The organism is Ruegeria sp. CDSC085, from assembly GCF_059610465.1.
Map to the genome: position 1 here is coordinate 57,672 of NZ_JBXWNR010000005.1, position 230,686 is coordinate 288,357.

Genomic DNA, 230,686 nt, shown 5'->3' on the forward strand with positions numbered 1-230,686 from the left:
TCTATGCTGCGACGCTGATCGCGCAGGGCATGTCCACCGACCGCGCCATCCTTGCCGCCATGATCGAGCCTCTCACCGATGACGAGGATATCAAACGCGGGCTCCTCGATCTTGTCACCGCCGTCTTTGGGTGAGGCCGGCGATGGTCAGGATCGACTTTGAGCCATGGGAACCCGAAGAAACGATCGGGAAACTGTGGCACACCCTTGCCAGCCGCCTCGATGCACCCCAGGTGCATGTTGGAGCCGCGGTCGACCTTTCTGAGGTCGCGGGGCGGCTGGCAGTCCTCTTTCGGGGGCTCGGGGGTAGTCCGGGCGTTGAATTGCGCCCGGTCTCACCCGAGGTTTCGCGTCACCGCCTGAGTTGGCGCCGCAAACTTGCAACCGAAGTGGAATTGATGTCGCGCGCCTCGTTTGATGGAGAGGTTTTGCGCTTGCCCGACCGTCTGGCCGTATTCCCGGCGCGCGAAGCTAATGGCGCGCTCTATGTCTGGTTGGCCGCCGCCGCTGCCCATGCCGGAACCCGAATTGATGAAGACGATCCACTGCTTGCCGACCTGCGTGCCTTGATTGCCGCCCGGCACATGGTCGAGGCGACTCTGGACGACGCGCCTGGCTTGCGTCCGCTTTATACTGAGCTTTGCAAGGGCGTGCTGTATCAGCGCGACATCCCCAGTCTGCCGCCTGCCGAGGCTGCGGTCGAAGAACTGATCCGTCATATGCTGGGCGATCCCAAACCCTTGTCGGATCAGGCCGAGCAACTTCTGGCACTTGACGACGACCTGATCGCTCCGCGCGGCTATCAGCCGACGCGCCCGGTTCCCCTGTGGCCGGAATTGCGGGCAGTTGGGTTCTCGGAACACAACGAGGTTGAAAACCCCGATACTGAAGGCCCGCCAGAGGAATCCGGCGAAAAGACACACCGCGCCCGGCGCCGCAAATCAGATCAGGCCGAGCGCAGCGACAGTTTCATTCTGCACAAGTTCGAAGCCATCCTTAGCTGGGCCGAATTCCTGAATATCAACCGTCGCATCGATGACGACGATCCCGACAACGCCAAGAAGGCGGCTGACGAACAGGAAGAGATCGGTCTTGGCCAGATTTCAAAAGCGCCACCTACCAAGTTGAAGCTTCACCTTGATTTGGCGCCCGAGGACGTCAACCGCGAACGTCTGTCAGGTCGCATTCTATATCCCGAATGGGATGTGCGGACGGGTCAGTATCTGCCGGATCATGTGAACGTTCTGCTTTCGGATGCCGATATCCGCGACGATGCCGCCGAGTTTGGCAAGGATCCGGCAACTGCACGCCGCATTAGTGCCGTCAAGCGCCAATTCGAGGCGCTGCGCCCGGGGCGTGTGATGACTCGGGGCCATCTGGACGGGGACCAGCTGGATGTGGAAGCCGCCGTTCGGGCGCAGGTTGACCGCTGCGCAAATGGTGAAGGGACGGAACGCGTCTGGATGCAATCCCGTCCCGAGGCCCGTGATCTGGCGGTCTCGATCCTGCTGGACGTCAGCCGCTCGACTGAAAGCGCCGTCACTGGTCGCGCCGTGATCGATATCGAACGCGAGGCGCTGGCCGCATTGGCCTGGGGCCTGAACGCTTGTGGTGACGATTTCGCCATTCATGCGTTTAGTTCCCTCAAGCGTCAGCGCGTCTATGTGCAGTGTTGCAAACGGTTTGACGAGCAGATGGGAACCAAAGTTGAACAGCGCATCGCGTCGCTGCGCCCCGGACATTACACAAGGTTGGGCGCGGCAATCCGGCACTGTTCAGCAGATCTGGCAAGCCAGTCCCGCAAGCGCCGATTGCTGCTGGTCATAACGGACGGTAAACCAAACGATCTGGATCACTACGAGGGGCGCCACGGCATCGAAGACACCTGCATGGCCGTCCGTGAGGCGCGTCGGGCCGGACAGTCAGTGTTCGGCGTCACCATCGATAGAACAGGCAAAAGCTGGTTTCCGCGGATGTTCGGGCAGGGTGGTTTCGCGGTCATTCCTGATCCGCATCGCCTGACCATGGCGCTGCCGCAAATCTACCGCCAGTTGGTCGGCGCATGAGTGATGCCTCTCTGATCGACGAACTACCGGGCGAGTTCCTGATGTGGGTTCTCATCATTTCGGAGCTGCTGGTTTTTGGCGCGGGGATGATCGCCTTCATGGGCGTGCGCCTGACCGATCCGGCTGGTTTTGCAGAGGCGCAGTCGCATCTGCATCGCACCGGCGCGGCATTGAACACAGCGGTTTTGGTGACATCTGGCTATCTGGCTGCACAGGCGTTGCAATGGCGGCGAAACATGCAGCGTTCGCTGGCCCGTTTGGCGTTGATCCTTGCCGCGCTTATGGGTGTCGTGTTCCTGATCATCAAGGGTACGGAGTATGCCGACAAGGCGTCGCAGGGGATTGGTTACGAAACGCACCCATTCTTTCTGTTTTATTACTTGCTGACTGGCTTTCATGCTGCGCACGTACTAGCCGGGGTTGGAATTCTGTTGCTGGTGGCGTGGCGTGATGACCCTGGCAACATAGAAGCTGGCGCGCAATTCTGGCACATGGTCGACCTGATCTGGATCATGCTGTTCCCAGTGATCTATCTGCTGGGATAAAACAGATGGTTCAACCTTCATCTTTGGCCAAAAATTCCCGCCAGAGGTCGCTGAGCCCCCTGACCCAAGCGTGGCTTGGGCTGTTGGCCCTCAGCGCCGGATCTGCGCTGCTTACTCTGATTGGCGCGCCAACCGCAGTCATTGCTGGCGGTATCGTGTTGTTGGCGTTGATCAAAGCTCGCGTGATCCTGAAACAATACTTGGATTTGGAGAACAGCCAAAGCTGGCTGCGCGGGTTCACTATGGTACTGGTGGGTTTTTCCGCAGTGATTTTTGCGCTCTATCTGGTCTGAGACAAAAAAATGCCGCCCCGAGAGGCGGCAGAATTCAAGCAAAGGGGGCCTATGTTACTGAGCGGCCTGTGGTATCCGCGCAATCTGACAGCGTTGCCACAGCGCCGACAAGGCACCAACCAGATGATCAATATCCTCATCTGTGTGAACCGGGGACGGAGTGATCCGTAAGCGTTCGGTTCCTTTAGGAACAGTGGGATAGTTGATCGGCTGGATGTAGATGCCGAATTCTTCAAGAAGCGTATCCGAGATAAACTTGCACTTCACCGGGTCTCCTACCATCACCGGGATGATATGGCTGGGGTTCGGCAGATGCGGAATTCCTTCCGCATCCAGACGGGCGCGCACCTGATCCACACGGGCTTTTTGCAGATCACGCTCTGCGCTTGACTGCTTCAGATGCCGGATAGATTCTGCAGCACCGGCTGCGATCGAGGGCGGCAAGGCAGTGGTGAAGATGAAGCCGCTGGCAAAGCTGCGAACGAAATCGCACAGAGCTGCCGAGGCTGCGATGTACCCACCAACCACGCCAAAGGCCTTGCCCAACGTACCTTCAATCACGGTCAGGCGATCCATCAGGCCCTCGCGCTCGGCAATGCCACCGCCGCGTGGGCCATAGAGGCCGACGGCGTGAACTTCGTCCAGATAGGTCATCGCGCCGTATTTGTCGGCCAGGTCGCAGATTTCCTTGATCGGCGCGATATCACCATCCATGGAATACACGGATTCAAAGGCGATCATCTTGGGCGCGTTCGGGTCTGCGGCGGCCAGCTTGGCCTCCAGGTCTTCAAGGTCGTTATGTTTCCAGATTACCTTCTGCGCCCGTGAGTGGCGGATGCCTTCGATCATCGAGGCATGGTTCAGCGCATCAGAGAAAACAATCAGACCGGGGATCTTCGCAGCCAGCGTCCCCAGAGCGGCCCAGTTTGACACGTAGCCCGAGGTGAACAGCAAAGCGGACTCTTTGCCGTGGAGGTCTGCCAATTCTGTCTCAAGCAAGACGTGGTCGTGCGTAGTGCCCGAAATATTCCGCGTCCCGCCTGCACCGGCGCCACAACGCTCCAGCGCATCGTGCATGGCGTTGATGACCGACGCGTGTTGCCCCATACCCAAGTAGTCATTCGAGCACCAGATGCGTACATCCCGCTGGATTGCTCCATCGGTCTGGCGTGCATTCGGGAAAGCTCCGCAGCGTCGCTGCAAGTCGATGAAAACCCGATAGTTCCCTTCATCTTTCAAAGCGTCGAGGCTCTGGCTGAAAAATCGCTCGAAATCCATCTGACATGCTCCCCGGATAACTGGCTGTGAACCGACCCTAGGGCAGCGATGGGCGCCACGACATGACAATTGTCAAGTTGATCTTCAAGAAAAAGGCTGGCCCTGACACGCCGGCTTTGGCATAGCAGGGCATTGGGGATGATTACCCGGGCCATCGCCCGGACTGGATGAAGAAGGGAGTGCCTTCATGCCACACGAGGCACAAAAGGCGATTGCGCGGCAGTCTCTGCTTCTGCGCAGCCTGCCGGATCAGCATGTGGATACTTTGCTGAGGCAGGCGATTTGGCGGCAGTATGACCGTGGCGAGACGATCTTTCTGCAAGAGGAAGAAGCCAAGGCTGTACACGTCGTGCTGGCCGGATGGGTCAAGCTGTTCCGTATCTCTCCGACCGGGGCGGAGGCGGTGGTGAGCGTTTTCACCCGTGGAGAAAGCTTTGGTGAGGCCGTTGCGCTGCGCAATGTGCCATATCCCGTTTCAGCCGAAGCCGTTTCAGCCTGTGAAGTGATGCACATCCCCAGCCCGGTGCTGTTGTCACTGATGAAGGAAGACCCGGAAATCGGGGTGTCAATTCTGGCTGCCACGTTCACGCATCTGCACGCTCTGGTGTCCCAGCTGGAGCAATTGAAGGCGCAGACCGGGGCGCAACGTGTTGCAGAGTTTCTGTTGAACCTGTGCGATCGGGATTCCGGTCAGTGCGAGGTGGAACTGCCTTACGACAAGATGCTGATCGCCGGACGTCTGGGAATGAAGCCTGAAAGCCTGAGCCGCGCGTTTTCGCGATTGAAACCTGTTGGTGTCAAGATCGACAGGAACCACGCGGATATCGCTGACATGGATGACTTGCGGAACTACGCTGAAAGCGATCCGAGTGAGAAGTGAATTTCCACCGGCGGCCAAGTCCATCGAAATTGTAGTTTCGCGGAATACATAGGATCCAAAGCTGGCACCGTTCAAATGGGGGCTTCTCAGTCAAGCGCTTTTGCGCGCGATCAGCCTTTTGGCTTGATCAGTTGTCTTCCGCGCTGGCAGTGTCCTCTTTATCTTTGTCAGCAGTGCCAACCATCGGCACGAGTCGCTTGCATGAATATGAAGGGGCACAGGGTTTATGATTGACGAGGCGCTTGCAAGCTTTCCCCGCGCGAAGTTGATGACATCGGTCACCCCGGTAGAAAGGCTTGAGCGTCTTTCTGACCAACTGGGGCTGGATCTGTGGATCAAACGAGACGACCTGACCGGGCTCAGCTTCGGTGGCAACAAGACCCGTCAGCTGGAATTTTATTTGGGTGAGGCACTTCAGCAGAGGGCCGACACCATCCTGATCACGGGCGCGGTTCAATCCAATTTTGTACGCACGGCAGCCGCAGCCTCAGCAAAACTGGGAATGTCATCCATCCTTCAACTGGAAGAACGTGTGGCGAATATGGGAGAATGCTACCATCGATCCGGAAATGTTCTTCTGGCCCAGCTTCTGGGGGCCGAACATATGAGCTACCCTAGGGGTGAGGACGAGGCAGGTGCCGACAACGCTCTTCACGAACGCGCCGACCAACTGGTTGCTGAAGGGCGAAAACCGTATGTGATCCATCTGGGCGTCGATCACCCTCCGTTGGGGGCGTTGGGTTATGTGGCAGGGGCAGCCGAGTTGCATGCGCAGATCAGCGATTTCGACGCAGCGGTGGTGCCGTCTGGCAGCGGGTCTACCCATGGGGGGTTCCTGGCCGGATTGCGTTTGGTCGGGCAGTCTGCACCTGTTTACGGCATATGCGTTCGCCGCGATCAGAACCAGCAGAAAGCGCGTCTGCAAAAGGTCTTGGGGCGATTAGCAACCATGATGGGTTTCGACCCTGTTTTGGTTACGGGAGACATCTATACTTGGGACGGCGCCCTGGCACCTGGATATGGGCGGATTGGTCGGGCAGCCCGCGAAGCACTGACCCTCATGGCGCGCGCTGAGGGTATCCTTCTGGATCCCGTTTATTCTGCCAAAACCTTTGCAGGGCTTTTAGGGTTGCTTGAACAAGGTGTCATCCGCAAAGGCCAGAAAGTAGTTCTGCTGCACACAGGCGGCCAACCGGCGTTGTTTGGATATCAGGATGAGTTGCAATCGAGTTGATGCAACTACCTGTTGAGCGCCCTTGCTTTCAGGGCGATGGGATGGACGGAAGGTTATTGCCCGCCGAAAAGGCCAATAAAGGTTATCTACGATAGTTTCACTTGATCGAGCAAAGACATGGCCTGCGCAACATCGCGGGTCTGTGCGCCACCGACAATCTTTCCCAGTATCTCTCGAAGATCAGGGGGCGAGGCCGGTGTGCAGTCAAAGTGGCCGCAAGTTTGCACGTAATCCACGGCTGTTCGCAGTTCGAACATCCTTGCCTGCTGTTCGCGTGCGGTTTTCAGAGCGTCCATGAACAGATCGTCAGCCGTATTGTCCGTGGACCGCACCAACGCCTGTATCCGATCTGTTTCCGCTTGAGCCCACCCTTCATGGGTCAGTACCTGCTGTTCACGTGCTTCATCCAGCAGGCGCTGCGCTGCCATCGGTTCGCCGGCTGTCAATGACGCTTCGGCAAGGGCCGTCAGGAACACCGGCTTGTAGTTTCCAGCCCCGCTGGCCCACCAGGCTTCGGACGCCTCACGCATTGCACGGATCGTTTCTGGGCCAGGCGTGATCTGCGCGTCTGCCCAGCAACGCCAGACATTCGCCGTCAATTTCATGAAGGGGAAGGTGTGTTTGGTTGCCAGTTCTTCAAGGCGAGCGGCAACGTCGTAAACTTGTTCCGGTTCACGCCGCAACAGGTGCAGCATACACAGATACGTCAGGGTCTGGGCCAGACTATGCGCGTGATCCAGTTCCTGTGCGGTTGCGACTGCCTGATGCTGGATCTCAAGTGCGCGATCAGGTTCCCCGCGCAACCAGACTGTTATGCTTAAAAAGCACGATGTAATGGCAGCATGATCCGTTCCATAGACATAGGCAAGGCGGCTGTGCTGCTGAGGATCATACAAATGCAATGCCTGCCGTAGGTGATCATAGGCGGTGTCCTGGTGCCCGATATGCAACAAGACGGCACCCATGGCCCGGTGGGCAATCATCGTGTGGTGCGTTTCTTCGGTCAGATTGGCCAGTTCCAGCAACTGCGCCGCAACGTCCTTGGCAAGGTCGTATTCACCGCGGACCAGATGATACGCATAGAGTCCGTTGAGCACGGGAATCAATTGTTCGGTTTCGCCCAGCCGATTACACAAGTCGCGGATCCGGGCATATACCGCCCCCGTTTCGTCGGCCGCGATGCCAGCGGTCGAGCGAAGAACGCCAGCCCGCAACGTTTGTATTTTGGTTTCCTTGCGGTCGCGGTCAACCGAGTCATCCTGCTGTTCCAGCAACGCGATGGCGCGACCCAGCTGAGTGGCCGCTTCGATCCCGGCCGAGCGTTCAACGGCACGTTGTCCGGCCTGATACCATTGTTCAATCGCTTCATCCGGCATATCTGCCATCGTGTAGTGATGAGCCAGAATTTCCGGTTCGGCGAAATTGTCATGCAATGACGAAGAGTTCAGTGCTTCGACCACACGAGCATGAAGCGTTCTCCTCTCCCGTTTCAGCAGGCTGTTGTAAGCGGTGTCGCGAATGAGAGCGTGGCGGTAACTGAACGTTTCCTCGTGCTCTGAAGCTGAGACAATCACGATCCCGGCATCCACGAGCGAATCCAGGCCGGAACGTAACGCCCGTTCATTAAAACGGGAAACGCTTGCAATCATCGGATAAGAGAATTGCGGGCCAATGACAGCACCAATCTGTGCGACTTCCTTGGCTGAGCTCAGTCGGTCAAGGCGTGCCATCAACGCGTCGTGCAGTGTTTTCGGTACAGGAGGCGATGGCGTGGACCGGTCCAGCGTATAGGCATCAGCACGTTCAGTCAGAAGATCGGATTCCAACAAATCCTTTGTCACCTCTTCCACGAAAAGCGGGACACCGTTGGATCTGGCGGCGATCAGATGGTAAACTTCGTCCGGGACGGTTTTGCCTTTGGCAATATCGTTCACGATCTCTTTGACCTGCACGAAGTCCAGTTGTTGGAGCGCGACGTGCATCAGGTTGTGTGATTGTGGCCAGCCCGGATCAAAGCCCGTACGATAACTCATTACCATCAGCAGGCGCGCGTCCCCAATCCGGTTCACAAGCCGGTCAAGCAGTGTCTTTGTCGTTGGGTCGATCCAATGCGCATCTTCAAACAGCAAGAGGGTCGGGGTTTCCTGCGCCGAGTTGATCATATGATTGACCAGCATTTCCAGCGTCTGCTTCATGATCTGCTCAGGGGTCAGATCCAGCGGGCCAAGCCTGTCTTCAAACGGGACCGACAATAGTGCCGCAGCCAGTTTCAGTGACCCTTCAGAAGGATCGCCCAGGATGCTGGAAATCTTTTCCAACTTTTCGTCAGCACCGTCATTAGCCCGAAGTTCGGCTGCATTTTCAAACTGGCGAATGATCGGGTACAGCGCACTTGCATCATGGAAGGGTGAACACTGAAAGCGTAGCTGCTGATGGTCTGGACCCGGGATCTTGCGGCGAAGCTCTTCGATCAGCCTGGACTTTCCTATACCCGCCTCGCCCGAGACCGACACCACCTGACCAAGGCCCTGGCAGGCCAGCCTCCACTTGCTTTGAAGGGTTTCGTGCTCCTGCGTGCGCCCGACCAATGAACTCATCCGGGCGTCGTCTGCCGCAAGGAAGCGGCTGACAGTCTGGCGCGTGCCGGTGACCTGCCAAGCTTCGACTTCTTTGGCAAAGCCTTTCAATTGAAAAGTGCCACGGCGCACATATTCGAAAGCTTCACCCGCCAGTTCCTGGGTCGTCGGCGCCACAATCATTGTACCCGGATCAGCCATCGATTGAAGCCGTGCGGCCAGGTTCGGGGTCTCGCCCATGGCCGTGCCGTCTTCGAACATCTTCTCTCCCCGCAGGTCACCGACGACAACCAGGCCGGTCGCGATCCCGATGCGGACTTCAAGATGTGCATGCGTGCGGATTTCCGGAATTTCGCGAATAATTCGAAGACCTGCATGAATGGCACGTTCCGGATCGTCTTCATGCGCATGCGGAAAACCAAAAAACACCATGATGCCATCGCCATAGTAACTAGCGATATGACCATCAAAAGCCGCAACTGCAGCAGCGCAGGTCTCCTTGAACAGTCTCAGAACTTCGGCCAGATCTTCGGGGTCCAGCTTCTGCGATATAGCCGTCGACCCAACAAGATCGATAAACATGACCGTCAGCTGTCTACGCTCGGCAACGATGTTGGGTACCTGACTTGCGCGTTGTGTTGCTGCGGGCCCTTGGTTTTCTTCCCGCATGGCTTTCAGAAAGCGGCGCCTGGGTCCTAGGGGCAGGCCAATTGTGACAAGGTCATCGTCACTCAGTTCCGACAGATCGCCCGGCTCGATCTCGTGCCGTGAAAAGGCATCGACATATTTAGACAAGCCGTGTCTGGCCAGCCAGTCCTTAGTATCAGTCATTCGACTGCCATGCATGTCGGCGGTGGCGCGATGCCATGCAGTCCCCATTTCTTTTAGCCAGTACAATTTACCCGGGAGTAGTCGGGAGAAATCTAACCCTATCAAGGACGACCCAGCAATTCGGGTCAAGTCTTCAAATTTAGAGAGAAACTGTTTACTGGCCAAAAATATCGGCGACTTTCGCCCTTATTCGTCAGCCGGAAAATCGATGTGGACATGATTGCCGTCCGGATCCCAGACATTCAACTGCACTATATTGACTGCCGTCAGAACAGCACGGCGATAGAGAACATCGTTTACTTTGAGGTGAGCTTCGAAACTGTCCAACCCGTTTGCCGAAAAGGCGAAATGCTCGAGCTTCAGCTCGGCCTCCGATCCCGCGGCTTCGATCTCGACACCAACAAGATGCACGTAAGCGTGTTCACCGACATAAAGCCAGGCTCCGGGAAAGGGGAAGGGCGGGCGTGGGCCGACCTGCATCCCCAGCACTTTTCTGTACCATTCGATCATCTCCTCCAAACGTGTAGTGCGCAGGTTGACATGATCCAGCGTCGCGATCCCCATGACCTAGCCTCGCGTCCATTTGATCGAACATCCCATTGACGGACTCTGATGCCGGGGACCTTGCCCGGTCTGTGCAATCTGCAGCATGGCATTGACCAGCTCCGGTTCGCGCTCGCCTGTCTGGCTGCGGCCCAGATTGTCCAGACGGCCACGGTATTGCAGTCTTCCATCCGCATTCAGCCCAAAGAAATCGGGTGTGCAAACAGCACCATAGGCCTTTCCTATAATTTGACCTTCGTCTACGAGATAGGGAAAGTTGAACCCATTTTCCCTCGCGAATTCCAGCATTTTCTGCGGTGCATCTTCGGGATACTCCCGATAGTCGTTTGACATGACCGCCAATACCCCAATCCCCTTCGACATCAACAGGCCCGTGTCCTGTGCAAGCCGGACAGTGATCGTTTTGACGTAAGGGCAGTGGTTGCAGATGAAGGCGATCAGCAATCCGTTTTGCAGGTGATCGGACATGGTGAAAGAATGACCATTCGGGTCCCTGAGCGTGAAATCCGGGGCCTGCCAGCCGAAATCGCAGATAGGAGTGTCGAGCAGCATGAAAACCTTTTATTTGACCTGTTGACGTGTTCCCGCCAGCTTAGCTGACAGGAACCGATAAGTAGAGCGTGATTTCCGGCGCTAAATTTTCAACTGATTACGACCGGAAAACGTATCCAAATCAGATCAGCAGCGTTGACAGGCTTGGAAAATAGCTGAGCAGAAGCAAAACCAAAGTTACCGCGATCAGGAATGGCCAAAGCGATTTCAGGATTGAGCCGGGCGATGTGCCGCTCATGGATGAGGCGATGTACAATCCGATCCCGACCGGGGGTGTCATCAGCCCAAGCACAAGGTTCAGGCAGGCAACAATGCCAAATTGATAGGGGCTGATATCGTATGAACCGGTTGCAATTGGCAGCAGGATCGGAGTGATCAGGATAATCGCGGCGATGCCATCGATCACCATTCCAACCAGCAAAAGCGCCAGATTCACGATCAGCAGGAACACGAACGGGTCCGAAGTGACGGAGGTAATCAGCCCAGCCAGTTGCTGTGGTATTTCCTCATAGATGATGACCCAGCCGAACACGCTGGCTGCCGAGATCATGAACAGGATCATCGAGGCATTGGCCGCCGTGCGTTTGAACATCTGTGCCAGGTTGCCCGGCTTCAGGTCCCCGTAAACCAACCAGCCCACCAGAAACGCGATCAGGGATGCGATTGCGGCGGATTCGGTCGGTGTGGCGATCCCGAACAGAATACCACCTATGATCGACATCGGGATCAGCAGGGCAGGGGCGGCGCTGATCACGGCCTTGATGGTTTCGCTGCGTGTCATCCAGTTCCCTTTCGGGAACTGCTGCCGCCACCCAATCAAGGTAATGACCAAAGCGAATGAAGCAGCCAAGATAAAACCGGGCAGAATCCCGGCAATGAACATGTCACCAATCGGGATCTGTGCCAGTACGCCGAAGATGACAAACATCATCGACGGCGGTATGACCGGAGCCAGAAGCCCGCCTGCGGCAGTCGTGGCAGCGGCAAAACCCTTGTCATAGCCTTCTTCCTTCATCGCGGGGACCATGGCGCGCGACATCACCGCGATCTGCGCCGTCGCAGACCCGATGATTGCCGCCATAAACATGTTTGCCAGCAAGTTGATATAGGCCAGCCCGCCGCGAAACCCGCCGACGAACACCCGGGCCAGCGCGACAAGGCGCCGCGTCATACCGCCTTCGTTCATCAATTCTCCGGTCAACATGAACAGAGGAATTGCCAGAAGGCCGTAATTCTCAAGGCCTCCGAACATTTTCTGCGCGAAGCTGTCATAAAGAACCGTGTTGCCGCTTTCCCAGATGTACCAGATGGCGGTGATCGCCAGCACGATCGCCACGGGCACGGACAGAAGTAAAGTAGCCAGAAAGACGATGGGGCTCATGGCTGTGCCCCTTGCTCTGGGGTGCTCAGCAGATGCATGGTGGAATGCAGCGTCGCGCCCAGTGCGAAAAGCCACATCACCAACCAGAACAGGTACTTTGGCAGGCCCAGGGTCAATGTCGGCTCGGCATAGATAAAATTGAATGTCTGACCTTGAAATACCGCCACATCGAATCCGTTGCTGGCAATGTCCAGCGGAAGGAACCAGCGCCAGCAGAACCACAGCATCGCAAGGGAAAAAGCAAACACGACCACGTCCACACTCTTGCGGATCAATCGTTTCGCGCGTCCGGGCACGTTGTCGGAAACAATGGAGATCGACACCGAACTGCGATGATGCAATGCGGAAGACGCGCCCAGAAAAGTCATCCAGACCATCGCGTAAATCGCCAGCTCATCAACCCAGAACAGGGCATTGCCCGCCGTGCGCGTCACGACATTCAGCAAAATCAAAACCGTTATGCAGACCGCCAGAAAGGCAGCGCACCACAACTCGACCCGCGCTAAGCCTGCCGACAGCCGATACAACATCGCTGTTCTCCCGTGAAAAAGGGCGCAGGATCGAGCTGCGCCCTCTTCGTCATGTCGTTTTCGTTATTTTGTTTCTGCCGCAGTCTGCCGCAAAGCGTCAAGGGAAGAGGTCTTCTGGGACCAAATCGCATTCCATTCCTCGATGGCGTCGCCGAAGAACGAGGCGTCGACCTTTTTGTAAGCCTTGCCTGTTCCTTCGATCTGCTCCAGCCATTTGGCATCGTTTTCAACGTAAGCATCAATGGTGCTGTCGACATGCTTGGCCATAAGTTCCGCAATCATCGCGCGGTCTTCTTCGGACAAACCAGCCCAGACCTTGGCCGAAACCAGACCGACCATTGGGAACATCATGTGATCTGACTGCACGATCGTGTCGGCGTGTTCATAATATTTCAGTACCCAGATCAGCTCGGCGTCCATGTCTATGGCGTCGACCTGACCATTGGCCAGCGCATCATAGACGGCAGGCAAGGGCATGGGCGTGGGTGCTGCGCCCACCGCGTTGTAGAAATCCAGGATCGGTGTGAAGGGCGTGATCCGCAGTTTAAGGCCCGACAAGTCTTCGGCGGATGAGACCTCGCCACGGCTTACGATCTGACGCAATCCGGCCATCCCATATCCCAGTCCAACGACACCTACCTGCCCTGGCAATGGTTCCAGCATGTATTTGGCGGTGTCAGACCGCAGAATGCGCCCTGCGTGCCCAATGTCATCTGCCAGATAGGGCGCATAAAACGCCCCCAATTCAGGCGCACGGTTGGAAACCTCGGCCACCGTCATGAAGGCCATGTCCAGCGCGCCGGTCTGCAATTGTTGCAGCATTTCGGCCTCATTGCCCAACTGGCGGGCCGGGAAAACCGATACCGAATGTGCGCCGCCACTGGCCTCATTCAACTCAGCCCCGAACGACTCGGCGGCTTTGGTCCAGATATGCGGTGGCGGCGTGATCAGACCCAACCGAAACTCTTCGGCGTGAATGGCCACGGACGACAGTGCCAACGCAGCCGCAGAGGCGGCGATTTTTGCGAAATGTCTCATTACTTCCCCTGTTTGATCTTGTTTTACAACGTGACCCAGCCCTCGGGCGGTTCCTTTCCCGGGTGCACAGCCTGACAATTGGGGCAGGTGCGGTCTTGTTCCGAGGCATAGAACTTCTGATAAACCGGAGGCAGGTCATCAACGATGGACTTTAGCTGCATTTCTGCACGATGCACCAGTGATCCGCATTCGAAACAATACCATTCGATGGCGTCCAGCTCTCCGGTCTGGCGCTTGGGTTCAATTACAAGCCCGATCGAGCCTTCCTGAGGGCGCTGTGGTGAATGGCGCACATGCGGAGGCAGCAGGAAAACTTCACCTTCACGGATCGGAACATCATAGAACTCCTCTCCGTCATAGATTTTCAGCACCATGTCGCCTTCAAGCTGGTAGAAGAATTCTTCAACCGGATCATCGTGGTAATCGGTTCGCTTGTTTGGCCCACCTACAACGGTAACCATCAGATCGGCATTTTCCCAAACCTGACGATTCCCTACGGGCGGCTTGAGCAGATGGCGATGCTCGTCGATCCAGGCCTTAAAGTTGAACGCTTTCAGTTTTGACATGTCCCACTCCCTATCCTGGAAAGTTTGGCGCGTTTTTCCATAACCGCAAAGAAATTATCAGCATCTCGCTATCCGATTTCCTTATACTGCTAGGCATCACCCGGCTCAGACGCGCAGCCCGCTTTCATCAAATGCTTTGCGAATGATCGCTTTTTCCGCGTCGTTCAGTTCCAGCATCGGCGGGCGTACACGGCCACCGACCTGACCCAGCAACTCTTGCCAGTATTTCCCGAATGCAGTGGGTTTGCCCGCAGGACGGGCGCGTTTCATCGCATTGCGGACTGGGTTCAGACTGTCAAAGACACGCCGCGCTTCATCCGCCTGTCCCGCAAAGGCCAGACGTGTGTATTCGTTCATTCTCCGATCGACCGTGCTTTGCAGTTGGTAGGGCGGAGAGGAGCAGAGATACAGCTTCCAGTCCAGTTCCAGTATGTTGTCCAGCCATTCATGTTCGGCCGAAGTCGAGACGTGGATCCTGTCGCCCACCATATGGGTCAGCTTCACGTACATCTCACGCGGAACCGAATACTTAATGGCCACGATATTCGGCAAATCAGCAATGCGGGCGCATTCTTCAGGTTGCATCAAATAGCCGCTGTCAGGATGGCTCCACATGGCGATGCCGATATCCAGCTCTTCGCAGAAGCGCTTGTAGTACTGATACAAGACCTCGCCACGATCCTGTACGAAACTCAGAACCGGGGCGTGAAGAACGATGTAATCTGCACCGCAATTCTGGGCGTAATGCGCCAGGTCCAACGCCGTATTCATGTTCTGGTCCGAGACCGAGACGATTACACCGGCTTCGCCTGCGCATTCGTCGACCGCGATTTCGAAGTTACGCTTGCGCTCTTCGATGCTCATTGAAAAAAATTCGCCCTGTTTGCCGGCGACGAACAGGCCCTGGATGTCCAGGTCATCGATCCAATGGCGGATGTTGGCGCGCAGTCCCGATTCATCCAGAGACAGGTCATCATTGAACGGGTTCAATGCAGCTGCCCATATCCCAGTCATATGTTCGCGGGCATAGGCCTTCGCGTCGTGTTTTGAGTACTTCATTTTCAGCGTGGTCCCAGTGGCATTGATATGAAGAAAAGCACACTGAGCGGGTCGATCCAGCGCTATTTCGGAGAAATGGCTATCTGAAAAACATATACCACCAACTTACCAATTCAGATTTTTTTAATGCTGGTCTAGGGTCCAGACATGAAGATCGCAGTCATTGGAACCGGCGCAATCGCGCAATATGTGCAGCGCATGTTGCCAGAACATGGGCATGATTTGGCGGCCATTCTGGTCAGGCCACAGCGCGTTGATCCCAAATCGCCTATGTCAGTCGGTTCGGTTGATGACCTGCCGGCTGGAATCGAAGTGGTTCTGGATTGCGCGGGGCACGAGGCATTGGCCGGGTTGGGTCCGGAAATTTTGGCGCGAGGGCTGGATATCATCAGTGTCTCTGCCGGGGCACTTGCGGATCAGCAGGTCAGTGACCGGCTGGACAGGGCCGCGCGAAAGGGTGGGGCGCGGATGCATCTGGCAAGCGGCGCCATAGGCGGGCTGGACTGCCTCAGCGCCGCAGCGGTCGGTCCGCTCAAATCCGTTACATATGTGGGGCGCAAGCCGCCGGCGGGGTGGAAAGGATCACTTGCTGAACACAGTCTTGACCTCAGCAGTATCACCGCGGCTGAAACTCATTTTCAGGGTTCCGCGCGAGAGGCGGCTCTGGCTTACCCCAAGAACGCAAATGTCGCCGCTGCCGTCGCCTTGGCGGGTGTGGGATTCGACAGCACACAGGTTCGTCTGATCGCCGATCCGACGATCCACAAGAACATTCACGAGGTCGAGGCCGAAGGTGATTTTGGCACTTTTCAGTTTAGGATCAGCGGAACCGCGCTGCCCGACAACCCGCGAAGCTCGGCGCTTGCGGCCATGAGCGTGCTGTCCAAGCTGGATCAGCTTTGCAAGCCGATTGTGCTGTAGCCATGGTGGGGCGTCATTCTCGCATCGTGGACCGCGCCTTGACCCGTCTGAAACTGCGACAACTGCGTCTGCTGGTCGCGGTGGGCGCGCATGGAAACATTCAGAATGCCGCGCGGGAGTTGGGAATATCTCAACCAGCAGCAACCAAGATGATTCAGGATCTTGAACTGGACTTTGAAGTCAAACTGTTCACACGCACCAATCGAGGCGTTGTGCCAACCGTTTTTGGCGAAACTCTCATACGTCACGGGAAACTGATATTTGCTCAGGTTTCAAATGCCGCGCAGGAACTGGACGATCTGAACGAAGGAAACTCCGGCCGTGTCGTGGTGGGCACGTTGCTTGCGGCGTCCACCAGCCTGTTGCCTGCCGCCATTGAACTGCTGCTGGAAGACCGCCCGAACGTCGCGGTCAAGATCAGCGAAGGGACCAGCGAGGTACTTATGCCTCGGCTTCTGTCGGGTGAGATCGACATGGTTGTAGGACGTCTGCCGTCGCACCGGCATCGTGACAAGATTCGGCAGGAAAAACTGTTCGAGGATCGGATATTGGCCATTGTCGGCCCTCGGCACCCACTGGCGGGCCGGGACGCCGTGACCTTTGCGCAAACCAAACCGTTTGGCTGGATCCTCCCCCCGCAAGAGACAACTTTGCGACGTCAGGCGGATCATTTTTTTGTCGGTCAGCAGCAATATGTGCCACCGGTCGCGATTGATTCCGTGTCCTATCTGACGAACCGGGCGCTGCTGCAATCACGTGACCTGATCGGCCTAATGCCTGCCGAGGTCGTCGCCCAGGATATCGAAAACGGGCATCTTGCCCAGCTCGCCTGGGTGGTTCCGTTTGGGCAAGGGCCAATAGGTGTGTCCTTCCGTGCGGACGACGATCTGTCGCCTGCGGGGCGAGCTTTCAAAACAGCTCTGCATCGCGCGGCGCAGAGCAGACAGACCAGATATTCGCCAAATTGATATCCGTATTCGCGCAATGCGCTTGAAGTAATACGAGGCATCGAGCGATCAAAAATCAAGGCAAATGGAGGCCCCGATTTCATGTATCCAGAGCTCAAGCTTTTCATCGGCGGCACGTGGCGAAAAACCGGTCGCGATATCCCGGTTGTCAACCCGGCGACCGAGGAAGAACTCGGTCGATTGCCTTGCGCATCGGTGAAAGACCTGGACGACGCGCTGCAAGCGGCCGTCGAAGGCTTTCGACTGTGGCGCCGTACACCGCCGCGTGAGCGTGCGGATACGATCCTGCGGGCGGCAGCCCTCATGCGTCAGCGACAGGAAGAAATCGCGCATTCCATCACTCTGGAACATGGCAAACCCCTAAAGCAGGCCCGGCTGGAGGTCATTCGCGGTGCCGAGTTCTTTGAATGGGATGCGGGCGAGGCGATGCGGACCTATGGGAGGATCATTCCGGCAGCTCAGGGTCACAAGTTTGCAGTTCATCACCAGCCTGTTGGCGTTGTCGCCGCGTTCTCGCCGTGGAACTTCCCCATGAGCCAACCTGCCCGGAAAATCGCCGGTGCTTTGGCCTCTGGCTGTTCGGTGATCCTGAAGGCTGCGGAAGAAACGCCAGCCGGAGCTTTACACATAGCAAAAGCGTTCGAAGATGCCGGTCTGCCTCCGGGGGTTCTGAATTTGGTGTTCGGTGAACCGTCCGAGATATCCGGCCACCTGACCCCGCAGGACCCCGTTCGCTTGGTAGCCTTCACAGGCTCGACAACCGTTGGGCGCCATTTGACCACTTTGGCGGCCCGGCATGACACCCGAGTGCTTATGGAGTTGGGCGGCCACGCGCCGGTCATTGTTTGCGAAGATACGGATGTGCAATCAGCGGCTGTTTCAAGCGCGGTGCGCAAAACGCGCAATACCGGTCAGGTCTGCACGTCGCCAACCCGTTTTTTCGCACATGAGAGTATATTTGACGCCTATGCGGCTGGGTTTACCGCGCGGGCTAAAGCCACAGTCGTCGGCAATGGGCTTGAAGCAACGGTTGAAATGGGCCCAACGGCCAACGACCGGCGCGTGCCGGCTTTGACAGAACTGGTTGAAGACGCGGTGGCACAGGGGGCAACGCTTGCCACCGGCGGATCGCGGCTTGGTGAACGGGGATATTTCTTTGAACCCACGGTGCTATTGAACGTTCCCGAAACGGCGCGGATCATGCGCGAGGAGCCGTTTGGACCGGTTGCCGTGATCAATTCGGTGGCTTCGCTGGATGAGGCAATCGATCTGGCGAATTCAGTTCCCTACGGTCTGGCCGGATACGCTTTCACCAACCGGGCGGATTACATCGACCGTCTGATCGACGAGGTCGAGGTCGGCAATCTGTCGATCAACACACTTGAAGCATCCATGCCTGAAACACCCTTTGGGGGCGTGAAATCCAGCGGCTATGGTCGGGAAGGCGGAACCGAAGGCCTTGAGAATTACATGACGGTCAAGAACGTCTGGCATTCGGCTAAGATCATCTGAAAAAGAGATCCCGATCCTCGTGCTCGTTCACTTTTTCATGGCCGTGCCAGGCTTTTTTCTTTCGAAACCGACCAAAGGGCAACGCAACGAACAGTGCGCGGCTTCGGTTGTGATTTCAGAACCTGTGGAAGCAGCAGAGGCGGCCATAGTGCCTTTGCTGACAAAGGCCCCGAACGGCGGGTCATGACCTATGTCAATGACAGTACGCCTGACGTGATGTCCATTGGCCGGGAATTTCTGGCCGGACTGTGCGACAATAACCATCGCTCCCTTTTGCCGGTGGTGATCAGCGTTCTGGCTGACCTGCTGGGGGATTTCTGCCGGGCGGCCTGAACTCCGGAGGGACAGATGAATGCTTCGTTGAAACTAACTGCAGCAATCTTTGCCGGACTCTGGGTCTTTGCCCACGCTGCATCGGCCAAGGTTATCTCCGAGGCCGTTGCAATACATCAGAGCATCGACCCGAAGGCGGACACACCAATCCTCGCCTTTCGGTTTGAGCTGAGGTCACCGCAAATCCCTGCCGGGGCTACAGGGCTCCAAGACTTCTTTGCATATTTGGAGGATCAACATGGCTGATGGATGTGCATGTGACCGCCAGGCCAACGTGTATTTGAGTGTAGATCACGCCCTTGAGCGCGGTCTTTCTGTGGCCGATCCTCTTACTGAAACCGAGACTTTGCCGCTGAAACAGGCGATAGGCCGGGTTCTGGCCGAGGATTGCACCAGTAAGGTCGACATGCCCGCCTTCGACAACTCTGCCATGGATGGCTATGCCATCCGCACCAGAGATCTGGGCGACGGACCGGTATTCGAACTTCCCGTGGCCGGACGCGTGGCTGCGGGCGACCCCGGCGACCATGATGCACCCGAAGGCAGCGCTTTGCGCATCTTTACGGGGGCTCCTGTGCCGCCTGACTTCGATGCTGTGCTGATGCAGGAAGATTGCGATCTCGTGATCGACAGGGTTCGATTCAGCCGCCGCCCCAAACCCGGCCAGAATATCCGGCGTGCGGGGGAAGATCTTCTTGCTGGGGGTCCGATCCTGCAGCGCGGCTGCGAAATTGGACCGCGTGAGGTGGCAGCCCTGGCATCCGCCGGGTACGGCGAGGTCTTGGTGTTCCGAAAACTGAAGGTTACGATCTTTTCGACAGGTAGCGAGCTGCGCCAACCGGGCGAACCCCTTGGCCTCGGCCAAATCTACAACTCGAACCGTTATATGCTGCTGGCGTTGTTGCAAAAACCCTGGATCGAACTGAACGACCGGGGGCCGGTCGAAGATGACCCGGCCCGTCTTGGACGGGTTCTGCGCGAGGCATGCGATACCTCGGATCTGATCGTTACAACCGGGGGAGTGTCCGTAGGGGATGAAGATCACATGCCCCGACTGTTCAGCGAGATCGGCGGCGAAACCGATGTCATGAAAGTCGCGATGAAGCCAGGGAAACCGGTCATGTTCGGGCGGCGCGGACGTGCTCTCTATGTTGGTCTGCCAGGCAACCCGGTTTCGGCTTACGTGACATGGCAGATAATCGGATCACAGATGATGGCGCGCCGCGCGGGTCTGCGTCACATGCCTCAGACACCTGTTCAGGCGGTGCTGGCCGAACCCTTGCAGCGTCACGCGGGTCGGCAGGAATATCGACCGGTCCAGATTGACGGCTCCTCGCCGGATGGCCTTCTGAGGTTGCGCCTGATGGCACCATCCTACAGTGGCCGTGTGGCTTTGCTGGCGCAGGCAGACGGGTTGGTGACCATACCGGCAGAGGCCGAGGACCTGCCCGCAGGGCATACGCTTGAATTGTTGCGGTTCTGATCCCCTCACACGCGGCGGTGCCTTTGGCGTTGTAACAGCAACCCCGCAATCACGGAAGACAACCGGACGATGGCCGGGCGGCTTCGCATGGAACGTTGATCTTCGCGCGATGGCTGCACGGGCCCGTCACCCATGCATTGGTAATTTGCTCAGTCGTCCAACAGTCTATCCGAACACGAGCCTGAAAATTGTCGCAACTGATAAACTCCGTGACGGATTACGCCGTGACTGAGTCCGTTCAGGTGGCTCAAGATGCATCGACGCACAAAGGGTTAAGGACTCATCCATATGCGGTATTCGGCACTCGCGATCATGCGGCAGGTTTTGAACGGGCACCGGGGCTGGACACCGGCATGGCGCGATCCCGAACCTCAATCAAGCTATGACTTCATCGTGATTGGCGGCGGCGGTCATGGCCTTGCTACGGCATACTATCTGGCCAAGGAACACAACGCCGCAAGAGTGGCCGTTCTGGAAAAAGGCTGGATCGGCGGCGGTAACGTGGGGCGGAACACGACGATCATTCGCGCCAATTACCTGTTGGAGGGCAACCAGCCTTTCTATGAACTGTCGCTGAAACTGTGGGAGAACCTGGAGCAGGACCTGAACTACAATGCGATGGTCAGCCAGCGCGGTATTCTGAACCTTTGTCACACGGATGCGCAGCGAGACGCGTATCGCCGCCGTGGCAATGCAATGATGTTCACCGGTTCTGGGGCCGAACTTCTGGATACGGACGGCGTTCGCGCGATGTATCCGTTCCTGAACTTTGACGATGCACGTTTTCCGATCAAGGGCGGTCTTTTGCACCGTCGTGGCGGCACGGCGCGTCATGACGGTGTGGCCTGGGGCTATGCCCGTGCCGCGGATCAACGGGGTGTCGACATCATCCAGAATTGCGAAGTCACCGGGTTCCGCATCGAAAACGGAAAACTGCTGGGTGTTGAAACCACACGGGGATATATCGGCGCCAAGAAAGTGGGCGTGGCGGTGGCCGGTTCTTCCGGCCGCGTGATGGCTCAGGCGGGAATGCGTCTGCCGATCGAAAGCCACGTGCTACAGGCCTTTGTGACCGAAGGGCTGAAACCGGTTCTTGACGGGGTGATAACTTATGGCGCCGGACATTTCTATGTCAGCCAATCGGACAAGGGCGGGCTGGTCTTTGGTGGCGATATCGATGGCTATAACACCTACGCCCAACGCGGCAACCTGCCTGTGGTTGAGGATGTGGCCGAAGGTGGCATGTCCCTGATGCCGATGATTGGCCGCGCGCGCCTGCTGCGGATGTGGGGCGGTGTGATGGATATGTCGATGGATGGCTCGCCGTTCATAGATCACACCGGAATTGACGGGCTCTATTTCAATGGTGGCTGGTGCTACGGCGGTTTCAAGGCAACGCCAGCATCGGGTTTTTGTTTCGCGCATCTTATGGCCACCGACCGACCGCATGAAGTTGCAACTGCCTATCGTCTGGACCGGTTCAAAACCGGACGGATGATTGACGAAAAAGGCGTGGGCGCACAGCCCAACCTGCACTGAGGAGGCCCGGACATGATCATAAATCATCCATTGCTTGGCCCGCGAGACGCATCCGAATTCACCTATCTGGGTGACGCGAGCCTGATCAATCGGCCCGACTGGCAATCAGACTCGGCTGCCGCAGAGTTTCACGACTATCTCTACCTGCGCGACAACCCCGCAGGAACCCATAGTGAGTTGTGGTTTCACGAGCAGGGCGACCGCTCGTGGCTTGTTGTGACACGCAACACGCTGACCCATGAAATTCTGGCAACAGAACTGGCGCGGGATGTAGCCCGCAAGACGGGGCGGGGAAAATGACCCAGAACAGTCGTTTGCAGGGCGGTCTGATCGACCGGTCCAAAAAGCTGCGCTTTACCTTCGATGGCAGATCCTACGAAGGTTATCAGGGCGACACGCTGGCCTCGGCTCTGCTGGCCAATGACGTACGGTTGGTTGGCCGCTCGTTCAAATACCACCGCCCACGCGGTGTGCTGGCCTCGGGCTCGGAAGAACCCAACGCGCTGGTTGAGCTGCGCACAGGCAACCGGCAGGAACCGAACACACGCGCGACCACAATTGAATTGTTCGACGGGCTCGAGGCGAAATCGCAGAACCGCTGGCCCTCGCTCGCCTTCGACGCGCTGTCAATCAATGACCGGTTCTCACCGTTTTTGACGGCGGGTTTCTATTACAAGACCTTCATGTGGCCCAAGGCGTTCTGGGAAAAGCTCTATGAGCCGATGATCCGCAAGGCGGCCGGTCTGGGCAACCTGACGAAAGAAGCTGACCCGGACATCTACGACAAAGGCTATTTGCATTGCGACGTACTGGTTATCGGAGCCGGTCCTTCTGGCCTGATCGCAGCCTTGACGGCGGCGCGGTCTGGCGCGCGGGTCATTCTGGCCGACGAGGACAGCCGGATGGGTGGGCGTCTGTTGTCTGACTGTGACCGGTTCGAGGGCATTTCGAATGCGGATTGGGTCGCGCAGACACTGGGAGAGCTGGCGTCGATGGACAATGTGCGCCTTCTGACGCGCACCACTGTGTTCGGCACCTATGATCACGGCATTCACGGCGCGCTTGAGCGGGTCTCGGATCACCTTGCAGTGCCCGAAGCGGGGAAACCACGCCAGATTCTGTGGCGCATTTACGCGAAGCACTCGGTGCTTTGTGCCGGCTCTACCGAACGTCCGATTGCTTTCGAAAACAACGACCGACCGGGCATAATGCTGGCGGGCGCGATGCGGGCCTATGCAAACCGCTGGGCTGTGACACCGGGCAAGCGCGTGGCGATCTTCACCAACAACGATGAAGGACACCGCGCCGCGCAGGATCTGATCAAAGCCGGGATCAAGGTTGTCGCTGTTATCGACCCGCGCCGCGATGCTCCGCGCATCGCCGAATGTGAATTGCTGGCGGGTGCGCAAGTCATCGGCGCGCAGGGGCGTCTGGGGCTGAAATCGATCACCGTGCAGATGGCCGATGGTCAGACCCGCCCGATTGAGGTCAGCGGTCTGGGCGTTTCGGGTGGATGGAACCCGAATGTGCAACTGACATGCCACCAACGCGGTCGCCCGCAATGGTTCGAACCGCTTGCAGCCTTCATCCCGCCGGCCGAGTTGCCGAAGGGTATGGTTGTCGCCGGTGCCGCCGCTGGCAACCTGACCAGCCACGGGGCGATCGCCTCGGGCACCAATGCGGCACTTGCGGCGCTGGACGGATTGGGGATCACGGCCTGCCCGGTCGACCTGCCGGAAGCTGAGGATGATGCGATCCGTATCACCCCGTTCTGGAACGTGCCCGGCAAAGGCCGCGCCTGGCTGGATTTCCAGAATGACGTGACCGTAAAGGACGTCAAACTGGCCGAACAGGAAGGGTTTCGCAGTGTCGAGCATCTGAAACGCTATACAACTCTTGGCATGGCGACCGATCAGGGCAAAACCGCGAATGTCGGCGCGCTGGCCGTGATAGCCGAGATCACCGGCAAGAGCATTCCCGAAACCGGCACAACCATCTTCCGGCCACCTTACACGCCTGTGGCGATGGGCGCCTGGGCCGGGCGCTCGGTCGGGAAAGAGTTCAAACCTACGCGACTGACGCCCAGCCACCAATGGGCTGAAGAACAGGGCGCGGTATTCGTCGAGGTGGGCCCTTGGTTGCGTGCGCAGTGGTTCCCCAAGGCTGGTGAAACCCATTGGCGCGAGTCGGTGGACCGCGAGGTTCTGGCAGTACGCAACGGTGTCGGCGTTTGCGACGTGACCACGCTGGGCAAAATCGACGTGCAGGGCGCGGATGCGGCAGAGTTCTTAAACAAGATCTATTGTAACGGCTTCGCCAAACTGCCGGTGGGCAAAACCCGCTATGGCCTGATGTTGCGCGAAGACGGCATAGCCATGGATGACGGCACCGCCGCCCGCCTGGCCGAGGATCACTTTGTGGTCACCACCACAACCGCAAACGCGGTTGGTGTCTATCGCCACATGGAGTTCGTGCATCAATGCCTGTTTCCGGACATGGATGTGCAGATGATCTCGACCACCGACGCCTGGGCACAATATGCCATAGCGGGCCCGAAATCCCGTGAGTTGCTGCAAAAGGTCGTTGATGACGGCTATGACATCAGCAACGAAGGTTTTCCCTTTATGGCGTGTCGAGAGGTGACCATTGCCGGGGGTATCCCGGCGCGGTTGTTCCGCATCTCGTTCTCGGGCGAACTGGCCTATGAACTGGCTGTGCCAACCCGGTACGGTGACGCGCTGATCCGACATTTGATGGCGCTTGGAGAACCCTTGGGCGTAACCCCGTATGGTACCGAAGCGCTTGGCGTTCTGCGGATTGAAAAGGGGCACGCCACCGGAAACGAACTGAACGGAACCACCAGCGCCCACAATCTGGGCATGGGGCGCATGGTCTCAACCAAGAAGGACAGTATCGGTGCGACCCTCAGCGGGCGAGAGGCTCTTTCAGACCCGGATGGTCGGGCTTTGGTCGGCATCCAGCCGGTCAGAAACGCCGATACCGTGCTGGCAGGCGGCCATGTGTTTGACGACGGTGCGCCACACCTGCCGGAAAATGATTTGGGCTATGTCACTTCGGCTGCCTATTCGCCGCACCTGTCCAGCAGCATCGGCCTGGCCTTTGTAAAACGCGGGGCGCAGCGATTGGGCGACACCGTGCAGATTGTCAGCCCGGTGGATGACACCAACATCAAAGCGACGCTTGTCAGCGCGCATTTCGTTGACCCCGAAGGAGAACGGCTCCGTGCGTGATTTTGTTGCCAAGACCGCCATTGGCGGCACCGAACCAAAACGGGACGTGGTCGGACCTCTGACCTTTCAGGAACGAGAGGATGTGGCACTGGCATCCGTTTCGGCCAGACTGGGACAAGAAGAGGCTGTGAAGGCCAGGCTTCAAACCGTTTGTGGAATCCCGGCGCCTGACGCGGGGCAATGGGAACAGGGCGAAACCAATAGTCTGCACTGGTTGGGCCCGGATCAGTACCTGTGCGAAGAAACATACACAGGCCCATTGGAGCTGGCCCGGAGGATGGCGGTCGAGTTCGCTGGCATAGCGTCCGTGACCGATCAGTCGGACGTGTTTACACGCATCGACACAACCGGGCAGGGTGCCATCGACCTACTGCAACGCTTGACGGTTCTGGATGTCGAGCAGATGCAGGCCGGAGCCTTCAACCGCACTGCAATCCATCATGTGGGATGCCTGTTGCGTTGTAATGAGGCAGGAACGGATTTCTCGATCTACGCGCCACGCAGCTACGCGATTTCAGTTCACCACATGCTGACCGAGGTGGCCAAAGCCCTTTGACGGACGTTGACCAAAGGACAAGGCCGCGTGTCTTGCACCGCGGCTTCTTTCCTTGCGCTCTTGTGTTGGAGGCAGGCCGAATTCCCGCCGGTAATTGCTTGAGAATGAACTGGCGCTGTCATACCCGACCGACAGCGCGATTTCCTGCAGGGACTGGTCGGTATAAAGCAGCTTCTGCCGCGCCGCATCCAGCCGCAATCTGCGATAATACCCACCGGGGCTGATTCCGGTTTCTTTTTTGAAATGCCGTTCCAATTGCCGCATGGACATACCAACGAGTTTCGAGACCTGCTCGATTGAGATCTTGTTTTCGACATTGTTTGCAAACAGCTCGATGGCCCGCCGAACCGGGCGTGGCAGGCCATTCCGGGTTTGATCTTTGCTATACCCCGGCAGAACCTGCAAAGTACCTGCATCGCGCAAAGTCGCGTATTGAAACCAGCAGGCCGTTTCGACGGCAACCGCATCGGATACCTCATCCGAAATTACGCCCAGCATAAATTCAAACACCGCCGAAGTTCCGGCAAACGACATTCGGTTGCGATCTATGGTATAGAGCGTGTCACACAGGGTCACTCTGTCAAATTGTTCTTTCAAAGCAGCGGTATAGCAGAAATGCGCGCTACAGCTGTAACCATCGAAGAACCTCTCTTCCGCCAGCGCAAAAAGTGAACCGCTGACGGAACCGATCCGCACGCCATGGGACAAAAGCCGCCGCAGCGCTCCGCCTGACGCCTTGCGATCCCTGAACCGGGTTGACGCCCCGGCAAAGACCAATACCACATCTGTCTCATCCACCTCGGACAATGCCTTGTCGGGATTGAAGCTGAGGCGTGAGCTGGACATGACCGGTTGCCCATCTTCTGATACGACGGTCCAGCCAAGACCATCCCTGCGGCTGATCTCATTGGCCACGCGTAACGGGTCAATGGCCATGGACAGGGCAGCAACCGGGAAGTCTTCAAGGCATAGAAATGTGAAATGAGTCATGCTTTGTCTCTTTGCCACCGCAATAACCCAGTTATACCGGTTTAATCAGAACGCCAAACGATGGGCGCGACCGCGTTCGTATAGTTTGCGGTTCAGTTCATCCGCTTCGGGGGCTCCGTATTCCAGTGCAAATACGAACGCATGTGTCAGATAGAAACAGGCCGCGTCATGATCCTGACGTTGTTCGGCCTGGCTGGCCGCCTCGTGGTACAGTCGGATCAGCGCCGGCAGATCGCTATCCGCATGGGCTTGCAGCAGTTGGTCATCGAGTTCTTGAAAATCCAAGGTCAGCCTTTCAGCGATATCGCGATGTTTTTGGTGCGCATGTATTTATACAACGCTTTCAGTCCTTTCTCGCGCCTGAAACCGGATTTTCCAACGCCACCAAACAGGGTCGAGAGTTCGCCAGCAAACACTTGCTGTTAGAGATCTGACCCGCCCTCGGCATGTGCGCCACCACCTGGGATCGGGCCAGACTGTACTGTAGAAAGTCGCCTATGCCTCTTTGCGGGCCTGTTCGATCTGCGTTGCCACCCAGTGGTGAAAACAATGCGTTGGACCATCCATCGCAGGCGAGAAGCGGCCGCCGTCGAATTTGACACCATGACGGCCCTTCTGCATGCCCTCAACCACGAACACATCCTCTTCGAAAACTGTTTTCCAAAGCTGCGCGTTCTTTGCGCGCAACGCTTCGTGCTCGGGTGCGTCTTCCGGTTTTTTGGTGTAGTACAGCTCTATCCTCTCATTCGACCTCTCATGGGTGATCGGATCGATGATGAAGGCAAAGCCATGGTCGCGCTGAACACCCAGCAGGGTGTTTGGGTACACGACGATGTATTCCGCACCTTCGTGCCACTGTTCGCTCAGGTTCTGGAAGTCATCCAGTTTCTCGCCGTTCTGACCTTCGAACTGACGATAAACATAAGTGCCCTGACCCGAATACTTGCCCAGTTCATTGATGTTATAGTGGTCTTCCAGGCGCGAATAGCTGTTAAGACCCGGGTGAACCCAAGGCAAGTGATAGCTTTCGCAGAAGTTCTCGACCGCCAGTTTCCAGTTCGACTCCAGCTCCAGCCGGACAGACGCGCCGGCACCGCCATGATACATCGGCTGATCGAATTCTTTCCAGCGTTCCATCAACTCGCCATGGACCTCTTCGAATTCCGGGGCGTTGCCATCCACATTGACGAAGATAACGTCACGCCAGACATAAGAACGAATGCGGATCAGGCCCAGTTCGGCGAAGTCCAGATCTTCATGCGTGTTCCGTCCGGGGCCGCCGACATGCGGCGCAGTGCGCAACTCGCCATTCAGGCCATAGCACCAGCTGTGATAGGGGCAACGGATCGCGCCACGGATTTTCTGCGGCTTGTCGACCAAAATCATTCCGCGATGACGACAGGTGTTCTGGAAAACACCGATCTGTCCGTCACGGTCGCGCACCATCAGAAGCGGCGTGCCAAGAAAGTCGATCGGATAGGCATCACCCGCTTCGGGAATGTCCTTGCCGAAACCGATGCCCGACCAGTTCGCAAACAGGACCGCATCCCGTTCCTCGGCGAAGACAGCGGGATCGACATAATGCTCGTTCGGCAGACCCTTGGCGGTGTTTACCGGGGTCAGAACAGACGAAAGCCTTGAATGCTTGTTCATCGGTTGCTCCTGAGTAATTCGGAATGCGTTAAACGTTACCCCATTGGCCGGTCGAGCCAGCTTCATTCAATATCAAAAAACCTAATGACCGATTGAGGCAAACTAAACCGAACTCCCGGACAATTCATCCAGCAACCAGTTTTTCAAGGCCAGGGCACCTTCTGTCAGTTGGTCGTCCGGGCGACCGACGAGATAAAAATTGTTTGGGGCGGGTATGCTGAATTCTTCCAGCGCAACAAGTTTTCCCGAGGTCAACATGGGTTGGATCAAGCGTTTCCACCCCAATGCAAGTCCAGCCCCTTTGCGGGCCAACTGCAACGCCAACGCATAGCTGTTCACGCGCGACTGCACCGGTACAACTCCGGTATATCCAACGTCGTGAAACCAAGATGGCCAGGTGGTCCAGGTGTTGTCCTGCGTTTCAAGGTGGATCAGGCGACGCTCGACCAGATCTTCCAGGCTTGCCCCCTTCAGTTCCAAGGCCATCTCGGGGCTGCAGACTGGCGTCAAAGTATCACGGTACAGTTTGGTATGGTTCAGCTGCGAGTTCACGTCACGGCCGTAGCGGATGAAAAAGTCGATATCCGGTCTGTCCGAGAATGGCTTGTCCTGCGCCATCTGGTTCACTTTGACGTACGGATAGTCCTGCCAGAACCGGATGACCGAAGGAGAAAGCCACAATGCCGCCACAGCGGTAGTGGACCCGACCGTCACCGGATTCTCTGAATCACCGCTTCGTATCTTTTCAAGCACCTTCGATACCTGCCGGAACGACGAACCGAGAACTTCGAACAGGTCCTGACCATCCTCGGTCAGTTCCACGCCCCGGTGCTTTCTGACAAACAACGCTGAACCCAATTCGCCTTCCAGCGCTTTTATCTGGTGGCTGACAGCACCCGGCGTAACGGACAGTTCACCTGCAGCTTCTTTGAAGCTGAGATGCCGGGCAGCGGCCTCAAAGGCCGACAATGTCGTGAGCGGAGGAAGATTGTAGTGGCGTCGTGACATGGCTGCTGCGTTACTCAAGGGAAAGAGGTGAGTTCCATTCATCCGAATGTGAGAAAATTTGCAATTGAAATCTATGTTTTTTCCTGCTGTTTGCCGTCTGGTACAGGATCGAATTCGATCAAGAACGAACAGGACGTGTGATGGATACACAAGTTGCTCGCCTCGTGCGCAAAACACAGCTGAGCCCGGACACGTCCGATTTTTGCTTTGAGGTCGAAAACGGCCGCTTCACGGGCCTTCAACCCGGGGCACATGTCGATGTTCATCTGGCCGATGATCTGGTGCGGCAGTATTCACTGTGGAGCTGGAGCCAAGACGGTCGCTTGATCAATGTCGCCGTCAAACGTGACGACGCAGGGCGTGGCGGCTCGGTGGCGATGCACGCGTTGCAAGATGGGTCGATAGTCGAAATCGGCGGGCCGCGAAATCACTTCAAACTCGAAAGCCATGATCGGCACGTCACGTTGATTGCAGGCGGCATTGGGGCGACGCCGCTGGTGGCAATGGCGCGGGAATTGATGAACCGAGGGCAGGATTTTCGGGTCTATTACCTGGTACGGTCAAGGGAATATGCCGCGATGGATGCGCAGTTCCGAACGCTTGGATTGGATGAATGGTATCATTTGCACTGCGATGACACCGACGGTCAGTTTGATTTGGCATCGGTCATGCAATCGATGCCGATGGGTGCGGATGTGTATACCTGCGGACCTGAACCGATGCTGAATGCTGTTCTTGAAGCAAGTGCATCCTTGCGCGGCGGTGCAATCCATTTTGAAAGATTTGCAGCCGCATCTGATATCGAGCACGACACAAACGCCGAATTCCAGGTCGAAATTCAGTCAACCGGCGCGATCTACCCGGTCGGCAAAGAGGAGACCATTCTCGAAGTATTGCAAAACAACGGCGTGCAGGTCGATTTCGGCTGTTCCGAAGGGTTGTGCGGGTCCTGCATCGTTGACGTGGTGTCAGGAAAGGTCGACCACCGCGACGGAATACTCACACCGCAAGAACAGGAAAGCCACGAGTTCCTGTGCACCTGTGTATCGCGGGCCAAGTCCGAGAAACTGGTCCTGAAGCTATAGACAGTATGATAACCACCGCAATTCATAGCATCGCACTGTTCTCGCTAACATAGAAAACGAGGGAGTTTTATAGTCGTTTCACGTAATCGAAGTGTCGGATTTTCAAATTAGAACACTTAACCCATGCTATAGGTGTTTCGCAGTTGGAAGCCCAATAACCACTTACGACGCTGCGATCATGTTTAAAGACATGCTGACTTATCACTAGGACCAGGGATGTCGGCTGGCAGCGAATAATCGGGAGGAGATCTGCAGTAAGGAACGTAATGGGAGCACGCGTTTTTACTGCAAGCCCACACCTGGGCTGAACACAACTCATCATCAGTTTGTGCATCGTGCATGATGGTCCACACCGTGCAGCTCGGTGTCTTCCAGCACTATTTTCTAAAGAACAAAAAACGACACTCAAGGAGGAACGCGCGATATGTCGATACCTGAACCTTTCACGGACGTTGAAATAGAAACGGCTAATTCCGGATTCTATGAAAACTACAGCGTCCCAATTGCCCTGATCAGTAAGGCCATCATGGTCGGGCTGGTCCTTTGGGCCCTGGTTTTCCCTGCGAATGCAAACAGCACACTGGGAAGCCTGAATAGCCAGTTGCTTGAAGTCTTCAACAGCTTCTACATCATCATTGTCGGGTTTTTCTTCCTTTTCCTTGCCGTTGTTGCGATTATTCCTTCCACGGGTCGTCGGGTCATGGGAACGCCAGGGGAAAAGCCTGAGTTTTCCAACTTCTCATGGTTTTCTATGATGTTCGGTGCCGGTCTGGGTGTCGGTCTCATGGTCTTTGCGACAGCAGAACCGCTGGGTCTTTGGGGCTCGAATCCGGTTGTCGTTTCTGGTGATGTCGAAGGTAACACGCCCGAAGCACTGCAATCGGCCTACCGTTTCACTTTCCTGCATTATGGCTTCCACGCCTGGGCAATCTACGTGGTGACTGGTCTGTCCCTGGCCTACTACGCTTATACACGCGACATGCCTCTGACGATCCGCTCGGCGTTGACTCCGCTGTTTGGTCGTTTCGTCAACGGCTTTTTCGGCCATGTGGTCGACGTTTTGGGCGTTGTTGCAACGATCCTCGGCGTGTCCGTAACCATCGGTTTTGGCGTCAGCCAGTTCATCGACGGCCTCTATGCCATCACTGGTATGCAGTGGATCATGGATCTGGGCGGAGAGGTGCCGACCCCCAGCAAGGTTGGTCTGATCTCAGGTTTGGTGGTCATCATGTGCCTGTCGATCATTTCGGCTGTTTCCGGTGTCGGCCGTGGTGTTAAGTACCTGTCGAACCTGAACTTGGTGCTGTCGATCATCTTGCTGGGCACTTTCGTGGTCTTCGGTTCGTTTGTCTTTGCCTTGACCACCTACGGAACTGCGATGGTCGATTATATCCTGCAGTTCCTGTCGCTCAGCTTTAATGCCTATGGCCCGCTGTCGGCCGAAGCATTCGCAGCGGCCCTGCCGGCTGAAGCGCAAGCACACGCCGCAGACCTGATGGGGGGCGCGACCAACGCATGGGGCAGTTTTGACGGCTTCAAAAGCGGTCTGGAAGGTGCGGCAGCCGAGTTGGACGAAGCAACCTTGGCCGCGGCATATGCTGCGGGTGAGCAAGGACGTCAGTTTGGCTGGCAGGCAGGCTGGACCACCTTCTACTGGGCATGGTGGATCGCATTCTCGCCCTTCGTGGGCCTGTTTCTGGCGCGCATCTCCAAGGGTCGCAGCGTTCGCGAGTTCATCCTGGGCTGCGTGTTCGCACCGGCGCTGGTGTGCTTTGCCTGGATGACCGTTCTGGGCGGCACTGCGATCGATCTGGAACTGGCAGGCGCCGCGGAAGGTGCGATCATCGGTGCATCGAACACCAACAAGCTGTTCGTAACCCTGTCCTACATGATCGACGGTGGACTGCTGTCCATGCTGAACGTCATGTGCGTGATCCTGATCATGACCTTCCTGGTGACGTCGGCGGACTCGGGCATTCTGGTCATGAACACCATCATGTCGGGTGGTAGCCAGGAAACCGGTGTCAAGCACCGCATCATCTGGGGTGTGATCCTGACGGCAGTGATCGGCGCGCTGATCCTAGCGGCGGGTGAAAACAACCCGATGGACGCGCTGCGCAATGCCATGATCATCGGTGCGCTTCCGTTCACAATGGTGATGGGCCTGATGTGCGTATCGCTGGCCAAAGCGCTGTTCCGCGACAGTCAGCGTGACAAGCACTCTGCCAGCAGCACACAGGCAGCCGAGTAAGGCATAGGCTTAAGAAAAAACCGGGTCAGGCCGTCCTAACCGGGCGGCCTGTTATTTTTTTGGCAGAGCGTAGCCTTTGAAGTGAAAAACCCAATATCACCCCGAGGTCGAAGATGTGCTGGACTGAGCTGTGAACCAAGTTCAGCTCTTCATCGGACAGCTGCATATCCGGAGCTTTTGTTAGCTCTTGGTGCCGTGGTGACTTTTTTGCCGACCGGGGCCGGAGACACCTGCTGAAGTTGGGTTCCTTGTGCTCGCAACTTTGGCAGGGCTGCGGTAACCAATCGCTTTAACGACCAGCATTGAACGCAGGGCTGCCCGAGGGTGGCCGCGCAGGCACTTAGGACTTTCGTCGAATGTCCCATTGCGGGACGGAAAGTTAGTCTTTCGACCATGCGCGTGCTCCTGGGAAGTCTGATGCTGCTGTTCAGCAGCCTGGCGGTTTTGGCCGAACCATTGTCGTGTGAAGATATGGAGCCCTACATCCGTGCGCCGTTCTCTTTGGGAGAGGCGTTGAACGAAAACGGCGTCTACAGCCTGCTGAACTCGGGTGGGGCCGAAGCGGGATACGTCTTTGAATCGGAACCTTTAGTACCGCTACCCGGTTTTTCCGGCGCGCCGATCAATATTCTGATCGTGCTGGATCTTGAAGGGCGTTTTCTGGACGTGCAGTTGATCGAACATAACGAGCCGATATTTGTCTCAGGGCTGGGAGAGGCCCCGTTCCATAAATTTTTCGAACAATATGGGGGCCTTTCGATATCGGATTCGATCGTTGTCGGAAACCCGTACGGCGATGCAGCACACGGATCCTCATTGGTCTATTTGGACGGGGTTACAAAGGCGACAGCAAGTGTGCGGATCGCGCATGAAACCGTCATGGGCGCGGCTTTGGCCGTCGCGCGCGAGAAAATGCAGGGATTGGCAAGCGCACCGCCTGCATTTCCGAATCCAGATTATGAAGAGGAACTCAACTGGCAGGACCTGGTCGGTCAAGGCATCGCGACACGCAAGGTTTACACAAATGCGGAAGTTGACGCTCTGTTCGATGGCACCCTGTGGGAAGATGACGATCCCGAGGCGCAGGACAGCCCCGACGACCCTTATCTGGACCTCTGGGTTGTAGACGTGGGTCCGAAGTCCATCGCTCGCGCTGTCTTGTCCCAAGACAGTTATGAAGAGTTACAGCGCTTCATGGAAATCTCGGAAAATGACGAACCGATCCTTGTGATCGAAACGGCACGCCATGGTTTGGTCAGCGAAGATTTCGTCCGCAATACATCACCCGACTGGGTTTCGGCAGAACAGGGCGGTTTGCCTGTCGGTCTGCGGGACGCTGATCTGTTGGTCGAGTTGGCCGACGACATACCCGATGGTGTCGCCATGATCTTGCGCACTGACCGGCGCTTGGGCTTCGACCCTTCCCGGGAATGGGTGCTAAAGGTTCTTTCGGTTCGCGAACATGGCATGTTCCAGCCTGAAACTGGTTCTGTCACTTTGGAGGTTGCACACGTCACTCCTGAGAGGTTCTTTGATCGACCAGAGCAGATTGCACCGGCACCGCCCTGGCTTGAAGCGCTGCGAAATCGCCAATCCGATCTGATCATTCTGAGCCTGTTTCTGACTGTTCTGTTGGCCGGTTTGGCACTGCGAATGAATGCTTTGGCCGCCCAGCCACTGTTTACTCCCATACGTCTTGCTGTTCTGGCCTTTGTCACGGTCTTCGTTGGTTGGTGGGGCCAGGGGCAATTGTCGATCGTCACGGTTTTAGGAGCTTTGCGCACTACCCTGGACGGCGGTAGTTTTACCTTCCTGCTCTATGATCCGTTCTCGTTGCTGATCTGGATGGTGACACTTGCAGGTCTGATCGTATGGGGCAGGGGATTGTTTTGCGGGTGGCTCTGCCCTTTCGGCGCTCTTCAGGAATTCGCGCATCATCTCGGCAAAGCTCTGCGCATACGTCAAATCGAACCGACGCCAAAATGGGACAACCGTTTGAAGTGGCTAAAATACGCGGTTCTGATGGCGTTGCTGTTGGTTGTGCTTGCTGTGCCTGATCAGGTCGACAAAGCGGCAGAGGTTGAGCCATTCAAAACGGCAATTACGACATTCTTTGTCCGGGAATGGTATTACGTCGCCTACGCCGTCTTCTGGCTGGTATTGAGTATGGTTTTGTTCAAGGGCTTTTGCCGATATGTCTGCCCTTTGGGCGCGTTCCTTGCGCTAGGCGGATTGCTTCGCGGCCGCGACTGGATCGAGCGCCGTGCCGAATGCGGGTCACCCTGTCAGCTGTGCAAGGTCAAATGTAAATATGGCGCGATCAAGCAAACCGGTCAAATCCAGTATGATGAGTGTTTTCAGTGTCTCGACTGCGTCGCCATACACGATGACCGCAACCGCTGTGTTCCTCTGATCGTCGCGGCTCGTCGTCGCACAAGAGAGGTCGCTGCCGAATGATCAATCGCCGCCGCTTTCTGGCCATTTCGGCTGCTGCATTGGCATCTCCATCTCATACGCTGCCTACCCGTTGGCGGGGCTACGCCATGGGGGCCGAAATCGGTCTTACACTGGATGCCGACCCTGTGGAGGCAAAACACGCCATTGCCAGTCTGCGATCCATTTTGGAAAAATGCGAAACGTTGTTCAGCCTTTACCGCCCGGACTCCGCCCTATCTGAACTCAACCGAACAGGGCATCTCAAAAGTCCCGATCCCGCTTTCGTGTCTCTCTTGCAAGCGTGCAATGCGGCTTACGACCTCACGAATGGTCGCTTTGATCCGACGGTTCAGCCACTTTGGCAAGTGACTTCAGTGAAAGAAGTTCAAAACGCTCGAGCGCTGATTGGATGGGATCGCGTACGTCTATCCAAGAACCGAGTGCAGCTGGGTCAAGGTCAAGCGCTTACCCTGAATGGAATCGCTCAAGGTTTCGCCACCGATCTGGTCGTACACGCCTTGCGCAAGGCCGGGTGGGAAAAGGTCTTGGTCAATATCGGAGAGTATTATGCAAGTGGTCGTCAGTGGCTGCTGGGCGTCTCGGATCCAGTGCACGGACTTGTCGAAGTAACGCATTTGAAAGATCGCGCCATCGCTACGTCCAGTCCCGGCGTCATGCGCCTGCGGTCTGGAGGCGCTCACATCATCGACCCGATGGGCGAATACGCACCGCTTTGGTCAACGGTCAGTATCCAGGCGCCGGATGCTGCGGCAGCAGATGCGCTTTCAACAGCATTCTGTTACGCCTCAGAGTCTGAAATTGCAGCGACCCTCACGCGAGCAGCCGGCGATTACATCGCGATCTGTGTTCGCCCCAGTGGAAAAGTGGTCACGCTGCAAGGATAAAAAGCCCCGGATTACACCGAGGCTTTTCGAGTTCTTTGAGAGTGGATTATAGGCAGTCTGCAACCGCGCGTTTGGTCAGGACCGAAACGAGATGTGCTCGGTATTCTTTGCTCCCATGCAGATCCGCAATCATGTTTGCTGGGTTCACGCGCAGGTCCATAAGGGCATCAGGGCGAAATTCTTTGTTCAGCGCCTGTTCAGCCTCGGACCACCGGAAAACTCCGTCCTCGCTCGCGCCGGTTACAGCGACGCGTACTCCGTCTGCGAAGCGGGCCAGGTAGACCCCGACAAGCGCAAAACGCGACGCCGGCTGCAGAAACTTTTGATAGCTCGCCGCTTGCGGTACCGGGAAACGGATCGACGTGATGATCTCTCCTTCATCCAGCGCGGTCGTGAACATTCCCTGGAAATAGTCATCGGCTGCGATCTGGCGTGTATTGGTCACAACAGTTGCCCCTGATCCCAACACGCCTGCAGGATAACAGGCCGCAGGGTCATTGTTGGCAACCGAACCGCCAATGGTCCCGCGATTGCGCACCGCCGGATCGCCAATCTGACCGGCCAGCGCGGCAAGCGCAGGATGCACTCCTGCAGCCTCGCGAGCCACCACGGCGTGCGATGTCGCCCCACCGATCGACACCGATCCATCATCCTCGACGCAAACGCCTTGCATCTCGGGAATTCCGCTCATCGACACCAACTTGGAGGGGGCCGCCAACCGTTGCTTCAACGTGGGGATCAGCGTCTGTCCGCCTCCCAACGCCTGCGCATCTTCGGCCGTCAGTGCGGCAACCGCATCAGCAATGGTCGAGGGTTTCTCAAACTCGAAACTGTACATTTCGTTTTTCCTTTCCGAAAGGCGCGGATCCGCCCTTCATCTGGCTAAAAATATCTCGGGGGTCCGGGGGCTGGCCCCCGGTCCGCCCTCTCCTCTCAGCTGTTCATCGCCGCCCAGACGCGCGACGGGCTTACCGGCATGTCGATGTGGTCCACCGCCTTGCCCCCCGAGTTCAGCGCATCAAGAACCGCGTTCACCACTGCAGGTGGCGAGCCAATCGCGCCGGCTTCGCCGCAGCCCTTCACGCCCAATGGGTTGTGCGTACAGGGTGTCTGGCTGGAATGATCGACACCGTAGAATGGCACGTCATCCGCACGCGGCATCGCGTAGTCCATGAAGGACGCGCTTAGAAGCTGACCGTTTTCATCGTAGGCGCAGTTTTCCAGAAGCGCCTGACCGATACCCTGACCGATACCACCGTGCACCTGACCATCCACGATCATCGGGTTAACGATGTTGCCGAAGTCATCTGCGGCTGTGAAGGCTTCGATGCTGACCTTGCCGGTCTCGGGATCAACCTCGACTTCGCAGGCATATGCCCCGGATGGGAAGGTAAAGTTGGCCGGGTCATAGAAAGCAGTTTCTTCCAACCCGGGCTCTACCTCCAGCGGATAGTTGTGCGGGACATAAGCTGTCAGAGTCACATCACCCCAGGCCACTGATTTATCAGTACCCGCAACGCTGAACTGACCGTCCTTCAGCTCGATATCTGCCTCGGACGCTTCCAGCAGGTGGGCGGCGATCTTTTTGGCCTTGTCGATCACCTTTTCGGTCGCCTTGACCATCGCCGAACCACAAACCGCGAGGGAACGCGAGCCATAGGTGCCCATGCCAAACGGAATCTTGGACGTATCGCCATGCACGATCTCGACCATCGACTCGTCGATGCCGATCATGTCGGCCACAACCTGCGGGAAGGCGGTCTCATGCCCCTGACCGTGGCTGTGCGCGCCGACCATGACGCTGATCGAACCGGTGGCATTCACCCGAACGGTCGCGGCATCATAAAGACCCGCCCGGGCCCCCAGCATGCCAACGATGTTCGACGGCGCGATACCGCAGGCCTCGATATAGCAGTTGATGCCAAGGCCACGCAGCTTGCCCCTGGCTTCGCTTTGCGCGCGGCGCGCCGCAAAGCCTGCCAGATCTGCAGCAGCCTCAAGCTTGTCCATCGTCCCATCGTAGTTGCCCGTGTCATATGTCAGCGCCACCGGCGTGTCATAGGGGAACTGTCTGATGAAGTTCTGGCGGCGCAGGGCAATCGGATCGACACCCAACTCACGTGCGGCCTTGTCCACCACACGCTCCAACTGGAACGTTGCTTCGGGGCGGCCTGCACCGCGATAGGCGTCCACCGGCACCGTATTGGTAAACATCGCCTTCACGTTCACCTGAATGACTGGCGTCTTGTAGTTTCCTGCCATCAGCGTGCCGTGCAGCCAGGTCGGAACCGAACTGGAGAATGTCGACAGGTATGCACCCAGATTGGCGTATGTGTTGGTGCGCAGCCCTACGAAATTGTTGTCGGCATCCAGTGCCAGCTCGATCTTGCTGACATGGTCACGGCCATGGGCATCGGACATGAACGCCTCGGACCGGCTCGATGTCCATTTGACCGGGCGATTGCAGGCCTTGGCAGCGAAGGTGCAGAATGCCTCTTCCGCATAGTGGAAGATCTTGGTGCCAAAGCCACCGCCCACATCCGGGGCCACTACACGCACCTTGTGCTCGGGTAGGCCCAGAACAAAGGCGCACATCAGCAGGCGGATCACATGCGGGTTCTGCGACGTGGTGAACAGCGTATATTCATCCGTGCCACGCTTGTATTCGCCTACAGCGACGCGCGGTTCCATCGGGTTGGCAACCAACCGGTTGTTCACCAGATCCAGAGTGGTGACGTGGGCCGCGTTGGCAAACACCTCATTCACCTTGGCGTCGTCCGCTTCACCCAGCTGCCAGTCATAGCAGACGTTGTTCTTCAGATCGTCATGGACCAGCGTCGCACCCTCTTGCGCGGCGGCTTTCATGTCGATCACGGCAGGAAGCTCTTCGATGTCCACATCGATTGCCTCAGCCGCGTCGCGTGCCTGTTCCAGACTGTCGGCCACAACGGCAGCAATGGGATCACCCACATGGCGTACTTTGCCCTGCGCCAGAATGGGGTGAGGCGGCTCCTGCATCGGCGCGCCGTGCTTGTCGGTCACTTCCCAGCCGCAGGGCATCCCGCCCACGCCTTCAAAATCCTTGCCGGTAAAAACCTTGACCACGCCCGGCATCCCTTCGGCTGCCGATGTATCCAGGGATTTGATACGGCCATGTGCGATGTCGGACCGCAGAAAATGTACATAGGCCTGGCCATGTACGTTGATGTCGTCGGTGTAATTGCCTGCTCCGGTCAGAAAGCGTACGTCTTCACGCCGCTTGGAACTGGCTCCGATGCCACTGTCTTTGGGCATTGCTTGTTCTCCTCCCATAAACGGATGCTGTAGCATCCCTTACTCATCCCACGGGCGTAACGATCACGCCCGCAGCGGCATCATTCTGCAGCTATGCTGCCAACGTCCTGACCGGATGCGGCCATGATTGCTTTGACGATGTTATGGTACCCTGTACAGCGGCACAGATTGCCTTCCAGATACTTCCGGATTTCGGCCTCGGTCGGGCGTGGGTTCTCTTTCAGCAGCGCTGCCGCACTCATCACCATGCCCGGCGTGCAGAATCCGCACTGAAGGCCGTGGTGATCCTGAAAGGCCTGTTGGATAACGTTCAGCGAACCATCCGGCGATGCCTGACCTTCAATAGTTCCGACATCAGCGCCATCTGCTTCAGCAGCCAGCATGTTGCACGACTTCACCGCCTCGCCATTCACATGTACCACGCATGCGCCACACTGCGCGGTGTCGCATCCCACATGCGTCCCCGTCAAAGACAGATGATCGCGCAGAAAACCGGACAACAATGTCCGGCCTTCGACTTCTCCGCTCACAGCTTTGCCGTTCACGGTCATGGAAATCTTCATGACTTTCTCCTCCCTGAATTCCAAAGGTTCAACCGCCTAACACGCGCTTGAACCAACCTTTCTTTTCTTCCCCGGCCTCTTCCTCGTCCGAGGGTTCGGGCTCGGGTGCATCCTGAGGTTCGACCGCATTCTGGAAGTTCTCAAAGAACTGGTCGGCCATTTTTCTGGCAACCCCATCAATGACTCGCCCCCCCAACTGAGCCAGTTTACCGCCGACGCGCGCATCAACCTTGTAGGTCAGCAGCGTACCTTCCGGGACATCCGACAACGTGACGTCGGCCGCGCCCTTGGCAAATCCGGCGGCTCCTCCCTTACCTTCACCCGATAACTTCACGCTTTCAAGCGCCACGAGATCAGAAAGGGTCACAGAGCCTTTGAACGTCGCTTTGACCGGGCCTACTTTTTGCACGACGGTGGCCTCGAACCCGTCTTCGACCGAGCCTGTCATCTCCTGACATCCCGGCACGCATTCTTTCAGAACCTCTGCCGACAAAAGCGAGTCCCAGACCTTGGATCGCGGCGCGGCGATGACGCGGCTGTCACTAAGTTCCATTTCACTTCTCCCAGTAATTTTTGTTACGCTACGCGGTGTTCACCGCCATGCCTATAAGACCTTGGGTGTAGTCACCGCAGCGCCGGGGGCAAATGCGTAAGACCATGACGTTCGAAGATTTCGGCGATGCGCCCGTCCTGCAACGCTGCATTGATGGCATCATCAACAGCATAGCTGAGACCGCGGTAAGCGAAATGAACTGCCACACCGCTGGTCCATGAGCTGACTGCGAAGCCGGGCAGGGGTGGGGCATGGATGTCCAGCGCCGGGGTCAGTCCGGCTTCAAGTTGGGCACGTGGTCCCATGGCCGCCATTGTCTCGCCGACGGCAAGCGCCTGCATTGCCTCAGCAGCGGTAGGATATCTGTGCAAGTTTTGGGCCAATTGACCGCCAGGAAATGCCGACAAATAGAAATCGGCAATCGAATCATTCTCTACTGCGACGGTGTCGAACCGGAAATACGCAGGAACTGGCGGGTCGTCTGGATAGGCATCGCGGCTATATGCGATGGCGATTTCCTCGTCATGGTATTGCCCGGTGAAAACCACCTGTTCGACCCGGCAGGCGAATTCGCTGTCATACGGAACGTGCAACATCACATTTGCGACCCGCCCATTGATCAGGGGTCCCTTCCAGATCCAGTTGCGTAGGTCGGCCTCAAGGTTTTCTCCGGCAGCCACCAGATTGAAACGCGCTTCAACATCCAGCTCCTCGGCAATCAACCTGCCTATGTCGATGTCCACGCCCTGTATCTTGCCGTCCTTCTCATAGGACCATGGTGGGAAATCGTCATAGGCGGCGAATTCGATATAGCCACGCTCGACAATGGTATCGAGATCAGCGCCAACGATATCCCGGCTGGCGTTTTGTGGTTTGGGTTGAGGCACATGATCCTCGCATCTGGCCATAGCCATCCCGGTTGAAAGGGTGGCAGCCAACAGGGAGAGAAAAAGTGAGCGTCCGATCATGTGCCTCAGTCTGCCGCCCTATTGCGCGGCAGACAATCCAATTGTCAGTTGTTCTGCTGCTTCCGCGAAATCAGGACTGTCGCCCGAGATCAGAACAGCGGCACGGAAGGCCACGCTGTCAGCCACAGGGGCACCCGATCCTGTTTCTATGGTGCTTGCAATCTCGTTGAGCTCAGACTGAAGGGCAGCGGCATCGCCTTCACCGCCATCGGCCATAGAGGCCAGCAGGTCGCGGATTTCCTTCAGGCGGTCACTATGATCGTCCAGCGCGCCGTCATCGGGTCGCGTTTCGATATAGGTGCGAATGGCCCAGGCGGCCTTTTGCCCCAATAACTCTCCGAAGGCCGGCATCTTAGTGATCCCGTTCTGAGTATACCCTTCGCGGAACCGCTCCATATACCATTCGTCGCCGTATTCTTCAGCCTCGAGGTAGCGCAGATCAGGTGCCAAACCGCCGGAAACCACGCCCAACCCATGGCAGCGCGCGCAGTTTTGATTGTATCCGGAATCGCCTATTTCGATGGCGGCTTGCCAAACGTCCTCACCCTGATCGCGATAGGGGTTTTCGATCAACCATTCCTCACCCACATCCGGTAAGGCATCTGTATTCACAGGTTGCGGGGCGACATCTCCGTGCGCAAACGCCATACCGCCTGCGGTCAGGGCAGCCAGCGCTGTGTTAAAAAAAACAAGACGCATCGTCTCCTCCTTCTGATGCTTACCCCGGTCATAGCCCAGGGACAAACGCCATGAAATTCGACCTTGGTTGCAGATGAGCCAATGCTTGCGACTAAGGTCGAATGGCATGCCACCCAAGGACCCATTTTAGTGGAGCAGCATCGGAGGAGGAGCAAACACGGCCATGTTTTTTCGCGTCTTTGCAACTCTTGTTTTGTTACCAATGGTGGCCGCGGCTGAGGTTGCCGTTTCTGTTGTCTACCTGCAGCAACAGGTTGAGCGCCCACCGGTTTTGTCCAACCTTGATCAAATACCTGAAGACCTTGGTGCGGCAGGTGCGGAACTGGCACTGACAGACAATCTGACGACGGCCAAGTTTCTGGGTCACAAGTACGAACTGACAGTTATGACGGTCCCTCAAGACGGTGATTGGCTGGCCGCAGCGCGCCAGGCCCTGTCCCAGACAGGCTTCTTGATTTTGGACGCTCCGGCGCGGGCGCAACTGGCTGTGGCTGACCTTCCGGAGGCTGCCGAAGCCATCTTGTTCAACGCGTCTGCACCTGATCGCGACTTAAGAGATACCACCTGCCGCGCCAACCTGCTGCACACTATGCCGTCTGACGCGATGCGCACGGACGCACTGGCACAGTTTTTGGTCAAAAGACGCTGGGACGATCTGGTTCTGATCACCGGAGAGCACGTGTCGGACGTGGCCTTTGCAGACGCCTTCAGACAGTCGTTGACCAAGTTCGGACTGGAACTTCGTGCAGAAAAGACCTGGCGTTTTGATGCTGACCTGAGACGTAATGCGGCCCAGGAAGTTCCAGTTTTTACTCAGGATTTCGGGGATTACGATGTCTTGCTGGTAGCTGATGAACTGAACGACTTTGCCCGTTACATACCGTTCAACACGTGGGAACCAAGACCGGTTGCAGGTTCGGAAGGGTTGCGACCGGTGACGTGGTCGCCCGTGGTCGAGCAATGGGGGGCGGTTCAGTTGCAGAGCCGGTTCGCCGATCAAACAGGACGACCGATGAGGTCAATCGACTACTCGGCATGGGCTGCGTTTCGGTCATTGGGCGAGGCCGTGACCCGAACACAGTCTGGCGATCCTGCTGTTCTGCGGGAATACATTCTGTCGGATAGATTTGAATTGGCGGGTTTCAAGGGCCGGGCGATGAACTTTCGTGCCTGGAATGGCCAGTTGCGCCAACCAATCCCTTTGGTGACAGAACGGGCTGTCGTGGCCCTCGCACCGCTCGAGGGTTTCCTGCATCAACGAACGGAACTGGATACGCTTGGCATTGATGAGCCCGAAAGCCAGTGCACGGCCTTTAAGGAGGAATGAAGATGAAGGTAGCTACCCTTTTGGCTGCAACAGCATTTTGCGCTCCGGCAGCCGCAGATGAAATCTGGGTAAGCAACGAAAAAGACGACACGCTCAGTGTGATCGACATCGAAACGTTTGAAGTGATCCGCACCCTTGAAACCGGTGAACGGCCACGAGGGATCACGTTTTCCAAGGACTACTCCGTTCTTTACATCTGTGCGTCAGACAGCGATTCGGTGCAGGTAATGGACCCCGAAACCGGAGAAATCCTTCATGATCTGCCGTCGGGCGAAGACCCTGAACAGTTCGTTTTGCATCCCAATGATCAGCATCTGTACATAGCCAACGAAGATGACGCGATCACAACTGTCGTCGATACGGTGTCGCGGAGCGTGATTGCCCAGATTGACGTGGGCATCGAACCTGAAGGAATGGCGGTTTCACCCGATGGAAAGATCGCCATCACCACGTCCGAAACCACCAATATGGCTCATTGGATTGATACCGAAACACAGGAGTTGTTCGCCAACACTCTGGTCGACTCACGCCCTCGCCACGCTGAATTCGTCAAAGATGGAACCGAGCTTTGGGTCAGCTCTGAAATCGGCGGCACAATCACTGTTTTTGATGTGGCGACACAGGCCGAGAAGGCCAAAATCGAGTTCAAGGTGGATGGTGTCCACCCTGATCGGGTCCAGCCAGTGGGCTTTGAATTATCGAACGGGGATGAAACCGCCTTTGTTGCTCTGGGTCCGTCGAACCACGTGGCTGCCGTTAACTCGGAAACTTTCGAGGTCGAAGATTACATCCTGGTCGGGCGCCGCGTCTGGCACATGGAATTCAACGCGGACAAGTCGCTTTTGTTCACCACAAACGGCGTGTCCGGGGATGTCACCGTTATAGACGTCGCCAAACGTGAACCCATCAAAACGATCAAGGTCGGGCGCTTCCCTTGGGGTGCAGCTTTCCGCCCGACGAATTAAGCACTTTCAGGAGACCCGAAAATGAAGCATTTTGCCCGCTCAATTGCCGTGCTGGCCGTGGCGCTACCCAGTTTGGCGCTGGCCCAGGATGACAAAGGCTTTGGTCTGGCTGGCATTCTCTCAGCTAAAAACAAAGAAGACTTATCGCCAATTACTCTGTCTGCCGGTGTGCCTCTGGCTGATGCCCCTTGGGAATTGAAGTCCGGCACGTATTACGAATTCGAGATTCACGGTGACGGCAGTCAGGAGTTGGCGATCACCGGCTCCGAATTCTTCCGCGCGATCTGGATCGACGAAATCGTCGTCGAAGGTCTGGAGATCCGTCCTCTGGGACTTGATTCCATTGAGTTCGACGAAGCAGGCGAGATGGAAATAGGCTTTGTCGCGCTTAAGCCAGGCAGTTACCATCTGAAGGTGCCGGGAAGCACCGGGGAAACACAGCGACTCGAAATAACCATTAAGTGACAGGGCTTTCGGTCCAAAACGTCAATTACACCTTTGGTGGAAAACGCGCTTGAAGACGTAAGTATTCACGTCCCACAAGGCGGGTTTGCGCGCTGTAGGGGCCTAACGGTGCAGGTAAGGCGACACGGTTTTCCCTCCTCACGCGGCTGTTTACTACAACGCAGGGATCGATCGAAATCGCTGGCTTTGACATCACATAGCAGCCGAGGCTGGCGCTGGTCAGGATCGCGGCCGCCTTCCTCAGCAGACGCCTGTGAAGAGGTCAAAAAAGGAATGCCGTTGCAGCAAGGGGTCCTGTTGAAAATCGGTGCGCCGACACGAAGACCGGATTGATCGCACTAGGCGCTATCCTCATTCGCGAAGCTTTGCGCGTTCATCCGTTATCAAACAGCTTGAAAACTTCGCGGGTGTGATGAACTTCCTCATCTTGCCGATGTTCTGTCTGTCTTCCGCGGTTAATCTGTCTTCCGCGATTAATGCACTTTGGAAAATGTCAAAAAGTTCAGTTTTATCGCGCGATAGCTGCGCGTTCTTTCCCTTCTCCCATGCTGTCGAGCCGCCCTTAAAGGCAATTCAATGCATAGGCGTTTTAAGGGAAGATCTTTGCCGGAGTAGTTTTTCTTTGGTGGTCACTGTGGGGATACGACCCGTCACGCGGGATCAAGCGCTCAAAGGATTATCGCGTCTACGACCATCGCAGGCGTGAATTTCCGAACCCGGTCGGCTATTGTGGTGGCCAGATGGAGGGTTTGATCATGTTCCGCACCGCCACTGTTGCACTGCTTTTGTCCACAGCCGTCTCAGCCCAGACGGTTGAGGACGAATACGGCACGCTTAATCCGCAAGACACCGGGTGGGGCAAAGTCATGAGCAATATCGAAAACGGCGTCACCGATATGACAACCTGTGCGACAGGCTATTACATGACGAAGTCCGGCCGTCATGATATGGCACGTACCCTGTTCAGAACCTGTGCTGAGGCAGGTTATACCGGCGCGATGACATGGATGGGTCAGTTGGACAATAACGGGCTGGGTGGTCCCTACGACCCTGACGCGGCTGCGGCATGGGACAAACGCGCGGCTGACCTGGGGGACCCGGTGGGCAAGTTCAACTTCGGTCTCAATCTGCTGCGTGGACATGGCGTTGTGAAAGACGAAAGGCTCGGGCGAGCTTATGTCGACGCGGCTGCTCGGGACGGATTGAAAATCGCCAAACGCTTGCAGGACTCGGGCTACGACCCGAACGAAGTAACCCCTGATGCGGATGAGTGGAAATACGCGCCTCTATTCTGAATCCTCGTTTTTGTCAGATTTCTACGACCAAAGGATAAGGCTCGGCGGCGAATTTCTTGATGTGAGTCAAGCCGCCCAATGATGTGCGGCATGTATCCTTGCACAAATGTCGGAGGATCACATGAAACACATCATCCTTTCCCTCGGTTTGGCCGCATTTGCAGTCTCACCATATCCTGTTTTTGCCGAAAGCACTTTTGATAAGGTCAAGGTCGAAGCTGGAGAAACGCTGTTTTACTCGGAATGCAGACGCTGCCACGCCCCTGATTCCACTGACCCCGGCTATGGGCCTCCACTGGACAATATCTTGGGTCGGGCCGCCGGAACCGTCGAAGGGTATGAGTATTCCGAAGCACTGGCCGGGTCCGGGATCGTCTGGACGCCCGCAGCGTTGCGGGCATGGATGGAAGATAACGACGGGTTCATGCCTGGCACAAAAATGCGCCATGTCGGGATCGAAGATCGCACGGTTCAGGACTTTATTTTGGCGTATCTGGGCAGTATCTCGGCTCAGTAGAGCTATTCGATGACAAGCCGAGGCAGCCAGTGGCTGTCCGGTTCGGCTTGGTGAATGTCCTTGTCTGTGACCGGCCTCAGTTCACCCTCAGCCGGCGGGACCGCCAGCAGACCCATATCCATTTCGTGCAACTCTCCGACCAGTCGATCACCATCGATCCGGAGCTGATAGTAAACGCCGTTCCACATATTGATGCCGTATTCGGTTGCACCTTTGTGGATGAACAAAAGGTCGTATTCCAGATCGGTCAGATCACCTACAGAAACCTTACGTTGCAGAGCGTAGGGATAAGGGACATGGCACCAGTGTTTGTCCGGTCCTTCCAGGCATCTAAACGGACGCATGGACAGGAAGTGTTCGGTGAACGGTCCAATGGCAAGGTCGATTTTGTAAGCAGAAAAGGTACCTTCCGGGCTAAAGCTGATGTTCCCGACAAGGGTTTTGCCCGCCCCATTGCCGATCAAAAATACCTGCTTTTTTCCGCTTAGTGGGTCAGCGCTGGCCGGCAGACAGGCGGACCACCCCAATACGATAAGCCCTGCAAGAACTTTCTGCATCGTTTCCTCCGAGCCCCAAAAACACGCACCACACTAGTTGAAATCCGTGACTCCCTCCCTACGACCATTGTGCAATTTCGCCGAAAGACCCCCTTGCGAATAATACTCACGCCCACAGCTCCGACCTGTCGGGGATTCGGCGTGGAGGGAAGACACAAGTCTAGGGAGGACACCGATGAACCGGTTTATAATGGTGACGGTCGCAAGTGTGATTGCAGCGGGCGTGGCCCATGCAGAAGTTACTGAGGACGATCTGGCCAACGACCAGACTATTACGACCCAGGTCGTAACAAACGGCATGGGGCGCCACTTGCAGCGCTATAGCCCGCTGGACATGCTGAACAAGGACAACGTCAAGAACCTGTTGCCTGCCTGGGCATTCAGCCTTGGTGGTGAAAAGCAGCGTGGGCAGGAAACCCAGCCGCTGATCTATGACGGCATGATGTATATCACCGGTTCGTATTCGCGCCTGTATGCGATTGATCTCGAGACCGGCAAAGAGGTTTGGCAATACGATGCGCGTTTGCCCGAAGGCATTCTCCCGTGCTGCGACGTGGTGAATCGCGGTGCCGCCATTTACGGTGACAAGGTGATATTCGGGACGCTTGATGCCCGGATTGTGGCTCTGAACAAAGACACCGGTGACGTTGTGTGGCGCGACAAAATCGCTGACTACAAGGCGGGGTACTCTTACACAGCTGCTCCGATGATCGTCGACGGGCTGGTGATTACCGGAAATTCCGGTGGTGAATTCGGCATAGTTGGCACCGTGCAGGCCCGTGACGTGGACACCGGCGATTTGGTGTGGGAACGCCCGGTCATCGAAGGCCATATGGGTACGCTGAACGGTGAAGAAAGCACCATGACAGGCGAGCTAAATGCAACATGGCCCGGCGACATGTGGAAAACCGGCGGTGGTGCGACCTGGCTGGGCGGTTCCTATGACGCGGACACGGATACGCTTGTTTTCGGGGCCGGAAACCCGGCACCGTGGAACTCGTGGCTGCGTAACGCGGGTACGCCGACGGAAGGAAATACCGGAGACAACCTTTATGCGGCCAGCCGCATTGGAATCGATCCGAAAACCGGCGACATCAAGTGGCACTTCCAAACGACGCCACGCGAAGGTTGGGACTATGACGGTGTAAATGAGGTCGTGGCCTATACCGACCGTGAAGGAAACAAGCGTTTCGCCACCGCTGATCGCAACGGGTATTTCTATGTTCTGAACCGCGAAGATGGCGCCTTTGTTTCAGCCAATCCTTTTGTCAAGGATATCACATGGTCGTCCGGCATTGATGAGACCGGCCGCCCGATCTTTGTCGAAGACAACCGCCCTGGCGATCCGGCGTCAGCGGCTGATGGCAAGAAGGGTGAAGTGATCTTTGCGTCGCCTTCTTTCCTTGGCGGCAAAAACTGGATGCCGATGGCCTTCTCGCAGCGTACCGGTAACTTCTATGTGCCATCGAACGAATGGGGCATGGATATCTGGAATGAGCCTATCTCCTACAAAAAGGGTGCCGCCTATCTGGGCGCAGGCTTTACAATCAAGCCAAACTACGAAGATCACATCGGCTCGCTCAAGGCGATTGATCCGGATACCGGGGAATGGAAATGGGAATACAAGAACGATGCGCCGCTGTGGTCAGGTGTGATGACGACGGCTGGCGGGCTGGTGTTCTTCGGCACGCCTGAAGGTGAGTTTATCGCGCTGGATGACGAAACCGGTGAAAAACTGTGGTCGTTCCAGACCGGCTCGGGCATCGTCGGCCAACCCGTTACGTGGGAACAGGACGGCGAACAGTATGTCTCGATCATTTCCGGCTGGGGCGGCGCGGTTCCGCTCTGGGGTGGTGAGGTGGCCAAGAAGGTCAACTACCTGAACCAGGGTGGTACCTTGTGGACCTTCCGCCTGCCGAAGGAACTGGCTTCGGCTAACTGACCCAGGACGATACAAAGCTCTGACGCGCGCCCCTGATCCGGGCGCGCGTTTTTATACGACCTTCCGCCAGTATGCGTGGATTTCTTTCGTTGCTAGGATTGGTTAGGCTGGAGACCATTTGAATGCAAAAGGCTATACCCAATGCTTGCTGAATCCGCCGCACGAAACGATTTCGAAAAAGTGCTGATCGTTGATGACCATCCTTTGTTTTGCGACGCCTTGTCGATGACTTTGCAAAGTGTGGCACAGATTGGAGAAATCCACACGGCAGACCGGCTGGAGGGCGCGATGGATCTGCTGGCAAGTGGACTGAAACCTGACGCCGTTATGCTGGATCTCAACCTGCCGGATGTGGACGGGCTGGATGGCCTTATCCGCTTGAAGGCGGCAGCAAATGCTCCGGTAATTGTCGTGTCATCGCTGACCGACAACCGCGTCGTCAGTCAGGTGATACAGGCCGGTGCATCAGGCTATGTCCCCAAGCACAGTCAGCGAGACGTGTTCCGCACTGCATTCGAGACAGTACATTCCGGCGATGTCTTTGTGCCTGAAGGCTGCGTTTTGATTGACGGAACGGAAGAGGACGAACACAGCGACGCGGTAAATCGCCTTGCAACGCTGACAAATCAGCAGGCGCGCATCCTGCAACTGATCTGCGAAGGCAAACTGAACAAGCAAATCGCCTATGACCTGTCGATTGCTGAAACCACGGTCAAGGCACATGTGACCGCAATAATGCGAAAACTGGGTGTACAAAGCCGCACACAGGCGGTTCTGATCGCTAAGAAGGCGTCCTTTGCCAGTGTCTTGCAAGACCAAGGCTAAGCGTCATACTCTCAAGTCATCGTCGCGCTTTTAGGGAGGAGGCACGATGGACCAAGCAGTCGGGTGGGCGACAGCCCAAGCCCGTGCGCCAGGCATCGTTAAAACGGCTTTTGCACAACACGACACCGGGCAGTCAATCGAGACGCTTGAACGCCAGCTGGGTGATGATCCGCTTGCGCTTGTCATACTTTTTGTAAGCCCGAACGCAGATGCATCCGCCGTGATTGTGGAAGCCGCGCACGCCTTTGCTCCAACCCCGGTAGTTGGTTGCACCACCGCAGGAGAGTTGGCGGATAGTGGCTACTGTGAAGATCAGATCGTCGCGATCGGCCTGCCACGATCCCATTTCGAAATATGCACAGTTCTTGTTCCGGACCTGAACAAGTTCGACGCCAACAGCATCATCAAAGAGATGATCCACAACAGAAACGCGATGATGGAAAACGCGCCGGAGTGGGATCATGAATTCACCTTCCTGATGATCGACGGGTTGTCGACAAAAGAAGATGAGCTGACGTCGGAATTGGCGGTAGGGCTTGGGCCGGTACCATTGTTCGGTGGATCGGCGGGGGATGGAACCCAATTCGGGCGCACCTATGTTCTGCATCAAGGGCAGGCACGGAGCAATGCCGCCATACTGACCCAGGTTCGCACGCGGTGTCCGATAAAGGTGTTCAAGACCGATCACCTCGTCCCCACCGCCCGCCGCATGGTGGTGACCAAGGCGGACCCGGCCAAACGCATCGTTCAGGAAATCAATGCCGAACCCGCTGCGCGCGAATATGCCCGTATTCTCGGCAAAGACCCGGAACAATTGACGACATTTACCTTTGCGGCCCATCCTGTCGTTGTGCAGATCGGTGGAAAACACCACGTTCGCGCAATTCAGCAGGTGGCGGGTAACGGGGATCTCGTCTTTTTCTCGGCTATTGACGAGGGGCTGGTTCTGACTCTGGCAGAACCCCGAGACATGGTCGAACACCTGCAGGAAGAAATCGGGCAACTGACCGACAAACAGCAACCCGACACCATTCTGGGCTGTGACTGCATTCTTCGTCGGCTGGAGGCTCAGGAAAAGCAGAAGACGCACGAGATCTCGAACATCCTGTCCCGCAATCACGTGGTCGGTTTCTCGACCTACGGAGAACAATACAATTCGATCCATGTGAACCAGACCCTGACCGGCGTTGCGATTTACCCGCCCAAGAAAGAGTAAGGCATGATCGAGCATCTCACAGATCCCTCGGATACGCTTGATCGTCAGAACGAAAAGCTGAGGAAAATCGTCGAGGCCCTCATGCGGCGTGTCGAGGAATCCACCGACGCCTCGGGCGCGGCTTATGCGCAGTTTCAGCGCGCAGCGGTTCTGGAGCAAGAAGTTCGCGCCCGAACGGATGAGCTTGAACGCGCGCTTGAGCTTCTGAATGACTCCAACGCCAGGTTGGCGCAGGCCAACAAGGAAACCGAAGCGGCGCGGGCGGATTTGGCAAACGCGATCGAAACGGTGCAGGAAGGGTTTGCTCTGTTCAATCGCAACGAAGAACTGGTGCTGTGCAACAGCCGGTTTGGGTTGCATATGCCTGACATTCAGGAACAGCTGAGCCCCGGCTTGCGGTTTACCGAGTATGTAGAATTGGTCAGCCAATCCGGGTTCCTGTCCCTGCCAGAGACAATGACTTCCCAGGACTGGGCCAAAAGCCGCTTGGATCGCCACGCGGATGACCACGTGGTGTTCAATGTTCGTCTTGCCGGCAATCGATGGTCTCAAGTGTCCGAACACCGCACGCCAGACGGTGGTACTGTGATCCTGCAAACCGACGTAACAGACATCATGCGGATCGAGCGGCAGGAGAGGGTTCGCATTCTTGACGACAAGGCAAGGCTGATCCGCGCAACGCTTGAGCATATCGATCAGGGCGTCTGCATATTTGACAACAAGCACCGCATGATCGGATGGAACACCCGCGCAAGCGAGCTTTTGGCCATACCGATCACGCAGTTTCAGATGGGCACACGGTTTGAAACCCTGTCCAATCGCCTCAGCGACAACATCAGCTTTGAGAAAGGGATTACCGAGGCGGATCTGCTGGATTGGGTCAGCCGGCAGACTTCTCGCCGCCCTCTTCAATTCCAGATGCATCGGGGTCGATCAAAAATACTGTCTGTTTTTGCCCAGGAAATGCCTGACCGGGGCTTTGTGATCTCCTTTACTGATGTGACTGCAGAACGAAAGTCTGCTGAGGCTTTGTACGAAGCCAAGGAAATGCTGGAACAGCGTGTGGCGTCGCGCACAATGGAACTTGCGGATGCACTGAATGAGGCCGAGCGGGCGAATGCATCAAAATCGCGCTTTGTGGCAGCCGCCAGCCACGACCTGCTGCAACCTCTGTCTGCGGCAAAACTCTATGTTGCGTCACTGGGCAGTGGCCTGGACAAAGACTCCGCTCGTAGCGTCGCAGCAAAAGCCGAAAGTGCACTGAACAGTGTCGAACACATTCTGGAAGCCTTGCTGGATATATCTAAGCTGGATTCCGGTCGAGCCACGGCGCATCTGTCTACGGTGTCGGTGGGCGAGCTTTTTTCACAAATGGAGGACGCTTTTCGGCCCGTCGCCCAAGCCAAAGGTCTGAAATTGCGTTTTGTCGACACGAAGGCTTTGGTCACAAGCGATGCCAGTTATCTTCGGCGGATATTGCAGAACCTGTTGTCAAACGCGATCCGGTACACCGAGACTGGAAAAGTTCTTGTCGGTGTCAGGCATCGCAAAAACGCAATTGCCCTGGAGGTCTGGGACACGGGCATCGGCATAGCATCAGATCAAAGAGATATTGTGTTTCAGGAATTTCAGCGCCTGCATTCGGATGCCAGCGCTGCCGAAGGCATGGGGTTGGGTCTAGCGATTGTTGAGCGGGCCTGTGGGTTGCTACAGCACCCCATCCATCTTCATTCCGAAGTCGGAAAGGGGACAGGCTTTTCGGTCGAGATACCTTTGACGAAAGCAAAGCCAGAGGTTTCCCTCGGTTCTTCAGCGATACAAAAACCAAGTCTCAATGTGCCCGGCAACGCCATCGCTTTGTTGATCGAAAACGATGAAAACCTGCGCAACGCTTTAACCATGACCATCGAATCCTGGGGCGTCGAAGTTCTTGAATGCGAAAGCGAAAACGAAGCAATCAGTCTTCTGCGCGAGATAGGCATCCTTCCAGACTTTGTCGTCGCAGATTATCAATTGAACAACGGGAAAACAGGGACGGACGCCATGCGCGCCCTGACAGATGAATTTGGGCATCTGCCTGGCTGTATTATTACAGCCAATCGATCACCTGAGCTTGTCGAGCAATGCAAGCAAGCAAAGTTGCCCCTTCTATACAAGCCAATCGATTCACAACTGCTCAAATCAACTCTGGAAGCCTCCATGGTACGCGACGCGTGAGTTTTTCCAGTTGTCGGTTGAGTTGCAGGTCAGCCACGTTTCTTTCAGATATCTTCTGTCCGCGGATTGGCCTTGGTCTGAACCAGCATAGACACAACTTCCGCCTTCCAGCCCGCCTTTATTTTTAGCGCCAACTGTGAAGGGGGGCGATGATCCGGCGTAAGGATCGCATATTCATATCTGAGCGGGTCCTTGAAAGGCAGGAATACGACACGGCCATTTGAGATGTTTAGATTTCGTTCTGTCGCAACGGTCAAAGGATCGACTATAGTGCAGCATTGTCCCGATCCGACAAAGGGTATGAGTGGCAGAAAATACTGGCATGTCACGCTTGGTTTGTAAGACGCAGAAACCATCTGAAAAGCACGCTGCACTTTCTTCTGAAAAGGGTGTGTGTCGTACAGCCCACCCATTGGCACGCTATCAAGGTCTGAAATCGTCAGGGTCTTTTTTTGAGCCAGCGGATTGTCTCGATCCATTGCGCAAAAGCAATCTCCACTTATGATTTCTGCCGTGAATTGTGGTTTCTTTCCGACCGGGTGCTCGAAATCGGCAAACCCGAAATCGATGTTCTGGGTACCAGCAAGTTCCATTATTTGAGGCGAACTGCGGGTCGACAGCGTAACCCGGATGTCCGGGTTCCCGCCAACCGAGCGGCTGATGAAATTCGGAAAGGCAAAAATGGACGGTCCCGGCATTGCAGCAATATTCAGATTGCCTGAACTTCCTTTAAGAAGCCCGTGCATCGTGCTGGAAACCGTTGATAATCTGTCCAGTATCCCAGTGGTTTCCGCCAACAGGTAGTGCGCCTCGGGCACCGGGATCAAACGCCGACCTTTTCGTTCGAACAAGGTCAGTCCAAGACTTCTTTCCAGGTTCTTGATTGCCAGGCTGATCGCGGGTTGTGTCCGGTTCAGCTTCTTTGCGGTCTGAGATATGGACCCGGTTTCCATCACCTCACGAAAAACTGTCAATTGAGCAAGGTTCATGCTCAATACATAAGGTAAACTTTCGTTTTGTTAAATATAACAAATTTGTATTTATGATAAAACTCCATAGGCTGATTGGATCAGAGTTCGGACAAACCGAATCCAATGATCCAAAACTGGGAGCTTACGATGAGATTTTTGAAATGCCTGACGGGTTTGGCTTTGGCTGGCGCACTGGCTGCACCAGCGTTTGCACAGGATCCAACTTTTTTCCGCATCGGCACCGGTGGTGCAGGCGGCACTTATTTCCCGATCGGCGGGACCATCGCCAACGGGATTTCGGCCCCTCCGGGCTCACGCCCCTGTGAAGAGGGCGGACAATGCGGCGTGCCCGGGTTGATCGCGATCGCACAGTCAACAACCGCATCAGTCTTCAACAATGCCGCTGTCCAAAACGGCGAGCTTGAGGCCGGCCTGGCCGCGGCTGATGTAACCCGTTCGATGTATCTGGGTGAGGGAAAGTTTGAAGGCAAACCCCACCCGAATCTGCGCATCGTCGCAAACCTGTTCCCCGAAGACCTGCACCTGGTTCTTCCCGCGGGTCAGACCATCAACGATCTGAGTGATCTCAAAGGCAAGCGCGTCGGTATCGCGCAAGCTGGTTCGGGAACGCAGGTCGCTGTGTTGCAAATGCTGGAAGCATGGGGCGTCAACCGTGACAACATGGATGAGGCCGAGTTGAACAACAGTCAGAGTGCCGAACGTCTGGCCGATGGCCAACTGGACGCCTATTTCTACGCGGCGGGCTGGCCGGTTGCCGCAATGGTGCAACTGTCTTCGACCAAGGGCATGAACCTGCATTCTTTCACCGATGAAGATTTGGCAAAGATTAACGAGATTATCCCTGCCTATATCCCCTCGGCCATTCCGGGTGGCGTCTATGAGGGTATTGACACTGAAACAAAAACCCCAGCGGTCAGCGCTATGCTGGTTGTGTCATCGGACCTGTCCGAAGATCTGGTTTATCAGCTGACCAAAGCCCTGTGGAACGATAATACCCGCAAGCTGCTGGACAACGGCCACGCAAAGGGCAAGCAGATCACGCCTGATACTGCCCTCGATGGCGTCGAGGCGCTGGGTGTTCCGCTGCATCCGGGTGCTGAGAAATTCTATAAAGAAGCCGGTCTTCTTCAATAGCCACACCTGACTGAAACCTGTCGCCGGTGCCCCGGTCGGGGCACCGCACTCTGGAATTATGCGAAATCGGGGGGCCATCATGTCCGAGACCCAGAAACTTGATGACCACGAACTGACGGCAGAGGAACTTGCGGCCATCGAAGAACAGTTCGACGAGGGTGCCGCTGTCCGGCAGGTCACGCCCACCGCAGGCAAGGTGCTGCGCGTGGTCGCCCTGATTTTTGCGTTCTACGAATTCTTCACGGCTGGGTTCGGTTTGCCTGCCGACCACTGGCATATGGGCATCTATCTGGCCCTGCTGTTCATTCTGGTCTACGCCACAATCCCGATTATCGGGGTGAAAAGCCTCTATGCGCTCAAAATCAGCCGATTCCGCGTCGGCAATATCCCTCTCTATGACCTGGTATTCATGATGCTTGGCATCATCGCCGCACTATACGTGGGCTTCGCCTGGCGCGGCATTCCGTTTCTGGGGATCGAGGAGCAGACCTTCCGCATGGGCAACCCGAACAACTATGATGTGATTCTCGGGGTCGTGATCATCCTGCTGGTACTGGACATTGCACGCCGCACGTTGGGCTGGGTCCTGCCTCTGATCATCTGCGTATTCATCTCTTATGCATTGCTGGGCCCCTATTTTCCCGGGCTGTTGCAGCACCCGGGTGTGAACTTCAAAACCTTCGTATCATCGATGTACTTTCCGCAGGAAGGTATCTATGGTGTAACGCTTTGGGTCGTATCGACCATCGTGTTCCATTTTGTCTTGTTCGGCGTGATCGCTCAGCGAACTGGGCTGGGGCAATTGTTCATCGACAACGCTACAATTTTGGCGGGTCGCTATACGGGCGGTCCGGCCAAAGTATCGGTGGTATCCTCGGCCTTCTTCGGCACGATCTCGGGCTCTTCGGTGGCCAACACCGTTTCGACCGGCGCGTTGACCATTCCCAACATGAAGCGCCTTGGATACCCCGGCCATTTTGCGGGCGGCGTCGAGGCCGCGTCCTCGGCTGGCGGCCAGATCACACCACCCATCATGGGGGCTGCGGCCTTCATCATGGCTGAGTTTCTCGAGGTGCCTTATACCACCATCGTGATCGCTGCGATATTTCCGGCACTTCTGCATTACGTGGGTGTTTTCGCTGTAGTGCATCTGATGGCGCGCAAGCTGAACCTTCAGGGTCTGGCGAAAGAACAGTTGCCGCAGCTCAAGGCTGTCTGGACTGAAGGCTGGGCCAACATCGTGCCGTTGATCGGCCTGCTGGTGGTCCTTTTCACCGGCTACACGCCATTTATGTCGGCCTTTTGTGGCATTTCGCTTGCTGTCATCGCAGGCATGTCGCGGATCAAGCAACCTCCGACACTGATCTATGCAGCAGCCTTCCTTGGGTTCGTCCTGTGGAAGTTCTCGGATGGAGGCTTTGACCTGACCATGACGGCAATCCTGTGTGGGCTGTCGGTGATCGCCACGCTTAACCCGCAGAAACGTATCGAAGTGCCCGAGATGCTGCAGGCGGTTGAACTGGGTGTGAAATACTCTCTGGCTGTGGGCGCTGCGGCGGCTGCAGTGGGTATCGTTGTAGGGGTGATCAACACCACCGGTATCGGTTTCCGCATCGGATTCATGGTGACACAAGGTGCGGGGAACCTGGCGGCAGATCTCTATAACATGATCTCATTCGGCAGTTTCCAACTGTTTGCGATGGAAGACTTGCAACTGTTTATCTCGCTGGTTTTCATTGCCATCGTCTGCATTCTGATGGGCGCCGGCATTCCAACCACGGCGCTGTACATCATGCTCGTTTCGGTCGCGCAGCCTGCGTTGGCCCAGCTTGGCGTTCCGCCCATCGCAAGCCATCTGTTCGTACTGTATTACGGCGTGGTGTCCGAGATCACACCTCCGGTCTGTACGTCGGCCTATGCGGCGGCAGCGATTGCGAATTCCAACCCGTTCCGCACCGGGCTGTCCGCCTTTACGCTTGGTCTGGGTAAAGTAATCGCGCCAATGGCGTTCGTCTATGCGCCGGTTTTGCTGTTCGTGTCTTCCACCGGGTTTGATCTTTGGGAATTCACCTATACCGCAGCCAGCTGTATTGCCGGTGTCATCGCGCTTTCGGCAGCGGTCGTGGGGTATTGGTTGCAGCCACTCAGTCTCGTGTCGCGCATCCTGATGGTCGTTGCCGGGATTATCTTCGTGGCGCCCACTCTGACGGCTGACTTGATCGCATTGGCGGTGGCGTCTCCTGTCATTGTCACACAGTTGATCGCCCGTAGCCGAATTCAAGCAACGGTCTGACATGCCTGAACAAGTGACCATCATCGGCGCCGGGATCGTCGGCCTATGTTGTGCGCTCTCCTTGCAGGAGCGCGGTATTGCCGTGCGGCTGATCGACCGTGGAGAACCGGGGCAGGAGACATCGTTCGGCAATGCCGGTGTCGTCTCACCGTGGTCGGTGATCCCGCAGGCCACGCCCGGCATCTGGAAAACGATCCCTCGGATGCTGTTGGACCCGAAAAGCGCTTTGACCGTCAGGCTCTCGTTCTGGCCCAGGATGATACCCTGGGGCCTGAGATTCCTGAAGAGTTCAAGTGTGAAATCCGTACGCAACATTTCGGACGCAATGGAGGTGCTGTGCCGTCCATCGATAGATCTGTACCGAAGACATCTGCAAAATACCGGGCACGAAGACCTTATTGTTGATTCCAACTATATCCACGCGTTTCGCAACCCGGATCAGGCTGACCTGAAGGATCTGGGATATCTGATCCGGCAGGAAAAAGGCGGACATCTTGAGCGGATCGACGGACCAGAATTGCGCCGGATCGAACCCGCGCTTTCCAGAGATTTCAACGCTGCGATCCTGATCAAGGGACAGGCGCGGGTTACGTCTCCTGGTCGGGTCGGTGCGGTTTTGGCCGACAAGGTCCGTCAACAAGGCGCCGAGTTCGTGCGGACAGAAGTCAAAGGAATAAAGCGCACGGAAGACGGACAATGGAATTTGACCTCGCCGGCCGGCACGATCCACGCCGACACTGTTGTGCTGGCCGCCGGGGTTTGGTCTGCCGAGTTGCTGAAACCCTTGGGTTTGCCCGTGCCACTGGTGGCCGAGCGTGGATACCATGTCCAATTTCCGACCCCCTCAGCCAGCCTGGAAAACTCGGTGATGGACGTGGACGCCAAGGTGGTGGCCAGTTCGATGCAGGACGGTTTGCGTGTGGCCGGTACGGCCGAATTCGGCGGCATCGACGCGCCGCCAGATCCACGCAAACAGTCCCTTCTGACCGCACAGGCCCGCGCAATGATGCCGGATCTGAACACCTCGGATACGCAGTTCTGGATGGGCCGACGCCCGTCTTTTCCTGACAGTTTGCCTGCGATCGGTCCGGTAGAGGGGCACAAGGGCCTGTTCACCGCTTTTGGTCATTCCCATTACGGTTTGATGATGGCCCCAAAAACCGGTGAGTTGGTGGCCGACCTGGTGTCAGGTCAACGCCTCAACATCCCGTTGGATTCATTCGCCTTGTCACGCTTTTAACTCGCGCCAGCCACCGTTTCGAAGAAGGATTACCCCATCATGCCGATCTACCAGGGTGGACAGAATATCTGCGGAGCCTCAATCGGGGTTTTGTGTCTGGAAAGCTATTTCCCCAAACCACCAGGGCATATCAAGAACCCTTCCAGCCTGCCGTTCCCGGTGCTGTACGAAATGATAGATGGCGTTACGGTGCCAACGCTGCTGAACAATCCGACGCCTGATTTGCTGAACCCCTTCATAAAAGGCGCGCAACGGCTTGAGGCTGAAGGCGTGCGCGCCATTACCGGAAGTTGCGGGTTTCTCGCCCTGTTCCAAAAAGAGTTGGCCGAGGCCGTTTCGGTGCCTGTCTTCGCTTCGAGCCTGATACAGGTGCCGTTGGCCTTTCACATGTCCGGGGCCCGCGCGCCGGTCGGGGTGATTACAGCGGATTCATCGGCACTGACACAACGCCATTTCGAAGGCGTTGGGGCGGGGGGCGTTCCTGTTGCCGTACAGGGCTTGCAGCACACTAGCGAGTTTGCCGAGGTCATCCTGCGCAACACGCGCACCCGCATGGACACAGATTTGATCGAGGCCGAAGTGTTGGATGCTGCGCATAGGCTGAAGCGCGATACGCCTGAAATACGCTCCGTGGTATTAGAATGCACGGATCTTCCCCCTTATGCAAAACGCATTCAGGAAGAACTGAGACTACCTGTTTTTGACCTGACGACGCTAGCGCAAATGGCGCATACAGTAAGCGCGCGTACCGGGTATTGCGGGTTGATGCCGTGGAGTTGAGGCCGTCGCGCGCTGGTAGTGTCCAAGAAATGCCAAATAGCCGCAAAAACAGTGGCTACCTGCTGATACCTTTCGACGGACCGGGACAAGGGACTTTCCCTTGCTGAAGCGGCTGGTTAAGAAGCCACTCCACTGCCGTTTCAGGAGGCCCCTTTGGACCGTATCGCCCGCACCATAGCCACCGAGATCAATGCACGTCCCGATCAGGTCGGTGCTGCGATCAATCTATTGGATGACGGTGCGACGGTTCCCTTTGTCGCCCGCTATCGGAAGGAAGCAACCGGTGGGTTGGACGATACCCAATTGCGTCTTCTGTCCGAGCGTTTGACCTATCTGCGTGAACTCGAGGCACGGCGCAAAACCATCCTGAATTCTATCAAAGATCAAGGGAAGCTGACCGAAGATCTGAGCAAATCGATAGCTCGGGCCAAAACCAAGGCACAGCTGGAAGACATCTATCTGCCTTACAAACCCAAACGGCGTACCAAGGCGATGATCGCGCAGGAAAACGGGCTGGAACCCCTGGTCGAAGCCATTCTGGCCGATCGCGATGCGGACCCGGACACACTGGCCGAGGCATACCTGAGCGAAGCCGTTGCCACCCCTCGAGACGCGCTGAAGGGCGCGCGCGACATTCTGACCGAACGATTGACTGAAAATGCGACACTGCTGGGTGAATTGCGTATGTTCATGCAGCGCGAAGCGCAGCTCAGTGCCAGGGTTATCGACGGGAAGGAAAAGGAAGGCGCTAAGTTCAGCGATTACTTTGACCATTCCGAGCGTTGGGCGGATGTTCCATCGCACAGGGCGCTGGCAATGCTGCGGGCTTCAAAAGAGGGCATTGTTTCGCTTGATATCGCGCCGGAACCGGAATTTGGGGCTGCACGGGCCGAGACCATTGTTGCCGCACATTTGCAGACACGCGGCAATGGACCGGGTGATGCCTGGTTGCGCAAAGTTGCCGGGTGGACGTGGCGGGTCAAGCTTTCGCTGTCCATGATGGTCGAATTGATGGCCGATCTGCGCAGCCGGGCGCAGGACGAGGCAATTCAGGTCTTTTCGCGCAACCTCAAGGATTTGCTGTTTGCCGCGCCTGCAGGTGCCAGGGCTACTTTGGGTCTTGATCCCGGCATCCGCACTGGCGTGAAGGCGGCAGTGGTTGACGCAACGGGTAAGGTCGTCGCCACTGATACGTTCTATCCATTTCAACCAAAAAACGATCTGCGCGGGGCGCAGGCGACCATCCTCAATCTGATCTCGGCCCACCAGATCGAGTTGATCGCCATCGGGAACGGAACCGCGAGCCGAGAAACTGAACGGTTGGTTGCAGACACACTGAATTTGCTCCCCAAGACGGTAAAAGCGCCAACTAAGGTGGTAGTGTCCGAAGCTGGGGCCTCAGTCTATTCCGCGTCGGAACTGGCAGCACGAGAGTTTCCCGATCTGGATGTCTCGCTGCGCGGGGCGGTGTCCATCGCCCGGCGATTGCAGGATCCTTTGGCAGAATTGGTCAAAATCGAACCGAAATCCATCGGCGTGGGGCAATACCAGCATGACGTTGACCAGCACCGCCTGTCGCAATCCCTGGATTCTGCGATTGAGGATGTCGTGAACGCGGTCGGGGTTGACCTGAACACAGCCTCTGCACCTTTGCTTGCGCGTGTGTCGGGACTGGGCCCCGCGCAAGCCGAAGCCATCGTCGCCCATCGCGATCTGAACGGACCGTTCCAATCGCGCAAAGACCTGTTGTCCGTCGCAGGCTTGGGTCCGCGGGCCTTTGAACAGTGCGCCGGGTTTCTTCGCATAAGGGACGGCGCTGAACCGCTTGATGCGTCGTCGGTGCACCCCGAAGCCTATGAAGTCGCCCGCCGCGTCGTGTCGGCCTGCGGTCGGGATATCAGGCACATCATGGGCCATGAAGAGTCCTTGAAAGGGTTGCGGGCACAACAATTCGTAACCGAAGATTTCGGCCTGCCCACTGTTCTGGATATCTTTGCCGAGCTTGAGAAACCCGGACGGGATCCCCGGCCCAGTTTTGTCACGGCCAGTTTCGCGGATGGCATCGAAGAGATAACCGATCTGAAGCCCGGAATGGTTCTTGAGGGCACCGTGACAAACGTGGCGGCCTTTGGGGCCTTTGTGGATGTGGGCGTTCATCAGGACGGGCTGGTTCATGTCAGCCAGCTGGCGGACCGCTTCGTCAAGGACCCGTATGAGGTCGTCAAGGCCGGGCAAGTTGTGAAAGTGCGCGTTGTCGAGGTGGATGTGCCCAGAAAGCGTATCGGTCTTTCGATGCGCAAACAGGGCGGCGGCGGAAAGCAGCGCGCCTGATCTGCAATCTGCACATTATCCGGGTGTAACGACATGAAGGCGTTACCCACCGGAAATAGCGTGCAGACCGATACGGGCAGCCAGTATGCATTGTTTTCATTGAGCGCTGAACTGGGTATCAGCAAGAGAGTTCACAGCGCCGCCAAATGGATCGAAACAGAAACTATAGTTCATGCAGTACCACAACAAGCCTTACGACAAGCTTCAGGTTGGCGATACCGCCGAGTTGGTCCGCACTTGTTCGGTCGACGATTTCTATGTGTTCGCCAACAATTCGGGCAATCACAATCCTTTCCATCTAGCCAGCGAAGACGGCGACGGCGACCACACCAAAGAAGCGGTTGCACCTGCAATGTTCGTGGGAGCCCTGATCTCGGCAGTCTTGGGGAACGTTCTGCCGGGGGCAGGGACGCTTTACAAATCGCAGCGGTTTGACTTTGTTGGAAGGGCGCATGCAGGTGATGAGCTGGTATCCAAAGTCACCGTTTTGGAAAAGCGACCAAACCGGGAGGTTGTCTTTGACACGGTCGTTACGCGCCCATCGGACGGAGCCGTGATCGTCAGCGGGCAGGCCGTCGTGATCGCGCCGGAGAAAGAGATGGTGTTTGCCGAATTGGAATTGCCTGGGCTGGTGGTGAAACGTCATCGTCATTTTGATGCCATGCTGGAAAAGGTACGCCCGCTGCCGCCTATGCCTACTGCTGTTGTGGCTCCGGAAGAGCCCAATGCCCTGAGTGGAGCCTTGTTGGCCGCCCATGAGACGATCATCACACCCATTCTGATCGGTGACCCGGACAAAATCGCCAACGCTGCCGCCGAAATCGGAGCGTCGTTGGAAGGGATTGAAATCATACCGCAAAGTGATCATTTCAGCGCGGCCAACACGGCGGTCGATCTTGTTGCGGAAGGTCGAGCAAAGGCGCTGATGAAAGGGCATCTGCATACGGACGAACTGTTAAAAGCCGCGCTCAGGCGCGAGAATGGCCTGCGCACCGGTCGCCGCTTTACGCATGTCTTTGTCATGGATGTGCCCGGACAACCCAGACCACTCTTGGTGACAGACGCGGCGATCAATATCGAACCGGATCTGGAAACCAAGATTGACATTGTCCAGAACGCAATCGACTTGGCCTTGTCGCTGGGGATCGAAAGTCCCAGGGCAGGTATTCTTTCTGCAATCGAAACCGTCAATCCGGCGATCCGATCTTCCGTCGATGCGGCCCTGCTGTCGAAAATGGCGGAACGCGGCCAGATTACGGGTGGGTTGGTCGACGGCCCTCTGGCCATGGACAATGCGGTCAGCCTTGCTGCTGCCCGGTCCAAGGCGATCGTGTCTGATGTTGCCGGCAAAACGGATATTCTGGTGGTGCCCAATCTGGACGCCGGGAACATGATGGCCAAGCAACTGACCTATATCGCCAATGCAGAAGGGGCCGGTGTGGTCATGGGGGCCAAGGCGCCCATCATTTTGACCAGCCGTGCCGATGACGACAAGGCTCGACTTGCATCCTGCGCCGTGGCAGCCCTGCACGACTCCTTCTCACTTTCACGCACCGGAGCACCCACATGACACATGTCGTGACACTGAACGCTGGATCGTCTTCGATGAAATTTGGCTTGTTTGAACTAACCGAAGACGATCCAATCATGGTTTGCACCGGTGCGGTCGAGAACATTGGTGAACAGGAACCGCTTGTTAAAGCAAAGTCTTCCGACGGAAGTGTCCTTGCCAGCGGCACCGCCGGAGAAATCAGTGATCACGCCTCGGCCCTGGACTGGGTTTTGAACCTGCTGGCCCGCTCTTTTCCTAACTGCGACGTAACTGCGGTAGGGCATCGTGTTGTCCACGGTGGACCTGACATTGACGCACCTGTGCCGCTGACCAAGGCTTCCATTCAAACGCTGGACAAGCTGTCTCCGTTTGCGCCTTTGCATCAGCCGCACAATCTGGCCGGGGCCAGGGCGGCGATGGAACGTTTTCCAAACGCGGTTCAGATTGCCTGTTTCGATACGGCCTTTCACCGAAATCACCCTTGGGAGAACGACGTATTCGCCTTGCCGCGCGAGTATTACGACAAAGGTGTTCGACGCTATGGCTTTCACGGGCTCAGCTATGAATACATATCGGATCACATGGCAAAAACAGCGCCGCTTCTGCACGAAGGACGCGTGGTCGTGGCCCATCTGGGCAATGGTGCATCAATGTGTGCGATGATCGGAGGGCGATCAGTGGGCTCGACCATGGGGTTTTCAGCCCTCGACGGGCTGCCGATGGGTACACGCTGTGGTCAACTGGATCCCGGAGTGGTCCTGTATCTGATGGACCAGGAAGGGCTGAGCGCTGACGAAATCTCAGACCTATTGTTCCGGAAGTCGGGGTTGTTGGGCCTGTCCGGGTTGTCCAACGATATGCGCACCCTGGAAAAGGCGGACACACGCGAAAGCCGTCAGGCGATCAGCTATTTCACTTTCCGTATTCGGCGCGAGCTTGGGGCAATGGCGGCCATTCTCGGCGGAATCGATGCCTTGGTATTCACCGGTGGGATCGGGGAAAACTCGCGTCTGGTGCGTGACCGGGTTTGCTCGGGGATGGGATGGCTGGGCATCGAGCTGAATCCTGACGCAAATGCGGACAATGACCGGATCATTTCAACTGACCTGTCACGCGTCGTGGTCATGACAATCCCGACCAATGAAGAACTGGTTATTGCCCGTGCAGCGGCAGATCTGTTGGCCAAACGTCCTCGGCTCAGAACTGCCTAGCGACCTACGTTTCGGTGTACGTCCAGCGATAGGCAGGCGGGGTCGGTCCCTTGTTCCGGCCTCCCTGCTGCATTTGTTCCCACGCATGGGCCAGAATGCCAACAGATCGGGACAGGCAGAAGAGACCGCGCGCCAGCGGCGGTGCAAAGCCAAGCTCGGCGTAGATAACCGCTGTGGCCCCATCAATGTTCATCGGAACGGGTTTCCCCTTGCGCCGTGCCAGTTCTACCTCAATATCTTGCCCGATCCGCATAACGTGACCATTGCAAGCCCCGTTTTTCACGGCCTCTGAAACCAATACCATCAGGCGCGGTGCACGGGGATCAGTTGGGGTGTGGAACCGGTGGCCAAAGCCAGGCAAAATCTTTCCTTCGCTCTCTATCCACTCATCCAGCGCCTGCTCCAAACGGCCAGGATGTTGCGCCACGAAATGGTACAGGGCAACGGCCTGCTCGCCAGCGCCACCATGAATATCCCCCAACATGTTCACGGCACTGGCCATCGCGTTGTTGAGAGGCAGCCCACAGGTCACGGCCATGCGCGCCGTCGCAATGGAAGGCGCCTGAGGTCCATGGTCCACGGCGGCGACCAACGCGGCCTCGAACAACCGGGCCTGCGCGCCAGATGGTCGGTCGCCCCGTACCATGAACCAGATCATTTCCGCGAAGCTGAGATGCCCTATCAGATTCTGGATCGGCTCCCCTCGCAGGTCGATCCGGCCCGGTTCCATATCGATGATGGAAGTCGTCCACCAATCGGACACATCGCTCATATGATGCCTTCCTTGCTCAAGGCGTCAATTTCCGCGCAGGATAGCCCAATTTCAGACCAGATCGCACTATTGTCCGCCCCGAGCTGTGGTGGTGCGGTGCGCGGCATTTGCCGTAATCCATTCAATACAACAGGGCTTCCCGCAAGTTTCATGTCTTCGCCCTGCACCTGCAAAGACCCGATCAGGCCGCGACCAGCAAGTTGTTCGTCATCAAGCGCCTCGGGCACGGTCAATACCTGCCCCGCTGGCACTCCAATTGCGTTGAGTTCGCGTACCCAGTCCGATGCCGCTCTGGTCCGCAGGGTTTCCTCCAGCGCCTCACGCAGGGCGTGGCGATTGCGCTTACGGTCTTCGCGTGTTTCGTAGTCCGGGTGATCCAGCAGGTCTTTGCGGTCCAAATTACGGGCCAGTGCCTGCCACTGCTCGTCGCGGTTGGCGGCAATGTTGATGAGGCCATCAGAGGTTTCAAATGTTCCTGACGGCGCTGACGTGGTGTTTTCGTTGCCATGAGCTTCCGGAGTGACACCACCCACCAGATAGTTCGATACGACCCAACCCATTGTCGAGATCACAGCCTCGGACATCGCCACATCCAGATAGGTTCCCCGAGGATCAGCGTTCAGGGCAGCAGAAACCGCGAACGCGGCCGTCATCCCCCCGACCGTATCCGCCAATGGATAACCAACGCGATAGGGCGCAGTGTCTGGTCCTCCGGTGACGGACATCACGCCACTGATACCCTGCACGATCTGGTCATATGCCGGATCGCCTCGGCGGGGACCATCCTGTCCGAACCCGCTAATGGCGCAGTAAATCAGGTTGGGGTTCACATCGCGCAAGACGCCATATCCCAGTCCAAGCCGATCCATCACACCGGGGCGAAAGTTCTCCACCAAAACATCCGCGGTCTGGACAAGCCGCTTCAGCAGCACTTTGCCCTCTTCTGTTTTCATGTTGAGCGTGATGGACTTTTTTTCAGCATTTTGCGCCAGAAAACTGACGCCCATACCGGCCTTGTTTCTGGCAGGATCAGCTCCCAGGACGCGGGCAAGGTCGCCGCCATCAGGGCGCTCGACCTTGATCACTTCAGCGCCCATAAGCGCCAGTTGATAACAGCAATACGGACCCGCGAGGACATTCGTCAGATCGAGAACCCGTATTCCTGCCAGCGGCTCAGTCACCTTCGGCAACCCCTGCTGCCCGAGCCCGTGCGCGGCGCGCGCGGTAGCTGGGAAGAAGCACCAATAGCGCTGCAATAACCAGAAGACCCAGCGTCATTGGACGCTCCCAGATGAAGGCGATGCCGTCATAAAGCTGCATCGAACGGGCAAAGTTATCTTCCATCATGCCACCAAGGATGAAGCCAATCAGCAGCGGCGCAAGCGGGTAGTCAGCAAACTTCAACGCCGTGGCGCAAACACCGAAGCCGACGAGTATCAAAAGTTCAGTCGCGTTGTTCTGCCCGATATAGGCCCCCATAAGGGTGAAGAAAAGAATGAAGGGGATCAGGTAAGTGCGCGGAACCGAGAGAACCTTGGCAATATATGGGATCAGCGGCAGGTTCAGGATCAGCAGGACAAGGTTGCCGATGAACATTGACATAATCACGGCCCAGAAAATCTGTGGCTCGTCCAGCATCAGGCGTGGGCCAGGTGTCACGTTCAAGGCAATCAAAGCGCCAAGCAGAATCGCGGTGGTGCCAGACCCGGGAATGCCCAGCGTCAGCAGCGGCACGAAAGAACCGGTACATGCCGCATTGTTGGCCGTTTCGGGCGCTGCCAGACCCTTTATTGACCCTTTGCCGAATTCTTCCTGTTCCTCTTTAGGGGCAATGTTGCGCTCGACCGCGTAGCCGAGGAAGCTGGCAATCGTTGCGCCTGCGCCGGGAAGAACCCCGATGAAGAACCCCTGTACCGATTGACGGCCGATCACAGGCGCGATGGCCTTGGCTTCACTGCCTGTGATGCGCAGGTCTTTGATCTCGCCGTCATCTCCCTGAAGATCCTTTGGTTTGAGCACCAGAAACAACGCTTCGGGCAAGGCGAACATGGCCATGGCAAGCGTGATGAAGCCAAAGCCCGATTGCAGGTCCATGATACCCATGGTGAAACGCGGCAAGTTGAACAATGCGCCTTCACCAACTGTTGCCATGATCAACCCAACAAGCGTCATGATGACCGCCTTGGCCACTTGACCAGTACCTGCGAAGGCTGCGATTGCGGACAGGCCCACGACCATGAGCGCGAAATACTCGGCCGAGTGGAACAACAGCGCCACCGAAGACAGAGCAGGGGCAAAGACCATCAACAAAATGGCCCCGATCGTACCGCCGGCAAAACTTGCAATAGCAGCAATTGTCAACGCCTTGCCTGCTTTGCCCTGGCGGGCCATTGGGTAGCCGTCAAAGCTGGAAGCCACGGTCCCCGCGACCCCCGGCGCATTAAGAAGGATAGAAGACGTCGAACCGCCAAAGATGGCGCCGTAATACACACCGGCCAGCAAGATCAGAGCTGCGGACGGGTCGCCCATGGAAATCGCGACCGGGATCATGATGGCGATGATCGACATCGGCCCAAGACCCGGAAGCATGCCGATGAAAGTACCGATCAGGCACCCTGCGATGACCATCAGCAGGTTCTGAATTGAGAAGGCCGTTTGCAGGCCGATCAGTAGTCCTTCGAGCATGTCAGCCTCCGAAAATGCCCGGCAATGGGCGCATGTAGATGCCAAGAACTTCCTGAACCAGATACCAGACCGAGCCGGTGGCGATCAGCGCGACGAGCAGCATGACGTGCCATTTCCGCTCACCCAGAATGAAAGACCCGAGGATCAGAAAGGCCGAAGTCGAGATCAGAAACCCGACGGGGCGCAGGCAAAGCGCATAGACGACCATCAAGGCCAGTAGCATAAGCGCCTGATCAAGATGGTATTCTCCCAACCGCCGATAATCGATATCGGCTTCCTTTGGTTCCGTCTTTTCAAAGCCCAGCAAAATGATCGTGGTGGTGATGATACCCAGAACCGACAGCACTTTGGGGAACGTACTGGGCCAAATTGGGTTTCTCTGCATGAAAGGGGGCAGACCGCCATCCATCGTGAACCAAGCGGCGTAGCCATATGTCAAACACACACCCAGAAGAATGAGTGCGATCCAGCGATCCAGCGCCATGAGACCCCCTCCCTGCTCTTGTTCGTGAGGAGGCAGAGCGGTCTACCCGCTCTGCCTGAATAAGGGCTTAGAGGAAGCCCAGCTTTTTCATCAGATCGCCGATCTGCTGTTCCTGCTGCTCCAGGAACGACTGGAAGTCAGCGCCCGAGTTGTGGATGTTGACCCAACCATTGCGTGCACGAACCTCTTCCCAGTCCGGGGTGTCATACATCTTGGCAATCGCTTCCTGGTAGGCAGCCAGCTTGTCTTCGGGCAGACCGGGGGCCGCGAAAAAGCCGCGCCAATTCACAAACGTGGTATCAATACCCTGTTCCTTCATCGTCATCGCGTCAGGAGCCGCATCAACGCGTTCCTCGGACGTCACGCCGATAATCTTGACTTCACCTGCGTTTGCCAGATCGACCGCTTCCGAAAAACCGGTGGACAGGGCTGCGATCTCACCCGACAGCAGGGCCGCCATGGCTTTGCCGCCCGCATCATAGGGGATGTACTTCACGCCAAGCGCATCTTTACCCGCTGCTTCCATCACCATGGCGGCGACCAGATGGTCCATGCCGCCGGGAACAGAGCCGCCACCGATCGCAGTGCCGCTTGGGTCGGCATCAAAAGCGGCAAGCAAGTCTTCCATCGAATTGATTGGACTGTCTTTGCCCACGACGATCGCGGCATAGTCACCGATAGTGCCCGAAACCAGCGTCAGATCGCGGAAGTTGTGAGGGAATACACCGGTCAATGAGCGGATCACGATTGGCGTGGAGTTCACCATCAGCGTGCCATGGTTGCTGTCGGCATTTTCGATCAGGAACCCAATGGCTTTGCCGCCGCCGCCACCCGACATGTTTTCGTATGACGCCGTGCCTACGAGACCCGCTTTTGTCAGCGCTTCGCCCGTGCCGCGCGCGGTACCGTCCCAGCCGCCACCGGCACCACCGGGGATCAGAAAGTGGATGCTGTCCACGACCTGTTCTTCAGCCAGAGATGGCCCGGCCAGACCAAAAGCAGCCACAGCTGCGATCAGGGCGCGACGGCCCAGTGTGAATGTCGTCATTATGTCCTCCCATTTGACAACTGGCCGCATAGCGGCACAGATTGGGTAGAACAAAAACACATCAACCTGACATCAACCTGTCACGAGCGAAAATATAGCAAAAAACCCATGAAATTCCTGCTTGTGGAAGACAATATTGATCTGGCAAATGCCATCTGTTCCCGCATGAGGTTGGACGGCCATGTGGTTGATCACGCGTCTAAACTGGATGAGGCGACCGCTTTTGCAGAAACACAGGAATACGACCTTATCCTGCTGGATATCATGTTACCGGATGGGGACGGCCGCGATTTTCTGAAACGGCATCGTGCAGGCCATCTGGACACCCCTGTGATCATTTTGACGGCACGCAGCCAGGTCTCGGATCGAATCGGCTCTCTGGATCTGGGGGCCGACGATTACGTCACCAAGCCTTTCGATCATGCCGAGCTTGAGGCTCGCTGCCGCGCCGTCCTGCGCCGCAAATCCGGGAATGCCAGGACTACGATAGAAGTGGGTGGCATAGTCTTTGACCCTTTGGCAGGTCATCTAACTGTCGGAGATGAGACTGTTTCGTTGCGCAACCGTGAACTGCGCCTTCTGGAACTGTTCATCAGTGCGCCGGGACAGGTGTTTTCGAAACAAAAGCTCACGGACCGGCTTTTTTCTTATGATGACGACGTCTCGGACAATGCCATCGAGGTTTACGTTGGCCGCCTTCGCAAACATCTTGAACCTTCGGACCTGAAGATCACCACGCTCCGCGGTCTTGGATACAGGCTGGATCATGCTTCCTGATCCTCATGTGTCAGGATCGCTTCGGAACAGGTTGGTTCTGACTTTGATTGGTGGTGCCGCGATCCTTGCGTTTCTTCTGTTTGTTGCGGTTCGCAACTATGCCGCACAGGTCGCGCAACAAGGACAAGACAACATCCTCGGGGCGTCGGTCACGTCAATTCTGGACGCGGCCGCCTTGCGTGACGGCCAATTGGAGGTTGATATTCCCTACGCAGCCTTCGCAATGCTAAGCACGCCATCCGATGACCGGGTTTTCTATGCGATTTTTCAGGATGGCGTGTTTCTGTCCGGATACGAAGATCTGCCGCCGATCACTGGGCAATTCGACAGCAAGTGGAGCTTTCGATCCAGTCAGATACGGGGTGAAACTATCCGTCAAGTCAGCGCGCGACGGACCCTTGTGGGCCTGAACAAACAATCCGTCATCGAGGTCGCATTGGGCCAAACACAGGATGCGCTTGCGGAAACCCTGGACCAGATTTCACGCAACGCAGCGGTATTGGGCATCAGTTTTTTTGCCCTTGCCGCAGCACTGTCGTTTTGGGCAACTTCATCCACTATCGGCCAATTGAACAGGCTTACGACTTCTGTCACGCGGCGCGGCCCGCAGGACCTGAGCCCGTTTAAAAAACCCGTACCCCGCGAAATGGCTCCGTTGGTGGCGTCGTTGAATTCATTGATGGGGCGACTGGATCAGTCGCTGAGCCAATCGGAAGACTTTATCGCCGAGGCTGCTCATCGGGTACGTACCCCTCTGGCAACAGTCCGATCTTACGCCGATGCCACCTTGCAGAGGGTCGAAAAGGAAGAAAACCGAGAAGCTTTGCGCTCAATGGTGCGGGCCATTGATGAAAGTTCGCGCGCGGCGGGGCAATTGCTGGACCACGCGATGATCACGTTCCGTGCCGATCATCTGGAGCGCGAAGACATTGATCTCAACGCTTTGGTCCATGATCTGGTGCAACGCCTGACGCCAATAGCCGAGATGAAGGACTTGTCACTTTCCCTGAGCGGCGATCCAAAGGTTTCCTATTCAGGTGACCCCATTCTTATTCAAAACGCTGTGCGAAACATGATCGACAATGCTCTGAAATATGCTCCTGCGGACAGTTTTGTCCGCATAGAGGTTGTTTCAGAACCGCACATTCAGATAATCGTCAAAGACCGTGGGTTGGGGTTTCACCCAAACGAAATCGATACGCTGACACGCCGCTTTGAACGCGGGCAGAACGCAAGCGGTACCATCGGATCGGGATTGGGCCTTACAATCGTTCAGGACGTCGCAACTGCCCATGGCGGCACACTAGAACTGGCCAATCGGCAAGGGGGCGGCGCTTGCGTAATTTTATCGCTTTGATCTTCTTCAGTCTTCCTGTCGTTGCTGTCGCCCAGATCTGGGAGGACAGGCAGGTTTTCAACGCCTCGACGGATGAGGTGCGTCTTCGCGTCATCTCAAGCACGGACACCTTTCTGTTCAAGCCATTGATCGCCGATTTTATCGAAGAAAACCCCGGTATCTCTGTTGAATACATGGTGACAGGCACCGCGGATATTGACCTAATAGTCCGTGCCGCGCCCGAAGATTTTGATGTCGTAATCTCCAGTGCGATGGATCTGCAACTGAAGCTGGCAAACGACGGATTTGGGCGCATCATTGACGACATATCACTGCCATCCTGGGCGCAATGGCATCAAAGCCTTTTCGCTTTCACCTCTGAACCCGCGACCATAATGGTCAACCGGGCGGCCTTTGCCGGTGGCCATATCCCAGAGACCCGGCAACAACTGATTGAAATCCTTCGTATGCACCCCGATGATTTTCGGGGCCGAGTAGGTACCTATGATATCCGTCAATCCGGTCTGGGTTACCTGTTCGCAACACAGGATGCCCGTGCGTCTGAGACCTATTGGCGGCTCATGGAGGTAATGGGTGGATTGGACGTGCGCCTGTACTGTTGTTCGGCAGATATGATTGATGACCTCGTCAATGGAGAGATTGCGGTGGCTTACAATGTTCTGGGCAGCTATGCCGAAGCCCGCGCCGGAAGCAAGGACACCGTGGAAATCATCCTGCCATCAGATTTTCAGACAACCATGATGCGTACAGCGATGGTATTGAATGGCACCCCTCAACCGGACGCTGCCACGTCTTTTCTCAAACACCTGATTTCCAACCAAACCGAGCGGGTAGGAGACCGCGTTACCTTGCCACCCTTGGCAACACACGAGACTGGCACTGACCGCGAAACGATTGGGCTGGACCCGGCCCTCATGACATTTCGGGACAAGCTGAAACGCCGCCGTTTTCTGGCTGAATGGGAAAACGCGGTTATCCAGCGATAACCGCGTCCGCATCATTCGCGAAACGCGCGATTGAAGTAGTCCGCCATTGGTTTCACAAGGTAGGACAACGGTGTGCGTTCATCGGTCTTGATCAGTGTCTCAACCGGCATGCCCGGCAATAGTTCCTGACCATTGAGCCGGTCGATCTCACCGTCATTCAGCACTACTTCGGCGCGGTAAAAGGTGAAACCAGACTGTTCATCCGTGAATGTGTCCGCTGAGACGTTGTTGACCTGTCCCTCAAGTTCGGGCGTTTCGCGTTGATTGAACGCCGGGAACCGCAGGGCAACGGGTTGCCCAACATGCAATTGATCCACATGGATTGCATCGACCCGCGCAGCAACCAGTAGCGGCGTGTCCTGCGGAACCACATACATCATAGGTTCGCCCGGCTGAATGACGGATTGCAATGCAAAGACCTGACTGCCGTAGACAGTTCCACTGACAGGCGCACGGATTTCCAGCCTGGTCAAACGCTCTGCCAAGGACAGGCGTCGCTCCCACAGTTCCGCTACCTGTGCCTGAGCGTCCCGCAAAGTGGTAATTGCTTCTTCCCGTCGGGTCGCGGTCAGTTCGACAATCTGAATCTCGGTAGACGCAATCTGTCCCTTCAGTCGCGCGACAGCCGCTTCCAACTTGCCGATTTCACCTGTAAGGCTGGCCTCTTCCCGTTGCAGCGCCAGAACCCGGCTGTTCTGCGTCAAACCCCTGCTCAACAGGCTTTGCTGATCTTCCAACTCCGCCTCAATCAACTCGGTCTGGCGGCGCAATGAGACCAACTGAGCCTGTGTGCCTTCAATCTCGCTTTCGATCTGAACCAGCTGTTTGCGCAGCTGCTCATCCTGCTTGGACAGAGTTTCCAGGCGGGCGTCAAACAGGTTCTGTTGTCCCTCAATCAGGTCGGGATCAATGTTGTTTTCTTTTTGAACCTCGGCCAGGCGTGCCGCCAAGTCTTCGGATGTCAAACCGTCCCGTTCGGCCTCAAGCCGGGCACGGCGGGCCAGCAGATCAAAGAGTTGAGACTCTACAATAGTCTGTTCCGACGACATAAACGTGTCATCCAACCGCAAAAGCAAATCGCCCGAGGCGACTCCATCACCGTCGCGCACGAAAATCTCGCCAACCACGCCGCCGTCTGGATGTTCAACGACCTGACGATTGCTCTGCACTTCGATTACACCCGGAGAAACAATTGCTCCGGCCAGCCGCGTTTTCACGGCCCAAAGCCCCAATCCGCCAACCAGAATGCCAAGGGCAAGAAATCCTACAAACGCAGGAGTTTTGATGCCCCAGACTGGCAGCGGCTTTTTAGTAGATTTTTTCGCCATTATTCACCTACGGGGCTGAGCTTGCGCTTAATCGCGCCCGCATTCTGGACCATTGCGTTCAGAACCTCATCGCGACTGCCGAACCTGACCACTTGGCCTTTTTCGACGACTGCCAGATCGTCACATTCCGAAATGGCCTGCGGGCGGTGCGTCATGATGATGGCGCCTTTTCCTGCCGCCTTGAGGCCACGCACGGCCGCATTTAAGGCTTCGGTGCCGTCTGCGTCCAGGGCCGAGTTCGGCTCGTCAAGAATGAGCAAGACCGGATCGCCATATAGCGCGCGGGCTAACGCTATGCGCTGTTTCTGACCGCCCGACAACTGACTGTCATTGCCCTCAAGGAATGTGCCATAGCCTTTTTCCAATGACAGGATCAGTTCGTGTGCATTGGCCTTTTTGGCCGCCGCAACCACCGCCTCGGAATCCGGGTTTTCCGACATCCGCGCAATGTTCTCAGCAACGGTTCCGTTAAACAGAGTGACCTGCTGCGGCAAGTACCCGATATGGCTGCCCAGATCGTTTGGATCGTATTGGTCCAAAGTGGCGCCGCCCAACCGGATCTCGCCGGCTGCGGGCCTCCAAAGCCCAAGCAATGCCTTGGCTAGGGTCGTCTTGCCCGATCCGCTTTTTCCGATGACACCAAGCGCCTTTCCCGGTTCCAGTTTCAAGTTCACATTCCGCAACGTTGGCGCAGAAGCGCCCGGAGGGATTACTGTCAGGGATTTGGCTTCCAGTTGCGACTTGGGGATAGGCAAACGTATCCGCTGTTCTTCCGGCGGTGTCTGGTCCAGAAACCGGGTCAGAGAGATCCAGGACGTGCGTGCCCGTTCAATCAATCCCCATTGGCCGACAGCCTGCTCGACCGGTGCCAAGGCACGCCCCAAAAGGATCGAGCCTGCAATCATCGCACCCGGAGTCATTTCGTTTTGCAGAACCAGCCACGCGCCCAGAGCCAGCATAGCCGATTGAAGAAATAGCCGAAGCGATTTAGTCAGCGACGTGAAGCTACCGGTCCAGTCACTGGCAGAAATGCTTTGACGCAAAGCATCCGTACGCTGGTTCAACCACCGCTTGGTGACGTCCGCCTGCATTCCCTGAGAACGCACAACTTCCGCCGCTTGCCGCGCCTGCTCAGAGAAAGCGTTCGCTCGTGCCGCTGCAGATTGCGCAGCAGCCACCTTTCGGCTGGTCAGGGCCTGGTTAAGCAGTGCAATCATTACCAGTAGCAAGCCGCTTGCAACTGCCAACCAGCCAAGCAGTGGATGAAACAGGAAAATTGCCCCGAGGAAAACGGGCGTCCACGGAATATCCATCACTGCAAGCAATACGGGCGAAGAACACAAGGTACGAATGGCCTCCAGATCTCGCAGTGCGGTCGCCGGAGCTGATCGCACCTGAGGCACCAGTGATCGGCGCAATGTGGCTTCGAAAACGCGTTCATCTAGTTGCGACTGGAACCGGGCGCCAAAGCGGGCAACGATGCGACCACGCGCATAATCGAGCATAGCCATCAGCGCATAAAGCAATGCGACGAGCAAAAACAGTGCGGTCAGAGTTTCAACCGCTCGCGAGCCAAGAACCCGGTCATATACCTGCAACATGAACAGGGGACCTGTGAGCATGAGCAGGTTAACGAAGATGCTGAACAAAAACGCCAAGGCCAGAAAGGCGATGCCCTGATTGCGCACTTTGCGCAATTCATGGCGAGGGGCCGCTGATACGCGGTGTTGAGGTTTCACAGTTTTAAATCCACATCATTCCGGAAGGCAACGCCGCATTTAGAAAGTTAGTTCAGCGTTGCCAAGTTTGCACATGTTTTTTTGAGCAAGAAACCGCAGACCATGCACAGGAAAGGGCACTTTTTGGCCAATGCCAAAAAGAATGTCATAACATTTGTGTTTTGTGCCACTATCGCATCAAAGCTCTGGGGTCGATGCCTAAAGGACCTGACTATTTCCGTGGATTTAACCAACGCAAGATTAGGTTGGCGGCGATGATCACCAGCACGGTCCGTATCAGGTGATGAGTGATGACAAAGCCTAGATCAGCGCCCGAAACAATTGCCAGAACCGTCATCTCGGCCTGCCCCCCAAGAGCGAAAGCAAGAAAAGCTTCGACGGGGCTTCCCAACTCAAGAGTTGTAACTACGGCAGTGAATCCTGCGGCCAGAATGGCCAGCACAACAACATAGGCAACGATCCGGCGCAATTCACCCCAAGTCACGCCGACAAACTTCACTCCAATAGCGCAATTTTTCTCCACCTTTCCAGCCAATAAGTGCCGCCAGAACCATCAGCAGCAGCTCATGAACTGGTAACTCATGCGCTGGCTGCCCAATAGGGTTGGTGAGTTCGGCGCTGTAGAAAGCCGTCAGGAACAATGGTGCCAAAGTGTCGATGATCAACACGCGCGTACTGTGGATCAAAGACAGGGTTCTCGGGTCGGCTCCAGCCTCGGCGCCAAAAAGGATCATGTCCTGCAATCCGCCCGGCATCGCCGCGTAAAAAGCGGTTTTTTTCGTCAAACCCCCAAGCTTTGCGAAAAAACGGCACACCAACAAGAGCGATCAGTACAATGAAGGCGGGGACCAACATGATCGATGCAGCCATCTTGGGCAATTCGACGAATAGCGCTGGCGTGATCGATGCACCAACTGCAACGCCCAAGATCGTCCTGGCTGCGACGGAAACCTGCCCAAATCCGTCCATCGGCGCCTGGGCCATCTTGGCGATCAGGCAAGCGGCCATGGGGCCGAACAAGAACGGTAGCGGAAGACCCAATATCCAAAAGACCGCTGTGCCAAGCGCTGCAATTCCAAAAGTCACCAACCTTTTCACACGGCGGGAGAGGGGATTCTTTGAAACGGACAAAACTTGAATTCCGTTGCCATTGATCCATGATGTATTCTTTTGTATGCGAATGGATGCAAGGTGCAAGTATGAGCATGATGGTCTACCAGGACGACGCGAAACAGCCGGGCCCACAAGGCAATTCCGTGTATCAGCGGCTGCTGGATGAGATTCGCGAAGGCGCGCTTTTGCCCGGCGATCGCTTGAGAGAAATAGACCTGTCTGAACGGCTAGGCGTCAGCCGAACTCCTGTTCGCGAAGCGATCCGACAGCTTGAGGCTGATGGGCTTGTCACGCATGTGCCGAGACAGGGCGCATCGGTCCGAAGCCTGAGTTATGCCGAAGTGATGGAGCTCTATGAGATGCGCGCCGTGCTTGAAGGTACTGCGGCCCGAGCTGCGTCAGATGTCGAATTAGACGAGCTGGAGGTTCTGAACGACCGACTTGCCAAAGCAGGTACCGGGCCGGAAGCTGCCCGGATCAACCGGTGTTTCACGCCACGCTGTTGGATGCGGTCAAAAAACGGTTTCTGGCGAAATCCATGCTTTCATTGCAAAAGGCGCTGCTGATTCTTGGACCGTCACAACTGTTGGACAATGAGCGGGCGGATGCCGCAGTCGCTGAACATCGGTGCATTATGACAGCCCTCAAATCTCGCGACAGCGCAGCGGCCGAGATGGAAATGCGAGCACATATTGAGGCTGCCCAGAGGATGCGCATTCGCGCCCTTCAAAAACGCGACCGCACAACCGATCAAGGTCAATAGGACAAACGTAAATAATACCTCCTCACAAAGATGCTTAGAACATCACTGTGATCGGTGGTGGTAATTCTCAACACACCCGACATTTTCACTGCACTCATTCAAGCCTCTCGGACCTTTTGATCGGGACATACGGCGAAGTCGTACACATGCCTAAGCCGCAAGCCGCCATTCTGCGAATTTTCTCAGTGGACTTGCGTAACCTTCACTTGTCTGGGGCTCGAGGTCGTCGAAACAGCGCAATGTTCGCCCGCAAACGGCGAAACAAGAAAACTATGGCGACGCCAGGGAAATCATGGCCGGTTCGAACTTGGGGCAGGGCACGATGAGGGATGCAGTTGCCAATGCGGCGCTGATTTGGCGGCGACCCTGGCCGACCCGAACAAATGCCGAATTGGCAATCTTCGAATACATCAATGGCGTCTACAACCCACGTCGACGGCACTCAGCAATAGGCTGGAAAAGCCCAGCCGCCTTCGAACGGAAAGTGGTCTAACCGAGCACTTGGGGCCGCACTAAAACGCGACACGTCCACTGTGAACTACGCCAGAAACGGCACCGTCAGTCTAACCGAACGGGCCGCCTCCAGCGCCAAAGTTTTTCTAAACCCAAAAGCTGTCTTCGTCCAAAAGGGGCATAAGTGTCGGACTGGTCTCGTCGTCCTCGATGTCCATGTTTCCACTCGACAAGGCGGCCAAGGGGTCTTCGGAAACAGGGAGCACCGTATCCTGAGCCTGATGCAAGCTTACCAGCGTGTAGTCGTCTTCTGCGTCTTCGTGACCGCCAAGATCGGCGACGAACTTCAGATAATCAACCGTTTCATCCCAATCAGACATTCCCAATTTTTCTTCGCCCGTCGGTGTGTTCTGATCGGCTGCTGCAACTCGAGCGAGTTTGGGCAGTCCGTTTCCGACTGTCCCACTGCCGTCGATATCAAAGCCATAGAAGGTTTCGACTGCCGCCACGTCAGCGATGGTGTTGGAACCGACATATACACCATTGGAATCCGTGACCCATTCCCCATAGGACCCATCCGAATTCTTCCACAACACCCTGTAGCCGCCGCCCGAAGCTTCGGCCTGAATGGCCTGCCAGCCAGGGAAACTGTTCGGCCCGACAGTGGCGTTGTTGAATGTCAAAGTCGTGGTGCCGTCAATCAGATATTCACCCTGGGTTGACGCCCCCAGCGTTGTCCCGCCGTTGGATTCAAGGTTGATCGTTCCATGACCCGTCAGCCCGTCATTGTTCAGGTCAACGCCATAGAAGACCTCGACATCCGCAACATTGTCGATTGTTGCACTGCTCTGGAATTCACCAGCCGCGTTTGTAGTCCATTCTCCGTAAGACCCGTCGGAATTCTTCCACAGCACCCGATAACCGCCGCCAGAAGCCTCGGCCTGAAGCGCCTGCCAGCCGGGGAAGCTGCCAGGACCGGCAATAACCTGATTGAGCTTCAAGTCGATGTTGCCGCCAATTACATATGCGCCATTGGTTGACCATCCCAGCGTCGTGGAACCGTTGGACTCGATGCTGGTCGTGATATGACCGATTTGTGCATCATTGTTCAGGTTGGCGCCATAGAAGACCTCGACATCCCGAACGTCGTCTATGGTGCTGCTGCTGACAAAACGACCACTGGCATCGGCCACCCATTCCCCAAACGTGCCGTCCGTATTCTTCCATAGCACCCTGTAACCGCCGCCAGAAGCCTCAGCCTGAATGGCCTGCCAGCCGGGGAAACTGCCCGGGCCGGCCTTGGCACCGTTGAGCGTCAGTTCAATGGTGCCGTTAATAAAATACGAACCCAGACTTGACGAAACGAGCGTCGTGGAGCCATTGGATTCAACCGTGACCGTACCGTGACCCGTCAGCCCGTCATTGTTCAAATCAGCGCCATAGAAGGCCTCAACATCTGCCACATTGCCGATGCTGCTGCTGCTGAGGAACTGACCATTGGAGTTGACGGTCCATTCCCCATATGTCCCATCCACGTTTTTCCACAGCACTTTGTAACCGCCGCCCGAAGCCTCGGCATGAATGGCCAGCCAGCCGGCAATCGTGTTTTGACCAACAGCCTGACCATTAAAAATCAGCGTCACGTTCGAACTGCCTGCATCCAGTACGTAAATGCCCTGACTTGCATGTTTCAGTGTCGTACCGGTCGTTTCGATATCCGAAAGCTGCATGGCAGCTTCGATATTCGAACGGCTATACGCCTGTGATCCATTCAGGAATTGAATGGCCTCGACATCATCTTCCACCGTAAAGGTGATACGCGACACGGCATCGATAAATTCGTATTTCGTGCCGTTTTTGATGAACAGATAGCTGCTGATTGCGCTGACAAATCGGACTGTGTCAGTACCGCTTCCTCCGGAAAACGAGCCGGCATTGTTGGTCACAATGGCCCAATCATCCCCTTGGCCACCGAAAACCTGGTCAGCGCCGGAACCGTTCGCCAGATGAATAGTGTCATTCCCCAAGCCACCATAAATGGTGTTGTTGTTGGTTCCGTCAGAGACTGAATAGATTTTATCGTGACCATGGTTGCCATTCAGGACATTCTGGGCAGTATTCCCGACAATCACGTCATCACCGGTCCCTCCGGTCGCGTTTTCGATCACAACGCCATGAGCGATTGTAAAGCCGCCCTTTATTCCCGCGGCGTAAGACACAACGCCGCCGCCGGTGTCGGAATAATCCAGTGTTGCCGCCCGGAGATCGATCCACGCAGTCGAACTACCAACATGCTGGATCGTATCATTTCCACCTGTATCCCAAATAGACTGATAGCCGGTTCCCGCAACGTTTGCTGAGGGGAGCGTGTAGGTGTTGTTGGCAGAATTGTGCGTAGAATTCGCGCCATACATCGCCTGCAGCGCGGCAATGTCCAGTGCGCCAAGACCAGTTGAACCACCATAAGTCGCGTTGACAGAGAGAATTCCGTTCTGTGAGGTCCAGCCGTCATTATATGACATCACTGTGTAGACACCCTGATTCAGGTTTCCTGCTCCGAAGGAGCCAAATGGCGATGTGACGCCAATCAGCAAAGTTGTTCCCAAGCCGGTGTCGTGGGGGTGACCCAACCCAAGCGCGTGGCCCAGCTCATGTATCAAGGTTGTAAAGAAAAACCCGCCCGGATCCCCATTGCCATTTGCTCCGGCAGTCCAATAAGCTGTATTGAAAGCCCCTACGGAGGGACTATTTGATGGCGTATAGTGGAAGCCAAGCGTTCTGGGATCTGTAAAATAACTTGTGGGCGCAATAACTTCCACCAAGTCGGCTGAAGCACTGCCGGACTCGACAAAGCGCACATTTGCCAAGGCCTCGATAGCAGAAAGAGCCGCTCGGAATTCCGCCTTGTATTCTGCACTCCACGCTTGTGTGCCCACGTATTGTTCGAAGTGATAGGAAATTTCGGTGGGGTTCGAAGGATTGCCGTCACCGTAGGCAACAAAACCTTGTATCGAGCTGAGCGGAGAAGAAGCGGAAGGTCTTGGAATTATAGTCGTAGTAGCCATTGCACAGCCCTGTACCTCGGAAGATTAGATTGCACTCGGATGCACGCTTAAATTGTTCTTTTTATGACAAGCTATTACGCACCGATCCTTTTGAAACAGTAGGTGACACCATGTTTCAAATGACACTTTCTTTCAACGGTAGAATCGTCTCATAAGTGCAACAGAATATCGCGAGCACTACCTGTACGGCGACACCTGCGGCCGATTGGGGTGGGGTGTTCGACCCAATTTCCGCCTCAGCTTGCGGAACTCGTCTTGACGCTTTTGATCCGGAGGGTAGGTTTTTCCTTTCCCCCGCAAAGACTTGCCTTGCAGGCTCTGTCGATAGGGATTTCCAGTGTTTTTGTATCAGTCAGGATCGCCGAAGGTGGTATCCACACGTCTTTCGCCTGATTACGCGTTCCATTTGCGCTGACATCAGATAAAGCTCCAAAAGCCAGAAACCGCGGTGCATGCACACCGATCGAACTGAGCGCCGAGAGCGATTTGCTACGTTGAACCGTTGGCGACATACTCAGCAATGGCGGCTCGGCTGCCACGCTGCCATATCAGCGTCAGCCAGCGGGCAAAGGCTTTGGAAAAGTGTGGGCTGATTCCAAAGTCACCGCTGTAGAAACCCTGCTCCAGCCAAAGCTCAGGTTCGGTTTTGGACGCCAGCGCTGTTCTGTTCAGGCTTTCCCACTGGGGGTCATTAGGAGTGATCTCGGAGCCATCTTCACGAACACCCTCACACATCCGGCACCAGAACGCTTCGGCAAGCGCGAGCCCGTGTACAGAAGAACCTGATGCAAGTGCATCGCGCAGCGAAGGCAGCAAGAATCCCGGATGTCGTGCCGATCCGTCGAATGCGACCCTGCGTGTGGTATCGTGAATCGCAGTGTTTGCAAATCGCCTCTCAACCAACTCAAGGTACTCTTGCGCAGTTGTTTCGGGAACGGCTTCGACATGAGGCAGGATTTCTTCAGCTTGCACTTTTCCAAAGAATGCCACGATGGCCGGATCCTTCATGCAGTCGGCAATCGTCGGAACATTCAGTATTTCTCCGACATTTGCGAGCAGTTGATGACCTCCGTTCAAAATGCGCAACTTCATTTTCTCGTAACTATGAACGTTGTGGGTCAGTGTTACTCCGACTTTTTCGAGAGGCGGGCGCCCGGCACAGAAGGCATCCTCGATTACCCATTGGCGAAAGTTCTCATGCGAGACGGGCGCTTTGTCATCGACGCCAAGGGTATGGCATTGCGAAACCAATTGGTCAGTCGTTGCTGGCACGATGCAATCCACCATTGAATTCGGGAACGCGCCATTCCTGTCAATCCAGCTGGCCAGTTCCGGGTCGGACATGCGCGCCAATCCGACAATACAATTTCGCAAAATTGATCCGTTGCCTTGAAGATTATCGCAACTGAGCGCCGTAAACGGCTTCAAGCCCTCGGCGCGCCGTTGTCTGAGGGCCGCAACCATTGCACCGAAGGCCGTACGGGGCTGATTGGGGTTATCTGCATCATGACGAATGTCAGTGTGATCAGTATCGAAGGCGCCGTTGTTGGCATCCAGAAAATAACCACCTTCGGTAACGGTCAGCGAAACAATCCGAGTAGCCGGCGCGGCCATCGCCTGGATGAGGGCGGCGTTGTTTTCCTCGATCGGCAGGTAATCGATCATTGAGCCAATCACCTCAGCAGACATTCCTTTTGGACCCAACTCGATCAGCGTTGTAAGGCAGTCCTGTGCAAGCAGTCGCTCTCGCATAGCGGCGTCATAGCTTCGCACACCCGCCCCGACGATCGCCCAGTCATGGGCCTGCCCCTGTTGCATGAGCTGGTGAATATACCAGGCCTGATGCGCGCGATGGAAGTTACCCAATCCAATATGAACGATGCCCGGCGTCAGATCCGAACGTTCATACTTCGGGGTCTTCACGGTTGTTGGCAGATCTGAAAGGCGGTCTTGCCGCAGCAGTGTAGGAGATTTCGCGTTCGCCACAGGGTCCATCAGCTCATCCAGTTTCCGCCGTCGATATTGTAAGTCTGCGCGACGATGTACTTGGCCTCGTCAGAGGCCAGAAAAACCGCCATGCCTGTCAGGTCTTCCGCGCGCCCCATCCGGCCATATGGAACAGCTGCCGCCACTTCACGCTTTTTCTGGCCAAGGGGCTTGCCTTCATGCTTTGCAAAAAAGGCGTCCACGCCGTCCCAATGTTCGCCATCGACGACACCGGGGGCAATCGCGTTTACATTGATCCCATGAGAAATCAGGTTCAGCCCCGCCGATTGGGTAAGGGATATGATCGCCGCCTTGCTGGCGCAGTAGACAGCGACCAAAGGTTCGCCCCTTCGTCCTGCCTGCGAGGCCATATTGATAATTCGGCCTTTGGTTCCGTGCTCGATCATATGTTTGGCAACTGCCTGCATCGTAAACAGCGCACCCGCGACGTTGATGTCAAAAACGCGATTGTAGTCGGCGCGTTCAATCTCAACGATTGGTGCGGCGGTGAAGATAGCTGCGTTGTTGATCAAAATGTCGATCGGGCCGAATTGGGTCGCGGTTTTTGCCACAGCCTGATCAACGCTCTGCTGGTTGGTCACGTCCATCTCGACAGCGAAAGCCGCCGCGCCAATGTCGGCGACTACGTCCTGCGCGCGCTGGAAGTCGATGTCGGCGACGGCGACGCGCGCACCCTCTGCCACATAGGCCCTGGCAAATGCCAATCCAATGCCCCGCGCTGCCCCAGTGATCAGGGCTGTTTTGCCCGTCAGACGTTTCATTCGATCCGCAGGCCGTCTGCGTCAAATCGATGGATCACATCGGCGCGTGGTGTCAGGTGTATGCGATCCCCATGACGGAAACCGACCTCGCCGTCTGCACGCACGGTAATCGTTTCAGCCAATCCGGTTTCGTGGATATGGAAAAATGTGTCCGAACCAAGGTGTTCCGAGACGCTGACGACCCCGGACCATTCTCCTTCGGTTTCCGAAACTGCAATGTGTTCCGGTCTAATACCTATCGTTTGGGCCCCGTGTTTTGCGGCCTCCGGTCCTTCGATGAAGTTCATCTTGGGTGAACCAATAAACCCCGCTACAAACAGGTTGCGCGGCGTCCGATATAATTCCAGCGGGCTGCCTACTTGTTCGATCACACCGGCTTGCAGTACAACAATCTTATCGGCCATCGTCATGGCTTCTACCTGATCGTGGGTCACGTAGATCATCGTTGTGGCAAGGCGTTCATGCAGTTCGCTGATTTCCAACCGCATGCCGACCCGCAGTGCTGCGTCGAGGTTGGAGAGCGGTTCATCGAAGAGGAAAGCAGCGGGTTCACGAACAATGGCCCGACCAATGGCGACGCGCTGACGCTGACCACCGGACAACTGGCCCGGGCGGCGATCCAGGTAGTCGGTCAGGTTCAAGACACTGGCCGCGCCCTCAACCCGCCTGTCGATTTCAGCCTGATCCAGTTTCGCCATGCGCAGCGGAAATGCGATGTTCTTGCGAACGGTCATATGCGGGTAAAGCGCATAAGACTGGAACACCATAGCCAGTCCTCGTTTGGCGGGCGGCACGTCTGTTGCATCTGCGCCATCGATTTCTATGTGGCCGCTGGTGATATCCTCCAGCCCCGCGATCAGGCGCAGGAGCGTGGACTTGCCACAACCCGATGGGCCGACGAAAACGGTGAATTCGCCATCTTCAATGGTCAGGTCCAAGGGTGGAATAACCTCAACGTCGCCAAATTTCTTGGTCACAGACTTGAGTTGTATACGTCCCATGAGTCGTGTTCCTTATTTCACAGCGCCGAAGGTCAGGCCGCGGACAAGTTGTTTCTGGCTGAACCAGCCGAGGATCAGAATAGGTGCAATCGCCATGGTCGACGCCGCGCTGAGCTTGGCAAAGAACAAACCTTCCGGGCTGGAATAGCTGGCGATGAAGGCCGTAAGCGGTGCAGCATCAACGGCAGTCAGGTTGAGCGTCCAGAATGCCTCGTTCCAGGCCAGAATGAAGTTCAACAGAACGGTTGATGCGATGCCGGGAATGGCCATTGGGGTCAGAACGTAGAGGATTTCCTCTTTCAAAGTCGCGCCGTCCATGCGCGCCGCTTCCAAGATCTCTCCGGGAATTTCGCGGAAATAGGTGTAGAGCATCCAGACGATGATCGGCAAGTTGATCAACATCAGCACCACGACCAGCCCACCGCGACTGTCCAGCAAACCCAGCTGAATGAACAGCAAGTAAATCGGGTACAGAACACCAACTGCAGGCAACATCTTTGTGGACAGCATCCACAACAGAATGTCCTTGGTGCGTTTGGACGGAACAAACGCCATCGCCCAGGCTGCGGGTATCGCCACGATCACACCCAGAACGGTCGATCCGCCTGCGATGATGACCGAATTCCACAGGAACCGCATGTAGTCCGAGCGCTCTTGCACGATGGCGTAATTTTCGAGCGTCCAGTCGAAGTTGAGGAAGATCGGTGGGCTTGCAATCGCCTGCGCCTCGGTCTTGAAGCTGGTCAGGATCGTCCAGAGGATTGGGAAGAAGATCAGCAGACCTACGGCCCAGGCAAAGGCAGTGTTTAGTGTTTTGCGTTGTGTCGTGACGGTGCGGGCCATGGTTTTGTCTCCTCACGCGTCCAGGTTTTTGCCGACAATGCGCATCAGGAAGATGGCAACGATATTGGCAAGGATGATTGCATAGACACCACCGGCAGATCCGAGGCCAACGTTCTGGCTTTCCAAAACGCGCTGGAAGATCATGTAGGTCAGTGTACGGGTGCCGAAGGCGCCGCCGGTGGTCACGAAAATCTCGGCGAAGATCGACAATAGAAAAATCGTCTGGATCAGGATCACAATCGTTATGGCGCGACCAAGATGCGGCAGGATGATGTGATAAAAGCGTTTCAGCGGCGGCGCGCCATCCATTTCGGCCGCTTCCAGCTGTTCACTGTCCAGAGATTGGATAGCGGTCAGCAGGATCAGCGTTGCAAAGGGCAGCCATTGCCACGAAACGATCATGACGATCGAAGTCATCGACGCCTCGGACAGCCACGAAATCGGCTCAGCCCCGAAAAAGCGCCACAGATGGGCCAGCAAACCGTTCACCGGGTCCATGAACATGTTTTTCCAGACCAGCGCTGATACGGTCGGCATGACAAAGAATGGCGCAATCACAAGGATGCGGACAACGCCCTGTCCCCACATTGGCTGATCCAGCAGCATGGCCAGCAGAATGCCCAGAACGACCGTAATCACCAGCACGCCGCCAACGATTACCAAAGTCGCCTGAACTGCAGGCCAGAAGGAACTGGAGGATACGAAACGAACGTAGTTGTCGAACCCGACCCAACCCAGATCACCTCCACGCAGCGGCAGGTATTTCTTGAAAGAAAAATACAGCGTCATCGTCAGAGGCACGAGCATCCAGCCAAGCAGCAGGACCACTGCGGGTGCCATCATCAGGCGGGCAACTGATCGGGATTGTTGAGTAGCCATAACGCAAACCCTCTCTGTTCAGGCGTAACTCAGCCTGCGAGAAAAACGCGAATTGTGGAAGGGTTGAACGGGGGGCAGACCTCTGCCCACCCGTTGGGAGGATGCCTCAGTAACCGGCGGCTTCCATTTCTTCAGCTGTGAAAGCCTGCGCTTTGGCAAGTGCTTCCTCAACCGTTTGCTGTCCGGCATATACCGCCGAGAACTCCTGGCTCACCTGTGTGGCAATGCCTGCGAATTCCGGGATCGCGGCAAACTGGATGCCAACATACGGGACGGGTTTTACCGTCGGGCTGTTCGGATCAGCTGACAGGATTGAGTCCAGTGTCATCTTGGCGAACGGAACCTTTTGGTATTCCGGATTCTCGTACAGAGACGTACGTGCACCCGGGGGAACGTTTGCCCATCCTTCGCTTTCGGCCACTAACTCAATGTAGTCCTTTGAGGTCGCCCATTCGATGAATTGCTTGGCAGCATCTTCTTGCTGTGTGCCAGCAGGAATAGCCAGTGCCCACGCCCAAAGCCAGTTGGACCGCTTGCCCAATCCAGTGTCAGGTGCCAGCGCAAATCCTACGTGATCTGCAACCGTAGAGTCGTTAGGGTTGGTCACGAAAGACGCCGCAACTGTCGCGTCGATCCACATGCCGCACTTGCCTTGCTGGAACAGCGACAGGTTTTCGTTGAACCCATTGGTGGCATAGCCGGCAGGACCGGATTCGTTCATCATTTCAACGTAGAAATTCAGCGTGTCTGCCCACTCGGGCTGATCGAACTGGGGCTTCCATTCTTCGTCGAACCAGCGGGCGCCGAATGAATTGGACATCGCAGTGATAAAGGCTCCGCCTTCACCCCAACCGGCTTTGCCGCGAAGGCAGATGCCGTTGATCTCGGCGTCGCGGTCGGTCATCGCGGCGGCGGCCTCTTTGATGAACTGCCAGGTCGGCGCATCCGGCATTTCCATGCCCGCCTTTTCCATAAGGTCAGTGCGGTACATGATCATCGAGCTTTCACCATAAAACGGCGCCGCGAAAAGCGTTCCGTCATGGCTCAACCCACCTGCCATCGCTGGCAGAATGTCACCAACGTCGTATTCTTCGGACAGGCCATCCAGCGGCACCAGCCAGCCATTCGCGCCCCAGATCGGCGTCTCATACATGCCGATTGTCATGATGTCGAACGTACCGCCTTTGGTCGTGATGTCGGTCGTTACGCGCTGACGCAGCACGTTTTCTTCCAACGTCACCCATTCGACGTCAATGCCGGTCGCCTCGGTGAATTTATCGGTATAGCCCTGCATCCGGATCATGTCGCCGTTGTTCACGGTCGCTATTGTTAAGGTATCCGCATGAGCTGCTGCCGTCGCGACGAGTGTCATTGCAGTCGCCGCACGAAGTGCGTTTCTCAAATACATCCCTGTCCTCCCTGAGCTTGGATGTCGTGCAGAGAACGTAATGCAAAAATTGTCGCGGCGTCAATAAAAACTTTACGCGCGTTAATTTTTAAGGTTACGCGGAGTCTCTCAAAACCAGTCTTGCAGGGAACAACGTTTCAGATCGAGTTTGAAATTTCCCTCCACTTTCAATGAGTTGGAACAGTGTTTTCACACTGCGGTCGGCAACATTGTCGTAGTCATGCGCAGCCGTTGTCAGGGATGGGCAAGTAAACTGCGCGAAAGGGTGGTCATCATTTGACGCCACACGCAGCTTGCAATCGTCATTCCGACCGACTCGAATCCCCTGTTTGTAGCAAGCCGCAAGAAAGCCGATGGCCAGGCGATCATTGCTGCACAACACCGAGTTGGTTCGCAATCCGCGTTCCCCCAGAACGTTCAGTGCGCCTCTTTGGCCGATTTCTTCAAACGCCCAACCTTTGCCGTCGACTTTGATTATATGCGGTTCAAATCCGAGGCGCTCCATCACTTCGATGTAGGCTTTCCTTCGTTTGTTGGCATTTGGGTTCGCAGGAGTGCGCATTTCGAAGAACGAGGGCGGTTCACCGGTACGGGTCATGTATTCAACGGTTTGTGAGACAAAGCTGAAGTTGTCGGAACCTACGAATGCGGCCCCTAAACCATCCAAGTTACTGTCGAACAAAACTGTGGGTACGTTGGCGCAGAATTTCTCTATTGCTGATCTGTCCGAAATGCGCCCCAAAGGTGCCAAAAGAACCCCGGCTGGCTTCATGGATTGCAAGCCGTCCAGAATTTCGGTTTCCAGTTTTTGCTCACCATGAGAGCTGAACAGGAACGGGCGATATCCCGCTGCGATACAGCTTTGTTCCAAATAGCGCGCGATTTCGGCAAAGAACGGATCAGCCAGATAGGGCACGACGATTCCGATATTCTTGGTCAGCTTCCGGTTCTGGTTGACCGCATAAATGTTGGGGCGATAGTCAAACCGCTCCAACGCTTCTTCGATACGACTCCGCGTTGTGGGGCGAACACTGTCGGGATCGTGGAAATATTTGGAAACAGTGGGTCGCGAGATACCGCTGAGGGCCGCAAACTCTTCCATATTTTTTATCTTGGTCATGCCAGTCTGCCTGCTGGTTTTGTTCGCCATGAACTTATCATAGTTTTACATATTCTTTGCGCGCGCTAAAAAATCAATAGCCAGAGCAACCTCACGCAACCGACACGTCTTAAAGAGTTCAACAGAATCTCGGGATCGATGCCGCAACATCGGTGGTCGAACTTGCCTATGCAGATAACGATCGAATACGTGCAAATCCTCAATGAGTTTCACATCGCCCAACCGAAAGTTGGCCACATCGCAGGCGCTTTCCCGGTCGGACCAAACTGCACCTAAGATCACAAGGTTTTTCCCGTTTTGGCTCCGACAGATGTATTCGAAAATCTCATATCATCTGCCAAGGGATTAAGACGGCTTGAGACCACTTGGTGCGTTAACAAACATGGGTCAAGTCTTGGGGGACCACGGGTTCAGTTCTTATCGAGAATCGACAATCTTGAGGCTGCAAGGGACAAATACCTCGTGCCATCAGAAGCCTATGCTGTCCTGCCGACGTCTATGAACCGGTCCGACAGACACATGGAGCAGGAAAATCCGTTGAGGCCATTTTGGCGCGTACAGCTGGGACCCGCGGTCTATACCCATGGACCAAAGATGCAGGCTTGGATGGATTGAGAAAAAGACTAGAATAATATGATCGAACAATGAGCCAGAGTTCTCGGCAGTCTTATCTAAGCGATTGGTTTTAAACAATGGATGCAATTGCCCAACTGACCAATTGGATGATTGCAGAAGGGCGTCGCTCAGGTGACCCCGAAAAGGTAGTGTCACATTTTTGCTCGTCTTTGATCGAGGCTGGTGTGCCACTCTGGCGGGTCAATATCGGTCAGCGCTTCGCCAATCCGTTGCTCATCGCATGGGGGATCGTTTGGACACCTGATGGGACCGAAAGTTACGATGTGACACATGAGACGATGTTGACGGATGGGTATGTCGGGAGCTCGTTCGAATACATTCTGGAGCACAGGAGGCCACTTCACAAAGGTCTGCGGCAACTGGATCCCAAAACCGAGCACTCTTCTTATCTTGATTTCGCTGAGCTGGGTGGCACCGATTACTATGCTACGCTGCTATACTACGGAGATGGATCGCTGCACGGCTGCACTTTTGTCACCCAGTCGTCAGAAGGGTTTTCGCCCCGGCATCTGAAAATGATTGAAGATGCACTGCCCGGCCTGTCTTCTGCTCTGGAACCTGTCACCATGCGCAAGTCGTCCAAGGGTCTTCTAAGAACATATCTTGGCGATGGGCCTTCTGATGCTGTATGGGACGGGCGGATCAAGCGAGGGGAACGCACAACCCTTGATGCAGTTGTCATGTTCTCTGACCTGCGAGGTTTCACCGCTCTTTCAGATATAGCATCCGAAGAAGACGTTTTTGACACGTTGAGTGAGTATTTCGATCTGGTCGTGCAGTCTGTGGAAGAAAATGGCGGCGATATTCTCAAGTTCATGGGAGACGGCATTCTGTCGATCTTCACCATCGCAACCCAGGAAGATTTGAATGACCAATGCAAGAAGGCCGCACGGGCCGCTCAAAGCGTATTGACCGGCTTGACCGCGCTCAACCATCGCCGCGATGAGGCTCAGAAGCCGCCGTTGGACGTAGGCATTGGGATCAATGTTGGGCAGGTAAGCTATGGCAACATCGGAAGTCCCGGCAGGCTGGATTTCACTGTTCTGGGTAGAGCAGTCAACCTCGCAAGCCGTATTGAGGGTTTGACGAAATCCTTAGGTCGCAGAGTTCTGGCAACATCAGCCGTTGCCGCTGCTTCGCCCGAACTTTTCTCTGCTTGTGGATTTCATGAAGTTAGAGGGCTTGCCGGATCCATCGCGTTGTTTTCTCTCGTCGAGAAGGAACATTAAGGCGGTCCCACCTCAGATCGGCGTATCGATCCGGACAACACAGATTGAGAGCCGTAAGCTTCTACGTTGTCCGGAATGGCTGATTGCGATTTGGGCTGCGGGCAACCAGGTATTCTCACTGCAAAGGTCGGCAGCGCGCAGACCGGTTCATGAGATCGGGCCACGCACTGCGCTGAGTATGGTGCCGTCGCAGGCGGCCTTTGACGAGACATATTCGAGCTCAAGGGCCTGGGCGAAACTGAGACTGTTTCCGCGGAAACACCCGGCCTTTTCGCGTCAAAAAGCAATCCGGGCCGCGTTCATGGCTTTTCCGTAGCCACCCGCCATGAGGCCCGTGATTGCGCCATTCTCGATGTCCAGATCGACTTTTATCAGGCTCGGGCTTGCCGGGTTTATAAACACCCCTTGTTCGATTTCAAATGATCGCCGAGACGCGCCGCCGAAATCATGCAACACGCATGCAAGTGGCCCGGCCGCCATTCCCGTAGCGGCTTCTTCATCTATCGCGTATCTGGGTGCGAACATGCGGGTTGTGGCGTCCCGGTTTGTTGCTGAGGGGTCTATTGTGAAGACATAATAGCCAATCAGATCCAGTTGCTCGCTGATTTGCGCGATTTTGGCGAAATCTGGTGTGACTTTGGCAAGACTTTCGGCATCAGAGAGGCCGACAACGATGAAGCTGTTTCCGGTATTGGCCAGAACTGGAGGGAACCTCCGGTCAAGTTGTGTATCGTCGATCCCAAGGGAGTTCAGTACATCGTCGAGTTTCACGCCCTTTTCGATCCATTCCTGAGCACCCGAATAGCGTGGGGCCAATTGTTCCATATAGGCGGCGCCGTCTTTTATGAGTATGCGCCTGGGGCCATCAACTGTTTCCTTGGACGTATCGGGCTTGGGGATCCGGCCTAGCGCATCGAGGTGAGAGAAGGCGGCGATTGTTGCATGACCGCAATGAGCGATGCGCCGGTTTGGTGTGAAGAAATCCAGCTTGAAGCCTTCAGTCTCAGACCGGGAGACAAACGCCGTCTCGGACAATCCAACCCTTGCCGCCACGGCTTGCATATCTTGCTCGCTCAATTCATCAGCGTCCAGGACGACGCCTGCGGGATTTCCTCCGGTGCCACCGTCGACAAACCCATGCACTATTTCAACCGTTACTTCCTTGGCAGTTTTTGCTTGCGTGCTCATTGATCGTCTCCAAACATGAGGCCGCGCCTTTGATCGAGGCGCGGCCAGTTGCGCATCAGTTACCTGCGGCGGTTATACGGTTCAGGAATGCAGTCATCTGTTCCGCAATCTCGGGCCCATATTCTTCCAGCGCGAAGTGTCCCGTATCAAGCAGGTGAAACTCAAGATCTTTTAGATCACGTTGATAGGGCAGGGCGCCTTCGGCGGGAAATATGTGATCATTCTTACCCCACATTAGCAGCGCAGGTGGTTGATGCTCGCGAAACAACGCCTGCCATTTTGGGTACTCGGCAACGTTGGTGCCGTAGTCCAGGAAAAGTTCAAGCTGAACCTCCTGATTGCCCTCGCGGTCAAGCAGGTATTGGACGTGCCAATAGTTATCCGGGCTGATCAGTTCCGGCTTCTGTACACCGTGGGTGAACTGCCACTTGGTCGCATCCAGAGTAAGAAAACCACGAAGCTGGTCGCCATTCTCTTTCGAAGGGTCGGCCCAATAGGCCTTGATTGGGTCCCAGAATTCGCGCAGCCCTTCCTCATACGCATTGCCGTTCTGAATGACGAAGCCGGTGACCCGTTCGGGCTGTTCCGCAAACATCCGGAATCCAACCGGAGCACCGTAGTCCATCAGATAGACTGCGTATTGATCGACACCCTTCTTATCCAGCAGAGACGTCATGATTTCGGCGATATTCGCAAAGGAATACTCGAAATTCTCGGCTTTCGGCATGTCCGACGCCCCAAATCCGGGAAAGTCGGGCGCGATCACGTGATAGTGCTTGGCCAGTTCAGGGATAAGGTTACGGAACATATGTGAGGAGGTCGGAAAACCGTGAAGCAACAGGACGGTGGGCCTGCTCGGGTCTCCGGCCTCACGATAGGCGATATTGACCTCGCCGATTTTTTCTGTGCGGAAGTTGACGGCTTGTGTAACTTCAACTCCGGTCTCCTTGGCGATTGCAGGGGCCGGTGCGAATGGCATTGCGACAGAAAGCGCGAGAATACTGGCGCTCAGGATGGATTTCAGATTGCGCGACATGGGTATTTCCTTTCTTGGGGTTCCGGGGCGCGTCTGAACGCGCGGGGTTCAGCATCAGTCAGCTTTACTGACCGGGCTTTCCTTCGTGCTCTGCGTTTTGAGCCTTCAGTGCTGCCAGTTCATTGCGAAGCGGTGCCAGATGCTCTTCAAGTTCTTCCAGGGTCAGGCGTTGGGGAATGTGCTGCGGGCAGTTCCAGTCCATCGCTTCAAGCTTGATCACAATGGCCCGCTCCGGGTGGCCTCTGTAATTCGGCACACTCAAACGCTGCATCAGGGCCGGATCATCCGCGCCATCAACAAGTTTCGCCCGGCCCCAGATCTTGAGGCGTCTCCGGTTGGGATAGTCCATCAGGATCAGTGAGATGCGGTCGTTGCACTCCAGGTTCCCTGTGCTGAGATATTGCCGGTTGCCGCGAAAATCTGCGTAGGCAAGCGTCCGTTCATCCAGCACTTTCAGAAAGCCTGCCGGTCCGCCGCGGAATTGAACATAAGGCCAGCCGGTTTCAGAGACGGTCGCCTGATAGAAGCCGTCCCTTTGTGCGATGAAGCTGGCCTCGACCGGGCTGATGAGGTCTTCCTGAACGGAGCCTGCCAGAAACGTCGCATATCCGTCAGCCGATCCGTTTTTGGCCTGCGCTGCACGTACGGAAGGCGTAAAACTGATTTCTGCAAAAGGACGTGACATTGAATTCTCCATCTCGGTCGGGGCGATGCCCTGGGGCTGGGATGAAGCTAGTCAATGCATTTACGTTGCGGAATGCGGATACTTGGCAATATATTATTCCAAAAAGTGGAATAGTTATTTGGACCGATTTCATGCATTAGGCGTTTTCGTGAAGGTAGCCGAGCTGAATGGCTTCTCCGCCGCTGCACGCCACCTCAATATGTCGCCGCCAACAGTAACCCGGCTGGTATCCATGCTGGAGGACAGCCTGGGGCTCCGCCTTTTTGTGCGTACCACGCGCTCGGTTATGCTGACTGATGGCGGGCGAAGATTCTTTGAAGATGCCAGACGCATTCTGATGGAGCTTGAAGAGGCAGAGCGTGCTGCCGTTGGATCTTATGCCGAACCAACCGGAGAACTCAGTGTGACCTCATCGGTGTTGTTTGGCCGTATGTTCGTCACTCCGATTCTGGGCGAATTTCTGGATCTGTATCCAAAGCTCTCCTCGCGCACGCTTTATGTGGACCGCGTGGTCAATCTGATTGATGAGGGCCTCGACGTCGGTATCAGAATTGGAAAACTTGCAGATTCAAGTCTGATGGCCGTGAGATGCGGCGCGGTGAGGCAGGTCGTGTTTGCGGCTCCATCATATCTCGACTTGCGCGGCGAACCCGACACACCCGACGATCTGGCCAATCACGCCATCATTAATTCAACTGCCCTGCACGCATCGGCCCAATGGTATTTTCGAAAGGGCGAAACGGTCGTGACAAAACGCGTAAGCCCGCGCATCAGCATGAACACCAATGACGCGGTGATTGAGCTGGCCCTGAAAGGGCATGGCATCGGGCGGCTCTTGTCCTATCAGGTGGCACCCTACATTGCGGACGGGCGGCTCAAGACCGTTCTGAATTCGTTTGAACCACCCGAGGTCCCCATCCATCTTGTGCATCAAGAAGGCCGCACCGTGTCTGCAAAGGTGCGCGCCTTTGTTGATTTTGCGGCCAAGCGTCTCAAGTCCGACCCCTTTTTGGATGGTTTCAAACTCAGGCCTGAAAGCTAGACCTAAGATCCGCGGAGCCATGCTACTCAGTCGTTGCCGGACCCGCGTTGCGGTCCTGATCGATACATGACTATGGGTACACCCTATAGGATGCGTCCGTACGGGGAGGGCGGAAGCCTGCCAATAAACGGACATGCGCAACAAAGCTTGCCACCCACCGGATTTGTCAGCGCGAAATTGAAATTTCACATCCTGGGTACACACGCTTTTCGAAGCGATGGGGCCAGCATTGAGCATGCAATCACGTTTGGATTGCGGCTCAGTCTGTTTTGTTCCAAGCATCGTGTGCGATCAGCGCGGCCTAGACCCGGGCTCAGGCGTGGAGCTTGGACAGAAAAGCTCTCGCGGCTCCGCATTTAGTGCAGGGCTCGCTCAAAGCTGCTCTGGGCAATCAGCACCTCGGCCACAGAGCTGTTCTCGGAGGAACCGCGACTCCTTGAGACTGTTCTTTGTGATTTGTCACTCTGGCAGAGCAATGGACAGGCGTTCAACCAAAGCTCGCTGCACGATGGCAAACCTCGGAGTGTGGGCTATTTCGTCAAGTGTTGCTACCCAAAGTGGAACATCAAGGCCGGGATCAATTTCTGTCGACCGATGGAGCCGAGGATCCGCATTGCCAATAAATGAGGGTAGAAAGGCTTTGCCCACCCCGGATACCGCCATCTGCTGAAGCACTAAGAAGCTATCTGCTCCATTGGTCATTTCATTCGCGCTGACATGTTCGGCCAACCATTTGGCCGGGAGCGAGCGGCTCAACGCCCCATCAAGCCTCATCCATTTTTTGTTGGGGGAACCGTCGTCAAAAACGCCAAATGACAGTGTTCCTGCACGTTCACTGACAAGCCCGTCTTCAAGTTTGATCGAAGGTCGTACGGCGATGTCCGCGGTCAGCCTCGATAGATCATGGTGGTTGTTGCCGCTTAACAACGTCAGCTCCAAGCCGGGATACATTTGTGATATCTCATTTAGTATTTGGGGCAATACAAGCTGACAAAGACTGTCAGTGGACGCAATGCGAACATGACCCGCAGGGGACCGGTTCGCACCCACAATTGCCCGCTCCACGGACAGCACGGCCTCTTCAACGCTTTCCATTGCCGAAAGAATTGTTCTGGCTTCGGGCAACGCAGAATACCCTGATGGGCTTTTCTGAAAAATCACGCATCCAAAACGGTCTTCAAGTGCAGCAACTCTGCGCAACACCGTAGCATGAGTGACACCCAAGGCCCCAGCGGCCGCATTCAATGACCCGTATTTTCTTACGGCTAGCGCGTATCGAAAATCATCCCAGTTCTGGTTGTTCATAATTTAACAAGGAACGCTGAACATCAAACAATTACAAGAAAAAATGTTCAGTCTAGTATTCGACGCATTGAACAGGGAGACGCACAATGATGAAGAAGTTCTCGGCCGTTGCGGCTGGTTTGTTGTCGGTGGCGGTTATTGGATCAGCCATCGCCCAGGAAAGCGAAAATCCGGCGGTCAAGGCTCGGACCTCGATCATGAAGCTTTATGCCTTCAATCTTGGCACTCTGGGTGGCATGGCCAAAGGAGAGATGGAATACGATGCCGATGCGGCAACACGGGCAGCAAACAACCTGGTTGTTCTGACGCAGATCGATCAATCCGCGATGTGGCCTGCCGGATCCGACAATGCGTCCGACCCGTCCACCCGAGCGTTGCCAGCCATCTGGGAAAACTTCCCGGATGTAAGTGCGAAGGGTCAGGCCATGACCGAAGCCGCTGTTGCGATGCAGGCAGCGGCAGGCCAAGATGTCGATGCTCTGAAGGCGGCGATGGGTGATCTGGGCGGATCGTGCTCGGCATGTCACAAAGCTTACAGGGCGCCAAAAGACTAAAGGAGCGCTGGCCATGCGGCGTTTATTCATTTTCGCCGCAGTTATTGCAGTTCTGGTCGGGCTGGTCGGTCTGGTGCTGACCCGCCCGAAAAGAGTTGACCAGACCCTACTGGACAGTGTTACCCCTGATCCCGAAAGAGGTGAGGTGGTATTTTACGCGGCGGGATGTGCGTCCTGCCACTCTGCGCCGAACGCCGCTGGCGAGGAAATGCTCGAACTCGCTGGTGGTCGTCGGTTTGAGACGGAATTCGGCACGTTCATAGCCCCGAACATTTCCAGTGATCCGGTTGCAGGTATCGGGTCCTGGTCCGCATTGGATCTGGCCAATGCACTTTTTCATGGGACCGGACCCGAAGGACAGCACTATTTTCCGGCTTTTCCTTATACATCTTTCTCAAATATGACAGCAGAAGACGTCGCGTCGCTCCACGCATTCCTTGCCACCCTTCCGGCAGTTGCCACGGAAAGCTTCCCGCATGAAGTCGGTTTCCCGTTTAACATTCGACGGGGGCTGGGCGGATGGAAACTGTTGTATCTGGAGCCGGGCTGGGTTGTAGAAGGCGACCTGACTGACCAGCAAATTCAAGGTCGGTATCTGGTAGAGGCGCTGGGACATTGCGCCGAGTGCCACACGCCAAGAAACGGGTTGGGTGGTTTGAAACGTGACCTCTGGCTGACAGGCGCGCCCAATCCTGGCGGGAAAGGGCGCATACCCGGCCTCACGGCAGATCAGCTCGATTGGTCGGAAGCTGACATCGCGGAGTATCTGAAGTCGGGCTTTACACCGGATTATGACAGCGCCGGGGGTGAAATGGTTGAAGTGATCGAGAACACTTCCCGATTGAGCGATGACGAGCGCTTGGCGATTGCCGCCTATCTCAAAGCCGTTCCTGTGCCACCGTTTGAGCCCTCATCAGAGTGACCGGTGATTGAGGCTGTAATGCGGATACCCAGATGATTTTGGGCAGAAAACCCAACGCTTCTCTTCCCTTTGTCTCCATCACCTGTTTTAGGTCTTGAGCACGAAAACTCACTTATCGCACGAGTTTTCGTTGACGTTTGATCGAGGGTCTTGGCCAAATGACACAGAAATTCGCTCTTTGGTCCATCCCGATCTCCATAGCCGTATTGGCCCTGAAATTACTGGCGTGGTGGCTGACAGGTTCTGTGGCTCTGCTGTCGGACGCGATGGAATCCACAGTGAACGTAGTCGCAGCGCTGCTTGCGTTTTTCGCCGTGCGGGTTGCAAGCAAGCCACCGGACGAAAACCACCCCTTTGGTCACAAGAAAGCCGAGTATCTTTCCGCCGTCGTTGAGGGCGTGTTGATTGTGCTCGCCGCCTTTTTGATCATCAGAGAGGCAGTGTTGGCGCTGCCTGACCCACATCTTGAAGATGCGCCGCTGCTTGGAATTGTCATCAACATCATCGCAACCGGCGTGAATGGTGTATGGGCTTACTTGTTGCTCAAGATCGGAAGGCGCGAGGGGTCGCCTGCATTGCAGGCAAGTTCCCGACACATCTTTACCGACGTGATAACATCAATTGGCGTTGTCGTTGGGCTTTTACTTGCGCTTGTCACTGGCTGGCTGATCCTTGATCCGATCCTTGCAATTCTCGTCGCGCTGAACATTCTGTGGGAAGGATGGAAAGTTATTCGTGCGTCCGTTGATGGCCTGATGGATGTAAGCCTTTCCGACTATGACTTGCAGGTAGTTTCCAGCACCATTGAAAACAATATGGGGGCCGCTCTGGAGTGTCACGACCTAAAGGGACGCAGATCCGCAAATATCATCTTCGTCGAGTTCCACCTCGTTGTGGATGGCGCAATGTCGGTCAGCGCGGCGCATGACATATGCAATGAAGTCGAACTGGCATTGGAACGCGTTTATCCTGGTTCTGTCTTTGTTATTCATCTGGAACCCGATGACGAGTTGAAAGGCAACGGAACAAAACCGAGCCAAGTTTCTTAAACCACTCGGTGCAATCGAATACGACGGATGTCGTGGTTTTGGCTTGGACGTTCGGCCTGCAATTCATCAGACCTAAGCCCGATGTCGGGAAGCAAAGCCCTGGGTAATCTGTCACTGGCACCATGAGATGGGTCGAACAGAACTGGAGGCGAAAAAATGAAACTTCAAGGAAAACTGGGCCAGCTTCTTAGCACCGCAGCACTGTCTTCGTTGATTGTTGCGACGCCTTACGTACCGAAGTTTGACGCGGAAGGTCGCCTGCAACTTGAACCAGCCTATGCCTTTGCCAAAAGTGGCAGCGGAAAAGACGGGGATGGTGGCGATGACGATCGGGGGGATGATCGTGGGGGCGAACGGGAGGACAACTCGGGGTCGGGCAACAGTGGTAGCGGTGGTGACCGCGACGATGATCGCGACGACGACAGGGATGATGACCGCGACGAAGATCGGGACGAAAATTCCGGATCCGGCAAAAGTGGTCGCGACGATGATGACGACGACTCGAAGCGTTCGAACCGAGGCAGCGGCAAAAAGGATCAGTCCCGGGCAGGGGGCGGGTCATCACGCTCAGCCAGGAAAACAAAGTTTGAGACCAACGCGAACGGCATCGAAGTGCGCTACGCCGATGGAACCAAGGAAGAAATCGAAAACGGTCGATATGAAAGAAAGAGTGCTCAGAATCGCACTGTGGAAGAAAGGCCAGCTACAGGCGCTGATGTCTCGAGGCTCCGGTCATTGGCAGATGGTATCTCAGTCGACAACGTGCGCTCGTCCGGCCAAGGAGGTGCTGCGGGAAGTCGCCCGACGAAAGTTGAACGTCAGGGCAACAATATTCAAGTAAACTATGCCAATGGCTGGAAGGAAGAGCTCGAGTTTGGCCGCTACGAACTGAAGGACCCGTTCAACCGTACTGTTGTAGAGAGAAAAGCAACCGCCGCTGATCGACGGAGACTGCAGTCGGTAGCCAACTAGGCAACAACGTCAGGTCGAAAGTCACAAGGCAGCTTTTCATCGTCAGAAGCCACCTTTTCTTATCGCCATTGTCACCGGCTATTGACACGCTGCATTGCGATCAATGGCCTCTTGCCCAAGGTTTTGACGCCAGATCCCGTCAAACACGAAAGGCACTGGCACAACTGTCGCAACCGGCCATGACCCGATGTCTCATGTATTTCCTGCCCCTTTCACGCTTGGATGACCAGTCATCCACTGGCTGTGAACGTGTTCCTAACGTTCACCGCGCCGATAGGGTGCCATCAGCGCAGCAGGCACCTCGGCCCTGCGGGCGACAAGGACGAGCGCGACTATGGAAAGCACATAGGGCGCCATCAGGAAAAGCTGATATGGTACGCCTTCAATCGCTGTTTGCAGCCGCAATTGGTATGCATCAAAAAACGCAAACAACACGGCACCGATCAGCGCCTTACCGGGCCGCCAACTTGCGAAGACTACAAGCGCTATGCAGATCCAACCGCGCCCCTGAACCATGCCCGGGAAGAAGCTGTTGAACGCCGTTGTCGTCAGGAAAGCGCCTCCCACTGCCATCAAGGCTGATCCGACAACGACTGCACCGATGCGGATGCGAATGGGGTTCAACCCCTGCGCCTCAACCGCATGCGGGTTTTCACCAGTCATGCGAATGGCCAGTCCCAACGGGGTCCGAACAAGGACATAGGCCATCACAGCCACCGCCAAGAGCGCCAGATAAGTCGGCAGAGCCTGGGAAAACAGGATCGGTCCCAAAATGGGGATATCGGAAAGACCCGGAAGATCGAGCGGCTGGAATGGTTCTATTGTCGGGGGCAGATCACCCACTTCAACAAGTAACCTGTAGAGGTAATAGGCCAGCGCGGATGCAAACAGCGTGATGCCGAGCCCCGACACGTGTTGCGACAACCCAAGCGGAACCGTCAGCATGGCGTGCAGCAATCCCATCACCGCGCCGCAAATCGCGGCAATCATCAGGCCCACCAGCAAAGGTGCGCCCATGTAAACGGCAAGCCAACCGCTCATCGCACCCATGGTCATGATCCCCTCGATCCCCAAATTGAGCACACCTGAACGTTCACAGAGCAACGCACCAAGGACGCCAAATATGAGCGGCGTTGCGATACGCAGCACGGACGCCCAGAGACTGGTATTCAGCAGCAGATCAATTGCTTCATTCATCGGCGCACCCGGTAGGTTGTGAAAAGAAGGGCCACGATCATGGTGAGCAGACAGAGCGCCACGATCACATCGGCAATGAAACTGGGAACGCCCGTCGCGCGGCTCATGGCGTCGGCCCCGACAAAAACAGTGGCGACGAACACGGCGGCGGCGACCACGCCGGCCGGATGCAACGCGGCGAGCATCGCGACAACAATGCCGGCATAGCCGAATCCCGGGCTCATCGTTGTGGTGACGCCCGCTGTAACACCCAAGACTTCGACGGAACCTGCCAGCCCCGCCAAAGCGCCCGAAAGCAGAGCCACACCCATAATCGTTCGGGGCAGAGAAATTCCGGCAAAGGCAGCAGCACTGGCGTTAAAACCTGCGGCGCGTGTTTCAGCCCCGAAAACAGTACGCGCCAGGATCAGCCAAACGGCACCGGCCGCTGCGATGGCAAAAAGCAGCCCTATATGCAGACGCGTGCGGGGGATCAGATCAGGCAATCGGAAATCACCATCTACGGGTACGGAAGAGGGCCAGCCAAAAGCCAACGGATCGCGCATCGGGCCTTCGATCATGAGGCCGACGAAAAGGATTACTATGAAATTGAGCAGCAGGGTTGTTACCACCTCATCCACCCCGAAACGCAGGCGCAAAAACGCGGGGCCTGCCAACAGGGCCGCGCCCGCTGCCATGCCTGCCAGCATCAAAATCGGAATACCAATCCATCCGGGAACCCCGAGTGAATGCCCGATCCACGCGGTAATCAGCGCGCCGACAAAGAACTGCCCCTCGCCGCCGATGTTCCAAAGCCGCGCACGAAAAGCGACAGCAGCGGCAAGCCCGGTGAAGATCAGCGGCGTGGCGCGGGTCAGCATCTCGGTAATCGCAAGGCGTGAGCCAAGTGCGCCAGTCAGCATTTCACTATAAGCCGTAAGCGGGTTTACCCCCGCAGCCGCGATGAGGCCCGCAGCCAAAAGCAATGCGGCAAAGATCGCGGCCAGCGGCGCGATAACCACAAGGTGCAGCGGCACTTGTGTGCGTCGTTCAAGCCGCATCGTCATCTTCCTTCCAGACACCTGCCATCATCAGGCCAAGGCGTTGTGGGTCAGCCTCATCAGCGGATATCGGTTTCGACAAACGACCTTTGACGATCGCCTGTATCCGGTCTGAAAGAGCTACGGCTTCTTCCAGTTCTTCTGAAATGAGAAGGATCGCAGCACCCTCGGCCCGTGCGGCCAGAAGCTCGGCATGAACTGCGGCAATTGCCCCTTCATCAAGGCCTCTCGTCGGCTGGTTGGCGAGCACAAATCGCGGCCCGTTGGTCAGGACCCGTCCCAGGATCAGCTTTTGCATGTTTCCGCCAGACAGCAGCCTTGTTCGCGTGTCCGGGCTGGCACCCCGGATGTCAAAACGTTCGATCAACCCTGAGGTGTATTCTCGGGCGGCGCGTTGTCGGACAAAGCCGCGGTACGAAAACTCGGGTGTGCGCAGTCGTTCAAGAACTGCATTTTCCCACAGGCTCAACTCACCCACGACACCTTCTGCATGACGGTCTTCGGGCACCCTGCCAGCGCCAGCCTGGATCATGCCACGCGGACCCAGATGGCCGATATCCTTGTTCAGGAGTGTCAACTGCCCGGCGCTTGGGTGTATCAATCCGGACAACAGACCGCCAAGGGAAGCCTGCCCATTACCTGAAACACCGACGATTCCAAGGATCTCACCAGCATGGACGGTGAATGACGCGTCATCCAGCCGCAACTCACCGTCTTCTTCCACGCGCACATCGTTTGCGATCAAAACTGGCGCGCCGATCTCGTGGTCTTGACGTACGGGGCGTTCCACTTTTCGGCCGACCATCAGTTCCGCCAGCTCACCGGGGTTGGTCTCAGAGGTTTTCCGTTCCGCCACCATCTTGCCGCCACGAAGGACGGCCACACGATCAGAAGCCGCCATAACCTCATGCAGTTTGTGGCTGATGAAGATAAGCGAGAGACCTTCTTTCGTCATGTCGCGCAGCGTCTCGAACAGGCGCATTGCCTCGGGCCGGGCCAGAACGGCAGTAGGTTCATCCAGGATCAGTATACGAGCGTCACGGTAGAGCGCTTTCAGAATTTCGACCCGTTGGCGCTCACCCACGGACAGCGACCGAACCTTGGCATCGGGGTTCACGGGCAGACCGAACCGATCAGCGATCTGCAACAATTTCTTGCGGGCGGCGGCCCGAGCGGATCGTGCGCGCGTCATGGGTTCAGAACCAAGAATGACGTTTTCCAGAACCGTGAGGTTTCCGGCAAGCGTGAAGTGCTGGTGTACCATCCCCACACCCACTTCTATTGCAGCGCGCGGCAGGCCGGGTGGCAGCTCCTTGCCGAACACCCTGACAGTGCCTTCATCGGCTGCATAATGACCGAACAGGATGTTCATCAGCGTCGTTTTACCTGCGCCATTTTCACCCAACAGCGCAAGGATTTCACCCTCGGCCAGTGTAAGGGTCACATCATCATTGGCGGCAAGCGTTCCAAAACGCTTGGTAATGTTGTGTAGCTCCAGAACCTTGGTCATGCGGGCAGGCCTGCGATTGGGGACGGAAAGGAAAGTTCGGGCGCGCGGGTCTCGATCAGTTTGCCGAGTTTCAGCAGCGCAAAATCCGCGCCGGGCGGTCCGATCAGTTGCACACCGAGTGGAAGGCCATTTGCCATGCCAAAAGGCAACGCCAAAGCTGGCAAGCCCGCTGCATTGGCAAATGCTGCGTTTGGGGCAAAAGCCTCCAGCCGCGCCATGTGTTCATCAGGAGAAGCGCCAGACAAGTCCAAAGTACCGACAATGGGCGGCGCAGACGAGAGGACCGGCATTAGGATGGCATCAGCGGAACTGAAGAGCTGGCAAGAACGATGTGTCAGCCGCGCCAGCTGTCGCACGGCCGCAAAAAGCACGGTGGCAGGTGCCGCACGGCCCTCGGCAGCCATGGCGGCGGCAAGCGGGGGCACCTGATCATCAGAGATCCCCAGTGCAGTGAGCCACTCAGCCAAGGAAACAGCCAATATGGTTCGGACAATTTCATGGGCCTCAACCCCGAGCCCGTCGGGAGAACGGATGGCACGCACCTCACAGCCAGCATCGCGCAGCGCGTCGGCCGCATCTTTCGCGGCCTTGCTTTGGGCCGCTTCACAACGATCCGGCAATGCCACCGCGACACGGGGGCGTTCTGGCAGATGCACCGGGGCCATTGGCTGGACTACGGCACCAAGGGCGGTTGTCACGTCACGGACCGACCGTGCCAACACCAGTTCAGAGGCTATCCCCATCAGGTGATTGGCAAAATCAGGACCTCCGGGCACCGCACCACGAGACGGCTTAAGCCCGGTCAAACCGCAGCACGCGGCAGGTACTCTGATGGACCCGGCCGCATCCGTAGCATGGGCAATGGCAACGATACCACCTGCGACCGCTGCCGCAGCGCCGCCGGATGAACCACCGGGCGTCAACGCGGGGTTCCATGGATTGCTAGTAGCAGCGATGCCATCTGGTTCGCATGTCAGGGAAAGACCGAAAGGAGGGGTCGCGGTCAAGCCGAAGGGTATCAGGCCAGTCTGGCGTAGATCCCCCAACAGGTGACTGTCTCTATCGGGTTTTCGACCTCGCGCCCGGATAGCCGCGGATCCCGCAGCGGCTGGCAGCCCCTTTGCAGATCCGCCGAGGTCTTTGACCAAAAAAGGAATCCCATGAAAGGGCCCGCGCTGGTCAGGTGGCAAGACGTCCGCTGCCCTTGCCCCCGCGCGGGCCATGTCTTCATCCAAAAAAACCACGGCCCCCAAATCTGCCTGTGCGTGGCAGGCGGAAAGGCTTGCCTCCATCACCTCGCTGGCAGAGATCTGCCTCGCCATGATGGAAGCCGCAAGGGCCGTGGCATCGGTCACGTCAACACCCTCAGAATCAGGAGGGCTCACTTTCGTCGATCGGAACGTCCCATTCACCGGATTGGATCGCAGCCTGTTTGGCCTCCATCGCCGGGATGGCATCAGCAGGCACTTCGTCGGCGACATAGATCAGCTCATTGCCGCCATGGGCCATGAAGGAATACTCCGTGTAGTTGCGCCCAGTGGGATTGCCCGCCTGAACGTCCGCCACGATGGCTTCGATAGTTGGCCCATAGTTCCATATCGCGTTGGCAAAGACCGTACCGGGATAGCGCGGTGTATAATCGATAAGTGAACCGATGGCTTTCACACCACGCGCCTGAGCCGCATCCGCCGTACCGATCCGTTCACCAAACAGGATATCCGCACCCGCATCGATCTGGGCAATTGCTGCTTCCTGCGCGCGGGCCGGATCAAACCATGCGCCGATAAAACCGTTCAGGAAGGTGGCGTCAGGGTTCACTTCACTGACGCCCATCCGGAAAGCATTGATCAGCAGGTTCACCTCGGGGATCGGATAACCGCCGACGGAACCGAAAACATTGCTTTCCGACATTTGGCCGGCAAGCATTCCGGCCAAATAGGCCGCCTCGTGGTTGCGGGTGCCAAAGACGCCGAAATTGTCCCCGTCCGGTCCGCCGGAAGAGCCCATGAGGAAGGCGGTATCGGGATAATCGCCTGCCACTTCTCGTGCTTCGCGTTCCACGGCGTAGGATTCGCCCCAGATTATCTGCGCACCACCTTCTGCATACTCGCGCATCGCGCGGGGATAGTCGGTTGGTGCCACGCCTTCAGAGAACTCATACTCGATCAGGCCAGCATCGGAGGCCTCCTGCATTGCCACGTGGATACGGCTGTTCCAGGCATTTTCGACCGGAGACATATGCACGCCGGCAACGCGGGTCGCAGATTGTGCATTCGCGCGGCGGACGTAAGCCGGCAGGGCCAGCGTGGCCGCAGCGCCGACCATCAGTTGACGACGTGTTGTGGTGAGTTTCATTGGAGTATCCTCTTCTGTTGGTGGCAGTTATTCTTGTTTTTGAGCTTCCTGAGTTTTGGGCCTGGGCGCGTAATCGGCGGGATCCAGGGTCGTGGGGCGGCCGGGCAACGATAGCGCGGCCATTCGTGGTTCTGTGCGGGCCAGCACCTTTCCGTTTTTGATGACGGCAAGGCGTGTGGCTTTCATGCGAACAGCTTCAATCGGGTCACGCGCTTGCAGTACAACCATGTTGGCAGGGCCACCTTCGCGAATTGTGGAGTCAGGCAGACCCATGGTCTTGGCGCCGTTCTGGGTAACGGATGAAAAAGCCCACTCTATCGCTTCGCGGGATGTCATCGGCACCGCATGCACGCCCATATGGGCCACTTCCAGCATGTCGGCGGATCCAAGCGAGTACCATGGATCCATGGTGCAATCCTGCCCGAAGGAAACGTTCACACCCGCCGCACGCAATTCTGGCACGCGGGTCAGGCCACGGCGGCGCGGATAGGTGTCTGAGCGACCTTGCAGCGTGATATTGATAAGCGGGTTCGGTACAACATTCATGCCGCTTTCCGCGATCAGCGGAATGAGCTTCGAGGCATAGTAATTGTCGTATGAATGCATCGCAGTGACGTGGCTTGCAGTCACACGACCGCCGAGCCCGAGGCGCGTGGTCTCAAAGGCCAGCGTTTCTACGTGGCGAGACATTGGATCATCGCTTTCATCACAGTGCAGGTCCAGCATCAGGCCGCGGTCCGCCGCGATCTCGGCCAGCCTTGTGACCGATCGGGCACCTTCCGACATCGTGCGTTCAAAATGCGGAATCCCGCCCACGACATCGACGCCCATATCGAGCGCCCGGATCAGGTTTCTCTCTGCGTCTCTCGATCGGAAAAGGCCATCTTGCGGGAATGCCACCAATTGCAGGTCAATATAGGGGGCAACCAGCTTGCGCACTTCCAACAGAGCTTCAACACCCACCAACGGGGTTGATGAAACATCCACATGCGAACGGATGGCCAGCAATCCCTGCGACACGGCCAAGTCGCAATATCGCATGGCCCGTTCGATCACCGCCTCGGGTGTCAGCAGGGGCTTCAATTCACCCCAAAGCGCGATGCCCTCCAGAAGCGTGCCCGAGACGTTCATACGTGGCAACCCGAGGCTCAGGGTGGCGTCCATATGGAAGTGCGGGTCGACAAAAGGAGGCGAAACCAAGTGGCCCGCTGCGTCGATTTCTTCGCGCACCTCACCCTTGATGTCAGTGGCAATTTCCGCAATGCGGTCGCCCTTGATTGCAATATCCACCGGTTCGAGGCCATCCGGCAAGCTGGCCTGTCTGATGATGATGTCGAACATTCATCTGCCCCCTAATTTGACCACATGGTAAAAGTATTCAAGAAAATTGCCATTTATTTTTGCGGTGTTTTTGAACTGGTGACTGCGCCGGTCTCGCGGCCGCTTACGATGGAAGCCCGTCGATTGGATTTCCATCTGTAGATATGTACGCACCTGCGAGACATCTTCTTTAAGCTCCAACTTGGAGAAGAAGGATGTAATTGATGACAGAGGACAAGCGAGGTGTTGCAACCAAGTAGAAATGTCACTGGTTGTGCAAAGTAGAAATGTTCTAGTTGCCGCGATACCTATGATCAGTTCGAGCGACACATCCTCAACATCGCCAGACTCGCGCTTCCAATCTGACGGGGCAGTGTTCCAGAACTTCTCAGCAAATCCAGTCTCAAAATAGGAGTCTCATTTTTAAGGGCACTTAACAAATGTGCCCCGCTACACGAGATGTTCGCATAAGTATGATTATGGTAAATTATGATGGTGCGGGTGGAGGGACTTGAACCCCCACGCCTTGCGGCGCCAGAACCTAAATCTGGTGCGTCTACCAATTTCGCCACACCCGCAACCGAGCGCACTAGCGCTGGAATGAAGCGCTCAATAACAAAGCTTGCTTAGGAGTGCGAGAGGTAAAATTCGAGGAAAACAAAGTTTGTGACCTGCCAAGCAATATGGCCGAGCACCGCAACCCACTTTCGACCTTGTTGTCATGACAACCAGCGCAGTGGCAGCGAAACGAGCGGCGTCTGAAAACAGAAAAAAACTTATTGCCGGTTTGAAACCCCCAATATGACGTTGCTTCTTGGCGTTTGGCTCACAGGTTGTAGCCTTGCACGATCGAACTGTTTGGAAACGCGCTAACGTTGAATAAACACCAATCTTTCCGGCCAGGCTTTACGCCAAAAAGCTTGCGTGGAGAACCGAGACGCAAAGGTCAAGAATTGTTGCAGTTTGATCCAGAAAACCATCGCACCTTGTATCGCTGGTTTCACTTGGACATTTGCTTTTTCTCCTCAGAACCTGAACATCCCACAAAGTTCAAAGCATAAATACCTGATTTTATTCAAAAGTCTGAATCCAACTGGCCATCAGCCTCCAAGTCATTCGAATGCTCTTGAAAAGGCACCCCCCTTTAACTCTTTTGGCTCCCACGACTATCACTATATGCAACCTTGCCAATCGCTTCACTATCCAAGGTTGTCGCCCTATTATACCCGCATCGGTTGAGACATTGTTATGAGCGGACCACCACATTGCCGCCACAATTCAACCGCTAAAAAATCTTATTCGCGCCAAAATAACACCGCCTTGAAGGTACTTGTTGTACTCAGGAGTTAATGAGTCTTTTTGCCACTTTGGCGCCGGTACGAGTTTTTTGCTCAACTCCAATACAAGGCTTTCTGCTGTGACCGATCTGAATCCATCCGCTGCCGCCGAGCAAGAAGCTGTCTTCTTTGCTCGTGAGAGCTTCCTTGGTGAGCTCAAGACTCTGAATCGCGACCATCCGAATACAGGCTTTGGTATTTCGCTTCGCACTCATTCCGGTGAACACTATCTGCTGGCGAATGCACGCATGCCGCTGCCCGCCGCAAAATCCGAAGGTTTCCCGACCGGGCGCCGCGTTGCGTGCCTCGAGAATGGAGACAGCTTCAGCTCGATTGAAGTACTGGCCGATTCCAAATCGTACGAGACTATTTCACCTCGGGCCGAAGCCGAAATTCTGGGCAATGCATTGGACCTGATCGCGCGCATCGACACTCTGACAAGCATTCCGGCGGGCTCTGGTTCGAATGTGCCCCAAATTGCTGCAACGGGAACCGGAGGTTAAGCATGGCGCGCAACGATCACCTTTTGTCTGTCGGCAACGAAGCACTGGCACCGATGACGGAAACCATGGCTTCACTGACAGCTCAGATAGATCAACTTACAGAGGTGGCTGATGCGCGCTCTTCGGCACGGCTGGCTACGCTCAAGACCCGGATGGAGAATTTTACCGCCAGCATCACGATGGTGGGCCAGGTCAAGGCCGGAAAATCCTCGATCGTCAATATTCTTGCCGGGCGCCCTGCCCTGCTGCCGTCAGACGTCAACCCGTGGACCTCGGTGGTTACGACCCTGAACATCAACACACGCCCGCCGGGTGATACAAAGGCCAAGTTCACATTTTTTGAGCAGGAAGAATGGGACAACCTGATGGTCGGCGGCGGTCGTCTTGGTGAATTGGCCAATCGTGCCGGCGCAGATGATGAGATGGAAGACATTCGCCATCAGATCGCTGAGATGAAGGCCAAGTCAGAGGAGCGTCTTGGTAAACACTTTGACCTGATCCTGGGTCAAAGCCATCAGTATGACCATTTCGACGAAGAATTGATTCAACGCTATGTGTGTCTGGGCGATGAAGACGATCCCGATATTGATCCGAAAACGGGCCGGTTTGCTGATGTTACCAAATCAGCCGAGCTGTATATGGACATCCCGCAATACCCCATTGCGCTGAAACTGTGCGACACACCCGGTGTGAACGATACGTTCATGGTGCGTGAGCAAATCACGCTGCGCAGCCTGCGGGGATCCGAAGTCTGTGTTGTGGTGTTGGCAGCAAGCCAGGCCCTGACGACCATGGACATGGCTCTGATGCGCATTATTGCGCAGTTCGAGAACCGGCAGATCATCCTGTTCGTCAACAGGATCGATGAGCTTTCCGATCCTGTAAATCAGGTCCCAGAGATCCGTGACCGCATTCAGGACACGCTCAAACAGAACAATATCGACACTAATACCAGCGTCGTTTTTGGCAGTGCGCTGTGGGCCGAAGCCGCACTGACCGGGAACCCGGATATTCTGACTGAAGAATCGCGCCAGGCTTTGAATACATTCTACCTGGCCGCTGGATTCGGTGATCAGGCGGCCTCGCTCGATAAAATTTGGGCGCTTTCCGGCTTGCCCGATCTATTGCTGGCCATGAACGAGCGTATTGCGGACGGTGCCGGAGCGCGCCTGATGGACCGCGTTCGCCATCGGGCCCGTAACATTGCCAGTCAGATCCGCGCGACTGCGGTCGCCAAGAACCTGTCCGAAGGTGAAGGCGTTGCGCGGGATCTTGACGGTATTTCGCCTGAAGATGCGATCAATACGGTGTCTGCCGAATACGAAAAGAAAGCGGCCGAGCTGACAAATGCGTTGCGCGACAAAGTACTGGAGCGCCTGAATTCAGCCGAGGCCAATTTCGTCAAGCGCGCAACAGACTCATTGATCGCGCATCTTGAAAAAAATGGCGAACAAGGCACGTGGCAATATGATCCCGCGGGATTAAGGACATTGCAAAAGGCTGCCTATTTCAGTTTCGCCCGCGCCATGCGCAAGGATGCCGGGGCGTTGTACGCAACCGCCGCTGCAGATGTCGAAGCGCTTTATCATAAGATACTTGGCAACCATCTGGGCGAATTCAGCATTGAAGCGCCCATTGTCCCCCGTGTTCCGCCACCTCTTGGCATCGGCCGGACAATCGCACTGGACTTGCAAAGTACCTGGTGGCGACGTTGGTGGCAGCGCCGAAAGGGGTTTGAAGCCTACGCGGCGGATTACACACGGCTGATCGCGTCCGAGGCGAATTCTATCACCAAGGATATCGAGGAAAACCAGATTGCGGCAGTGCTCGAAAACGTCCGTGCGATCCTGTCAGATTTCCTGCGTGAGCAGAAGGAAACCCTGCTGAGCATCTCGTCTTCAGCCGAAAAGAACCCAGGTCAGACTGCGGCGGCGATGGCGGGCTTGCAGCCTCAGAAATCCAAGGACGAGATTCTGGGCGACATTCTGAAAGATCTTAGCAACGAAGCGGCATAAGTAGAAAAATGGCAAAAGATACACAAACACGCTTTGTTTCTCCGAGGGCATGGGAACGCATCGAGCAGTGGTCCCGCCGCAAACCGGTATTCGCCTTGATGGGCGAATTCAGTGCTGGCAAATCTACGTTGATGAACTTTTTGCTGCGAACGCAGACCTTGCCGACGCAGGTGACGGCAACCCAGTTGCCACCGGTCTGGTTTAGCTGGGGCAATCAAGCGCCCTATATCAAACGCCATGACGGCAGTATTGAACTGATCGAGCTTGATCAGCTTGAAACCGTTGGTGTCAATGACGCACAGTTCATCCGTATCTTCCTTGAGGCCGATATACTGGAAGCCGTCGACCTGATCGACACCCCCGGCATTTCCGACCCCAAGATCTCGACAGATGTATGGCAACGTGCTGTGGGTCAGGCAAACGGCGTCTTGTGGTGCACCCACGCGACGCAAGCCTGGCGCGAAACCGAACGCGCGACATGGGTTTCCTTGCCCGAGCGGTTACAGCACAATTCTTTGCTTCTGGTGACGCGGGCAGATGCCTTGAGCCTCAAAGACCGTCAAAAAGTACTGCGCCGCGTAAACCGCGAAGCGGGGCACCTGTTCAACCGGTCCATCCTGTTCTCTGCTCGGGACGCAATCACTGCCCGGGACAAGACAGGCGATGCCGAAATGTGGTCACGCAGCGGCGGCGGCAAGATGATCGACAGTTTCCTAGAGATCACGGAACAGATTATGGACAAACGTGCCGACCAACTGGCTCGGTACCAGATCGACAAAAGCCAAACGGACGCATCCAAAGTTAAGCCCTTGCGCCCTGCCCGCTCGTCAAGCGAACCGAAAGTGCAAAAAGACCAAGACGAAGTCGCACCATTAAGGTTGGTGAACCCGATGGAGGTCGACGGGGCGCCAAACACTGAAGGCGCCGCAGTTGTAACCAGTTTCCCGGTTCGACCTGCCCGGGTCGAGCGGCGCGCTGATGAGGCCGAGCGGGTTCGGATCGATGCGGAAGAGGCAGAACGGCTGCGAGCAGAAATGGCGTCAGAGCCAGTACCGCTGCCAGTTGAACCCGATACAAGTGATGAACTGCGTTCCTTCTTTAAAGATACTTCGAACGACCCTCTTGAATTGGCGAATGTCGCGGGCCTGCAGGACGACGAAGACGAATTTGATTTGTCACTCAAAGCTGATCTGGACGACGAATTTGATGACGCCCCGAGTGACTTGGACGAGGTTGAAATCAGCCCAGCACCTCTTGTGGCTGTTGACAATTCGGATGACGTGCTCGCCTCGCTGAGCACGTCGATGCAAAAAGATCCGATCGAGCGAGACGTAGCAGAAGAAGAACCCGAGCAAAACGATTTGGCTGAAGATCGTAGCATCGAAGTCTCTGTTTCCTCGATTACAGCACTGATGGCCGCTCAAACTGGCAACAATGCCGACGACTATGAGCCGGAACCTGAAACCAACAGTTTGATTGAAGCTGCCACCACCGAACAGGTCGATGCAGTTGACGGAAGCGTTGCCGCGCTGAGTGAGCTGCCTGAAATTGCGGTTGGATCGCCGCTCAGCGCGTCAACCATGTGGCAGGAAATTTCGCGGAATGAAGACCTGCCGCAGGACGCGGAGGGACTGAAGAACGTATTCAATGCATTTCTGGCCGAATTTGATCAGATCGCCATTGAACACAACGAAAAGCAGACCAAGGAGGCACTTCAATCCATTCCGAAAGCCAAGGAAAACAGCAGCGCGGAATGGCATGTATTGTAAGGGATAACGAATCGAGATAGTGAAAAACTAACAAATGAAAACAATGGCTTAAATGTCTATTCGAACTGCACTGAACTCCGCCATGGAAACGATACCCGACTGTATTGCAGCCGGGTATATCGACATGGAAACAGGGATGCTTTTGGGCAGCTCTGTTTCTGATCCTGACTGCGAAGATTCACTGGATACTTTGGCGGTGGCAGTAGCCAGTCTTTTTCAGGGGCGCGGGGTTGCTGCGTTTGAAGCACTCTTGCGTCAGGCGGGCAGTGCAGACGAAGAAAACACTGGTTTTGGGGAAATCGCAGTTTTTTCTAAAGACAGGCTGAACATTTTTTTGCGGACCAAGGAATATCCTGATCATGTGGTTTGCTATATCTGTCGCAACAGCGCGAATGTCGGGCTGGCGCTAACTAAATCACATCTCAGTCTGGGGCCGGTCGCGGCTGCGGTTTGAACGGGACCAGAGGGGGTCACGGCATGATGGACACGGACATTCTCGACCTGCTTGAAGATATCGGGCGGACCTCGGTCGCACGGCTGTCTCCGGCTGTGATGATTGCAGGGGAAACTGCAACTGCTCGCCGATCCGCGATATTGCGGGCAATCCGTGGCACGGTTTTACCGCGCCGGTTGGAATTCAACGCCGCAAACGGGGATTGTCTGGCAATTGAGGTGAACAGCTCCCGGATCACGGATGTTTTCAAGGTACGCGCAGGTCAGATTCCGGACTTTGAAACAGAGCCGCGCGCCGAACTGATCGAGAAACTGGCTGGATTGGTATCCGACATCTCCATATCGCCTGCTCCGCTTGAGTTGATGTCGGGCAAACCGGACACAGCGCTTGAAGTGGATGAGGTAGGTATCACCTTCAGCGAAATCGAGAACGCCTGCGCCGCCATTGAGCTTCCGTCCGAATCGATTGTTTCTGTCGTCCCAAATGTTGAGAAACCTGTTGATGACTGTCCGCCTGCCGAGGAAACACCTGATGCAGCAACAACACTTGCCCATCGTTTTTTTGATGCATCGAGCCGCTTCGCGTCAGGTCGTGTTTTTGTAGACAGTGCGGAAGACACCGCACCCCTTTTGGAAGGTGCGTGCAAGCCATCCGAGCCGATGTATCCCGACCAGGACACGCTGGCCCGTTTTGTTGCTGATCTTGCCGGCTGGGATGGTGATTCACAGCAAGAGATTGAAGACCCGCAGCTGATTGTCATGAGGCCAACGGGCGGAAAAGGGGCCGGTCTGGCCGTTCTGAGTGACCGTGGTCAGATCGCGGTCGCCATCCACGAAGCCCGCAAACTGGGGTCGGTTGTCAATCTGTGGACCTCTTTGCAGGAGGCAGAGAAATGATTGCCTCCATTGGATTCAAATTTTCGACTACTTCTATCTGTTTTTTATTGTAGCCAGGGTAATGAGTAATGAGTGAAACACATCGCCGCGAACTTATTCGCATAGCAGAAGAAATGAAGGGGATCAGCAATGATGAAACGCGCCAGTTCATTTCCCGCATCATTGGTGATCTTAGCAATCTGAAACCGTCAATTGCCTTTGTCGGGCAAATCAAGGCTGGTAAGTCGCGTCTGATCAACGGCTTTACCGGTCAGGCAGAGTATTTGCCTTCGGATGTTAACCCGTGGACAACTGTTATTACCGATATGCACTTCGGGCACCCTTCCAGCAGAACGCAAGGTGCCGAATTCCATTTCTTCGACAATTACCAATGGCAGTCTTTGATCGCCGAGGGTGAAGAACTGCGCAACATGTTTCCCGATGACGAGGACAGCTACAAGCGCGAGATGATCGAAGAACAGGTCGAGGCCATGAAAGTCCGGGCGCAGCGGCGTCTGGGCGACAGCTATGAACAGCTGTTGGGCCAACAGCACGATCTGGACGAACTGACATCAGATGACCTGGCCAGATATGTCTGTGCCGGGGATGATCCGTCTGAGGATGGGACTTTGGATCCAGGCAGTGATCGTGGGCTTTACAGCGACATCACCCGCAAGGCCGAAGTCTATTTTGACTTGGGCCACTTCCCGTTTCCACTGACGGTTACTGACACGCCCGGCGTGAATGATCCTCTGCTAATCCGCGAAGAGATTTCACGACAGTATCTGAAGGAATCCGATTTCTTTGTGGTGGTCCTGTCCGCGCATCAGGCATTGTCGCGCGCAGATCTGAAACTGTTCCGGTTGATGCAAGCGTTGGAACTTGGACAGATCGTCGTGTTCATCAACCGTGTGGACGAATTGGGCGGGGGAGCAGAAGACGCAACCAAAGTTCGTCTGGACGTTCTGGACGGGCTCGAAAAGGCGCTCGGCAACTCGAACATCGATGTTTTGATGGGCAGCGCACAATGGGCGCACTATGCTCTTACCGGTGATGAAACAGGGGTGAACCACGATCATGTTCTGGCATGGCTGCGCGCCCACCCGGAACAGATGCAGCAATACCTGAACGGTGTGGCCGAGATCAAACAAGGCCCGGGACCGATCAGCCGCGAAGCCGTCCTGCGTTTCGCCGCAATGATCGCGTCTGGCCTGCCCGATCTGCGCCGCCATGTCACTCAAGCTTTGACGGACGGACCAATCAACGAACAGTTACGGATGGCCTGGCAACATCTCGACAGCTTCGCGCGAGGGGAACTTGAGCGATCCCAGGTTCATTTGCGCGCTCTGCAAGAGGAAGGCGGCATTGACGCCCGCAATGCCGATGAAAGCGACAAGACTCTTGGCGAATTGCGCAAACTGCTTGCCGACAAGACTCAAGAGATCACGCGTGATATGGACGATGTCCTGTCAAATCTGCGCGGTGTCATGGATGACACGGTTGCTGAATCCGTGTCTGTCGTCGTGCGCGGCCCGGACGGCCAGTCGCCTCTGCTGGCAAAAGGTGGAGAAACCGAGCTTAACTTCACCCCGCTGCGCGAACGTATGCGTGAACTGGTGCAGGGGGCCTCGCAAGTCGTGCGGCAGCGAATGCTCAGCGACCTGTATGCGATCGACATGCAATGCAATGCCGCCTTGCGGGCTTTGCCAGGGTGGCAAGAGCAAGTCGACAATCGCATGAACACCAGCGCCGTGCGCTGGTTCCGCCCGGACACCACCGCTCTGACCCGTGGCATTACGGTTGAGTTGCGTGTAAACTGGCTTTCGCGTCTGATCTCGCGAAATAGCGTTGTGGCGCGCGCCGAACGAATGATCGTGCAGGAGTTCGAGTTGATTGGGGATGACCTGATCGACACCACGCGCGACAATCTGTTGGAAAGACTGAGCACTGTGCTTGATCATTATATGGCTCTTCTGGCTGGTCATCTTGAGCACAGATCCAGCTCGGGCGAACTGAACGCCCAGGCCGAAGCGCAAAGCACTTTCGACCGGGCTCGCCGTATTACAGTTGAGCTGGAAACGGTCTTTGGAACGACCAATGCGGATGAAAGACAAGCAGAGGCTGCGGAATGATTGAGTTTCCCGGAACTGAAAAGGAAGTACGCCAACTGGAGCGCTTCCTGACCGCAACTGAAAACCTGACGCCTGACGCGGCGTTGGAGGACATGCGCGCGCGGGCTCTGGCTCATGCCGAACGTCTGTCAAACGCGGTCAATATCGGGTTCGCCGGGGAATTTGGTGCAGGCAAGTCAAGTTTGGCGAACATGCTGGCTGGTGCGGATATTCTTCCAACCGGCCCGCAGCATCTGAAATTGCCGCTCGTGATCGTCGCATACGCGGAAACACCCGAAACGACTGTCGGTTGGTGGGACAAAGAACCAAAGACCTATTCAGGCATCGCGCTGGAAAAAGCGGCCCAGGAAGAGCCTGATTTCATATCGGTTGGCATCAATACACCGGCTCTGAAGGAGATCTCGCTGTTTGATCTTCCCGGGTCGGGAGCTCTTGATGATAGATATAAGCCGACTTTGGATCTGCTGAAATTCGTCGATTGTGCCATCTGGTGCACAAATGGAACCAATGCCTGGCGCGAGACCGAGCGCCACTTGTGGTCTCAGGTGCCGCCCGAACTGCGGGCCAACAGCCTGCTGGCCGTTACACATGCGGATCTCCCACCGGTGCAGGGTGCTTTGGACCGCGTCCTTGCACGTCTGAACAAGGAAAAAGAAGGAATGTTCCGCGCTGTTGTGCCTATTGGTACGCCGGTGGCGGTGCGTGCCATGGCTCAGGAGCCCGAACCTGACTTTGCGCTTTGGGAAACCTGCGGCGGACAGAACCTTGCGGAACACGTCCTGGAAGCGGCGTCCAACCGGCGCCGCAGTGATCTCGAGGCTGCACGAAAGGATATGCAGCAGGAATTCCTGCCCTATCTTGAGGCGCTACAGGGACCGGAGCCAGAGGTTGCTTCGAATGACACTGCGTCAATGCAGTCAACGCTGGGTTCTGCCCTGCCCCCGCTGAACAATCCCATTCTCGAGGACTGGCTGGCCGCAATAGCGAGCATCTATGAAGATTTGCGTGAATCATCCGACATCGAACCGGCAGCGTTCTTGCACAGCTGTCAGGAGATCGTCGAAGACTTTGCGGAACGGCTGGAACAAGGTGGCGAGATTGATCCCGAGGCTGATTGGATTCCTGCAGAATTTGAGAAAGCGACAGACTTGCTTTTGCTGCTGCAATTCGAAAGCGGGGACGCGCCGTTGAAGGACGCAATCAGCATTCTGACGCAGTTGGGCGACAACCTTGCTTGGGCTGGCAGCACGGTTGCGGTGGCACAACCAAAGACCGGTACCTGACGCTTTCCCGCCAAGATTGAGCTGCAATGCAGCGATTCGAAGGGCCGAGGAATCGGCCCTTTATTGTTTCGAATTCGTGGACCAACACGCTTGATTTGGGGTTTCAGTTTTCAATCAACCCATATCGAAAATCTATATGTAGTGGACTCAACCCATAGGTGGACAATATCTGCCATCTTACGGAAAACGATCCATAGTGAAGCCATCAGGCGGCCCCAATAAAGTCAAATTTGAAACGTCTAACCGTTCTCAAGTGTCCTGCGGTTGTTTTTGGTTGTGAGTTCGTGGGCTGTCGGCCCGGTTTTTCTAAGCCGCAAAATGAATAGAACGGGCGGATTGAAATGAGCCACAACCAGGCTGTCGGTGCGACGCACGACGAACCAAAAATTGAGGGATTGCAGCCAGGGGCAAAGCTGTTGCGCGGGCAATATGAAATCCTCCGCTATCTCAGCAACGGTGGATTTGGTATCACCTATCTCGCGCGCGACAGCCTAGAGCGCGACGTTGTGATCAAAGAGTGCTTCCCCGGAGCGCTGTGCCGCCGCAACGGTGATCTGGTCGAACCAAATGACCCGTCCTTCAAGGACGACCTGCGCTCGATCATTGACCTCTTTATTCAAGAAGCGCGCAATCATGCGCGTCTGGTACATCCCAATATCGTAGATGTGCATCAGGTGTTCGAAGACAATGACACCGCATATATCGCAATGGACCTCATCCGTGGGTGTGACCTGCTGGATTATGTGGAAAACCCGGAAAACGACGGCGGCCCTGACTTCATCGTTCAGGTCGCTGAAAAAATGCTATCCGCGGTATCTTTCATTCACCAGAGCGGCATGTTGCATCGGGACATATCGCCAGACAACATTCTGATTGATGAAAACGGAGACCCCGTCCTGATCGATTTTGGAGCCGCACGAGAGCAAGCAGCGAACAAATCGGCAGCATTGTTGACCCTGCGCGTCATCAAGGATGGATACTCTCCGCACGAATTCTATGTCCGGGGCGCCGAACAAGGACCCAGCAGCGACCTCTATGTTTTGGCCGCTACGCTCTATCACGCGATCAGCGGTGAACGCCCCATCGACGGCCAAAACCGTTTGAATGCATTCAACAACGGCCAGGATGACCCTTATACACCGCTGGCCGGTCGTTTCGAAGGATATCCAGAAGGGTTCCTTGAAGCGATCGACAAGGCGATGGAAGTACACGCCACGGATCGCCTGCAATCCGCATTGGATTGGTTGCGCATGTTCCGCGGTCCTGGTGTCATGTTTGATACATTCGCCTATCGCCCCGTGTCCGTGATTGTTGGCATGGATCGGAAAGACAAAGAGGAAGAAAAGGCCCGTATCAAAGCCGAAAGCGAAAACGCGGAAGCGGTTGTAACAGCCTTGCTGGCCGGAAACTCGGACATTGTTCTTGGCAATGAGGACAAAAAAAATGACGACCTGGCCAAAATCACGGCGAAAGAAGAAACTCCCGTCGCTGTAGATACCGTCGTCCAGAGTGGGTCTGGCGGCAGCAGCAAGCTGATCGCAGGTGCGGCCGTTGTTGCAGTTGCTCTGGCCGCTGGTGGTTTCTTTGTGATGTCGGGCGACACAACAGAAAAACAGGCAGAAACATCCCTCGAGCAGCCCGCAGCGGAAGTACAATCCGCTGGGACAGAGGTGCCTGTGATTGAACCCTCATCCACAGAAGCGCCCGAGCCCGAGCCCGAAGTGGTTGACGCAACCGAGACCAAGCCGGAAGAGCCTGTCGAGCAGGCACAAACAGTACCTGCGGAGCCAGCTGTCACAGAAACAGCCTCCGCAGACACTGAACCTTCTGAAGTACAATTGCAGTCGGAAGAAGCATCGGATGTTGCAGCAGAACCCGAGATTGAAGCGCCCGCAACTGGCGCTGTCGCCAGCGTCGGTGTTCCGGCGGATCAGCAGGTATCGTTCGCGCATTGGGATGTCGATATCCCATTCCAGACATCACGCCGCCGCGGCTCGACCGGTGCCACCATTGCGGTTACCGGGGTGGACGACAACCAAGACATGAGCGTGATCGGCGACTGGGTGCAACGTGGTGCTGTCATCTATACCCTGAATGGCAAACCGGTTCGTCAGGACGTTCCTTTTGCCGCCCAGGTTCTAGACAACCTGAACGTAGATGTCGATGGGTACACAAGGGTTGCTGCCCGCTATCGCCCACTGGGCCAAACCCGTGCACAAAATGGTTTGTTGGCCCTTCCCGCCATGCGGTCAGTTGGGTTGGAAAATGGCTACAGCTTTACCGTTAGCGCTGATGGCAACGGTGGATGGCAAACAAGGGTGAAAGCGGTTCCGGCTGATGTGGCAGGAAACCTGCAGAAAGACGATATCCTTCTGAATGAAGGCCAATCAGGCACCACGTTTGACGGCACAGAAAGCCTTGATGAGATGCTGGCGGCTCTCATTTCGAACGAGCAGACAGATGCAAATCTGACCGTGCTGCGCAATGGGGCCGAGACGGCCGCCGTCATGCAGCTTGCACAGGAGTAATCTGACCGGTTCGCAAGTGATCTGCCAGTGTGTGTTTGCTGAGGGCGGCATCCAGGTTTGCCACCCTGGCGGGAACCGGACCGCCGCAGAATGTATCAGTTCCCAAGGGTATCCATTGAGTGGCCCTGCGCTGACGTGCAGGGAAAAGTAGCAGCTTACGACGCGGCATATCTGCGTCAAAAACTTGAAGGTGTCGACACCATGTTCAAATACAAAAGCCCTCTGAGCCGGCTTCTCGAAGGTGCCGGCAAATCCAAAGAAGAAGACGTGACCGAGAACACGACCGCCGTAGACGGCCCTGCAAGCGAAGAAGAAAAGCAGGAACCCATTGCGGATTTCAACGCACTGCGCGCCGCATTGGCGGGTGGGAACATGACATCTGAATCCTATGAGGAAACGGATGAGCTGATCCCCGAAGAAAAAATGCCCGAGTTCAACGAGGCCGAGGCGGAAGCAGTGGCAGAACCCGAGGAATCGATCTTCGCCGAGGACAGCTCGGAAGAGGACCACGCTCCGGAGGAGGAGGACGCTCCAACAAACGTTCTGACAGAAGAGCCTGTCGATGAACCGGTTGGGGTCGAGCAGGTTGTCACCTTGCATGTGTCGGAAGCAACCGCAGAGACATCACCAGAGGAACCGACAGCGCAGGTCGTGTCCGAACCCACCGAGCCGGAAGTGGTCGAAGTTGAGGTCGCGGAAGCTCCGGTTGCGGAAGCGAAGCAGGTCGAAGTGACCGTTGAGCCGGTGATTGAGCAAGTTGAACCAGCCCCGGTTGAGGACCGTCGTTCACGGGTCAAGACGACATTTCTGGGCTTTGAGCGCGCCGATACTCATGTACAGGACCTGATCGAAACCTCCGAACCCGTAGCAAAAGCAGAAGCGGTACAAGAGACATTTCCTGTGGGTTGGCTGGTTGTAACATCAGGTCCGGGACGGGGTTCAAGCATCACGCTGACCGAAGGCCTCATGCAAATCGGTCGCAACGATGACCAGGCCATCCAGTTGGACTTCGGTGATACAGGCATCTCGCGCTCGAACCATGCGGTTATCGCCTATGACCCGGAAGATCGAAAGTGCTATCTGGGCCATGGCGGCAAGGCCAATCTTGTGCGCCTGAATGGCAAACCCGTTCTCAGCACCGTGGCGCTGTCCAGTGGAGACCTGATCCGCATCAGCGAAACCTCCATCCGGTTCACGGCCTTCTGTGACGACGGTTTTGATTGGCGGGATTCCTGATTGATGCTGGCAACTCCGGCATATGATGTTGCGCTGATCCTGAATCAGGGTCAGCGGGAAACGCAGGAAGACGCGATTGCGGCCCGTATGTTCGACGCGTCGGACGCGGGGTATGTTGTAATTGCGGATGGCATGGGTGGCCATGAGGCGGGTGAAGTAGCCTCGGAAATGGTAGTCGCCGCCTGGCGCGACGCTCTGGACGCTGAACTTGAGGCAGAAACCCTGAACGAAGGATCGGCGATAGATGCGCTTCCTTTGGCCGCCATGCAAGCCAATGCCGCGATCGCCAACCATAACGAAGCTCAGGGCAAGGGGTTCAACATGGGATCGACCATGTTGGGCGTCCTGTTTCTGGGGCGGCGTGTGTTCTGGATTTCGATCGGCGACAGCCCTCTTTACCTGTTTCGCGATGGAGCGTTGAAGCAGGTTAACGAAGATCATTCGATGGCACCCGTGATCGCTTGGAAAGTCGCTTCGGGCGAGATCACAGAAGCAGAAGCCCAAGAAATGGACCGCAATCAATTGACCTCCGTGGTCATGGGCGGGGCCATTCCAAAAGTGGATTGCCCGGAAGATCCATTGATCGTGTCACCTGCTGATGTCCTGGTCCTCGCAAGTGACGGGCTGCAGTACATCAGCGACGCCGAAATTCAAACCATTCTGCGGGATCATCAGCAGGGCCTGGCGCAAGACATAGCCGAAGCATTGCTGAAAGCTGTGCAGGCCAAGGGCGACCCGGATCAGGACAATCTTTCCATCGCAGTCGCGAAACTCACAAGAACCTAAAAAAGGCAAAGCAACAGGACCCATGAGACAGCACTTAATCATATCAAGCCTTGCCCTTGCGGCCGCCACAGGCGCAGCATCGGCGCAGGAAGCGTGTTCAAGTTATGAAATTCAACGCGGCGACAGCTTGAGGGAATTGGCAATCGAAGTGTATGCGACCGAGGATTTTCGCATCATTTTCGATGCAAACCGCAATGTTATCGGTGCCAACCCCAATATCATCCGTGTCGGCGACGTTTTGGAACTGCCCTGTCTGGAAGACGTTGGGCGTGCACCGGTGCTGGCTGATACCGAGGCCGAACGACTGGCTGCCGAAATGGCAGCAGAGCTGGTAAAGGCCGCAGAAGAACGCGCCGAGAAAGCCGTGGCCGAAGCGGAAGCCCGTGTCGCCGAGGCGGAAGCCGAAGCAAAGAAAGCGAGTGAAGAGGCGGTCGTTGCAGCACGGGCTGCGGCCAAGCAAGAGATTGAAGCCGCCCGTTCCGAAGCTGCCGCTTTGATCCGGAACGCTGGAACGGGTGAACGGCCCGAAATTCGCGATCGTCAGTTGCTGTTGATCACCGGCGGAAACTACGCTCCGTTTACCGATGAATCTCTGCCCAACCGGGGGCTCTATACGCATCTGGTTGAGACCGCGATGTTTCGGGCCGCTCCTGAGCAGGCCTACAAGATTCAATTCGTGAATGACTGGTCATCCCATCTGGACCTGTTGATGCCAACACTCGCATTTGACGCCACCTTCCCTTGGTCGCGCCCCAATTGTGAGGACGCCGCCGCACTGTCGGAAAATGATCGTAACCGGTGCGAAACCTACAATTTTTCGAATCCGTTCTACGAGGTCGTAGATACATTCTTCGCCCGAGAAGGTTCCGGCTATGAACAGACACTGACTTATGCCGACTTTGCCGGAGCAACGATCTGCCGCCCGGAAGGTTGGTCTTTGTCTCACATGGACGCGGTAAGCCTGTACGAACCGGTCATCAAACTTTTGCGTCCGACGTCACCGGATGATTGCTTCCACGCACTGATGGAAGGCACCGCTGATATCGTAGCCATCGAAGCGCATCTGGCTGTCGAGGCAATAGATCGGCTTGGGTATCAACACCGGATTATCGAAAACCCAAACCTTGCGGCCATCAAGTCGCTTAACGTCATGACCCACAAAGATAATCCTGATGGGGAAGCGATCCTGGAGACGCTGAACCAAGGTCTGGCAATCATGCAGCAATCGGGCGAATGGCGCGACATCGTGTCAACCGCCCTGCGTCATCAAATGGAAAATGGATAAGGCCCCAATCTGGCCTGACAAACTAAAGTCTGGAGGAAGTGGACATGTTTAACGAGAAAATAAAAAAGGTAGCGCTTTCAGCAACCGCGATTACCGCTCTGAGTGCGGGCGCCGCTGCGGCACAGGAAGCTTGTACCAACTATACCGTACAAGACGGCGACACCATGGCGACCATTGCAATCGCAGCCTACGGCACATCGAACTATCAGCCGATCTTCAACGCAAACCGGAACGAAATTACCAACCCCAACGCACTTGAGCCTGGTCTTGTTCTGGCCCTTCCCTGCGAGGACGGCAGCCTGCCAAATGGCCAGAGTGCGCAGGAACTGATCGCAGCCGAAGAAAAGCGTGCTGCAAGCGTCAAGCGTTCAAACGTCTACGCGCCGCCCATCAAGTTGGTTGCCGGCAACGGTTGGGAACCATTTACGACCGAAACGCTCAGCGGCGGCGGTATTATGACTCGCCTCGCAACCACCAGTCTGCAACGCGCCGGAAACAGTCGCGATTATTCTGTCAGCTTCGTCGACGACTGGAGCTCACATCTCGATACCCTGTTGCCGCTTGGTGCGTTTGATGTTTCTATCGCTTGGACGGTCCCGGATTGCACGAACCGCACATATGAATGGTCTGCTGAGACGACGGCGCGCTGCACTCAGTTCGTCGCGTCCGTTCCAGTCTACGATATCGTCGGCGGCTTCTTCACACTGCCGGAAAGCCAGTATGCAAACGCTACCGATTTCAAAAACTTTGAAGGTTCCACCATCTGCCGGATGGCAGGTTGGAGCATGGTAGTTCTGGAAGAAGTCGGTTTGAACCGTGAGAACACAACAGTTGTCCAACCCAACTCGGCGCGTGAATGCCTGGATGCGGTTATGACCGGCACCGCCGATGTCGCCGCTTTTGAAGTTGATCTGTTCGCGTCCACCATGAAGGACATGGGCCTTACGTCAGGTGACATTATCGAAAACCCGTATGTTTCGACATTGTCTTCGATGAGTTTCCTAGCACACCGCACCAACCCGTTCGCGCGTGAGTACATTGCAATGATGAACAAAGGTCTGAACGAAATGCGCGAGTCCGGCGAATGGTATGCGATTATTTCTGACTCTCTGCGCGAGCAGAACGAAAAACTGAACGCAGCTTCGAACTGATCCCTCGGTTCAGCTGAAACTATGGGGCCGGTTCATCAATCGGCCCCCTTTTTGTCAGCGAAAAACGGAAGGTTTTTCAAGATGACAAAATTTGGCCTCTTATCTGCTTCATAACAGCCTCAAATGCGCAGCACCTTCTACCCTTAAGCACGACCATCATTCAATTGATGCCACTGAAAGAGCGTGATTTGCATATGATACAGGGCGCCTTCGATACTCAAAGAAAATCTCTGATGCCCGTGACAAGAGCGGACTTGGACATTGCGGTGATTTTGCCTTGCTACAACGAGGCAGTTGCGATTGGCGAAACCGTTCGGCAGTTTCGTGCAGCCCTGCCGGACGCTACCGTTTACGTGTATGACAACAATTCTACTGACGAGTCCGTCAAAGTCGCGCTTGAGGCAGGCGCCCTGGTCTATTCCGAAACATACCAGGGCAAAGGCAACGTGGTCCGTCGAATGTTTGCCGACGTTGACGCGGATGTCTACGTTATGGCTGACGGGGATGCGACCTACGACAGCGCTGCGGCACCGGAATTGATTGACCTGCTCGTTTCGCAGAATTTGGATATGGTCAATGGCGCCCGGGTGAATGAAGAAACCGAAGCCTATCGGCGCGGCCACAAATTTGGCAACGCGTTGTTCAGTTGGCTTGTGAAATTCTTCTTCAACAGCAAAATCAACGACCTGCTTTCGGGTTACCGCGTTTTCAGCAGACGCTTTGTCAAAAGCTTCCCTGCGGTATCAAACGGTTTCGAAATTGAAACAGAGCTAACAGTTCATGCGATGCAGATGCGCATGCCAATCGGTGAGGTTCAAACAAGATACTCGTCACGCCTGCCAGATTCGAACTCCAAGCTGGCAACTTTCTCTGATGGGTGGCGGATTCTCAAAATGATCGGACTGTTGATCAAAGATGAAAAGCCCGTTGCGTTTTTCCTGTTTTTGGCCGTGGTAATGTTTTTGCCTTCGCTATTTGTGTTTGTGTCCGTATTCCGGGAATTTTTGGAAACGGGGCTTGTTGATAGAATTCCATCTGTTGTCGTTGCCGTGTCCGGTTTTGTCGCAACAATGCTGTCCATTGTCTGCGCTCTGATTTTGGAATCTCTGGCTCTTGCCCGAAGGGAAGCGCGCCGTCTTTCGTATTTGCGGCACAAGGGTGTTGCGGCGTCAGCTGCCGAGCAAATCAAACCATCGCTTGTTGAGACCGAAACCCGTCGGTTTGGTTAACAAAACCCATCCTTCAGTTTCCTGCTAGGCAAATGGACGGCCTGTTCGCTCGTGAGCGAACGAACAAGCGGCATTGCTCAAAAATGTAGTAAACCAAAAATGCAAATGGCCAGCACCCCAAATGCTGGCCATTTTTCTGAGTGAGTGATATAGCCCGAAGGCCTCACCAGTGAAAATCTTTGTCTCCAAACACCTAACGCGGACTGAAAGTCGGCGCTATTGGGGGAATCCCGTAAATCTTGTATTTTTTCCAAGGATCAGGGTGTTTCGATCTTCGCTAACTGCACGGCTCTCAGTTTCAGGAAAGCGATCGAAATTTGTGCCCGGCGAGCGAGCGGTCAAGCGTTGAAATCCAACGTGTTGCGCAGGTGTCTCCCGGGCACACATTGCGCATGTCGTTCAAAGAATGTGACAAGGTTGGTTTTAACGGCGCAGCCACAGCAAGTTACAGATGGTCAGGCACACGGTTTGGGGCTGTCGCGGTCTTTTGGCAATCCCGCGTTTTATGAAAAGGACCGCACAAAGGCGGTCCTTTCGTGTTCTGATGTCGGACGAAACTCGCCCGTTTGCTCGACAGTGATTAGCCGATGATTGCGTTCAGCGTAGCGCTGGCGCGCATCACGGCTGCAGTTTTGACCGGGTCGGTGTGATAGTATCCGCCCAAGTCCACGGCTGGTCCCTGAACAGCGGCCAGTTCCGACAAGATCTGCTCTTCTTTGTCTGCCAGTTCTTTTGCCAGTGGTGCAATTTCATCTGCCAGTTCTGCATCGTCGGATTGGGCCGCCAAAGCTTCGGCCCAGTACCGCGCGAACCAGTAATGGCTGTCGCGGTTGTCAGGTTGGCCGACTTTCCGACTTGGTGAGCGGTTGTTGTCCAGAATGCCCTGAGTTGCAGCCTCTGCCGCGGCGCCGAGAACACCTGCTTTCACGTTGCCTTTGGTGTCAGCCAGGAAGTTCAGAGACTCCCCAAGCGCGCAGAACTCACCCATCGAATCCCAGCGCAAATGGTTTTCCTCGACCAATTGCTGAACGTGCTTCGGGGCCGAGCCCCCTGCCCCGGTTTCGAACAGACCGCCGCCATTCATCAGCTTGACGATCGACAGCATCTTGGCCGAGGTACCCAGTTCGAGGATCGGGAACAGGTCCGTCAGGTAATCCCGAAGCACGTTGCCCGTGATGGCAATTGTATCTTTCCCGGCTGTTATGGTCTCCAATGACTGGCGGGTTGCCTCGCGCGGAGCCATGATCTGGAACTTGTCGGCAACGCCAGCCGCCTCGAGCGCCGGCTTTACGTATTTGATCAGCTCGGCATCGTGAGCGCGGTTTGCGTCCAACCAGAAGATCGCCTCGGACCCGGTCAGGCGCTGGCGGTCCATCGCCAGTTGAATCCAGTTTTCGATCGGTGCTTTCTTGGCAGTGCAGGCGCGCCAGATGTCACCCTTTTCAACAGCGTGCTCGTGCAGTGTTTTACCATTGGCCAGCACAATGCGGATGGTGCCATCGGCAGGCGCTTGAAAGGTGGTCGGGTGTGAACCGTACTCTTCGGCTTTTTGCGCCATTAGGCCAACATTTGCGACCGCACCGGCAGTGGCCGGATTCAGTGCTCCGTTGGCTTTGAAAAATTTGATGCTTTCATCATAGACAGTTGCATAGCACCGATCGGGGATCACGCAATTTGTGTCACCCTTGGCACCGGATTCATCCCAACCCTTGCCGCCCGCGCGGATTACCGCTGGCATCGAAGCATCAATGATCACGTCGGAAGGAACGTGCAGGTTGGTGATACCCTTGTCGCTATCCACCATATACATCGACGGGCGATCAGCTTTGATCGCGTCGATTGCGGCTACGATCTCGGCATTGTTTTGAACCCGCTCAAGCAAGTCTCCTAGACCAGAGTTTGGGTTCACACCCAGCGCGTCCAGTTCAGCGCTGAATTTTTCAAAGACCGGAACCAACCAGGCCTTGACCGCATAGCCAAAAATGATCGGGTCAGAGACCTTCATCATCGTGGCTTTCAGGTGCAGCGAGAACATTGTGCCGTCTTTCTTGGTGTCCTCGATGGCCTCTGCTAGGAACGACGACAGAGCTTTGACCGACATGAAAGTCGCATCAGTCACCGTGCCTTCCGCCAACGGCCACGCATCCTTCAGAACAGTCACACTGCCGTCTTTACCGACAAACTCGATCCTTGCATCACCCGCCTGGGCAGCAGTGATGGTCGCCGATTTCTCATTGGCGTAGAAATCGTTGCCAGACATGGACGAGACTTTGGTTTTGCTGTCTGAGGCCCATTCACCCATGGAATGCGGATTTTTCCGGGCATAGTTTTTGACTGCCCGGGCTGCGCGGCGGTCACTGTTGCCTTCTCGCAGAACCGGGTTCACGGCCGAGCCTTTGATGGCATCATAGCGTGCGCGGATCGCCTTTTCTTCGTCGGTCGAGGGTTCTTCCGGGTGTGCAGGGATATCATAACCTTGCGATTGCAACTCTTCTATGGCGGCCACCAATTGCGGAACCGAGGCCGATATGTTCGGCAGCTTGATCACATTAGCATCCGGGGTCTTTACCAGTTCACCCAATGCGGCCAGATCGTCTGAGACGCGCTGCTCATCCGTCAGGTTCTCGGGGAAGGCTGCCAGAATGCGCCCGGCCAGTGAAATGTCCTTGGTGCCCACGCTGACGCCAGCAGCCGAAGCGAACTTGCGAATGATGGGCAGGAACGAGGCGCTGGCCAATTCGGGCGCTTCGTCTACAATGGTATACAATATGTCGAAGTTCGATTTATCTGCCATATTCTTTTACCTTTTTAAGCCTTTCGGGGCGTGCGATCCAAGAGTTGAAGCCACTTCAGCGTGGCGCGGGAGGGGCGCGATCACGATACCGCCCCTGGGTGACTCTGTTTTGACAGGGCTTCACTTAAATGACGTTGGGCTGGGAATCAATCATCTGTGCCCGCGCGTTTTGCCACGGGCTGGGCGTGTATGACCTTAGATGCTATCTGCTCAACGTTTCGCCCGTCTGTCTTTGGCGTTTCGCTTCAGGTCACGCCACATATTTTCCATGAAGCTGCGCGGCTGGTCCAACAAAGTTCTTCGAGTTGTGTCCAAGGACTACCGAAACCTCTGTCCTGTCTCGGGATCAAATACCATGGCACGGGCGGGTTGAATTGATATGCCAATCCGATCACCCATTTTGCTACGTTGGTCTTCCCGTTCTTCCACAATCAGTTTGTCGCCATTCGGCGTCAGCAGATATGAGTAGGAAACACCGCCAAGTGCTTCAGTCAGGTCCACGGTGCAGGTATCCGCTGAGCGGTCTATGAAAATGTGTTCGGGACGCATTCCCAACGTCACCTTATCCTTTCCCGCAGGAACGTTTGCCGAAATCGGTAACGGCTGACCTAGGGCGGGATGGGTGACGTGGCCGTCGGCATAATCGCAATCGAGAAAATTCATAGCGGGCGAACCGATGAAGCCCGCAACAAACCGATTGTCAGGATCGCGGTACAGATCCATCGGAGCCCCCACTTGTTCAATCCGGCCATCACGCAGTACGACAATCTTGTCGGCCATCGTCATGGCTTCGACCTGATCATGGGTCACATAGATCATGGTCGCACCGATTTCCTGATGCAGTCGCGCGATCTCGACGCGCATCTCGACCCGCAACTCAGCGTCCAGGTTGGACAAGGGTTCATCAAACAGAAAAACCTCGGGCCCGCGAACAATGGCCCGCCCAATCGCAACCCTCTGCCGTTGCCCCCCCGACAGGGCCTTGGGTTTGCGTTTGAGATAGGGGTCAAGCTTCAGAATGCTCGAAGCCTCCTGCACTTTTCGGTCGATCTCGGCTTTTGGGACACCGTTCATGCGCAAGCCAAATCCCATGTTTTCGGCCACTGACATGTGAGGGTAGAGCGCATAGGTCTGGAACACCATGGCCACGCCGCGCTTAGCCGGGTCCATATGTGTCACCTCGCGCGTCCCGATGTGAATTTCGCCTTCCGAAGTTTCTTCCAACCCCGCAATCATCCGCAATAAAGTTGATTTTCCGCACCCTGAAGGACCAACAAAAACGCAGAATTCGCCATCTTCGATCTGCAGGTCGATCCCATGAATGACCTGAGTCTGACCGTATCGTTTGATTGCCTGGTTCAGAGTTACACCTGTCATGTCACTTGCATCCTGTCGTTTCTGGGGCTTGGGCACGTTTCGGGGAATCGCCACGCTTGTGCTTCGGTTCCGATTTGTTCGGCCACTCGCCGTACGCGCGGCACCCAGGCCTCGAGTTGGTTGAAATCCATACGTTCGGTAGACCCGGTTATAGAAATCGCACCGAGCATCCGACCGTTCGACGTCAGAACCGGGCATGCGATGCATATGATGCCGGGCTCATGCTCTTCACTATCGATGGCAAATCCCCGGCTGCGAATCCGGTCGAGATCCGCCCTCAACATCTGCTCTGATGTCAGAGTACTGTCAGTGAAGCGGTGATAGCTTTGCTGGGAAATCGCCCTGTTCAGCGCATCTTCATCCAAGAAGGCCAGCATCGCCTTGCCAACCCCTGTACAGTAGGCCGGGCCAACCTTGCCAGCCTGAGAGTACATTTCGATAGGCTGCGCGGCGTTGCGTTTATCGACGTAAAGAACCTGACTTGAATCGAGTTGCGCCAGATGCACGGTCTCACCGGTTTCCCGGCTGAGGGCATCCAGAAAAGGGCGTGCAATCGGCGCCAGAGAGCTTTGCGTCCATGCCGCATGGGCCAACCGTACCAACCGCATCCCAGGGGAATAGGTCTGCCTGTCGCGGTCATAGGACAGCATTCCCTGATTGGTCAGGGTTTGCAGGAATCGGTACAGGGTCGCCTTTGGAAAATCGCTGCTTTCCAAAAGTTCAGCGAACCGAACCGGGCGCTCAAACGACGCCACTTGATCCAGCACATCACATGCTTTGCCTATAGTTCCGTCACCTGACACGGATCTCCGCTCTCCTCCATTTATCCATCGCCATCTTCACGAGGGTCTTGACAACAGTAACCGAGTCGATGTGTAGTTTTCAATATATAAAACAAGGTTTCATTATTTGGAACTTTGCATGGGAGCAACAGGGAGGAGACCATGTATTCAACTTTCAAGCGCACGACGGCTGCGCTGGCGCTCGGTGTCGCGATGGCGGCACCGGCAGCTGCGGAACTCACCGGAGAGCTGCGGATTTTTCTCGACACATCAAACCCGGCGCCCCGCGCGACGATGGAAGCGATGATCGAGCGGTTCGGAGCACAGCATCCGGGGTTGGAAATCGAAACCACCGTGATCGATCGCGAGGCCTATAAGACCCAAATCCGCAATTTCCTGACAGCTGACACACCTGACGTCGCCAACTGGTATGCGGCGAATCGTATGAAACCCTATGTCGAAGCAGGCCTGTTCGAGGATGTCTCGGATCTTTGGGAAGAACCCGAGATTGCCGAAAACCTCGCCTCGACAAAAGGCGCGATGACCATCGACGGCAAGCAGTGGGGCGTGCCCTATACCTATTACCAGTGGGGCGTTTACTACCGCAAAGACATCTTTAACGAGCTTGGCCTGTCTGAACCGACCACTTGGGAAGAAGAATTGGCCAACTGCCAGAAGATCGTCGATTCCGGACGCACCTGCTACACGATTGGAACGCGGAATTATTGGACCGCCGGTGGCTGGTTCGACTATTTGAACATGCGCACCAACGGGTTTGATTTCCACAATCAGCTGGCAAATGGCGAAGCAAGCTGGGAAGATGACCGGGTCAAGCAGACCTTCGCGAACTGGAAACAACTCATCGACATGGGCGCGTTCCCCGACGACCACACGGCGCGTAGCTGGCAAGAATCCCTTCCTCTCATAGTTCAGGGCGACGCCGCAGCTATCTTGCTGGGCAACTTTGCCGTGGCACCTCTTCGCGAGGCAGGACTGACCGACGATCAGTTGGACTTTTACCAGTTCGTCGCGATCAACCCGGATGTTGAGTTGGCCGAAGACGCGCCGACCGACACGTTCCACATCCCGGCCAATGCCTCGAACAAAGAAGCTGCTCGCGAATTCTTGCGCCACGTGGTTTCTGCTGAGGAACAGACCGAGATCAACAATGGCGCGAACCTTGGTCAGTTACCGGTGAACGCTCAATCGTCTGTGGATAACGACAAGTTCCTGCAGCAGGGCTTTGAAATGCTGTCCACAAACAGCCCTGGCGGAATTGCGCAGTTCTGGGATCGCGATGCGCCTGCGGAAATGGCCAAAGTCTCAATGGAGGGCTTTCAGGAATTCATGGTTAAACCAGACGAACTGGACCGGATTCTGGCCAAACTTGAACGCGCTCGCGGGCGAATCTACGACAACTGACCCGGCATGGGCCGGGCTTAGGCCCGGCCTGCGTCGCCCTCAACAGTAAGGCGGACGTCGGCCCGCCTTCACCCCACCAAATCCGAGATATCCTATGACCGTTGCCGTTGACTCTCCACAACAGGAAAGTTGGTTCCACAGGAACCAACAACGCATCGCCCCTTGGCTGTTTCTGGCCCCTGGCCTTCTGTTCTTTTCTGTTTATGTGATCATCCCGTTGTTCGAGTCGATAAACCTGTCGCTTTACGAATGGGACGGCCTGGGCGCTGCCGAATACGTTGGCCTTCGTAACTACGAAGACCTTTATTGGGAATGGGTGGACCGGGATGCTTTCTACATCTCGATGAAAAACAACCTGATCTGGCTGATCCTTTACCTGGCTGCGATTCCGGCAGGTTTGTTCATCGCCCTGTTCCTGAATCAGACCGTTTGGGGCATCCGCCTTTATAAGTCCCTGTTTTTCTTTCCTTTCGTGATTTCTCAGGTCGTGGTGGGGCTCGTGTTCACCTGGTTCTACGATCCGACCTTCGGGTTGCTGAACGAATTCCTCGGCTTCTTCGGCCTGGGCCCAGTAAACGTGTTGGGCGATGAGCGTTTCGTGACCTATGGCATCATCTTCGCCGGCCTCTGGCCACAAACCGCCTATTGCATGATCCTGTACCTTACCGGCCTGAACGCTGTAGACCCGGAACAGATCGAAGCAGGACGCCTGGACGGGGCCAAGGGTTGGAAGATGCTCTGGCACGTCATTATCCCGCAACTGCGGCCTGCAACCTTTATCGCGTTTGTCGTGACCATCATCGGCGCACTGCGATCTTTCGACCTGATCTCGATCATGACACAAGGTGGACCGTTCGGATCCTCCCGAGTGCTGGCCTATTACATGTTCGAGGTCGCCCTGTCCGAATACGGCTTCCGCATGGGTTATGGCGCAGCCATTGCCGTGATCCTTTTCCTGATCATGCTGTGCTTTATCGCCTATTTCCTGTGGTCGATGTACCGTGAAGAGAAGGGGCACTGAGATGTTTCCCAAACCCATCGAAAAACAACCCCGTGCGGCACAGATCACGTATCAAGCCATGCTTCCATTGGCCCTTCTGTTGTGGCTGGGTCCCCTACTGGCGGTTGCCCTTTTCTCGGTGAAACCGGCTGCTGACTTCACCAACGCGAACTACTGGGGAATGCCGTCCAGCTTTGAGGGCGCGTTCAACTATGGACAGGTCTTCTTTAATTCGGACATGCCGCGATACCTGCTGAATTCATTCATGATCACTGTCCCGACAGTGATCGGAGCGGTGGCACTCAGCTGCATGACCGGCTTTGCGCTTGGCATCTACAAGTTCAAGTCAAACCTCTGGATCTTTTTCATGTTCGTGGCCGGAAACTTCGTGCCCTTCCAAATCCTGATGGTGCCGGTTCGTGATCTGACCCTGCAACTTGGGCTTTACAACACAAAGACCGGGCTGGTGCTGTTCCATATCGCCTTCCAAACCGGGTTCTGCACTCTGTTCATGCGCAACTTCATCCGCGCCCTGCCCTTCGAGCTGATCGAGGCCGCCCGGGTCGAGGGCATCAGCGAATGGCGCATCTTCTGGTACGTCGTCCTACCCTTGATGAAGCCTGCGATTGCCGCGCTCAGCGTATTGATCTTCACGTTCATCTGGAATGACTATTTCTGGGCTGTCGTCCTGACACAGGGCGCAGAAAGTCAGCCCGTGACCGCAGGCATCACCAGTTTCAACGCGCAATACCGAGCGGCTTATCAATTGATGAGCGCAGGATCCATCGTTGCGGCTCTGCCACCGGTGGCCATGTTCTTCCTGATGCAGAAACACTTCATTGCGGGCTTGACCCTCGGAGCTGTGAAATGACCAAAATTACCTTTATCGGTGCCGGGTCCACAATTTTCATGCAGAACATCGTTGGGGACGCTCTGTTGACCCCGGCGCTGGCCGACAGTCACTTTGCGCTTATGGATATCGATCCCGAACGCCTGGCGGAAAGCGAAGCAGTTGCGCGTTCCATGATCCGCTCGGTCGGGGCCGGGGCGACCGTCTCGACCCATACCGACCGCCGCGCGGCGCTGGACGGGGCCGACTTCGTCATCACCGCGTTTCAGGTCGGGGGATATAAGCCCTGCACAATCACCGATTTCGAGATCCCCAAGCAGTATGGCTTGCGTCAAACCATCGCTGATACGCTGGGCGTCGGAGGGATCATGCGAGGTTTGCGCACGGTTCCGGTGCTTTGGGATGTCGCAGGGGACATGATGCAACTCTGTCCGAACGCGACGTTGCTGCAATACGTAAATCCGATGGCCATCAACACCTGGGCACTGGCCGAACGCTTCCCGACCCTGAAACATGTGGGCCTTTGCCACTCGGTTCAAAACACGGTCGAGGAATTGGCCCATGATCTGGATCTGCCAAAAGATGAGTTTCGCTACAAAGTCGCGGGCGTCAATCACGTCGCTTTCTTTCTGAAACTGGAACATCAGGGCCGCGACCTGTATCCGGCACTGCGACAGGGCTATCACGCGGGGAAATTCCCCAAGGCGCCACTGCTGATGCCGCGCTGCCCCAACAAAGTGCGGTATGAGGTGATGGATCACCTGGGTTATTTCTGCACCGAAAGCTCAGAACACCTGGCCGAATACGTGCCGTGGTTCATCAAGGACGGGCGCGAGGATTTGATCCAAGAATTCTCGATCCCGCTGGACGAATACCCCACCCGCTGCGTCGAGCAGGTCGAGACGTGGAAGGAACAGGCCAAGACCCTGACCGACGGTCGCAATATTGATGTCACGCGCAGCCACGAATTCGCCGCGGACCTGATGAACGCGATCGTTACGAACACGCCTTACATGGCCTATGGCAACCTGCCCAATACCGGCCAGATTGCGCAATTGCCCTTGGGAGCAGCGGTCGAAACCCCCTGTCTGGTTGACAGCAACGGTGTGCAGCCTTCTGTCGTCACCGACATCCCGCCGCAGTTGATTGCCCTGATGCGCACGCAGATCAACGTGCAGGAACTGACTGTTCGGGCCCTGACCGAACAAGACCCCGAACACATCTATCACGCTGCCATGATGGACCCGCATACCGCCGCCGAGCTGGATTTGCGGCAAATCCGCAACCTTGTCACGGATCTGCTGACGACCCATACCGAATGGCTGCCTGGTTGGTGCCGCCCCGCCCGCGCAGCCTGATCTACATATTTCTCAAAAACCAAACCCAACCCTGCCAAGAAAAGCTCCTACAAAATGAAAAAACGCCGCTCGCAGCATTGGTACGGAAAACTCGACAAGGATGGCTTTATTCATCGGTCGTGGATGAAGAACCAGGGCTTTCCCGATCACGCGTTCGACGGGCGCCCGATCATCGGCATCTGCAACACCTGGTCCGAGCTGACGCCCTGCAACTCGGGCCTGCGCGATCTGGCCGAAGGCGTGAAGCGAGGTGTGTGGGAGGCCGGGGGCTTCCCGGTGGAATTCCCTGTCATGTCGCTGGGCGAAACCCAGATGAAACCCACCGCCATGCTGTTTCGCAATCTGCTGGCCATGGATGTCGAGGAATCGATCCGCGCCTATGGCATCGACGGCGTGGTGCTGCTGGGCGGCTGCGACAAGACCACGCCGGGCCAACTGATGGGAGCGGCCTCGGTCGATCTGCCTTCAATCGTTGTTAGTTCAGGCCCGATGTTGAACGGTAAATATCGCGGACAGGATATCGGCTCCGGCACTGATGTCTGGAAATTCTCTGAGGCGGTGCGGGCTGGCGAAATGACCCTGCAGGACTTCATGAACGCCGAATCCGGCATGTCGCGCAGCGCGGGCGTGTGCATGACCATGGGCACCGCGTCCACCATGGCGTCGCTGGTCGAAGCGATGGGCATGAGCCTGCCCACCAACGCCGCGCTTCCGGCGGTCGACGCCCGCCGCATGGCGCTGGCGCACATGACCGGCCGGCGCATCGTCGAGATGGTGGATGAAGACCTCAAACCATCGGACATCCTGACCAAAGAGGCGTTTGAAAACGCCATCCTCGCCAATGCCGCCGTTGGCGGATCGACCAATGCGGTGGTTCACCTGCTGGCGCTGGCGGGACGTGTCGGGGTTGACCTGACCCTGAAAGACTTTGAAATCGGGTCCGAAATTCCACTTCTGGTCAACTGCATGCCTTCCGGCAAGTACCTGATGGAAGACTTCTGCTATGCAGGCGGCGTGCCGGTCGTGCTGAACGAACTCAAACCCTTTCTGCGCCCGGCAAAAACGGTGCTGAACAAGGACATCTCGGCCCATTTCGAAGGGGCCGAGTGTTTCAATACGGATGTGATCCGCCCCTTCAACGACCCTGTGAAACCCGCCGCAGGTTTGCGCGTTCTGCGCGGCAACCTTGCGCCGAATGGGGCAATCGTCAAGCCTTCGGCGGCCACTGACGCGCTTCTTGAAACCGAGGGCGAGGCTTTCGTGTTCGACAACATCGAAGACCTGAAGGCCAATATCGACCGTGAAGACCTGCCAGTCACGGCCAAGAGCATTCTGGTGCTCAAGGGGTGTGGCCCCAAGGGGTATCCGGGCATGCCCGAGGTCGGCAACATGCCAATTCCGGCGAAATTGGTGAAAGAGGGTGTACGAGACATGATCCGGATCTCGGACGCCCGCATGTCGGGAACAGCTTATGGCACCGTCATTTTGCATGTCAGTCCCGAAGCACAGGCGGGTGGCACGCTGGCGCTGGTCAAAACCGGAGACCGCATCCGTGTTTCAGCCAGAAGCGGCGAACTGGAACTGCTTGTGGACGAAAACGAACTGGACGCCCGTCGCGCCGCGTGGCAACCGGATGATCCGCACTATACCCGCGGCTATGCGAAGCTTTACATCGACCACGTGCTGCAAGCGGATCAGGGGGCGGATCTGGATTTCCTTGTGGGCAAAGACACCCGCCTCGTGACCAGAGAGAGCCACTGATGACCCAACCAGCTACATTCCACGATCTGAACGGGGCCTCGGTCTATATCACCGGCGGAGGCTCGGGCGTTGGTGCGGCGCTGACAGATGGATTCATGGCACAGGGGGCCAATGTGGCCTTCATTGGTCGGTCGGATGCCAGCGGGTTTGTTGAAGAGATGCGTGACAAGCACGGCCGCGCGCCGCTGTTCCTGCAAGGCGACATGACGGATACCGATCTGCTGCACGCGACGATGACCAAAGCTGCCGAGGCTCATGGCCCTTTGAACGTCTTGGTAAACAACGCAGCCAACGACCAACGTCATACGCTTGAGGAAACCACGACGGAGTTCTGGGACTGGATGATCGAGGTGAACCTGAAAGCCTATTATTTCGCGTGTCAGGAAGCCGCCCGGCAAATGAAAGATGGCGGGGCAATCATCAATTTCAGCTCGATCAGTTACATGATGGGTAATGCTGGTTATCCGATCTACACGACCTCGAATTCTGGGATTACGGGGATGACGCGGTCATTGGCACGTGAACTGGGGCCGAGAAAAATCCGGGTAAATGCTCTGGCCCCCGGTTGGGTTCTGACGGAAAAACAGTTGGACAAATGGGCCACACCCGAGGATCTGGCGGCACATTTGGACCGGCAATGTCTGAAAGAGCACCTGAAGCCCGAAGATATGATAGCACCAACACTTTTTCTGGCGTCCAGGGCCAGCCATGCGATGACCGGGCAATGTATGGCTGTTGATGGTGGCGTTGTGGTTTCGGGGTGATGTTATGAATACTGAGTGGATCGCCGTCGACTGGGGAACATCTCACTTACGGGCCTGGGCCATGCAGGGTGCGACCGCGCTGGACCATGCGCAATCTGACAAGGGGATGGCGCATGTCGGACCCGACGGGTTTCAAGCCGCCCTACTGGATTTGATCGAAAACTGGTTGCCCGGCGCGCCGGTGGATGTGGTCGCCTGCGGAATGGTCGGCGCACGCCAAGGCTGGGTGGAAGCACCTTATTCGACCGTGCCGTCGGACCCCTTGCCGGATGTCCCGATCCGCGTTCCCGGATCAGACCCGCGTATCCGGGCCTTTGTCATACCCGGCCTGAAACAGACAACCCCGCCGGATGTGATGCGGGGTGAGGAAACCCAAATTGCTGGATTTCTGGGCGCGCGTCAGAATTGGGACGGCGTCATCTGCCTGCCCGGAACCCATACGAAATGGGTTCAGGTAAGCGCTGGCGAGGTTGTAAGCTTTCGTACCTTCATGACGGGTGAGTTGTTCGACCTGCTGTGTGGTCAGTCCGTGCTGCGACACTCTGTAGGTCCGGGCTGGGACGAAAACGCCTTCGCCGAGGCGGTTGCGGATACGTTGTCAAAACCCGAACAATTGGCTGCCCGTCTTTTCAACCTGCGAGCGGCGGACTTGCTGCAAGGCCAGGCCAAAGCCACCGCACGCGCGCGCCTTTCCGGAATGTTGATCGGAGCCGAACTTGCCGCGACACGGCCGTATTGGCTGGGGCAGCAACTGGCCATTATCGGAGCAGAAGGCGTGTCGCAGACATATGCAACAGCCCTGCAACGGCAAGGTGCATTCGTAGAAACCGCGAATGCCACCGAGGCAACTCTGGCCGGGCTTGCGCTGGCCCGAAACATGACAAGGCAAACCGCATGAGCCGTCCCATCATCGCCATATTGCGGGGCTTGCAACCGCACGAAGCCAAAGCCGTTGGCCGCGCCATTATCGATGCCGGCATCGACCGGATCGAAGTACCGCTCAATTCTCCGGACCCGCTCGACAGTATCGGGATTTTGGTTGATGCGTTTGGAAACCAGGCCCTGATCGGCGCGGGTACTGTTTTGACAGTCGATCAGGTGGACGCTGTGTCGGCTGCCGGAGGCAAGTTGATCGTATCACCCAACTATGACGCCGAGGTCATCAAGCGTTCAGTCGCGTTGGGCTTGCAAAGCTGGCCGGGGGTTTACACCCCGACCGAAGCTTTTGCGGCCCTCAAGGCCGGGGCCACCGGGTTGAAGCTGTTCCCGGGGGTGATGGCTGGTCCGGCGGGTTTGGCCGCGTTGCGCCCGGTTTTGCCCATAGGCTCGCTTGTTTTTGCCGTTGGAGGTGCCGGGCCCGAGAATTTCGGGCAATGGATCAAAGCGGGCGCAGATGGCTTTGGGATAGGCTCTGCACTTTACAAACCCGGGATGGATGTCGCCGAAATCGCCGAGCGCGCCCGACACATCGTAACGGCCTATGACGAGGTCGCCGGATGAGCACCCTCTTTGACGACCGCCCCTGCGAGTTGGGCGAAGGCCCGTTGTGGCATCCTGAAAGACGTCAGCTTTTCTGGTTCGATATCATCGGCAAACGTCTGATGACCCGCGAGCGGGGCACGCCAAAAAGCTGGAGCTTCGATGAACATGTCTCGGCCGCGGGCTGGGTGGACCGCGATACGCTTCTGATGGCTTCTGAAACCGGTCTTTGGCGTTTTGATTTGCTATCCGGTAAGCGGAATTTGATTGTGTCTCTGGAAGCGGACAACCCCGTCACCCGTTCAAACGATGGCCGCGCTGACCCGTGGGGTGGGTTTTGGATCGGAACAATGGGCAAGCAGGCGGAACCCGGGGCTGGATCAATCTATCGGTTCTGGAAAGGTGAGTTGAGACGATTGGTTCCGGATGTAACAATCTCCAACGCGATCTGTTTTGCCCCTGATCGTTCGGTGGCCTATTTCTGCGACACCGCAACGAAACAAGTCAGGCGCTGGCGTCTGAACGCCGAAACCGGGTGGCCGGAAGACGACAGCGCAGTTTTTCTGGATTTGCGCAAAGAAGGTCTGAACCCGGATGGTGCGGTCATTGATGCCCAAGGGAATATCTGGATCGCACAATGGGGCGCCAGCCGGATCGCGGCGCACACAGCCGACGGCACATTTCTGAAGGCCGTTGCATATGACGCATTACATACGTCATGCCCCGCCTTCGGGGGCGATGAACTAAATACGCTTTTCTGCACAACGGCCCGTCAGGGGTTGGGCGCAGAAGCAATAGAAAACCAACCGACCAACGGCATGACATTTGCCGCGCGAAATGCAGGTCAGGGCCAGGCAGAACACAAGGTCATCTTATGAAGCCGGAACTGGGTGTTTGTTACTATCCTGAGCATTGGCCAGAGGCGATGTGGGCCGACGATGCCGCGAAAATGGTCGAAACAGGCCTGACTTGGGTGCGCATTGGCGAGTTCGCGTGGAGTCGCATCGAGCCGCAGTCCGGCGTTTTACAATTCGATTGGCTGGATCGCGCGATTGAGACTCTCGGTGCAGCCGGATTGAAGGTCGTGCTGGGCACGCCAACAGCAACGCCGCCGCGCTGGATGTTGGACAAACACCCGGACATGCTGGCCGCCGATGAAAACGGCAATCCGCGCAAGTTCGGATCCCGGCGGCATTACTGCTTTAGCCATCAAGGCTATATCGCCGAATGTACCGGCATCGCCCGGATATTGGGTGAACGGTACGGTAAGAACCCGCAGGTGGGCGCATGGCAGATTGACAACGAATATGGGTGTCACGACACCACTCTCAGCTACAGCGCAGCTGCCCAACAGGCGTTTCGCCATTGGCTGGCCGAACGGTACGACAGCGTTGAAACGCTGAACCGGGCGTGGGGCAATGTGTTCTGGTCGATGGAATATCGCACCTTCAACGAAATCGACCTGCCCAATCAAACCGTGACCGAGCCGAACCCGGCTCATGTGCTGGCATTCCGGCGCTTCAGTTCGGATCAGGTCGCAGCATTCAACAGGGCTCAGGTGGATACGCTGCGCCCGTTGACCGATGCGCCGCTTTTGCACAATTACATGGGACGTGTTCTGGACTTCGACCATTTCAAGGTCGGCGCGGATCTGGATATCGCCACCTGGGACAGTTATCCGATCGGTTTTCTATCGGACCGGCTGGAAGCCGACGAAGCGCACAAGACCGCCTATTTACAACAGGGCGATCCGGACATGCAGGCGTTTCATCATGATCTTTACCGTGCCATAGGGCGTGGCCGTTGGTGGGTGATGGAACAACAACCCGGTCCGGTGAATTGGGCCCCGTACAACCCGGCACCTCTTCCTGGAATGGTACGCCTGTGGACGCTTGAGGCTGTGGCGCATGGCGCTGAGGTGATAAGCTATTTCCGCTGGCGACAAGCCCCGTTTGCACAAGAGCAGATGCATGCCGGCTTGCTGGCATCGAACAATCACCCTGCACCCGCACTGGCAGAGGCCCGCCAGACCGCAGACAATCTGAAAAAGCTGGGTGCGGTGCAACAGGTACAGGCCAAGGTGGCAATTCTGTTCGATTATGCTTCGGATTGGGCGTGGTCGACGCAACCGCAAGGCGCGGGTTTTGATTATTTCCGATTGGTTTTTTCAGCATATCGTGCGCTGCGTCGTGCCGGTTTGTCTGTCGACTTTGTTTCGGCGAACGACATTTCCGCTCGTTACAGTCTGATCCTTGCTCCCGGTTTGGCTAGAATAGAACCTGAGTTGGAACAACGCCTGGCAAACAGGTGCGATCTTGCGGTTCTGGGGCCACGCAGTGGTGCGATCACCCGTGATTTTCAAATTCCTGACAACGGTCGACCCGGTCTGAGCATGATAGATTGCAACGTCGATCTGGTAGAAACTCTGCCACCTGCAATTCACCGTAAGGTTCGTGGAGGAGGCGCGGCGCGGCATTGGATCGACCGGCTATCAGGAGAAGCTGAAGATCTGCTGAGTTTCGAAGACGAAACACCTGCGCTCAAGGCCGGAGATGGAATTTGGTACTTGGCAGGTTTCCCGGATGAAGACCTTTGGGACCGTGTGATAGCCATGGCTGCGGAAGAAGCCGATTTGACATTGCGCACGATGCCGCAAGGCCTGCGATTGCGTGAGACGGCCAATCATGACTTCCTGATCAACTACAATGCAGGACCGGTGGATTGGAACGGACACACCGTCGAAGGCTGTGACGTCAAAATCCTTAAACGCAACCCGCCCGAACAGACCTGAAGTCAGTCCGGGCGGATGCCAAGGCTATGAACCTGTACAGCTATTCATCGCTTTGCAGGCTGTTGGGGTCAAACACCCCTCCGAAACCACTGTTACCAGTTGGAGCGGTTTCAGTTTCAGAAGCACCATCTTCGCCTTCGTTTTCATCACCACCCAGAGAATTCGGGGCGAACATATTGCCAAAGCCGCTGTTATTGGATGGTTTTGGCGCGGTTTGTCCGCCACCCTGTTCGGCCTCTTGAGCTTCTTGCTGCTTGCGACGTTCCTCACGCTGTTTGCGCAACTCCTGGATCCGCTGTTCCGCTTCCAACTGCTTTTGCGCACGGATATCGGCAATACACTGCGCAGGATTATAGGTCGCCGCCGTTCCAACCACGGTAATCGTTGCAACGGCAAAAACGACCAGTAGAACAGCAGCCATGTTACCGGCAAAGAAGCTGGGCAGTTTGATCTTACCTGCAAGCTCTTCCACCGTTGCGTTCTTGCGGGCTGCTGCCACAAGTTCCTGACGTTTCAGCTTGGCTTCGTTCATGAGCGCAAAGAAAACCGTCAGCGCTACGATGATGAAGGCCAGCGCCGAGATCGCGGGCGTGATTCCATAACGGACCTTTTGAGCCAGTTCGATCGTCAATGTCGGGTATTCACCGAAGGTAAAGGTGGTGGTGTTGTAGTTCTCGAACGATGCGAGGAACGCCAACACTGCCGCTGATGCAATCGCCGGACGCATGAACGGCAGCAGGATCTTGCGGAAAGCCTGTGCGTGGCTGGCACCAAGGTCAAGCGCCGCTTCAGTCAGCGCCATGTCGTAGCGCTGCAAACGCGCCACCAATACCAGCATGCAGTAGCTGGCGATAAAGGTGGATTGGCCGATCACCGTCAGGAAGATGCCATTTGAAAGGAAGCTGTCTGCCCCCAATCCCAACATCCTGTTGATCCGGTCCCAGAACACCAGCGTCGATATACCCAGAACCACGCCGGGGATCAGGATCGGTGCGATGATGATCGTGTAGTAAGTCGCGCGCAGTTTTGGCCAGATCTGGGTCAGCAACAGTGCGCCTGCCAGGCCCATGGCGACTGACAGGATGACTGTGCCAATACCGATGATCAGCGAGTTCTTAATACCGTTCAGGATCCGCTGATCCTGAAATAGCTCGCCGAACCACTGGAATGTGAGGCATTCCCACGGACTCATCCGAGGGAACCCGGACGAGTTGAACGCAGTGATCGACATGATCACCAATGGACCCAGCAGGTACAGGAAGAAGATCGCCAGATAGACCCAGATGCTTATACGGAGGAAGGAATTGTTCATTTCCCGATATCCCCCATGTTCACTTTGAACAGGCGCATAACGGCCAGCACGAACAGGATACAAGTGACCAGTAGGACGATCGCGTACGCGGCCCCTTGTGGCCAGTCGTTGTTGTCATTGAATTGCTGATAAATCAGCTGTGTGAACCACAAGCTGGACGGACCGCCCAGAATCTGCGGTGCAGCCAATGCACCGGCAGACAACATGAAAACCATGGTACAACCCGAGCTGATACCAGGCTTGGCGTAGGGAATGACCACACGCCAGTGTATTCGCCACCACGGCGCACCCAGATCGCGTGCCGCTTCGATCTGGTTTTTGTCCAGACTTTCAATGACGTTGTACATCGGGAAGATCATCAGCAGGATGTAGGCATACCCAAGACCTGCATAGAGCGCGATGTCATTGCGGATGAAATCAAACGGCACATCCCAGATACCCAATCCCATGAACAGCGTGTTCAGCACCCCGGTCTCACCGAAGATTATGCGCAACGCAAAGGCCCGCAGAATCTCGTTAATCCAATAGGGAATGATCAGCATGATCGCGAAGATGCGGATATGGCTGCCTTCGGATTGACCCAAATAGTAGGCAATCGGGTAGCAGATGATCAGGTTAAAGATTGTCACACAAACAGCGGCCACAAGGGTTCGGAAGAACACCCTCAGGTCGACTGTGTTATAGTCCTGACTGCCGCCCTCCGGGCCATAGATCAAGTATTTGTAGTTCTCCAGAGTATAGACGTCCTTAGGGCCGCCAATCTCTGGCGGCGGAAGGTTCGGACGGAACGAGAAATCCAGCATCGACAGCTGCGGCAGGATGATCAGGCCGATGGTCCAGAACAGAACCAGGCCCAGGATCGCCAAGCCCATACCGGTTCCGTTGCGGTTGAAGAATTCCTTCAGAAAATGGGGCATGAGTTTATCCCCTTATTCTGCGGCCAGTTCACCGGCAGGAACAACGACGGCATTGTGCGTTTCGTATTCCAGCGTGATGTTCTGCCCGGTGTGATCGTCGAAAGATTGCCCGTGGTTGGGGATCGAGACTTTGATTTCCTTGCCGCCTTCACCCTCGGTAAAGATATTGAATGCGTTTCCTTCGAACTCTTCATGGTTAACCCGGGCAGTGACAAAATGATCTCCCGTTGCCCCTTCAGGAGCAATGGCGAAGGCTTCGGGTCGGATGAACATCATCGCGTCGTCGCCTTCTTTCATCTTGCCCTGATTGGCAGTTGAGATCCGTGCCACCAGATCACCCGAGCGGTTGGTCGAGATCAAAGCTTCGGTGCCCATCACCTGTTTGACTTTTCCTCGGAACACATTGTTTTCGCCAACAAAAGAGGCAGCAAAAGCCGTGTTGGGATCGTTATAGATCGTTTTTCCGTCGGCAATCTGGTCAATCACGCCGGCGCGCATGACGGCGATATTGTCTGACATCGTCAGCGCTTCGCCTTGATCGTGCGTGATGTAGATAAAGGTAATACCGACCCGTTGCTGAATCTCACGGAGTTCGGTCCGCATGTGCTGGCGCAGTTTCAGGTCAAGCGCCGACAGAGGTTCATCCAGCAACAGCACGTCCGGTTCCGCGCACAGAGCGCGAGCGATCGCCACACGCTGACGCTGACCGCCCGACAATTCGCTTGGCAGTTTGTCTCCCTGCCCCGGCAACGCAATCATGTCCAGAAGCTCATCGGCACGCCTGCGGCGCTCGGCAGCACTGGCCCCTTTGATTTCCATGGAAAACGTAATGTTTTCCCAGACTTTCATCAGCGGGAACAAAGCGAGATTCTGAAAGATCAGCGCTGTCGGACGCTTGTTGGGCCCGATACCGCGCATATTGTTGCCGCCAATCAGAACATTGCCTTCGCTCGGTTCAAGAAAGCCCGAAACAGCCCTTAGTATGGTTGTTTTACCGCAGCCGGATGGCCCGAGGAACGAAAAGAAATCGCCTCCGTTGATGTTGACGTTTGCATCGCGCACGGCGACGAAGTCACCGAAACGGATCCACAGGTTTTCCAGATCGACTCCGACCCCTGCACTCATTTTTGGTTTCTCCCTGAAGTGCGTGTTTTCACCACACCATATTAGTGTCCGTCACGCCGGGACGGCGCGCAGAAGGGGCCCCCCGCCAAAAGCGGAGGGCGAAGATTCGGAACGCTTAAGCGCTCTTGAATTTGTTGACGAACTCGGTCCGGGTTTCGGCGTACCAAGGCGCTTCGGCCGGCCACGGATTGAGGTTGGCCAGCGAGTCGCCCGGATAGGCTTCGGCAAAGTTCTTCTTGTAGGTGTCGCCGGAATATTGGTCGGCACCCAGCACCGGCGAGTTGTAGCCGTGGCTGTCAATGGCAACACCGGCAGGCTTGGCCTGATAGGCGAAGTCGATGAAGGCGTAAACCTGGTCGATATTCGCAGCACCAGTCGGCATAGATATACCATCCACCCAAGCCATCGCACCTTCGACAGGTGCCTGATAATGCACTGGCTCGCCTGCGGACTTCAGTGCAAGTGGCGGGCCGTCCCAAGTTTGACCTACAATAACGCCTTCATTCAACAGGCCGTTTTTCTGTGTATCGGCATCGTTCCAGATAAGCTTGATGCGATCCTTGCGGGCGACGCACCAATCGGTGATCTGGCCCCAAACCTTGCGCATGGTGTCTTCATCACCGTACGCGGCCCAGACCGAACCCGGCTCCATCTCGCCAGCGCGTTCCATGTAAAGACCTGCACCCAGCATCATCGAATGCGCGCGACCCATGGTTTTGCCAGCGTTCGCTTCCGACCACACATCGCCATACGACGGAGCGTCACCTTCCGGCAGCCACAAGTCAGTACGATATGCGATGCCTTCTGTACCCCAGATATGCGGCAGCCAGTGCGCACCTGAACCACCAAAGTCCCAAGCGTCGGTGCCAATCTTGGCCATGGCAGGGTTCACCAGATCGATCGGAACCTTGTTCATGTCAAAAGGCTGCAACAGCTCCAACGGCTCCCACTGAAGCGAGCGGTTGTTGGTCGGTGAAACAATATCAAAGCCCTGACCCTTGGTGGCCTTCATCTTGTTGATGATTTCTTCATTCGAGCCGATACCGGTGTAGTTCACCTTGATTCCCGTAAGGGTCTCAAACTCTTCGATGAAGCTGGGCGGCAGATAATCCGACCACATCAGAATGTTGATTTCGCCCGACGAAGCCAGAGCGCTCTTGCTGTACAGGGGTGCCGCAAGTGCCGCGGCGCCCGCGCTTTTCAGCACAGAGCGTCTCGAAAGAGTCGAATGTTTAGTCATAAGTGTTCTCCCGTTGTTGGATTAGTTTGTTATTGTTTTTTATTCATAGGACTTTCTGTGCCCGTTCGTCAGTCCAAAAGTGACAGTTTGCGGAATTCTTATGTCCAGTTTTGATTCTTGACACGTTTTGGTTGAATTTCAGGGCGTTAGTTTTCCTGCCAAACGGTGAAATCGTGCGCGCCGACCGGATCAGACCCAATCAGCACGCGTCGCGCTCCACCCTCAGGCAGGGGTTTGGACATGTCACCAAAATTGAAGGCAAAATGCAACGTACCGCGCCGGGTTAAGCGCATATCGGGATCGCAGTCCAGAGGCTTCAGCCCCGCCCATTCCAGGACATCCCGCATAATCACCCGCAAGAGCGCACCGCTGGGGACCATGGCCAGATATGTTGCGCGATCTGACCGGATGACCGCTGGGCTGGCGTCACAGTAGGCACTTTTGAAGCGGGCTAGGACATTTTCCTCAGTCTCGACGATTTCGCGCCACCCACTAAAGTCAAAGAGCTGACCGTTTTGCAGTTGTACAGATTCCCGCGCGATATCAGGAAGCGATTCGACACGGGCAATACGAACGCCGGTCAAGTTTGCCAGCGCACCCGGGGCCAGATTTGAAGGGGTGTGCATTTGCGGCGTTTTGCTGCCGGACCGGGCGCCAATCAAAAGCTTTGCCCCGGAAGCATCAAGTCTTGCGGCCAGATCCGAGGTCAAAATCATGCTTTGCGGAAGTACGATCAGGTCGTAACCGTCCAGGCCATCCTCGGGCCCCACAAAATCAATGTCCACCCCCAGACTGCGCAAGGCAGTGTACCATTCGCGAAAGATATGGGAATTGGGAAAGTGATCATCATGCGGCAGGATATCGGCCGCCCAGATCGAAGCGTAATCCAGCATCATCGCCACCGAGGCTTTCCTGCGCGTCGTCGGCGGCAAGTTTTCGCAATCTTTCACAACCTGAACCAGCTCAAGAGCGGCTTGATCGGCACTACCATCCGAGCGCAGCAAAGCTGTATGGTATTGTTCCTGCGCGAACTTTGCCTGTCGCCATCGAAAGAACATCACAGCTTGCGCGCCATGGGCATAAGCTGCCCACGTCCAAAGCCGAACCATTCCCTCTGCCGGAGAAGGATTCTGAGCCGCCCAGTCCACCGGCCCCGGTTGCTGTTCCAGCACCCACATCCGACCCTGCCCCTGACTGCGATACAAATCGCAATGAAACCCCTGATAGTCTGGCGCACCGGTCCGCAGATAGCGGCGCTTTTCTGTCTCTGACAGGGTTGAGCCCATCAGATTGCCCAGCGGGTAGCTGTCAAAGCCGACGACATCCAGATCTGCGGCCACTGCGTGGTGATCGAACTCGAAACTGCCGGCCATGAAGTTGTGCGTGATATCGCGACCCGGCGCGTGTTTTCGCAGCACATCCACCTGTGTCTTGTTGAACAGCCGTACCCGATCCGAGGAATAGCGCATGAAATCCAGCGCATGCGTGGGGTTGGGTGTGGCGACCAAACCGTTGGGCAGTTCAATCTGGTCAAAGCCGGAATAGCAGGTCCCCCAAAACACGGTCCCCCAGGTCTCGTTCAGTGCGTCGATTGTGCCGTATCGTTGTGCCAGCCAGCGCCGAAAGCCTGCCCGTGCAGCATCAGAATAGCTGAGAGCGGTGTCGTGGTCGTTGTACTCATTGTCGATCTGCCAGGCATGGACATGAGGGTTCTGGCCATATCTGGCGGCATATTCCGTCGCTATTCTGTGCGCCTCGGCCAGATATACGTCACTGGAAAAGCAATAATGTCTGCGCGACCCATACCCTCTGACCCCACCGTCCGGGCCAACCGGCAGGATTTCGGGGTGCTCATCAATCAGCCATTTGGGAGGTGCAGCCGTTGGCGTCGACATCATGACCCGCAGGCCGGCCTGCCCCAGAACCTCAATGACTTCATCCAGCCAGTCCCAGCGAAACTGACCGCGTGCCGGTTCAATCAGACCCCAGGTGAACTCGGCGATCCGAACCCAATCCAAACCCATCTCGGCCATCCGCGCGGCGTCACTGCGCCACTGGGACGGGCCCCATTGTTCGGGATAGTAGCAAACCCCAAGCTCCAGTTTGCTCATCTGCTATCCTTTGCCGTGCGCCGTTCGATCCATTTCAGGAAGCTTGCGCAACCGAGGGTGAGTACCACGTACAGAATTGCCGCCGTGTTGAACGGCGCAAATGGCAGAAAGCTTGCTGCCTGAAACTCTCGCATCCTTTGGGTCATGTCGCGGACGGACAGGATGGACAGCAACGAGGTGTCCTTGATCATCGCGATAAACTCATTTCCCAGAGGTGGGGTTACGATCCGCAAGGCCTGAGGCAACACGATCAACCGCGCTGTCTGCCAGCGGGACAAACCCAGGGAACTGCCCGCTTCCAATTGCCCTTTGGGAATAGCCTCAATCCCCGATCGGAATATTTCGGCCATATAGGCCGAGTACCCTACCGAAATCGCGATAATCCCGCGTGTCATGTTGGTCATATCAATGCCGCCCCCAGTGGCATCCTTGACCGCGCCCGCCAAAGGCAGACCGATATAAAGGATGATCACCAGCATCGGAATGCCGCGTATCGTGTCCACAAAGAATTCAGCCCCGACCGCCAAAGGATGCAGCTTGTGCTGTGCGCCGCCGATGGTCAGCGTGAGTAGCAAAAAGCCAAAAACGGCGAAGGCCAGCGCGGGATTTCTGTATTTGTCAGGCAAGAAAACTGTCTGCCATAGAACCGGATAGCCTTGTGTGTGAGCGTCTACTGGCACAAAGGCTCCGGACACGCTGTCGACGGTTTCTATCTGCTCCAAAGCCGCGACAGGATCAGTGGCACTGCGTATGCGGTATTGCTGGTCGTCGGCACCTTCGAACTCGCCGAACCGGATGACATCAGCCTGCGCCTGTGGCGTGCCACGTACAATGGCGATGCGCCCTTCGGTGCTTCCGACCAGAACGTAACTGACCTGCGGCTGCATGAAGAAAAAGGCTGATATTGCAAGCAATGTCAGGCTGATCGAGCCATACAGGATCGTGGTACGTGCCTTTGGTTTGAACGACTGCAACCCCACCCAGATCAGGCCCAGAATGGCCGAGAAGATATAGGCGAAGATGGCTGCGCGGAATGTAATGGCTACGCCTGTGGCGAACTGCCAGTGGGCCATGAACATCAGATAAAACAAAACCGCACCTGTAAGGCATTCCAGCCCCAGTAGAACGCGCCAGCGCCAAGGGGGTTGCAACCGCGCCGACAGCAGACACAAGGCGACAACGGCTGCGTATACTGCCAGAAGAACTTGCAAACCTGTTTGAACCTGGGTCAAGACTTCGGGATACAACACCCACGCCTGACTGGACCTGTCGATAAGGGTTGATGTGTTCTCGCTGAGCGAGTGAAAGAAAACGGATTCCACGAAGGGCATCAAAAGCTGTGGAGATACGAAGCTTGAGACCAAAAGCGCAATTGATGCGGGCAGCGCCGCTAAGGCGGAAACGCGCAACCAGCCCGGGGCATGATTTGTAAAACGTGCATACCGAGCGCAGAGATATCCCAGGATTGCAACCGAGACGATCAGCAGAAAGCCGACGAAAACAGGCCCTGCATTGTTGCCGATCCCCAGAATTGCAATCAAAGATCGCAGGTATTTCGAAGACGTGGCGAATAGATAGAAGATGAAGGGAGCGGCTGCGAGCAACACAAGATTGCTCGGGCGGATCGTGCTGAGACGCGACATGGTACTTCTCCGCTGAAACATGGCCCGGCAACCTCAGCCGCCGGGCCCAAAAGGGCTTGAAGGATCAGTTTGTGCCCCAGTATTTGGCTTTCAGCGTGTCCAGCGTGCCGTCTTCCTGAATGGCTGCGAGACCGGCATCAATTGCATCCACCGTCGGGTCACCTTCCTGAAACACGATACCCAATGGATCCGATTGCAGGCCTGTGATGCCTACGGTCAGCTCTCCGGCAAACTCCTGCTCGTAGGCAGCGGCGGACGTACCATCAATGATCACCCCTTGCACGTCTGCGTTCTGCAGCGCCAGAATAGCCGCCGAAAAGTTGTCGTAGAGGCTGACATTCTCGCGCCCCACAAGCTCTTCCGCCAGCTGGGCATTGGTCGTCGCGGTTTGTGCCGCCAGTTTCTGGCCACCCGCTTTGAAATCCTCAAGCGTCATATCCGCGTTGTCGACCTGCAGCAAAACGGCCTGACTGACAACGATGTAAGGTTCGGAAAAGTCCATAGTCTCTTCACGCTCGGGCGTGATCGATACGCCCGAGATGACCAGATCGAATTCACCCTGCTGAAGCGCCGCAAAGATGCCGTCCCAGGCGGTGTTTACGAAATTCGGAACGCAATTGATCTTTTCGCAGATTGCATTCATCACATCGACATCAAAGCCTACGATTTCACCGGTTGTTTCGTCGACGGTTTCCATCGGGGGGTAGGTTGCATCCGTTCCGATCTTGAGTACGCGACCTTCCAGATCGGCGGCAAAAGCCGCCGGCGCTGTCAGCATTGCAAGCGTTGCAGCGGCTAATAGGTTTTTGAACATGTTCGGTTTCTCCTCTGTTGGCTCAGTTGGTCTGCGCCGTACCCGGCGCCGGGGTGTCAGGTTGTCGCTCGATCAATGTGGCCCTGATCTTTTTTTGAGTTTCGGACGGATCAACGCCGTCCAGTGCTTTTAGCATGAATTCACCCAGCAAGCGGCTGGTCTCGCCAATCGGCAAATAGTAGGTGCTTGGCGGGGGGACGAAATACTGGCTAAGTTTCAGGTCGTCGTTTGAAATTAGGACGACATCCGTGCCGACTTGAACACCCATATCGGCGGCTCCGGACAAGGCGCCAAGGGTCATCGCCTCGTTGGCGCAAATAATGGCGCTTGGTCGGTTGCGCATTCGCAAGAGCGCCGCAAAGGCCCTTTGCCCGGTTTTCGCAGTGGTCGGGCCGGGGAAAACAAGTGCCGGGTCAAACTCTATGCCACCTGCCGACAGAGCATCTGAATATCCCTGGCGACGCTGGTGGGCATAGATCAGGTCATCCGGCGGGTTGATAAGCGCAATCCGCTTGTGCCCCAATGCCAGCAGCCGAGCCGTCGCATCAAAAGCGGCAGCCTGACTGTCGAGATCCACGTAGGGATGCGGTTCGACACTGTCGCTCATGCCGTATGTGACAAACGGAAAACCTTTATCTTGCAGATAGGCGATACGCTGGTCATTCACCCGTGTTCCGGAAAAGATCACCCCATCTGCCAACCCTTCCTGCACGATAGAGTGAAGGGTCCGCAGCGCGGCGTCGCCATCTCGTATGCTGAAGACGCTCAACTGATAGCGAGATCCCTGAACCGCGTCGGATATTCCGGCCAAGATCCTCGTAAACTCCACACCCTCCCACTCATCAGCGGCGTTGTCTGAAACGCTGACCAATACCGCAATCCTGTAGGATTTATTGGTGCGCAGTTTCAGGCCATCCAGATTGACCCGGTACCCAAGCTCGGAAGCCGCCTTCTGAATTTCGTCCCGCGTTTCGCGCTTTACCGAAGAGGCTCCGCGCAGGGCGTTTGACACTGTACCAACTGAATAGCCGGTTTTTTTGGCAATCGATTTGATCGTTGCCCGCGCCATCAGCCGATACCCTCAAGCTGTTCAGTCAAAAACGACCGGCCGGTTTGCAAAGTTCTCTTGTGATTTGCGGTTTCATCATGCTCGACAAAAAGGTCGGTGCACTTGGTCCTTAGAAGGGCTCGTAACGTGGCGTCCCAATCGACAACACCCTCACCCAGATCACGCCAACGCCCGTCACCTGATCCGCCCTTCGGGTCCACGTCCTTTGCGTGGACAGACAGGATGCGTGTCGCGTGTCGCGTGATCAGATCAGCTGGGCACTGACCCGCCGCAACGAGCCAACCGATATCAGGCTGCCAATAGATGTTTCCCTGCGCGAGAATCCGATCAAGAGGCGTTTCACCCGGCGCGCCATTCAGATCAAAGTCGTGGTTGTGGTAGGCTAGACTGATGCCGTGATCCCTCAGTCGATTTGCCCAATCGGACAACTGGCCCGACACTGCCTTCCATCCCTCGACAGTGCCGGGCCGCGCCTGTGGCGCCAGCCAAGGCATGACCGCCACCTGGCATTCCAAAAGATGCAGTACTTCAACGATGTCGTCGAAACGCTCGTTGAACTCCTCCCAATCGAAATGTGCAGAACGAAGGTTAAGACCTGATTGATGGACGATGCGTGCCATCTCTTGCGGTGTCATGTCATGCAGCCCGGTGGATTCGATATCCGAAAACCCACAAACGGAAACCAACTTCAGTTGGTCCGTGAGGTCACCGCATTGCCGGATCGTGTAAAGTTGCGCTGATATCCTCATTCTTCACCATTGAAACGTTTCAAATATGGTGAAACACAAAAAGCAACTCTGTCAAGAACTGCATTTCGTTGCTAATTGCGCATGGATAATCCGTTGTGGAACAGATGCACCTTATCCGGTGCGGCGGTGACCGAGACTGTCTGGCCACGCAGGTTTCGCTGAATCCCCGGCAGTTTCGCAATCACCGCATCCGCACCATCGGCTTGCTCAAAATACAGCAACGTGACTTCGCCCAGGGCTTCGGTAAAATCCACTTTCCCGGACAGAATCGCGGTTTCCTTTGTCGTGACCAAGTCTTCGGGACGCACCCCGATATTAACCTTTTTACCCAGGTCACTGTCTTCAGTTGGAACCCCGGACTTTGCAATCCCGCCTGATGACAGTTCAACGGTTGTCGTTTCGCCGGTTCCAGTGATTGTGCCGGACAGCAGGTTCATGGAGGGCGACCCGATGAACTGCGCAACAAACTCGTTGTCTGGAGTTTCATAAAGCTCGAGCGGTGTCCCGACCTGCGCGATGCCCTTGTCGGCCAAAACCACGATCCGACTAGCCAGAGTCATGGCCTCGACCTGATCGTGGGTCACGTAGATCATGGTGCTGTCAGGCATAGCCTCTTTCAGGCGCGCGATCTCAATCCGTGTGGCCACCCGAAGTGCTGCGTCGAGGTTTGAGAGGGGTTCGTCGAACAGATACACCTTTGGGTCACGTACAATCGCGCGCCCGATGGCAACCCGTTGACGTTGGCCCCCGGAAAGAGCTTTTGGCAGGCGGTCCAGGAATGGTTCCAGTTGAAGGATTTGAGCGGCACGATCTACGGCAGCATCAATCTCGGCTGCGGGCATTTTTGCAATTTTCAGGGCAAAGGCCATGTTTTCGCGAACGGTCATGTGGGGATACAAGGCGTAGCTTTGGAACACCATCGCGATGCCCCGCTGTGCAGGCGGAACATCGTTCATAACCTGCCCTTCGATTTCCAGCGTGCCGCCTGTAATCTTCTCCAGCCCGGCGATCATCCGCAACAGGGTGGACTTGCCACATCCGGAAGGACCAACGAAAACGATCAGTTCGCCCTGTTCAATGTCGAGATTGATGTTCTTCAAAACATCGACAGGGCCATAGGACTTGGCGACATCTGTAAGGTTGAGTTCAGACATGCGTTATCCCTTTTTCCTAAACATCAGGATGAACTGCGCCGCGTTCAGGATAACGTTGCCGCTTCCCTCAATGCCGCCCAAGTCCTGACCCATGACCTGCCAACCGCCTTCGGGCAGTTTGAACTCGGCAGTGTCTGCACCCAGATTGAACGCACAGAATATCTGCTCATGTGAATCCTCACGTACAAAAGAAAGGACCGAACCCGTTTCTGTCATCCCGGTCTGCGCCCCCATTGCCAAAGCAGGATGCGCATGCCGCAAGGCAATGGCGCGACGGTAGTGATTCAACATCGAATGTGGATCCGCCTCCAATCGGTCTACCGCGTGCCCGGCCTGCTGTGCGCTAACCGGCAGCCAGGGTTCTGCGGTGCTGAAACCCGATTGTTCATCTTGTGCCGCCCAAACCATCGGTGTGCGGCAGCCGTCGCGGCCCTTGTACTCGGGCCAGAACTCGATGCCATAAGGGTCTTGCAGTTTCTCGAACGGCACATCCGCTTCGTGCAGGCCCAGCTCCTCGCCCTGATAAAGGCAGGCAGAGCCGCGCAGGCACATCATCAGAACCGCGTGCTGGCGGGCTGCGGCGTCGTCCAAATTCCAGCGCGAGACGTGACGCTGCACGTCGTGGTTGGAAAACGCCCAACATGGCCACGCGTCCCCTGCCTTCGCCTCTAACTGATCAAAAACGTGCCTGGTGTAAGCGGCTGTCAATGCGCGTTTTTCCAGGAATTCGAAGGCATAGCACATGTGCATCCGTTTATCCCCAGATGTGTACTCGCCCATGATCTCGAGCCCGCGCTGCGCATCTCCGACCTCGCCCAGGCAAGCTCGGTCTTCATATTCGTCCGTCAAAGCCCGCAGTCGTTCGAGGAAGGCGATGTTCTCGGGCTGGCTTTTTGAAAACAGGTGATCCTGATGGTTGTAAGGATTCACTGCCGGTGCGATCGTGGCGTTGCGTTGATCCATCGGCAGCGCGGGATTGTCGCGCAGCGCATTGTCGTGGAAATAGAAATTGATGGTATCCAGCCGAAAACCATCCACACCCAGATCAAGCCAGAACCGCGCCACGTCCAGCAACGCGTCCTGAACAGCCGGACAGTGGAAATTCAGATCCGGCTGCGATGTCAGGAAGTTGTGTAGATAATATTGCAGGCGTCGGGCGTCCCATTGCCAGGCCGAGCCGCCGAAGATCGAAAGCCAGTTGTTCGGAGGCGTGCCATCCGGTTTGGGGTCCGCCCAAACATACCAGTCGGATTTCGGGTTCTCTCGACTGCTGCGGCTTTCGCTGAACCACGGGTGCTGATCTGATGTATGCGACAGAACCAGATCAATCATGATCCTCAGACCCTTCGCATGGGCCTGATCCAGAAGCTCTTTGAAATCCGCCAGCGACCCGAACATGGGATCGACATCGCGGTAATCGCTGACATCGTAGCCAAAATCCTTCATCGGTGATTTGAAAAACGGCGAGATCCAGATTGCGTCAACGGCCAGAGAGGCGATGTAGTCCAGTCGCGCAGTGATGCCCTTCAGATCGCCGATCCCATCGCCGTTGCTATCCTGAAAACTGCGTGGGTAGATCTGATAGATCACCCCCCCACGCCACCAGTCCGAAGACAGTTTCGTTGCTTTGCATTGTTCAAGGTTGTTCTGCACGTTCATCAGACGCCTCTATTTGACAGATCCGGCCAACAGGCCGCGGACCAGGTATTTTTGCATTGCGAAGAAGACGACCAGCGGCACGAAGATCGAGACAAAGGCAGCGGTCGCAAGGATTTCCCAATTGCCGCCACGTGTACCCAGCAACTCGACGATGCGGTTCGTCATCACGGTTGTCTGGCCGGTCGCGTCGATCAGGAAAACCTTGGCGACAAGCAGGTCATTCCATGTCCACAGGAACTGGAAGATCGCGAAAGACGCCAGCGCCGGGAAGCTGAGTGGCAGGATCAGTTTGGTGAAGATCTGAAACTCGGTGGCACCGTCGACGCGGGCGTTTTCGATCAGATCACGCGGCAATCCGGCCATGTAATTGCGCAGCAGGTAAATCGCCAGGGGCATCCCAAACCCTGTATGCGCAAGCCAGACGCCCAGGTATCCTTTACCGATCCCGATATTGAGGTGAAATTTCAGCAACGGGATCAAGGCCAATTGAAGCGGCACGACCAAAAGGCCAACAACGGCCGCGATCAGCAAGGCGCGTCCGGGGAAATCCATCCACGCCAGCGCATAAGCTGCAAAGGCCGCAACCAAAATCGGGATTATGGTCGCTGGGATGGTCACGGTCAGCGTGTTGAAGAACGCTTTGGCCATGCTGTCTGTACTGCTTTGATCCAGAAGAACCTTTTGGTAATTTTTCAAAGTGAATTCGGGCGGCAATTCGGCGGTAACAAAGATGCGTGCGCCGCGATCACCTGTGAACTCTTCGGTGTTCTCCATCCGGTAGTTGCCAACCGCATCCACCGTGATCGTGCCACCTCGCCGCAGTTCTGCTGTTTGGCCCGGCTCAAACGCATCTACCTCGCGCGAACTGATACCCCATCTGGAAATCGTTGCTTGCTCATCTTCGCTGAACAACGCCCCCTGAATGACATACACTCCGTTTTCCAGCACCTGCGTCTCCGGTGCGGCACTGCGGAGGGTCAGATTTTGTTCGGAGGGGAACAGCGACCGCCACCAGCCGCTGGACGATATCTGATCTGCCGTCCGAAAGGACGAAATCAGCAAGCCAAGCGTGGGGATGACCCAAAGGGCCACAAGAAAGACGACTGACAGATGTACCACCCATCTGAGCGTGGGTTTCGTTCCTGCGATATCGCTCATGGCTTACTCCATCTCCTTGCGTGCATTGCGCACGTTCCAGACGAGAATCGGCGCAACAAGCAACATGATCACCATGGCCGAGGCCGACCCGACGCCCCAGTCATTGGCGCGGAAAAGCTTGTCATACATGTAGTTTGCCAGCACCTGCGTCTCCCACTGGCCGTTGGTCATGGCAAAGACGATGTCGAACACTTTGAGAACGGTGATCGTGATGGTCGTCCAAACAACAAGGATTGTGGTTTTGATCTGCGGTACCTTGATCTTGAAGAAGATCTGAAAGGGATTGGCCCCATCCAAAATGGCCGCCTCGATGGTTTCTTCGGGAATACCGCGCAAGGCCGCCGACAGAATGACCATGGCGAAACCCGTCTGAATCCAGATCAGGACAACCATCAGAAAGAAACTGTTCCAGAAGGGAATTGTTAACCACGTGTTGGGTTCGGTGCCGCCGAAGAAGATGTACAGCGCGTTCAGGATTCCTATCTGGTCTTGTTCAGCTGGTCGCGCGTCATAAACCAGTTTCCAGATCACCGATGCACCAACAAACGAAATGGCCATCGGCATGAAGATCAAGGACTTGGCAAAGTTGCCCCAGCGGATGCGGTCTGTCAGTTGCGCCACGAGAAGACCAAAAGCCGTTGACATGGCTGGTACGACAATCAACCAGAACATGTTGTTGCGCATGGCTTCCCAAAACTTCGGCTCAGCCGCCATTTGGGTATAGTTGTCCAGGCCAACCCATCGGTATCCGCCACCGGGCACACGTTCCGTAAGCGAAAGGCGCAAGGTTTCAACCACCGGATACGCCAGATAAAGCCCCAGCGCAGCAAGCGCCGGGAACAGGAACAACCATGGACGGATCAAGTTCGCGCGGTTGATGTTTCGGCCCGCATTCGGACCACGCGGCGGAAACAGGATTTTGTCCAGAAACTGGTTGGAAAAGTAGAAGTAGCCCACGCAACCCGACACGCCGATGGCGATCGTCAGCAGGCCTTGAAGTGCGGGTGTCATGGTGCGCCCATCCGTTTGGCAAGTGGGGCGGCCCTAGGACCGCCCCATGAGTTGGTCACTTGGCTGCGTCCCAGGATGACTGGATTTCACGTGCCACGGTGGCTGCATCTTTTGCACCCGAAGAGTAATCGACCATCCCGGTCCAAAAAGTACCTGCCCCAACCGCACCCGGCATCAGGTCAGACCCGTCAAAGCGGAAGGTCGTTGCGTTGGTCAGGATTTCGCCCTGTCCGCGCTGTGAATCATTCGAGTAGTTCTCGGGGTCTGCACTCAGGTGGGGCGTCAGGAAGCCATCCTGCGACATCATGATCTCATGAGCGAATGGCGTCTTCAGGAACTCCATGAATGCTTCGGTGGCCGGGTTCGGGTTCGTGATCGTGAACAGTGTCCCTGCCCCAAGCACTGGTGTGCCCAGGTCTTTTTCGGCGTAAGCCGGGAAATAGAAGAAGTCAGCGTCCACCCCCAATTCCGTGCCTTCAGGAAAATAAGCGGGAATAAACGACGCTTGCCGATGCATCATGCAAGCCGGCGGGCTATCGAATAGACCCTTGGGGCTGTCCCGGAAGTCAATTGCCGCCGTGTCGTCTGCATTACCAACCACATATTCGTCATTGCGGGTAAAGCTGCCATATTCCTCAATCGCAGCGATGACGCGGGGATCATCGAACTTGATCTCGTTGGAAACCCATTGGTCATAGACTTTTGGTGGTTGCGTGCGCAGCATAAGGTCTTCGACCCAGTCCGTTGCGGGCCAACCCGTTGCGCCACCCGAGGCCAGACCGACGCATAGGGGCGTCTCACCGTCTTCGACCATCTGATCCATCAGAGCTTTGAACTCTTCCATGGTTTCGGGCACTTCATACCCAAAGTCTTCGAAGTTTTCGGGCACGTACCAGACCAGAGACTTGACGTTCACATTGAAGAAGAAACCGTAGAAATCGTCTACTCCGTCGGCGTTTTGAAACGTTCCCAGATCCACCCAGGACTGACCGGCAGCAAAGTTTTCCTTTATCCAGTCCGCCGAGCCCTCGGCCAAAGGTGTCAGATACCCCTGCTTGGCGAGGTTTGCCGCCAGACCGGGCTGCGGGAAAACAGTCAGGTTCGGCGCGGAACCTGCGGCTGCATCAATCAGGATTTGCTGTTCCAGAGAGTCCGAGCCCACATAGCTGGAATTCGCACCTGTTGCTTCGTCGAAATAGGCCACAAGGTTCTCGAAAGACTTGCCCTCGCCAGCCAGCCAGGGGCCGAAAATAGTCAGGCTTTCGCCGGACAGATCATTTGCTTCGGCAAAGGCCTGAAACCCATCCCAGTCAAAACTGCCCTCGCCGACGGCGTGGATCAACTCACCCTCCGCCTGAACTGATCCGGCTATCAGGGCGAGTGCCGCCGCACCTGCGTAAAGCGTGTTTTTCATCAAATCCTCCTCCCAAGCTATCGTGCGCTCAAAGACTCACTTTCAAAGCGCTTTGGTTAGTGCGTGTTATCCGCTAACAATAGCTCTCTGTCAACATTTTGCTTCCCAGCGCCAAAATTACTTATACTTTTTGCTTTCCACACAAAATAAGTTGACGAATGCAGCATTTGCTCACAAAACAAAAAAGAGTCACTCAATTGAAGGCGCTTTGAATCGTAAAATGAACCTGAAGCAGCTCTCGGAAGTTCTGGGCCTTTCGCAAACTACGGTCAGCCGGGCGTTGAACGGGTACCCTGAAGTGAGCGAGGACACACGTGCGCGCGTTCAAGCTGCGGCGCACAAACATGGGTACCGGCCGAACAGTCGTGCCAAAGGGCTTGCAACCGGACGATCCATGGTGATCGGCCACGTGATTCCCAGCTCGTCACAACATGAAATGGTTAACCCGATCTTCGGGGATTTCGTCGCCGGTGCCGCAAAGAAATACGCTGAACATGGCTATGACATGATGTTCACCAACGCCGACGACACCTCGATTGAAGAAGCGTATCGGAGTCTCTTTCAGCGGGGCGCGGTGGACGGAGTCGTGCTGCAAGGCCCCAAAGTGAACGAACCACGGATCGAAGTCCTGACCCGCATGGGCGTCCCATTCATCGTGCACGGACGCTCAACCGGCGTCGACACTTTGTATGACTGGATCGATGTGAACAACAAAAGCTCGTTCATGCGTGCCACGCGCTTTCTGATTGACCTTGGCCATCGCCGTATCGCTCTGATCAACGGTCTGGAAGATATGGATTTCGCCCAACGCCGCCGCGACGGATATCTTGAGGCGCTTGGGCAGGCCGGGCTTGCGCCCGATGCAAATCTGATGCGCAGCGCTGAAATGACAGAGGTTTACGGCCACCACGAAACGCAAAACATGTTGCGCCTGGACACCCCTCCGACTGCGATTCTGTGTTCGTCGATGATATCCGCCATCGGTGTGCGGCGCGCTCTGTCCGAAAGCGGGCTTGAGATGGGTGCGGATGTATCAGTGATCGCCCATGACGACGACCTGTCCTATTTGAAGAACGGGCAGGATGTACCTATCTTCACCGCAACGCGCTCGTCCGTCCGGCAGGCAGGTGAAATGGCTGCTGACATGTTGATCCAGCGCATCAAATCTCCGAATGATCCAGTCAAAACTAGATTGCTGGAGGCCGAACTGGTAGTTGGCAGGTCAACCGGCCCTGCGCCCAACAGGTTGTAGCCATGAAACACTCACGCACTGATTTCCCCAAAGATTTCCTCTTTGGTGTTGCCACCTCTGCGTACCAGATTGAAGGCCATGCACAGGGCGGTGCGGGGCAGACTCATTGGGATACCTTTGCGGCGTCGCCGGGCAACGTGGTGCGCGGAGAAAACGGAGACGTGGCCTGCGATCACCTGAACCGGTTCGAGCAGGATTTCGATCTAGTGCGCGAAGCCGGGTTTGACTGTTATCGCTTTTCGACAAGTTGGGCACGTGTATTGCCGGAAGGGCGTGGTCAGGTCAATCAGGCGGGGTTGGACTATTATGACCGATTGGCGGACGCCCTGCTGGAGCGCGGTATCCGCCCCTGTGTGACGCTTTATCATTGGGAACTACCGTCAGCGCTTGCGGATCAGGGGGGGTGGTGCAATCGCGATATCGCGGATTGGTTCGCGGATTATACGCAGGTCATCATGGGTCGGATCGGTGACCGGATGTTCAGCGCCGCGCCGATCAACGAACCCTGGTGTGTCAGTTGGCTGAGTCATTTTGAAGGCCACCATGCGCCCGGTCTGCGCGACATCCGCGCCGCTGCGCGAGCGATGCATCACGTTTTGTTGGCCCACGGCAGGGCCATTCAGGCCATGCGCAGTCTTGGCATGAGCAATCTGGGCGCTGTGTTCAACCTCGAATGGTCCGAGCCAGCAGATGACAGCGCGGAAGCGCGGCTTGCCGCAGATCGCTACGACGCGATTTATAACCGGTTCTTCCTTGCCGGGATTTTCAAAAGAGAATATCCCCAAACAGCCTTGGTGGGATTGGAGCCACACCTGCCCAAGGGCTGGCAGAACGACTTTGAAACCATCGGAGCACAGGTCGATTGGTGCGGGTTGAACTACTATACCCGAAAATTGATCGCCCCGGCGGACACCGCCTGGCCCAGCCTGCAAGAGGTTCCCGGGCCTTTTCCGAAAACGCAGATGGGATGGGAAATTGAGCCCTCTGCCCTCACCCGCTTTCTTATCAGAACAACGAAAGACTATACGGGCGCGATGCCAATCTATATCACCGAAAACGGTATGGCGAGTGAGGCGCGCGTGCAGGACGATGATCGTATCGATTATCTCGACCGGCACCTCGTGGCCGTGCAGGACGCCTTGACACAAGGTGTTCCGGTGAATGGCTATTTTGTCTGGTCTCTACTGGACAATTACGAATGGGCCTTCGGGTACGAGAAGAGGTTTGGACTGGTGGACGTGGATTTCGAAACACTTGCGAGAACGCCCAAAGCGTCTTTCATGGCGCTAAAATCCGCCCTGTCCGAGGGTCAGAACGTCTCTCAACCGTTAGCGCAACCATTCGGGGCTGTGCATGAGCATTGGAACTTGGTTGCGGATATTGGTGGCACGAACACACGTTTGGGCGTCGTCACGAATGGCGAATTGGCAGATCTTCGGAAGCATCCGACGGGGACATTGGAAGACCTGTTGGAGGCATTCCATGATCTCAGAGACGAAATCGGAACAAATCCACAGGCCGTCGTAGCTGCGGGCGCGGGGCCCGTCAGGGATGGGACTATTCAACTGACCAACGCAAACCTGGATCTCTCGGAGACAGAGTTGGCAAATGCAACAGGAGCGCAGCGCACCTTTGTCATAAATGATTTTACCGCCGCGGCATGGTCGGTGGCCGAGGTGACCCGGTCGGATGTTGCCGTCTTGCAGGGACAGGCAACGCCGCCCGCAGGCACGCGATTGGTTGTTGGCCCCGGAACCGGGCTCGGCGTTGGCGCCTTGCTTTACTCAGAAGGCAGATATCATACGGTTTCCGGCGAAGGCGGGCATGTGGGTCTGTACCCGCGCCATCGCGAAGAAGTTGATATCTTTGAAGCGGCGCGTCGTATCGCACCGGGCTGTTTCTTTGGGGACAGCCTGGCGCTGGAAGCAGAAATGTTCCTGAGTGGAACCGGCCTACCGGTCCTGTATCAGGCGGTTGAATTGGCAGCCGGTCAGGCGCGGGCACAGGTGCGCTCTGCGAAAGAAATTCTGAACGATGCCCGCAGCGGCACCAATCTCATCGCCGAAAAAACGGCGCAGATTTTTACCACTCATCTGGGTGCATTGATGGGTGATCTGGCGGTCACCTTGATGCCAGAGGGAGGCGTTTTCCTTGTGGGCGGCGTTGCCGAGAAAAACCGCTGGCTTTTCAGTGACAACTTCAAGGATGCGTTCAACGGCGGCGGCCGCTTCAGCGATTTGCGCCGTTCCCTGAACCTCTACGTGTCTGAACAGGCAGAGTTCGGGATCATCGGCGCAAACAACTTCTGCAAGAACGCGCTGAGACAGTAACCAGACTAACCGAAATTTCTATTCCAAGAAGGACCAAGACATGATCCTGTGCTGTGGTGAAGCGCTGATAGATATGATCTCAGAACCGACCGTGTCGGGTGCACTGGGTTTTGTGCCACATACCGGTGGTGCAGTTCTGAACACAGCTGTTGCGATGGGGCGTCTGGGCGTGCCGGTTGGAATGCTGACAGGTTTGTCATCGGATATGTTCGGACGGCAACTGATCGATGCCCTGAAAGCCAGTCATGTGGACACGACGCATGTGATTATCTCGGACCGCCCGACCACGCTTGCCTTTGTACAGCTTTCTGATGGGCACGCGTCTTACAGCTTTGTTGATGAAAACACGGCGGGCCGGATGTTGCTGCCCGAAGACTTGCCCGATCAACTTCCAGCGGTTTCCGCTCTGTATCTCGGTGGTATCAGCCTTGCCTGTGAACCTTGCGCAGATGCTTATGCCGCCCTCCTGGACCGCCACGGTTCCGACCGGGCTGTGATGCTTGATCCGAATATCCGCCCGGGTTTCATCAAGGATCACACCCGATTTAGAACGCGTTTGAACCGCATGATCTCACGAGCAGATATCGTCAAGGTTTCGGACGAGGACTTGGACTGGATCATTCCGGGTAACGAACCCGAAGCCGCGAAGGCGTCTATGCTGTTGCAGGCGGGTCCAACCGCTGTCATCGTCACGCGTGGCAGCGACGGGGCGCACGGTTACCTGGCAGATGGTTCAGAAGTCTCAGTTCCTGTGAAGCCCGTTGAAGTGGTCGACACAATCGGCGCAGGTGACACGTTCAACGCTGGCGTCCTGACCGGTCTCAGCCGTGCAGGGCATCTGACCAAATCAGGTCTGCGCGGATTGACTGCGGAAAACTTGCGAACGGCCATGGAACTGGGCGCGGATGTGGCCGCAGTGACCGTATCCCGAGCCGGGGCGGAACCGCCTTGGGCGCATGAGCTTTGATCTTTAGAATGGCACAATGAAACGATCTGAAATCAACCGTATCAAATCCCAGGCACACGCGTTTATTCAGTCCTTCGGTGCCGTGTTGCCACCCTTTGCGAATTGGACGCCAGAGCAAATGCGCAGCCCTCTGGCGGAAACGATTCGCAACCGCGGGCTGGGATGGGACATCACCGATTACGCACAAGGCCGTTTCGACGAACTTGGACTTTTTCTGTTCGCTCTGCGCAATGGTGAGGCGAAGGATCTGAAATCCGGGCGCGGGATGCTCTATGCGGAAAAACTGTTGATCTCGAAAGACAATCAGCTTTCTCCGATGCACCGGCATATCGTCAAAGCAGAAGACATCATCAACCGGGGCGGCGGCGACCTCGTTCTGGAAATCTATGCGTCGGATCCAAACGGTGGCGTTGACCGCGACAACCCGGTGACGGTCCCTAGCGATGCCTGCCCTGTAACCTTGCAACCCGGAGAGCACTTGCGGCTGAAGCCGGGGCAAAGTGTAACTCTGATGCCCGGCATCTGGCACGCTTTCTGGGCGGAGCGCGGCGATTGCCTTATTGGCGAGGTTTCGACCGTGAATGACGACCGTACGGACAATGTCTTTGAAGAGCCAATCCCGCGGTTTTCAAAGGTCGAAGAAGATGCAGAACCGGATTTCCTGCTTGTATCGGACTATTGACACCGTTCGGTCCGGGCTGGCGTGAACAGGATAGTCGGTTCAACTATCGCATATCCTTCCACCACCCCTCATCGTCTGCCGCTTGACAAGTCTTGCGTAGCCGGACTAGCTGATCGGGATGGTTCCGTAAGGGATGAAAATGGGAATACGGTGCGGCGCAGGGATGCGCCAAGTCCGTGACTGCCCCCGCAACTGTAAGCGGTGAGCGACGCCACTGTACCACTGATCCGAAAGGGTTGGGAAGGTGGGCCGAGCCTTGACCCGCAAGTCAGGAGACCTGCCATCGCATGGTAAACCAACCCGGGGCGGGGCGTCCCCGAAGGAGGCTTGATGGCGCGTTTGCGTAATATATGGGTATTTGCCCTCTGTCTGCATCTGGCAAACGACGGAGATGGCAATGGCCTGCTATTCTGATCACTACGTTCTGATCTGTTCAACATGTCAGGGGACGATGCCTGCCGAGGCCGCGCAAGACGCACTGGACGCTCAGTTGCCTGACGGTTTTGAAACCCGAATGGTGGCCTGCATGGCAGGTTGTGAACGGGCCATGACCGTTGGATTTCAGGCCGCAGGCAAAGCGCAGTACCTGTTCGGCGACATTAAGACATCACACGACCTGGCTGCCCTAGTCGAATTCGCGACGCAGTTCGGCGACAGCGACGATGGCTGGACAAGCGCGTCGGACCGTCCTCCTGCCCTCTTTGCAAAGACCCTGTCGCGAATACCCGCTTTGCCATCCCGAGGGACGTCATGAGTTTTCTGGTTGCCGAGGATCTGGAGTACTACGCTCTCAATGGTGATATCCTGTTGCAGGACGTGTCCTTTCGTCTGGAAGAAGGATCAATTCTGGCAATTGCCGGACCGAACGGTGCCGGTAAGACCACTCTGCTGAAACTGCTATGCGGGATCGAACGGATTGCGTTGGGTGATGTTTGGATTCAAGGCAAAAGCCTTCGCACTCTGTCCGCCCGCCAACGCGCCCGATCCATTGCTGTGGTCGGACAGCAGGAAACGCCCGATGGACGGATGCGGCTGCAAGACTATGTTGCGCTGGGACAAATCCCGATTCAGGGTGAACGATCGACGGCTCGACATAAAGCTGATCTTGAACGGGTGCTGACGACGACCGAACTGTCGCATTTCGCAAACAAACCGATGAGCCAACTGTCGGGCGGTGAACGTCAGCGCGCACATATTGCTCGCGCACTGGCCCAGAATCCGTCTTTGTTGTTTCTGGACGAACCAACCAACCATCTGGACCCGGATGCCAAGGGGCACATGCTGTCCTTGGTCGCTGACCTGGGGGTAACGGTCGTCATGATCGTCCATGATCTGGTCATGATCCCGGAATTCGCCAGCCATGTGGCGTTGATGAAAGCCACGCGCCTGACCGGGTTCGGGCCTGTTAGCGAAGTTCTGACCACAGACCGGGTACGTGACACATTTGGTGTGGATTATCTGTGCTTTCAGCACGAAGGCCGCATGATCCCGGCGCTGGACATCCGAAAACGAAAACTGTCATCATAACAGGAGCTAAAAATGATGCACAAACTCTGGCCAGTGGTTGTTTTCACTGGCTTGGCATGTGGCGCAGCAGCGGAGGCCGTCACGGTGGACAACTGCGGCGAACCGCTTGTTTTTGAAACGGCGCCCGAGCGTCTGGTCGTGCACGACATGAACATGACGGATATGGCCTTTGCACTCGGCCTTCAGGACAAGATCGTAGGGCTTACCGGAATTACCGGCTGGTACAAAACAAGCCCCGATTTTGATGCTCAGCGTGGCGATATCCCAGAACTTGCCCCCAAATACCCGACCATTGAAAACCTTGTGGCCGTCGAGCCCGATCTGTTCTTTGCCGGTTGGTACTATGGCATGAAACCCGGTGGCGATGTCACGCCCGACACCCTGGAACCCTTTGGTATCAAGACCATGGTCCTGACCGAAAGCTGCGTGCATCTGGACAAGAATCGCCCCGAGGCCAGCATGAACCTTTTGTTTGGTGACGTTCTGCGTCTGGGCATGGTCATGCAGGTCGAGGACGAGGCCGAAGCGCTGGTTGCCAACTGGAAGGACCAACTGTCCGCCATTGAAGCAAAAACAGCCGATCTGGCAAAGCCCCGCGTGTTCCTGCTGGACGGACCGGCCGATGCTCCGTTTACTGCCGGCAAGTTCGCCATTCCCGATGCAATGATCGCAGCCGCCGGTGGCGAAAACGTGACACATGATCTGGATACCAGCTGGGGCCGCACGTCGTGGGAAGCCGTGGCAGCGGCTAACCCGGAATTTCTGGTGCTGCTCGACTATCAGTCCGGCAACGGCGCAGAGGACACCTTTCAGTTCCTGAAGGATCATCCGGTGATGTCACAAACGGACGCGGTAAAGAACGAACGCTGGATTGGCCTGCGTTACGAAGAACTGACGCCCGGCCCGGCAAACATCGAGGCGATCGAGAAAATGGCGAAGGCCATGCACCCGGAGACCAACTGATATGGTCCAATTGGGCCGTTTGATTTTGTTGGGGGCGGTTGTTCTGACCGCCCTTTTGCTGTTGTCCATCGTCTACGGGACCACTCCTATCCCCATGCGCGAAGTTTTTTCAGCCATCGGTCTTGGAACCGGTCTGGTGGACGGAGACATGTCGCCTTTGCACCGGATCGTCTTCGACCTTCGCCTGCCCCGAGCCCTGTTTGCTGCCGTGATTGGCGCGGGGCTGGGCGTCGTTGGTGTTGTTTTGCAAACAACGACGCGAAACGATCTGGCAGATCCGTTTCTGTTCGGTCTGTCCTCTGGTGCAGCTGCTGGCGCCGTTCTGGTGATCACGGTCACAGGTGATGTATTGGGCATCTGGACGTTGCCGTTGGCGGCGTTTTGCGGCGGTCTGATCGCATCAGGCATTGTTCTGGCGCTGGTTCAGGGCTTACGCACGAGCGCGCCTGAAAAACTTATCCTGGCTGGTTTGGCGGTATCCTTTCTGTTTTCCGCGATCACCAATTACCTGATTTTCTCTGGCGACAATCGCGCTGCGCATTCGGTGATATTCTGGATGCTTGGCGGTTTGGGACTAGCAAGATGGGAAACGTTCCCGCTTGTCTTAATCGGATTGGGCCTGATCCTGAGCTATTCACTTTATCGCAGCCGGTGGCTTGACGCACTGCTGACCGGAGATTTTACAGCCTCTTCACTGGGTATTCCCGTTCAGGGCCTGCGGTTCAGTATGTTCTTCGTTGCCGCGTTGGCGACGGCCAGTTTCGTTTCCGTTGCCGGCGTCATCGGCTTCGTCGGGTTGATGGTACCGCATATTGCACGCGGCATCGCCGGAACTCTGCACCGAAACCTGCTGGTCGCCTCAGCCATCGTGGGCGCAATTCTACTGACTCTCTCTGATATCTTGTCACGCCTTCTTCTGGCTCCGCAGGAGTTGCCCGTCGGAATCGTCACAACGTCAATAGGATCACTATTTGTCTTCTTGTATTTATTCAAATCTGATCGCGGGAACTAGTTTCCAGAGGTTGCGCGACACTTTCATTTTTCAACATTGATGAGGTCAAGCAGTTCGGCATGCAATTCGGGGGTTGCGGCGGAAACGACCGCGCCATCTGAATCGAGGGTCAAAGCGTGCCCCTGCCAATCGGTCATCACTCCGCCAGCGGCTGTGACAAGGGGTGAGACCGCCAGATAGTCATAAGGTTGCAAATCGTAATCCACGACAGCATCGACATGCCCCGAAGCAAGCAAGGCATGGGGGTAACAATCATAGGCAAATCGGCGCGTCTGCCCTGCGGTCATCAGCCGGGTGAACAGGTCAGGATGGTCGCGATAGATCTTGTCCCCTTCATTCACATACAAAACCGATTGATCCAGGCGTGTTGTTTGCGCGACCTGTACCGGTCGCCCGTTCAGGCGGGCGCCGTCACCAATTACACCCAAGTAGGTCTCACCTAAGGCCGGCATTCCGACCAGTCCGAACTGAGGTTGTCCATCCAATAGATGAGCCAAAAGGAATCCGAACAAGGGATGGCCGGACAGAAACGATCGGGTTCCGTCAATGGGGTCAATGACCCACATATGGCGCCCGTCGCCAGCCTCCTGACCGTGTTCTTCGCCAAAGATGCCATGCTCTGGGAAATGCTGATTCAGATAGGCCCGTACTTCTGCTTCAACTGCCTTGTCGGCCTGCGTCACCGGGCTTTCATCCTGCTTGAATTCAACACCTAAAGAACCCCGAAAAAAACGCATAGCGGACTCCGATGCAATATCAGCAATCTTCATCGCGTGTTCAGTCAAAGCATCTGGGGTTACCATTTCCGGTCCTTTCGGCTGAAGTCATCCGATTTCCGACGGATGAAGGGTTGATTGCCCTGAAAGCTGAATGAGAAGTCATGCAGTTCAGTCTTCAGATTGGCGTGAAGTGTGACAATACTGTAACTTTATCAACTGCTTATAGGTCGAAAACAGCCAGATTCAACGATCTTCCGGACATTCGGGGCGGATTTGCCATGTTAGCATGCTTTCCCTATGCGTTCCGATCGCTGTGTGTTTGTCAGTTGATCAGCTCTTGCACCCTCGGGTCAGATTTTCACCCGGCTCATCTGCGGGTCGTACAGCGGTTGCAGTGTCACTTCGCATGGAACCCTTTGAGTTGCGACATCCAATTCATATGTCCCTGATGTGACGTATTCCGCGTCGACGCCCTTTGCGTTTCGGATGTAACCGTAGCCGATCGACTTTCCGACGGTGTAGCCATAGCCGCCCGAGGTCAGCCACCCGACTCTTTCGCCATTCCGATAGATCGTTTCACGCCCCAGAAGAACAACGTCGGGTTCAACCGTGAAACATGCCAGCATCTTCTTTACGCCGCCGGTATTTTGCGCCTCAGAGGCGGCACGCCCTTTGAAATCAATATTCTTCCGGAGTTTCACGGCCCAGCCCAAGCCACTTTCGAACGGCGTATGATCCGGCCCGATATCCGAACCCCAGGCGCGATAGCCTTTTTCAAGGCGCAGCGATTCAATGGCCCTGTAGCCCGCATTTATCAATCCATGCGGCCGCCCAGCCTCCATCAGCGCTTCATAGACGGTCTGTGCATACTCCACGGGCAGGTGCAGTTCCCACCCTAATTCACCAACATAGGTCACACGCAGCGCCTTGACCGGACACCCGGCGATGCCGATGGTGCAGATCGCGCCAAACTTGAACCCGTTATTCGAGACGTCATCGCGCGTCACCGCCGCAAGAATCTCACGCGCTTTTGGTCCCATCAATGACAGAACTGCATTCGATGAGGTGATATCGAACAGCTGGCAATTCATACCCTCGGGAATGCTGCGGTCGATCCAGTCGAAGTCATGAGTGGCGAAGCCAGTACCGGTGACGATGTAGAACTCATCATGAGCCACACGCCCAACGGTCAGGTCGCACTCGATCCCGCCCTTGTTGTTCAACATTTGGGTATAGACAAGGGCGCCAACCGTCTTGTCCACATCATTGGCACAGATCCAGTTCATCGCGGCCAGTGCATCCGGACCCTTAAGGGCGAATTTGGCGAAAGATGTCTGATCGAACAACACAGCCGCTTCGCGTGCCGCTTTATGTTCGCGACCTACGGCATTGAACCAATTCTGGCGGCCAAAGCTGTATTCATCCCTGGGTGTCTCGCCCTTTGATGCATCGGCGTACCAGTTGGGGCGTTCCCAGCCCAGTTTCTCTCCAAAGCACGCGCCTTGCTTTTTCAGCGTGTCGTAAAGCGGCGACTTGCGGCAGGGGCGGCCAGAGTCATGTTCCTCATGCGGCCAAGCCATCGTGTAGTGTTTACCGTATGCTTCAACGGTACGGGTGCGAACCCAGTCGGTGTCGAAATGCGGGCGGCCAAAGCGACGAATATCAGCAGACCACAGATCGAAGGGCGGCTCGCCATTAAAAACCCACTCCGCCAGCGCCATGCCTGCACCGCCGCCAGCCGCGATGCCAAAGGCATTAAAGCCCGCGCCGACGAAGAAATTCTTCAACTCGGGCGCTTCGCCGATGATAAAATTGCCGTCAGGCGTGAAACTTTCCGGCCCGTTGGTCAACGTTTTGACGCCAGTGTTCTCCAGCGCGGGCACGCGCCCCAGCGCAAGCTCCATAAGCTGTTCGAAATGATCGAAGTTGCTGTCGAGAAGGGTATAGTGGAAACCTTGCGGAATCCCTTTGGTGGCCCAGGGGATCGGGTTCGGCTCGTACCCGCCCATGACCAGACCTCCGACTTCTTCCTTGTAGTAGGTCAGCCGGTCGGGATCGCGCAGAGTGGGCAGATTGCCGGGCACGTCGAAAGGTTCGGTCACCATGTACTGGTGTTCCATCGGAACCAGAGGAACGTTGACGCCAAAGCGGCTGGCAAAGGTGCGGGTCCATTGCCCGGCGCAGCAGATCACCTTTTCACACTCGATCCGACCATGTTCGGTGATTACCGCGAGAATCTTGCCATCTTCAATCTCGATATCGATGACCTTGGTGTCTTCGAATATCTTCGCCCCGGCCATGCGGGCGCCCTTGGCCAATGCCTGCGTGATATCTGACGGGTTGGCCTGACCGTCAGTCGGCAGATAGGCCGCGCCAATCACGTCGGAGACATCCATCAAGGGCCAAAGCTCTTGCGCCTCGGATGGGGTCAGAAGTTGCATGTCCAGACCAAAGGAATGAGCTGTCGTGGCCTGCCGTTTGACTTCGGTCCAGCGCTCTTCGTTGCAAGCAAGGCGCAAGCCGCCATTCATCTTCCAGCCTGTACCGAGGCCGGTTTCCTCTTCGATCTTGTTGTACAGATCGACGGAATAGCCCAGCAATTGCGTGATATTTGCGTTCGAACGCAACTGTCCAACCAACCCTGCGGCGTGAAACGTGGTGCCTGAAGTCAGTTTCTTGCGCTCCAGAAGCACCGTGTCAGTCCAGCCCAGCTTGGCCAGGTGATAGGCGGTCGAGCAGCCGATGATCCCGCCGCCGATAATGACGGCTTTGGCTGTTGTAGGAAGGTCGGTCATGTCTGTCCTCAGGTGTTTTCGAAATCGGTAAGGGCTGCGCGGAACCGCGCCAGGTTTTCAGCTGTGTAGGCCGCGTAATCAAAGTCGATATCCGAGGTGATCTCGGACACCATGCTCCACATGGTTTCCCGCAGCAGCGAGGCGCATTTCATCGCCGCATATCGATGGCGCAGGTCGTCGGTTATCGGGGCCTCAAAATAGGCTTCAAGCATCCAGTCTTCCTGTTCAGGCGACAGGCCATTGTTCGACGCCAGCCCGCCCAGATCAAAAAGCGGCGAGTTGAATCCGCCATAGTCGAAGTCGATCAGCCAAAGGCGATTGCCGTCGTCCAGAAAATTGCCGCAGAGCAAGTCGTTATGGCCGAACACGATGTCATACGGCCCTGCCTCACGTTCCAGCAGCGTGCCTGCGTCGATCAGATCGGGGATTAGCTTTGCATGGGCGCTGTCATTCTCGGTCAGTGTTGCGGCATAGTCCCGGATGACGTGGAACACCCAGAATACCAGCGACGGCCCGCGCAGGTGTTTCGGCACTTCGACATGACAGGTTTTGACCAATTCCAGAACACGGGGCAGCATGTGCGGATGGCGGACATCTTCTTCCGTCAAGGTGCGGCTTTCGATGAACTCCAGCACTGTCAGATCACCTGAGGAATGTACCACGGCAGGCGACAGGCCCGCTGCATTGGCTGCCTTGCTGGCGGCCAGCTCATTGAACCGCATCACCTGATGCAGGGGGATGTCGTCGCCCACACGCACCACATAAGACCCGCTGCCATCCGTTACCTTGAAGTTCAAATTGGTGATGCCACCGGTCAGAGGAGTGGCCTCGATTTTACCCTGCCAGATTGGCAGAGCGCGGATGCGGGTCATCAGATCAGGATGGCTCATATCAACTCTCCAGTCCAAAGCGGATGCGGGCCTGACGGGCACTGGCATTGATCAACCGATCAGCGATGATGGCGATGAAGGCAATTGACAGACCGGCCACCAGACCGCGACCGGTATCGGCTTTGGTCAAGGCGATGTAGACCTCTTGCCCCAGATCACGGGTACCGACGAGGGCGGTGATCACCAGCATTGACAGCGCCAGCATGATCGTCTGATTGACGCCCAGCAGGATTTCAGGCAATGCCATCGGCAGGCGGATATGGCGCAGCAGTTGCGTACGGGTGCAGCCCGAGACCAGACCTGCCTCGATCAGTTCCTCACTGACCGAGCGCACGCCATGGGCGGCATAGCGGACAGCTGGGGCCAGCGCATAGAGGACGATGGCGATCAGGGCGGTGAAATCGCCGACCCGGAACAACATGACGACAGGGATCAGATAAACAAAGCTGGGAAGGGTTTGCAGCGTGTCGATCAGCAGGTTGATGGCAGTCCCGGCGCGTTTGTTCAGCGCCGACAAAACTCCCAGGGGCACACCGATCAGTGTCGCCAATATGACGGATGCACCGCACAGATACACGGTTACCATTGCCTTTGACCACAAGCCCGAAAGCAGGATCAATGAGGCCATCCCACCACACAACAGCGCCAGCCGCCAACCGCCAGCGTGCCATCCCAGCAAGGTCAGCATCGCGATGGCCCAAGGCCATGGGATACCCAGCAGAACCGTTTTGATCGGGATCATGAACCACGTCAGAAAGAAGACCTTGATCGCCTCGAACGTGTCGAAATAGTTGACGTTCAGGTACGCGACAGTGTCATCCCAGAACGCACCGGTCGTGATGGTCTGGCTTTGGGGGTATTCCAGCAGCAGTGGCGAGAACTGTCCCAGAACCCAGGTCAGCACCAATAAAATCAGCACCAGAACCGTCCGGCGATGACGAGCGATCCACGAGCCGGGAGCCTCATGATGCACTTGCCCCATACGTTCGGCAAAGGCTTGGCTCAGACGGTCGACGGCAATGGCCAGTACCACGATGGCGATGCCGGCTTCGAACCCTGCTCCAATGTCCAGACGGCGCAGCGCGGCGAGGACGTCAAAGCCCAGCCCCCCTGCCCCAATCATCGAGGCGATGATGACCATGTTCAGGGTCAGCATAATCACCTGATTGACGCCTACCATCAGGCTGTGGCTGGCCGAGGGCACAAGCACTCGCCACATCAACTGCCGCTGGGTTGTACCCGCCATGCGCCCGAAATCCAGGATTTCGGGATCAACGCCTTTCAGCGCCAGCGTGGTGATCCGCACCATCGGTGGGGTCGCATAGATGATCGTCGCGACCAAGGCAGAGATCGGGCCAAAACCAAACATGAACAGGATCGGCACCAGATAAGCAAAGATCGGGATCGTCTGCATCAAGTCCAGAATGGGCGAGATGATCTTTTCAAAAAGCGGATGGCGATAGGCCAGAATGCCCAACAACAATCCTCCACCTGCGCCAATTGGTACGGCAATCAGGACCGACGCAAGCGTCACCATGGCGCTGTCCCATTGTCCGAAAACTGCAAGATAGATAAAGCAGGCCCCGACCAAAGCGGCCAATCCCCAGTCACGGCAATATTGACCCAAGGCGACAACGGCGGTGATGATCACAATCCAGCTGATTGCAGGCAGGATGACCTGCGCGTCATTCCCCTGACCGCTGACAAAGCCGTCGGCCAGCAGGGCAAGAACCAGATTATAGGGCTGTTCGATCACCCATGCGATGGCGCGGGTGATATCGGTGAACGAGACCGGACCAACGGCCGCATCTTCGATCAGCCAGGACATTGCCAACGAGATATAGGACTTGAACGGAATGACCCAGGCCGAAGGGAACTTTGTCAGCCAGCGCGCATCCAAGGCTTTGCTCAGATCGCGACCATAATACCCAAGAATGACCGTGATCAGAACGAGCACCAGAATGATGATCTGACTGCGGTTCAGGCGTGTCATGCCACGTCTCCACCGCCAAACAGCACGTGCGCCACGGCCTTGCGATCAATGGCGCCAACGACTTGCCCGTTGTTGTCAGCAACAGGGATCGGCGCGTCTGCGGCAATGATCCGTTCGGCCACATCGGACACACGGGTTGATTGCAAGATCGGGTCCCCTTCGCCAGCAGCCCCGGCCATCATGACACCGCCGACTGTCAGAACTTTGGACCGGGGGATATGCCGTGTGAATTCAGCGACGTAATCCGTTGCAGGATGCATCACAAGCTGTTCTGGTGTGGCGATCTGGATCACCTCACCATCCTTCATGATGGCAATCCGATCAGCCAGTCTGACCGCCTCTTCAAAATCATGGGTGATGAAGACAATCGTCTTGTGCAGGCGCTCCTGCAGGCGCAGGAATTCGTCCTGCATCTCGCGGCGGATCAATGGGTCGAGGGCCGAAAACGGCTCGTCCAAAAACCAAAGGTCCGGTTCAGTCACAAGCGACCGTGCGATCCCCACGCGCTGCTGCTGTCCACCCGAGAGTTCACGCGGATAATAATCTTCACGACCTTTCAGGCCGACCAGTTCCACGACCTCGCGGGCATTGGCGTCGGCTTCGGCTTTGGGAGTGGCCTGAATAGTCAACGGGAACATTACGTTCTGCAAAACGGTCAGATGCGGCAGCAACGCGAAATGCTGGAACACCATGCCCATCTTGTGACGCCTGATTTCAATCAGTTCTTTCTCACTGGCGCGCAAAAGGTCAGCATCATCGAAAAGGACTTCTCCGCCAGTAGGCTCGATCAACCGGGACAAGCACCGAACCAGAGTTGATTTGCCAGACCCCGACAGGCCCATGATGACGAAAATCTCGCCTTCAGAGATCTCGATATTGGCGTTGCGGACTGCGCCGATCACGCCTGCCTTGCGAATATCATCTGCCGTAGGTTCAGGGGTTGTCCGCAGAAGCCGATCTGCGTTGGGGCCATAGAGCTTCCAGATATTTCGGCACGACAGTTTGGTCTTGAGGGGCATCAGGGTGGTCCGGTTAATTCGCGAAAAAGGCCAGAGCGGACCGAGAGAGCGACAGGCCCGCTCTGGCCAGTGGATTATTTCGAGATCCAGCCAGACCAGCGGTCTTTGTTGGTCTCCATCCACTCTGCAACAACGCTGTCGATTTCCACGCCATCAAGATCGGCCTTGCCGACCATGGCGCTCATTTCATCATTGTTGATATTGTAGGCTTCGATAATGTCATATGCGCCTGGCCATTTTTCTTGCAGGCCAGACCAGGCGGCTTTCCAGATCGGGCCACGCGGCTTGCCGCAATCATAGGCCATGTTTGGGTTCACACCAACCGAAGGGTCACTGTAGCATTCTGGCGTAAATGGCGGGAATTCGACGAACTCGCCTTCGTATTTCGCCGGCGCCCAATGTGGGACGTAGACCCATAAGACAATCGGATCCTGCCTTTGATACGCGGATTCCAACTCGGCAAACAGGGCCGCGTCGGTGCCCGCATGGACGACTTCGAAATCCAGTTCAAGCGCTTCGACACGCTCGTCATCGAAGCCACCCCAGGTCACCGGTCCACCGACATAACGCCCGTTCGGAGCAGTTTCAGCCGTCGCGAATTCTTCGGCACAATCTTTCAACGCTTCCCAGTTCGGCAATCCCGGGCACCTTTCCTTCATGTAACTGGGGTACCACCACTCTTCGATCGCCATCAGGCCGGTTTCGCCGACATTGACGACCTTGCCGGTTCCGGTTGCTTCGTCCAGAGCCTCGCGCCCGGTGGTTTCCCAGATTTCCATCGCCAGATGCAGGTCACCCGTTTTTAGACCGGCGAATTGAGCAATGTAATCCGCCTGAACATAATCAACGTTGTATCCAGCTTCTTCCAGTATCGAACCCATGATCTTGGTATTGATCAACTGCCCCGACCAGTCGTGGAGCGTCAACTTGATCGAGTCCGAGGACTCAACAGCCCAAGCAGTTGTTGCGGCTCCGACTGCCATAAAGGCCAGCGCAGAAATTCCCATTTTACAATTCATAACACCTTCTCCCTGTCGTGATTTTTTTCGATGAATCGGTGGTATTGAGTATAGACGACCACATCGTGGGGTTTTGTGTCAATAAAAACCACGTAAAGCCACGTTTTTTCCTGATTAATGCAGATTTCAAAAGCAAATCTGTCGCTTCGCGTTGCTTTATGTGGGTATTGTGGTATGACTTTAAGTCCCTTATGACGATGCCATCAGAGCGCAGCCCATGAACCTTCAGACCACCAACCAACGAGAAGAAGAAATCTTGCGCGCGCTTTTTCGCGCGGGTGGGTCATGCCGGGTAAGCGTTTTGGCAAATGATCTTGGGGTCAGCCTCGAAACCATTCGGCGAAACGTGCGCAATCTGGAAGAGCGCGGCATTGTGCGTAAGGTCCATGGCGGAGTTCATCTTCTCGAAGACATTCTGGAACCGTCGCTGCAAAGCCGTCTGGACAAGAAGGTTGACGCGAAAGAGAAGTTGGCGAAAGCGGTTGCCGAGGTCATCAGCGACGGAGACTCAGTTTTCCTCGATATCGGCTCGACAACCGCATATGTGGCGCAGGCGCTTGGCAACCACAGTGATCTTTTTGTAGTGACCAATTCGGTTTTTGTTGCCCAGGCATTGGCTTCAAGAAACAACAACCGCGTCTTCATGGCAGGTGGCGAGCTGCGCTCACATGATGGTGGCGCATTTGGTGTTGAAGCTCAGGACCTCATCAAACGTTTGAACGTCCGTTTCGCGGTTCTGTCTGTTGGAGCGGTCAATGCGGATCCGGGCTTTATGTTGCACGACCTGCAAGAAGCTAACCTGGCCCGCGTCGCCATTCAAAACGCACAGGTCCGTATTGTAGTGGCCGATGGCGAAAAGCTGGGAAAACGCGCGCCGGTAACTCTGGAACCTGCCAACAAGATCAATCTGTTCTTTACTGATGTGAACCCGCCCGAGGGTATTCGCCAGATGCTTTCGGCGAATGAAATTGACCTTGTTGTAGCCGAATAGGCGCCTAACGCTTTTGGGCGATGACCCACACTGGGTGGTAGGTCAAATGAACCCTGCCGTCAGCTCCGAACTTTTGCACGTAGTCAGCTTCGAACCGGGCCAGGGTGGCGCGGGTCCATGCACCTTGTGCCCGACCATTTACCCCCGTCCTGCGCAAATACTTCAGAACATCTCTGGGGGTGGCAAAGTAGGATGGCCTCACGCTTTCACCGATCGACAGAACTTTGAGCGGCCCTTCTATGGCAGCCACAAGGGCATCAGTTGCACAAAGGCCCGGCGCCCGGGCTGTTGAACCGATTTGCGTAAGCTCCTGGTATTGCCGTGGGCCAAACCCGGACATCGCCAGCCACCCACCGGGTTCAAGCGCATCGGCTACCTTCTGCAACAATCGGGCCGGATCCTCCATCCATTGGATCATCGAAGCCGACGCGACCAAATCCAGCCTCGCTGGCCACTCGACCAGGCGAACATCTCCGGCGATGAACGCCGCCTTTTCCGCATCTGCCGTCGCCCGCGCTTGAGGCGCTATATCGTTCAGGTAGAGATCGGGAAGGTCGAAGCTCTGCCGCAGCAACCGGGTCAGATGGCCTGTGCCGCAACCCAGCTCGAACGCCACATCAAACCGGCTTGGCGCGCCTACACGGCGCATCTCGGAAACCAGCTTGCGGGCAACCCAGGCCTGCTGGCTGGCTGTGTCGTTGTAAGTCTGGAAGCTTCGGCTGAAGCTTCGCTGCACTTTGTCCGCCAATTGCGCTGTCATGACATCCACTCCGCCCAGCTTTGGCCCGGTTGGAAAGGTACATGCGGAGCGGCGACGCGTTTGATAGCATCCGGGTTCGCGGCCCAGGCCGTCCTTTGAGCATTGGACGGAATGATCCGATCCCGCTCTGATATCCAAACCCGATCAAAGCCGGGATCAGGCGCCGAGCCGCGCTCAATAACCGCGAGAAGTTCCTTTTTTGCCTGCTCGATGTCCAGTTCAGGTATGTCAGCAGATAGTCCGGCGCGTCGGCAAAACTTGATGAAACTTGACGATGACAGCTGATCCGCCGTGGCCCGGACAATATCAGGCGCGATGCCCCGGTCTGCGCAGGCAGGATGCAACGTACCGCTGACGGCAACCAGCCGGTCAGGGCGAAACTGTGTGCTGGCCAACCAATGGGCCACGGATGCGACACCGAAGGAAAACGCAAGCATTTCGACGCGGTCAAACCCGGCCAGATCGGGCAAGGGATCATCGAGCCGAGTATAGTCATCCATCAGCAGAACAGATCCGCCTCCGGTGAGACCGCGGAACGGTGCGGCACCCAGCGCCCACCCCCCGAAGACGAGAGTCAGCCTGCTGTCATCCGATTGCGCCAGCCACTGGTGTTTCATTGCTGCCCCCCGGCCAAAGCGACCATCGCGCTCGTGACCCGGCTGAGTTCATCAGGTGAAATAATGTAAGGCGGCATACAATAGATGTTTCGCGCAAAGGGACGCAGCCACACTCCGATCTTCGGGGCCAGCCGGTGAGCGACAGAAGGATCAACCGTTTCCTTCATTTCAATAACGCCAATGGCGCCGAGAACCCTGACGTCTGCTACGCCCGACAAACCGCGCGCTGGTTCCAGCTCGGTCCGCATCTGGTTTTCAATATCAGCCACCTGGCGTTGCCAGCTCCCCCCTGCCAGAAGGCCAAGGCTGGCCGATCCTGCGGCACAGGCCAGAGGGTTGGCCATGTAGGTCGGGCCGTGCATGAACACTCCGGCCTCACTTTTACCAATGCCATACGCCACCCGCTTGCTGGTTACGGTTGCGGCAAACGAGATATGCCCACCGGTCAGCGCCTTGCCCAAACACACTATATCCGGGGTGATGCCCGCATGATCCGTGGCGAACAGCTTGCCGGTTCGGCCAAATCCGGTTGCGATCTCATCGAAAATGATCAGCACGTCATGGGCATCGCACATGGCGCGTGCCGCGCGCAGCCATTGGGGATGATAGAAATACATACCCCCGGCGCCTTGAACCACGGGTTCAAGGATCAGGGCCGCGAGGTGATCGCCCTTGTCAGCCAACAGTCGTTCCAGCGACTCCAACCCGTTCCGCGCCGGGTCCTCGGGCCAGTCATCCTCCAACCGAACCTGGGGACGCGGCAGGAAGTGCTGGATCGACAAAGCCCCGCGGAACAGCCCGTGCATACCCGTCACCGGGTCACAGACGCTCATCGCTTTCCACGTGTCACCGTGATAGCCGCCCCGAATTGTGGCAAATTCGAATTTGCGGGTGCGGCCATGGGCCATTTGGTATTGCACCGCCATCTTCATCGACACTTCGACCGAGACAGACCCACTGTCGCAATAGAAAATGCGGTCCAACCCCTCGGGCAACATGTCGACCATCCTGCGCCCCAGATCAATGGCCGGACGGTGTGTCAGCCCCCCGAACATCACATGAGGCATCTTTTCCAGCTGGGCCTGCATGGCGGATGTGATTTCGGGATGCTTGTGGCCGTGGATAGCGCACCACCATGACGACATGGCGTCTATCATCTTCGCACCGTCCTCCCGATAGAGATATACGCCCTCGGCCCGGTCGATAAGATGCATCGCACCGGGATCAGCCACGTTCGTATAGGGGTGCCAGAGGTGGCGGGCGTCAAACTCAAGCGGGGTCACAGAAACCTCCGTATGGTCGCCACGTCTATGGACGAAAACGCATCTGACAGGCTTTGCTGCGTCAGGTCTGCAAGATATGGCAAGCGTCCGAGGTGTCGAACGTTGCTCATTTCGACGATGGTTTGCTCCACGTCAGGCTCCGGGTCCCCGACAAAGGCGACGCCGACCACTTCGCACCCTGCGTCTCGAAGCGCCATCAGGGACAGCGTAGTGTGGTTGATCGTTCCCAGCGCCGTGCGTGCGACCAGAACGACCGGGACCTGCCATTTGGCGATCAGATCCAAATAGTAGGATTTGCGGTTCAGAGGCACCATCAGCCCCCCTGCCCCCTCCACAACCAGCGGCCCGTCCACCTGCGGCAGCGCTAGCCGGGACAGATCGATCTCAATGCCCATATCTTCCGCAGAAAGATGGGGGGAGGCAGGCATGTTCAGGCGATACGCTTCGGGCAACACATCCACACCGGACAAGGTGCAGACGGTTTCCGTGTCCGTTGCATCCTCCAGACCCGATTGAACCGGCTTCCAGTAGCTGGCGTTCAGGGCCGCCGTCAGGCCAGCCGAAAAAACTGTTTTTCCGACGCCGGTATCGGTTCCGACAATGACCAGAGCGCTCATGCGGCCTCCGATTGGTGGCTGGAGATGGTTGCAAACAGGGCCGAAATGTCCTCAGGACTGACATTCCCGGTGATCGAGACGCGCAGACGGGATGTGCCTTTTGGAACGGTAGGCGGGCGAATGCCGCGAATGTCATACCCCTGATGTTGCAAAGCCTGTGCCATCGCCATCGTCCGGGCCTCATCGCCAAGAACGACGGGAATGATCTGGCTGTTCAAGGCCGTGTCAGGCAGCCCGGCTTGACGGGCCGCATCATGTGCATGGCGCAGCCGCTTGCGTGCAGCAGTGACTAAACCCTCATTCCCGGCCAATTCACGCAGGGCTGCCCGTACCAGAGCAGCATTCAGAGGGGACGGCGCTGTTGCAAAGATAAATGGCCGTGCGCGGTTTATCAGGGCATCGATCATCGCGCGTGGGCCACAGATCAACCCACCAGAGACACCAAGCCCTTTGCCGCAGGTGTGCAGGGTCAGAAGGTCAACGTTCAGATCATGCGCAAGACCCCTGCCATCTGTCCCGAAAACGCCCGTGGCGTGCGCCTCATCCACGATCAGAACGGCTTCGGATTCACGCGCCAGACATGACAGGTCCTTTAGCGGGGCCAGATCGCCCTCCATGGAATAGACACTTTCAACAGCAATCCATACCTGACCCTGCCCACCAGCGGATTGCCATTCGGTCAAAACGTTGCGCGCATCCGCGACGTCGTTGTGGCGAAAGGCACGCAGATACGCACGGCTGGCGCGCATCCCCTCGTGGGCGCTGGCGTGAACCAGTTCGTCATACAAAACCAGATCCCCGGCAGCCGGCAGGGTGGAAAAGATCGCTTGGTTGGCCTGAAACCCTCCACCCATGAACAATGCGGCCTCGGACCCAAAGAAAGCCGCCGCTTCATGTTCCAGCGCCTCATGCTCAGGGTGATTTCCCCGCAGCAGCCGCGAGCCGCCCGAGCCTACGGGCACGCCGCGCGCCAACGCTGCCTGCGCAGCCTCTTGCAACAGGTTTGACCCGGCCAACCCCAAATAGTCGTTAGACGCAAAATCCAGCCCGCGCGCCGGGATCAAAGCCCGACGGCGGTGCCGGGCTTCCAGTGCATCGAGCATGGATTCCAGTCGTTCGACTGCTTTCATTCGGCGGCTTCCGTGCGGTTATGTTCTTCAGCCGTTTCGGCCTGAAGGCCAAGTTTCGCAAACAGGATCGAGTCGGTATCTTCCTCAGGGTTTTCTGCCGTCAAAAGAGTTTCGCCGACAAAGATTGAATTTGCTCCGGCGAAGAAACACATCGCCTGCATCTCGTCACTCATGTCACTGCGACCGGCGGACAGCCGAACGTAGGATTTGGGCATCAGAATGCGGGCGGTTGCGATGATCCGCACAAAGTCGATCGGATCAATCGGTTCGGCGTCAGCCAGCGGGGTATCCGCTTGTGGCATCAACATGTTGATCGGCACCGAATCCGGCGGCGGGGTCATGTTGGCCAAAGTCAGCAACATGTCGATACGGTCGCCAGTATGTTCACCCATACCCAGAATACCACCCGAGCAGACCTTGATTCCGGCTTCCTGTACCCGGTTCATCGTGTCGATCCGATCCGAGAACGTACGGGTGGTGATCACTTCGGAATAATAACGTTCGGATGTATCGATATTATGGTTGTAATAGTCCAATCCGGCATCGCGCAGCTGAACCACCTGGGTGTCATCCAGCATGCCCAGCGTCATGCAGGTTTCCATGCCCATCGCCTTGACGCCCTCAACCATGGCGACCAGAGCAGGCATATCGCGCGGCTTGGGCTCGCGCCAGGCGGCCCCCATGCAGAACCGGGTCGCGCCACCGTCGCGGGCCTTTTTGGCCTCGGCCAGTACACGCTGAACCTCGATCAGTTTCGATGCAGGCAGGGTGGATCCGTTTCGGGCCGATTGCGAGCAATAGGCGCAATCCTCGGCGCACCCGCCGGTTTTGATCGACAGCAGTTTAGAGGTCTGGATCTTGTTCGGATCAAAGTTCTCGCGGTGCACGGTCTGTGCCCGGAACAGAAGGTCCATCAACGGGAGGTCATGAACAGCTTGCGCAGACTTTCGGGTCCAGCCGGAATGAGGGATGATCATTTTATCTATAAAACTTCCTGCAGCTTGCGTTGCCGTGGATTTATTATCGATAAAATCTGAAGGCGCAACAGTGTTGGCGCAAACGATCCCAAATCAAGCGAAAATGCCGCGATTTTCAGAAATCAAGGCCCAGATCAATGGTTCGGGCGGAATGCGTCAGCGCTCCGGACGAGATGTAATCGACTCCGGTCGCTGCAATCGATGCGACCCGGTCCAAAGTCACATTTCCGCTGGCTTCGGTCTTCATTCGCCCATCCACCATGGCAATCGCATCGCGCAGCATCTCGTTGTCCATGTTGTCCAGCAATACGACGGACGCGCCGCCAATCCTGAGCACTTCAGCCAACTGGTCCAGTCGATCGACTTCAATCTCGACGGCCATCATGTGACTGGCTTGCGCTTTGGCGGATTCAAGAACCTGACTCACACCCCCTGCGGCGGCGATGTGGTTGTCCTTGATCAGGATCGCGTCGGACAACGAATAGCGATGATTGAAACCGCCACCGTGCAGCACGGCCTGTTTTTCAACGATGCGAAGTCCGGGCGTGGTTTTACGGGTACAGGTCATGCGGGCATTCGTGCCCTTTGTCTGCTGGACAAAGGTGGCAGTTTTTGTGGCAATACCGGTCAGACGACCGGCAAAATTCAGCGCGACCCGCTCACCCGACAGGATCGAAGCTGCGGAACCTTTGATGGTCATCAGCGTGTCGCCGCGTCGACAGGACTGGCCATCCTTGACAAGCACCTCAACCTGAAGCGCCGGGTCGACCAGCCGGAAGGCTATCATGGCCACCTGCATGCCCGAAACAACGGCGTCCTCGCGCGCATTCAGTCGGGCTGTATAGGTCGTGCTCTGCGGGATCACGGCGCGGGTGGTCACATCACCGTAAGCTCCCAGATCCTCCATCAGCGCCGCGCGGACGACGGGTTCGAGGATCAGATCGGGCAGGGTCGCAAAACTCATGGTAATTCCTTGCAGGCTTCGGCGCGAATGTGCAGTGCGTCGCTAAGATACATCCGGGATCGTTTGCCGGGACCGTCGGCAATTTCCGGAAAGTCGGATCGTTCATGCGCGCCGCGGCTTTCTTCGCGCTGCAATGCTGCCGCGGCGATCAGGGTTGCTGTGGCACACATGTTTCTGAAAGACGGACACGCGCCATGCTGGTCCTCAAGCGCGGCAATCGTGCGCAATGCGCGGCATAACCCGGCGCGATCCCGGACCACGCCAACATCGCGCGACATAGTCGTGCGTAATATACTGACTGCATCGGACGTATCCGGGGTGTCAGCTTGATCAAATCGAAGGACCACAGGCTCCGACCCGGATGAATCCGGTATCAAACGCGTAATGTCCTCGGCACAGATGCGTGCAAACACCAATGCTTCGAGCAATCCGTTCGAGGCCAGCCGATTGGCGCCGTGAAGGCCGGTCGAAGACGCCTCACCGCACACCCACAACCCATCCAGTGTCGCGCGACCATCAGTGTCTGTTGCAATTCCGCCCATATGGTAGTGCGCTGCCGGAGCGACCGGTATCGCGTCCCTGACCGGATCGATTCCGTTGCGCGCGCAATAAGCGGCAACCGCCGGGAAAAGCTCGTTTATTTGCGCGCCCAAAGCCTCGCGGGTGTCCAGCATCGGTCGGTCGCCGGCCTGCACTTCTGCAAATATCGCGCGGGCCACAACGTCGCGCGGGGCAAGCTCGGCATCAGGATGAACGGCCGGCATGAAACGCTCGCCATGCCTGTTTATCAGAACGGCCCCTTCTCCGCGCAGGGCCTCGGTCGCCAGCGGGGCCGGGTCTTCACCCACGTCCATGGCAGTGGGGTGGAACTGTACGAATTCAGCGTCGGCAATCAGTGCCCCGGCCCGTGCGGCCATTCCGATGACCTGCCCGCGGATGCGGGCCGGATTGGTCGTTAGGGCATAAAGCCCGCCAGAACCGCCACCCGCCAACAATACGGCAGGTGCACGAAGCGTCACAGGCGCGGATCCGCTTTCCGAAGCATCCTGCACAACCACTCCCACCACGCGCCCTTCCGTCACTTCCAACGCAATAGCAAGGACCCCCTCCAAAACCTGCACAGAAGGAGTTTCACGCACACGCTCGATCAGGGCGGCCATGATTTCGCTACCAGCCTGATCCCCCTTAACCCGCACCACGCGGGCAAAACTGTGCGCGGCTTCGCGCGACAGGACATACCCACCATCCTCGGTGCGATCAAACGGAGTGCCCAAAGAGGTCAGGTCGAGAATATACTCACGCGCCTCGCGCGTGACCAAATCTGCGACGATTTGCTCGACGGTGCCGGCCCCGGCATTGACGGTGTCAACAGCGTGGTTTTCCGGACTGTCGGCCAAGTCCATCGCGGCGGCAACGCCCCCCTGCGCCCATGCCGAACTTGCACCTTCGCCCAAAGGATCAGGCGAGATGATCACCACCGGTCGCGGTGCCAGTTTCAACGCAGCATAGAGCGCGCCAATCCCGGCCCCGACAATAATGACGCGATCCGTGGTGATATTGGACATTGCTGGTCAGATGCCGAGCTTGCGGGACAGATCAATCATCGCCTGAACGGATTTGCGAGCCTTCTCTGCCACGTCTTCAGCGACCTCGACCTGGCCTTCCATCGAGTGCAGAGCATAGAGGATCTTTTCAAGCGTGATCTTTTTCATATATGGGCACATGTTGCACGGCCCTACGAAATCGACCTCGGGCAATTCATCAGCGATGTTCGACGCCATGGAACATTCGGTGATCAGCATCGCCTTCTGAGGCTTCTCATCATGCACATATTTGATGATACCGCTCGTTGAACCAGAATAATCCGCCTCGGCCACTACATCCGGCGGACATTCCGGATGAGCGATCAGGCGCGTACCGGGGTTCCATTCTCGGAATTCGCGCAAGTCCTGCGCGGTGTATTGTTCATGCACAATGCAGGAACCGGGCCAGTACACCACGTTCTTGTGGCTTTCATTGGCGACGTTTTGGGCCAGATACTGATCCGGCGTCATGATGACCGTGTCGCTCTCCATCGCATTCACGATCTGCAAGGCGTTCGACGAGGTGCAGCAGATATCCGAGGCCGCTTTGACCTCGGCAGTGGTGTTCACATATGACACAACCGGCGCGCCTGGGTATTTGGCCCGCATTTCGTCGATTCCTTCAGCAGTAATCGATTCTGCCAAAGAACAGCCCGCATCCATGTCCGGCATCAGAACCGTTTTTTCGGGACTCAGAATTTTCGATGTTTCAGCCATGAAATGAACCCCAGCCTGAACGATCACATCCTCTTCCACCTCACTGGCCTTGATCGCCAGTTGCAGGCTGTCTCCGACGAAATCGGACACACCATGATAGATTTCGGGCGTCATGTAATTGTGCCCAAGGATCACGGCGTTACGCTCTTTCTTGAGCGCGTTGATCGCCCGCACATAGGGCGCATAGATCGCCCAATCCGGCGGGCTGATCACACGATCCATACGGGCAAACGTGTCTTTCATCTCATTGGCCAACGTGGCCGATGGGGCGAGGTCATAGACGTCCGAAAGAACAGTGCGGACTTGTGCAATATCGAGCAACGGGCGAGCCACCTTTGTCAGTTGTCGTTAGCCTAGCGGGCTGCTTAACGGCTTAGCCCTAGCTGAAACATCCCCGGTTCGAAACCGGAAAATTCGGCGTTAGCGCTAAGCCATGCAGACAAATTCAAAGATGAACGGCAAATCAGCCCAGAATCCCCGGCAGACGCAGCCCGTGTTCACGTGCGCAAGCCTTGGCATCCTCGTAACCCGCATCTGCGTGACGCCACACACCTGAAGCCGGATCGTTCCACAGAACCCGTTCGAGACGTCTGGCCGCTGCATCGGTTCCGTCGGCACAAATCACAACACCCGCGTGTTGACTGAAACCCATGCCAACGCCGCCTCCGTGGTGCAGCGAGACCCACGTCGCGCCCGAGGCGGTATTGACCAGCGCGTTCAGCAGCGGCCAATCCGACACGGCGTCCGAGCCGTCCTTCATCGCCTCGGTTTCGCGGTTCGGCGACGCGACCGAGCCGCTGTCGAGGTGGTCACGACCGATGACGACCGGCGCCTTCAATTCTCCATTCCTAACCATCTCGTTGAATGCCAGCCCAGCCTTGTGGCGGTCGCCCAGTCCAATCCAGCAGATCCGGGCGGGAAGGCCCTGAAAGGCGATGCGCTCCTGCGCCATGTCGAGCCAGTTGTGCAGATGAGTGTTTTCGGGGAACAGTTCCTTCATCTTTGCGTCGGTTTTGTAGATGTCCTCGGGATCACCCGACAGCGCGCACCAGCGGAACGGGCCGATGCCGCGGCAGAACAACGGGCGGATATAGGCGGGTACGAAACCGGGGAAGGCAAAGGCGTTTTCCAAGCCTTCGTCCTGCGCCACCTGCCGGATGTTGTTGCCATAGTCCAAGGTTGGCACACCCGCGTTCCAGAAATCGACCATGGCGGCCACGTGTTGCTTCATCGACGCTCGGGCTGCCTTTTCCACGGCCTTGGGGTCGCTTTCCCTCTTGTCTTTCCACTGCGCCATGCTCCAGCCCAATGGCAGATAGCCGTTTACCGGATCGTGGGCGCTGGTCTGATCGGTCACGATATCGGGGCGCTTACCACCCGCTTGCATGCGGCGGTAAACCTCGGGGAAAACCTCGGCGGCATTGCCGAGCAAACCAACCGATTTCGCCTCGCCCGCCCTGGTCCAGTGGTCGATCATTTCGAGCGCCTCATCCAGTGTCTCGGCCTTTTCGTCGAGGTACTTGGTGCGCAGGCGGAAATCGATGCTGTCAGGATTACACTCGACGGCCAGACAACATGCCCCTGCAAAGACGGCCGCCAGAGGTTGCGCGCCGCCCATGCCGCCCAGACCGCCAGTCAGAATCCACTTGCCGGTCAGGTCCCCGTCATAGTGTTGACGCCCCGCCTCAGCAAAGGTTTCGTAAGTGCCCTGAACGATGCCTTGCGTCCCAATATAGATCCACGACCCGGCCGTCATCTGGCCGTACATCATCAGGCCCTTCTTATCGAGCTCGTTGAAGTGATCCCAGTTGGCCCAATGCGGCACGAGGTTCGAGTTCGCGATCAGCACCCGAGGTGCGTCGGCATGCGTCCGAACGATGGCGACCGGCTTGCCGGATTGCACCACCAGCGTTTCATCTTCCTCCAGGTCCATGAGGCTGGCAACGATGGTATCGAAATCTTTCCACGTCCGTGCGGCACGGCCGATGCCGCCGTAGACAACCAACTCATGCGGGTTCTCGGCCACATCCGGGTGCAGATTGTTCATCAGCATCCGCATCGGGGCTTCGGTCATCCAGCTTTTGGCGTTCAGTTCGGGCCCTGTCGGGGGATAGATGTCACGGGTGTTTTTACGAGGGTCGGTCATCGGGCAAGCTCCAATGCAGTGTCGTGGATGGCGTCAAGGATGTCTTTGAGCCAACGGCGCAGGCGGTTGGCTTTGTCAGTATCAAAAGTCCAGGGCGGCGCTTCGGCGCTCAGGTAAGCCGACTGAGCCAGCTCCATCTGGATCGCGTGAACCCCTTCGGAGGGGCGCCCATAATGGCGCGTTGTCCATCCGCCCTTGAACCGCCCATTCAGAACAGCCGTATGGGGCGAGGACGCCGCGAACTCATGCGTTATGGCTTCGATTTCCGGTGCACAGGTCGCCCCATTGTTCGTGCCGATGTTCAGATCGGGCAAAGTACCGTCGAACAGAAAAGGAATATGACTGCGGATCGAGTGGCAATCATACAGCACCGCAACCCCATGGGCCGCCTTCACCCGCTCCAACTCAGCCTGCAGGGCGACATGATACGGCGCATGGAAAACTTCCCGCCGTTCGAGGATATCCTTTCCGGAAGGCGGGATGTCCCAGATGCCCTGGCCGTCGAAGTCCGTCAGCGGCACAAGGGTTGTCGTGTTCTGACCCGGATAAAGCGACACACCCGACGGGTCTCGGTTGGCGTCGATCACATATCGGTGGAAGGTCGCCCGAACCGTGGTCGCACCGGGCAGAAGTCCTTCATACAAGGTATGAATATGCCAATCCGTATCCGCCAAAGCCTTGCCCCGCGCATTCAACTTGGCCTCGATCGCGGCGGGCACATAGGTGCCGGTATGCGGCAGACCCAGCACGATCGGACTGTCACCGCGCGAAATCTCGACCGGGCCGCTCATACGCCAAGTTCCGGCATGGCGATGCCAGTACCACGGGCAATCTCGCCACTGGCGATCAGGGCCGAGGCTGCTTCGATCTCGGGTGCCATATAGCGATCATCACCCAAGGCCGGCACCACGGCACGCAGCCGTGCCATCACGGCCAGCAACGTTTCGCTCGTGGGCAGCGGCGCGCGGAATTCGACACCTTGTGTGGCACAGAGCAGTTCGACCCCCAGTATGCGTTCTAGATTGGCAACCATCTGCCCCAATCGCCGCGCACCATGGGCCGCCATCGAAACGTGATCTTCCTGATTGGCCGATGTGGGCGTCGAGTCCGTCACGCATGGATTGGCCAGATGCTTGTTTTCGCTCATCAGTGCAGCGGTCGTCACCTCGGCGATCATGTAGCCCGAGTTCAGACCCGGATTGGGCGTCAGAAAAGGCGGCAGATCAAAGCTGAGCGCAGGATCGACGATCAGCGCAATGCGACGTTGCGCAATTGCCCCGATCTCGGCCACGGCGAGCGCTATCATGTCTGCGGCAAACCCAACGGGTTCGGCATGAAAATTCCCGCCCGAGACGATCAGGCCGGTTTCCGAAAGAACCAGAGGATTGTCCGTCGCCGCGTTGGCCTCGATTTCCAGCGTTGTTGCGGCCTGCCTCAGCACATCCATTGCGGCGCCCACAACCTGAGGCTGACAGCGGATACAATACGGGTCCTGAACGCGGGTATCGCCATCCCGATGGCTTTCGCGAATGACCGACCCGGCCAGAAGCGCTCTCATGGTCACTCCGGCCTCAATCTGCCCGCGATGCCCACGCAACGTGTGGATTTCCGGTTGCAACGGGGCGGTCGAACCCATGATCGCATCCGTCGTCAGCGCCGACGTAACCAGCGCGCTTTGCGCCGCCTGCCACGCGCCAAACAGGCCGGCCAGTGCAAAGGCCGTCGAAAACTGGGTGCCGTTGATCAACGCCAGCCCTTCTTTAGGGCCCAGCTCGATTGGTTGCAGACCCGCCTTGGACAGCGCAGCGTCACCGGGCATCACATCGCCACCGAATTCGGCCTCACCAGCGCCCATCATGACGGAAGCCATGTGGGACAAGGGCGCAAGATCACCCGAAGCCCCGACCGAACCCTGCGCCGGGATCACCGGGGTCACACCCTTGGACAACATCCCTTCCAGCAGGGTGATCACCTCTGGCCGAACCCCCGAGGCCCCGCGACCAAGGCTCAGCAGTTTTAGAACCACCATCAATCTGGCAAGGGTGCGCGGGATCGCAGGGCCTACACCGCAGCAATGGCTGAGGATCAGGTTGCGCTGCAAAGTGGCGGTGTCCTCGGCTGCGATTTTGACGCTGGCCAGTTTCCCGAACCCAGTGTTCACGCCATAAACAGCGGCCTCTCCCGCCGCCGCATCGGCAATGCGCTTGTGCGCTTCTTCGACAGACGGGTGGCAAGCAGGATCCAGTTGAACCGGGCGTTCCTCGCGAAAGACCTGTTCCAGCTGTGACAGGGTAACGGTGCCCGGAGTGAGGGTCATGGTCGTCAAAGTGAGCCTCCGAATATGCGGGTATGAAGAGGGTTGAAGCCGATGCGATAGGCCAGTTCCGCAGGGTGTTCGACATTCCAAACCGCCAGATCGGCGCGATGCCCGACTGAAATCTGTCCGCAGTCAGCCATGCCGAGAGCGCGGGCAGCGTGGGTCGTCACGCCCTTAAGGGCTTCCTCTGGCGTCATGCGAAACAGGGTACAGCCCATGTTCAACGCAAGCAGCACCGAGGTCATCGGCGCCGAGCCGGGGTTGCAATCCGTTGCAAGCGCCATGGGCACACCGTGCCGGCGCAACAAGTCAATCGGCGGTGCCTGGGTTTCGCGAAGAGTGTAGAACGCACCCGGCAGAATGACGCCGACGGTACCGGCCTGTGCCATGGCCTGAACACCTGCTTCATCAAGATATTCTAAATGATCTGCCGACAACGCGCCGTATCCGGCAGCCAGTTTTGCGCCGCCCAAATTCGACAATTGTTCGGCGTGGATCTTAATCGGCAGGCCAAGCTCTGTCGCGACATCAAAAAGCGGGATCAGCTCTTCCGGTTGAAAGGCGATGCCTTCGCAGAAGGCATCGACTGCATCGACCAATCCCCCGGCATGAGCGGCGCGAAGCGTGGGAATGCACAGCTGATGAATGTAGTCCGATGCCCTGCCCTTATAGTCCTGAGGCACCGCATGAGCCCCCAAAAAGCTGGTCAGAACACGGACGGGACGATGATCCGGCAACGCCCGAGCCGCGCGCAACATGTTCAATTCAGTCTTGTCATCCAACCCGTAACCAGACTTCACTTCGATGACCGATACCCCTTCAGCCAGCATCGCGTCCACACGCGGCAATGCTTGTGCGACCAACTCCTCCACGTCAGCCGCGCGCGTGGACTTTACGGTCGAGATGATTCCACCCCCAGTGCGAGCAACCTCTTCATAGCTCGCCCCATTCAGGCGCATTTCGAACTCTACGGCGCGATGACCACCATGAACCACGTGAGTGTGGCAATCGATCAACCCAGGCGTAACCAGGCGTCCACCGAGTCGAGTCCGCGGCTGGTCGGCGAATCGTGAAGGAAGGTCAGCGACAGCTCCGATCCATGCGATGCGCCCGTCCTGCAACGCGATCGCGGCATCTGGAACCAAACCGTATGGTGTGCTGCCTTCGGTCATCGTTGCGGCGTCAAGATCGGTCAAAACCCGCGTTTGCGTCTGCATGTGACTCGCAACCTCCGTGCATTTCCTTCTTTTCTAGTACATTTCTATCAATTATATGTCTATGCATAAAATGAGGTGGAAAATGGCTATCTTCGCTAATCGCGCATTATTGAGCACCGGTTGGGCTTCGAACCTGCGGGTCGAAATCAAGGAAGGTCTGATAACGTCGTTGCAGAAGGGCGCGACGACGCAAGATGGCGATACGCGCGTCGACACTTTGCTGCCCGCATTGGCCAATCTGCACAGCCACGCATTTCAGCGCGCGATGGCGGGGATGACTGAATATCGAAAGGCCGGGCGCGACAGCTTCTGGACGTGGCGGGAACTAATGTACCGATTCACCGCGCACCTGACGCCCAATCAGGTACAGGCGATTGCCGCACTGGTCTATATGGAGATTCAGGAAGCCGGCTATGCCTCGGTTGGTGAATTCCATTATTTGCATCACCAGCCAGACGGCACACCTTATGGCAATCTTGCAGAGCTGTCCCAGCGGATCATGGCTGCTTCGGCCGAGTCTGGAATCGGACTGACGCATCTGCCCGTACTTTATTCTTATGCAGGGGTCGGCGAGCAACCGTTGGAATCGGGACAGCAACGATTTGGCAATGATGTGGACCGCTATCTGGCGCTGGTCGAGCAAGCGCAAGCGGCACTGGGCGATCTGCCGGATGACTGTCAGATAGGCATTGCCCCGCATTCCTTACGCGCGACGTCACCACAAGATCTTGCCCGGGTTTCGGAAGCCAAAACGACAGGACCTGTCCACATTCACATCGCGGAACAGCCCAAAGAGGTAGCGCAGGTTCACGAGAGTCTGGGCGCACGCCCGGTGGAATGGCTCTTGAACAATGCAGAGGTAAACAATCGCTGGTGCCTCATCCACGCCACTCATATGACCGAAAGGGAAACCCGAGATATGGCGGCAACCGGCGCGGTCGCGGGGCTTTGCCCGATCACCGAGGCCAATTTGGGCGATGGCCCTTTCAACGGAGTTGTCTATCTTGAAGCCGGCGGTCGTTTCGGAGTTGGGTCGGATTCAAACATTTTGATTTCGATGACAGAGGAACTGCGAACGCTGGAGTACTCACAACGCCTGCGAGACCTGTCGCGCAATGTTCTGGTCGACGGGGACGGTTCGGTTGGACAGACACTTTATTGCAATGCGGCTTTGGGTGGCGCGCAAGCCCTGGCGCGCGCAGCGGGTCAGATCGCAGAAGGGATGCTGGCGGATCTTGTTGCCATTGACAGTCAGGATCCCGCGCTTTGTGCCCTGCGTCCTGAACAGTTGCTCGACGGGTTGGTCTTTGCCGCGAAGGATCACGTAGTGACCGATCTGTGGTCGGCGGGCCGCCATCAGGTACGCCAGGGCCGTCATATTGCACGGGATCGAATCGTATTTGACTATCGGCGGGCTATGGCTGATCTCATACTGAGGCTTTGAGTTTGCTGTTCCCTTTACGGGCTGACAAAATTGGCTTCATAATACCAATATGTTTGTACGTAATTGGATGAACACCACGTGACCGATCAAAAACACCTCGGCTTTCAGGACATTCGGGACGAAGTCGTGAACCGCATTCAAACCCGAGTCTGGCCGCAGGGAAGTCTGTTGCCCACCGAGATGGAATTGGCAGCCGAGTTCGGCGTAGCACGGGCGACGGTCAATCGGGCGCTGCGGGAACTTGCCGAACAGGGCATTGTCACCCGCAAACGTAAGGGTGGCACGCGTGTTGTGACCACGCCGGTAAAGCAGGCGAAGCTGCCAATCACTGTCGTTCGGCAGACAATAGAAGAAATGAATGCCGAATACCGCTATGCTTTGGTCAGCCGAACACTGATCGACTGCCCCGCGTGGTTACAGGCAAAGCTGAGCATTCCCGAAGGCGCGCAGGTCGTCCATTTGCAATGTATGCACCACGCCGACAACCGTCCGTTTCAGTTCGAGGAACGCTGGATCAACGTCAGCACCGTGCCTCAGGTTCTCAACGAAGATTTCCTGACCACCGGGCCGAATGAATGGCTGCTGTCCGAGGTGCCGTTTTCAAACGCTGAAATTGCCTTCTCGGCCGTCCCGGCAACAGGGCATTTACAGGAGTTCCTGGCGGTACCGCCCGGCACACCGTTGTTTCGATTGGAACGCACGACCTGGTTTCGCAGCGATCCGGTTACATTCGTGCGCATGACTTTCCATCAGGGATACCAGATGCGCACCACGTATTGAGACCAACGCGCCGAACAGGTTTTGATGGTGGTGAAAAACCTTACTGTTTCGAACACACCTTCCTTACTGCCGTCATAGCCCCTTTGACCCTTCCGAAAGATGACATTTCGATCCTAAAGCCAGTCTATCTGGTCCTGTCCCGGGGTTTTGCGCGGAGGCAGTGCGGGTAAGGTTAACCAGCGGCCTGCCGCGAAAGCAGGTTGCAACAGATTTTGGTATTGGCTTCTCGACGCTGAGCCGTTTGATCCACCAGGATCGGCGCAATCCTGAGAAGCCGTCCGCCCAGTCTGATCTCGAGCGCGAGGTCGCGGAACTGCGGAAAGAGAACCGCATGCTTAAGAAGGAGAGGAGCTAAAATTGCCACCCAGTTCTTTGCGGAGTAAAGCAGATGAGGTTTGCTTTCATCGTCAAGACCTCCGACATCCTCCCTGTCGAGCGGCTGTGCCAGATCATGGATGTCAGTCCAAGAGGGTATCGCGCCTACCGCGATCCTCCGCTCAGCCAGAACCAGAAACTGCTATGATAACGCCGCCCGCCTCTGGAAAGAATGCTATACATGAGCCTGCCGGGCAATGGTCGAAACCTTCTTCAAGGCGATCAAAGCTGAGTTGTTGTGGCAGCAATCCTGGAAAACGTGTAGAGACACCGAGATCGCAATCTTCGAATATTTCAACGGCTTCTACAATCCACGACGCAGGCACTCGGCCCTCGGCTGGAAAAGCCCTTTGGCCTTCGATGCAATGGCTGCAATAGCAAGCAATCGGAGCGGCACGAAAGCGTGACGGTTCCATCCCAATGATCCGGGCTTTCGTGAAACAGCTTTTCGCATTCATTTGCGCCTTCCAAAGCTAAACAAACACTACATCAGAACGAGGGACGTTTCTGGGGCAGGTCAGTTTGTCCCCTTTCGCGCAGGCCGATGTGCCCGAGGCCCGAGGTGTTATCTTTGATATCTCGGCTAACGCATTGGAAAGTGAACATACCTGCGGGATCTTTCAAAAGCCCGGGTCGAAGTGGATGAAAAGCAATCCGTTGCTGTGGCGGCTTTGGGGTTGGTCCCCGGTATGCCCGCAGAGTTGTTCGTAAGCACAGGCGAACGCGCAGTGATTGCTTATCCGGTACAACCTATCAGCGAGTGTCTGGCCCAAACGTTTATCGAGTAAACGGTTTTACAAGACTTATAGCTTTAAACTGTTGTGTATCGAGTGTTTTAGTGTGTGAGCGATGGTCTGCGCCCCTGTTCCGGGCGCGGGCCATCCCTTTGGTGGGTTACACCCCATAACGAGCAAGAAACATGTCAACGGCCTGAGCGGCGACCTGATCTATTTCATCCTGGGTGAAAGTGTTCTGAATGCCAAAAGCCGCCCGGGTCCAGATCCGCACTTTGCACAGTTCGGAAAATTGCTCGGCGGCGATATGTACATCTTCAATGGCCAATTCGCCTTTGGCCACGGCCTTTTCCAGGTACTCGGCCATCTGTCGCTGACCATTTTGTGGCCCAGCCTCATAGAAAGCGCGACCTAGTTCGGGGAACCTGTCGCGTTCGGCAACGCAGATCCTGAATACCTGTTGCGCGAAATCTGACACAAGAAAACTGGTCAGCTGTGTCGCCGTGATCTGAAGCACTTCACGAGCAGGTTTGGTTTCGTCGATCATCGAGATGACCCGCTCGGCCATCAGGCAGCATTCTGTTTGGGCAACTTCCATGAACAAAAGGCGCTTATCAGGGAAGTAGCTGTATAGCGTTGCTTTTGACACGCCAGCCGCGCGGGCAATGTCATCTACACTTGCACCTTCAAACCCGTCCGCCATGAAAACCTCTCGGGCCCCGCGCAGAACCTGGTCGAATTTTCGGCCGGTGCGCAGGATGGTGGCGGTCTGGGTCATGTCGTCTCCTTGATCGATAACTACACCAGCTTATAAACCGTTCGGTTTAGATACAACGATTCTCGGATACTTCAGCGAATCCGACGGTGCATTTGCTTTGATGTCGGGTACTTGCAGCGAGTTCAAACCGTGCTAGGACTTGGCCCATGCTCGACATCTTTTTGCGCACCCTTCCGTTTTTCGCGATTATCGGCCTGGGCTTTTGGGCGGGGCGCACACGGTTTTTCACGGCTGAAGCCACGGCATATCTGACCAAGTTCGTCTTTTATTTTGCGCTTTCGGCGATGCTGTTTCGCTTTGCAGCCACCCTACCCTTTGCCGAGATTTTCAATGCCCGGCTCATCCTTGGATATCTGCTGGGAACCGTGATTGTATATGTGCTGGCGACGGTCGTCGCGTGGCTGCGTGGGCTCGATATTCCGACCGCCGCGGTCGAAGCTCAGTGCGCGGCCATCGGCAATGTCGGGTTTCTGGGACTTCCCATGCTTGCTCTTTTGTTCTCTCAGGCTGCGATTGGGCCCGTGATGCTGGTCCTGACCGTCGATTTGGTGGTGTTTTCATCCCTTATCGTGATCTTGATCAATGGCGGCCGTGACGGAAAGCTGACTCCGGCCACGTTCAAGCTGATCGGAATGGGTTTGGTCAGGAATCCCATGATCGTATCCATCTCAGCCGGCCTCGTCTGGTCCTGGCTGCAAATACCTGTCCCTGAACCTCTTGGCGATTTTCTGACCATTCTCGGTGGTGCCGCAACTCCCGGAGCATTGTTCGCTATTGGCGCATCGTTGGCTCGCAAGTCGGCTGAACGTGTCCAGATCGCCGCTTGGTTAAGCTTTTGCAAACTGGTGATCCACCCGGCCTGCGTTGCGGTTGCTCTGATTTGGCTGATACCGATTGATATTTTCCCGGCAACTGTTGCCATCGCAGCAGCCGCTTTGCCTGTTGCGGGCAATGTTTACATGCTGGCCGCGCATTATGGAATCGCCCCGCATCGCGCGTCAGCCGCAATCCTTCTATCCACAATCGGCAGTATTCTCACCGTGCCAATGGTGATCGCCTGGATGGGCGCATTCTGACTTTCACCTTTCGAAAAAATCTCTCAACGAAGGCGCGCAGACTTTACGCCGGGTCTGCTGATCGTTAGCCATGTTGCAACTCTAAAATAAGGACGGTGCCTGATGGAAACCCTTTCGGAAAATGCCTGTTTTGGCGGTGTGCAGGGCGTGTACCGCCACGCCTCCTCGTCGTGCAAGTGTGACATGACTTTTGGCCTGTTTCTTCCAGCCGAGGCTAAGGACGGGCCGGTTCCGGTTCTTTGGTATTTGTCGGGATTGACCTGCACCCATGAAAACGCGATGACCAAAGCCGGGGCTCAGGCGTGGGCTGCGGAACAAGGGATCGCCGTGATGTTTCCGGATACGTCGCCGCGCGGTGAAGGCGTCGCGGATCATGAAGATTACGATCTGGGTCAGGGCGCAGGTTTCTATGTGAACGCGACACAGGAACCTTGGGCGCCGCATTTCCGGATGTGGGACTATGTTGCCGAAGAGCTGCCCGCCCTGCTGTTCGAAAACTTCGCCATCGACAGCGAACGCCAGGCCATTACGGGCCATTCCATGGGGGGGCACGGCGCCCTGACACTTGCCATGGACCTGCCCGGACGCTTCCGTTCGGTGTCAGCCTTTGCGCCGATCTCGAACCCGACCGGAGCGGATTGGGGCCGCAAACAGCTGAGCGCCTATCTCGGTGACGACGAAGCGCTTTGGGCAAAACACGATGCGTCTTTGTTGATGAAGAAATCCGGTTTCGACGGTCCGATCCTGATCGACACCGGTGCAAACGATCAGTTCATGGATCTTCTGCGTCCCGAAGCGTTGGCGCAAGCCATCGCCGAACGTCGCCAGCAAGCGACATATCGCTTCCAGCCGGGTTACGATCATTCGTACTTCTTTGTGTCCACGTTTATGGAAGATCACATCATCTTCCATGCCGAGGCACTGTACGGAGACTGAGGGATGAACAAATACGATTACGACCTGATCATCATAGGGTCAGGGCCTTCTGGGCGTTCTGCGGCAATTCAGGCGGGCAAACTGAAACGGCGCGTGCTGGTCATCGACCGCAAAGACCGTTTTGGTGGCGTCTCTGTCCATACCGGTACAATTCCGTCCAAGACCCTGCGCGAAACGGTGCTGAACCTGTCGGGCTGGCGCGAACGCAGCTTTTACGGGCGTTCATACCGGGTAAAGGATCAGATCCGGGCAGAGGATCTGAAAGCCCGACTGCATATGACCCTCGACCACGAGGTCGACGTGTTGGAGCATCAGTTCAACCGGAACCACGTCGAAACTCTGGACGGTCTGGCCAGGTTTGTCGGACCGCACGAAGTAGAAGTCGCAACCGATGCCGGAGAAACAACGCGCGTGACGGCCGCGAAGTTCCTGATTGCGACAGGCACGAAAACCTATCGCCCGGATTATGTTCCGTTCAACGGCAAGACGGTGGTGGATGGTGACGAATTTCTGGAAATGGCAGAGATTCCGCGCTCGCTGGTTGTCATCGGTGCCGGGGTCATTGGTGTGGAATATGCCACGATGTTTTCAGCCCTAGACGTGCGCGTCACGCTGATTGAACCCCGCGACACGTTTCTGGATTTCATCGACAGCCGGTTGATCCACGACTTTACGCATCAGATCCGGGAAAACGGTGTCGACCTGCGTTTGGGCTCGGCTGTCGAGAAGATTGAAGACGCCGGCGAGCATGTGGAAGTGACCCTCGACAACGGTCGCCACGTTCGTGCTGAAATGCTTCTGTTTGCGGCCGGACGCATGGGGGCGACGTCCAAACTCAATCTGGATGCCGTCGGGCTGGAGACGGACCATCGCAACCGGATCAAGGTCGACCGCAAGACCTATCAAACGGCTGTGCCGCATATCTATGCCACGGGCGATGTGATCGGACATCCGTCGCTGGCATCGACCTCTTTGCAACAGGGGCGCGTGGCTGCCTGTCACGCGCTTGAAACGCCCACGCTGCCGGAAAGCCCGTGGTATCCGTACGGCATCTATTCAGTGCCCGAAATATCAACCTGCGGAATGTCGGAAGAAGAATTGCAGGAGCGCAACATCCCCTACGAGGTCGGTGTCGCGCGATTCCGCGAGACGTCACGCGGGCATATCATGGGGCTGGAACACGGCATGTTGAAAATGCTGTTCTCGCTCAAGACCCGCAGGGTGCTGGGTGTCCAGATCGTCGGTGAAGGCGCGACTGAACTGATTCACATCGCGCAGGCCGTGCTAAACCTGAAAGGTACGGTGGACTACTTCGTTCAGAACACGTTCAACTACCCGACACTTGCCGAAGCATATAAAATCGCGGGCCTGGATGCGTTCAACCGCATGCCCATACCCGAGGAATTCAAGGTCAAAAAGAAACCAGCGGAACCGGCAAAGAAAGAGGCGAAGAAGGCGTGACGACGCTTTATGTCGATGGCGATGCCTGCCCTGTAAAAGCCGAGGCCGAACGGGTCGCGACCCGGCACAAAGTGCCGATGGCGCTGGTGTCCAATGGCGGGCTTCGACCATCGGCCAACCCGCTGGTGCAGGTCATTGTCGTTTCCGACGGCGCCGATGAGGCCGACAAATGGATTGCCGAACGTTGTGGAGCGGGGGATGTCGTCATTACGTCCGACATTCCTTTGGCTGCAAAATGCGTCGAAGCGGGCGCACGCGTGCTGCGCCCGAACGGTGAAACCTTCACGGCGGCGAATATTGGTCAGCAACTGGCCATGCGTGATTTGATGGCCGATCTGCGCGCAGCCAATCCGTTGGGAACCGGCGGCGGCGGGCGGCCCTTCGGCAAGACCGACCGCTCGCGGTTTCTGGACGCCCTGGAACGGGAAATACGTGCTGCCAGAAAGGGATGATCTTTCCTTTTGCCCGATCAAATACTGACCCGAATTCCGAAACGCCCGTTTACAAGTACCTCATTAGAACGCACCCTGTGCTTGAATTCCGATCAGGCTTTTCGAATACGGAGACTGCGTTATGAAAGTACAAGGCACCCATTATCGGTCTATTTGGTGGGACAAACCGGCAGGCGAGGTCCGGATCATCGACCAAAGGTGGTTGCCGCATGATTTTCGGGTCGTGACCCTGAAAACGCTTGATGAATTTGCAGCTGCGATACGGGATATGTGGGTCAGGGGCGCACCTTTGATTGGCGCGACCGCTGCGTTTGGAATTGCCGAGCAGATGTCTCGGGACAGCTCCGAAGCCTCCTTTGACGCCGCGTATGACGTTTTGCATGCAACCCGACCCACGGCAATCAACCTGCGCTGGGCATTGGACAGATGCCGAGAAGCGCTGATGCCGCTTGCTCCGGGTGATCGTGCCGAGCGCGCCTGGTCGCTGGCGCAGGAGATTGCAGACGAAGATGTCGAGATCAACGCCGCAATCGGCCGCCACGGGTTGGAACTGATCAAGGATATCGCCGCCCGAAAACCCGCCGGTGAGCCGGTACGGTTGTTGACTCATTGCAACGCGGGATGGCTGGCGACTGTGGATTGGGGCACGGCCACAAGCCCGATGTATCACGCGCATGACGCGGGCATCCCCCTGCACGTCTGGGTGGATGAAACCAGACCGCGCAACCAGGGCGCGCTGACATCCTGGGAATTGGGCGAACATGGCATTCCCCACCGTTACATCGTGGACAATGCCGGCGGTCATTTGATGCAGCACGGCCTGGTTGATTTGGTGATTACGGGCACGGACCGAACCACGGCCCAAGGTGATGTTTGCAACAAGATCGGGACTTATCTGAAAGCTTTGGCTGCGCGGGACAACGGTGTGCCATTTTATGTCGCCCTGCCCTCACCCACGATTGACTGGACCGTTCGCGACGGTGTGGCTGAAATCCCGATCGAGGAACGTGATGCCAGGGAAGTCACTCATGTCATGGGGGTTGATGAGCAGGGGAGTATCTCGGATGTACGCGTGACGCCGGATGGCACGGAAGGTGGCAATCCTGCCTTTGATGTCACCCCAAACCGGCTGGTGACGGGGCTTATCACCGAGCGCGGCGTCAGCGAGGCTTCTGCCGACGGGCTTGCCCGGTTGTTTCCCGAACGGGCTGGTTAACACTTTGTTTAGCACAGTCCTGAATTGTGCAATCGCCCATGCGGATCATGCACCCGCTTAACTTGCTGAGAATGAATGATGATTGAAAACTGGTACAGGGCCGACGAGGCACGGAAATGGCGGGATCGGGCCGGAACAGATCCCGCAGATCAGGAGCTGGGCGAACGTGTCTATACCTCGCGGCTGATCGGTCAGAACCCGGACCTCCTGATGCACGGAGGAGGCAACACGTCGGTCAAGCTGGAACGCCCTGATCTGTTCGGCGATCCGCAGCGCGTTCTGCATGTCAAGGGATCTGGGTGGGATCTGGACAGCATCGAGGCGCCGGGCCTGCCAGGTGTGTGGCTTGATCCTTTGATGAAACTGCGCGCATTGGACCATCTGTCAGACGCGCAGATGGTCAATGTTCAGCGCGCCAATCTGTTGGACTCGGGTTCACCGAACCCCTCTGTGGAAACACTGTTGCATGCATTTCTGCCGCATAAATATGTGGATCACACGCACGCGACACCCTTTCTGGTGCTCGCCAATCTGCCAAATGCCAAGGATGTCTGCCGCGAGATTTTTGGCGACCGATTGGGCATTGTGCCCTATATCATGCCTGGCTTCGGGCTGGCCAAAAAGGCGGCCGAGGTGTTTGACGAAAACCCGAATGTCGAAGGGCTTCTGCTGCTTCAGCACGGGCATTTTACGTTCGGCGCGACGGCGCAGGAAAGCTATGACCGGATCGTGGCGCATACCAACGAGGTTGCTGCCTATTTCGGAATGAAGGACCTGACGACAATTGGCCGTCGCGATCCGGCTGAGAATCTTGAGGTATTGCCGATCCTGCGCGGGGTCATCGCCGAAGTGGCGGCTCAACGGGATGACCCGATGCCGGTTTTTGACCTTCGCAACGGGCCGGAAGTGATGCGGTTTTTTGATCGTCCGGACATTGATACACTGGCCCAGCGGGGCATGGCGTCGCCGGATCATGTATTACGGACAAAAGGCTGCCCGCTTATATTGCGAGCATCGGATTTGTCTGGGGGCCGGGCGCGGATCAAGGCGAAGGTCGCAGAGTTTGCCAAAGACTATCAGGAATATTTTGAACGGCAGGCCCCGCAGGCCGACGAGCCCAAGAAACTGCTGTCCCAAGACCCCAAGCATGCTTGGATCGAGGGCGTTGGGATCATTGGAATAGGCCCAAACGCGAAGGCTGCCTCGACAGCGGCGGATCTTGCGGAGCAAAACCTGCGAGTCCGATCAGTGGGCGAAGACGCGGGCGGGTTTTTCCCTATCAATGAAAAAGATCGCTTTGATTGTGAATACTGGTCGCTGGAACAGGCGAAGCTGGGCAAGAGCTCACCACCTCCGCTTCAGGGTAAGATCGTGATGGTGACTGGCGGTGCAGGGGCGATAGGCCTGGCGACAGCCAAGGCCTTTGCCGATGCCGGTGCAAATGTCGTTCTGGTGGACCGGGATGAAGGCGCGTTGGCCGAGGCCAAATCGACCCTTGGCACATGGCATTCGACATACACTTGCGACGTAACCGAAAGAGGCGCCGCGGATGCCGCAATAGCCGCGGTGATACACCGGTTTGGTGGGCTCGATGTAATGGTGTCAAATGCCGGGGCCGCGACCTCGGGCGCATTGCTGGATCTTGGCGAAGAGGAATTCCGTGCTGCTTTTGAACTGAATTTCTTCGCGCACAAGGCATTTGCGATACAGGCTGCCCGAGTTATGCAAGCTCAGGGCCGCGGCGGTCAGATCCTGTTCAATATCTCGAAACAGGCGATCAACCCGGGCCGGAACATGGGGGCCTATGGTACGCCAAAAGCCGCCACCCTGTTTCTGTTGCGCCAGTTGACGCTTGAATTGGCCGAATATGGAGTCCGTGTGAATGGGGTGAATGCAGACCGAATTCGGTCTGGCCTGCTGACGGATGGGTTCATTCAGGAACGCGCTGCCGCACGTGGCGTTTCCGAGGAGACCTATATGTCAGGCAACCTGCTGGGCCGCGAAGTCGAGGCAAAGCACGTCGCAAATGCCTTTGTTGCATTGGCGCTGATGGAACGCACCACCGGTCATGTCGTGACGGTGGATGGCGGCAACACCGAAGCCGAACTTCGGTAACGCCTTTGCCCGATTGGTTCCCTGCCTGTGGTGTACCGATGTGCCTCAGGCAGGAACTGCGGATCGGTCTTCACGGATCGGCAGGTGTACTATCGCGCTGAAGGCACCGATCGCGACTCCGATCCACCAAACCATGTTGTAGTCGCCATACTGGTCATACATGCGACCGCCAAGCCAGACGCCCAGGAAGCTGCCGATCTGGTGGCTCAGGAAGATAAAACCATAGAGCGTGCCCATATAGCGCAGACCGTAAAGATGCGCGACGAGACCTGAAGTCAGCGGCACGGTAGCCAGCCAAAGCGATCCCATCATCAACGAGAATACGATGACCGTAAGTGGTGTGATCGGGAACAGGATGAACAATGCCGCGGCAATCGTCCGGCACGTATAGACTGCGGCCAGAAGGTATTTCTTGGGAAAGTGATTGCCGGCCCAACCTGCTAGAAGCGTACCGCCGATATTGGCCAGACCGATCAATGAAATCGACACCGCTCCAAGCGCCGATGTGGAGGTGATACCGATGGAATGCAGTACACCTCCGGGCTGGATTGGCCCGCACATCTCGGTTACGAAAGCCGGGAAATGCGCGGTGATGAAGCCCAGTTGATATCCGCAGCTGAAAAACCCCAGAAAAATGAGAGCGTAGGAAGGATCGCGGAACGCCTTGCCCAGTATCTCGCTCATGCTTTCTTCCAGCGCAGCCTTCGAGATCGTCTGTGGTGCGCGCATAAAGGGCAAGGTCAACACAAGCGCAAGAATCGCCACGGCGAACACGACAAAGACGTGCTGCCATGGCAAGAATGACAGCAGCCATTCCGCCGTTGGCGCCCCCACAACCTGCCCAAAGCTGCCCGCGGCGGTAACGATGGCAAGCGACATGGACCGGTTTTCGTCGGCAGACGCGCGACCGACGACCGCCAGAACCACACCAAACCCGGTCCCGGCGATACCGAAACCCACCAGCCACGCATACATCTGATGTTCGAACGGTGTGACAGACCACGCTGTCAGCACCATGCCGGCCGCGTAGGTGAGAGCGCCAAGAATGATGGCTCGTCGGTCGCCTACCTTTTCGGCAATAGCGGCAAAGATCGGCTGTCCGATACCCCAAGCCAGGTTCTGAATTGCAATCGCCATTGAGAAATCGGTCCGCAGCCAGCCGAACTCAACCGCTATCGGAATCTGGAATAAGCCGAAAGAGGCGCGCACGGCGAAACTGACCGTGACGATGATGCATCCAACAATCAGGATCGGATTCAACAAGCGGGCGTATTGGGGCATTGGACCTCAGGCATTGCGTCCGAAGGACCGTATTAGTTTTGGTGTCAGCGTCAATTCAGCAGATTTGCGGTCACGGATATACAAAATTGATGTTTCGCCAAAAATGGCTTCTTTTCAACGGGCGAGGTGACGGGTAAGGCTCAGATTCATGACGGATCTAATTTCGCTCTACGAGGCCCGCATCGCGGATGGAACCCTGACACGCGACGACGCGCAAGAGGCCGTTCTGCCTCAATTCGAACGTATCCGAGCCGCTTTGTCCGAGCCGGTCAAACGCGGGTTCTTCCGCAAGGCACCTCCGCCCCCCAGAGGACTGTATCTATGGGGCGGTGTCGGGCGTGGAAAATCGATGCTGATGGATATGTTCGTCGATACGCTGGGCGACATCCCGGCACGGCGTGTGCATTTTCATGCTTTCATGCAGGAAATCCATGCTGGAATGCACAAGGCACGACAACAAAATGTAGAGGATGCCCTGGCACCAGTGGCGAAGGAGGTGGTCAATTCAGTTCGCTTGCTCGCATTTGACGAAATGCAGATCACCGACATTACGGACGCAATGATTGTCGGGCGGCTGTTTGACTTGCTGCACGAGGGCGGCGTAGTCGTTGTAACCACGTCGAACAGGCATCCCGACGATCTGTACAAGGATGGGCTGAACCGGCAGCTGTTCCTGCCTTTCATCGCCCATATCAAAGAGCAGTCGCAGGTGTGGGAATTGGTGTCACCCACGGATTACCGGCAAAACAGGTTGGAGGGTGCCCCGGTCTACTTCACACCGATTGGCCCAGAAGCCCGGCAGAAAATCAGAGAGGTCTGGACAGATCTTGCCGGTGGACCCGCAGAACCGCTTGTATTGCAAGTCAAAGGCCGTGCCGTTGAACTGCCAGCCTTTCGCAACGGAGTGGCCCGGGCTTCATTTTATGACCTGTGTGGGCGCATGCTGGGACCGGGGGATTATCTGGCGATTGCGGAAGAAGTGAAGGTGCTGGTGCTTGAGGATATCCCGCGCCTGTCGCGGAACAATTTCAACGAGGCCAAGCGTTTTGTCACCCTGATCGATGCGCTCTACGAAGCCAGGGTGCGATTGATCTGCTCGGCCGCGGCCGAACCCGAGATGCTGTATGTCGAAGGCGAAGGGACATTCGAGTTTGAACGCACCGCATCGCGCCTGCGGGAAATGCAGGATCAGGATTGGGGGCAACTTGGGCGCTGATCCGCCCGTATCGCCTGACCCACCCAAGACTATGTCAGCCAAATCAAGAGGCTGGAACGCGCCTACGCGTTTTCTTGCAGAATTTTTCCGGCCAGATAAAGCGAACCGCAGATCAGAACACGCGCCTGCGGGTCATTGTCCGTGATCACTTTCAATGCGTCCGCTACGCTGTCTGCGGTGGATGCGGGCAGGTTGACCTTGGTCGCAGCCGCAGCGGTTTCTTCTGCACTAAGCGTCGCCGCTTCGCCCGGAATGGAGACGGCTGTAAGGCTTGCGGCCTTCTCAGCAAGAGGTGCGAGATACCCGGTCACATCCTTGGTGTTGAGCATGCCGCAAATCATGTGCGTCGGTTTTGGTGGCAGATTCGCCAACACATCCGCCAACGCGACACCTGCGGCGGCGTTATGACCACCGTCCAGCCAAAGCTCGGCCTGCGGGGCCTGATCTACGAGCGGGCCGGATTTCAGACGCTGCATGCGTGCCGGCCATTCGGCTTTGGTGACAGCGGCTTCGTATGCGTTGTCGCCCATGTCCAGATGACGTAGAACTGCCAACGCTGCGCCGGCGTTCTGAACCTGGTGCGCGCCCAGAAGGTTGGGCAGAGGCACATCGCGTAAACCTGTTTCGTCCTGATAGATCAGGCGCCCGTTTTCTTCCTGCACGTGCCAGTGCTGCCCATGGACCAGCAAAGGCGCACCCAAACGGGCGGCGGTGTACTCGATGACCTCAAGCGCTTCGTCCTGTTGTGGGCCGACAATGCACGGAACGCCGGGCTTGATGATACCCGCTTTTTCCGCCGCGACCTTGCCCAAGGTATCACCCAGGAATTGTTCATGATCGATGGATACGGGTGTAATAACTGTGACGGTCGGGTTTTCGATCACGTTTGTAGCGTCCAGACGCCCGCCCAGCCCGACCTCGAGCAGTGTGTAATCTGCTTTGGCACGGGCAAAGGCCAGCAGGGCAGCACATGTGGTGATCTCAAAATAGGTGATGTTTTCGCCGCCGTTGGCAGCGTAGCATTCATCCAGAACCGCCGTCAGTTCTGTTTCCGAGATCAGCTCTCCGGCCAATCGGATGCGTTCATGAAATCGTGCCAGGTGCGGCGAGGTATAAGCGTGTACCGAGCGTCCTGCCCCCTCAAGCCCCGCTCTGATCATCGCCTGAGTCGAGCCCTTGCCGTTGGTGCCGGCAATATGAACGACCGGCGGCAGTTTGATTTGAGGATTGTCCAGCGCCGCCAGCAAACGCCAAACGCGGTCCAAGGTCAGATCAATGATCTTGGGATGCAGCGCCATCATCCGGTCGAGGATGGCGTCAGACGTCTTGGCCGTCATTTCGGATCTGTCTCTTCCACTGGGGCCTCGATTGCGTCGGCTGGTTCCGGTGCGGGTAGATCACCCTTGATCGCAGGGTGCAGCTTCATCAGCATGCGCGTGATGGTGATCAACTCGTCACGCAATTCGGTACGTTTGGTGACACGGTCCAGCATACCGTGATCCAGCAGGTATTCGGCGCGCTGAAAGCCTTCGGGTAGTTTTTCGCGAATCGTCTGCTCGATCACGCGAGGTCCGGCAAAGCAGATCAGCGCATTGGGTTCCGAGATGTGGACATCGCCCAGCATCGCATAAGATGCAGTGACCCCGCCAGTCGTCGGATGAGTCAGAACAACGATATATGGCAGGTTGGCTTCTTTCAGCATCTCAACTGCCACAGTGGTGCGCGGCATCTGCATCAGGCTGAGGATGCCTTCCTGCATACGGGCCCCACCGGCAGCCGAGAAAAGGATCAGAGGACGCTTGAGTTTTACCGCTTCCTGCGCGGCAGAGATGATCGCGTTGCCGATATACATCCCCATCGATCCGCCCATGAACGAAAAGTCCTGGGCTGCGGCCACGATTGGGGTGCGGCCAATTTCACCCAAGGCGACCAGCATGGCTTCCTTTTCGCCGGTCTTTTTCTGCGCTGCTTTCATGCGGTCGGGATATTTCTTCTGATCGCGGAATTGCAACGGGTCGTCTTTTGGGGTGGGCACCTCAACCTCGGCAAAGACTCCGCCGTCAAACAAGTGCTTGAACCGTTCACGCGGCGTGATCGCCATATGGTGGTCACACTGTGTGCAGACATTCTGGTTTTCCGCCAACTCGCGATGGAACAGCATCGTTCCGCATTCGTCGCATTTGTGCCAGAGGTTTTCGGGCACTTCGCGGCGTGAGAAGATCGAGTTGATCCGGGGGCGGACGTAGTTTGTGATCCAGTTCATGTCGGAACCTTGGCTTGTGCGGTGTTGACGTCAAATAGGACGCCACGGAAGGAATTGCAATCAACGCCTGAGCGCAAGTCGCGCGGCCAGCCAGCAAACGAACATCACAGCCAGGTCCACCAGAAGCCAGGGACGAAGCTGCTCGGCGTCAGATGCGTCGAACGGAAGGGTAAACAGGGCCAGCCCGTTCAGGTTGTCAGGCAACGAGATGAACAGCAACGCAATGATGTTGTTGAAAAAATGCAACGCAATAGCAGGTCCCAGTGTTCCAGCCCGGGCCGTCAGGTCCGACGTCAACAGACCAAAAACGCAAGCCCATAGCGCAATCAGCAGCGCATTGTCGCCAGCCATGTCGGGCGTGTAATGTCCAACGGCAAACAGGATGGAGGGTACCCCCATCCAGATAACAGGAGATTGGAATCTGGCTGCCAGAGTTTGCTGGATATACCCCCTGAACAATAGTTCTTCGGCGCTGGTCTGTACCAGAACAACCAACGCCGAAACCGGCAACAGAAGAAGCCAGGTCGACAATGGCAGGTTCTGCGATAGAGACCCGCCGAAGCCATAAGGCGGCAGCGAGAACCCGACCACACCCAAAATAAGAAGTGCTTTCAACACTTTCAGGAATTGCCCCGCTGCCAATCGGTACCCGCCGATGATAGACGCCAAAGACCTTTGCTGAACTTGCCGCGCGGCGACTGCCACGCCTAGAATGATGAAACCGAAACTGGCCAACAGCAACAGCAGCGCGAGGGGTGAACTGCCCATCAAAAGCGTCTGCGCCCAGCTTTCCGGCCCCATCCCGGCGATCACGGTAAAAAACACGATATTCAGAACGCTGACCAGCACTGCAACCAGCAAGAGCCCCAGCAACAGGCGCCAGATTTCCGGTTTGGCGCGTGCCGTTTCGACCAAATTGCTATGAGCGGTATATGCTTTAGGCATTTTTATCCGTGCTTTCCGGAGTCACCTGATCCGCAATGGCAGGGAGCAGCTCCTCAGGGTTCTGTGCTGCGTTGATTCTTGTGGACAGCGTAGTCAGATACCCCGCGACAGTCTGCAGCAATTGTGTTGCAACCGAAGCGTCGCTTTCGACCACGGCACGCAGTTCCTCTGCACCGATACGCAGGAAACTACAGTCTTCGATGGCGACCAGATCCAGTTGTCTGGGTTCTCCTGTAATGATGGATAGATCACCGATCAGACGCCCGGGCTCGATGATCGAGATTGGGCGTTTTGTTCCATCATCCGCAGGCCAGTCCAGTCTGGCCCGACCTGAGATGCACAGATACGCCGCGTCCGGTGCCTGACCACGCGAGAAGATGACTTGCCCAGCTGCCGCCTCGTACCATTGCGCTGAGAAGGCCAGCAGTCGCTGGTTGCGACCGTCCACGCCGGAAAACAACTCGGTGGCGGATAGGATTTCAAGCTTTCGGCTCAGGTCGTCCGAAGTGCTGTCTTCTTTTGTTGAAGAAGTGCGTGATACTCCGTCGATACGACCTTCTTTGATTTCCACAAACAAATCATAAGCTTCGGGATGTGCAAAGTGATCTTCCATAAAGATCATAATGGAATCCGGCAGCAACTCCCGTAGCTTCAGGCGGGTGCGCAGTCGGCTTTCAGAATCGTGACTTGCCAGAGCCTTATCCAAAATCAGGATGTCAGGACGCTTGATACCGGCGCGAGAGAAAGCGGCACGTTCCTGAAAGACGGTCGGCAGATTGTTCCCGCCCAGACCCGTTGGCAGATCATAAATGATGGCCGCTGCCCGGCGTCGCAAGCCGGCTTCGTTCATGGCTTCGGCCACGACGTCTTCTATGTCGTCTGCATGTGCACCTGCCATCAAAGACACCCGGCCGTAGATCGCATTTTCCAATACTGTCAGGCGTGGCACATAGATATCCGGCGCAACCGTTATGAACATACCACCCATCGCATCCCGCAGCCGCTTGGCCTGACTTTTGCGAATGGCAAGAATCTTTTCCTTGTACTCGTCCGGAAAGTCCGGGCCGATCTGTTCTGCCGTCAACAGGAACGGCACCGTCAATAGCAATGCACGCTCCTGATCGCTCACAGCCATATCACCTTTGGCTTTGCGCCGTTCTTCGATATCCAGCAAGTTGTGATACATGTCCTTGGACATACCAAGCCTTAGGAAAAGCGGGTGATCCGCTCCGTCCCTCCCGAAGGTCTTGCTGAGCGTATCCATAACGGCCTGAGAGATACTAATCACGTCGTCAGCCAGATCATGGGCGCTGAGCATCTGAACGAACCGTTCGTCACCTGCCAGAATGTCCGGAGATATGTCCCTGGATGGTGCCGCGAACAACAGGTTGCCGCCCAGCGGAACTGCCGGGTTGAAGCGATCGGGGTCAAACCGGTACACATAGCGGTCAAGCCCCTTTTCCGCCAGGCGCTTGGCGATTGTCCCTCGTAGATTGACCACTTCCTGTGCCAGAACCGGGTGAATTTCGGGGTCAAACTGCGTACGCAATGTGCGGCGGAACATGAACTCATCAATGCCCATCGCTTCCACTAGCTGGAACCACCAGTCACGTATGTCTTCGATATCGTCAAGGCCAGCGAGACCCGGATCAATCCATTCATCGCCCAGAGAATCCGGTGAATTGCCTGCACGAACAGCTTCGATCTGCCACCGTGTCGGGGCTTTGAGCGTTTCTGCTTCATGACGTGGGTGCGTCCGCAAGGGCATCATGAGGTTATCGCCCAACGTCCCGTCAAACAGGTACGGGCGCGAATAGGCATAGCCGATCCGGGCCGCAATGACGGACTGATGCAGGCCACGTAGATTGTGTCCGGCCATGATCACCTCGCCCTGCACCGGTAACACTTCACGTGTCAGGAGCTGCCCCAACGCACTACGCTCCGACGCGTGTGAAGACTGAATCGCGACACGCGCGCCACGTGGAATGGTCAGATCGAGATCTTCTAGAACGGTTTTACCATCAATATCGCGGACCGTCACATTTCGCAGCTCGATATCGCCAGTCAGACGCGGGATGGTTTCAGGTTCACCCTCGAACAGCTCTTCCGGTATCATGTTATCCGGAGCAAATCTCTCGGTGACGATCTCCCACCGCAAAGACATGTCCTGCACCTGGTTGTAATAGGTCAGCAGATCCTTCCATGGGCCGCTCAGATCCTTGTAGGCACCCAATGCAGCAACCAGAGCGCCTACGGTCACCTCACCGGTAATCGCCAGATATCCACCCACTGAATAAAACAGAAAGGGCGTTATCTGAGTAATCAGATTGTTGAGGAACTTCATGAAGAATTTTTTGTTGTAGATCTTGAAGCGGATCTCGAACAGGGTCCCCAACCGATGGCTGAATTGCGCCAGGCGATAGCGCCAACCGCCATTGGTACGCAGATCGCTGATACCCGCCGCAGTTTCGCCGATCTCCGAGCTCAGACGTCGAACTTCCTGAATGCGGTCCTTGTTCAGAAGATTGATCTGCCGCTGAAGCTTGGGGATCAGCCAGGCCTGAAGCGGGATCAGCGCGATACTGGCAAGTCCGAACCAAACACTTTGCATGAACAGGAATGTGACGATCGTCATCATCTGGCCGAACTGAAAAACCGGCTGTGCGATGGCATCCCCCATCAGGCCGCCCATCGGTTCGGCCTCGGATGTGATCATCGATACCAGCTCACCCTGGCTGGTGGTCGCGAAATAGGATTTCGGAAACCGCATCGAGCGCTGGATCAACGTATAACGCAGGCGCCGCAGCATGCGTTCCGCAAGGATGCCCTTCATCGTGTTGATGCGCATCTTCATCACACCACTTGCGATCACCGTCGCCAGGAATGCAATGCACAGTATCATCAGATACTGCACCTGCGTCACGGTGAAATTCCAGATGGTTACCGTGTCACCCGGCGCGCCGATTGCGTCGTTGATGATTTGTTTGGGCAATTCCAGCGAGGCATAAAGAAACGGGAACGACAAGACTGTCAGCAGAAGAAGAACAAGTTGCTGTTTCTTCGAATGTTTCCAAATGAAGGCAAATAAAGTGGACTCCATAACCTGGCCTTGTCATGAGCTAAACTGTTGCGTGGCTGTTTTTGGGGTGACCCACTTTGCAGGTACCAGACGGTAAGCACTGACCCTGTGTATTGCAAGAATAGACCAGTTCATATCCAACACGTCGCGCCTATCCAAATTATGGTCCGACCCCAACAGAAAACCGCAGGCTTTCGATAGCAATTTTGTTATTGCGGGTTTGTTCATGCTCTTCTCCTTGACTAACGACGGGCATTATCGGACGACGGGGCCATGAGCAGGATTCTGGGTCGCTATATTCATCGCAAGATTATGGGGCGTTGGCGCAAGGCCGCGCACCAGGCCCCGTATGCCACGCAGGCAGATTTGCGGTTGCAACGAGACCAGGCCCGCGGTTTGCGCAGGCATCTTGATCATTTGATTCAGCAGGCGGACAGCCGCCTTATCCGGCCAAAGGTTGGGTCCACGCAGTTTTCCAAGCCCCTCGGGACGGACTGGAGCTGTCGCCCCGACCTTTGGCGTGGCCCCCTGACGCAACCGGGTGTGGCTTCGGCCCCGCGAAAGGCCGTTCTGGATAGGCAGGTCAGCCTGTTCCACGATTGCCCGCATTCTGAAATTGCCGTGCGGCAGGTCCGCAACAGGGAAGGCAGGGATCTGGCCCCGTTCAGTCTCGTGGTCGAGGTTTTCAGCTTTGAAGGATCCTTTCTGTCAGTTTCGGTCGAATTACCTGAGGATGCAGTAGTTAACCTCACACGCGAGCACCTTGTGAGGGTGGAAACCCTGATCGAGTGTGAAAAGCCATCGAGCGTGTTCGCGCGCCTCAACATTCAGCACGGGCCCAATATGGAGCAAGTGTTGCGAAGCCTTGATCCCACTGAGGCGTCGAATGCGGTGGATTTTGATCTGGCGCACCTCCCCCTGAATGAGCGCAGGATCGAAAAAATCTGGCTGGACCTGATTTTTGAAATGCCCGAAATGAACCGCATAGTGGTGCGGGATCTTACGTTTTGCCGTTTTCATCGCGCCGACTTGTGAGAAGATCAGACATGACGCAAACCACGTTAACCTTCATTCGGTTCGAAAACGGAAGCTGGCAAGGCCATATTCAAGCCAGCAGTGAGCCGAGTCTAGAGGTCAGCTACCAGGGCGAAACCCTTAACAATGTTGACCTGTCGCCCGCAGAAGACGGATGGGATTTGCGCATACAGGTGCCTGTTGCCGCCCTATCCGAAGGCGTGCACACGTTCGTCATTGCAGACGCAGCTAATGCTGAAAAGCTGGGACACTTCACGGTAATTTCGGGTGAGCCTGCAGCAGATGATCTCAGGGCCGAAGTAGATTTGTTGCGTGCAGAGCTGGATATGCTGAAACGCGCATTTCGTCGTATCTGCCGGGACGGCTACTGATCCGTTCTGGCCTGTTTTTTCTATCCTTTTCACCGATTCCGTGCATCATGGTTGCATTCGAAACGGATCGTGCCCAGCCATGGACCGCAGCAGCATTGTCAAAGTCATCGCGTTGATGGTGACAGGATTTGGCATCGGTATAGATTTTACCGGTGCCCTCATGCTGGTGCCTGCAATCGAAAACGGCTTTGACGCCGATATCACCAGCACCCAATGGGTTCTGAACATCTATGCGTTGTTTTTTGCCATGACCATGGTCGCAGGCGGGCGGCTTGGCGACATGTATGGCCACCGCAGGATGATGCTTTTTGGCTTGTCGATCTTTCTGTTTTCCTCGGTCATGTGCTTTGTTTCGCCTAGCCTTGACTTCCTGATCGTTGCACGTGCGTTGCAAGGTATTGGCGCGGGATGCGTCTGGCCTTGCACTCTGGCGTTCGGGGCAACCAAGGTGGCGAAGCCTGAGCATCGGGCGTTGGTGATGGGGCTTATTCTGGCGGGTGTGACGACCGGTAATGTGTTTGGCCCGATGATTAGCGGGCTGGCTGTGAACCTGGGGGAGTGGCGGTACTTCTTCCTCGCCAATGTCGTCTTTTCCTGCATTTCGATGGCCACCGCGCTGATCCTGATGGAACGGGAAACCCATCACAAACAGGGTGAGCATCTCGACCTCGCCGGAATGGGTGTATTGTCCTTTGCCGTATTAATTCTGCTTTACGGTCTGGATGTGGGCGCGGATTGGGGGTGGACGTCCGTACCGTTGTTGATGCTCTTTTTCATCAGCGCTGCGCTTTTCATTCTGTTCCCGAAAGTCGAGCAACGCGTAACAGAGCCACTGCTTTTACCGCAGATGATGCAAAACCGCGAGTTTCGCATCACCCTTGGCCTGAACATGTTCAACGTGTCCGCGGCTTTTGTGGGGCTGCTGTATTTCCCGCAATACATGCAAAAGGTGCTGGGCTGGTCCACGTTTGAATCTGCACTGGGGTTGGCACCGCTAACCGTGTTGCTCGCGGTGGGGTCAGTCGTTTCAGGCACGCTTTACAATGATTTCGGCCCCAAGCGGTTACTGTTTTGGGGGTACCTGATTGCCACGATTGGGGCTGCGACGATTGTGGTGATGCCCAGCGATCTGGGATACTTTCGTATCCTGCCCGGCATGGCGATGATCGGACTGGGGGCAACCCTGACCGTCGGACCGTCCGGCACGGCTGCAATGTGTGCAGTGAAGCCGGAACGGGCTGGGCTGGTCGGCGGTCTGAGCTTTATGACCCATCTGGTTTATGGCGCAATTTCTGTCGCGTGTGCCACGGCCATTATGTACGTCGTCAGCCTGTCTGAGCTTCGCCAGTATGTGGTTGCTTCCGGTATCAAGTTGACGGAAGCAGAGCTTCGGACGATCAATGGCGGAACACTTGATACGCCGTCCGCCCACGCGGTTATCAGCCGGTTGTCATCCAGCGAAGCAGAGACGGTTCATCGGGCATTGTCGGCAGCGTTTGACAGCGGGATGAGTATGGCTTTCGTCTTTTCAGCCTTATCGGTCTCGGTCGGTCTCGTTCTGGCGCTGCTTCTCGATGAAAAGAAACTGCGCAGGATCGAAAGCTGAAGCCGGTCAGAAAGGGCTGCGACATGCGCAGCCCCTACAGTTTACTGTGACGGCCCGTTGGGGTTAAAGGCCGACAGCCCCTTCAGGATGTCGATAGCATAGGCCAGCTGGTAATCCTCTTCCCTCAACTCAGCCGTCGCCTCAGCCTTGGCGCGATCTTCTTCGATCTGGCGGATCTCATCTTCGCTCAGGCTGTCATTGTTGAGGCTGCCCCGCAGATCGGCCTCGGACCGCGAACGGGCGTTGGTTTCTTCCTCTTCCGGTTCAGGCGCCGGGCGGGGTTGTTCCACGATAATATCAGGGCTGACACCCAGAGCCTGAATCGACCGCCCTGATGGTGTGTAATACCGGGACGTGGTCAGGCGCATCGCACCATCACCCCGCAGCGGCATCACCGTCTGAACCGACCCCTTGCCGAAGCTTTTGGTGCCGACGACGATAGCGCGGCGATGATCCTGCAAGGCACCGGCAACGATTTCGGACGCTGAAGCCGATCCGCCATTTATCAGCACGACAATGGGTTTGCCTTCCGCCAGATCTCCGGGCGCAGCGTTGAACCGCTCACCCTCTTCCGGGTCCCGTCCACGGGTCGACACGATTTCACCTTCGTTCAGGAACGCATCCGAAACTTTTATGGCCTGTGTCAACAGCCCGCCGGGGTTGTTGCGCAGGTCCAATACGACACCATTGACCTTGTCGATGCCACCGGCTTCTTCGATCTGTTCCCGCAACCCTTCCTGCAGGTTTGGGAAGGTCTGATCATTGAAGGTCGTTACGCGCAGGACGACGCTAGTGCCTTCGGTGCGCGCACGAACGGCGGTCAGCTTGATCGTGTCACGGATAATGGTGACATCGAAGGGATCAGGCTCGCCTTCGCGCACGACGGTAATGACAATCTCTGAGCCGACCGGACCACGCATCAGATCGACCGCTTTGTCCAGCGTCAGGCCCAGAATGCTTTCTCCATCCACATGTGTGATGAAATCGCCGGCTTCGATCCCGGCCTCGTCAGCGGGTGTGTCATCTATGGGAGACACGACTTTGACAAAACCGTCTTCCTGCGTGACCTCAATGCCCAGCCCACCGAACTCGCCCCGAGTCTGCACGCGCATCTGTTCGGCATCATCGGGCGAAAGATAACTGGAGTGCGGATCAAGAGAGGTCAGCATGCCATCGATTGCAGCCTCGATCAGTTCTTCGGGCTCAACCTCTTCGACATATTGTGCGCGGATGCGCTCGAAAATGTCACCGAACAGGTCAAGCTGTTCATAGACGCTGGCCTTGTTCACGGCTTCTTGCGCCAGCAGGGGGCCTGCGATCTGCGTTGTAGCAAGAATGCCTGCCACCGTTCCGGCCAAACCGGCCATCACAAATTTCTTCATACTCGTTTATCCATCCTTGTCGGTCCGAAACCAAGTTTCCGGGTCCACCGGGCTGTTAACTTCTCTTACCTCTATATAGAGCGTTTCTGGGCGATCAGTTCCAGTGCCATCACCGCTTGTTGACAATATTGCGCCTATTTCCGGCGTTTCACCCGGCATCAGGCCAACCGGAGTGCCTTTTGGGATCACCTGCCCGGGTTGACCATAGACCTCTTGCAAGCCCGAAAACACGAACAACAGGCCCGGTTGCGGCTCCAGAATGACCAGGTTTCCCAGATCCAGCAATGGCCCGCGATAGCGGATCGTGGCCGCGGTTGGGGATGTTACAAGCGCACGGGAACGAGTGCCGATAACCAGACCTGCGCGGGTAACCCCTGTCGCGTCCGGCTCACCTGCCTTGCGAAGCACGACGCCTTGAACTGGCAAAGCGATCTGCCCTTTCTGGTCCAAGACACTTGCGTCGGATTCCATTATCTCACCTTCCGAGATTTCTGACAGGCCGCTTGCGAAGCCATCCAGAGTCTCGGTGGATGATATCAGAATGGCCGTGCGCACCGGGTCTTCAACAAATCGACGCGGCAAATCAGTGCGGTCGGCAATCGCTTCGCTCAACCGTGTGCGGGCCTCTTGCACACCGCTCAGTCCTTCTGTCAGAGTTTCCGAGGCGCTTTGCTGCAGAAGGCGCAGTGTCTGAACTTCGTTCAGGTCCTGTGCCAGCGCTTGCGCTTTTGCGTTGAGACCAGGCGTGACTTCAGAAAGTATCATTCCGGCCCGCGCCGCGCCCAATGGGCCTGAAGGGTGCAACATCAGCACCGGCGGGGCGGTCGTTTCAATGGTCTGCAAAACGCCAAGCAATTGCCTGACATCCTTTTCGCGCACGCTCAGTTGCGCGCTCAGTTGCGCTTCGCGCGTCGCAGCTTTGCGCAGACCATTCCGCATCGCGCTTAGCCCGGCCTCATAGGCCTGTATCGTTTCGGTCAACGCGCGCACCCGATCCCGGGCACCTTCGGCTTCAGTCAGAGAGATAGACGCCTGTTCCAGCATCTCTGCGGCTGCAAGTGCAGCCTGGGATGAGTCAGTCTGGGCCAGAGCCTGCAAGGTTGACAGCAAAAATAGTGCAAGGGCGGTCAGCCTCATGACAATAGGCTTTCTCCGGTCATTTCTGGCGGTTTGGGCAGGTTCATCAAGTCAAGCAGCGTCGGCGCCAGATCAGACAATCGACCTTGACGCAATCGCGCCCCTTCAGGTCCGCCAACCAACACAACGGGCACTGGGTTCAGCGTGTGCGCCGTATGTGCACCACCGGTTGCCGGATCAACCATCACTTCACAGTTTCCGTGGTCGGCGGTGATGATCATTGCACCGCCTGCCTTTTCCAAGGCAGCAACGACCTGTGCCAACCCTGTATCGACAGCCTCACATGCCTTGATCGCCGCTTGCAGATCGCCGGTATGCCCGACCATATCAGGGTTGGCGTAATTGGTCACGATCAGGTCATACCCTTGTTCAATCGCCTCGACAAACCTGGCTGTGACCTCAGCCGAGGACATCTCGGGCTGCAAGTCATAGGTCGCGACTTTAGGTGACTTGGGCATACAGCGATCTTCACCCTGTTCCGGGGTTTCCTTACCCCCGTTCAGGAAAAAGGTTACATGGGGGTATTTTTCAGTTTCAGCCAGCCGGAATTGACGTAATCCCTGCTTGGCCACCCATTCCCCGAGCGTGTTCTCAATCGCCCGTTTCGGAAAAACCGTGGTCATGTATGCGTTGTGACCGTCCGAATAATCCACCATACCCAGCAGCGCCGACAGTTTTGGCCGTGGCCCGGTTTCGAACTCTGCAAAGCCCGGTTCACCAATCGCGCGCAGAATTTCGCGAGCGCGATCTGCTCGGAAATTCAGACAGAAGAAGCCATCTCCGTCGACGACGCCTTCGTAACCTTCCAGTACGGTTGGCGTGATGAATTCGTCAGACTCCGACTGGTTGTAGGCGTGGTCCACGGCGCCATGTGCGGTGTTGGCCGCCCTGCCCTTGCCGTTGATCATCGCGTCGTAAGCTTCTGATACCCGCTCCCAGCGATTGTCGCGGTCCATGGCGAAATAGCGACCGCTCACCGTGACAACGCGGGCACCCTCGGGCAGCCGCTCTTCCAACCGGGACAAATAGGTCAGCGCAGATTTGGGGGCCACATCGCGCCCGTCGGTAACGGCATGAAGGGCGACAGGAACGCCGGCGTCCGTAATGGCCCTGGTTGCAGCTATGATGTGGTTCAGATGCCCATGGACACCACCGTCCGAGACCAACCCCATAAGGTGAGCCGTCCCCCCGGAGGCTTTGACCTTGGAAATAAAAGCCTGCAGGGCCTCATTGCCAAAAAATGAACCGTCTTCGATGGCCAGGTCAATCTGACCCAGATCCATGGCAACAACGCGACCTGCGCCGATATTGGTATGGCCTACTTCGGAATTACCCATCTGCCCGCTGGGCAAACCCACATCAGGGCCGTGCGTTACCAGCGTGGCGTGCGGGAATTTGGCCATGATCGCGTCAAAGGTCGGAGTGTTCGCCAGTAAAGGCGCATTCGCCTGCTTGTCGTCGGACAGGCCCCAACCATCAAGAATACACAGAACAACTGGTTTGGGGGTGGACATTGAAATTCTCCGATTACTGCTCTTAGGTCATCTTCTACCGTCTGGCTGGTAAGGGGTGAACCGTCTTTGGGTTAATTTGCGCAGAATTAATCAAGCCGCCGGGCGCCCAAGGTCTCCCGCTGGAAGACAACGAACCCCTGAACAACTCAATTAAAGGGCCTCATGTTTTGTTCGATGAAAACGCGGACAAAACTAATCTTTTAGGTAGCTTTTGTATGGCTGCGCCATGCGGTCGCGATACTTGACCGTCAGTTCCAACGGCGTGTCGTTTTCGTCGTAAATACCGATCATGATTCCTGTACCCCCACTTCGCGTCCGCATATCGACCAACTGCTGTTCGGATCGGGTAGTGCGCTGAGACGTGCGCCGCGCCCAGGCGAACAGGTGATCATACATCTGCGCGATAACATCCGAATGGTCCGCGCTGTCACCTAAATCGATCAGCTCATCCGGGTCGTTTTCCAGATCGAACAGGATCGGCCTGTACCCACCTTCGCAATGGATGAGCTTCCACTTTTCATTCGCGACCATGAACATCACCGCATCGCGAACAGATGCGTTCAGCCGCTGCGCGATCGGAGACGCGGAATAGTCGTACTCGCAGATTGCGACCGTTCGGGGCGTTTTGTCGGACTGACCATGCAGGATCGGCAGCAGAGAATACCCCTCGAGAATATGACCGGCTTTTTCACCGCCTGCCTGTTCCAGAAACGTTGGCGCCAGATCGATCGACTCGACCAGCGCGTCGCAGGTGGTGCCGCGCGTGAGGTCTGCTTCAGGTGACGGATCATAAATAATCAGCGGCACTTTGGTTGAGGCATCGTGGAAGAACGTCTTTTCACCCATCCAGTGGTCGCCCAGAAAGTCGCCATGGTCTGAGGTCAACACGATCATCGTGTCGCCCATCCGCCCGGTTTTCTCCATCCAGTCGAACAGGCGACCCATCTGGTCATCAGCTTGTTTGATTAGCCCCATGTAAGCTGGGATCACCGCCTCGCGGACATCCTGACGCGAAAATGCCTGCCCGACCTTGGTGTCCATAAAGGCCTTCAGGACGGGGTGTGCAGTCATTCGCTCGCCCTCAGAGCGGACCACGGGCACAACATGCTCTGGTCCATACATCGAAGCGTAAGGTTCTGGCACAACGTAAGGCCAGTGCGGCTTGATATAACTGAGGTGACAGCACCATGGTCCTTCATGGCTTTCCATGAACTCGATCCCACGGGTCGTCAGATATGGAGTTTCACTGTCCTCTTCTGCAATGTTTGCAGGCTCGGATGAATTCTTCAGGAACCAGCCTGACAGAACATTGCCATCGGCATCCAGACCGGAATTGGCAAAGTCATGCCAGGGGTTGTCGCTCTCGTATCCCTTGTCCGCAAGGTATTGGTTGTATTTCTTTGCCCCGTCCGGATCATAGAACCCATCCGGACCTTCGGCACGCAACCCGTCATCGCGTTCGAACACGTCAAACCCGCATTCCGCCACGCGGGCACCGATGACGCTGTCGGGCTCCAGCCCAAGACGGGCCATCCCCTCGGCATCCGCGGCCATATGTGTCTTGCCAACAAGCCAGCAATCCATTCCCGTTTTGCGCAGGTGGTCGCCCAGCGTGATCTCGCCCACTTTCAGAGGGATGTTGTTCCATGATGCACCATGGGAATGCACATATCGTCCGGTATAGGTCGACATACGTGAACTGCCGCAAATCGGGGACTGGATGTAGGCGCGGTCAAAGCGGACACCGCGCGCGGCCAGACGATCGATATTCGGAGTGTGCAGATGTGGATGCCCATAACAGCTTAGATAATCCCAGCGCAGCTGGTCGAACATGATGAACAGGATATTCTTTGCCTTGGCCAACGCGACGCCTCTCCGAAAGTCATGGGGACCTAGTTAGCCATTTCCGCCCGCAGAGCGAAGAAAAACTTGCTTCAGGTCTGCTGTTCCATTTGTTCCGGCATCTTCCTGGCACGTTTGCATTGCAATTGGTCGCGCAGCGGGCTGTCCGGGTCAACATCTTTTTGGCACACAACGCACTTATCAGCGCCCGAAATCGCGTTCAGGCCACCACAGCTGCCCTTGATGGTCTTACCCATCAGTATGACACCCAAAGACATACCGACCATGACAAGTGCCAGCAGAATAAATGCCAGAATAAAAGTGCTCATCTTGGTCCCTGCCTGTCAGTTGGTTCCCAAAGCGTCTTTGAACGCGGTGCTGTGCGACGTAATATAGGCATCTTCGCCGCCTGTCACATCCCGCGAAATGAAGTACACGGCAAGTTTATGCTTTTCCGCAATGTCCATTCCCTTCTCCTGACCCAAAGCCAGCATGGCCGTTGCCCAAGCATCCGCCAACATTGCGTTTTCCGCCAGAACCGTGACAGAGGTCGTGCGATGTGTGATCGGGCGTCCCGTGGTCGGATCGATGATATGCGAATAACGCACACCGTCCTGCTCGAAGAAATTCTTGTAATCACCCGAGCTGGCCATGCCACGATCATCCAGGGAAACGATCAATTGAATGCTTTGAGCACCCGTTTCAGGCTTTTCGATGCCAATGCGCCAGGCTTCGCCCTGCTCATTCTTTCCCTTGGCGACAAGATCACCGCCGATCTCGACAAGGTAATCGTCGATACCGGCATCCAGCAAAGCGCCGGCAACCGCATCGATGCCATAGCCCTTCGCAATCGCCGACAGGTTGATGCCCACTTGCGGATCAGATTTTGACAGAGTACCAGATTCGGTGTCGAGCGTCAGCAAACTGGCTTGCCCGACGCCGCTTAACGCGGCCTCGATTTCGGCATCCGATGGCACCGGATCCTCGGGCTTGCGCGGGCCAAAGCCCCAAAGTTCGATCAGCGGGCCCAGAGTTACGTCAAAGGTCCCACCGGTTTTTTCGTGCACGTCATTGGCTGCCGAAAGGACCAGCGCGAGTTCGTCTGAAACCGGAACCGGGGCTGTGCTGGTTGAAGCCGAAAAGACAGAAACCTCGGACTTTGGATCCCAGTTGGACATCTTGGCGTTGACCTCGGCCAGCGTCTCTTCGACCGCGGCGGCCAATGCGGCCTCATCAATATCTTCACCGATCGCGGTAATATTGAAGGTCGTGCCCATTGTTTCGCCCGACAGGCGAACCACCTCGGGTTCCTTGTCGAACAGACAGCCGGAAAGGAGGGTGGCAACGGCCAGTAAAGGCATAAGACGCATCGGTCGATCTCCGGGAAATTCTGTGCCCGGCATATGCCAGTGGCCCCGGCCAGAGTCAAACTGCGATCACATCTTTAGCGGCAGGAATCCCAGCACCAACAGGCCGACCCCCGCCGGCACGCCAAAGAACCACGCACGTTTTTGCCAACCCGGCGGCTGTTGCTTCCACGCCATGCGAAAATTGTGGCCGCATACGACAACCGCAAAGAAGATCAATGCCGCTATGGGTGGAGTAAGATAGAGTTCACTCAATAGCTTAAACGTCCTTTCCGAGCCCGCGTTTTTGCCGATCCGCGCAATTGCACACTATACAGGTCGTTTAGCTGCGCTAAGGTGAAAGGGAAAGACTTTGCAAGAACCACAAGGAGATTGCCCATGGCTCCAACCTCTTACCAGTCGCCCTCGCGCGGCGACAAGGCTGACAAGACGACGTACAGCCAGTCAGCGGAATCGAACCTGTCGCACTCGCAGACAACTGTGGCCAAGCTGCTTGAAGGTAAAGGGGACGCGGTTTTTTCGGTGCGCCCAAACGACACCATTCATTCTGTGGTCAACACGCTGAAGGAAAAACGGATTGGCGCTGTACTTGTGACGGATCAGAACGGGGTGTTGCAGGGGATTTTGTCAGAACGGGACATTGTCCGGCGGATGGCAGATACACCCGGCCAGACCTTGCCGCAATCGGTCGAAGACCTGATGACCAAGGACGTAAAGACCTGCACACCGGATGATCTGCTGAATGAAGTCCTGAAAACAATGACCGAAGGCCGTTTTCGCCATATGCCGGTGCTGCGCGACGGTAATTTATGCGGCGTTATCACGATCGGAGACGTTGTCCATTTCCGCCTGAAAGAGCTGGAATACGAAGCCCTTCGCATGAAGCAAATGATCGTCGGTTAATCGTCCATTGTTCAAACGGTTGAGGCGAACCGAACGCAGCCGGCGTTGATCTCGGCGGCTGTCAAACGACCCGAAGCGAAAGCCCCTGTGTCAAGAGACACCACCCGGTTCTTGACCCGGGGGAGGTCTACGATGGTGTGGCCATGCACCACCCATTGGCCATCGCTGCGTGCGAGCCTGGGAAACATGGGATGCCCCCAGAGGCAAATCTGTGGTTCCTGGACCTCAACCGGCTGTCGGGGGTCTAGGGCCGCATGAACAAATGTGACGTTGCCGCTGGTCCAGGTCAGGGGCCGATCGGCAAGCCAGTTGAGCAGGCTTTCTCCCATCTTGAGGCGAAGGTCATCCGCCAATTTTTGAACCTGCTGGTTTTCATTGGTATTATCAGGCGGTTTTAGCCCGAAAGACGCCAGCGTTTGCACGCCCCCGTTTTGAAACCAGAGCCGGGCATTGCATTCCGGCACATCCAGAAATCGCAATAGCATCTCTTCGTGGTTTCCAAGAAGACATTGAACACGACCTTCTGACGTCTCGCTCAGGTGACGCAGATGGTGCAACACCTGTGCGCTGTACGGCCCCCGATCGATGTAGTCGCCGACAAAAACCAGCGAGCACTGATCGTCCAGCCTGGGCAACAACGCCTGCAGCAAGTCCAGACGACCATGAATATCGCCCACGGCCGTCACTTTCGCAGCCGGAGCGATGTCGCAAGGCACTGTATCCGTTGTCTGCCCCGGTGCGCGGTCGAACCGCCGTCTGATCCAGTTCGTAATCATGCACGTTGATCCCTACCCTTCTCGTCAATTGGCGGCAATGAACAACTGATTGAATCGGCAAAGAGTTGACCAATGACGTCGGGATGTCCGATATGACTTTCGAAGTGGTCAAAAGTATTTGCCCCGATACCAGGGACAAAGTCTTTTGATCAGCAATAGTCATGCAGGGCGTATTGAGGGTTCTATGAAACGGGTTTTGATTACGGGCTCTGCGGGGTTCATCGGGTTCCATCTGGCGAAACTGTTGTTGGAGGAAGGGTACCGCGTGCATGGCTACGACGGGATGACGGATTATTATGACGTGGTCCTGAAGCAGCGTCGCCATCAAATTCTGCTTCAGACACCCGGCTTTACGGCAACCGAGGATCGGCTGGAAAACTATGATCGGCTGTTGCAGGTCGCCGAAGAATTTCAGCCGGATGTCATTGTTCATCTGGCGGCTCAAGCCGGTGTTAGACACAGTTTGGAACACCCCCGCAGCTATATTGAATCAAACGTCGTTGGAACTTTCAACGTGATGGAAATTGCGCGTCAGCATAAGGTGGAACATCTTTTGATGGCATCGACCTCATCGATATACGGTGCCAACGAAGAGATGCCGTTCACCGAGACGGAAAAAGCCGACACCCAACTGACCATCTATTCCGCGACAAAGAAGGCGAATGAGGCGATGGGGCATTCCTACGCGCATCTGTGGGACTTACCGACGACAATGTTCCGGTTCTTCACTGTGTACGGCACTTGGGGGCGGCCCGATCTGGCGTATTTCAAATTTGTTGCCGCCATCCTGGATGGCCGCCCGATCGATATCTACAATCACGGTGACATGTATCGGGACTTCACGCATGTCGAAGACCTTGTGCGCGGGATCAGATTGCTGATCGACGTGCCTCCGGTGCGGCCAGCCAGTCGTGATGACATCGTGGACGGTGACAGCCTGTCACCCGTCGCGCCCTACCGCGTCGTAAACATCGGCAACGGAGACAAAGTGCGTCTGATGGATTTCATCGAAGCCATCGAGCAGGCCGTAGGAAAGAAAGCCGTGAAGAATTTCATGCCGATGCAGTTGGGTGATGTATACGCCACTTGGGCTGACAACAGACTGCTACAACGACTGACGAACTATCGTCCACAGACAGAGCTGAGTGACGGTATCGCTCAATTCGTCGCGTGGTATCGGGACTATTACGGAAAATAGCGCGGGCCAGCCGCCAATTGAAAAAACCGGCGTGTTCAACGCCGGTTTTTCTTTGTTTCTTACCCACCAAAATCGTCGAGCATGATGTCTTCACGGTCCACGCCCAGATCCAGCAGCATGTTGATGACCGATTGGTTCATGATTGGCGGACCACACATGTAGTATTCGCAATCCTCGGGCGCTGGGTGGTTCTTGAGGTACTCTTCAAACAGAACGTTATGGATGAAGCCAGTATAGCCTTTCCAGTCATCCTCGGGCTGTGCGTCCGACAAGGCGACGTGCCAATCGAAATTGTCGAACTCTTCGGCCAATTGGTCGAAATCTTCAACAAAGAACATCTCTTTCTTCGACCGCGCACCGTACCAGAAGCTGATCTTGCGATCACGGTTTTCCAAACGCTTAAGCTGGTCAAAGATGTGGCTGCGCATCGGCGCCATGCCCGCGCCACCGCCGATAAACACCATCTCTTTTTGGGTTTCGCGGGCGAAGAACTCACCAAACGGACCCGAGATTGTCACCTTGTCACCCGGTTTCAAGTTGAAGATGTAAGACGACATCTGACCCGCCGGAATACCCTCTGAGCCCGGAGGGGGCGAGGCGACGCGGACGTTCAGCATGATCATGCCTTTTTCATCTGGATAGTTGGCCATCGAATAGGCGCGTTCGATCGGCTCATTAACGACCGAGTCGTACTGCCACAGATTGAAGCGATCCCAATCCTCACGATATTCCTCTTCCACGTCGAAATCGGTGTATTTCAACTGGTGTGCCGGAGCTTCGATCTGGATGTAGCCACCAGCGCGGAAGTTCACATCCTCACCTTCCGGAAGGTCCAGGGTCAGCGCTTTGATAAAGGTCGCTACGTTCTCGTTCGAACGAACGGTACATTCCCATTTCTTTACGCCGAAAACTTCTTCCGGAACTTCGATGTCCATGTCCTGCTTGACGGCAACCTGACAAGACAGGCGATCACCACACGACGCTTCGCGTTTCGTGATATGGCTCTCTTCGGTTGGCAGGATCGACCCGCCCCCCGAATGCACCCGCACTCGACATTGCGCACAGGTGCCGCCGCCACCGCAGGCCGAAGGAACAAAGAGCTTCTCGGCAGCCAGTGTCTGTAGCAGTTTGCCACCTGCTGGAACGGAAATGGTCTTTTCGCCGTTGATCGTTATGTTAACGTTGCCAGTCGAAACCAGCTTGGATCGGGCGGCCATGATGATGGCCACCAATGCCAGAACGATTAAGGTGAAAAGAGCTACGCCTAGGGTAAAGGTTTCCATCAACGCCCCCTTACAGTTTCACGCCTGAGAAGGACATGAAGGCCATGGCCATCAGACCTGCGGTAATGAAGGTAATGCCAAGACCTTGCAGGCCATCGGGGATGTCCGAATATTTCAGCTTTTCCCGAACTCCGGCCATTGCCGTGATTGCCAGCGCCCAGCCAAAACCGGAAGACAAGCCATAAGTCGCCGCCTCAGCAAAGTTGTAATCACGCTCCACCATGAACAGAGACCCACCAAGGATGGCGCAGTTTACTGTGATCAGCGGCAGGAAGATCCCCAGCGCATTGTAAAGCGGTGGGAAGTACTTATCCAAAACCATCTCAAGTATCTGCACCATCGCCGCAATCACACCGATATAGGAGATCAGGCCAAGGAAGGTCAGGTCCACATCCGGGAACCCTGCCCAGGCCAGCGCTCCCGGCTTGAGCAGATAGTTCAGCAACAGGTTGTTGGCAGGTACGGTGATGGCCTGAACAACCATGACCGAAATACCCAGACCCAGCGCGGTTGATATTTTCTTGGACACGGCGATGAAAGTGCACATGCCAAGGAAAAAGCTGAGCGCAAGGTTTTCGACAAAGATGGCCTTTACGGCCAGTGAGATCAGACCTTCCATCAGTGGGCCTCTACCTGCTGAATTTTGTATTCACGCTCTTCCACCTGGTTCGGCTTCCAGGTGCGGAAGGCCCAGATGATCAGACCGATGATGAAGAACGCCGAAGGCGGCAACAGCAGCATGCCGTTGGGCACGTACCAGCCGCCGTTGTTGACGGTTTCCAGAATCGTGATTCCGAACAGCGACCCTGCCCCAAACAGCTCGCGAATGAAGCCGACCAGCAGCAGGATCAGGCCATAGCCCATTCCGTTACCCATCCCGTCGATGAAGGACGCAACCGGGGGATTCTTCATCGCAAACGCCTCGGCGCGGCCCATCACGATACAGTTGGTGATGATCAGGCCGACAAAAACCGACAGTGTTTTCGAAATCTCGAAGGCGTAAGCCTTGAGGACCTGATCCACCAGAATAACCAGCGAAGCAATGATGACCATCTGCACGATGATCCGGATCGAGCCCGGGATCTGGTTTCGCAAGCATGAGATGAAGAAGGACGAGAAAGATGTCACAAATGTCACCGCGAGCGCCATCACGAACGACACTTGCAGCGATGATGTCACCGCCAGTGCCGAACAGATGCCAAGCACCTGCAGGGTAATCGGGTTGTTGTCGACAAGCGGGTCGACCAGCATCTCTTTTTTGGTCTGGGACATCAAATCTCTCCTGCTTGCAGTTTGGCCAGGAAGGGACCATAGCCCGCATCGCCCATCCAGAATTTCACAAGGTTATCGACACCGACCGACGTCAGCGTGGCTCCCGCCAGCGCATCGACATAGAAATCTGGTCCGGCTGAGGGCTGCGATTTGGCAACGGTGATTTGCAATTCACCTGCTTCGTCGCGCAGCTTTTTACCGTTCCACATTGCTTTCCAGCGTGGGTTGTCCACTTCGGCCCCAAGGCCCGGTGTTTCACCATGCTGATAGAATTGCAGACCGTAGATATCGTTGCCGTTATTCTCAAGCGCGATAAAACCATAGAGCGTCGACCATAGACCATAGCCGTGCAGAGGCAGGATCACCTTGTCCAGTTCACCTGCGTCATCGCGCAGCAGATATATAATGCGGTACTTGGATTTGCGTCCGATACCGGCGGGGTCGTTGTCCAGCGCGACGCTCAGCTCTGGATCGCTGGCGGCGGCGATGTCGTCAAACGTGGTCGGATCAAACTGATCATCGACGAACGCACCGGTGGACAGTTCCAACACATGTGGTTCGAACGCGGCAAAAGCCTCTGTTACGTCTATGCCGGGCTCGAACACGCCCGCAACTTGCAGAACGTTCACCTGTTTGTCCTTCAGGCGGTTGGCTTCTTGCACCGGGCGCAGACTGACTGCGGCCGCGGACACTACCATCGAGGCGACCAGACAGACGGCAACGGCGATGAAGATCGTCTTGCCAACTGAATCCGGCGATGCCGCCAGAAACTTGGCCAATGCGCCCTTGGGTTCGTGGGATTGCGTATCAGACATGACGACGCGCCCTCCGTTTGATGTTGGCTTGCACGACGAAATAGTCGATCAGCGGTGCGAAAACGTTCCCGAACAGGATTGCCAGCATCATGCCTTCGGGGAAAGCCGGATTGATCACACGTATCATCACGACCATCACACCGATCAGCGCGCCGTAGACATAGCGACCCACATTGGTGTGGCTGGCCGAAACCGGTTCCGTCACCATAAAGGCCAGACCGAAAGCGTAACCTCCCAACACGATATGCCAGTACCATGGCATCGCAAACATCGGGTTCGTGTCCGATCCGATCAGGTTCAGCAGCAGGGTAAAGCCGATGGTGCCCGCCAGACAGCCCACAATCAGGCGGTAGTTGGCGATCTTGGTCATCAGAAGGAAAGCCAGACCGATCATGCAGGCCAGTGTCGATGTCTCGCCAAAACTGCCCTGGATTTGGCCGAAGAACGCGCTCGACCACGTGATGCCGTCAGCAGCCAGGGCCTGCACGCCGTCAGCAGCCGATACCGCCAGAGCCGTTGCGCCCGAAAACCCGTCAACCGGGGTCCAAACCGCATCGCCCGACATCTGCGCGGGGTAAGCAAAGTACAAAAAGGCCCGTCCAACCAATGCCGGGTTGAGGAAGTTCTTACCCGTTCCACCGAACACTTCCTTGCCGATCACAACACCGAAGATGATGCCCAATGCGACCTGCCAAAGGGGCGTGGTTGCAGGCATGATCAGCGTGTACAGCATTGATGTAACAAGGAAACCTTCGTTCACCTCATGCCCGCGAACGGTCGCGAAAATGACCTCGAAGATGCCGCCTGCCACCAGCGTGACGATATATATCGGCAGGAAGTACATCAGCCCGTGCATGACATTGGCAAAAATGCTGTCCGGGTTCAGCGAAATGCCAAATACCTGCAAAATCGCGATCCGCCAGCCGGTAGCCGAGTCCGACCCAAGCTCAGCAATGGCTGAATTGGCCTGATAACCGGTGTTCCACATCCCCCATAAGATACAGGGGATCGTCGCGATCACGACGTAGGTCATGATCCGCTTCATATCCACGTAAGACCGCGCATGAGGGGCAACGGTGGTCACAGTTTTCGGAGTGTAGATAAAGCTTTCCACCATCTCGTAGATGGGAAAAAGCTTCTCGTACTTGCCGCCCTTGGTAAAGTTCGGCTCGATCCGATCGAAGAAGCTGCGCAAACCCATTTGGATCAGCCCTCCTTTTCAATCTTGGTCAGGCAATCGCGTAGCGCCAGCCCGTATTCATATTTCGCAGGACAGGCGAAGCCCACAAGACCGAGATCTTCTTCATCCAGCTCCAGCGCGCCCAGAGACTGGGCCGTGTCCGTATCCATTACAAGCAGTGC

Annotated in this window: 195 protein-coding genes, 1 tRNA gene, 6 pseudogenes and 1 riboswitch (2 of these 203 only partly in view); of the genes and pseudogenes, 97 read left to right on the plus strand and 105 right to left on the minus strand. The window is 56.3% G+C overall.

Features of this window, described 5'->3' with window-relative positions:
* The 4 genes in view from AC2FJB_RS09690 to AC2FJB_RS09705 are tightly spaced (at most 8 nt apart) and all read left to right on the plus strand, a layout consistent with a single transcriptional unit that may run on beyond the window.
* Positions 1-134, plus strand: the 3' portion of a protein-coding gene (locus AC2FJB_RS09690) for a CbbQ/NirQ/NorQ/GpvN family protein (protein WP_371415314.1). 676 nt of this gene lie to the left of the window's left edge; only the last 134 of its 810 coding nucleotides appear in the window; its start codon lies beyond the left edge, outside the window; the stop codon is at positions 132-134.
* A gap of 8 nt (positions 135-142) precedes the next feature.
* Positions 143-2,065: a nitric oxide reductase activation protein NorD gene (locus AC2FJB_RS09695; protein ID WP_496718158.1), complete on the plus strand. Its 1,923-nt coding sequence runs from the start codon at positions 143-145 to the stop codon at positions 2,063-2,065.
* The gene (locus AC2FJB_RS09700) at positions 2,062-2,610 is read left to right on the plus strand and encodes a cytochrome c oxidase subunit 3 (protein WP_496718160.1); all 549 of its coding nucleotides are present in this window, start codon (positions 2,062-2,064) and stop codon (positions 2,608-2,610) included. Before AC2FJB_RS09695 ends, AC2FJB_RS09700 begins: the two co-directional genes overlap by 4 nt.
* Positions 2,611-2,615: 5 nt before the next feature.
* Entirely contained in the window at positions 2,616-2,903 is a 288-nt protein-coding gene (locus tag AC2FJB_RS09705; RefSeq protein ID WP_496818222.1) for a cytochrome C oxidase subunit IV family protein, read from the plus strand.
* A gap of 54 nt (positions 2,904-2,957) precedes the next feature.
* On the opposite strand, the gene hemA is transcribed toward AC2FJB_RS09705, so the two are convergent.
* Positions 2,958-4,181, minus strand: a complete 1,224-nt coding sequence (gene hemA / locus AC2FJB_RS09710) for a 5-aminolevulinate synthase (protein WP_496718162.1) — start codon at positions 4,179-4,181, stop codon at positions 2,958-2,960.
* Positions 4,182-4,368: 187 nt separating this feature from the next.
* On the opposite strand from hemA, the gene AC2FJB_RS09715 reads away from it, so the two are divergent.
* Both AC2FJB_RS09715 and AC2FJB_RS09720 read left to right on the plus strand, forming a co-directional pair.
* A complete protein-coding gene (locus AC2FJB_RS09715) occupies positions 4,369-5,061 on the plus strand; it encodes a Crp/Fnr family transcriptional regulator (RefSeq protein ID WP_117873440.1) in 693 nt (230 codons plus the stop codon).
* Positions 5,062-5,287: 226 nt separating this feature from the next.
* Positions 5,288-6,295, plus strand: a complete 1,008-nt coding sequence (locus AC2FJB_RS09720) for a D-cysteine desulfhydrase family protein (RefSeq protein ID WP_496818225.1) — start codon at positions 5,288-5,290, stop codon at positions 6,293-6,295.
* An 86-nt stretch (positions 6,296-6,381) separates the two neighbouring features.
* Here AC2FJB_RS09720 and AC2FJB_RS09725 read toward each other — a convergent pair whose 3' ends face one another.
* The 8 genes from AC2FJB_RS09725 to AC2FJB_RS09760 form a co-directional block, all read right to left on the minus strand.
* Entirely contained in the window at positions 6,382-9,702 is a 3,321-nt protein-coding gene (locus AC2FJB_RS09725) for an ATP-binding protein (RefSeq protein ID WP_496718164.1), read from the minus strand.
* A 186-nt stretch (positions 9,703-9,888) separates the two neighbouring features.
* Complete coding sequence (locus tag AC2FJB_RS09730) at positions 9,889-10,266, minus strand: VOC family protein (protein ID WP_117873435.1); 378 nt, start codon at positions 10,264-10,266, stop codon at positions 9,889-9,891.
* A 3-nt stretch (positions 10,267-10,269) separates the two neighbouring features.
* Positions 10,270-10,818, minus strand: a complete 549-nt coding sequence (locus tag AC2FJB_RS09735; protein ID WP_496718165.1) for a thioredoxin family protein — start codon at positions 10,816-10,818, stop codon at positions 10,270-10,272.
* Positions 10,819-10,939: 121 nt separating this feature from the next.
* Positions 10,940-12,199 (minus strand): TRAP transporter large permease, encoded by a 1,260-nt coding sequence (locus AC2FJB_RS09740; protein WP_496683050.1) that lies wholly within the window; start codon positions 12,197-12,199, stop codon positions 10,940-10,942.
* The gene (locus tag AC2FJB_RS09745) at positions 12,196-12,729 is read right to left on the minus strand and encodes a TRAP transporter small permease (RefSeq protein ID WP_299898275.1); all 534 of its coding nucleotides are present in this window, start codon (positions 12,727-12,729) and stop codon (positions 12,196-12,198) included. Before AC2FJB_RS09745 ends, AC2FJB_RS09740 begins: the two co-directional genes overlap by 4 nt.
* Positions 12,730-12,792: 63 nt before the next feature.
* The gene (locus AC2FJB_RS09750) at positions 12,793-13,767 is read right to left on the minus strand and encodes a TRAP transporter substrate-binding protein (protein ID WP_496718166.1); all 975 of its coding nucleotides are present in this window, start codon (positions 13,765-13,767) and stop codon (positions 12,793-12,795) included.
* A gap of 23 nt (positions 13,768-13,790) precedes the next feature.
* A complete protein-coding gene (locus AC2FJB_RS09755; protein WP_117873423.1) occupies positions 13,791-14,333 on the minus strand; it encodes a 3-hydroxyanthranilate 3,4-dioxygenase in 543 nt (180 codons plus the stop codon).
* 105 nt (positions 14,334-14,438) lie between these two features.
* Positions 14,439-15,392 carry a dihydrodipicolinate synthase family protein gene (locus AC2FJB_RS09760; RefSeq protein WP_496718168.1) on the minus strand — a complete coding sequence of 318 codons (954 nt, stop codon included), beginning with the start codon at positions 15,390-15,392 and terminating at the stop codon, positions 14,439-14,441.
* A gap of 147 nt (positions 15,393-15,539) precedes the next feature.
* Between AC2FJB_RS09760 and AC2FJB_RS09765 the strand changes: the two genes are divergently transcribed.
* From AC2FJB_RS09765 to AC2FJB_RS09805, 9 genes are all read left to right on the plus strand, one after another.
* Positions 15,540-16,313 (plus strand): aspartate dehydrogenase, encoded by a 774-nt coding sequence (locus tag AC2FJB_RS09765; RefSeq protein ID WP_496718170.1) that lies wholly within the window; start codon positions 15,540-15,542, stop codon positions 16,311-16,313.
* A gap of 2 nt (positions 16,314-16,315) precedes the next feature.
* Positions 16,316-17,281: a LysR substrate-binding domain-containing protein gene (locus AC2FJB_RS09770; RefSeq protein WP_496718171.1), complete on the plus strand. Its 966-nt coding sequence runs from the start codon at positions 16,316-16,318 to the stop codon at positions 17,279-17,281.
* An 81-nt stretch (positions 17,282-17,362) separates the two neighbouring features.
* The gene (locus tag AC2FJB_RS09775; RefSeq protein WP_496718172.1) at positions 17,363-18,793 is read left to right on the plus strand and encodes an NAD-dependent succinate-semialdehyde dehydrogenase; all 1,431 of its coding nucleotides are present in this window, start codon (positions 17,363-17,365) and stop codon (positions 18,791-18,793) included.
* Positions 18,794-18,976: 183 nt separating this feature from the next.
* Positions 18,977-19,126: a hypothetical protein gene (locus AC2FJB_RS09780; protein WP_496718173.1), complete on the plus strand. Its 150-nt coding sequence runs from the start codon at positions 18,977-18,979 to the stop codon at positions 19,124-19,126.
* A 238-nt stretch (positions 19,127-19,364) separates the two neighbouring features.
* A complete protein-coding gene (locus AC2FJB_RS09785; RefSeq protein ID WP_496718177.1) occupies positions 19,365-20,609 on the plus strand; it encodes a molybdopterin molybdotransferase MoeA in 1,245 nt (414 codons plus the stop codon).
* Between the two features lie 288 nt (positions 20,610-20,897).
* Positions 20,898-22,148, plus strand: a complete 1,251-nt coding sequence (locus AC2FJB_RS09790; protein ID WP_496670820.1) for a sarcosine oxidase subunit beta family protein — start codon at positions 20,898-20,900, stop codon at positions 22,146-22,148.
* A 12-nt stretch (positions 22,149-22,160) separates the two neighbouring features.
* Positions 22,161-22,448: a sarcosine oxidase subunit delta gene (locus AC2FJB_RS09795; RefSeq protein WP_496718179.1), complete on the plus strand. Its 288-nt coding sequence runs from the start codon at positions 22,161-22,163 to the stop codon at positions 22,446-22,448.
* Positions 22,445-25,399 (plus strand): sarcosine oxidase subunit alpha family protein, encoded by a 2,955-nt coding sequence (locus AC2FJB_RS09800; RefSeq protein WP_496718180.1) that lies wholly within the window; start codon positions 22,445-22,447, stop codon positions 25,397-25,399. Before AC2FJB_RS09795 ends, AC2FJB_RS09800 begins: the two co-directional genes overlap by 4 nt.
* Positions 25,392-25,955, plus strand: coding sequence for a sarcosine oxidase subunit gamma (locus AC2FJB_RS09805; RefSeq protein ID WP_496718181.1), 564 nt, complete (start codon positions 25,392-25,394; stop codon positions 25,953-25,955). Before AC2FJB_RS09800 ends, AC2FJB_RS09805 begins: the two co-directional genes overlap by 8 nt.
* On the opposite strand, the gene AC2FJB_RS09810 is transcribed toward AC2FJB_RS09805, so the two are convergent.
* The 4 genes from AC2FJB_RS09810 to AC2FJB_RS09825 form a co-directional block, all read right to left on the minus strand.
* Positions 25,914-26,945, minus strand: coding sequence for a GlxA family transcriptional regulator (locus tag AC2FJB_RS09810; protein ID WP_496718183.1), 1,032 nt, complete (start codon positions 26,943-26,945; stop codon positions 25,914-25,916). The two genes, AC2FJB_RS09805 and AC2FJB_RS09810, sit on opposite strands and share 42 nt — an antisense overlap.
* 45 nt (positions 26,946-26,990) lie before the next feature.
* Entirely contained in the window at positions 26,991-27,230 is a 240-nt protein-coding gene (locus tag AC2FJB_RS09815) for a hypothetical protein (RefSeq protein ID WP_496718184.1), read from the minus strand.
* 210 nt (positions 27,231-27,440) lie between these two features.
* Entirely contained in the window at positions 27,441-28,598 is a 1,158-nt protein-coding gene (locus AC2FJB_RS09820; RefSeq protein WP_496718186.1) for an aromatic ring-hydroxylating oxygenase subunit alpha, read from the minus strand.
* 102 nt (positions 28,599-28,700) lie between these two features.
* Positions 28,701-29,606, minus strand: coding sequence for a LysR substrate-binding domain-containing protein (locus tag AC2FJB_RS09825; RefSeq protein WP_496670807.1), 906 nt, complete (start codon positions 29,604-29,606; stop codon positions 28,701-28,703).
* 140 nt (positions 29,607-29,746) lie between these two features.
* Here AC2FJB_RS09825 and AC2FJB_RS09830 point away from each other — a divergent pair, with 140 nt between their 5' ends.
* The 4 genes from AC2FJB_RS09830 (at position 29,747) to AC2FJB_RS09845 (ending at position 36,283) form a co-directional block, all read left to right on the plus strand.
* Positions 29,747-30,691 (plus strand): PDR/VanB family oxidoreductase, encoded by a 945-nt coding sequence (locus AC2FJB_RS09830; protein WP_496718187.1) that lies wholly within the window; start codon positions 29,747-29,749, stop codon positions 30,689-30,691.
* Between the two features lie 424 nt (positions 30,692-31,115).
* Positions 31,116-32,942 carry a BCCT family transporter gene (locus AC2FJB_RS09835; protein WP_299898243.1) on the plus strand — a complete coding sequence of 609 codons (1,827 nt, stop codon included), beginning with the start codon at positions 31,116-31,118 and terminating at the stop codon, positions 32,940-32,942.
* 417 nt (positions 32,943-33,359) lie between these two features.
* The gene (locus tag AC2FJB_RS09840) at positions 33,360-35,399 is read left to right on the plus strand and encodes a 4Fe-4S binding protein (protein WP_496718188.1); all 2,040 of its coding nucleotides are present in this window, start codon (positions 33,360-33,362) and stop codon (positions 35,397-35,399) included.
* The gene (locus AC2FJB_RS09845; protein ID WP_496718189.1) at positions 35,396-36,283 is read left to right on the plus strand and encodes an FAD:protein FMN transferase; all 888 of its coding nucleotides are present in this window, start codon (positions 35,396-35,398) and stop codon (positions 36,281-36,283) included. The genes AC2FJB_RS09840 and AC2FJB_RS09845 overlap by 4 nt, the downstream gene beginning before the upstream one ends.
* Positions 36,284-36,329: 46 nt before the next feature.
* Here the strand turns inward: AC2FJB_RS09845 and AC2FJB_RS09850 are convergent, their stop codons facing one another.
* The 6 genes from AC2FJB_RS09850 to pedF form a co-directional block, all read right to left on the minus strand.
* A complete protein-coding gene (locus AC2FJB_RS09850; protein ID WP_496670795.1) occupies positions 36,330-37,121 on the minus strand; it encodes an FAD binding domain-containing protein in 792 nt (263 codons plus the stop codon).
* Positions 37,122-37,216: 95 nt separating this feature from the next.
* Positions 37,217-39,577 (minus strand): xanthine dehydrogenase family protein molybdopterin-binding subunit, encoded by a 2,361-nt coding sequence (locus AC2FJB_RS09855; RefSeq protein WP_496718190.1) that lies wholly within the window; start codon positions 39,575-39,577, stop codon positions 37,217-37,219.
* 80 nt (positions 39,578-39,657) lie between these two features.
* The gene (locus AC2FJB_RS09860) at positions 39,658-40,140 is read right to left on the minus strand and encodes a (2Fe-2S)-binding protein (RefSeq protein WP_117873381.1); all 483 of its coding nucleotides are present in this window, start codon (positions 40,138-40,140) and stop codon (positions 39,658-39,660) included.
* Positions 40,141-40,168: 28 nt separating this feature from the next.
* Positions 40,169-40,693 carry an SRPBCC family protein gene (locus tag AC2FJB_RS09865; RefSeq protein ID WP_117873379.1) on the minus strand — a complete coding sequence of 175 codons (525 nt, stop codon included), beginning with the start codon at positions 40,691-40,693 and terminating at the stop codon, positions 40,169-40,171.
* Positions 40,694-40,764: 71 nt separating this feature from the next.
* The gene (locus AC2FJB_RS09870) at positions 40,765-41,661 is read right to left on the minus strand and encodes a substrate-binding periplasmic protein (RefSeq protein WP_496718191.1); all 897 of its coding nucleotides are present in this window, start codon (positions 41,659-41,661) and stop codon (positions 40,765-40,767) included.
* A gap of 18 nt (positions 41,662-41,679) precedes the next feature.
* Positions 41,680-42,360: a cytochrome c-550 PedF gene (pedF, locus tag AC2FJB_RS09875; protein WP_117873375.1), complete on the minus strand. Its 681-nt coding sequence runs from the start codon at positions 42,358-42,360 to the stop codon at positions 41,680-41,682.
* A 163-nt stretch (positions 42,361-42,523) separates the two neighbouring features.
* On the opposite strand from pedF, the gene AC2FJB_RS09880 reads away from it, so the two are divergent.
* The 6 genes and pseudogenes from AC2FJB_RS09880 (at position 42,524) to AC2FJB_RS09905 (ending at position 46,929) form a co-directional block, all read left to right on the plus strand.
* The gene (locus tag AC2FJB_RS09880; protein WP_496718192.1) at positions 42,524-43,687 is read left to right on the plus strand and encodes an ABC transporter substrate-binding protein; all 1,164 of its coding nucleotides are present in this window, start codon (positions 42,524-42,526) and stop codon (positions 43,685-43,687) included.
* A 2-nt stretch (positions 43,688-43,689) separates the two neighbouring features.
* Positions 43,690-44,652: a YVTN family beta-propeller repeat protein gene (locus tag AC2FJB_RS09885; RefSeq protein ID WP_299898225.1), complete on the plus strand. Its 963-nt coding sequence runs from the start codon at positions 43,690-43,692 to the stop codon at positions 44,650-44,652.
* Positions 44,653-44,673: 21 nt separating this feature from the next.
* The gene (locus AC2FJB_RS09890) at positions 44,674-45,117 is read left to right on the plus strand and encodes a cupredoxin domain-containing protein (protein ID WP_496683013.1); all 444 of its coding nucleotides are present in this window, start codon (positions 44,674-44,676) and stop codon (positions 45,115-45,117) included.
* Positions 45,118-45,227: 110 nt separating this feature from the next.
* Positions 45,228-45,317 (plus strand): annotated as a pseudogene (locus AC2FJB_RS09895) (ABC transporter ATP-binding protein); the annotation flags it as partial.
* A 555-nt stretch (positions 45,318-45,872) separates the two neighbouring features.
* The gene (locus AC2FJB_RS09900) at positions 45,873-46,412 is read left to right on the plus strand and encodes an SEL1-like repeat protein (RefSeq protein WP_117874053.1); all 540 of its coding nucleotides are present in this window, start codon (positions 45,873-45,875) and stop codon (positions 46,410-46,412) included.
* Positions 46,413-46,533: 121 nt separating this feature from the next.
* A complete protein-coding gene (locus AC2FJB_RS09905; RefSeq protein WP_496718193.1) occupies positions 46,534-46,929 on the plus strand; it encodes a c-type cytochrome in 396 nt (131 codons plus the stop codon).
* Between the two features lie 2 nt (positions 46,930-46,931).
* Here AC2FJB_RS09905 and AC2FJB_RS09910 read toward each other — a convergent pair whose 3' ends face one another.
* Entirely contained in the window at positions 46,932-47,486 is a 555-nt protein-coding gene (locus AC2FJB_RS09910; protein ID WP_117873365.1) for a hypothetical protein, read from the minus strand.
* Positions 47,487-47,661: 175 nt separating this feature from the next.
* On the opposite strand from AC2FJB_RS09910, the gene AC2FJB_RS09915 reads away from it, so the two are divergent.
* The 4 genes from AC2FJB_RS09915 (at position 47,662) to AC2FJB_RS09930 (ending at position 53,686) form a co-directional block, all read left to right on the plus strand.
* Positions 47,662-49,428 (plus strand): PQQ-dependent methanol/ethanol family dehydrogenase, encoded by a 1,767-nt coding sequence (locus AC2FJB_RS09915; RefSeq protein ID WP_496718194.1) that lies wholly within the window; start codon positions 47,662-47,664, stop codon positions 49,426-49,428.
* 141 nt (positions 49,429-49,569) lie between these two features.
* The gene (locus AC2FJB_RS09920; RefSeq protein WP_299640774.1) at positions 49,570-50,253 is read left to right on the plus strand and encodes a response regulator; all 684 of its coding nucleotides are present in this window, start codon (positions 49,570-49,572) and stop codon (positions 50,251-50,253) included.
* A 46-nt stretch (positions 50,254-50,299) separates the two neighbouring features.
* Entirely contained in the window at positions 50,300-51,469 is a 1,170-nt protein-coding gene (locus AC2FJB_RS09925) for an FIST N-terminal domain-containing protein (protein ID WP_496718195.1), read from the plus strand.
* 3 nt (positions 51,470-51,472) lie between these two features.
* Entirely contained in the window at positions 51,473-53,686 is a 2,214-nt protein-coding gene (locus AC2FJB_RS09930) for a hybrid sensor histidine kinase/response regulator (protein WP_496718197.1), read from the plus strand.
* A gap of 44 nt (positions 53,687-53,730) precedes the next feature.
* Here the strand turns inward: AC2FJB_RS09930 and AC2FJB_RS09935 are convergent, their stop codons facing one another.
* Entirely contained in the window at positions 53,731-54,675 is a 945-nt protein-coding gene (locus AC2FJB_RS09935) for a LysR family transcriptional regulator (protein ID WP_496718198.1), read from the minus strand.
* 129 nt (positions 54,676-54,804) lie between these two features.
* Between AC2FJB_RS09935 and AC2FJB_RS09940 the strand changes: the two genes are divergently transcribed.
* The 7 genes from AC2FJB_RS09940 to AC2FJB_RS09970 all read left to right on the plus strand — a co-directional run bounded on the left by AC2FJB_RS09940 (position 54,805) and on the right by AC2FJB_RS09970 (position 65,219).
* Positions 54,805-55,812, plus strand: coding sequence for a TAXI family TRAP transporter solute-binding subunit (locus tag AC2FJB_RS09940; RefSeq protein WP_117874051.1), 1,008 nt, complete (start codon positions 54,805-54,807; stop codon positions 55,810-55,812).
* Positions 55,813-55,891: 79 nt separating this feature from the next.
* A complete protein-coding gene (locus AC2FJB_RS09945) occupies positions 55,892-58,105 on the plus strand; it encodes a TRAP transporter permease (protein WP_496718199.1) in 2,214 nt (737 codons plus the stop codon).
* Between the two features lies 1 nt (position 58,106).
* Positions 58,107-59,345 carry an NAD(P)/FAD-dependent oxidoreductase gene (locus AC2FJB_RS09950; protein ID WP_496718201.1) on the plus strand — a complete coding sequence of 413 codons (1,239 nt, stop codon included), beginning with the start codon at positions 58,107-58,109 and terminating at the stop codon, positions 59,343-59,345.
* A 39-nt stretch (positions 59,346-59,384) separates the two neighbouring features.
* Positions 59,385-60,125 (plus strand): aspartate/glutamate racemase family protein, encoded by a 741-nt coding sequence (locus tag AC2FJB_RS09955; RefSeq protein ID WP_496682998.1) that lies wholly within the window; start codon positions 59,385-59,387, stop codon positions 60,123-60,125.
* Positions 60,126-60,278: 153 nt separating this feature from the next.
* Entirely contained in the window at positions 60,279-62,456 is a 2,178-nt protein-coding gene (locus tag AC2FJB_RS09960) for a Tex family protein (protein WP_496718202.1), read from the plus strand.
* A 172-nt stretch (positions 62,457-62,628) separates the two neighbouring features.
* On the plus strand, positions 62,629-64,026 hold the full coding sequence (locus AC2FJB_RS09965; protein WP_496718203.1) for a bifunctional enoyl-CoA hydratase/phosphate acetyltransferase: 1,398 nt from the start codon (positions 62,629-62,631) through the stop codon (positions 64,024-64,026).
* Positions 64,023-65,219: an acetate/propionate family kinase gene (locus tag AC2FJB_RS09970; protein WP_117873343.1), complete on the plus strand. Its 1,197-nt coding sequence runs from the start codon at positions 64,023-64,025 to the stop codon at positions 65,217-65,219. Before AC2FJB_RS09965 ends, AC2FJB_RS09970 begins: the two co-directional genes overlap by 4 nt.
* A gap of 4 nt (positions 65,220-65,223) precedes the next feature.
* On the opposite strand, the gene AC2FJB_RS09975 is transcribed toward AC2FJB_RS09970, so the two are convergent.
* From AC2FJB_RS09975 to AC2FJB_RS09995, 5 genes are all read right to left on the minus strand, one after another.
* Positions 65,224-65,991 (minus strand): citryl-CoA lyase, encoded by a 768-nt coding sequence (locus AC2FJB_RS09975; protein ID WP_496718204.1) that lies wholly within the window; start codon positions 65,989-65,991, stop codon positions 65,224-65,226.
* Positions 65,988-67,172 carry a CaiB/BaiF CoA transferase family protein gene (locus AC2FJB_RS09980; RefSeq protein ID WP_117874049.1) on the minus strand — a complete coding sequence of 395 codons (1,185 nt, stop codon included), beginning with the start codon at positions 67,170-67,172 and terminating at the stop codon, positions 65,988-65,990. Before AC2FJB_RS09980 ends, AC2FJB_RS09975 begins: the two co-directional genes overlap by 4 nt.
* Entirely contained in the window at positions 67,165-68,676 is a 1,512-nt protein-coding gene (locus AC2FJB_RS09985; protein WP_117873339.1) for a tripartite tricarboxylate transporter permease, read from the minus strand. Before AC2FJB_RS09985 ends, AC2FJB_RS09980 begins: the two co-directional genes overlap by 8 nt.
* Before the next feature lies 1 nt (position 68,677).
* Positions 68,678-69,160 (minus strand): tripartite tricarboxylate transporter TctB family protein, encoded by a 483-nt coding sequence (locus AC2FJB_RS09990; RefSeq protein WP_117873337.1) that lies wholly within the window; start codon positions 69,158-69,160, stop codon positions 68,678-68,680.
* A 67-nt stretch (positions 69,161-69,227) separates the two neighbouring features.
* Positions 69,228-70,208 (minus strand): Bug family tripartite tricarboxylate transporter substrate binding protein, encoded by a 981-nt coding sequence (locus tag AC2FJB_RS09995; RefSeq protein WP_496718205.1) that lies wholly within the window; start codon positions 70,206-70,208, stop codon positions 69,228-69,230.
* Positions 70,209-70,316: 108 nt separating this feature from the next.
* Here AC2FJB_RS09995 and AC2FJB_RS10000 point away from each other — a divergent pair, with 108 nt between their 5' ends.
* From AC2FJB_RS10000 to AC2FJB_RS10010, 3 genes are read left to right on the plus strand one after another with little or no spacing between them, the layout of a single operon-like run.
* On the plus strand, positions 70,317-70,985 hold the full coding sequence (locus AC2FJB_RS10000) for a response regulator transcription factor (RefSeq protein WP_117873333.1): 669 nt from the start codon (positions 70,317-70,319) through the stop codon (positions 70,983-70,985).
* Positions 70,975-72,342 carry a sensor histidine kinase gene (locus AC2FJB_RS10005; protein ID WP_496718206.1) on the plus strand — a complete coding sequence of 456 codons (1,368 nt, stop codon included), beginning with the start codon at positions 70,975-70,977 and terminating at the stop codon, positions 72,340-72,342. Before AC2FJB_RS10000 ends, AC2FJB_RS10005 begins: the two co-directional genes overlap by 11 nt.
* Positions 72,321-73,328: an ABC transporter substrate-binding protein gene (locus AC2FJB_RS10010; protein WP_496718208.1), complete on the plus strand. Its 1,008-nt coding sequence runs from the start codon at positions 72,321-72,323 to the stop codon at positions 73,326-73,328. The genes AC2FJB_RS10005 and AC2FJB_RS10010 overlap by 22 nt, the downstream gene beginning before the upstream one ends.
* Before the next feature lie 11 nt (positions 73,329-73,339).
* Here the strand turns inward: AC2FJB_RS10010 and AC2FJB_RS10015 are convergent, their stop codons facing one another.
* The 3 genes and pseudogenes from AC2FJB_RS10015 to AC2FJB_RS10025 form a co-directional block, all read right to left on the minus strand.
* Positions 73,340-74,656, minus strand: coding sequence for an HlyD family type I secretion periplasmic adaptor subunit (locus AC2FJB_RS10015; protein WP_496718209.1), 1,317 nt, complete (start codon positions 74,654-74,656; stop codon positions 73,340-73,342).
* The gene (locus AC2FJB_RS10020; protein ID WP_371415324.1) at positions 74,656-76,395 is read right to left on the minus strand and encodes a type I secretion system permease/ATPase; all 1,740 of its coding nucleotides are present in this window, start codon (positions 76,393-76,395) and stop codon (positions 74,656-74,658) included. The genes AC2FJB_RS10015 and AC2FJB_RS10020 overlap by 1 nt, the downstream gene beginning before the upstream one ends.
* Before the next feature lie 211 nt (positions 76,396-76,606).
* Positions 76,607-77,493 (minus strand): annotated as a pseudogene (locus tag AC2FJB_RS10025) (AbrB family transcriptional regulator).
* Between the two features lie 101 nt (positions 77,494-77,594).
* Here AC2FJB_RS10025 and AC2FJB_RS10030 point away from each other — a divergent pair.
* From AC2FJB_RS10030 to AC2FJB_RS10040, 3 genes and pseudogenes are all read left to right on the plus strand, one after another.
* Positions 77,595-78,074, plus strand: coding sequence for a GntR family transcriptional regulator (locus AC2FJB_RS10030; RefSeq protein ID WP_496818244.1), 480 nt, complete (start codon positions 77,595-77,597; stop codon positions 78,072-78,074).
* A complete protein-coding gene (locus tag AC2FJB_RS10035) occupies positions 78,047-78,271 on the plus strand; it encodes an FCD domain-containing protein (protein ID WP_496718212.1) in 225 nt (74 codons plus the stop codon). Before AC2FJB_RS10030 ends, AC2FJB_RS10035 begins: the two co-directional genes overlap by 28 nt.
* Before the next feature lie 343 nt (positions 78,272-78,614).
* Positions 78,615-78,764: pseudogene (locus tag AC2FJB_RS10040) on the plus strand (IS3 family transposase); the annotation flags it as partial.
* A gap of 106 nt (positions 78,765-78,870) precedes the next feature.
* Here AC2FJB_RS10040 and AC2FJB_RS10045 read toward each other — a convergent pair.
* The 8 genes from AC2FJB_RS10045 to AC2FJB_RS10080 form a co-directional block, all read right to left on the minus strand.
* Positions 78,871-81,789 (minus strand): M10 family metallopeptidase C-terminal domain-containing protein, encoded by a 2,919-nt coding sequence (locus AC2FJB_RS10045; RefSeq protein ID WP_496718213.1) that lies wholly within the window; start codon positions 81,787-81,789, stop codon positions 78,871-78,873.
* Between the two features lie 489 nt (positions 81,790-82,278).
* Entirely contained in the window at positions 82,279-83,784 is a 1,506-nt protein-coding gene (locus AC2FJB_RS10050) for a mannitol dehydrogenase family protein (RefSeq protein ID WP_496718215.1), read from the minus strand.
* A complete protein-coding gene (locus AC2FJB_RS10055) occupies positions 83,784-84,557 on the minus strand; it encodes an L-iditol 2-dehydrogenase (protein ID WP_299898181.1) in 774 nt (257 codons plus the stop codon). The genes AC2FJB_RS10050 and AC2FJB_RS10055 overlap by 1 nt, the downstream gene beginning before the upstream one ends.
* The gene (locus tag AC2FJB_RS10060) at positions 84,554-85,558 is read right to left on the minus strand and encodes an ABC transporter ATP-binding protein (protein WP_496670717.1); all 1,005 of its coding nucleotides are present in this window, start codon (positions 85,556-85,558) and stop codon (positions 84,554-84,556) included. Before AC2FJB_RS10060 ends, AC2FJB_RS10055 begins: the two co-directional genes overlap by 4 nt.
* Positions 85,559-85,570: 12 nt before the next feature.
* On the minus strand, positions 85,571-86,401 hold the full coding sequence (locus AC2FJB_RS10065) for a carbohydrate ABC transporter permease (RefSeq protein WP_117873318.1): 831 nt from the start codon (positions 86,399-86,401) through the stop codon (positions 85,571-85,573).
* Positions 86,402-86,413: 12 nt separating this feature from the next.
* Positions 86,414-87,280, minus strand: coding sequence for a carbohydrate ABC transporter permease (locus AC2FJB_RS10070; protein WP_117873316.1), 867 nt, complete (start codon positions 87,278-87,280; stop codon positions 86,414-86,416).
* 106 nt (positions 87,281-87,386) lie between these two features.
* Positions 87,387-88,688: an ABC transporter substrate-binding protein gene (locus AC2FJB_RS10075; protein WP_117873314.1), complete on the minus strand. Its 1,302-nt coding sequence runs from the start codon at positions 88,686-88,688 to the stop codon at positions 87,387-87,389.
* Positions 88,689-88,782: 94 nt separating this feature from the next.
* On the minus strand, positions 88,783-89,808 hold the full coding sequence (locus AC2FJB_RS10080; protein ID WP_117874041.1) for a LacI family DNA-binding transcriptional regulator: 1,026 nt from the start codon (positions 89,806-89,808) through the stop codon (positions 88,783-88,785).
* Between the two features lie 692 nt (positions 89,809-90,500).
* On the opposite strand from AC2FJB_RS10080, the gene AC2FJB_RS10085 reads away from it, so the two are divergent.
* Entirely contained in the window at positions 90,501-91,673 is a 1,173-nt protein-coding gene (locus AC2FJB_RS10085) for an adenylate/guanylate cyclase domain-containing protein (protein WP_496718217.1), read from the plus strand.
* A 276-nt stretch (positions 91,674-91,949) separates the two neighbouring features.
* Here AC2FJB_RS10085 and AC2FJB_RS10090 read toward each other — a convergent pair whose 3' ends face one another.
* From AC2FJB_RS10090 to AC2FJB_RS10100, 3 genes are all read right to left on the minus strand, one after another.
* The gene (locus AC2FJB_RS10090; RefSeq protein WP_496718218.1) at positions 91,950-92,861 is read right to left on the minus strand and encodes a PhzF family phenazine biosynthesis protein; all 912 of its coding nucleotides are present in this window, start codon (positions 92,859-92,861) and stop codon (positions 91,950-91,952) included.
* A 55-nt stretch (positions 92,862-92,916) separates the two neighbouring features.
* Entirely contained in the window at positions 92,917-93,897 is a 981-nt protein-coding gene (locus AC2FJB_RS10095) for an alpha/beta fold hydrolase (RefSeq protein ID WP_496718219.1), read from the minus strand.
* A 64-nt stretch (positions 93,898-93,961) separates the two neighbouring features.
* Positions 93,962-94,582: a pyridoxamine 5'-phosphate oxidase family protein gene (locus AC2FJB_RS10100; RefSeq protein ID WP_496718220.1), complete on the minus strand. Its 621-nt coding sequence runs from the start codon at positions 94,580-94,582 to the stop codon at positions 93,962-93,964.
* A gap of 118 nt (positions 94,583-94,700) precedes the next feature.
* Here AC2FJB_RS10100 and AC2FJB_RS10105 point away from each other — a divergent pair, with 118 nt between their 5' ends.
* Positions 94,701-95,624 (plus strand): LysR family transcriptional regulator, encoded by a 924-nt coding sequence (locus tag AC2FJB_RS10105; RefSeq protein ID WP_299898162.1) that lies wholly within the window; start codon positions 94,701-94,703, stop codon positions 95,622-95,624.
* Between the two features lie 459 nt (positions 95,625-96,083).
* Here AC2FJB_RS10105 and AC2FJB_RS10110 read toward each other — a convergent pair whose 3' ends face one another.
* Positions 96,084-96,749: a LysR substrate-binding domain-containing protein gene (locus tag AC2FJB_RS10110; RefSeq protein WP_496818287.1), complete on the minus strand. Its 666-nt coding sequence runs from the start codon at positions 96,747-96,749 to the stop codon at positions 96,084-96,086.
* 12 nt (positions 96,750-96,761) lie between these two features.
* Positions 96,762-96,929, minus strand: a pseudogene (locus tag AC2FJB_RS10115) (helix-turn-helix domain-containing protein); the annotation flags it as partial.
* An 86-nt stretch (positions 96,930-97,015) separates the two neighbouring features.
* Between AC2FJB_RS10115 and AC2FJB_RS10120 the strand changes: the two are divergent.
* From AC2FJB_RS10120 to AC2FJB_RS10135, 4 genes are all read left to right on the plus strand, one after another.
* Entirely contained in the window at positions 97,016-97,483 is a 468-nt protein-coding gene (locus AC2FJB_RS10120; protein WP_496718222.1) for a c-type cytochrome, read from the plus strand.
* Positions 97,484-97,496: 13 nt separating this feature from the next.
* Positions 97,497-98,405 carry a c-type cytochrome gene (locus AC2FJB_RS10125; RefSeq protein ID WP_496718223.1) on the plus strand — a complete coding sequence of 303 codons (909 nt, stop codon included), beginning with the start codon at positions 97,497-97,499 and terminating at the stop codon, positions 98,403-98,405.
* A gap of 158 nt (positions 98,406-98,563) precedes the next feature.
* On the plus strand, positions 98,564-99,454 hold the full coding sequence (locus AC2FJB_RS10130; protein ID WP_496718224.1) for a cation diffusion facilitator family transporter: 891 nt from the start codon (positions 98,564-98,566) through the stop codon (positions 99,452-99,454).
* A gap of 156 nt (positions 99,455-99,610) precedes the next feature.
* Positions 99,611-100,426, plus strand: coding sequence for a hypothetical protein (locus tag AC2FJB_RS10135; protein ID WP_496718225.1), 816 nt, complete (start codon positions 99,611-99,613; stop codon positions 100,424-100,426).
* Between the two features lie 255 nt (positions 100,427-100,681).
* On the opposite strand, the gene AC2FJB_RS10140 is transcribed toward AC2FJB_RS10135, so the two are convergent.
* From AC2FJB_RS10140 to AC2FJB_RS10170, 7 genes are all read right to left on the minus strand, one after another.
* Positions 100,682-101,623: an ABC transporter permease gene (locus AC2FJB_RS10140; RefSeq protein WP_496718226.1), complete on the minus strand. Its 942-nt coding sequence runs from the start codon at positions 101,621-101,623 to the stop codon at positions 100,682-100,684.
* Entirely contained in the window at positions 101,620-102,663 is a 1,044-nt protein-coding gene (locus tag AC2FJB_RS10145; protein WP_496718227.1) for an ABC transporter permease, read from the minus strand. Before AC2FJB_RS10145 ends, AC2FJB_RS10140 begins: the two co-directional genes overlap by 4 nt.
* The gene (locus AC2FJB_RS10150; protein ID WP_496718228.1) at positions 102,653-104,173 is read right to left on the minus strand and encodes an ABC transporter ATP-binding protein; all 1,521 of its coding nucleotides are present in this window, start codon (positions 104,171-104,173) and stop codon (positions 102,653-102,655) included. Before AC2FJB_RS10150 ends, AC2FJB_RS10145 begins: the two co-directional genes overlap by 11 nt.
* Positions 104,170-105,528, minus strand: a complete 1,359-nt coding sequence (locus AC2FJB_RS10155; RefSeq protein ID WP_496718229.1) for an amidase — start codon at positions 105,526-105,528, stop codon at positions 104,170-104,172. The genes AC2FJB_RS10150 and AC2FJB_RS10155 overlap by 4 nt, the downstream gene beginning before the upstream one ends.
* A 16-nt stretch (positions 105,529-105,544) precedes the next feature.
* On the minus strand, positions 105,545-106,528 hold the full coding sequence (locus AC2FJB_RS10160; RefSeq protein ID WP_117873288.1) for a BMP family protein: 984 nt from the start codon (positions 106,526-106,528) through the stop codon (positions 105,545-105,547).
* Positions 106,529-106,555: 27 nt separating this feature from the next.
* The gene (locus AC2FJB_RS10165) at positions 106,556-107,869 is read right to left on the minus strand and encodes an amidohydrolase family protein (RefSeq protein ID WP_496718230.1); all 1,314 of its coding nucleotides are present in this window, start codon (positions 107,867-107,869) and stop codon (positions 106,556-106,558) included.
* Between the two features lie 472 nt (positions 107,870-108,341).
* Positions 108,342-108,426: transfer RNA gene (locus tag AC2FJB_RS10170), tRNA-Leu, on the minus strand.
* Between the two features lie 839 nt (positions 108,427-109,265).
* Between AC2FJB_RS10170 and AC2FJB_RS10175 the strand changes: the two genes are divergently transcribed.
* From AC2FJB_RS10175 to AC2FJB_RS10235, 13 genes are all read left to right on the plus strand, one after another.
* Positions 109,266-109,688 carry a hypothetical protein gene (locus AC2FJB_RS10175; protein ID WP_496718231.1) on the plus strand — a complete coding sequence of 141 codons (423 nt, stop codon included), beginning with the start codon at positions 109,266-109,268 and terminating at the stop codon, positions 109,686-109,688.
* Positions 109,689-109,690: 2 nt separating this feature from the next.
* Positions 109,691-111,703, plus strand: a complete 2,013-nt coding sequence (locus tag AC2FJB_RS10180; RefSeq protein ID WP_496670673.1) for a dynamin family protein — start codon at positions 109,691-109,693, stop codon at positions 111,701-111,703.
* A gap of 8 nt (positions 111,704-111,711) precedes the next feature.
* Positions 111,712-113,472, plus strand: coding sequence for a dynamin family protein (locus AC2FJB_RS10185; protein ID WP_496718233.1), 1,761 nt, complete (start codon positions 111,712-111,714; stop codon positions 113,470-113,472).
* 82 nt (positions 113,473-113,554) lie between these two features.
* Positions 113,555-113,926, plus strand: a complete 372-nt coding sequence (locus AC2FJB_RS10190) for a hypothetical protein (protein ID WP_496818254.1) — start codon at positions 113,555-113,557, stop codon at positions 113,924-113,926.
* A gap of 23 nt (positions 113,927-113,949) precedes the next feature.
* Positions 113,950-114,822 carry a hypothetical protein gene (locus AC2FJB_RS10195; RefSeq protein ID WP_496718235.1) on the plus strand — a complete coding sequence of 291 codons (873 nt, stop codon included), beginning with the start codon at positions 113,950-113,952 and terminating at the stop codon, positions 114,820-114,822.
* A gap of 68 nt (positions 114,823-114,890) precedes the next feature.
* A complete protein-coding gene (locus tag AC2FJB_RS10200) occupies positions 114,891-116,933 on the plus strand; it encodes a dynamin family protein (RefSeq protein WP_496718236.1) in 2,043 nt (680 codons plus the stop codon).
* Positions 116,930-118,216, plus strand: a complete 1,287-nt coding sequence (locus AC2FJB_RS10205) for a dynamin family protein (RefSeq protein ID WP_496718238.1) — start codon at positions 116,930-116,932, stop codon at positions 118,214-118,216. The genes AC2FJB_RS10200 and AC2FJB_RS10205 overlap by 4 nt, the downstream gene beginning before the upstream one ends.
* A gap of 341 nt (positions 118,217-118,557) precedes the next feature.
* Positions 118,558-120,744 carry a serine/threonine protein kinase gene (locus AC2FJB_RS10210; RefSeq protein ID WP_496718240.1) on the plus strand — a complete coding sequence of 729 codons (2,187 nt, stop codon included), beginning with the start codon at positions 118,558-118,560 and terminating at the stop codon, positions 120,742-120,744.
* A 201-nt stretch (positions 120,745-120,945) separates the two neighbouring features.
* Positions 120,946-121,980, plus strand: coding sequence for an FHA domain-containing protein (locus AC2FJB_RS10215; RefSeq protein WP_496718242.1), 1,035 nt, complete (start codon positions 120,946-120,948; stop codon positions 121,978-121,980).
* Between the two features lie 3 nt (positions 121,981-121,983).
* Entirely contained in the window at positions 121,984-122,766 is a 783-nt protein-coding gene (locus tag AC2FJB_RS10220) for a PP2C family protein-serine/threonine phosphatase (RefSeq protein ID WP_117873250.1), read from the plus strand.
* A gap of 22 nt (positions 122,767-122,788) precedes the next feature.
* A complete protein-coding gene (locus AC2FJB_RS10225) occupies positions 122,789-124,051 on the plus strand; it encodes a type 2 periplasmic-binding domain-containing protein (protein WP_496718243.1) in 1,263 nt (420 codons plus the stop codon).
* 44 nt (positions 124,052-124,095) lie between these two features.
* Positions 124,096-125,202 carry a LysM peptidoglycan-binding domain-containing protein gene (locus AC2FJB_RS10230; RefSeq protein WP_496718244.1) on the plus strand — a complete coding sequence of 369 codons (1,107 nt, stop codon included), beginning with the start codon at positions 124,096-124,098 and terminating at the stop codon, positions 125,200-125,202.
* A gap of 233 nt (positions 125,203-125,435) precedes the next feature.
* Positions 125,436-126,431: a glycosyltransferase family 2 protein gene (locus tag AC2FJB_RS10235; RefSeq protein WP_496718245.1), complete on the plus strand. Its 996-nt coding sequence runs from the start codon at positions 125,436-125,438 to the stop codon at positions 126,429-126,431.
* A gap of 580 nt (positions 126,432-127,011) precedes the next feature.
* Here the strand turns inward: AC2FJB_RS10235 and AC2FJB_RS10240 are convergent.
* The 3 genes from AC2FJB_RS10240 to AC2FJB_RS10250 all read right to left on the minus strand — a co-directional run bounded on the left by AC2FJB_RS10240 (position 127,012) and on the right by AC2FJB_RS10250 (position 131,405).
* A complete protein-coding gene (locus AC2FJB_RS10240) occupies positions 127,012-129,225 on the minus strand; it encodes an NADP-dependent isocitrate dehydrogenase (RefSeq protein WP_496718246.1) in 2,214 nt (737 codons plus the stop codon).
* 318 nt (positions 129,226-129,543) lie between these two features.
* Entirely contained in the window at positions 129,544-130,602 is a 1,059-nt protein-coding gene (locus AC2FJB_RS10245; protein ID WP_496718316.1) for an ABC transporter ATP-binding protein, read from the minus strand.
* Positions 130,599-131,405, minus strand: a complete 807-nt coding sequence (locus AC2FJB_RS10250) for an IclR family transcriptional regulator (RefSeq protein WP_496718247.1) — start codon at positions 131,403-131,405, stop codon at positions 130,599-130,601. The genes AC2FJB_RS10245 and AC2FJB_RS10250 overlap by 4 nt, the downstream gene beginning before the upstream one ends.
* Before the next feature lie 141 nt (positions 131,406-131,546).
* Here AC2FJB_RS10250 and AC2FJB_RS10255 point away from each other — a divergent pair, with 141 nt between their 5' ends.
* The 10 genes from AC2FJB_RS10255 (at position 131,547) to AC2FJB_RS10300 (ending at position 142,809) form a co-directional block, all read left to right on the plus strand.
* Positions 131,547-132,806, plus strand: coding sequence for an ABC transporter substrate-binding protein (locus tag AC2FJB_RS10255; RefSeq protein WP_496718248.1), 1,260 nt, complete (start codon positions 131,547-131,549; stop codon positions 132,804-132,806).
* Positions 132,807-132,900: 94 nt separating this feature from the next.
* On the plus strand, positions 132,901-133,827 hold the full coding sequence (locus tag AC2FJB_RS10260; protein WP_496718249.1) for a carbohydrate ABC transporter permease: 927 nt from the start codon (positions 132,901-132,903) through the stop codon (positions 133,825-133,827).
* Position 133,828: 1 nt separating this feature from the next.
* Positions 133,829-134,677 carry a carbohydrate ABC transporter permease gene (locus AC2FJB_RS10265; protein WP_117873233.1) on the plus strand — a complete coding sequence of 283 codons (849 nt, stop codon included), beginning with the start codon at positions 133,829-133,831 and terminating at the stop codon, positions 134,675-134,677.
* Positions 134,674-136,014 (plus strand): alpha-glucosidase/alpha-galactosidase, encoded by a 1,341-nt coding sequence (locus tag AC2FJB_RS10270; protein WP_496718250.1) that lies wholly within the window; start codon positions 134,674-134,676, stop codon positions 136,012-136,014. Before AC2FJB_RS10265 ends, AC2FJB_RS10270 begins: the two co-directional genes overlap by 4 nt.
* A gap of 54 nt (positions 136,015-136,068) precedes the next feature.
* Positions 136,069-137,775 (plus strand): IlvD/Edd family dehydratase, encoded by a 1,707-nt coding sequence (locus AC2FJB_RS10275; protein WP_496718251.1) that lies wholly within the window; start codon positions 136,069-136,071, stop codon positions 137,773-137,775.
* Entirely contained in the window at positions 137,775-138,539 is a 765-nt protein-coding gene (locus AC2FJB_RS10280) for an SDR family NAD(P)-dependent oxidoreductase (RefSeq protein WP_496718252.1), read from the plus strand. The genes AC2FJB_RS10275 and AC2FJB_RS10280 overlap by 1 nt, the downstream gene beginning before the upstream one ends.
* 4 nt (positions 138,540-138,543) lie before the next feature.
* A complete protein-coding gene (locus tag AC2FJB_RS10285; RefSeq protein WP_170345346.1) occupies positions 138,544-139,437 on the plus strand; it encodes a 2-dehydro-3-deoxygalactonokinase in 894 nt (297 codons plus the stop codon).
* A complete protein-coding gene (locus AC2FJB_RS10290) occupies positions 139,434-140,039 on the plus strand; it encodes a 2-dehydro-3-deoxy-6-phosphogalactonate aldolase (protein ID WP_257600987.1) in 606 nt (201 codons plus the stop codon). Before AC2FJB_RS10285 ends, AC2FJB_RS10290 begins: the two co-directional genes overlap by 4 nt.
* The gene (locus AC2FJB_RS10295) at positions 140,036-140,896 is read left to right on the plus strand and encodes an SMP-30/gluconolactonase/LRE family protein (RefSeq protein WP_496718254.1); all 861 of its coding nucleotides are present in this window, start codon (positions 140,036-140,038) and stop codon (positions 140,894-140,896) included. The genes AC2FJB_RS10290 and AC2FJB_RS10295 overlap by 4 nt, the downstream gene beginning before the upstream one ends.
* Positions 140,893-142,809 (plus strand): beta-galactosidase, encoded by a 1,917-nt coding sequence (locus AC2FJB_RS10300; RefSeq protein WP_496718255.1) that lies wholly within the window; start codon positions 140,893-140,895, stop codon positions 142,807-142,809. Before AC2FJB_RS10295 ends, AC2FJB_RS10300 begins: the two co-directional genes overlap by 4 nt.
* 40 nt (positions 142,810-142,849) lie before the next feature.
* On the opposite strand, the gene AC2FJB_RS10305 is transcribed toward AC2FJB_RS10300, so the two are convergent.
* The 14 genes from AC2FJB_RS10305 to AC2FJB_RS10370 all read right to left on the minus strand — a co-directional run bounded on the left by AC2FJB_RS10305 (position 142,850) and on the right by AC2FJB_RS10370 (position 160,185).
* Positions 142,850-144,121 (minus strand): ABC transporter permease, encoded by a 1,272-nt coding sequence (locus AC2FJB_RS10305; protein ID WP_496718256.1) that lies wholly within the window; start codon positions 144,119-144,121, stop codon positions 142,850-142,852.
* Positions 144,118-145,038: an ABC transporter permease gene (locus AC2FJB_RS10310; protein ID WP_117873217.1), complete on the minus strand. Its 921-nt coding sequence runs from the start codon at positions 145,036-145,038 to the stop codon at positions 144,118-144,120. The genes AC2FJB_RS10305 and AC2FJB_RS10310 overlap by 4 nt, the downstream gene beginning before the upstream one ends.
* Before the next feature lie 12 nt (positions 145,039-145,050).
* On the minus strand, positions 145,051-146,163 hold the full coding sequence (locus tag AC2FJB_RS10315) for an ABC transporter ATP-binding protein (RefSeq protein ID WP_117873215.1): 1,113 nt from the start codon (positions 146,161-146,163) through the stop codon (positions 145,051-145,053).
* Between the two features lie 115 nt (positions 146,164-146,278).
* The gene (locus AC2FJB_RS10320) at positions 146,279-147,403 is read right to left on the minus strand and encodes an extracellular solute-binding protein (protein WP_117873213.1); all 1,125 of its coding nucleotides are present in this window, start codon (positions 147,401-147,403) and stop codon (positions 146,279-146,281) included.
* 146 nt (positions 147,404-147,549) lie between these two features.
* A complete protein-coding gene (locus AC2FJB_RS10325) occupies positions 147,550-149,514 on the minus strand; it encodes a beta-galactosidase (protein WP_496718257.1) in 1,965 nt (654 codons plus the stop codon).
* Complete coding sequence (locus tag AC2FJB_RS10330; RefSeq protein WP_496718258.1) at positions 149,511-151,157, minus strand: amino acid ABC transporter permease; 1,647 nt, start codon at positions 151,155-151,157, stop codon at positions 149,511-149,513. The genes AC2FJB_RS10325 and AC2FJB_RS10330 overlap by 4 nt, the downstream gene beginning before the upstream one ends.
* A 64-nt stretch (positions 151,158-151,221) precedes the next feature.
* Positions 151,222-151,971, minus strand: coding sequence for a basic amino acid ABC transporter substrate-binding protein (locus AC2FJB_RS10335; RefSeq protein ID WP_496718259.1), 750 nt, complete (start codon positions 151,969-151,971; stop codon positions 151,222-151,224).
* A 22-nt stretch (positions 151,972-151,993) separates the two neighbouring features.
* Positions 151,994-153,040 (minus strand): LacI family DNA-binding transcriptional regulator, encoded by a 1,047-nt coding sequence (locus AC2FJB_RS10340; RefSeq protein ID WP_496718260.1) that lies wholly within the window; start codon positions 153,038-153,040, stop codon positions 151,994-151,996.
* A complete protein-coding gene (locus AC2FJB_RS10345; protein WP_496718261.1) occupies positions 153,040-153,789 on the minus strand; it encodes a sugar phosphate isomerase/epimerase family protein in 750 nt (249 codons plus the stop codon). Before AC2FJB_RS10345 ends, AC2FJB_RS10340 begins: the two co-directional genes overlap by 1 nt.
* A 71-nt stretch (positions 153,790-153,860) precedes the next feature.
* Entirely contained in the window at positions 153,861-154,943 is a 1,083-nt protein-coding gene (locus AC2FJB_RS10350) for an ABC transporter ATP-binding protein (RefSeq protein WP_496718262.1), read from the minus strand.
* A 3-nt stretch (positions 154,944-154,946) separates the two neighbouring features.
* Positions 154,947-156,602, minus strand: a complete 1,656-nt coding sequence (locus AC2FJB_RS10355) for an alpha-glucosidase (protein WP_496718263.1) — start codon at positions 156,600-156,602, stop codon at positions 154,947-154,949.
* 9 nt (positions 156,603-156,611) lie between these two features.
* Positions 156,612-157,760: a carbohydrate ABC transporter permease gene (locus tag AC2FJB_RS10360; protein WP_496718264.1), complete on the minus strand. Its 1,149-nt coding sequence runs from the start codon at positions 157,758-157,760 to the stop codon at positions 156,612-156,614.
* A gap of 3 nt (positions 157,761-157,763) precedes the next feature.
* Positions 157,764-158,771 (minus strand): carbohydrate ABC transporter permease, encoded by a 1,008-nt coding sequence (locus AC2FJB_RS10365; protein WP_299898078.1) that lies wholly within the window; start codon positions 158,769-158,771, stop codon positions 157,764-157,766.
* A gap of 55 nt (positions 158,772-158,826) precedes the next feature.
* Positions 158,827-160,185: an ABC transporter substrate-binding protein gene (locus AC2FJB_RS10370; protein ID WP_496718265.1), complete on the minus strand. Its 1,359-nt coding sequence runs from the start codon at positions 160,183-160,185 to the stop codon at positions 158,827-158,829.
* Positions 160,186-160,405: 220 nt separating this feature from the next.
* Here AC2FJB_RS10370 and AC2FJB_RS10375 point away from each other — a divergent pair, with 220 nt between their 5' ends.
* The 9 genes and pseudogenes from AC2FJB_RS10375 to AC2FJB_RS10415 all read left to right on the plus strand — a co-directional run bounded on the left by AC2FJB_RS10375 (position 160,406) and on the right by AC2FJB_RS10415 (position 168,918).
* Positions 160,406-161,437, plus strand: a complete 1,032-nt coding sequence (locus AC2FJB_RS10375) for a LacI family DNA-binding transcriptional regulator (protein WP_496718266.1) — start codon at positions 160,406-160,408, stop codon at positions 161,435-161,437.
* A 2-nt stretch (positions 161,438-161,439) separates the two neighbouring features.
* Positions 161,440-162,741: pseudogene (locus AC2FJB_RS10380) on the plus strand (GH1 family beta-glucosidase); the annotation flags it as partial.
* Positions 162,718-163,767: a glucokinase gene (locus tag AC2FJB_RS10385; RefSeq protein ID WP_496718317.1), complete on the plus strand. Its 1,050-nt coding sequence runs from the start codon at positions 162,718-162,720 to the stop codon at positions 163,765-163,767. The pseudogene AC2FJB_RS10380 and the gene AC2FJB_RS10385, both read left to right, overlap by 24 nt.
* Before the next feature lie 40 nt (positions 163,768-163,807).
* Complete coding sequence (locus tag AC2FJB_RS10390) at positions 163,808-164,734, plus strand: carbohydrate kinase family protein (RefSeq protein WP_496718267.1); 927 nt, start codon at positions 163,808-163,810, stop codon at positions 164,732-164,734.
* A 16-nt stretch (positions 164,735-164,750) separates the two neighbouring features.
* Complete coding sequence (locus tag AC2FJB_RS10395) at positions 164,751-165,416, plus strand: D-lyxose/D-mannose family sugar isomerase (RefSeq protein ID WP_496718268.1); 666 nt, start codon at positions 164,751-164,753, stop codon at positions 165,414-165,416.
* Between the two features lie 104 nt (positions 165,417-165,520).
* A riboswitch (cobalamin riboswitch) is annotated at positions 165,521-165,715 on the plus strand.
* Positions 165,716-165,813: 98 nt separating this feature from the next.
* The gene (locus AC2FJB_RS10400) at positions 165,814-166,170 is read left to right on the plus strand and encodes a DUF1636 family protein (protein WP_496682873.1); all 357 of its coding nucleotides are present in this window, start codon (positions 165,814-165,816) and stop codon (positions 166,168-166,170) included.
* Positions 166,167-166,943: an ABC transporter ATP-binding protein gene (locus AC2FJB_RS10405; protein ID WP_496718269.1), complete on the plus strand. Its 777-nt coding sequence runs from the start codon at positions 166,167-166,169 to the stop codon at positions 166,941-166,943. Before AC2FJB_RS10400 ends, AC2FJB_RS10405 begins: the two co-directional genes overlap by 4 nt.
* A 12-nt stretch (positions 166,944-166,955) precedes the next feature.
* Positions 166,956-167,906, plus strand: coding sequence for an ABC transporter substrate-binding protein (locus AC2FJB_RS10410; RefSeq protein ID WP_496718270.1), 951 nt, complete (start codon positions 166,956-166,958; stop codon positions 167,904-167,906).
* Position 167,907: 1 nt separating this feature from the next.
* Positions 167,908-168,918, plus strand: coding sequence for a FecCD family ABC transporter permease (locus AC2FJB_RS10415; protein WP_496718271.1), 1,011 nt, complete (start codon positions 167,908-167,910; stop codon positions 168,916-168,918).
* 23 nt (positions 168,919-168,941) lie between these two features.
* Here AC2FJB_RS10415 and AC2FJB_RS10420 read toward each other — a convergent pair whose 3' ends face one another.
* The 6 genes from AC2FJB_RS10420 to AC2FJB_RS10445 all read right to left on the minus strand — a co-directional run bounded on the left by AC2FJB_RS10420 (position 168,942) and on the right by AC2FJB_RS10445 (position 177,353).
* Complete coding sequence (locus AC2FJB_RS10420) at positions 168,942-169,721, minus strand: inositol monophosphatase family protein (protein WP_496718272.1); 780 nt, start codon at positions 169,719-169,721, stop codon at positions 168,942-168,944.
* Positions 169,722-169,987: 266 nt separating this feature from the next.
* A complete protein-coding gene (locus AC2FJB_RS10425; protein WP_496718273.1) occupies positions 169,988-172,432 on the minus strand; it encodes a GcvT family protein in 2,445 nt (814 codons plus the stop codon).
* Positions 172,433-172,440: 8 nt separating this feature from the next.
* Positions 172,441-173,322, minus strand: a complete 882-nt coding sequence (locus tag AC2FJB_RS10430; RefSeq protein WP_496718274.1) for a phosphotransferase — start codon at positions 173,320-173,322, stop codon at positions 172,441-172,443.
* A gap of 1 nt (position 173,323) precedes the next feature.
* Complete coding sequence (locus AC2FJB_RS10435) at positions 173,324-175,315, minus strand: ABC transporter permease (protein WP_496718275.1); 1,992 nt, start codon at positions 175,313-175,315, stop codon at positions 173,324-173,326.
* Positions 175,312-176,334, minus strand: a complete 1,023-nt coding sequence (locus AC2FJB_RS10440) for a quaternary amine ABC transporter ATP-binding protein (RefSeq protein ID WP_496718276.1) — start codon at positions 176,332-176,334, stop codon at positions 175,312-175,314. The genes AC2FJB_RS10435 and AC2FJB_RS10440 overlap by 4 nt, the downstream gene beginning before the upstream one ends.
* Positions 176,335-176,408: 74 nt before the next feature.
* On the minus strand, positions 176,409-177,353 hold the full coding sequence (locus AC2FJB_RS10445; protein ID WP_496718278.1) for an ABC transporter substrate-binding protein: 945 nt from the start codon (positions 177,351-177,353) through the stop codon (positions 176,409-176,411).
* 217 nt (positions 177,354-177,570) lie between these two features.
* Here AC2FJB_RS10445 and AC2FJB_RS10450 point away from each other — a divergent pair, with 217 nt between their 5' ends.
* Entirely contained in the window at positions 177,571-178,344 is a 774-nt protein-coding gene (locus tag AC2FJB_RS10450; protein WP_117873168.1) for a DeoR/GlpR family DNA-binding transcription regulator, read from the plus strand.
* A gap of 4 nt (positions 178,345-178,348) precedes the next feature.
* On the opposite strand, the gene AC2FJB_RS10455 is transcribed toward AC2FJB_RS10450, so the two are convergent.
* From AC2FJB_RS10455 to hutI, 13 genes are all read right to left on the minus strand, one after another.
* Positions 178,349-179,104 carry a DUF6197 family protein gene (locus AC2FJB_RS10455; RefSeq protein ID WP_496718280.1) on the minus strand — a complete coding sequence of 252 codons (756 nt, stop codon included), beginning with the start codon at positions 179,102-179,104 and terminating at the stop codon, positions 178,349-178,351.
* Complete coding sequence (locus tag AC2FJB_RS10460) at positions 179,101-179,721, minus strand: pimeloyl-ACP methyl esterase BioG family protein (RefSeq protein ID WP_496718281.1); 621 nt, start codon at positions 179,719-179,721, stop codon at positions 179,101-179,103. Before AC2FJB_RS10460 ends, AC2FJB_RS10455 begins: the two co-directional genes overlap by 4 nt.
* Complete coding sequence (gene bioA / locus AC2FJB_RS10465; protein ID WP_496718282.1) at positions 179,718-181,004, minus strand: adenosylmethionine--8-amino-7-oxononanoate transaminase; 1,287 nt, start codon at positions 181,002-181,004, stop codon at positions 179,718-179,720. Before bioA ends, AC2FJB_RS10460 begins: the two co-directional genes overlap by 4 nt.
* Positions 181,001-181,621 carry a dethiobiotin synthase gene (gene bioD, locus AC2FJB_RS10470; protein ID WP_496718283.1) on the minus strand — a complete coding sequence of 207 codons (621 nt, stop codon included), beginning with the start codon at positions 181,619-181,621 and terminating at the stop codon, positions 181,001-181,003. The genes bioA and bioD overlap by 4 nt, the downstream gene beginning before the upstream one ends.
* The gene (locus tag AC2FJB_RS10475) at positions 181,618-182,751 is read right to left on the minus strand and encodes an 8-amino-7-oxononanoate synthase (protein ID WP_496718284.1); all 1,134 of its coding nucleotides are present in this window, start codon (positions 182,749-182,751) and stop codon (positions 181,618-181,620) included. Before AC2FJB_RS10475 ends, bioD begins: the two co-directional genes overlap by 4 nt.
* The gene (gene bioB, locus AC2FJB_RS10480) at positions 182,748-183,728 is read right to left on the minus strand and encodes a biotin synthase BioB (RefSeq protein ID WP_117873155.1); all 981 of its coding nucleotides are present in this window, start codon (positions 183,726-183,728) and stop codon (positions 182,748-182,750) included. Before bioB ends, AC2FJB_RS10475 begins: the two co-directional genes overlap by 4 nt.
* A 115-nt stretch (positions 183,729-183,843) precedes the next feature.
* Positions 183,844-184,692 carry a carboxylating nicotinate-nucleotide diphosphorylase gene (gene nadC / locus AC2FJB_RS10485; protein ID WP_496718285.1) on the minus strand — a complete coding sequence of 283 codons (849 nt, stop codon included), beginning with the start codon at positions 184,690-184,692 and terminating at the stop codon, positions 183,844-183,846.
* Positions 184,689-186,257 (minus strand): L-aspartate oxidase, encoded by a 1,569-nt coding sequence (locus AC2FJB_RS10490; RefSeq protein WP_496718286.1) that lies wholly within the window; start codon positions 186,255-186,257, stop codon positions 184,689-184,691. The genes nadC and AC2FJB_RS10490 overlap by 4 nt, the downstream gene beginning before the upstream one ends.
* 6 nt (positions 186,258-186,263) lie before the next feature.
* Positions 186,264-187,313, minus strand: a complete 1,050-nt coding sequence (nadA, locus tag AC2FJB_RS10495) for a quinolinate synthase NadA (RefSeq protein ID WP_496718287.1) — start codon at positions 187,311-187,313, stop codon at positions 186,264-186,266.
* 142 nt (positions 187,314-187,455) lie between these two features.
* Entirely contained in the window at positions 187,456-189,138 is a 1,683-nt protein-coding gene (gene hutU, locus AC2FJB_RS10500) for a urocanate hydratase (RefSeq protein WP_299898020.1), read from the minus strand.
* Complete coding sequence (gene hutG, locus AC2FJB_RS10505; RefSeq protein ID WP_299898017.1) at positions 189,135-189,929, minus strand: N-formylglutamate deformylase; 795 nt, start codon at positions 189,927-189,929, stop codon at positions 189,135-189,137. Before hutG ends, hutU begins: the two co-directional genes overlap by 4 nt.
* Positions 189,926-191,455: a histidine ammonia-lyase gene (hutH, locus tag AC2FJB_RS10510; RefSeq protein WP_496683153.1), complete on the minus strand. Its 1,530-nt coding sequence runs from the start codon at positions 191,453-191,455 to the stop codon at positions 189,926-189,928. The genes hutG and hutH overlap by 4 nt, the downstream gene beginning before the upstream one ends.
* Before the next feature lie 5 nt (positions 191,456-191,460).
* Positions 191,461-192,672: an imidazolonepropionase gene (gene hutI / locus AC2FJB_RS10515; RefSeq protein WP_496718288.1), complete on the minus strand. Its 1,212-nt coding sequence runs from the start codon at positions 192,670-192,672 to the stop codon at positions 191,461-191,463.
* A gap of 82 nt (positions 192,673-192,754) precedes the next feature.
* On the opposite strand from hutI, the gene AC2FJB_RS10520 reads away from it, so the two are divergent.
* The 4 genes and pseudogenes from AC2FJB_RS10520 to AC2FJB_RS10535 all read left to right on the plus strand — a co-directional run.
* Entirely contained in the window at positions 192,755-194,116 is a 1,362-nt protein-coding gene (locus AC2FJB_RS10520) for a formimidoylglutamate deiminase (protein WP_496718289.1), read from the plus strand.
* A 78-nt stretch (positions 194,117-194,194) separates the two neighbouring features.
* Positions 194,195-194,896: a histidine utilization transcriptional repressor HutC gene (gene hutC, locus AC2FJB_RS10525; RefSeq protein WP_117873142.1), complete on the plus strand. Its 702-nt coding sequence runs from the start codon at positions 194,195-194,197 to the stop codon at positions 194,894-194,896.
* A gap of 388 nt (positions 194,897-195,284) precedes the next feature.
* Positions 195,285-195,419 (plus strand): hypothetical protein, encoded by a 135-nt coding sequence (locus tag AC2FJB_RS10530; protein ID WP_496718290.1) that lies wholly within the window; start codon positions 195,285-195,287, stop codon positions 195,417-195,419.
* A gap of 46 nt (positions 195,420-195,465) precedes the next feature.
* A pseudogene (locus AC2FJB_RS10535) lies at positions 195,466-195,678 on the plus strand (IS3 family transposase); the annotation flags it as partial.
* Between the two features lie 487 nt (positions 195,679-196,165).
* Here AC2FJB_RS10535 and AC2FJB_RS10540 read toward each other — a convergent pair.
* Positions 196,166-196,783 (minus strand): TetR/AcrR family transcriptional regulator, encoded by a 618-nt coding sequence (locus AC2FJB_RS10540; protein ID WP_117873141.1) that lies wholly within the window; start codon positions 196,781-196,783, stop codon positions 196,166-196,168.
* Positions 196,784-196,929: 146 nt separating this feature from the next.
* Here AC2FJB_RS10540 and AC2FJB_RS10545 point away from each other — a divergent pair, with 146 nt between their 5' ends.
* From AC2FJB_RS10545 to AC2FJB_RS10570, 6 genes are all read left to right on the plus strand, one after another.
* Complete coding sequence (locus AC2FJB_RS10545) at positions 196,930-197,859, plus strand: AEC family transporter (protein ID WP_496718291.1); 930 nt, start codon at positions 196,930-196,932, stop codon at positions 197,857-197,859.
* A 102-nt stretch (positions 197,860-197,961) separates the two neighbouring features.
* Entirely contained in the window at positions 197,962-198,795 is an 834-nt protein-coding gene (gene fghA / locus AC2FJB_RS10550; protein ID WP_117873139.1) for an S-formylglutathione hydrolase, read from the plus strand.
* 3 nt (positions 198,796-198,798) lie between these two features.
* A complete protein-coding gene (sthA, locus tag AC2FJB_RS10555) occupies positions 198,799-200,256 on the plus strand; it encodes a Si-specific NAD(P)(+) transhydrogenase (protein WP_299637081.1) in 1,458 nt (485 codons plus the stop codon).
* Complete coding sequence (locus tag AC2FJB_RS10560; RefSeq protein ID WP_496718292.1) at positions 200,253-200,708, plus strand: YaiI/YqxD family protein; 456 nt, start codon at positions 200,253-200,255, stop codon at positions 200,706-200,708. Before sthA ends, AC2FJB_RS10560 begins: the two co-directional genes overlap by 4 nt.
* Before the next feature lie 121 nt (positions 200,709-200,829).
* Positions 200,830-201,924 carry an S-methyl-5-thioribose-1-phosphate isomerase gene (gene mtnA, locus AC2FJB_RS10565; RefSeq protein WP_496718293.1) on the plus strand — a complete coding sequence of 365 codons (1,095 nt, stop codon included), beginning with the start codon at positions 200,830-200,832 and terminating at the stop codon, positions 201,922-201,924.
* A 75-nt stretch (positions 201,925-201,999) separates the two neighbouring features.
* Positions 202,000-204,039, plus strand: coding sequence for a bifunctional aldolase/short-chain dehydrogenase (locus tag AC2FJB_RS10570; protein WP_496718294.1), 2,040 nt, complete (start codon positions 202,000-202,002; stop codon positions 204,037-204,039).
* A gap of 45 nt (positions 204,040-204,084) precedes the next feature.
* On the opposite strand, the gene AC2FJB_RS10575 is transcribed toward AC2FJB_RS10570, so the two are convergent.
* Complete coding sequence (locus tag AC2FJB_RS10575; protein WP_496718295.1) at positions 204,085-205,320, minus strand: MFS transporter; 1,236 nt, start codon at positions 205,318-205,320, stop codon at positions 204,085-204,087.
* 148 nt (positions 205,321-205,468) lie between these two features.
* On the opposite strand from AC2FJB_RS10575, the gene zapE reads away from it, so the two are divergent.
* Entirely contained in the window at positions 205,469-206,536 is a 1,068-nt protein-coding gene (gene zapE / locus AC2FJB_RS10580; protein WP_496670532.1) for a cell division protein ZapE, read from the plus strand.
* Between the two features lie 62 nt (positions 206,537-206,598).
* On the opposite strand, the gene AC2FJB_RS10585 is transcribed toward zapE, so the two are convergent.
* The 4 genes from AC2FJB_RS10585 to AC2FJB_RS10600 are packed head-to-tail and all read right to left on the minus strand — an operon-like array spanning position 206,599 to position 212,844.
* Positions 206,599-207,873, minus strand: coding sequence for a bifunctional folylpolyglutamate synthase/dihydrofolate synthase (locus AC2FJB_RS10585; protein ID WP_496718296.1), 1,275 nt, complete (start codon positions 207,871-207,873; stop codon positions 206,599-206,601).
* Positions 207,870-208,799: an acetyl-CoA carboxylase, carboxyltransferase subunit beta gene (accD, locus tag AC2FJB_RS10590; protein WP_496718297.1), complete on the minus strand. Its 930-nt coding sequence runs from the start codon at positions 208,797-208,799 to the stop codon at positions 207,870-207,872. The genes AC2FJB_RS10585 and accD overlap by 4 nt, the downstream gene beginning before the upstream one ends.
* Before the next feature lie 60 nt (positions 208,800-208,859).
* On the minus strand, positions 208,860-209,744 hold the full coding sequence (locus tag AC2FJB_RS10595; RefSeq protein WP_496718298.1) for a CPBP family intramembrane glutamic endopeptidase: 885 nt from the start codon (positions 209,742-209,744) through the stop codon (positions 208,860-208,862).
* The gene (locus AC2FJB_RS10600; RefSeq protein ID WP_496718299.1) at positions 209,737-212,844 is read right to left on the minus strand and encodes an ABC transporter transmembrane domain-containing protein; all 3,108 of its coding nucleotides are present in this window, start codon (positions 212,842-212,844) and stop codon (positions 209,737-209,739) included. The genes AC2FJB_RS10595 and AC2FJB_RS10600 overlap by 8 nt, the downstream gene beginning before the upstream one ends.
* A 252-nt stretch (positions 212,845-213,096) precedes the next feature.
* Between AC2FJB_RS10600 and AC2FJB_RS10605 the strand changes: the two genes are divergently transcribed.
* From AC2FJB_RS10605 to AC2FJB_RS10615, 3 genes are all read left to right on the plus strand, one after another.
* The gene (locus tag AC2FJB_RS10605; RefSeq protein WP_496718300.1) at positions 213,097-213,858 is read left to right on the plus strand and encodes a DUF6478 family protein; all 762 of its coding nucleotides are present in this window, start codon (positions 213,097-213,099) and stop codon (positions 213,856-213,858) included.
* A gap of 11 nt (positions 213,859-213,869) precedes the next feature.
* Positions 213,870-214,229 carry a hypothetical protein gene (locus AC2FJB_RS10610; protein WP_496718301.1) on the plus strand — a complete coding sequence of 120 codons (360 nt, stop codon included), beginning with the start codon at positions 213,870-213,872 and terminating at the stop codon, positions 214,227-214,229.
* A 79-nt stretch (positions 214,230-214,308) separates the two neighbouring features.
* Positions 214,309-215,835, plus strand: coding sequence for an MFS transporter (locus tag AC2FJB_RS10615; RefSeq protein ID WP_496718302.1), 1,527 nt, complete (start codon positions 214,309-214,311; stop codon positions 215,833-215,835).
* Between the two features lie 41 nt (positions 215,836-215,876).
* Here AC2FJB_RS10615 and AC2FJB_RS10620 read toward each other — a convergent pair whose 3' ends face one another.
* The 7 genes from AC2FJB_RS10620 to AC2FJB_RS10650 form a co-directional block, all read right to left on the minus strand.
* Positions 215,877-217,217, minus strand: coding sequence for a S41 family peptidase (locus tag AC2FJB_RS10620; RefSeq protein ID WP_496670512.1), 1,341 nt, complete (start codon positions 217,215-217,217; stop codon positions 215,877-215,879).
* A 6-nt stretch (positions 217,218-217,223) separates the two neighbouring features.
* Entirely contained in the window at positions 217,224-218,354 is a 1,131-nt protein-coding gene (locus AC2FJB_RS10625) for a murein hydrolase activator EnvC family protein (protein ID WP_496718303.1), read from the minus strand.
* Entirely contained in the window at positions 218,351-219,868 is a 1,518-nt protein-coding gene (gene gpmI / locus AC2FJB_RS10630) for a 2,3-bisphosphoglycerate-independent phosphoglycerate mutase (protein WP_496718305.1), read from the minus strand. The genes AC2FJB_RS10625 and gpmI overlap by 4 nt, the downstream gene beginning before the upstream one ends.
* Positions 219,869-220,060: 192 nt before the next feature.
* Complete coding sequence (locus tag AC2FJB_RS10635) at positions 220,061-221,731, minus strand: sulfatase-like hydrolase/transferase (protein ID WP_496718306.1); 1,671 nt, start codon at positions 221,729-221,731, stop codon at positions 220,061-220,063.
* 71 nt (positions 221,732-221,802) lie between these two features.
* Positions 221,803-222,039 (minus strand): (Na+)-NQR maturation NqrM, encoded by a 237-nt coding sequence (nqrM, locus tag AC2FJB_RS10640; protein WP_496718307.1) that lies wholly within the window; start codon positions 222,037-222,039, stop codon positions 221,803-221,805.
* A 15-nt stretch (positions 222,040-222,054) separates the two neighbouring features.
* The gene (locus AC2FJB_RS10645; protein ID WP_496718308.1) at positions 222,055-223,080 is read right to left on the minus strand and encodes an FAD:protein FMN transferase; all 1,026 of its coding nucleotides are present in this window, start codon (positions 223,078-223,080) and stop codon (positions 222,055-222,057) included.
* Between the two features lie 66 nt (positions 223,081-223,146).
* The gene (locus tag AC2FJB_RS10650; protein WP_299897950.1) at positions 223,147-223,332 is read right to left on the minus strand and encodes a hypothetical protein; all 186 of its coding nucleotides are present in this window, start codon (positions 223,330-223,332) and stop codon (positions 223,147-223,149) included.
* A 123-nt stretch (positions 223,333-223,455) separates the two neighbouring features.
* On the opposite strand from AC2FJB_RS10650, the gene AC2FJB_RS10655 reads away from it, so the two are divergent.
* The gene (locus AC2FJB_RS10655; protein ID WP_117873119.1) at positions 223,456-223,980 is read left to right on the plus strand and encodes a CBS domain-containing protein; all 525 of its coding nucleotides are present in this window, start codon (positions 223,456-223,458) and stop codon (positions 223,978-223,980) included.
* 11 nt (positions 223,981-223,991) lie between these two features.
* Here the strand turns inward: AC2FJB_RS10655 and AC2FJB_RS10660 are convergent, their stop codons facing one another.
* Entirely contained in the window at positions 223,992-224,756 is a 765-nt protein-coding gene (locus AC2FJB_RS10660; protein WP_496718309.1) for a metallophosphoesterase family protein, read from the minus strand.
* A 184-nt stretch (positions 224,757-224,940) separates the two neighbouring features.
* On the opposite strand from AC2FJB_RS10660, the gene AC2FJB_RS10665 reads away from it, so the two are divergent.
* The gene (locus AC2FJB_RS10665) at positions 224,941-225,954 is read left to right on the plus strand and encodes an NAD-dependent epimerase/dehydratase family protein (protein WP_496718310.1); all 1,014 of its coding nucleotides are present in this window, start codon (positions 224,941-224,943) and stop codon (positions 225,952-225,954) included.
* 59 nt (positions 225,955-226,013) lie between these two features.
* On the opposite strand, the gene nqrF is transcribed toward AC2FJB_RS10665, so the two are convergent.
* The 6 genes in view from nqrF to AC2FJB_RS10695 are tightly spaced (at most 10 nt apart) and all read right to left on the minus strand, a layout consistent with a single transcriptional unit that may run on beyond the window.
* On the minus strand, positions 226,014-227,237 hold the full coding sequence (gene nqrF, locus AC2FJB_RS10670) for an NADH:ubiquinone reductase (Na(+)-transporting) subunit F (RefSeq protein WP_117873116.1): 1,224 nt from the start codon (positions 227,235-227,237) through the stop codon (positions 226,014-226,016).
* A 10-nt stretch (positions 227,238-227,247) separates the two neighbouring features.
* Entirely contained in the window at positions 227,248-227,856 is a 609-nt protein-coding gene (gene nqrE / locus AC2FJB_RS10675) for an NADH:ubiquinone reductase (Na(+)-transporting) subunit E (RefSeq protein ID WP_050603817.1), read from the minus strand.
* The gene (locus AC2FJB_RS10680) at positions 227,856-228,509 is read right to left on the minus strand and encodes an NADH:ubiquinone reductase (Na(+)-transporting) subunit D (protein WP_171125643.1); all 654 of its coding nucleotides are present in this window, start codon (positions 228,507-228,509) and stop codon (positions 227,856-227,858) included. Before AC2FJB_RS10680 ends, nqrE begins: the two co-directional genes overlap by 1 nt.
* On the minus strand, positions 228,509-229,324 hold the full coding sequence (locus AC2FJB_RS10685; RefSeq protein WP_496718311.1) for a Na(+)-translocating NADH-quinone reductase subunit C: 816 nt from the start codon (positions 229,322-229,324) through the stop codon (positions 228,509-228,511). Before AC2FJB_RS10685 ends, AC2FJB_RS10680 begins: the two co-directional genes overlap by 1 nt.
* Positions 229,317-230,525: an NADH:ubiquinone reductase (Na(+)-transporting) subunit B gene (locus AC2FJB_RS10690; protein WP_117873113.1), complete on the minus strand. Its 1,209-nt coding sequence runs from the start codon at positions 230,523-230,525 to the stop codon at positions 229,317-229,319. Before AC2FJB_RS10690 ends, AC2FJB_RS10685 begins: the two co-directional genes overlap by 8 nt.
* 5 nt (positions 230,526-230,530) lie before the next feature.
* Positions 230,531-230,686, minus strand: partial view of a Na(+)-translocating NADH-quinone reductase subunit A gene (locus AC2FJB_RS10695; RefSeq protein ID WP_496718312.1) — the final stretch only. 1,188 nt of this gene lie beyond the right edge of the window; the window shows 156 of its 1,344 coding nt (coding positions 1,189-1,344); the start codon falls outside the window, past its right edge — the gene reads right to left on this strand; the stop codon is at positions 230,531-230,533.

Bases quoted from the DNA above. Each gene is read 5' to 3' on its own strand.
- AC2FJB_RS09695 (WP_496718158.1), top strand. From the start codon at position 143: ATGGTCAGGATCGACTTTGAGCCATGGGAACCCGAAGAAACGATCGGG.
- AC2FJB_RS09700 (WP_496718160.1), top strand. From the start codon at position 2,062: ATGAGTGATGCCTCTCTGATCGACGAACTACCGGGCGAGTTCCTGATG.
- AC2FJB_RS09705 (WP_496818222.1), top strand. From the start codon at position 2,616: ATGGTTCAACCTTCATCTTTGGCCAAAAATTCCCGCCAGAGGTCGCTG.
- hemA (WP_496718162.1), bottom strand. From the start codon at position 4,181: ATGGATTTCGAGCGATTTTTCAGCCAGAGCCTCGACGCTTTGAAAGAT.
- AC2FJB_RS09715 (WP_117873440.1), top strand. From the start codon at position 4,369: ATGCCACACGAGGCACAAAAGGCGATTGCGCGGCAGTCTCTGCTTCTG.
- AC2FJB_RS09720 (WP_496818225.1), top strand. From the start codon at position 5,288: ATGATTGACGAGGCGCTTGCAAGCTTTCCCCGCGCGAAGTTGATGACA.
- AC2FJB_RS09725 (WP_496718164.1), bottom strand. From the start codon at position 9,702: ATGACTGATACTAAGGACTGGCTGGCCAGACACGGCTTGTCTAAATAT.
- AC2FJB_RS09730 (WP_117873435.1), bottom strand. From the start codon at position 10,266: ATGGGGATCGCGACGCTGGATCATGTCAACCTGCGCACTACACGTTTG.
- AC2FJB_RS09735 (WP_496718165.1), bottom strand. From the start codon at position 10,818: ATGCTGCTCGACACTCCTATCTGCGATTTCGGCTGGCAGGCCCCGGAT.
- AC2FJB_RS09740 (WP_496683050.1), bottom strand. From the start codon at position 12,199: ATGAGCCCCATCGTCTTTCTGGCTACTTTACTTCTGTCCGTGCCCGTG.
- AC2FJB_RS09745 (WP_299898275.1), bottom strand. From the start codon at position 12,729: ATGTTGTATCGGCTGTCGGCAGGCTTAGCGCGGGTCGAGTTGTGGTGC.
- AC2FJB_RS09750 (WP_496718166.1), bottom strand. From the start codon at position 13,767: ATGAGACATTTCGCAAAAATCGCCGCCTCTGCGGCTGCGTTGGCACTG.
- AC2FJB_RS09755 (WP_117873423.1), bottom strand. From the start codon at position 14,333: ATGTCAAAACTGAAAGCGTTCAACTTTAAGGCCTGGATCGACGAGCAT.
- AC2FJB_RS09760 (WP_496718168.1), bottom strand. From the start codon at position 15,392: ATGAAGTACTCAAAACACGACGCGAAGGCCTATGCCCGCGAACATATG.
- AC2FJB_RS09765 (WP_496718170.1), top strand. From the start codon at position 15,540: ATGAAGATCGCAGTCATTGGAACCGGCGCAATCGCGCAATATGTGCAG.
- AC2FJB_RS09770 (WP_496718171.1), top strand. From the start codon at position 16,316: ATGGTGGGGCGTCATTCTCGCATCGTGGACCGCGCCTTGACCCGTCTG.
- AC2FJB_RS09775 (WP_496718172.1), top strand. From the start codon at position 17,363: ATGTATCCAGAGCTCAAGCTTTTCATCGGCGGCACGTGGCGAAAAACC.
- AC2FJB_RS09780 (WP_496718173.1), top strand. From the start codon at position 18,977: ATGACCTATGTCAATGACAGTACGCCTGACGTGATGTCCATTGGCCGG.
- AC2FJB_RS09785 (WP_496718177.1), top strand. From the start codon at position 19,365: ATGGCTGATGGATGTGCATGTGACCGCCAGGCCAACGTGTATTTGAGT.
- AC2FJB_RS09790 (WP_496670820.1), top strand. From the start codon at position 20,898: ATGCGGTATTCGGCACTCGCGATCATGCGGCAGGTTTTGAACGGGCAC.
- AC2FJB_RS09795 (WP_496718179.1), top strand. From the start codon at position 22,161: ATGATCATAAATCATCCATTGCTTGGCCCGCGAGACGCATCCGAATTC.
- AC2FJB_RS09800 (WP_496718180.1), top strand. From the start codon at position 22,445: ATGACCCAGAACAGTCGTTTGCAGGGCGGTCTGATCGACCGGTCCAAA.
- AC2FJB_RS09810 (WP_496718183.1), bottom strand. From the start codon at position 26,945: ATGACTCATTTCACATTTCTATGCCTTGAAGACTTCCCGGTTGCTGCC.
- AC2FJB_RS09820 (WP_496718186.1), bottom strand. From the start codon at position 28,598: ATGAACAAGCATTCAAGGCTTTCGTCTGTTCTGACCCCGGTAAACACC.
- AC2FJB_RS09825 (WP_496670807.1), bottom strand. From the start codon at position 29,606: ATGTCACGACGCCACTACAATCTTCCTCCGCTCACGACATTGTCGGCC.
- AC2FJB_RS09830 (WP_496718187.1), top strand. From the start codon at position 29,747: ATGGATACACAAGTTGCTCGCCTCGTGCGCAAAACACAGCTGAGCCCG.
- AC2FJB_RS09835 (WP_299898243.1), top strand. From the start codon at position 31,116: ATGTCGATACCTGAACCTTTCACGGACGTTGAAATAGAAACGGCTAAT.
- AC2FJB_RS09840 (WP_496718188.1), top strand. From the start codon at position 33,360: ATGCTGCTGTTCAGCAGCCTGGCGGTTTTGGCCGAACCATTGTCGTGT.
- AC2FJB_RS09845 (WP_496718189.1), top strand. From the start codon at position 35,396: ATGATCAATCGCCGCCGCTTTCTGGCCATTTCGGCTGCTGCATTGGCA.
- AC2FJB_RS09850 (WP_496670795.1), bottom strand. From the start codon at position 37,121: ATGTACAGTTTCGAGTTTGAGAAACCCTCGACCATTGCTGATGCGGTT.
- AC2FJB_RS09855 (WP_496718190.1), bottom strand. From the start codon at position 39,577: ATGCCCAAAGACAGTGGCATCGGAGCCAGTTCCAAGCGGCGTGAAGAC.
- AC2FJB_RS09860 (WP_117873381.1), bottom strand. From the start codon at position 40,140: ATGAAGATTTCCATGACCGTGAACGGCAAAGCTGTGAGCGGAGAAGTC.
- AC2FJB_RS09865 (WP_117873379.1), bottom strand. From the start codon at position 40,693: ATGGAACTTAGTGACAGCCGCGTCATCGCCGCGCCGCGATCCAAGGTC.
- AC2FJB_RS09870 (WP_496718191.1), bottom strand. From the start codon at position 41,661: ATGATCGGACGCTCACTTTTTCTCTCCCTGTTGGCTGCCACCCTTTCA.
- pedF (WP_117873375.1), bottom strand. From the start codon at position 42,360: ATGCGTCTTGTTTTTTTTAACACAGCGCTGGCTGCCCTGACCGCAGGC.
- AC2FJB_RS09880 (WP_496718192.1), top strand. From the start codon at position 42,524: ATGTTTTTTCGCGTCTTTGCAACTCTTGTTTTGTTACCAATGGTGGCC.
- AC2FJB_RS09885 (WP_299898225.1), top strand. From the start codon at position 43,690: ATGAAGGTAGCTACCCTTTTGGCTGCAACAGCATTTTGCGCTCCGGCA.
- AC2FJB_RS09890 (WP_496683013.1), top strand. From the start codon at position 44,674: ATGAAGCATTTTGCCCGCTCAATTGCCGTGCTGGCCGTGGCGCTACCC.
- AC2FJB_RS09900 (WP_117874053.1), top strand. From the start codon at position 45,873: ATGTTCCGCACCGCCACTGTTGCACTGCTTTTGTCCACAGCCGTCTCA.
- AC2FJB_RS09905 (WP_496718193.1), top strand. From the start codon at position 46,534: ATGAAACACATCATCCTTTCCCTCGGTTTGGCCGCATTTGCAGTCTCA.
- AC2FJB_RS09910 (WP_117873365.1), bottom strand. From the start codon at position 47,486: ATGCAGAAAGTTCTTGCAGGGCTTATCGTATTGGGGTGGTCCGCCTGT.
- AC2FJB_RS09915 (WP_496718194.1), top strand. From the start codon at position 47,662: ATGAACCGGTTTATAATGGTGACGGTCGCAAGTGTGATTGCAGCGGGC.
- AC2FJB_RS09920 (WP_299640774.1), top strand. From the start codon at position 49,570: ATGCTTGCTGAATCCGCCGCACGAAACGATTTCGAAAAAGTGCTGATC.
- AC2FJB_RS09925 (WP_496718195.1), top strand. From the start codon at position 50,300: ATGGACCAAGCAGTCGGGTGGGCGACAGCCCAAGCCCGTGCGCCAGGC.
- AC2FJB_RS09930 (WP_496718197.1), top strand. From the start codon at position 51,473: ATGATCGAGCATCTCACAGATCCCTCGGATACGCTTGATCGTCAGAAC.
- AC2FJB_RS09935 (WP_496718198.1), bottom strand. From the start codon at position 54,675: ATGAACCTTGCTCAATTGACAGTTTTTCGTGAGGTGATGGAAACCGGG.
- AC2FJB_RS09940 (WP_117874051.1), top strand. From the start codon at position 54,805: ATGAGATTTTTGAAATGCCTGACGGGTTTGGCTTTGGCTGGCGCACTG.
- AC2FJB_RS09945 (WP_496718199.1), top strand. From the start codon at position 55,892: ATGTCCGAGACCCAGAAACTTGATGACCACGAACTGACGGCAGAGGAA.
- AC2FJB_RS09950 (WP_496718201.1), top strand. From the start codon at position 58,107: ATGCCTGAACAAGTGACCATCATCGGCGCCGGGATCGTCGGCCTATGT.
- AC2FJB_RS09955 (WP_496682998.1), top strand. From the start codon at position 59,385: ATGCCGATCTACCAGGGTGGACAGAATATCTGCGGAGCCTCAATCGGG.
- AC2FJB_RS09965 (WP_496718203.1), top strand. From the start codon at position 62,629: ATGCAGTACCACAACAAGCCTTACGACAAGCTTCAGGTTGGCGATACC.
- AC2FJB_RS09970 (WP_117873343.1), top strand. From the start codon at position 64,023: ATGACACATGTCGTGACACTGAACGCTGGATCGTCTTCGATGAAATTT.
- AC2FJB_RS09975 (WP_496718204.1), bottom strand. From the start codon at position 65,991: ATGAGCGATGTGTCCGATTGGTGGACGACTTCCATCATCGATATGGAA.
- AC2FJB_RS09985 (WP_117873339.1), bottom strand. From the start codon at position 68,676: ATGCTCGAAGGACTACTGATCGGCCTGCAAACGGCCTTCTCAATTCAG.
- AC2FJB_RS09990 (WP_117873337.1), bottom strand. From the start codon at position 69,160: ATGGCGCTGGATCGCTGGATCGCACTCATTCTTCTGGGTGTGTGTTTG.
- AC2FJB_RS09995 (WP_496718205.1), bottom strand. From the start codon at position 70,208: ATGACGACATTCACACTGGGCCGTCGCGCCCTGATCGCAGCTGTGGCT.
- AC2FJB_RS10000 (WP_117873333.1), top strand. From the start codon at position 70,317: ATGAAATTCCTGCTTGTGGAAGACAATATTGATCTGGCAAATGCCATC.
- AC2FJB_RS10005 (WP_496718206.1), top strand. From the start codon at position 70,975: ATGCTTCCTGATCCTCATGTGTCAGGATCGCTTCGGAACAGGTTGGTT.
- AC2FJB_RS10015 (WP_496718209.1), bottom strand. From the start codon at position 74,656: ATGGCGAAAAAATCTACTAAAAAGCCGCTGCCAGTCTGGGGCATCAAA.
- AC2FJB_RS10030 (WP_496818244.1), top strand. From the start codon at position 77,595: ATGAGCATGATGGTCTACCAGGACGACGCGAAACAGCCGGGCCCACAA.
- AC2FJB_RS10035 (WP_496718212.1), top strand. From the start codon at position 78,047: ATGCTTTCATTGCAAAAGGCGCTGCTGATTCTTGGACCGTCACAACTG.
- AC2FJB_RS10045 (WP_496718213.1), bottom strand. From the start codon at position 81,789: ATGGCTACTACGACTATAATTCCAAGACCTTCCGCTTCTTCTCCGCTC.
- AC2FJB_RS10050 (WP_496718215.1), bottom strand. From the start codon at position 83,784: ATGGACCCTGTGGCGAACGCGAAATCTCCTACACTGCTGCGGCAAGAC.
- AC2FJB_RS10055 (WP_299898181.1), bottom strand. From the start codon at position 84,557: ATGAAACGTCTGACGGGCAAAACAGCCCTGATCACTGGGGCAGCGCGG.
- AC2FJB_RS10060 (WP_496670717.1), bottom strand. From the start codon at position 85,558: ATGGGACGTATACAACTCAAGTCTGTGACCAAGAAATTTGGCGACGTT.
- AC2FJB_RS10065 (WP_117873318.1), bottom strand. From the start codon at position 86,401: ATGGCCCGCACCGTCACGACACAACGCAAAACACTAAACACTGCCTTT.
- AC2FJB_RS10070 (WP_117873316.1), bottom strand. From the start codon at position 87,280: ATGGCTACTCAACAATCCCGATCAGTTGCCCGCCTGATGATGGCACCC.
- AC2FJB_RS10075 (WP_117873314.1), bottom strand. From the start codon at position 88,688: ATGTATTTGAGAAACGCACTTCGTGCGGCGACTGCAATGACACTCGTC.
- AC2FJB_RS10080 (WP_117874041.1), bottom strand. From the start codon at position 89,808: ATGACCAAGATAAAAAATATGGAAGAGTTTGCGGCCCTCAGCGGTATC.
- AC2FJB_RS10085 (WP_496718217.1), top strand. From the start codon at position 90,501: ATGGATGCAATTGCCCAACTGACCAATTGGATGATTGCAGAAGGGCGT.
- AC2FJB_RS10090 (WP_496718218.1), bottom strand. From the start codon at position 92,861: ATGAGCACGCAAGCAAAAACTGCCAAGGAAGTAACGGTTGAAATAGTG.
- AC2FJB_RS10095 (WP_496718219.1), bottom strand. From the start codon at position 93,897: ATGTCGCGCAATCTGAAATCCATCCTGAGCGCCAGTATTCTCGCGCTT.
- AC2FJB_RS10100 (WP_496718220.1), bottom strand. From the start codon at position 94,582: ATGTCACGTCCTTTTGCAGAAATCAGTTTTACGCCTTCCGTACGTGCA.
- AC2FJB_RS10120 (WP_496718222.1), top strand. From the start codon at position 97,016: ATGATGAAGAAGTTCTCGGCCGTTGCGGCTGGTTTGTTGTCGGTGGCG.
- AC2FJB_RS10125 (WP_496718223.1), top strand. From the start codon at position 97,497: ATGCGGCGTTTATTCATTTTCGCCGCAGTTATTGCAGTTCTGGTCGGG.
- AC2FJB_RS10130 (WP_496718224.1), top strand. From the start codon at position 98,564: ATGACACAGAAATTCGCTCTTTGGTCCATCCCGATCTCCATAGCCGTA.
- AC2FJB_RS10135 (WP_496718225.1), top strand. From the start codon at position 99,611: ATGAAACTTCAAGGAAAACTGGGCCAGCTTCTTAGCACCGCAGCACTG.
- AC2FJB_RS10140 (WP_496718226.1), bottom strand. From the start codon at position 101,623: ATGAATGAAGCAATTGATCTGCTGCTGAATACCAGTCTCTGGGCGTCC.
- AC2FJB_RS10145 (WP_496718227.1), bottom strand. From the start codon at position 102,663: ATGCGGCTTGAACGACGCACACAAGTGCCGCTGCACCTTGTGGTTATC.
- AC2FJB_RS10150 (WP_496718228.1), bottom strand. From the start codon at position 104,173: ATGACCAAGGTTCTGGAGCTACACAACATTACCAAGCGTTTTGGAACG.
- AC2FJB_RS10160 (WP_117873288.1), bottom strand. From the start codon at position 106,528: ATGAAACTCACCACAACACGTCGTCAACTGATGGTCGGCGCTGCGGCC.
- AC2FJB_RS10165 (WP_496718230.1), bottom strand. From the start codon at position 107,869: ATGTTCGACATCATCATCAGACAGGCCAGCTTGCCGGATGGCCTCGAA.
- AC2FJB_RS10180 (WP_496670673.1), top strand. From the start codon at position 109,691: ATGGCGCGCAACGATCACCTTTTGTCTGTCGGCAACGAAGCACTGGCA.
- AC2FJB_RS10185 (WP_496718233.1), top strand. From the start codon at position 111,712: ATGGCAAAAGATACACAAACACGCTTTGTTTCTCCGAGGGCATGGGAA.
- AC2FJB_RS10190 (WP_496818254.1), top strand. From the start codon at position 113,555: ATGGAAACGATACCCGACTGTATTGCAGCCGGGTATATCGACATGGAA.
- AC2FJB_RS10195 (WP_496718235.1), top strand. From the start codon at position 113,950: ATGATGGACACGGACATTCTCGACCTGCTTGAAGATATCGGGCGGACC.
- AC2FJB_RS10200 (WP_496718236.1), top strand. From the start codon at position 114,891: ATGAGTGAAACACATCGCCGCGAACTTATTCGCATAGCAGAAGAAATG.
- AC2FJB_RS10205 (WP_496718238.1), top strand. From the start codon at position 116,930: ATGATTGAGTTTCCCGGAACTGAAAAGGAAGTACGCCAACTGGAGCGC.
- AC2FJB_RS10210 (WP_496718240.1), top strand. From the start codon at position 118,558: ATGAGCCACAACCAGGCTGTCGGTGCGACGCACGACGAACCAAAAATT.
- AC2FJB_RS10215 (WP_496718242.1), top strand. From the start codon at position 120,946: ATGTTCAAATACAAAAGCCCTCTGAGCCGGCTTCTCGAAGGTGCCGGC.
- AC2FJB_RS10220 (WP_117873250.1), top strand. From the start codon at position 121,984: ATGCTGGCAACTCCGGCATATGATGTTGCGCTGATCCTGAATCAGGGT.
- AC2FJB_RS10225 (WP_496718243.1), top strand. From the start codon at position 122,789: ATGAGACAGCACTTAATCATATCAAGCCTTGCCCTTGCGGCCGCCACA.
- AC2FJB_RS10230 (WP_496718244.1), top strand. From the start codon at position 124,096: ATGTTTAACGAGAAAATAAAAAAGGTAGCGCTTTCAGCAACCGCGATT.
- AC2FJB_RS10235 (WP_496718245.1), top strand. From the start codon at position 125,436: ATGCCCGTGACAAGAGCGGACTTGGACATTGCGGTGATTTTGCCTTGC.
- AC2FJB_RS10240 (WP_496718246.1), bottom strand. From the start codon at position 129,225: ATGGCAGATAAATCGAACTTCGACATATTGTATACCATTGTAGACGAA.
- AC2FJB_RS10245 (WP_496718316.1), bottom strand. From the start codon at position 130,602: ATGACAGGTGTAACTCTGAACCAGGCAATCAAACGATACGGTCAGACT.
- AC2FJB_RS10255 (WP_496718248.1), top strand. From the start codon at position 131,547: ATGTATTCAACTTTCAAGCGCACGACGGCTGCGCTGGCGCTCGGTGTC.
- AC2FJB_RS10260 (WP_496718249.1), top strand. From the start codon at position 132,901: ATGACCGTTGCCGTTGACTCTCCACAACAGGAAAGTTGGTTCCACAGG.
- AC2FJB_RS10265 (WP_117873233.1), top strand. From the start codon at position 133,829: ATGTTTCCCAAACCCATCGAAAAACAACCCCGTGCGGCACAGATCACG.
- AC2FJB_RS10270 (WP_496718250.1), top strand. From the start codon at position 134,674: ATGACCAAAATTACCTTTATCGGTGCCGGGTCCACAATTTTCATGCAG.
- AC2FJB_RS10275 (WP_496718251.1), top strand. From the start codon at position 136,069: ATGAAAAAACGCCGCTCGCAGCATTGGTACGGAAAACTCGACAAGGAT.
- AC2FJB_RS10280 (WP_496718252.1), top strand. From the start codon at position 137,775: ATGACCCAACCAGCTACATTCCACGATCTGAACGGGGCCTCGGTCTAT.
- AC2FJB_RS10285 (WP_170345346.1), top strand. From the start codon at position 138,544: ATGAATACTGAGTGGATCGCCGTCGACTGGGGAACATCTCACTTACGG.
- AC2FJB_RS10290 (WP_257600987.1), top strand. From the start codon at position 139,434: ATGAGCCGTCCCATCATCGCCATATTGCGGGGCTTGCAACCGCACGAA.
- AC2FJB_RS10295 (WP_496718254.1), top strand. From the start codon at position 140,036: ATGAGCACCCTCTTTGACGACCGCCCCTGCGAGTTGGGCGAAGGCCCG.
- AC2FJB_RS10300 (WP_496718255.1), top strand. From the start codon at position 140,893: ATGAAGCCGGAACTGGGTGTTTGTTACTATCCTGAGCATTGGCCAGAG.
- AC2FJB_RS10305 (WP_496718256.1), bottom strand. From the start codon at position 144,121: ATGAACAATTCCTTCCTCCGTATAAGCATCTGGGTCTATCTGGCGATC.
- AC2FJB_RS10310 (WP_117873217.1), bottom strand. From the start codon at position 145,038: ATGCCCCATTTTCTGAAGGAATTCTTCAACCGCAACGGAACCGGTATG.
- AC2FJB_RS10315 (WP_117873215.1), bottom strand. From the start codon at position 146,163: ATGAGTGCAGGGGTCGGAGTCGATCTGGAAAACCTGTGGATCCGTTTC.
- AC2FJB_RS10320 (WP_117873213.1), bottom strand. From the start codon at position 147,403: ATGACTAAACATTCGACTCTTTCGAGACGCTCTGTGCTGAAAAGCGCG.
- AC2FJB_RS10325 (WP_496718257.1), bottom strand. From the start codon at position 149,514: ATGAGCAAACTGGAGCTTGGGGTTTGCTACTATCCCGAACAATGGGGC.
- AC2FJB_RS10330 (WP_496718258.1), bottom strand. From the start codon at position 151,157: ATGTCGCGTCTCAGCACGATCCGCCCGAGCAATCTTGTGTTGCTCGCA.
- AC2FJB_RS10335 (WP_496718259.1), bottom strand. From the start codon at position 151,971: ATGTTCAAAAACCTATTAGCCGCTGCAACGCTTGCAATGCTGACAGCG.
- AC2FJB_RS10340 (WP_496718260.1), bottom strand. From the start codon at position 153,040: ATGGCGCGGGCAACGATCAAATCGATTGCCAAAAAAACCGGCTATTCA.
- AC2FJB_RS10345 (WP_496718261.1), bottom strand. From the start codon at position 153,789: ATGAGGATATCAGCGCAACTTTACACGATCCGGCAATGCGGTGACCTC.
- AC2FJB_RS10350 (WP_496718262.1), bottom strand. From the start codon at position 154,943: ATGTCTGAACTCAACCTTACAGATGTCGCCAAGTCCTATGGCCCTGTC.
- AC2FJB_RS10355 (WP_496718263.1), bottom strand. From the start codon at position 156,602: ATGAACGTGCAGAACAACCTTGAACAATGCAAAGCAACGAAACTGTCT.
- AC2FJB_RS10360 (WP_496718264.1), bottom strand. From the start codon at position 157,760: ATGAGCGATATCGCAGGAACGAAACCCACGCTCAGATGGGTGGTACAT.
- AC2FJB_RS10365 (WP_299898078.1), bottom strand. From the start codon at position 158,771: ATGACACCCGCACTTCAAGGCCTGCTGACGATCGCCATCGGCGTGTCG.
- AC2FJB_RS10370 (WP_496718265.1), bottom strand. From the start codon at position 160,185: ATGAAAAACACGCTTTACGCAGGTGCGGCGGCACTCGCCCTGATAGCC.
- AC2FJB_RS10375 (WP_496718266.1), top strand. From the start codon at position 160,406: ATGAACCTGAAGCAGCTCTCGGAAGTTCTGGGCCTTTCGCAAACTACG.
- AC2FJB_RS10385 (WP_496718317.1), top strand. From the start codon at position 162,718: ATGGCGCTAAAATCCGCCCTGTCCGAGGGTCAGAACGTCTCTCAACCG.
- AC2FJB_RS10390 (WP_496718267.1), top strand. From the start codon at position 163,808: ATGATCCTGTGCTGTGGTGAAGCGCTGATAGATATGATCTCAGAACCG.
- AC2FJB_RS10395 (WP_496718268.1), top strand. From the start codon at position 164,751: ATGAAACGATCTGAAATCAACCGTATCAAATCCCAGGCACACGCGTTT.
- AC2FJB_RS10400 (WP_496682873.1), top strand. From the start codon at position 165,814: ATGGCCTGCTATTCTGATCACTACGTTCTGATCTGTTCAACATGTCAG.
- AC2FJB_RS10405 (WP_496718269.1), top strand. From the start codon at position 166,167: ATGAGTTTTCTGGTTGCCGAGGATCTGGAGTACTACGCTCTCAATGGT.
- AC2FJB_RS10410 (WP_496718270.1), top strand. From the start codon at position 166,956: ATGATGCACAAACTCTGGCCAGTGGTTGTTTTCACTGGCTTGGCATGT.
- AC2FJB_RS10415 (WP_496718271.1), top strand. From the start codon at position 167,908: ATGGTCCAATTGGGCCGTTTGATTTTGTTGGGGGCGGTTGTTCTGACC.
- AC2FJB_RS10420 (WP_496718272.1), bottom strand. From the start codon at position 169,721: ATGGTAACCCCAGATGCTTTGACTGAACACGCGATGAAGATTGCTGAT.
- AC2FJB_RS10425 (WP_496718273.1), bottom strand. From the start codon at position 172,432: ATGACCGACCTTCCTACAACAGCCAAAGCCGTCATTATCGGCGGCGGG.
- AC2FJB_RS10430 (WP_496718274.1), bottom strand. From the start codon at position 173,322: ATGAGCCATCCTGATCTGATGACCCGCATCCGCGCTCTGCCAATCTGG.
- AC2FJB_RS10435 (WP_496718275.1), bottom strand. From the start codon at position 175,315: ATGACACGCCTGAACCGCAGTCAGATCATCATTCTGGTGCTCGTTCTG.
- AC2FJB_RS10440 (WP_496718276.1), bottom strand. From the start codon at position 176,334: ATGCCCCTCAAGACCAAACTGTCGTGCCGAAATATCTGGAAGCTCTAT.
- AC2FJB_RS10445 (WP_496718278.1), bottom strand. From the start codon at position 177,353: ATGAATTGTAAAATGGGAATTTCTGCGCTGGCCTTTATGGCAGTCGGA.
- AC2FJB_RS10450 (WP_117873168.1), top strand. From the start codon at position 177,571: ATGAACCTTCAGACCACCAACCAACGAGAAGAAGAAATCTTGCGCGCG.
- AC2FJB_RS10455 (WP_496718280.1), bottom strand. From the start codon at position 179,104: ATGACAGCGCAATTGGCGGACAAAGTGCAGCGAAGCTTCAGCCGAAGC.
- AC2FJB_RS10460 (WP_496718281.1), bottom strand. From the start codon at position 179,721: ATGAAACACCAGTGGCTGGCGCAATCGGATGACAGCAGGCTGACTCTC.
- bioD (WP_496718283.1), bottom strand. From the start codon at position 181,621: ATGAGCGCTCTGGTCATTGTCGGAACCGATACCGGCGTCGGAAAAACA.
- AC2FJB_RS10475 (WP_496718284.1), bottom strand. From the start codon at position 182,751: ATGAAAGCAGTCGAACGACTGGAATCCATGCTCGATGCACTGGAAGCC.
- bioB (WP_117873155.1), bottom strand. From the start codon at position 183,728: ATGATCATCCCTCATTCCGGCTGGACCCGAAAGTCTGCGCAAGCTGTT.
- nadC (WP_496718285.1), bottom strand. From the start codon at position 184,692: ATGAGTTTTGCGACCCTGCCCGATCTGATCCTCGAACCCGTCGTCCGC.
- AC2FJB_RS10490 (WP_496718286.1), bottom strand. From the start codon at position 186,257: ATGTCCAATATCACCACGGATCGCGTCATTATTGTCGGGGCCGGGATT.
- hutU (WP_299898020.1), bottom strand. From the start codon at position 189,138: ATGACCGACCCTCGTAAAAACACCCGTGACATCTATCCCCCGACAGGG.
- hutG (WP_299898017.1), bottom strand. From the start codon at position 189,929: ATGAGCGGCCCGGTCGAGATTTCGCGCGGTGACAGTCCGATCGTGCTG.
- hutH (WP_496683153.1), bottom strand. From the start codon at position 191,455: ATGACCCTCACTCCGGGCACCGTTACCCTGTCACAGCTGGAACAGGTC.
- hutI (WP_496718288.1), bottom strand. From the start codon at position 192,672: ATGCAGACGCAAACGCGGGTTTTGACCGATCTTGACGCCGCAACGATG.
- AC2FJB_RS10520 (WP_496718289.1), top strand. From the start codon at position 192,755: ATGGCTATCTTCGCTAATCGCGCATTATTGAGCACCGGTTGGGCTTCG.
- AC2FJB_RS10530 (WP_496718290.1), top strand. From the start codon at position 195,285: ATGAGGTTTGCTTTCATCGTCAAGACCTCCGACATCCTCCCTGTCGAG.
- AC2FJB_RS10540 (WP_117873141.1), bottom strand. From the start codon at position 196,783: ATGACCCAGACCGCCACCATCCTGCGCACCGGCCGAAAATTCGACCAG.
- AC2FJB_RS10545 (WP_496718291.1), top strand. From the start codon at position 196,930: ATGCTCGACATCTTTTTGCGCACCCTTCCGTTTTTCGCGATTATCGGC.
- fghA (WP_117873139.1), top strand. From the start codon at position 197,962: ATGGAAACCCTTTCGGAAAATGCCTGTTTTGGCGGTGTGCAGGGCGTG.
- sthA (WP_299637081.1), top strand. From the start codon at position 198,799: ATGAACAAATACGATTACGACCTGATCATCATAGGGTCAGGGCCTTCT.
- mtnA (WP_496718293.1), top strand. From the start codon at position 200,830: ATGAAAGTACAAGGCACCCATTATCGGTCTATTTGGTGGGACAAACCG.
- AC2FJB_RS10570 (WP_496718294.1), top strand. From the start codon at position 202,000: ATGATGATTGAAAACTGGTACAGGGCCGACGAGGCACGGAAATGGCGG.
- AC2FJB_RS10575 (WP_496718295.1), bottom strand. From the start codon at position 205,320: ATGCCCCAATACGCCCGCTTGTTGAATCCGATCCTGATTGTTGGATGC.
- zapE (WP_496670532.1), top strand. From the start codon at position 205,469: ATGACGGATCTAATTTCGCTCTACGAGGCCCGCATCGCGGATGGAACC.
- AC2FJB_RS10585 (WP_496718296.1), bottom strand. From the start codon at position 207,873: ATGACGGCCAAGACGTCTGACGCCATCCTCGACCGGATGATGGCGCTG.
- accD (WP_496718297.1), bottom strand. From the start codon at position 208,799: ATGAACTGGATCACAAACTACGTCCGCCCCCGGATCAACTCGATCTTC.
- AC2FJB_RS10595 (WP_496718298.1), bottom strand. From the start codon at position 209,744: ATGCCTAAAGCATATACCGCTCATAGCAATTTGGTCGAAACGGCACGC.
- AC2FJB_RS10600 (WP_496718299.1), bottom strand. From the start codon at position 212,844: ATGGAGTCCACTTTATTTGCCTTCATTTGGAAACATTCGAAGAAACAG.
- AC2FJB_RS10605 (WP_496718300.1), top strand. From the start codon at position 213,097: ATGAGCAGGATTCTGGGTCGCTATATTCATCGCAAGATTATGGGGCGT.
- AC2FJB_RS10610 (WP_496718301.1), top strand. From the start codon at position 213,870: ATGACGCAAACCACGTTAACCTTCATTCGGTTCGAAAACGGAAGCTGG.
- AC2FJB_RS10615 (WP_496718302.1), top strand. From the start codon at position 214,309: ATGGACCGCAGCAGCATTGTCAAAGTCATCGCGTTGATGGTGACAGGA.
- AC2FJB_RS10620 (WP_496670512.1), bottom strand. From the start codon at position 217,217: ATGAAGAAATTTGTGATGGCCGGTTTGGCCGGAACGGTGGCAGGCATT.
- AC2FJB_RS10625 (WP_496718303.1), bottom strand. From the start codon at position 218,354: ATGAGGCTGACCGCCCTTGCACTATTTTTGCTGTCAACCTTGCAGGCT.
- gpmI (WP_496718305.1), bottom strand. From the start codon at position 219,868: ATGTCCACCCCCAAACCAGTTGTTCTGTGTATTCTTGATGGTTGGGGC.
- nqrM (WP_496718307.1), bottom strand. From the start codon at position 222,039: ATGAGCACTTTTATTCTGGCATTTATTCTGCTGGCACTTGTCATGGTC.
- AC2FJB_RS10645 (WP_496718308.1), bottom strand. From the start codon at position 223,080: ATGCGTCTTATGCCTTTACTGGCCGTTGCCACCCTCCTTTCCGGCTGT.
- AC2FJB_RS10655 (WP_117873119.1), top strand. From the start codon at position 223,456: ATGGCTCCAACCTCTTACCAGTCGCCCTCGCGCGGCGACAAGGCTGAC.
- AC2FJB_RS10660 (WP_496718309.1), bottom strand. From the start codon at position 224,756: ATGATTACGAACTGGATCAGACGGCGGTTCGACCGCGCACCGGGGCAG.
- AC2FJB_RS10665 (WP_496718310.1), top strand. From the start codon at position 224,941: ATGAAACGGGTTTTGATTACGGGCTCTGCGGGGTTCATCGGGTTCCAT.
- nqrF (WP_117873116.1), bottom strand. From the start codon at position 227,237: ATGGAAACCTTTACCCTAGGCGTAGCTCTTTTCACCTTAATCGTTCTG.
- nqrE (WP_050603817.1), bottom strand. From the start codon at position 227,856: ATGGAAGGTCTGATCTCACTGGCCGTAAAGGCCATCTTTGTCGAAAAC.
- AC2FJB_RS10680 (WP_171125643.1), bottom strand. From the start codon at position 228,509: ATGTCCCAGACCAAAAAAGAGATGCTGGTCGACCCGCTTGTCGACAAC.
- AC2FJB_RS10685 (WP_496718311.1), bottom strand. From the start codon at position 229,324: ATGTCTGATACGCAATCCCACGAACCCAAGGGCGCATTGGCCAAGTTT.
- AC2FJB_RS10690 (WP_117873113.1), bottom strand. From the start codon at position 230,525: ATGGGTTTGCGCAGCTTCTTCGATCGGATCGAGCCGAACTTTACCAAG.